This window comes from Streptomyces sp. NBC_00353 (assembly GCF_036108815.1).
Classification (GTDB): Bacteria; Actinomycetota; Actinomycetes; order Streptomycetales; family Streptomycetaceae; genus Streptomyces.
The window spans coordinates 1482704-1713389 of sequence record NZ_CP107985.1; the positions used below are offsets into that span (position 1 = coordinate 1482704).

At 68.9% G+C, this 230686-nt stretch carries 193 protein-coding genes and 11 pseudogenes (2 of these 204 cut by a window edge); 97 read left to right on the forward strand and 107 right to left on the reverse strand.

Annotation, left to right across the window (positions count from 1 at the left end; genetic code table 11):
• Positions 1-778, reverse strand: the 5' portion of a protein-coding gene (locus OHA88_RS07155) for an SDR family NAD(P)-dependent oxidoreductase (protein WP_328624718.1). The gene continues 29 nt to the left of window position 1, outside the view; 778 of the gene's 807 nt are visible here — the first part of the coding sequence; it begins with the start codon at positions 776-778; its stop codon lies off the left edge, out of view.
• A 416-nt stretch (positions 779-1194) separates the two neighbouring features.
• On the opposite strand from OHA88_RS07155, the gene OHA88_RS07160 reads away from it, so the two are divergent.
• Positions 1195-3489, forward strand: a complete 2295-nt coding sequence (locus OHA88_RS07160) for an MFS transporter (RefSeq protein ID WP_443044189.1) — start codon at positions 1195-1197, stop codon at positions 3487-3489.
• A gap of 91 nt (positions 3490-3580) precedes the next feature.
• Here the strand turns inward: OHA88_RS07160 and OHA88_RS07170 are convergent, their stop codons facing one another.
• A complete protein-coding gene (locus OHA88_RS07170) occupies positions 3581-4348 on the reverse strand; it encodes an SDR family NAD(P)-dependent oxidoreductase (protein ID WP_328624719.1) in 768 nt (255 codons plus the stop codon).
• Between the two features lie 571 nt (positions 4349-4919).
• Between OHA88_RS07170 and OHA88_RS07175 the strand changes: the two genes are divergently transcribed.
• The 5 genes from OHA88_RS07175 (at position 4920) to OHA88_RS07195 (ending at position 8466) form a co-directional block, all read left to right on the forward strand.
• On the forward strand, positions 4920-5450 hold the full coding sequence (locus OHA88_RS07175) for an SMI1/KNR4 family protein (RefSeq protein WP_328624720.1): 531 nt from the start codon (positions 4920-4922) through the stop codon (positions 5448-5450).
• A gap of 59 nt (positions 5451-5509) precedes the next feature.
• The gene (locus tag OHA88_RS07180; RefSeq protein WP_328624721.1) at positions 5510-5632 is read left to right on the forward strand and encodes a hypothetical protein; all 123 of its coding nucleotides are present in this window, start codon (positions 5510-5512) and stop codon (positions 5630-5632) included.
• 22 nt (positions 5633-5654) lie between these two features.
• The gene (locus OHA88_RS07185) at positions 5655-5876 is read left to right on the forward strand and encodes a hypothetical protein (RefSeq protein WP_328624722.1); all 222 of its coding nucleotides are present in this window, start codon (positions 5655-5657) and stop codon (positions 5874-5876) included.
• Positions 5877-6034: 158 nt separating this feature from the next.
• Positions 6035-7336 (forward strand): Dyp-type peroxidase, encoded by a 1302-nt coding sequence (locus OHA88_RS07190; RefSeq protein WP_328624723.1) that lies wholly within the window; start codon positions 6035-6037, stop codon positions 7334-7336.
• Positions 7337-7419: 83 nt separating this feature from the next.
• Entirely contained in the window at positions 7420-8466 is a 1047-nt protein-coding gene (locus OHA88_RS07195; RefSeq protein ID WP_328624724.1) for a YVTN family beta-propeller repeat protein, read from the forward strand.
• A gap of 32 nt (positions 8467-8498) precedes the next feature.
• Here the strand turns inward: OHA88_RS07195 and OHA88_RS07200 are convergent, their stop codons facing one another.
• Positions 8499-9638: a PP2C family protein-serine/threonine phosphatase gene (locus tag OHA88_RS07200; protein WP_328624725.1), complete on the reverse strand. Its 1140-nt coding sequence runs from the start codon at positions 9636-9638 to the stop codon at positions 8499-8501.
• Positions 9639-10338: 700 nt separating this feature from the next.
• Between OHA88_RS07200 and OHA88_RS07205 the strand changes: the two genes are divergently transcribed.
• A complete protein-coding gene (locus tag OHA88_RS07205; protein ID WP_328624726.1) occupies positions 10339-10677 on the forward strand; it encodes a MerR family transcriptional regulator in 339 nt (112 codons plus the stop codon).
• Positions 10678-11208: 531 nt separating this feature from the next.
• Here the strand turns inward: OHA88_RS07205 and OHA88_RS07210 are convergent.
• Positions 11209-11838, reverse strand: a complete 630-nt coding sequence (locus OHA88_RS07210; protein WP_328624727.1) for an alpha-ketoglutarate-dependent dioxygenase AlkB — start codon at positions 11836-11838, stop codon at positions 11209-11211.
• A gap of 344 nt (positions 11839-12182) precedes the next feature.
• On the opposite strand from OHA88_RS07210, the gene OHA88_RS07215 reads away from it, so the two are divergent.
• Complete coding sequence (locus OHA88_RS07215) at positions 12183-14729, forward strand: ATP-dependent Clp protease ATP-binding subunit (protein WP_328624728.1); 2547 nt, start codon at positions 12183-12185, stop codon at positions 14727-14729.
• 208 nt (positions 14730-14937) lie between these two features.
• On the opposite strand, the gene OHA88_RS07220 is transcribed toward OHA88_RS07215, so the two are convergent.
• Positions 14938-16389: a multicopper oxidase family protein gene (locus tag OHA88_RS07220; protein ID WP_328624729.1), complete on the reverse strand. Its 1452-nt coding sequence runs from the start codon at positions 16387-16389 to the stop codon at positions 14938-14940.
• Positions 16390-16767: 378 nt separating this feature from the next.
• Here OHA88_RS07220 and OHA88_RS07225 point away from each other — a divergent pair, with 378 nt between their 5' ends.
• Complete coding sequence (locus tag OHA88_RS07225) at positions 16768-18093, forward strand: geranylgeranyl reductase family protein (RefSeq protein ID WP_328624730.1); 1326 nt, start codon at positions 16768-16770, stop codon at positions 18091-18093.
• A 312-nt stretch (positions 18094-18405) separates the two neighbouring features.
• On the opposite strand, the gene OHA88_RS07230 is transcribed toward OHA88_RS07225, so the two are convergent.
• Positions 18406-19662, reverse strand: coding sequence for a choice-of-anchor A family protein (locus OHA88_RS07230; RefSeq protein ID WP_328624731.1), 1257 nt, complete (start codon positions 19660-19662; stop codon positions 18406-18408).
• Positions 19663-20117: 455 nt separating this feature from the next.
• Between OHA88_RS07230 and OHA88_RS07235 the strand changes: the two genes are divergently transcribed.
• Entirely contained in the window at positions 20118-21389 is a 1272-nt protein-coding gene (locus OHA88_RS07235; protein ID WP_328624732.1) for an alpha-L-fucosidase, read from the forward strand.
• A gap of 2 nt (positions 21390-21391) precedes the next feature.
• On the opposite strand, the gene OHA88_RS07240 is transcribed toward OHA88_RS07235, so the two are convergent.
• The 3 genes from OHA88_RS07240 to OHA88_RS07250 form a co-directional block, all read right to left on the reverse strand.
• Positions 21392-22171, reverse strand: coding sequence for a helix-turn-helix transcriptional regulator (locus tag OHA88_RS07240; RefSeq protein WP_328629615.1), 780 nt, complete (start codon positions 22169-22171; stop codon positions 21392-21394).
• A gap of 193 nt (positions 22172-22364) precedes the next feature.
• Complete coding sequence (locus OHA88_RS07245; RefSeq protein WP_328624733.1) at positions 22365-23612, reverse strand: amino acid decarboxylase; 1248 nt, start codon at positions 23610-23612, stop codon at positions 22365-22367.
• A gap of 218 nt (positions 23613-23830) precedes the next feature.
• The gene (locus tag OHA88_RS07250; protein ID WP_328624734.1) at positions 23831-24511 is read right to left on the reverse strand and encodes a response regulator transcription factor; all 681 of its coding nucleotides are present in this window, start codon (positions 24509-24511) and stop codon (positions 23831-23833) included.
• A gap of 106 nt (positions 24512-24617) precedes the next feature.
• Between OHA88_RS07250 and OHA88_RS07255 the strand changes: the two genes are divergently transcribed.
• From OHA88_RS07255 to OHA88_RS07265, 3 genes are read left to right on the forward strand one after another with little or no spacing between them, the layout of a single operon-like run.
• Complete coding sequence (locus OHA88_RS07255) at positions 24618-25772, forward strand: sensor histidine kinase (protein ID WP_328624735.1); 1155 nt, start codon at positions 24618-24620, stop codon at positions 25770-25772.
• On the forward strand, positions 25769-26428 hold the full coding sequence (locus tag OHA88_RS07260; RefSeq protein WP_328624736.1) for a response regulator transcription factor: 660 nt from the start codon (positions 25769-25771) through the stop codon (positions 26426-26428). Before OHA88_RS07255 ends, OHA88_RS07260 begins: the two co-directional genes overlap by 4 nt.
• A gap of 33 nt (positions 26429-26461) precedes the next feature.
• The gene (locus OHA88_RS07265) at positions 26462-26794 is read left to right on the forward strand and encodes a nuclear transport factor 2 family protein (protein ID WP_328624737.1); all 333 of its coding nucleotides are present in this window, start codon (positions 26462-26464) and stop codon (positions 26792-26794) included.
• A 177-nt stretch (positions 26795-26971) separates the two neighbouring features.
• Here the strand turns inward: OHA88_RS07265 and OHA88_RS07270 are convergent, their stop codons facing one another.
• The 7 genes from OHA88_RS07270 to OHA88_RS07300 all read right to left on the reverse strand — a co-directional run bounded on the left by OHA88_RS07270 (position 26972) and on the right by OHA88_RS07300 (position 37681).
• The gene (locus OHA88_RS07270) at positions 26972-28147 is read right to left on the reverse strand and encodes a hypothetical protein (protein ID WP_328624738.1); all 1176 of its coding nucleotides are present in this window, start codon (positions 28145-28147) and stop codon (positions 26972-26974) included.
• Positions 28148-28347: 200 nt separating this feature from the next.
• Positions 28348-31215 carry a hypothetical protein gene (locus OHA88_RS07275; RefSeq protein WP_328624739.1) on the reverse strand — a complete coding sequence of 956 codons (2868 nt, stop codon included), beginning with the start codon at positions 31213-31215 and terminating at the stop codon, positions 28348-28350.
• 242 nt (positions 31216-31457) lie between these two features.
• Positions 31458-32351, reverse strand: a complete 894-nt coding sequence (locus tag OHA88_RS07280; RefSeq protein ID WP_328624740.1) for a glycoside hydrolase family 16 protein — start codon at positions 32349-32351, stop codon at positions 31458-31460.
• A 287-nt stretch (positions 32352-32638) separates the two neighbouring features.
• Positions 32639-34312: an extracellular solute-binding protein gene (locus OHA88_RS07285; protein ID WP_328624741.1), complete on the reverse strand. Its 1674-nt coding sequence runs from the start codon at positions 34310-34312 to the stop codon at positions 32639-32641.
• 75 nt (positions 34313-34387) lie between these two features.
• Entirely contained in the window at positions 34388-35302 is a 915-nt protein-coding gene (locus OHA88_RS07290; protein WP_328624742.1) for a carbohydrate ABC transporter permease, read from the reverse strand.
• Entirely contained in the window at positions 35302-36288 is a 987-nt protein-coding gene (locus OHA88_RS07295) for an ABC transporter permease (RefSeq protein WP_328624743.1), read from the reverse strand. Before OHA88_RS07295 ends, OHA88_RS07290 begins: the two co-directional genes overlap by 1 nt.
• A 226-nt stretch (positions 36289-36514) precedes the next feature.
• Positions 36515-37681: a substrate-binding domain-containing protein gene (locus OHA88_RS07300; protein WP_328624744.1), complete on the reverse strand. Its 1167-nt coding sequence runs from the start codon at positions 37679-37681 to the stop codon at positions 36515-36517.
• A gap of 189 nt (positions 37682-37870) precedes the next feature.
• On the opposite strand from OHA88_RS07300, the gene OHA88_RS07305 reads away from it, so the two are divergent.
• Together OHA88_RS07305 and OHA88_RS07310 are read left to right on the forward strand one after the other, a co-directional pair.
• Complete coding sequence (locus OHA88_RS07305) at positions 37871-38851, forward strand: hydroxyacid dehydrogenase (protein ID WP_443044355.1); 981 nt, start codon at positions 37871-37873, stop codon at positions 38849-38851.
• Positions 38848-40119, forward strand: coding sequence for an alpha-L-fucosidase (locus OHA88_RS07310; RefSeq protein ID WP_328624746.1), 1272 nt, complete (start codon positions 38848-38850; stop codon positions 40117-40119). Before OHA88_RS07305 ends, OHA88_RS07310 begins: the two co-directional genes overlap by 4 nt.
• 68 nt (positions 40120-40187) lie before the next feature.
• Here OHA88_RS07310 and OHA88_RS07315 read toward each other — a convergent pair whose 3' ends face one another.
• The 4 genes from OHA88_RS07315 to OHA88_RS07330 are packed head-to-tail and all read right to left on the reverse strand — an operon-like array spanning position 40188 to position 44238.
• Positions 40188-41003, reverse strand: a complete 816-nt coding sequence (locus tag OHA88_RS07315) for an ABC transporter permease (RefSeq protein ID WP_326607367.1) — start codon at positions 41001-41003, stop codon at positions 40188-40190.
• 43 nt (positions 41004-41046) lie between these two features.
• Positions 41047-41931, reverse strand: a complete 885-nt coding sequence (locus OHA88_RS07320; RefSeq protein ID WP_328624747.1) for an ABC transporter permease — start codon at positions 41929-41931, stop codon at positions 41047-41049.
• Between the two features lie 13 nt (positions 41932-41944).
• Entirely contained in the window at positions 41945-43147 is a 1203-nt protein-coding gene (locus OHA88_RS07325; RefSeq protein ID WP_328624748.1) for an ABC transporter substrate-binding protein, read from the reverse strand.
• Between the two features lie 53 nt (positions 43148-43200).
• A complete protein-coding gene (locus tag OHA88_RS07330) occupies positions 43201-44238 on the reverse strand; it encodes an ABC transporter ATP-binding protein (protein ID WP_328624749.1) in 1038 nt (345 codons plus the stop codon).
• 112 nt (positions 44239-44350) lie between these two features.
• On the opposite strand from OHA88_RS07330, the gene OHA88_RS07335 reads away from it, so the two are divergent.
• The gene (locus OHA88_RS07335) at positions 44351-45169 is read left to right on the forward strand and encodes a FadR/GntR family transcriptional regulator (RefSeq protein WP_328624750.1); all 819 of its coding nucleotides are present in this window, start codon (positions 44351-44353) and stop codon (positions 45167-45169) included.
• Positions 45123-45914, forward strand: coding sequence for a cache domain-containing protein (locus OHA88_RS07340; protein ID WP_328624751.1), 792 nt, complete (start codon positions 45123-45125; stop codon positions 45912-45914). Before OHA88_RS07335 ends, OHA88_RS07340 begins: the two co-directional genes overlap by 47 nt.
• A gap of 108 nt (positions 45915-46022) precedes the next feature.
• Here OHA88_RS07340 and OHA88_RS07345 read toward each other — a convergent pair whose 3' ends face one another.
• Positions 46023-48149, reverse strand: coding sequence for an alpha-galactosidase (locus OHA88_RS07345; protein WP_328624752.1), 2127 nt, complete (start codon positions 48147-48149; stop codon positions 46023-46025).
• A 178-nt stretch (positions 48150-48327) separates the two neighbouring features.
• On the opposite strand from OHA88_RS07345, the gene OHA88_RS07350 reads away from it, so the two are divergent.
• The 7 genes from OHA88_RS07350 (at position 48328) to OHA88_RS07380 (ending at position 58486) form a co-directional block, all read left to right on the forward strand.
• Positions 48328-49503, forward strand: coding sequence for an ROK family transcriptional regulator (locus OHA88_RS07350; protein WP_328624753.1), 1176 nt, complete (start codon positions 48328-48330; stop codon positions 49501-49503).
• Between the two features lie 9 nt (positions 49504-49512).
• Positions 49513-50826: an ABC transporter substrate-binding protein gene (locus tag OHA88_RS07355; protein WP_030980033.1), complete on the forward strand. Its 1314-nt coding sequence runs from the start codon at positions 49513-49515 to the stop codon at positions 50824-50826.
• A 21-nt stretch (positions 50827-50847) separates the two neighbouring features.
• Entirely contained in the window at positions 50848-51828 is a 981-nt protein-coding gene (locus OHA88_RS07360) for a carbohydrate ABC transporter permease (protein WP_328624754.1), read from the forward strand.
• Positions 51825-52748, forward strand: a complete 924-nt coding sequence (locus tag OHA88_RS07365; protein WP_328624755.1) for a carbohydrate ABC transporter permease — start codon at positions 51825-51827, stop codon at positions 52746-52748. The genes OHA88_RS07360 and OHA88_RS07365 overlap by 4 nt, the downstream gene beginning before the upstream one ends.
• Positions 52749-52852: 104 nt before the next feature.
• The gene (locus OHA88_RS07370) at positions 52853-54700 is read left to right on the forward strand and encodes an alpha-galactosidase D (protein WP_328624756.1); all 1848 of its coding nucleotides are present in this window, start codon (positions 52853-52855) and stop codon (positions 54698-54700) included.
• A gap of 139 nt (positions 54701-54839) precedes the next feature.
• The gene (locus OHA88_RS07375) at positions 54840-57266 is read left to right on the forward strand and encodes a glycosyl hydrolase family 95 catalytic domain-containing protein (protein ID WP_328624757.1); all 2427 of its coding nucleotides are present in this window, start codon (positions 54840-54842) and stop codon (positions 57264-57266) included.
• The gene (locus OHA88_RS07380) at positions 57263-58486 is read left to right on the forward strand and encodes an SGNH/GDSL hydrolase family protein (protein WP_328624758.1); all 1224 of its coding nucleotides are present in this window, start codon (positions 57263-57265) and stop codon (positions 58484-58486) included. The genes OHA88_RS07375 and OHA88_RS07380 overlap by 4 nt, the downstream gene beginning before the upstream one ends.
• 269 nt (positions 58487-58755) lie before the next feature.
• Here the strand turns inward: OHA88_RS07380 and OHA88_RS07385 are convergent, their stop codons facing one another.
• Entirely contained in the window at positions 58756-59835 is a 1080-nt protein-coding gene (locus OHA88_RS07385) for an NAD(+)/NADH kinase (protein ID WP_328624759.1), read from the reverse strand.
• Between the two features lie 253 nt (positions 59836-60088).
• Here OHA88_RS07385 and OHA88_RS07390 point away from each other — a divergent pair.
• Both OHA88_RS07390 and OHA88_RS07395 read left to right on the forward strand, forming a co-directional pair.
• A pseudogene (locus OHA88_RS07390) lies at positions 60089-60334 on the forward strand (aldo/keto reductase); the annotation flags it as partial.
• Positions 60335-60431: 97 nt separating this feature from the next.
• Complete coding sequence (locus OHA88_RS07395) at positions 60432-61226, forward strand: SDR family NAD(P)-dependent oxidoreductase (RefSeq protein ID WP_328624760.1); 795 nt, start codon at positions 60432-60434, stop codon at positions 61224-61226.
• A gap of 231 nt (positions 61227-61457) precedes the next feature.
• On the opposite strand, the gene OHA88_RS07400 is transcribed toward OHA88_RS07395, so the two are convergent.
• Complete coding sequence (locus tag OHA88_RS07400) at positions 61458-62351, reverse strand: aminoglycoside phosphotransferase family protein (RefSeq protein ID WP_328624761.1); 894 nt, start codon at positions 62349-62351, stop codon at positions 61458-61460.
• Between the two features lie 190 nt (positions 62352-62541).
• Between OHA88_RS07400 and OHA88_RS07405 the strand changes: the two genes are divergently transcribed.
• Positions 62542-63123: an AAA family ATPase gene (locus tag OHA88_RS07405; protein WP_328624762.1), complete on the forward strand. Its 582-nt coding sequence runs from the start codon at positions 62542-62544 to the stop codon at positions 63121-63123.
• 503 nt (positions 63124-63626) lie between these two features.
• Positions 63627-64094, forward strand: a complete 468-nt coding sequence (locus OHA88_RS07410) for a nuclear transport factor 2 family protein (protein WP_328624763.1) — start codon at positions 63627-63629, stop codon at positions 64092-64094.
• A gap of 279 nt (positions 64095-64373) precedes the next feature.
• Here the strand turns inward: OHA88_RS07410 and lpdA are convergent, their stop codons facing one another.
• The gene (gene lpdA, locus OHA88_RS07415; RefSeq protein WP_328624764.1) at positions 64374-65786 is read right to left on the reverse strand and encodes a dihydrolipoyl dehydrogenase; all 1413 of its coding nucleotides are present in this window, start codon (positions 65784-65786) and stop codon (positions 64374-64376) included.
• Positions 65787-66418: 632 nt separating this feature from the next.
• Here lpdA and OHA88_RS07420 point away from each other — a divergent pair.
• The 3 genes from OHA88_RS07420 (at position 66419) to OHA88_RS07430 (ending at position 71638) form a co-directional block, all read left to right on the forward strand.
• A complete protein-coding gene (locus OHA88_RS07420; RefSeq protein WP_328624765.1) occupies positions 66419-67570 on the forward strand; it encodes a hypothetical protein in 1152 nt (383 codons plus the stop codon).
• 187 nt (positions 67571-67757) lie between these two features.
• Positions 67758-70481, forward strand: coding sequence for a M4 family metallopeptidase (locus tag OHA88_RS07425; RefSeq protein WP_328624766.1), 2724 nt, complete (start codon positions 67758-67760; stop codon positions 70479-70481).
• A gap of 209 nt (positions 70482-70690) precedes the next feature.
• Entirely contained in the window at positions 70691-71638 is a 948-nt protein-coding gene (locus OHA88_RS07430; protein ID WP_328624767.1) for a TauD/TfdA family dioxygenase, read from the forward strand.
• A 55-nt stretch (positions 71639-71693) separates the two neighbouring features.
• Here the strand turns inward: OHA88_RS07430 and OHA88_RS07435 are convergent, their stop codons facing one another.
• A complete protein-coding gene (locus OHA88_RS07435) occupies positions 71694-72626 on the reverse strand; it encodes an NADP-dependent oxidoreductase (RefSeq protein WP_425896630.1) in 933 nt (310 codons plus the stop codon).
• Positions 72627-72977: 351 nt separating this feature from the next.
• Here OHA88_RS07435 and OHA88_RS07440 point away from each other — a divergent pair, with 351 nt between their 5' ends.
• Both OHA88_RS07440 and OHA88_RS07445 read left to right on the forward strand, forming a co-directional pair.
• On the forward strand, positions 72978-73673 hold the full coding sequence (locus OHA88_RS07440; protein WP_328624769.1) for a type 1 glutamine amidotransferase domain-containing protein: 696 nt from the start codon (positions 72978-72980) through the stop codon (positions 73671-73673).
• Positions 73674-73892: 219 nt separating this feature from the next.
• Positions 73893-74846 carry a LysR family transcriptional regulator gene (locus OHA88_RS07445; protein ID WP_328624770.1) on the forward strand — a complete coding sequence of 318 codons (954 nt, stop codon included), beginning with the start codon at positions 73893-73895 and terminating at the stop codon, positions 74844-74846.
• 246 nt (positions 74847-75092) lie between these two features.
• Here OHA88_RS07445 and OHA88_RS07450 read toward each other — a convergent pair whose 3' ends face one another.
• Together OHA88_RS07450 and OHA88_RS44545 are read right to left on the reverse strand one after the other, a co-directional pair.
• The gene (locus OHA88_RS07450) at positions 75093-75866 is read right to left on the reverse strand and encodes a MerR family transcriptional regulator (protein ID WP_425896503.1); all 774 of its coding nucleotides are present in this window, start codon (positions 75864-75866) and stop codon (positions 75093-75095) included.
• A gap of 50 nt (positions 75867-75916) precedes the next feature.
• A pseudogene (locus OHA88_RS44545) lies at positions 75917-76084 on the reverse strand (aminoglycoside phosphotransferase); the annotation flags it as partial.
• A 302-nt stretch (positions 76085-76386) separates the two neighbouring features.
• Between OHA88_RS44545 and OHA88_RS07455 the strand changes: the two are divergent.
• Entirely contained in the window at positions 76387-76824 is a 438-nt protein-coding gene (locus tag OHA88_RS07455) for a hypothetical protein (RefSeq protein ID WP_328624772.1), read from the forward strand.
• Positions 76825-77009: 185 nt separating this feature from the next.
• Here OHA88_RS07455 and OHA88_RS07460 read toward each other — a convergent pair whose 3' ends face one another.
• Positions 77010-78428 (reverse strand): DEAD/DEAH box helicase, encoded by a 1419-nt coding sequence (locus tag OHA88_RS07460; RefSeq protein WP_328624773.1) that lies wholly within the window; start codon positions 78426-78428, stop codon positions 77010-77012.
• Between the two features lie 221 nt (positions 78429-78649).
• Here OHA88_RS07460 and OHA88_RS07465 point away from each other — a divergent pair, with 221 nt between their 5' ends.
• Positions 78650-79270, forward strand: a complete 621-nt coding sequence (locus OHA88_RS07465) for an L-threonylcarbamoyladenylate synthase (protein WP_328624774.1) — start codon at positions 78650-78652, stop codon at positions 79268-79270.
• Positions 79271-79487: 217 nt separating this feature from the next.
• Entirely contained in the window at positions 79488-81005 is a 1518-nt protein-coding gene (locus tag OHA88_RS07470; protein WP_328624775.1) for a glutamate synthase subunit beta, read from the forward strand.
• A gap of 67 nt (positions 81006-81072) precedes the next feature.
• Here OHA88_RS07470 and OHA88_RS07475 read toward each other — a convergent pair whose 3' ends face one another.
• From OHA88_RS07475 to yczE, 5 genes are all read right to left on the reverse strand, one after another.
• Positions 81073-82293 carry a cytochrome P450 gene (locus OHA88_RS07475; protein WP_328624776.1) on the reverse strand — a complete coding sequence of 407 codons (1221 nt, stop codon included), beginning with the start codon at positions 82291-82293 and terminating at the stop codon, positions 81073-81075.
• 12 nt (positions 82294-82305) lie between these two features.
• Complete coding sequence (locus OHA88_RS07480; RefSeq protein WP_267008782.1) at positions 82306-83688, reverse strand: NAD(P)/FAD-dependent oxidoreductase; 1383 nt, start codon at positions 83686-83688, stop codon at positions 82306-82308.
• Positions 83685-83894, reverse strand: coding sequence for a ferredoxin (locus OHA88_RS07485; protein WP_327128196.1), 210 nt, complete (start codon positions 83892-83894; stop codon positions 83685-83687). Before OHA88_RS07485 ends, OHA88_RS07480 begins: the two co-directional genes overlap by 4 nt.
• Positions 83895-84068: 174 nt before the next feature.
• A complete protein-coding gene (locus tag OHA88_RS07490) occupies positions 84069-84416 on the reverse strand; it encodes a VOC family protein (protein ID WP_328624777.1) in 348 nt (115 codons plus the stop codon).
• Positions 84417-84561: 145 nt separating this feature from the next.
• Positions 84562-85254, reverse strand: coding sequence for a membrane protein YczE (gene yczE / locus OHA88_RS07495; protein WP_328624778.1), 693 nt, complete (start codon positions 85252-85254; stop codon positions 84562-84564).
• A gap of 179 nt (positions 85255-85433) precedes the next feature.
• Here yczE and yczR point away from each other — a divergent pair, with 179 nt between their 5' ends.
• Positions 85434-86921 carry a MocR-like transcription factor YczR gene (gene yczR / locus OHA88_RS07500; protein WP_328624779.1) on the forward strand — a complete coding sequence of 496 codons (1488 nt, stop codon included), beginning with the start codon at positions 85434-85436 and terminating at the stop codon, positions 86919-86921.
• Between the two features lie 674 nt (positions 86922-87595).
• On the opposite strand, the gene OHA88_RS07505 is transcribed toward yczR, so the two are convergent.
• From OHA88_RS07505 to OHA88_RS07525, 5 genes are all read right to left on the reverse strand, one after another.
• On the reverse strand, positions 87596-88069 hold the full coding sequence (locus tag OHA88_RS07505; RefSeq protein WP_328624780.1) for a hypothetical protein: 474 nt from the start codon (positions 88067-88069) through the stop codon (positions 87596-87598).
• A gap of 119 nt (positions 88070-88188) precedes the next feature.
• Positions 88189-88527 carry a hypothetical protein gene (locus OHA88_RS07510; RefSeq protein WP_328624781.1) on the reverse strand — a complete coding sequence of 113 codons (339 nt, stop codon included), beginning with the start codon at positions 88525-88527 and terminating at the stop codon, positions 88189-88191.
• Between the two features lie 296 nt (positions 88528-88823).
• On the reverse strand, positions 88824-89471 hold the full coding sequence (locus tag OHA88_RS07515) for a CPCC family cysteine-rich protein (protein ID WP_328624782.1): 648 nt from the start codon (positions 89469-89471) through the stop codon (positions 88824-88826).
• A gap of 817 nt (positions 89472-90288) precedes the next feature.
• Positions 90289-90792 carry a DUF5994 family protein gene (locus tag OHA88_RS07520; RefSeq protein WP_328624783.1) on the reverse strand — a complete coding sequence of 168 codons (504 nt, stop codon included), beginning with the start codon at positions 90790-90792 and terminating at the stop codon, positions 90289-90291.
• A gap of 47 nt (positions 90793-90839) precedes the next feature.
• Positions 90840-91442: a DUF5994 family protein gene (locus OHA88_RS07525; RefSeq protein WP_328624784.1), complete on the reverse strand. Its 603-nt coding sequence runs from the start codon at positions 91440-91442 to the stop codon at positions 90840-90842.
• A gap of 608 nt (positions 91443-92050) precedes the next feature.
• Between OHA88_RS07525 and OHA88_RS07530 the strand changes: the two genes are divergently transcribed.
• Entirely contained in the window at positions 92051-93277 is a 1227-nt protein-coding gene (locus tag OHA88_RS07530; RefSeq protein WP_328624785.1) for a PP2C family protein-serine/threonine phosphatase, read from the forward strand.
• An 86-nt stretch (positions 93278-93363) separates the two neighbouring features.
• On the opposite strand, the gene OHA88_RS07535 is transcribed toward OHA88_RS07530, so the two are convergent.
• The 3 genes from OHA88_RS07535 to OHA88_RS07545 form a co-directional block, all read right to left on the reverse strand.
• Positions 93364-93681, reverse strand: coding sequence for a hypothetical protein (locus OHA88_RS07535; RefSeq protein WP_328624786.1), 318 nt, complete (start codon positions 93679-93681; stop codon positions 93364-93366).
• Positions 93682-94207: 526 nt separating this feature from the next.
• On the reverse strand, positions 94208-95191 hold the full coding sequence (locus OHA88_RS07540) for a hypothetical protein (RefSeq protein WP_328624787.1): 984 nt from the start codon (positions 95189-95191) through the stop codon (positions 94208-94210).
• A 657-nt stretch (positions 95192-95848) separates the two neighbouring features.
• Positions 95849-96115, reverse strand: a complete 267-nt coding sequence (locus OHA88_RS07545; RefSeq protein ID WP_328624788.1) for a hypothetical protein — start codon at positions 96113-96115, stop codon at positions 95849-95851.
• A gap of 410 nt (positions 96116-96525) precedes the next feature.
• Between OHA88_RS07545 and OHA88_RS07550 the strand changes: the two genes are divergently transcribed.
• Positions 96526-96921 (forward strand): hypothetical protein, encoded by a 396-nt coding sequence (locus OHA88_RS07550; RefSeq protein WP_328624789.1) that lies wholly within the window; start codon positions 96526-96528, stop codon positions 96919-96921.
• A gap of 201 nt (positions 96922-97122) precedes the next feature.
• Here the strand turns inward: OHA88_RS07550 and OHA88_RS44550 are convergent.
• The 5 genes and pseudogenes from OHA88_RS44550 to OHA88_RS07570 all read right to left on the reverse strand — a co-directional run.
• Positions 97123-97305 (reverse strand): annotated as a pseudogene (locus OHA88_RS44550) (transposase); the annotation flags it as partial.
• Positions 97306-97329: 24 nt separating this feature from the next.
• Complete coding sequence (locus tag OHA88_RS07555; RefSeq protein WP_328624790.1) at positions 97330-97884, reverse strand: hypothetical protein; 555 nt, start codon at positions 97882-97884, stop codon at positions 97330-97332.
• 212 nt (positions 97885-98096) lie between these two features.
• A pseudogene (locus OHA88_RS07560) lies at positions 98097-99137 on the reverse strand (ISL3 family transposase); the annotation flags it as partial.
• 174 nt (positions 99138-99311) lie between these two features.
• Entirely contained in the window at positions 99312-100160 is an 849-nt protein-coding gene (locus OHA88_RS07565) for a class I SAM-dependent methyltransferase (RefSeq protein WP_328624792.1), read from the reverse strand.
• Between the two features lie 480 nt (positions 100161-100640).
• Positions 100641-101450 (reverse strand): hypothetical protein, encoded by an 810-nt coding sequence (locus tag OHA88_RS07570; RefSeq protein ID WP_328624793.1) that lies wholly within the window; start codon positions 101448-101450, stop codon positions 100641-100643.
• Between the two features lie 448 nt (positions 101451-101898).
• Here OHA88_RS07570 and OHA88_RS07575 point away from each other — a divergent pair.
• Positions 101899-102026, forward strand: a pseudogene (locus tag OHA88_RS07575) (Ku protein); the annotation flags it as partial.
• Positions 102027-102197: 171 nt separating this feature from the next.
• On the opposite strand, the gene OHA88_RS07580 reads toward OHA88_RS07575, so the two are convergent.
• Positions 102198-105587 carry a S8 family peptidase gene (locus OHA88_RS07580; protein ID WP_328624794.1) on the reverse strand — a complete coding sequence of 1130 codons (3390 nt, stop codon included), beginning with the start codon at positions 105585-105587 and terminating at the stop codon, positions 102198-102200.
• 137 nt (positions 105588-105724) lie between these two features.
• Complete coding sequence (locus OHA88_RS07585) at positions 105725-106756, reverse strand: helix-turn-helix domain-containing protein (protein ID WP_328624795.1); 1032 nt, start codon at positions 106754-106756, stop codon at positions 105725-105727.
• Between the two features lie 173 nt (positions 106757-106929).
• Between OHA88_RS07585 and OHA88_RS07590 the strand changes: the two genes are divergently transcribed.
• Positions 106930-108051 (forward strand): PP2C family protein-serine/threonine phosphatase, encoded by a 1122-nt coding sequence (locus tag OHA88_RS07590; RefSeq protein WP_328624796.1) that lies wholly within the window; start codon positions 106930-106932, stop codon positions 108049-108051.
• Here the strand turns inward: OHA88_RS07590 and OHA88_RS07595 are convergent.
• On the reverse strand, positions 107964-108686 hold the full coding sequence (locus OHA88_RS07595) for a hypothetical protein (protein WP_328624797.1): 723 nt from the start codon (positions 108684-108686) through the stop codon (positions 107964-107966). The two genes, OHA88_RS07590 and OHA88_RS07595, sit on opposite strands and share 88 nt — an antisense overlap.
• Positions 108687-108736: 50 nt before the next feature.
• Here OHA88_RS07595 and OHA88_RS07600 point away from each other — a divergent pair, with 50 nt between their 5' ends.
• Positions 108737-109828: an NAD(P)/FAD-dependent oxidoreductase gene (locus tag OHA88_RS07600; protein ID WP_328624798.1), complete on the forward strand. Its 1092-nt coding sequence runs from the start codon at positions 108737-108739 to the stop codon at positions 109826-109828.
• A 90-nt stretch (positions 109829-109918) separates the two neighbouring features.
• Here OHA88_RS07600 and OHA88_RS07605 read toward each other — a convergent pair whose 3' ends face one another.
• The gene (locus OHA88_RS07605) at positions 109919-110503 is read right to left on the reverse strand and encodes a helix-turn-helix domain-containing protein (RefSeq protein ID WP_328624799.1); all 585 of its coding nucleotides are present in this window, start codon (positions 110501-110503) and stop codon (positions 109919-109921) included.
• A 213-nt stretch (positions 110504-110716) separates the two neighbouring features.
• On the opposite strand from OHA88_RS07605, the gene OHA88_RS07610 reads away from it, so the two are divergent.
• The 3 genes and pseudogenes from OHA88_RS07610 to OHA88_RS07620 all read left to right on the forward strand — a co-directional run bounded on the left by OHA88_RS07610 (position 110717) and on the right by OHA88_RS07620 (position 112807).
• A complete protein-coding gene (locus OHA88_RS07610) occupies positions 110717-111220 on the forward strand; it encodes an NUDIX domain-containing protein (RefSeq protein WP_425896536.1) in 504 nt (167 codons plus the stop codon).
• Between the two features lie 186 nt (positions 111221-111406).
• Positions 111407-111919 (forward strand): annotated as a pseudogene (locus OHA88_RS07615) (helix-turn-helix domain-containing protein); the annotation flags it as partial.
• 537 nt (positions 111920-112456) lie between these two features.
• Entirely contained in the window at positions 112457-112807 is a 351-nt protein-coding gene (locus OHA88_RS07620; RefSeq protein ID WP_328624802.1) for a hypothetical protein, read from the forward strand.
• Between the two features lie 146 nt (positions 112808-112953).
• Here OHA88_RS07620 and OHA88_RS07625 read toward each other — a convergent pair whose 3' ends face one another.
• Positions 112954-113286 (reverse strand): hypothetical protein, encoded by a 333-nt coding sequence (locus tag OHA88_RS07625; protein ID WP_328624803.1) that lies wholly within the window; start codon positions 113284-113286, stop codon positions 112954-112956.
• Between the two features lie 402 nt (positions 113287-113688).
• Positions 113689-113892: a hypothetical protein gene (locus OHA88_RS07630; RefSeq protein WP_328624804.1), complete on the reverse strand. Its 204-nt coding sequence runs from the start codon at positions 113890-113892 to the stop codon at positions 113689-113691.
• Between OHA88_RS07630 and OHA88_RS07635 the strand changes: the two are divergent.
• Positions 113891-114009 (forward strand): annotated as a pseudogene (locus OHA88_RS07635) (alpha/beta hydrolase); the annotation flags it as partial. The gene OHA88_RS07630 and the pseudogene OHA88_RS07635 sit on opposite strands and share 2 nt — an antisense overlap.
• Before the next feature lie 374 nt (positions 114010-114383).
• Here OHA88_RS07635 and OHA88_RS07640 read toward each other — a convergent pair.
• Positions 114384-115139, reverse strand: a complete 756-nt coding sequence (locus OHA88_RS07640) for an SDR family NAD(P)-dependent oxidoreductase (protein WP_328624805.1) — start codon at positions 115137-115139, stop codon at positions 114384-114386.
• A 241-nt stretch (positions 115140-115380) separates the two neighbouring features.
• On the opposite strand from OHA88_RS07640, the gene OHA88_RS07645 reads away from it, so the two are divergent.
• On the forward strand, positions 115381-116208 hold the full coding sequence (locus OHA88_RS07645; protein WP_328624806.1) for a helix-turn-helix transcriptional regulator: 828 nt from the start codon (positions 115381-115383) through the stop codon (positions 116206-116208).
• 583 nt (positions 116209-116791) lie between these two features.
• Here OHA88_RS07645 and OHA88_RS07650 read toward each other — a convergent pair.
• A pseudogene (locus tag OHA88_RS07650) lies at positions 116792-117025 on the reverse strand (IS5/IS1182 family transposase); the annotation flags it as partial.
• Between OHA88_RS07650 and OHA88_RS07655 the strand changes: the two are divergent.
• A pseudogene (locus OHA88_RS07655) lies at positions 116994-117638 on the forward strand (2OG-Fe(II) oxygenase); the annotation flags it as partial. The pseudogenes OHA88_RS07650 and OHA88_RS07655 sit on opposite strands and share 32 nt — an antisense overlap.
• Before the next feature lie 5 nt (positions 117639-117643).
• A complete protein-coding gene (locus tag OHA88_RS07660) occupies positions 117644-118435 on the forward strand; it encodes an ABC transporter substrate-binding protein (protein ID WP_328624807.1) in 792 nt (263 codons plus the stop codon).
• Between the two features lie 77 nt (positions 118436-118512).
• On the opposite strand, the gene OHA88_RS07665 is transcribed toward OHA88_RS07660, so the two are convergent.
• The 6 genes from OHA88_RS07665 to OHA88_RS07690 all read right to left on the reverse strand — a co-directional run bounded on the left by OHA88_RS07665 (position 118513) and on the right by OHA88_RS07690 (position 124647).
• Positions 118513-118665, reverse strand: coding sequence for a hypothetical protein (locus tag OHA88_RS07665; protein ID WP_443044190.1), 153 nt, complete (start codon positions 118663-118665; stop codon positions 118513-118515).
• A 151-nt stretch (positions 118666-118816) separates the two neighbouring features.
• Positions 118817-119206, reverse strand: coding sequence for a D-ribose pyranase (rbsD, locus tag OHA88_RS07670; RefSeq protein ID WP_328624808.1), 390 nt, complete (start codon positions 119204-119206; stop codon positions 118817-118819).
• Positions 119203-120108, reverse strand: a complete 906-nt coding sequence (locus tag OHA88_RS07675; RefSeq protein ID WP_326625082.1) for a ribokinase — start codon at positions 120106-120108, stop codon at positions 119203-119205. Before OHA88_RS07675 ends, rbsD begins: the two co-directional genes overlap by 4 nt.
• Before the next feature lie 39 nt (positions 120109-120147).
• Positions 120148-122100, reverse strand: a complete 1953-nt coding sequence (locus OHA88_RS07680) for an ABC transporter permease/substrate-binding protein (RefSeq protein ID WP_328624809.1) — start codon at positions 122098-122100, stop codon at positions 120148-120150.
• Positions 122090-123634 carry a sugar ABC transporter ATP-binding protein gene (locus OHA88_RS07685; RefSeq protein WP_267008734.1) on the reverse strand — a complete coding sequence of 515 codons (1545 nt, stop codon included), beginning with the start codon at positions 123632-123634 and terminating at the stop codon, positions 122090-122092. Before OHA88_RS07685 ends, OHA88_RS07680 begins: the two co-directional genes overlap by 11 nt.
• Entirely contained in the window at positions 123631-124647 is a 1017-nt protein-coding gene (locus OHA88_RS07690; RefSeq protein ID WP_267008733.1) for a LacI family DNA-binding transcriptional regulator, read from the reverse strand. Before OHA88_RS07690 ends, OHA88_RS07685 begins: the two co-directional genes overlap by 4 nt.
• A 274-nt stretch (positions 124648-124921) precedes the next feature.
• On the opposite strand from OHA88_RS07690, the gene OHA88_RS07695 reads away from it, so the two are divergent.
• Positions 124922-125284: a DUF779 domain-containing protein gene (locus tag OHA88_RS07695; protein WP_267008732.1), complete on the forward strand. Its 363-nt coding sequence runs from the start codon at positions 124922-124924 to the stop codon at positions 125282-125284.
• A gap of 336 nt (positions 125285-125620) precedes the next feature.
• Here OHA88_RS07695 and OHA88_RS07700 read toward each other — a convergent pair whose 3' ends face one another.
• The 8 genes from OHA88_RS07700 to OHA88_RS07735 form a co-directional block, all read right to left on the reverse strand.
• A complete protein-coding gene (locus OHA88_RS07700; protein WP_328624810.1) occupies positions 125621-125815 on the reverse strand; it encodes a hypothetical protein in 195 nt (64 codons plus the stop codon).
• A gap of 134 nt (positions 125816-125949) precedes the next feature.
• Entirely contained in the window at positions 125950-126843 is an 894-nt protein-coding gene (locus OHA88_RS07705; RefSeq protein WP_328624811.1) for a phosphatidylinositol-specific phospholipase C/glycerophosphodiester phosphodiesterase family protein, read from the reverse strand.
• Between the two features lie 355 nt (positions 126844-127198).
• Positions 127199-128326: an acyl-CoA dehydrogenase family protein gene (locus OHA88_RS07710; protein ID WP_328624812.1), complete on the reverse strand. Its 1128-nt coding sequence runs from the start codon at positions 128324-128326 to the stop codon at positions 127199-127201.
• The gene (locus OHA88_RS07715; protein WP_328624813.1) at positions 128323-129516 is read right to left on the reverse strand and encodes an acyl-CoA dehydrogenase family protein; all 1194 of its coding nucleotides are present in this window, start codon (positions 129514-129516) and stop codon (positions 128323-128325) included. Before OHA88_RS07715 ends, OHA88_RS07710 begins: the two co-directional genes overlap by 4 nt.
• Complete coding sequence (locus OHA88_RS07720) at positions 129513-130481, reverse strand: NADPH:quinone oxidoreductase family protein (protein ID WP_328624814.1); 969 nt, start codon at positions 130479-130481, stop codon at positions 129513-129515. The genes OHA88_RS07715 and OHA88_RS07720 overlap by 4 nt, the downstream gene beginning before the upstream one ends.
• Before the next feature lie 215 nt (positions 130482-130696).
• A complete protein-coding gene (locus OHA88_RS07725; RefSeq protein WP_328624815.1) occupies positions 130697-133372 on the reverse strand; it encodes a beta-N-acetylglucosaminidase domain-containing protein in 2676 nt (891 codons plus the stop codon).
• 401 nt (positions 133373-133773) lie between these two features.
• Positions 133774-134202 (reverse strand): TIGR03668 family PPOX class F420-dependent oxidoreductase, encoded by a 429-nt coding sequence (locus OHA88_RS07730; protein ID WP_328624816.1) that lies wholly within the window; start codon positions 134200-134202, stop codon positions 133774-133776.
• Between the two features lie 92 nt (positions 134203-134294).
• Positions 134295-135119 carry an LLM class F420-dependent oxidoreductase gene (locus OHA88_RS07735; protein WP_326625094.1) on the reverse strand — a complete coding sequence of 275 codons (825 nt, stop codon included), beginning with the start codon at positions 135117-135119 and terminating at the stop codon, positions 134295-134297.
• Positions 135120-135603: 484 nt separating this feature from the next.
• Here OHA88_RS07735 and OHA88_RS07740 point away from each other — a divergent pair, with 484 nt between their 5' ends.
• Genes OHA88_RS07740 through OHA88_RS07750 form a run of 3 tightly spaced genes read left to right on the forward strand, consistent with a single transcriptional unit; the run spans position 135604 to position 138208 of the window.
• Complete coding sequence (locus tag OHA88_RS07740; protein ID WP_328624817.1) at positions 135604-137016, forward strand: MBL fold metallo-hydrolase; 1413 nt, start codon at positions 135604-135606, stop codon at positions 137014-137016.
• 53 nt (positions 137017-137069) lie between these two features.
• A complete protein-coding gene (locus OHA88_RS07745) occupies positions 137070-137429 on the forward strand; it encodes a rhodanese-like domain-containing protein (protein ID WP_328629616.1) in 360 nt (119 codons plus the stop codon).
• Positions 137426-138208 carry a sulfite exporter TauE/SafE family protein gene (locus tag OHA88_RS07750; protein WP_328624818.1) on the forward strand — a complete coding sequence of 261 codons (783 nt, stop codon included), beginning with the start codon at positions 137426-137428 and terminating at the stop codon, positions 138206-138208. The genes OHA88_RS07745 and OHA88_RS07750 overlap by 4 nt, the downstream gene beginning before the upstream one ends.
• Before the next feature lie 38 nt (positions 138209-138246).
• On the opposite strand, the gene OHA88_RS07755 is transcribed toward OHA88_RS07750, so the two are convergent.
• Entirely contained in the window at positions 138247-138525 is a 279-nt protein-coding gene (locus tag OHA88_RS07755; protein WP_030976068.1) for a metal-sensitive transcriptional regulator, read from the reverse strand.
• A gap of 77 nt (positions 138526-138602) precedes the next feature.
• Between OHA88_RS07755 and OHA88_RS07760 the strand changes: the two genes are divergently transcribed.
• Positions 138603-139175, forward strand: coding sequence for a rhodanese-like domain-containing protein (locus tag OHA88_RS07760; RefSeq protein WP_326815635.1), 573 nt, complete (start codon positions 138603-138605; stop codon positions 139173-139175).
• Positions 139176-139251: 76 nt separating this feature from the next.
• Here the strand turns inward: OHA88_RS07760 and OHA88_RS07765 are convergent, their stop codons facing one another.
• Positions 139252-140547, reverse strand: a complete 1296-nt coding sequence (locus OHA88_RS07765; protein ID WP_328624819.1) for an alpha/beta fold hydrolase — start codon at positions 140545-140547, stop codon at positions 139252-139254.
• 106 nt (positions 140548-140653) lie between these two features.
• Here OHA88_RS07765 and OHA88_RS07770 point away from each other — a divergent pair, with 106 nt between their 5' ends.
• Complete coding sequence (locus tag OHA88_RS07770) at positions 140654-141817, forward strand: betaine/proline/choline family ABC transporter ATP-binding protein (RefSeq protein ID WP_328624820.1); 1164 nt, start codon at positions 140654-140656, stop codon at positions 141815-141817.
• Positions 141818-141993: 176 nt separating this feature from the next.
• Here OHA88_RS07770 and OHA88_RS07775 read toward each other — a convergent pair whose 3' ends face one another.
• From OHA88_RS07775 to OHA88_RS07795, 5 genes are read right to left on the reverse strand one after another with little or no spacing between them, the layout of a single operon-like run.
• A complete protein-coding gene (locus OHA88_RS07775; protein ID WP_328624821.1) occupies positions 141994-143457 on the reverse strand; it encodes an NAD(P)/FAD-dependent oxidoreductase in 1464 nt (487 codons plus the stop codon).
• Complete coding sequence (locus OHA88_RS07780; RefSeq protein WP_328624822.1) at positions 143457-143747, reverse strand: (2Fe-2S)-binding protein; 291 nt, start codon at positions 143745-143747, stop codon at positions 143457-143459. Before OHA88_RS07780 ends, OHA88_RS07775 begins: the two co-directional genes overlap by 1 nt.
• On the reverse strand, positions 143744-144946 hold the full coding sequence (locus OHA88_RS07785) for an NAD(P)/FAD-dependent oxidoreductase (protein WP_328624823.1): 1203 nt from the start codon (positions 144944-144946) through the stop codon (positions 143744-143746). The genes OHA88_RS07780 and OHA88_RS07785 overlap by 4 nt, the downstream gene beginning before the upstream one ends.
• Entirely contained in the window at positions 144939-145877 is a 939-nt protein-coding gene (locus OHA88_RS07790; protein WP_328624824.1) for a dihydrodipicolinate synthase family protein, read from the reverse strand. The genes OHA88_RS07785 and OHA88_RS07790 overlap by 8 nt, the downstream gene beginning before the upstream one ends.
• 50 nt (positions 145878-145927) lie before the next feature.
• Positions 145928-147403, reverse strand: coding sequence for a Na+/H+ antiporter NhaC family protein (locus OHA88_RS07795; RefSeq protein WP_328624825.1), 1476 nt, complete (start codon positions 147401-147403; stop codon positions 145928-145930).
• A gap of 179 nt (positions 147404-147582) precedes the next feature.
• On the opposite strand from OHA88_RS07795, the gene OHA88_RS07800 reads away from it, so the two are divergent.
• Positions 147583-148116: a helix-turn-helix domain-containing protein gene (locus OHA88_RS07800; RefSeq protein ID WP_313941770.1), complete on the forward strand. Its 534-nt coding sequence runs from the start codon at positions 147583-147585 to the stop codon at positions 148114-148116.
• Between the two features lie 305 nt (positions 148117-148421).
• A complete protein-coding gene (locus tag OHA88_RS07805) occupies positions 148422-149060 on the forward strand; it encodes a LysE family translocator (protein WP_328624826.1) in 639 nt (212 codons plus the stop codon).
• A gap of 30 nt (positions 149061-149090) precedes the next feature.
• Here OHA88_RS07805 and OHA88_RS07810 read toward each other — a convergent pair.
• The 4 genes and pseudogenes from OHA88_RS07810 to OHA88_RS07825 form a co-directional block, all read right to left on the reverse strand.
• Positions 149091-149309: pseudogene (locus OHA88_RS07810) on the reverse strand (IS5/IS1182 family transposase); the annotation flags it as partial.
• Between the two features lie 39 nt (positions 149310-149348).
• Positions 149349-150302, reverse strand: coding sequence for an ABC transporter substrate-binding protein (locus OHA88_RS07815; protein WP_328624827.1), 954 nt, complete (start codon positions 150300-150302; stop codon positions 149349-149351).
• Positions 150299-150976, reverse strand: a complete 678-nt coding sequence (locus tag OHA88_RS07820; RefSeq protein ID WP_326607256.1) for an ABC transporter permease — start codon at positions 150974-150976, stop codon at positions 150299-150301. Before OHA88_RS07820 ends, OHA88_RS07815 begins: the two co-directional genes overlap by 4 nt.
• Entirely contained in the window at positions 150973-151650 is a 678-nt protein-coding gene (locus OHA88_RS07825; protein ID WP_267008713.1) for an ABC transporter permease, read from the reverse strand. The genes OHA88_RS07820 and OHA88_RS07825 overlap by 4 nt, the downstream gene beginning before the upstream one ends.
• Before the next feature lie 342 nt (positions 151651-151992).
• Here OHA88_RS07825 and OHA88_RS07830 point away from each other — a divergent pair, with 342 nt between their 5' ends.
• The 4 genes from OHA88_RS07830 to OHA88_RS07850 all read left to right on the forward strand — a co-directional run bounded on the left by OHA88_RS07830 (position 151993) and on the right by OHA88_RS07850 (position 158989).
• Positions 151993-152448: an SRPBCC family protein gene (locus OHA88_RS07830; RefSeq protein WP_328624828.1), complete on the forward strand. Its 456-nt coding sequence runs from the start codon at positions 151993-151995 to the stop codon at positions 152446-152448.
• Between the two features lie 476 nt (positions 152449-152924).
• Complete coding sequence (locus OHA88_RS07835) at positions 152925-153656, forward strand: flavodoxin family protein (protein WP_328624829.1); 732 nt, start codon at positions 152925-152927, stop codon at positions 153654-153656.
• 527 nt (positions 153657-154183) lie between these two features.
• Entirely contained in the window at positions 154184-158017 is a 3834-nt protein-coding gene (locus OHA88_RS07845) for a S8 family serine peptidase (protein WP_328624830.1), read from the forward strand.
• Between the two features lie 162 nt (positions 158018-158179).
• Positions 158180-158989: an inositol monophosphatase family protein gene (locus OHA88_RS07850; protein ID WP_328624831.1), complete on the forward strand. Its 810-nt coding sequence runs from the start codon at positions 158180-158182 to the stop codon at positions 158987-158989.
• A 103-nt stretch (positions 158990-159092) separates the two neighbouring features.
• Here OHA88_RS07850 and OHA88_RS07855 read toward each other — a convergent pair whose 3' ends face one another.
• Positions 159093-159980, reverse strand: a complete 888-nt coding sequence (locus OHA88_RS07855; protein WP_328624832.1) for a hypothetical protein — start codon at positions 159978-159980, stop codon at positions 159093-159095.
• A 533-nt stretch (positions 159981-160513) separates the two neighbouring features.
• On the opposite strand from OHA88_RS07855, the gene OHA88_RS07860 reads away from it, so the two are divergent.
• Positions 160514-163171, forward strand: a complete 2658-nt coding sequence (locus OHA88_RS07860) for a SpoIIE family protein phosphatase (protein WP_328624833.1) — start codon at positions 160514-160516, stop codon at positions 163169-163171.
• A gap of 722 nt (positions 163172-163893) precedes the next feature.
• Positions 163894-164166 (forward strand): DUF6225 family protein, encoded by a 273-nt coding sequence (locus tag OHA88_RS07865; protein WP_328624834.1) that lies wholly within the window; start codon positions 163894-163896, stop codon positions 164164-164166.
• 45 nt (positions 164167-164211) lie between these two features.
• Here OHA88_RS07865 and OHA88_RS07870 read toward each other — a convergent pair whose 3' ends face one another.
• The 4 genes from OHA88_RS07870 to OHA88_RS07885 are packed head-to-tail and all read right to left on the reverse strand — an operon-like array spanning position 164212 to position 166035.
• Positions 164212-164502, reverse strand: coding sequence for a DUF3817 domain-containing protein (locus OHA88_RS07870; protein ID WP_328624835.1), 291 nt, complete (start codon positions 164500-164502; stop codon positions 164212-164214).
• Positions 164499-164966 (reverse strand): DUF2269 family protein, encoded by a 468-nt coding sequence (locus OHA88_RS07875; protein ID WP_328624836.1) that lies wholly within the window; start codon positions 164964-164966, stop codon positions 164499-164501. The genes OHA88_RS07870 and OHA88_RS07875 overlap by 4 nt, the downstream gene beginning before the upstream one ends.
• A 2-nt stretch (positions 164967-164968) precedes the next feature.
• Positions 164969-165289 (reverse strand): hypothetical protein, encoded by a 321-nt coding sequence (locus tag OHA88_RS07880; protein ID WP_328624837.1) that lies wholly within the window; start codon positions 165287-165289, stop codon positions 164969-164971.
• Between the two features lie 44 nt (positions 165290-165333).
• Complete coding sequence (locus OHA88_RS07885) at positions 165334-166035, reverse strand: DJ-1/PfpI family protein (RefSeq protein ID WP_328624838.1); 702 nt, start codon at positions 166033-166035, stop codon at positions 165334-165336.
• 205 nt (positions 166036-166240) lie between these two features.
• Here OHA88_RS07885 and OHA88_RS07890 point away from each other — a divergent pair, with 205 nt between their 5' ends.
• On the forward strand, positions 166241-167179 hold the full coding sequence (locus OHA88_RS07890) for a GlxA family transcriptional regulator (protein WP_328624839.1): 939 nt from the start codon (positions 166241-166243) through the stop codon (positions 167177-167179).
• 279 nt (positions 167180-167458) lie between these two features.
• Entirely contained in the window at positions 167459-168433 is a 975-nt protein-coding gene (locus tag OHA88_RS07895) for an amidohydrolase family protein (RefSeq protein ID WP_328624840.1), read from the forward strand.
• 226 nt (positions 168434-168659) lie between these two features.
• Here OHA88_RS07895 and OHA88_RS07900 read toward each other — a convergent pair whose 3' ends face one another.
• Positions 168660-170567 (reverse strand): SpoIIE family protein phosphatase, encoded by a 1908-nt coding sequence (locus OHA88_RS07900; protein WP_328624841.1) that lies wholly within the window; start codon positions 170565-170567, stop codon positions 168660-168662.
• A gap of 103 nt (positions 170568-170670) precedes the next feature.
• On the opposite strand from OHA88_RS07900, the gene OHA88_RS07905 reads away from it, so the two are divergent.
• Entirely contained in the window at positions 170671-174948 is a 4278-nt protein-coding gene (locus OHA88_RS07905; protein ID WP_328624842.1) for a HAMP domain-containing protein, read from the forward strand.
• On the forward strand, positions 174945-175673 hold the full coding sequence (locus tag OHA88_RS07910) for a response regulator (RefSeq protein WP_328624843.1): 729 nt from the start codon (positions 174945-174947) through the stop codon (positions 175671-175673). The genes OHA88_RS07905 and OHA88_RS07910 overlap by 4 nt, the downstream gene beginning before the upstream one ends.
• Before the next feature lie 69 nt (positions 175674-175742).
• Here OHA88_RS07910 and OHA88_RS07915 read toward each other — a convergent pair whose 3' ends face one another.
• The 3 genes from OHA88_RS07915 to OHA88_RS07925 all read right to left on the reverse strand — a co-directional run bounded on the left by OHA88_RS07915 (position 175743) and on the right by OHA88_RS07925 (position 180655).
• A complete protein-coding gene (locus OHA88_RS07915; RefSeq protein WP_328624844.1) occupies positions 175743-176849 on the reverse strand; it encodes an AI-2E family transporter in 1107 nt (368 codons plus the stop codon).
• Between the two features lie 427 nt (positions 176850-177276).
• Positions 177277-179106 (reverse strand): glycoside hydrolase family 15 protein, encoded by a 1830-nt coding sequence (locus OHA88_RS07920; RefSeq protein ID WP_328629617.1) that lies wholly within the window; start codon positions 179104-179106, stop codon positions 177277-177279.
• Positions 179107-179413: 307 nt separating this feature from the next.
• The gene (locus OHA88_RS07925; RefSeq protein WP_328624845.1) at positions 179414-180655 is read right to left on the reverse strand and encodes a PP2C family protein-serine/threonine phosphatase; all 1242 of its coding nucleotides are present in this window, start codon (positions 180653-180655) and stop codon (positions 179414-179416) included.
• Between the two features lie 234 nt (positions 180656-180889).
• On the opposite strand from OHA88_RS07925, the gene OHA88_RS07930 reads away from it, so the two are divergent.
• Entirely contained in the window at positions 180890-181552 is a 663-nt protein-coding gene (locus tag OHA88_RS07930; protein ID WP_328629618.1) for a response regulator transcription factor, read from the forward strand.
• On the forward strand, positions 181549-182919 hold the full coding sequence (locus OHA88_RS07935; RefSeq protein WP_328624846.1) for a sensor histidine kinase: 1371 nt from the start codon (positions 181549-181551) through the stop codon (positions 182917-182919). The genes OHA88_RS07930 and OHA88_RS07935 overlap by 4 nt, the downstream gene beginning before the upstream one ends.
• Here OHA88_RS07935 and OHA88_RS07940 read toward each other — a convergent pair.
• Entirely contained in the window at positions 182900-183709 is an 810-nt protein-coding gene (locus OHA88_RS07940) for a COG4705 family protein (protein ID WP_328624847.1), read from the reverse strand. The genes OHA88_RS07935 and OHA88_RS07940 overlap by 20 nt on opposite strands.
• Before the next feature lie 106 nt (positions 183710-183815).
• Between OHA88_RS07940 and OHA88_RS07945 the strand changes: the two genes are divergently transcribed.
• The gene (locus OHA88_RS07945) at positions 183816-184043 is read left to right on the forward strand and encodes a hypothetical protein (RefSeq protein ID WP_328629960.1); all 228 of its coding nucleotides are present in this window, start codon (positions 183816-183818) and stop codon (positions 184041-184043) included.
• Positions 184044-184247: 204 nt separating this feature from the next.
• Complete coding sequence (locus OHA88_RS07950; RefSeq protein WP_328624848.1) at positions 184248-187148, forward strand: SpoIIE family protein phosphatase; 2901 nt, start codon at positions 184248-184250, stop codon at positions 187146-187148.
• Between the two features lie 7 nt (positions 187149-187155).
• On the opposite strand, the gene OHA88_RS07955 is transcribed toward OHA88_RS07950, so the two are convergent.
• The 3 genes from OHA88_RS07955 to nhaA all read right to left on the reverse strand — a co-directional run bounded on the left by OHA88_RS07955 (position 187156) and on the right by nhaA (position 192309).
• Complete coding sequence (locus tag OHA88_RS07955) at positions 187156-188991, reverse strand: glycoside hydrolase family 15 protein (protein WP_328624849.1); 1836 nt, start codon at positions 188989-188991, stop codon at positions 187156-187158.
• Positions 188992-189153: 162 nt separating this feature from the next.
• Positions 189154-190212: an NAD(+)/NADH kinase gene (locus OHA88_RS07960; RefSeq protein WP_328624850.1), complete on the reverse strand. Its 1059-nt coding sequence runs from the start codon at positions 190210-190212 to the stop codon at positions 189154-189156.
• A gap of 207 nt (positions 190213-190419) precedes the next feature.
• The gene (nhaA, locus tag OHA88_RS07970; protein ID WP_328624851.1) at positions 190420-192309 is read right to left on the reverse strand and encodes a Na+/H+ antiporter NhaA; all 1890 of its coding nucleotides are present in this window, start codon (positions 192307-192309) and stop codon (positions 190420-190422) included.
• Between the two features lie 601 nt (positions 192310-192910).
• On the opposite strand from nhaA, the gene OHA88_RS07975 reads away from it, so the two are divergent.
• From OHA88_RS07975 to OHA88_RS08010, 8 genes are all read left to right on the forward strand, one after another.
• Complete coding sequence (locus OHA88_RS07975) at positions 192911-193057, forward strand: hypothetical protein (protein ID WP_328624852.1); 147 nt, start codon at positions 192911-192913, stop codon at positions 193055-193057.
• 464 nt (positions 193058-193521) lie between these two features.
• A complete protein-coding gene (locus OHA88_RS07980; protein WP_328624853.1) occupies positions 193522-193863 on the forward strand; it encodes an ArsR/SmtB family transcription factor in 342 nt (113 codons plus the stop codon).
• Positions 193864-193931: 68 nt separating this feature from the next.
• The gene (locus OHA88_RS07985) at positions 193932-195575 is read left to right on the forward strand and encodes a SulP family inorganic anion transporter (RefSeq protein ID WP_443044356.1); all 1644 of its coding nucleotides are present in this window, start codon (positions 193932-193934) and stop codon (positions 195573-195575) included.
• Positions 195572-195988, forward strand: coding sequence for a pyridoxamine 5'-phosphate oxidase family protein (locus OHA88_RS07990; RefSeq protein WP_328624855.1), 417 nt, complete (start codon positions 195572-195574; stop codon positions 195986-195988). The genes OHA88_RS07985 and OHA88_RS07990 overlap by 4 nt, the downstream gene beginning before the upstream one ends.
• A complete protein-coding gene (locus OHA88_RS07995; RefSeq protein WP_328624856.1) occupies positions 195985-196410 on the forward strand; it encodes an ATP-binding protein in 426 nt (141 codons plus the stop codon). The genes OHA88_RS07990 and OHA88_RS07995 overlap by 4 nt, the downstream gene beginning before the upstream one ends.
• A gap of 19 nt (positions 196411-196429) precedes the next feature.
• The gene (locus OHA88_RS08000) at positions 196430-196825 is read left to right on the forward strand and encodes an anti-sigma factor antagonist (RefSeq protein WP_328624857.1); all 396 of its coding nucleotides are present in this window, start codon (positions 196430-196432) and stop codon (positions 196823-196825) included.
• Between the two features lie 40 nt (positions 196826-196865).
• Positions 196866-197228: a zinc ribbon domain-containing protein YjdM gene (locus tag OHA88_RS08005; RefSeq protein WP_328624858.1), complete on the forward strand. Its 363-nt coding sequence runs from the start codon at positions 196866-196868 to the stop codon at positions 197226-197228.
• Between the two features lie 647 nt (positions 197229-197875).
• Positions 197876-198244, forward strand: a complete 369-nt coding sequence (locus tag OHA88_RS08010; protein ID WP_328624859.1) for an ArsR/SmtB family transcription factor — start codon at positions 197876-197878, stop codon at positions 198242-198244.
• 307 nt (positions 198245-198551) lie between these two features.
• On the opposite strand, the gene OHA88_RS08015 is transcribed toward OHA88_RS08010, so the two are convergent.
• Entirely contained in the window at positions 198552-198716 is a 165-nt protein-coding gene (locus OHA88_RS08015) for a hypothetical protein (RefSeq protein WP_328629961.1), read from the reverse strand.
• Positions 198717-198737: 21 nt separating this feature from the next.
• On the opposite strand from OHA88_RS08015, the pseudogene OHA88_RS08020 reads away from it, so the two are divergent.
• A pseudogene (locus OHA88_RS08020) lies at positions 198738-198946 on the forward strand (SAM-dependent methyltransferase); the annotation flags it as partial.
• A gap of 136 nt (positions 198947-199082) precedes the next feature.
• On the opposite strand, the gene OHA88_RS08025 reads toward OHA88_RS08020, so the two are convergent.
• Both OHA88_RS08025 and OHA88_RS08030 read right to left on the reverse strand, forming a co-directional pair.
• Positions 199083-200090 (reverse strand): PHP domain-containing protein, encoded by a 1008-nt coding sequence (locus OHA88_RS08025; protein ID WP_328629619.1) that lies wholly within the window; start codon positions 200088-200090, stop codon positions 199083-199085.
• Between the two features lie 180 nt (positions 200091-200270).
• Complete coding sequence (locus OHA88_RS08030) at positions 200271-200717, reverse strand: nitroreductase family deazaflavin-dependent oxidoreductase (RefSeq protein ID WP_328624860.1); 447 nt, start codon at positions 200715-200717, stop codon at positions 200271-200273.
• A gap of 254 nt (positions 200718-200971) precedes the next feature.
• Between OHA88_RS08030 and OHA88_RS08035 the strand changes: the two genes are divergently transcribed.
• Positions 200972-201934 carry a DUF5996 family protein gene (locus OHA88_RS08035; protein WP_328624861.1) on the forward strand — a complete coding sequence of 321 codons (963 nt, stop codon included), beginning with the start codon at positions 200972-200974 and terminating at the stop codon, positions 201932-201934.
• A 41-nt stretch (positions 201935-201975) separates the two neighbouring features.
• Here OHA88_RS08035 and OHA88_RS08040 read toward each other — a convergent pair whose 3' ends face one another.
• Positions 201976-202335 (reverse strand): UBP-type zinc finger domain-containing protein, encoded by a 360-nt coding sequence (locus OHA88_RS08040; protein ID WP_328624862.1) that lies wholly within the window; start codon positions 202333-202335, stop codon positions 201976-201978.
• 129 nt (positions 202336-202464) lie between these two features.
• Positions 202465-203694: an FUSC family protein gene (locus OHA88_RS08045; RefSeq protein ID WP_328624863.1), complete on the reverse strand. Its 1230-nt coding sequence runs from the start codon at positions 203692-203694 to the stop codon at positions 202465-202467.
• 360 nt (positions 203695-204054) lie between these two features.
• Between OHA88_RS08045 and OHA88_RS08050 the strand changes: the two genes are divergently transcribed.
• Positions 204055-205431, forward strand: coding sequence for a nucleobase:cation symporter-2 family protein (locus tag OHA88_RS08050; protein WP_328624864.1), 1377 nt, complete (start codon positions 204055-204057; stop codon positions 205429-205431).
• Positions 205432-205542: 111 nt separating this feature from the next.
• Here OHA88_RS08050 and OHA88_RS08055 read toward each other — a convergent pair whose 3' ends face one another.
• Complete coding sequence (locus OHA88_RS08055) at positions 205543-206379, reverse strand: undecaprenyl-diphosphate phosphatase (protein WP_328624865.1); 837 nt, start codon at positions 206377-206379, stop codon at positions 205543-205545.
• Positions 206380-206688: 309 nt separating this feature from the next.
• On the opposite strand from OHA88_RS08055, the gene OHA88_RS08060 reads away from it, so the two are divergent.
• Together OHA88_RS08060 and OHA88_RS08065 are read left to right on the forward strand one after the other, a co-directional pair.
• The gene (locus OHA88_RS08060; RefSeq protein ID WP_328624866.1) at positions 206689-207090 is read left to right on the forward strand and encodes a BlaI/MecI/CopY family transcriptional regulator; all 402 of its coding nucleotides are present in this window, start codon (positions 206689-206691) and stop codon (positions 207088-207090) included.
• Positions 207091-207106: 16 nt separating this feature from the next.
• Positions 207107-208078 carry a M56 family metallopeptidase gene (locus OHA88_RS08065; protein WP_328624867.1) on the forward strand — a complete coding sequence of 324 codons (972 nt, stop codon included), beginning with the start codon at positions 207107-207109 and terminating at the stop codon, positions 208076-208078.
• Between the two features lie 56 nt (positions 208079-208134).
• Here OHA88_RS08065 and OHA88_RS08070 read toward each other — a convergent pair whose 3' ends face one another.
• From OHA88_RS08070 to OHA88_RS08080, 3 genes are all read right to left on the reverse strand, one after another.
• Complete coding sequence (locus tag OHA88_RS08070) at positions 208135-208962, reverse strand: peptidoglycan recognition protein family protein (RefSeq protein ID WP_328624868.1); 828 nt, start codon at positions 208960-208962, stop codon at positions 208135-208137.
• Positions 208963-209243: 281 nt separating this feature from the next.
• A complete protein-coding gene (locus OHA88_RS08075; RefSeq protein ID WP_328624869.1) occupies positions 209244-210005 on the reverse strand; it encodes a MerR family transcriptional regulator in 762 nt (253 codons plus the stop codon).
• A gap of 125 nt (positions 210006-210130) precedes the next feature.
• Entirely contained in the window at positions 210131-211165 is a 1035-nt protein-coding gene (locus OHA88_RS08080) for an Lrp/AsnC family transcriptional regulator (RefSeq protein ID WP_328624870.1), read from the reverse strand.
• A 156-nt stretch (positions 211166-211321) separates the two neighbouring features.
• On the opposite strand from OHA88_RS08080, the gene OHA88_RS08085 reads away from it, so the two are divergent.
• The 3 genes from OHA88_RS08085 (at position 211322) to OHA88_RS08095 (ending at position 213281) form a co-directional block, all read left to right on the forward strand.
• A complete protein-coding gene (locus OHA88_RS08085; protein WP_328624871.1) occupies positions 211322-211711 on the forward strand; it encodes a VOC family protein in 390 nt (129 codons plus the stop codon).
• A gap of 168 nt (positions 211712-211879) precedes the next feature.
• Positions 211880-212485, forward strand: a complete 606-nt coding sequence (locus OHA88_RS08090; protein ID WP_328624872.1) for a DoxX family protein — start codon at positions 211880-211882, stop codon at positions 212483-212485.
• A 244-nt stretch (positions 212486-212729) separates the two neighbouring features.
• The gene (locus OHA88_RS08095; RefSeq protein WP_328629620.1) at positions 212730-213281 is read left to right on the forward strand and encodes a GNAT family N-acetyltransferase; all 552 of its coding nucleotides are present in this window, start codon (positions 212730-212732) and stop codon (positions 213279-213281) included.
• A gap of 251 nt (positions 213282-213532) precedes the next feature.
• Here the strand turns inward: OHA88_RS08095 and OHA88_RS08100 are convergent, their stop codons facing one another.
• On the reverse strand, positions 213533-214528 hold the full coding sequence (locus OHA88_RS08100; protein ID WP_328624873.1) for an aldo/keto reductase: 996 nt from the start codon (positions 214526-214528) through the stop codon (positions 213533-213535).
• A 93-nt stretch (positions 214529-214621) separates the two neighbouring features.
• On the opposite strand from OHA88_RS08100, the gene OHA88_RS08105 reads away from it, so the two are divergent.
• Positions 214622-215404, forward strand: coding sequence for a TetR/AcrR family transcriptional regulator (locus OHA88_RS08105; RefSeq protein WP_328624874.1), 783 nt, complete (start codon positions 214622-214624; stop codon positions 215402-215404).
• Between the two features lie 158 nt (positions 215405-215562).
• Here the strand turns inward: OHA88_RS08105 and OHA88_RS08110 are convergent, their stop codons facing one another.
• Entirely contained in the window at positions 215563-216675 is a 1113-nt protein-coding gene (locus OHA88_RS08110; RefSeq protein WP_328624875.1) for an MGDG synthase family glycosyltransferase, read from the reverse strand.
• Positions 216676-216872: 197 nt separating this feature from the next.
• On the opposite strand from OHA88_RS08110, the gene OHA88_RS08115 reads away from it, so the two are divergent.
• The 5 genes from OHA88_RS08115 to OHA88_RS08135 all read left to right on the forward strand — a co-directional run bounded on the left by OHA88_RS08115 (position 216873) and on the right by OHA88_RS08135 (position 221639).
• Positions 216873-217706 (forward strand): SDR family NAD(P)-dependent oxidoreductase, encoded by an 834-nt coding sequence (locus OHA88_RS08115; protein WP_328624876.1) that lies wholly within the window; start codon positions 216873-216875, stop codon positions 217704-217706.
• Between the two features lie 42 nt (positions 217707-217748).
• Complete coding sequence (locus tag OHA88_RS08120; RefSeq protein ID WP_328624877.1) at positions 217749-218615, forward strand: DMT family transporter; 867 nt, start codon at positions 217749-217751, stop codon at positions 218613-218615.
• Positions 218616-218653: 38 nt separating this feature from the next.
• Positions 218654-219412 (forward strand): polysaccharide deacetylase family protein, encoded by a 759-nt coding sequence (locus OHA88_RS08125; protein ID WP_328624878.1) that lies wholly within the window; start codon positions 218654-218656, stop codon positions 219410-219412.
• Positions 219413-219772: 360 nt separating this feature from the next.
• On the forward strand, positions 219773-220378 hold the full coding sequence (locus OHA88_RS08130; protein ID WP_328624879.1) for a GOLPH3/VPS74 family protein: 606 nt from the start codon (positions 219773-219775) through the stop codon (positions 220376-220378).
• A 226-nt stretch (positions 220379-220604) separates the two neighbouring features.
• Positions 220605-221639, forward strand: a complete 1035-nt coding sequence (locus OHA88_RS08135) for an alpha/beta fold hydrolase (RefSeq protein WP_328624880.1) — start codon at positions 220605-220607, stop codon at positions 221637-221639.
• Positions 221640-221833: 194 nt separating this feature from the next.
• Here OHA88_RS08135 and OHA88_RS08140 read toward each other — a convergent pair whose 3' ends face one another.
• Positions 221834-222403 carry a CGNR zinc finger domain-containing protein gene (locus OHA88_RS08140; protein WP_328624881.1) on the reverse strand — a complete coding sequence of 190 codons (570 nt, stop codon included), beginning with the start codon at positions 222401-222403 and terminating at the stop codon, positions 221834-221836.
• A gap of 175 nt (positions 222404-222578) precedes the next feature.
• On the opposite strand from OHA88_RS08140, the gene OHA88_RS08145 reads away from it, so the two are divergent.
• On the forward strand, positions 222579-222755 hold the full coding sequence (locus OHA88_RS08145) for a hypothetical protein (RefSeq protein ID WP_328624882.1): 177 nt from the start codon (positions 222579-222581) through the stop codon (positions 222753-222755).
• Positions 222756-223216: 461 nt separating this feature from the next.
• On the opposite strand, the gene OHA88_RS08150 is transcribed toward OHA88_RS08145, so the two are convergent.
• Complete coding sequence (locus OHA88_RS08150) at positions 223217-224029, reverse strand: AraC family transcriptional regulator (RefSeq protein WP_425898425.1); 813 nt, start codon at positions 224027-224029, stop codon at positions 223217-223219.
• Between the two features lie 257 nt (positions 224030-224286).
• On the opposite strand from OHA88_RS08150, the gene OHA88_RS08155 reads away from it, so the two are divergent.
• The 3 genes from OHA88_RS08155 (at position 224287) to OHA88_RS08165 (ending at position 227647) form a co-directional block, all read left to right on the forward strand.
• Complete coding sequence (locus tag OHA88_RS08155) at positions 224287-225369, forward strand: aldo/keto reductase (protein ID WP_328624884.1); 1083 nt, start codon at positions 224287-224289, stop codon at positions 225367-225369.
• Positions 225370-225491: 122 nt separating this feature from the next.
• Entirely contained in the window at positions 225492-226226 is a 735-nt protein-coding gene (locus tag OHA88_RS08160; RefSeq protein WP_328624885.1) for a response regulator transcription factor, read from the forward strand.
• The gene (locus OHA88_RS08165; protein ID WP_328624886.1) at positions 226223-227647 is read left to right on the forward strand and encodes a sensor histidine kinase; all 1425 of its coding nucleotides are present in this window, start codon (positions 226223-226225) and stop codon (positions 227645-227647) included. Before OHA88_RS08160 ends, OHA88_RS08165 begins: the two co-directional genes overlap by 4 nt.
• A 73-nt stretch (positions 227648-227720) precedes the next feature.
• Here OHA88_RS08165 and OHA88_RS08170 read toward each other — a convergent pair whose 3' ends face one another.
• Positions 227721-230186: a glycoside hydrolase family 65 protein gene (locus OHA88_RS08170; RefSeq protein ID WP_328624887.1), complete on the reverse strand. Its 2466-nt coding sequence runs from the start codon at positions 230184-230186 to the stop codon at positions 227721-227723.
• Positions 230186-230686: the 3' portion of an HAD family hydrolase gene (locus OHA88_RS08175; RefSeq protein ID WP_328629621.1), read on the reverse strand. Its footprint extends 261 nt past the window's final position; only the last 501 of its 762 coding nucleotides appear in the window; its start codon lies off the right edge, out of view; the stop codon is at positions 230186-230188. The genes OHA88_RS08170 and OHA88_RS08175 overlap by 1 nt, the downstream gene beginning before the upstream one ends.

Below are 230686 nucleotides of genomic sequence, written 5' to 3' on the forward strand. Positions count from 1 at the left end.
CGGCGAAGTCGGCGCCGATCGTGCTGGCCGACCGCGGTGAAGCCAGGAGCAGGATGGCGTCCGCGACCTCCTGCGGGTCGATCAGACGGCCTGTCACCTGACCCATCATCTGCGGGGCTATGGTCTCCATGACGGTGTCACGGTCGGCACCGGCCATTCCCGCGATGACGTCCGCGGCTCCCCCCTTCTCGGTCCACCACGCGGTCCGCACCGCACCCGGGGAAACCGTGTTGACCCGAATCCCCTGAGGTCCGAACTCCTCCGACAGCGCCTTGGTGAGATTGGACAGCCCGGCCTTGGCGGCTCCGTACTCGATGTTGACGCTCGCGGGCTGGCGGGCCATACCGGTGGAGACGTTGACGATGGAACCGCCACCGCGCTCGATCATCCGGGGAATGGCGGCGCGGGTCATACGGACGGTCGAGAACAGGTTGAACTCGAAGATGGCCTGCCACTCGGCGTCGTCACCGTCGAAGAATCCAGTGCGAGGCATGGTGATACCGGGGGGCGGGCCGCCCGCATTGTTCACCAGGATGTCAAGCGCACCGAAGTGCCCGACCGCGCGATCGACGATCCGGCCCGGTGCATCCGGGTCCATCAAGTCGGCCGACACATGGAGGAGCCCTACTCCCCCGAGGTCCTTCAGTTCCGGCGTCATCCGGCGAGAGACGGCCACCACTTTCGCGCCCTCTTCCAGCAGAGAACGGGTGACGGCCAGCCCTATGCCCTTGGACGCGCCGGTAACGATGGCGACTCGGTCCAGCAGCTTCAGATCCACGATTTTCCTTCTTTCGAAACCGGATTCCCATCCCGCACGACACAGGAAAATGTCCTGGTACTCACACTGTTCCGAGCGGGTTCGAGGACCATGGTGCTCCGACTCCGAGAACCGGGCTGGCGCGATTCCGACACCGAATTTTTGGGCAGTCCCAGGAGTCGGGCACGCGAAGCCGTGCGCTGCCGGCACCGGGCGGACCTCCCGGATCGGTGCGGAGACGGTGGAGCGGTCCACCCCGTACAGCTCCGCCGAGGCAGCGGGGGGCAGTCCGAGCCGAAGGTGCACCAACGTGGCCAGGTGCCGGACGATGAAGCCATCTCACGTCACCTGCCGACCCCACCTATTGCCATCGCCCCCAAGGTCGTTAGCTTGGGAAGAGGGAATTGATCCATTGCTCCTCGTCCGAGGACGTGCCCATGACTTCGAGGTCCGCCGGATCGTGTGCGGCGCGGGGGCAGGCCAGGGACGCCGCTGATACCGCCGACTCGCACTATTCGTGGGTCGTGCTGTCCAACACCACGCTGGGTGTTCTGATAGCCACGATCAACGCGTCGATCATGCTTATCGCGCTGCCGGACATCTTCCGTGGAATCGGGATCGATCCTCTGCAGCCGGGGAACACAAGTCTGCTGCTGTGGTTGATCACGGGGTATTTGGTGGTTACAGCGGTGCTCGTGGTCACCTTCGGCCGGATGGGCGACATGTACGGCCGGGTTCGCATGTACAACGCGGGATTCGCGGTTTTCACCGTGTTCTCGGTGTTGCTGTCGGTGACCTGGATGCATGGCACGGCGGGCGCACTGTGGCTGATCCTGATGCGCGTGGGCCAGGGTGTCGGCGGCGCGATGCTGATGGCCAATTCCAATGCGATCATCACCGACGCGTTCCCGCCCGACAGACGCGGCCTGGCGTTGGGACTGAACCAGGTAGCGGGCATCGCCGGCTCGTTCATGGGGTTGGTGCTCGGAGGGCTGCTCGCCCCGGTGGAGTGGCGCATGGTGTTCCTGGTGTCGGTGCCGATCGGGGTGTTCGGCACGTTCTGGTCGTATCGGAAACTGCACGACACCGGCATCCGTCGGCCCGCCCGGCTGGACTGGTGGGGCAATCTGACCTTCGCTGTCGGGCTGGTCGCGGTGCTGGCCGGCATCACTTACGGCATCCAGCCCTACCGCGGGCACACCATGGGCTGGACCAACCCGTGGGTGCTGTCCGCCCTGGTCGGCGGCGTGGTCATGCTGGTGATCTTCGGCATCGTGGAGACCAGGGTCGCGGAGCCGATGTTCCGGATGAGCTTGTTCCGTATCCGTGCATTCACCGCCGGGAACCTCGCGAGCCTGCTGTCCGGGATGGGACGCGGCGGGCTGATGTTCGTCCTGATCATCTGGCTGCAGGGCATCTGGCTGCCCCGGCGTGGCTACGGCTTCACCGAGACCCCGCTATGGGCGGGCATCTACATGCTGCCGCTCACCGTCGGATTCCTGATCGCCGGGCCGATCTCAGGCTGGCTGTCCGACCGCTTCGGGGCGCGGCCGTTCGCCACCGGCGGCATGCTCGTCGCCGCCGGCAGCTTCGTGCTGCTGGCACTGCTGCCGGTCGATTTCCATTACGGGACCTTTGCCGCGATCCTCCTGCTCAACGGGATCGGGATGGGACTGTTCGCTTCCCCGAACCGGGCCGGGATCATGAACAGCCTGCCCGCGGACCAGCGTGGGGTCGGCGGCGGCATGAGCACCACCTTCCAGAACTCTGCGCTGGTGCTGTCGATCGGGGTGTTCTTCAGCCTGATCGTCCTCGGCCTGGCCGGCACACTGCCGCACGCCCTGTCCAGCGGCCTCGTCGCCCAGGGCGTCCCCGCCGGCGACGCGGACCGGCTGTCGGCACTGCCACCGGTCTCGGTGCTGTTCGCCTCGCTGCTGGGCTACAACCCGGTCCAGACGCTGCTCGGCCCGAATGTGCTGGATCAGCTGCCGGCGAGCCACGCGGCCTACCTGACCGGCCGTAGCTTCTTCCCCGCCCTGATCTCCGGGCCCTTCGCGAACGGCCTGGACGCCGCGTTCATGTTCGCCATCGCCGCCTGCCTCGTCGCCGCTGTCGCCTCCTGGCTGCGCGGCGGCAAATACGTGCACACCGAAAGGCCGACCACCGTCGGCACCACGGACTATTCCTGCCCGGCACTCCGGGGCCCGGAGGCGGCACACCACGGCTCCGTGACACCGGACCGAGCGGCCGTCCCCGTCGGAACCCACGGGCTCGCCTCGGGCGTCGCACACTCCACCCCACCGACGGATCGGGCCAGTCGGCCCGAACTGCGCGAAGACCGACCTCACCCCACCAGGGACTCCCCCCTCGCGGCGTACGCGCTGATCGTCACGGCACATGGCTACCGCCCGGCCACGTACTCGATGACGACCGGTGGCGACGGCCAACCCGCCGCCGCGGAAACCGCCCCTCGGACGAACGGGCAGATCGCCGGTGTGGTCCGCGCGGCAAGCCCGGACCGCCCACTGCCCGGGGCCGTCATACGCGCCGTCGACGCGACGGGCAAGGTCGTGGCACGCACCATCACCGACCGCGACGGCAGGTTCCGGCTGACCGGCCTGCCCCGCCGCCCGTACTCGGTGACCAGGGCACCGAGCCCGACGACACCGCCGGATGGCAATGGCTCGGCCGGCGCCACCTTGCACCTCACCCTGGACGGCATGCGGTCATGACCGAGCCGAAGCAAGCGTCCGAGTCCAGCAGCCGGGCGGCGGGTCGAAAGCCCATACGGCCCGCACCGACCCAGCCGTTGCCCTTCTTGGGTCAGAACCAGCCACCGTCGGCCTGGATGGTCCGGCCGGTGATGAACGAGGCATCGTCCGACACCAGGAACGAGACGACCGCTGCGATTTCGGAGGGCTGGGCCATCCGGCCGAGCGAACTGGCGGTGCGGACAAGGGTGTGGAATTCAGTGTCGACGTCGGGATGGACGTAGTGGGAAGCCGCTTGAGCGGACATGTCGGTGACGGTTCCCCCGGGCGCGATGGCGTTGATGGTGATACCGCGCCTGCCGAGTTCGGCGCTGAGGTTGAGCGCGATGCATTCGACTGCGGCCTTACTCGACGCATAAAGGGCGTGGTAGAAAACCGCCTTGTGGGCACTCTGCGACGACGTGAGTACGATCCTCCCTCCTTCACCCATATGCCGTGTGGCGTTCTGGACGGCGAAGAACTGGGCTCGCGTGTTGATGGCGAACACACGATCGAAGTCGGCGGGGGTGACGTCGTCCAGCTTGCCGAAGTACTCAATTCCGGCGTTGCTGACCAGAATGTCGAGTCCGCCAAGAGCTTCGTCGGCCTCATCGGCCAGGCGCCGGATCTGGTCCGGATCGCTGACGTCCGCCTTGATCGCGACCGCGCGGCAGCCGTCGGCGGTAATCTCGGCAGCGAGCGCTTCGGCCGCGTCGCCGCTGCTCCGGTAGTTGATTGCCACGTCTGCCCCGTCAGCGGCGAGCCTGCGGGCCACAGCCGCGCCGATCCCTCGTGCACCACCGGTGACGAGGGCCTTCCTGCCTGTCAGCCTTCCGCTCATCGGTCTTCTCCCGTCCACGGGAATCCGGCAGTCACGCCGAATGCCGGTAACGCGGCGTACGGGCCCCAGAACTCACGGACTGCCGCGATCGTCCTCGTCACCGTGGGCGCCTCACCCAGGGGTGGCCCGTCGGTCAGCTCGAGCCGTTGGGGTGGAGGACGACCTTGAGGTTCCGAAAAATGCTCACTCAAAATTGGCGCGAGGAACTTACCGGGGAGCCGCACGACACCAATTGCCCGGCGCGCTTCCCATTGCCTCTCCAGCCGCAGCAGCAGGCGCAGCGAATGCGCCCTCCAGGACACTCACTTCAAGCCTCCCACCGGGCCACTGCATGTCAACTGGAGACCGGCGAGGAATATTTGGTCATCCATGTTGCAGCGCCAACCGTGTCGGAACCACAGGAAATGCCCTGTCACGGCACTGTCGTCGACCGACGGAAAACGAATCACTGAGACCGCTTTCAGGATCTGCGGGACAGAAGCCTCGAGGGGCACTTCCGTGGCCCGCTCAAGACTCGCTTGCCCACTGGCGCTCGTCGGAAGCCGAAGGCCAGCCCCATAGGATGCCGGCCATGGCGCACTTCGAGGACGTCAGGGACACCTTCTGGATGGACGGCACCAGCTACGGCGTCCAGCCGCCGGTGACTGACGAGATCATTCGGGAAACGGAGCGTCTGCTTGACGTCACCCTCCCGGCTCCTCTGGTTGACCTGCTCCGAGCGCAGAACGGGGGCCTGGTAGCGGATGGAAGGAGTGCGTTCCCCACCGACCGGCCCAACTCGTGGAGTGAAGATCACGTTCCGTTCGACACGCTCATGGGCATAGGCCGCCGCGAGCCCATGACATCCCTCCTCGACAGCCCGTATCTGGTCGCCGAATGGGGGCTGCCTTCACCGGTCGTGCTTCTGTCCGGTGACGGGCACTGTTGGATCGGGCTCGACTACCGGCGGTGCGGGCGGCACGGTGAACCGTCGGTGACGTGGTTCGATGCCGACGACAACACAGAGCTGGCCCTTGCCCGGGACTTTCGGTCCTTCGTTGAGGGCCTCACCTCCGCGCACGACTTCACCGGGGACGTTCACCCCGAGGGGGCGTCGTCCTGACGTCGTCAATGGTGCCGCATTGCCGCAGGCCCGTGCTGAGGCCCCATGAGTTGACGTGAGTGAGCAGCTCCGCGGCGACCGTCGTGCCGGTCCACCACGAGCGACTTGCACACGCCGCTGAACCGCACTACCGCCGGGCCACCCGTTCGGTCGACCTCGCTTACGAGAGCGCCGTCGACTGATTGATCCGGCCGAGGAACCCGAGTGGCCGAGCGCCTGGTCGAGGAAGTCTTCACCGCACTGGACGCACGGACCGTCGTCATCACCGGCACGGACGGCCGCGCTGTACTCCGACGCCCCCAACGCGCCATCAAGGCTGCTCTCGCCGCCGCGCGCTCGACGGGCCACGCCCTCAGATCCGCGTCGGCGATGGAGGGGTTGACCAAACGGCGTCTCTCCAGTGGCGCGAGCGCGCACGTCCAATAAATTACCTTTTACGAAACATTTATGTAACTGGCGGCAATCCCGACGCTGGTTGGGCCGCCGCACGCGGTCGCGCGCCTTGTGGGCCGGGGCCGGCTCACGGAATCCGATCGCGGCGGCACCGCACGACCTGCCGCCTGGATCCTTGCCTGAGGGGAACCATGGCTCACGAGACATCCGCGACCCTGGAGGAAGGGTGGAGCGGCGAAGGGTGCCCGGCGAGTGCGTTTGCCCGGCGGTCGTTTCTTCACGGCGCCGCCGCGGGCCTGGCAGGAGCGGCGGGCGCTACCGTCCTGGGCAGCAGTGCGGCGAGTGCCGACCCGACGGTCGAGATCAAGGCGGAACCGAAATCCCGCACGATTCCCTTTCATGGTCATCACCAGGCAGGCATCGCCACTCTGCCCCAACAGGACGCAATTTTCGTCTCGTTCGACGTGACCGCCTCCAGCCGTGCGAAGCTCACCGACCTTTTCCGCACGCTGACCTCGCGAGCCCGCTTCCTCACGGCGGGCGGCAGGCCACCGAAGGTGCCGCGGACCGCAGCGCCATCGGACAACGGCATCATGGGACCCACGTTCGTGGCGGATGGTCTCACCCTGACAGTCGGAGTGGGTGCGTCCCTCTTCGACAGCCGCTACGGATTGAGCAAGCGCAAGCCGGTCCAGCTCATTACGATGAAGCCTTTCCGCCATGACAACCTGGACCCCGCGCTGAGCCAGGGTGACCTGCTGATCCAGATCTGCGCCGATCACCGCGACACGACGGTGCACGCATTGCTCGACATCCTGACCCACACCAAATCAGCGATGAAGCTGCGCTGGCGCATTGACGGCCAGCGCAATCCGGAGCGTCCTGTCGGTGTCCGGCGCGACTGGTTCGGCTTCAAGGACGGAATCTCCAACCCGACCCTCTCCGATGAGGCCCAGATGAATCAGGTGGTCTGGGTCCAGCCGAAGAGCGCCGAACCGGCCTGGACCGCAGGCGGCACGTACCACGTGGTGCGTATCGTGCACTTCTTCATCGAGGCGTGGCAGAAGGTGCCCGTTGCTCAACAGGAGCGGATCTTCGGCCGCCGCAAGGCGAGCGGCGCGCCCATGTACGCCGCGGATGAGAACGCCACGGATCTCCTCGATCCCATCTACACCAACGACCCGCAGGGCCTGATCACCCCGCTGAACTCTCACATCCGCCTCGCCAATCCCCAGACTCCGCAGACCGCGGCGACCAGCACGATCCTGCGTCGGAGTTACGACTACGACCGGAGCCCCAACCCGCCGGAACTCGACATGGGGCATGCATTCGTCTGCTTCCAGCGGAAGCTGAACACCTACATCGCCATGCAGACCCGGCTGGAAGACGAAGCACTGGTGCCGTTCATCAGCCCCAGGGGCGGGGGTTACTTCTTCGCGCTTCCCGGTGTTCGGGACGAGAAGGACTACTACGCCCGCGCACTCCTGGCCTGATCCTCCCTGTCACCGGGCGGCGTCGGCGAAAGCTACCTCGCCCGGCCCTGGACATAACCATCGCAACGCGCACAGGAGGCGAGATGTTCTCTGCCCTGCGGACCCGATTCGGCAGCGGCCGTCGCCGACCCGGCAGGACGCTCCGACCGGTACTCGCGGCGGGCATCGGGATCCTGTTGATCTCCTGTACGGCCACCGCCCCGATCCACAAGGAATCCCCTCGGCTGGCTGCGCCCACTCACGGCAGTGCCAGTGGCCGCGTGTATGTCACGAACCAGCAGGACAACACGCTCTCGGTGATCGACGCCGGTACCTACAAGGTCGTCGCAACCGTGCCGGCCGGCGTGGCGCCCGAAGGCGTCGCGGTCACCAAGGACGGCAGACGCGTGTACATCGCCAACAGCGGCTCGGCCCGGGTCTCGGTCCTCGACACCGGGAACAACAAGATCGTCAAAACCGTGAAGGTCGGGAAGAGCCCCACCGGTGTCGGGCTCAGCCCCGATGGCACGTCCCTCTATGTCACCAACGGCAGTTCGAACAACGTCTCGGTGATCGACACCCGAACCAACCGGGTAACCGCGACCATCCCGGTCGGCAAGTCTCCGGTGAACGTGGCGTTCAGTCCTGACGGCGGTACGGCCTACGTGGCGAATTCCGGGTCCGGCAACCTGTCGGTCATCAACACCAGCACGCGCCGCGTCACCAGGAAACTTTCCGCAGGGCGCTCCCCGGTGGGCGTCGCCATCACCCCGGACGGCAAGTCGGCCTACGTCGCCGACGAGGTGGCAGCACACGTCCTCGTGGTCGGAACCCGTTCCGGCAAGGCGACCGCCGTGCCCGTAGGAGAGGGCCCCTTCGACACGGCCGTCGGGCCCGACGGCCGCTTCGCCTACTCCGCCGTTCTCGGCCCGGGCAACGTATCCGTGATCGACATCGGCAACCACCGCGTCTCGGCAACCATTGCCCTGGGCCCGCCCGGCACCGATCCGTTCAACCTGGAGGTCACCAACGACGCGATCTACGTCACGAACCAGGGAGCAGGCACCCTCACGGTCATCGACCCGCATTCCCACGACGTCGTCGCGACGGTCACCCTCGGCGACAGCCCCTACGGCGTGGCGGTGAGCTGAGCGCCCGCGACGCACCAATTACGGTCCCGAGCTCACTCCAGGTGCGGCCGGTGGAGGTGGTGGGAGGCGGTGCGTTCGATGACCAGGAGGGCGGCGTCGTCGGTGGGCTGCTCGCCGACGTGGGCGAGCAGGTCATCGTGGATGTTTCGCAGCAGGGCATCGGGGCTGGTGGCGGAGAAGGAGGCGACGCGCTCGGCGAGCGGGTAGAAGGCTCCGGTCGGCGAGCGGGCTTCGATGACGCCGTCGGTGTAGAGCAGCAGGATGTCGCCGGTTTCGAAGGGGAACGGGTCGGCGCGGTGGCTTGAGGCGGGCAACGAGCACATGCCCAGTGGGGGTGCGGGGCGGCGCGAGTGCAGGACCGTCACCTGGTGATCGTGCACCAGCAGGGGCGGGCAATGACCGCAGTTGACCATCTGGGCCTGTGCGTCGTGGTCGGGAATGTCGAGTACGAGGGCGGTGATGAAGTGTTCCCCGGGGTCGTGCCTGGTATCGGACACATCCTCCACGTTCAGGCAGAAGCTCTCCTCGAGTACCGCCGTGAGCTCGGGCAGCGTGGCGCACCGGTGAGCACCTTCACGGAACGCGCTCAGTACCACCGATGCCTCTCCGATGGCGGCCATGCCCTTGCCGCGGACGTCACCGATGATCACCCGGGTGCCGGGATGGGCGGCGCGGGCGATCGCAAACAGGTCGCCGCCGATCTGGGTCTCGTCCTCGGCAGCCAGATACAGCCAGGACACGCGCAACGGTCCGATCCGGTGGGGTGGGGGCCGCAGCAGCACTCGCTGTGCCGCTTCGGCCACCGATCGTGCCCGGCTCAGCTGACGACCGCGCCGCTCCCGCACGTAGCAGACGAAAACCACCAAAGCGGAGAGCACGGTCAGGGCGGCGATCTGCGAAATGTGGTTGGTCGTGGCCAGCCCGCCGTGGAGAAGAGCGATGAATACCTGAGCGGCCACAGCCAGAACGCCGATTGCCGCAGTCAGCCACGGGCCGGCGAAGGAGGCGGTGAGTGCGGGCGCGATGACCAGCAACGGCCCCAGATGGACATCGGCCGGCGAGTGGATGTCCACCACAGTGATCACTACGATCAACGCGAGCGGGATCGCCACCAATCCGCGGCCCGACGGCTGCTCAAGGAGGCGGTCCACCGAAGCGCGCCGGACACCCATACACCTCATTGTGTCCCTCACCCGAGGCGACGCATGTTCCCAGGCTGTCAGCCGCGGATCAGGCCGGAGCACGTACGCACGACCTGTATCGGCGTACAGCCTCCCGTGTCGGGCACCGTGCCTGCTCCCTCGGCCATCGTGGTTCCCGATGCGGTTTCGAAGGGGCGCAGGCGATAGAACTCCGCCATTTCCCCGCGCAGAAAATCTGTCGTGGCGGAAGTAGACATGCGTGCTCGTCGGAGTTAGCGTCGTTCTTGTAGCCAAGAAGTCAGCAGTGCGCGACAGAGACGAACTACCGCGCATGCAGGACAGAAGGAGGCTGTGGCACGGCAGTGGAGTGGCGGGGCCGGAAGTTTCCAGGGGTCCCCTCGCTGATTGCCGGGCCGGGCGGCTCATCGGGGCCGTCAGCGGTTCGCAAGACCGCTAGCAAGCAGATGGATCAGAAAGACGAGAAGGAGGCAGACGCCATCAGGATCGCCCGGGCAAGGACGTAGTCGGCCCGGGTACCGCAGCCCCGGAACGGAAGGTGGTCCCACGGTCACGTATCCGCGATCCCCGCACTCGCCCCCATCCCCCGGGCGCCGGTGCGGAAACGACAGGCCGGCACCGCAGTAAGCCGGCAGATGGTGTTCAAATCCCTCGGGGCCCTGGTGCCGTACGGCACCAGGGCCCCCTGACGCGTTCCCGATCAGAGGTGCAAATGACCGCAGAAGATCCGCTCGGCCGTCTCGACGACGACGACTACCCCGCCTACACCATGGGCCGGGCTGCCGAAATACTCGGCACGACCCCCGCATTCCTGCGGGCCATCGGCGAAGCCCGCCTCATCACTCCGTTGCGCTCCGAAGGCGGCCACCGCCGCTACTCCCGCTACCAGCTGAAAATCGCCGCCCGCGCCCGTGAACTCGTCGACCAGGGCACTCCGGTCGAGGCGGCCTGCCGCATCATCATCCTCGAGGACCAGCTCGACGAAGCCCAGCGCATCAACGAAGAACTGCGCCGCCCCGCCACCCAGTCCCGCTCCAAGTTCGGCGCCTGACCCGCCGACCGCGGAAACCGGCGGCGGTCGGCGCCCCCACTGACGTTCGCCCGGCTGCTGAGAGGAATTGCGGCCTCACGGGCCGCCCACCGCCAGCACGCAGACAGGGCTCCGACGACGGCCTCGTCGGAGCCCTTCAGCAGACCGCGAAGCACCGTGTACGAGCTGGAACAAGGCCTCCAGGACACCCTGGCCGAACACTGCCGGAGCAAGCAGAACGCCCGAGGCCAACACGATGACCACGGTCAACTTCTCGTCGAACCGGCTCCTGGCCTGTGCCCGGCGACGCCGCCGTAGGACCACGACGACAGCCCGCAGTACTGCCACATCTCGTCAGGACCTGACCAGACCTCCTGTCAGCCCGCCTGTACGGTCGCCGCGTTACCCAGGCCTCAGTTCGACGTGGTGGCGATGCGCTACGCGCTCGCCCCCCGTCCAAGGGCGCCTGGTGCATCGGCCGGGATGACATCGGCACGAGGGCGGGTCGCCAGTTCCCTCATGCCGGAATCCCGGCATCGGCGAGCCGACAGCTCACTGCACCCCGTGCGGCCGGAACTGGATGCTGATGCGCCCTCCCGCGGCCCGCGCGGTCTTGGGGATGGCATGCTCCCAGGTCCGCTGGCAGGAGCCGCCCATCACGATCAGGTCGCCGTGTCCGAGCGGCCGCCGGACGACATCACCGCCGCGGCACGGGCGCAGCAGCAGGTCGCGGGGCGCTCCCACGGAGAGGATGGCGACCATCGTGTCCTCGCGGGCTCCCCTGCCGATGCGGTCGCCGTGCCAGGCCACGCTGTCGCGCCCGTCGCGGTAGTGGCACAGGCCGGCCGTCGTGAAGGCTTCGCCGAGCTCGGCGGCGTAGTGCGTGGAGAGTGCCTGCCGCGCCTCGTCGAGGACGGGGTGCGGCAGCGGTTCGCCGGCGCGGTAGAAGGCGAGCAGGCGCGGGACGTCCACGACCCGCTCGTACATCTGCCGTCGCTCGGCCTTCCACGGAACGTCCGTGGCCAACTGTTCGAAGAGGGCGTCGGCGCCGCTCAGCCAGCCCGGGAGCAGGTCGATCCAGGCGCCGTCGCCGAGCTCGGTTCTGCGGAGCCCGTCCAGTGGGCGTAGGCGCACGTCGTCGCTCTGATCGAACAGGGAGCCCTGGAGCTGGTGCGATGCCATGTCTGCAGCATACCTCGCATTCGAACATATGAGCTATTGGGAGAGATGGCGCGCCTCCGGGGAGATGTGCTGCGGTACGGGCCGGACACCCAAGGGATGCCCCCCTCGAACGCCGAACACCCCATGCACCGGGAAGAGCGGGTCGATACGCGGCAAGTGCCTCTGCGGCCCCGCTGCCCCTTGGTCCGGTTTACCGACACACAGCTCGCATATCGTCTAAATTGGGGCAAGTGGGGTTGCGGCGGTCTGAGGTGACGCCGGACCTGCGGGACCGCGTCCAACACGGCTTCACGTGCACTGAGACAGCGTGGCCCGGTCGGGCCGGGCCACGGGGACGGATACTCATGACCGACGGACAGAAGGGTCCCGAGGACCACGGTCCGGACCCCCTCGGAGACTTCCTCTCGCACTTCCTCGGCAGCGGACAGGGTGGCGAGCCGCCCGACCCGCGGCGCATCGACTTCAGCCGGCTGTTGAGCGGCCCCGCACGGCAGCTCGTCACCGTCGCCGCGTCCTATGCCGCCCAGCACGGAAGTACCGACCTCGACACGGAGCATCTCTTGCGGGCCGCGCTCTCCACCGAGCCGACGCGCCGCATGGTCTCGCGAGCGGGCGCCGATCCCGATGCGCTCGCCGCCGAGATCGACCGGCAGGCCGGGGAAGGGCCGCCGCGCCACTTCATCGCCGTCACGCCGGCGGTCAAGCGCGCTCTCCTCGACGCCCATGAGATCGCGCGCTCCACCGGCGCCTCCTATATCGGCCCGGAACACGTACTGGTGGCACTCGCCGCCAACCGCGACTCCGCAGCGGGCCAGATGCTCAACGCCGCGCACTTCTCGCCGCCCACCGGTGCCCGGGACGGCCTCGCACCCGCGCCCGGCAGCGCCGGCCAGCGTCACGGCCCGGCCGAGCGGAACACCCCCAACCTGGACAAGTTCGGCCGCGACCTCACCGACCTGGCCCGGGAGGGCCGTATCGACCCGGTCATCGGCCGTGACGCGGAGATCGAGCAGACCATTGAGGTCCTCGCCCGCCGGAGCAAGAACAATCCCGTCATGATCGGCGAGGCCGGAGTGGGCAAGACCGCCATCGTCGAGGGACTGGCCCAGCGCATCGCGGACAGCGACGTGCCGGACATCCTGCTGGGTCGGCGTGTCGTCCAGCTCGACCTCTCAGGAGTCGTTGCCGGTACCCGCTTCCGCGGGGACTTCGAGGAACGGCTCACCGGCCTCATCGACGAAATCCGCGCCCACTCGGGCGAGCTGATCATCTTCATCGACGAACTGCATACCGTCGTCGGGGCGGGCGGCGGCTCCGAGGGTGGCCCGATGGACGCGAGCAACATGCTCAAGCCTGCCCTGGCCCGCGGCGAACTCCATGTCGTGGGGGCCAGCACGCTCGAGGAGTACCGCCGCTACATCGAGAAGGACGCCGCGCTCGCCCGCCGGTTCCAGCCGGTCCTGATCCCCGAACCCAGCCCGGCGGACGCCGTCGAGATCCTGCGGGGTCTCCAGGACCGCTACGAAGCCCATCACCAGGTCCGCTATACCGACGAGGCACTGTTCGCCGCCGTCGAGCTGTCCGACCGCTACCTCACCGACCGCTACCTGCCCGACAAAGCGATCGACCTCATGGACCAGGCCGGCGCACGGGTCCGGCTGCGCTCCTCCACCCGCGGCACCAACGTCCGCGCCCTGGAACGCGAAGTGGAGCAACTCACCCGGGACAAGGACCAGGCCGTCGCCGCCGAGCAGTACGAGCGGGCGTCCGAGCTGCGCGACCGACTCACCGACCTCGAGCAGAGGATCGCCGGGGGAAACGACGTAAAGCAGCCCCGCAGCCATGTCGCCGAGGTCACCGTCGAAGACATAGCCGACATCGTGTCCCGTCAGACCGGAATTCCCGTCAGCAGCCTCACCCAGGAGGAGCGGGAACGGCTGCTGGGCCTGGAGGAACATCTGCACAAGCGCGTCATCGGCCAGGACGAAGCGGTGACCGCCGTCGCCGATGCCGTCATGCGGTCGCGGGCCGGTCTGGCCGACCCCAGCCGCCCGATCGGGAGCTTCCTCTTCCTCGGCCCCACCGGCGTCGGCAAGACCGAACTCGCCCGCGCGCTCGCGGAGGCGCTCTTCGGGAGCGAGGACCGGATGATCCGTCTCGACATGAGCGAGTACCAGGAACGGCACACCGTCAGCCGCCTGGTCGGCGCTCCCCCCGGCTACGTCGGCTTCGAGGAGGCCGGACAGTTCACCGAAGCGGTGCGAAGGAACCCCTACTCGCTGCTGCTCCTGGACGAGATCGAGAAGGCGCACCCCGACGTCTTCAACATCCTGCTGCAGGTACTCGACGACGGACGGCTCACCGACTCCCAGGGCCGCACGATCGATTTCAAGAACACCGTCATCGTCATGACCAGCAACCTCGGTTCGCAGGCCATCACGGGTCGCGGCGGCGCGATGGGCTTCGGTGCCGGCGATACGGACGCCGACGAGCAGGCCCGCCGCGAGCGGGTGCTGCGCCCCCTGCGCGAACACTTCCGGCCGGAGTTCCTCAATCGCATCGACGAGATCGTGATCTTCCGCCAACTCGCCGACCAGCAGCTACGGCAGATCACCAACATGCTGCTGGACGACTCCAGACGCCGGCTCCGCGCCCAGGACGTCACCGTCGACGTCACCCTGGCTGCTGTCGAATGGCTCGCCCAACGCGGCTACCAGCCCGAATACGGCGCACGCCCGTTGCGTCGTACGATCCAGCGCGAGGTGGACAACCGGCTCTCCCGCATGCTGCTCGACGGTAGCCTGCAGCCCCACAGCCGCCTCCGGATCGACGTCGCCGACGGTGAGCTGACCATCCACAAAGAGGAAGAGTCGGAGCATCCCGCGAGCTGACCCCGAACGGCGGCCCGGACAGCTCACCCCGTCCGCCGCCTCTCTCAACGACCGCGTCGGCGCCGGGCGAAGGAACCGGTCGCAGCGTCCGTCCGAAACCGCACGCGCCTGACGTTGCGGCGGGCCCTCGTCACGCCGCGCTCGTCCCTCCGTCGTCGGCGCGCTGGTGACGCTTCGCCCTGGTGTGGTGCTGCGGGGCACCGGCACGCTACTTGACGATCTCGAGCACCGCCATCATGCCCGCGTCCTCGTGATTGAGGATGTGGCAGTGATAGACGGTCTTGCCGGTGTAGTTCGTGAAATGAATCCGGATCACAAGCCGGCCCTTGGCGGGCACGCTCGCCGTGTCCTGCAAACCGTGACCATGGTGCGGACGGCCGTTGATGCTCATCAACTGGAAATCGTCGACGTGCACATGGAACGAGTGTTCCTCGTTGCTGTCGTTGCGCACGGTCCACTCCTCCACCGTGTTCAGCTTCGACCGGATGTCCACCCGGTTCGGGTCGAACTGCTTGCCGTTGATGTAGAACTCGGTGCCGTCCTTGTTCTCGGAGAACACGAGGGTGCGCCGTGCGGCGATCACCGCGTGGCTCAGGTCGTCGGTCGGTGCGAAGGGCGACCTGGGCAGGGCCACCGGATGCGCGGAGGGCCCCTCGGTCACCAGGGTTGCCAGGGTGGACTGCGGGAACTTGTTGCCGGCCGGCCCTGTGTTGTAGGCGAGCGTCTGCAACTGGGTACGGCCGACCGGACCACCCTGTACGAGCACGTCGAAGCGGGTGCCTGCCGCGAGGAGCAGCGAGTCTGCCGTCCAGATCCGGTCAACGGGGTTGGCGTCGTGGGCGATCACACGGAACCGCTGACCTTGCAGGCGGAGCTTGTAGTAGATGTTGGCGCTGATGTTGGCCAGCCGCCACAGCTGGGTCTCGCCCGGACGGATGCGGATGGTCGGGTTCAGCTGGCCGTTGACCGTGCGGTTGGTGGGTGCGCCGATGTGCAGGCCTTTGGTCCTGACCGCATCGCCCTCGACCTGGAAGTCCTTGAGCGCGATGACGTGCTCGGTGATGTGGCGCAAGCCCGTCGGCAGGTACTGCTGCAGTCCGTCGACGATGAGGACGCCCGACATGCCGCCGGCGACCTGCGGCGCGGACATCGTGTGCGCATGTGAGTGGTACCAGTAAGTGCCGGGGGCGAGGTTCTTCGGGAACTGGTAGGCGTAGTGGAACGTCTCGCCGGGACGGATGTGGACGAAGACGTTGTCGGAGTTGCCGCTCGGCGACACGTGAAGTCCGTGAACATGCAGATTGGTGAACTCGTCCAGCGAGTTCTTCATCGACAGGTCCAGCTTGTCCCCCGGCCGGATACGCAGCGTGGGAGGCATGTATCGGCCGTTGTAGGTGAGGGCCCACAGCTTGCGCCCGCCCACCTCCACCTTTCGCCTCTCCACGACGAGTTCCACCCGCAGGACCCCGTTGCTGCTCACCAGCTGCGCCGGTTCCTCCAGTGGGGCGCCCTGCGCAACCGCCGGCGACTGGGAGCGAACGGGCACCGCCTGCGCCGGTTCCCGGTCCGGTGACCGTTCGCCGGCGCAGCCACCGACCAGGAGGGCGATGGCGGCAACGACGGCAGTGGCGAGTTCGGGCAGCTTCGATCGGGACCGCATTACATCTCCACTCCTGGAACTCCTGCATCGCACGTAACTCGGTACCAGGGAGCGCGCGGTCCAAGCCGTTCGCGACCCCGGTGGACCGTTCGCGCGCCACAACCACCCAGGTGAACGCGGGGACGTTTCAGTGCGGCCGCGAGCCACCCCCGTGCCATGGTGCGAGGGGCGGCGCGTTCGCTGCCGTCGTCGGCGCGACCACCACGACGACGGAGAAGATCGGGAGTGTGCCGAGGAGATCGGCCGAGGCGAACCGCAGCATGCTGGGGCGCGGCCGGACATCCGGCCAGGTTCCGCACCGGCTCGTCCTGATCGATGATGACGTACCGGGCTGCCGTCCTCGGTGCGGCACCGGCTTTCCCAGGAAAGGGGTCCCCTATGCGGGAAACGACGCCAGAGCAGTCCCCGCCGGACGATCGCTCCGTCCACAGCTCGGGCGAAGAAGCCGATGTGATCGTGGTGGGGGCGGGGCCTGCGGGCTCGTCCGCAGCCTTCCACCTCGCCAAGGCGGGCATCGATGTCCTGCTCCTGGAGAAGGCCCACTTTCCCCGGGAAAAGGTGTGCGGGGACGGCTTGACCCCGCGGGCGGTGCACCAGCTCATCCGGATGGGCATCGACATCAAGGCTCCGGGGTGGACGCGCTCACGCGGTATGCGATGGGTGGCCGGTGACCATCAGGTGCACATCGACTGGCCGACCCTGGGGCGCTACCCGAACTTCGGCCTCTCGCGCAGTCGGCATGACTTCGACGACATCCTCGCCCGCCACGCCGTTGGAGCCGGAGCACGGCTGCGCAACGGGGTGAAGGTGACCGGGCCCGTGACCGACCGCGCCGGCCGCATCACCGGCGTCACCGCCACGGTCGGAGAGAAGGAGCCGGTGGTCTTCCACGCACCGATCGTCATCGCCGCCGACGGCGCCTCCGCGCGCCTCGCTCTCGCCATGGGCCTGCAGCGGGACAAGACCAGGCAGATCGCGACAGCCGCTCGCCGCTATTACCGCAGCCCGGAACGGTCGCAGGAGGAGTACCTGGAGTTGTGGGCCGATCTCCGCTTCCCGGGGAGCGATCACTACTTGCCGGGCTACGGTTGGATCTTTCCCATGGGAGACGGCCGCGTCAACGTCGGGCTCGGTGCGCTGCCTCACCGGCGGCACGGCACCGCGGACCTGCGTGCCACGTTGGACAAGTGGCTGGCCCGCGCACCTCACGCCTGGGGACTGCGTGAGGAGAACGCCGAGGGCCCTGTCCGGAGCGCGGCGCTGCCCCTGGGTTTCAACCGTCATCCCCTCTACACCCGGGGGCTCCTCCTGGTCGGCGACTCCGGAGGCATGATCAGCCCCTGGAACGGGGAGGGAATCGGCCAGGCCATGGAAGCCGGCGAAGTCGCAGCCGAGAGCGCCGCGCTCGCCCTCGCCCTTCCCCCGGGCCCCGGGCGGGAGCGAGTGCTGCACGGCTACCCCGACGAGATGAACCGCCGCTGGGGGCGCTACTACCGGCTCGGCAACGCGGCAGCCGACGTCATCTTCAGCCGTTCGGGCTTCCAACCGATCCTCAACCGGTACGTCATGGGATCGCCGTTTCTGCTCACCACCCTGGCCCGGATGCTCACCAACCTCACGGACAAACCCTCGCGCGACGTGATCGACCATGTACTCAACACTGTCGTCCGTCTGGTCCCGGCACCGAATGTGCGCAGACGCTGATCGACCCGTCGGCGGTGGCCCTCCCCGCGTGGCCGTCCCGGCCACGGCGGCACACCGGAAGAAGAGCGCGCGCACCAGCTCCTCGAGGCCGGTCAGCACCTTCAGGGGACGGTCGCACACGGCACAGCACGGCGCGGGACGCGGAACCGGCGGGCATGCGGGCCAGGTCATGAACGCTCAGGCGACGAACTCGACAGGCCTGGGTCGAGCGAGAGGGCGAGGCGCCCGGAGCGGATCTCCGAGCGCCCTGCCCCGCGGATGAACGGCCTCGTGGGGCGTGGTCGCTCACCCTGCCGGGCCGGCTGCGGCGCGTCAGGTGCGCGCGCCGGCCTTGCGACGCCGGGTCACGAGGACGATGCCCGCGCCCGCCAGTACCACGATGCCCGCACCGATCGTCATCGGGATCGTGCCGTTCGCGCCGGTCGCGGCCAGCCCGCCGTCGGCCTGATGCGGCCTGACGGACGCGGACGGGGTGGCGCCGGGCGTCTGCGAGCCGGTCGGCGACGGGGAGTCCGAGGGGGTCGCTGCGCCCGGGCCCGCCGAAGTTTCGGACGGTGTCCCGCTCGGCGCCGACGCCGGGGTGACGGGCGCCAGGCAGCCGTTGAACGGGTAGTGGTGTGTCTCCGCACCACCCGTGCCGTGCAACGATGCGACAAGCAGCGAGCCGTTGACAGGCGCGCCGGAACCGAGCTCGAAATGCGCCTGCGGGGCCAGGACAGTGCCGGGCCAGGCTGCGTTGCTGTGCTTGGTGATCGTTTTGGCATCCGGGAAGTTCCACAGGAGCTTGGCGCGCACGGCGCCGCTGTCCGCACTCTGCGACTTGTCGTCCAGGATGAATTTTCCGTCACCGGCGGCGAGGAAGAAGCCGGTGGTGCCTGCCTTCGCCATGTCGTAGATGTCTCCGGTGACGTTGACGACGGTGGTCGCGCCGCTCGGCACCCTGATGTACACCTCCTTCGCCTTCATCAGTTCGACGGCCGGGACAGTGAAGACGTTGCGGTCGCTGTGGCTCCCGGTGAGTGTCAGCGCGGTGCTGCCACCGTCGATCTTCGGGGTGACATTCGCACCCGTGGTCATCGGCTCGACCGCCAGACCCGTGGACAGCGCGCGAAGCTTCGCGAACTCGCCTTCGAAGTCGATGAAATGGGCATTCCTGCTCAGCGAGCCACTCTTCAACTCGATGGTGTGCCCGCCGTTGATGTCGCCGCCCACGACGGCGTTCCCCTTCTCCACCACGGTGAAGGAGGAGCCCGTCTCGGTGGTGCCGCGCACCACGAGCGCTGCGCGGCCGGGCAGGACCGCCAGCTCGGCATCGGTCAGTTCGTGGCCGATGCTGAAGCCGCCGGTGAAGTCGGCGTTGCCGCCGACCGCGACTGCGCCTTCGGCGTCGGGAGTGTGGGTGTCGTCTCCCAGGACGAACTCGCCGTAGTGGGCGGCGATTCCGAAGGCGCCCGTGGAGCAGGGGCCGGCCGCGTCACGGGGTGCTGCCTGGGCAACCGGGGACATGCCCAGGCCCAGGGCGAGAGATCCGCCGAGCGTGAGGACAGCGGCGGACGTGGATATGCGCATGGGTTCGGGTTCTCCCGCAGAAGTGTCACATGGGGGGTGGGATCGGCCGTCATCGTTTCGACGAACAAGGTCATTGGTCAAGACCAATGGTCGGTTTGGCAGCTGACGTCTTATTAATTCGCCGCCCACGCACGGGAAGTTGTGACCTCCCACAGCTCAGTTGTCGATCGGACCGGTCGGCGCCACCGTCCCTTCGGCGGTACGACGGCCGTGCACGGGCACCTGATGCCGTCAGCCGGAGCTCCTGGCCGACATCACCAAAGCGCGGCGGCGTTGCCACCGCTACCGCGCAGAGGGCTGGGCACCGTTCGGTACGGAACCCAGCCGGCGAGTCGATCCGGCCGAAGTCTGCTGCCCTGAGCGTTCCTCTGCCAGTCACCCACAGGGTGAAAACAGACCAGTAGTGGTGACTGCGCCCCACGCGCGGACGGCGTACCCCTGCCTAGCGTGATCGCATGCCAATGCAGCCCTGGTTCTCCGATGCCAAGTTGGGCATCTTCATCCATTACGGGATCTACGCCGTCGACGGCGTCCCCGAGTCCTGGTCGTTCTACACCGGCCAGGTCACGCACGAGCAGTACATGAAGCAGCTCGACCGCTTCACGGCCTCGAAGTACGACCCGAAGGCCTGGGCGGAGCTGTTCGCGCGTGTCGGCGCCAAGTACGCGGTGCTGACCGCACGCCACCACGACGGCGTGGCCCTCTGGGACACCGAGCAGGGCGATCTGAATCTCGTGCGGCATACGCCCGCCGGCCGCGATCTCCTTGCCGGGTACGCCGACGCGCTGCGCGAGCAGGGCCTCAAGGTCGGCCTGTACTACTCGCACTCGGACTGGAACCACCCCGACTATGCGAGCACGGTGCACACCGACCCACCGAACGAGGAGGTGGCCGGCAACCGTTACGCCTCGGCCGCACCCGGCACGGAGGACCCCGAGGCCTGGGCACGCTACCTGGCGTACCGCAATGCCCAGGTCGCCGAGCTCGTCGAGCACTTCCGCCCCGACCTGCTGTGGTTCGACGGCGAGTGGGAGCGCAGCGAGGAACAGTGGAAGATGCGGGAGCTCTCCGAGGAGATCCTCGCGGGCAACCCGGACACCGTCCTCAATGCGCGGATGCTCAGCTACGGGGACTACGCCACGCCCGAGCAGGGCGTGCCGCTGCAGGCGCCGGACGGGCCGTGGGAGCTGTGCCTGACCGTCAACGATTCCTGGGGATACCAGCACCACGACCACAACCACAAGTCCGTGCGCCAGCTGGTGCGTTATTTCGCCGAGACCATCGGAATGGGCGGCAATCTGCTCCTCGACGTCGGCCCCAAGGAGGACGGCACGATCCCTGCCGAGCAGGTCGAGCGTCTCGAAGGACTCGGGGGCTGGATCGCCAAGCACTGCGGCGCCGTGTACGGCACGGTCGCCGGGCTCCCGGCAGGGCACCACTACGGTCCGAGCACCCTGTCCGCGGACCGCCGCACCCTCTATCTGATCTGTTTCGACGCACCGCGCGAGACCATCGGCCTGCGCGGCCTGCGGACCCCGGTCAAGCGGGTGAGCGTGGTCGGTTCGGGCACCGAGCTCGGCCACCGGGTCGTCGGCGGCCTCGGCGAAGTGCCCGGAGTGCAGTGGATCGACGCCCCCACGGGCGCGGATGTGGACGAGTACGCCACCGTGCTGGCCGTGGAGCTCGACGGCGAGCTCGACCTGTACCAGGGCGCCGGCCGCGACTGATGTCAGCCGCCGGCACGGATCGCGCGCGGCGACGCGCCCAGTTCGCGCCGGCACGCTTTGTTGAAGGCCTGCAGATCGCCAATGCCTACCGAAGCCGCCACGGCGGGGATCGACAGCGTCGACTCGCGGAGCAGATGGCGGGCCTGCTCCATCCTGCGCCGCCGGATGTACGCAACGACGGTGCCGCCGGTCTCCGCCCGGAACAACCGGATGAGGTGGTTGTGCGAAACCCCGGCGGCCTCCGCCACTTCGGGCACGGACAGCGGCCCTGCCAGGTGGGCCTCGACATGGGCGACGGCCGCGGCGACCGGGCTGTGGGCCCGCTCTGCACCCGCACCTCGGGGCGCCGCCAGCTCGGCAACCCGCCACAGGGCGGCCCACACCTCGGCGGAGGCCCGGGCCTGGCTGCGCGGAGCCACCGCGACGGCCTGCTGCAGCAGACCGGACAGCATCGGCGCCTCCGCACCGGCGTTCTGCATCAGGGGGACGGTCAACCGCTCGCCGGACTGCGGAAGTTCCAGGTGCGCATAGAGGTGCTCGGATCGCCCGCGGTAGCGGTACTGCACCAATGCACCGGGCGGCGCCAGGCTCACGTGTCCAGGCCGGATCGCGTGCACCACGCCGTCGACGGTGAGCTCGCCCGCATACCGGTACAGATGCAGTTGCCACAGATCCGGCAGCCGGAATACGTCGCGAAGGCTCCCGGTCCCATGCACGCCGACGCCCACGCTCGCCACACGGGGTGGCTGATCCAGGCACACCTGGACGAGGGAGCCGGTCATGGCAGCGGTACGCACGATGAAAACCTACCAGCGAGGGAGAGGCCACTGTGCCTACAAGGGGCGCGAGCAGCGGGCGGCGTCCAGCCCCGCAGCCGTTCGGCCCCGCGGTCGTCCGGTCCCACAGCGCACGAGCGCGACGACGTACGCGGGGCCACCGGACGCCGGGCGCGCGGCAGGCGGGACGTCGGAAAAACTACTCGTCCACCACGCGCAGCAAGGTGGCATCGGCGGCTGCCGCCCCTTGCACCCGGCCCGACGGCGACGCCGCCACCAACGCGAGGAAGGCCACCGTCTGCGCGGTGATCACCTCGCCGGGCAGGACGACCGGCACGCCCGGCGGACAGGCCGTCACGGCGGAGGCCGACAGACGTCCCACGGCCTCCGCCGCGGCAACCGTCCGGCTCCTGGCGAAATAGGCTTCGCGGACCGTCAGTTGTGCAGGTCCGGGCGCGGGCGGGGACACCTGCAGCGCCGCATGAGCCGGAGTCCGTGGCGAGGGCAGTGCGTGAACGGCATCGATGAACTGCTCCGTGCAGGACGCGGATCCTGCGGCGACCGACACAACGATCACGGATCCGGTGACGGCCTCGACCCGGATGCGATGCCCGTCGGCCAGCCTGCTGCGGGCGTCGTACGCGCAGATGCCGCCGGCCCCGGTGTCGACCGCGATACGGAGCGGGTCGGCGGCCGCGATCTCCGGGAAGCGTCCGAAGCCATCGCCGACAAGCGCGAACCGCCCCTGTCCACGTATCGCGTCCCGGATTTGTTCCGCCGAGGCGATGGCGGCCTGTATCCGGTCGGGTGCCGTCGGCGGCACCGTACGGGCCCGCTCCGACGCCCCCGCCGGATCCCCGCTCCCTGCCATGGACCGCACGAAATCGAACGCCTTGTCCACCGAGGGCTCCAGCCGCTCCGCCTGGGAACCGTGCCCCAGGCGCAGCAGCACCGCCCCCGACATCGCCTCCCCGAGCCGGACTTCACCGGCAACGACCAGGTCGGCGCCCTGCGCGAGCGCACCGGGCGGAAGGTCCGGGTGGACTGCGCACAGCGGCTCCCGCCACGTTTCGTCGACCATCAGCGGAACGCCGGCCGAGTGCGCCGCCTCGGCGAGTGCAGGGATGTCCGCCACCGCCCCGCACCGGCTGGGTGACACGACGTGCACGGCGGCCACCTGGTCCTGCACGGCCAGCGCCTCCGTCAGGTCGACGGCCCGCACCACATGCGCGACGCCATGTTCCGAATCGACCGTCGGCAGCAGAAATCCTGCGTCGAGCCCGGACAGGACGAGGCCTTCGGTCACCGCGGCAGGGGCATCACGCTGCACCATCAAGATGCGCCCGAGTGCGGGAGCCGAGAGCGCGGCCATGTGGTGACCGAGCGGGCCGCCGACGGCCAGGAACCAGGTCCTGCGTGCCGCCTGGGCAGAAGGATGCTGCGTCAATGTCGGGCTCTCCATCAGCGTGGGCACCGGGCGAACGAGGCGACTCCGCGCGGGGAGGGTGGTCTCCCCCGGTCCGTGCGGCGCCGTCCGGCAGCCGTGCGCGGGGCGGACGGACACCTCGCGTACGGGCAACGCATTCATCGTCGCCCGGCGCACATCGGGCCCGGGCACGCCTTTCGTCGGGGGCACCCCTCACCTTCGACGGGGGCGGGTCGGTGTCAGGCGTCCCCTGTGGAGAGTCCCGCCCGGTAGGCGATTCGGGCGGCCGCCACCCGGTTCGTGACCCCGAGCCGCGCGAGCAGCTGCGTCACATGCCCCTTCACCGTGCCCTCGGTCATGCCGAGTTCGGTGGCGATGTTCGCGTTGGACAGGCCGAGGGCGAGCAGGCGGAGCACCTCGACCTGACGATCGGTCAGGGAAGTGATGAGCTCGGCGTACTCGGAGTCGGTGGGTGCCTGGACCTCGCCGGTGGTGAGATCGATGACCTGGCCGGTGACCGCGGGGGCGAAGACGGCGTGTCCCTCGGCGAGGCTGCGTAGGGCGCTCAGCAGGTCGGCGGGCGGCGTGTCCTTGATCAGGAAACCGGACGCGCCCGCCTTCAGCGCCTGTTCCACGTACTCCTCGAGGCCGAACGCCGTGAGGATCAGCACGGCGGGCGGTGTGGGCAGCTCACGAAGCTTCCGGGTGGCGGCGATGCCGTCGGTCCCCGGCATCCGTACGTCCATGACCACGACATCCGGCAGCAGTCGCCGTGCCTGGTCGACCGCCGACCGGCCGTCCCATGCCTCGGCGACCACCCTTGCGTCCGGGCTCGAGTCGATGATCGTGCGGAGCCCCTGCCGTGCCGCCGGGTCGTCGTCCGCTAGCAGAACCGTGATCATGTCGTGTGCCTCACGCACCCATCGTCACCCGGCGCAGCGCCCCGGGCCCGTGGACGGCCCGAACGGGTGAAGGGGCCAGCTCGTCGCCGAGCCGGTGGGGCCACTGCCGATCTACGGTGACGGCATGCCCGCGCAGGAAAGGCCCCATTGGTCGCCGCGTCGCGTGGATGCGCTGGTCACCGCTGTGGTCATTGCCCTGGGCGTCGTCGATTCCTGGGTCAAGCCGTCCAGTGGGCTGCTCACAGGGCTGCCGACGCCCGTGATCGCGGCTGCCTCGGGCGCCGTGGGCGCCACGCTGTGGTGGCGCAGGAGCCGCCCCGACCTGGTGGCCGTCGTGGTCCTCGTGGCGTATGTCGTGACGTTCACGCCGGTCGCGCTTGCGGTCGCCATGTACACAATCGGCACGGTGCATCGGCGACCGCGGGTCCTCGCCGCGTACACCGTGGCCGGATTCTCCGCGGGCATCGCCGGACTGCGCGGCGGGCTGCCGGACGCCGGGGTGCGCGAGGCCGCGTACTCACTGGCACTGATCCTGGGCCCGCTGGCTGTCGGGTACGTGGTCGCGGTGCGGCGTGATCTGACGGCCGCCACACAGGCACGCGTGGCGGACCTGGAGCGCGAGCACCTCGTCCTTGACGAGCGGGCGCGGGCGGAGGAGCGCGCGGCCATCGCCCGCGAGATGCACGACGTGGTGGGCCACCGGGTCAGCAACATGGTGCTGGCGGCGGGCGCCCTGCAGGTGGGTCCCGCGGCCGGGCATCCGGATGTGGTCCGTACCGCCGAGCTCATCAGGTCCGACGGCCGCCAGGCATTGGAGGAGCTGCGGGAGATCCTCGGTGTGCTGTCCATGGGGCATCCGGTCCACTGGGCCCCCACCGCACCACAGTCGGACGTCGCCCAGCTGCCCGGGATCGCGGCCCATGCGACCGAACGCGGCCAATCGGTTCAGCTGCAGGTCAACGGCCACCCCGAGACCCTGTCGGCGCCCGTGCAGCGCGCCTTGCACCGGATCGTCCAGGAGTCCCTGACCAACGCCGCGAAGCACGCTCCGGGCGCGCGTGTGCGCATCGACGTGGACTGCCGCAGCGACGGGGTACATGTCAGCGTCGGCAACGGCGCGCCAACCGGTCATTCGTCGGCGGACCTGCCGAGCGGCGGGCACGGACTCGTCGGCCTGGCCGAGCGCGTCGAGCTCCTTGGCGGGACACTCACAGCGGGACCGCACGGCGACGGATTCCTCGTGTCGGCCTTCATTCCCCACCGACGAGGAGTGTCATGACCATCCGTGTCCTGCTCGCCGACGACAACGAGATCACGCGCCGCGGGCTGACCTGGATCATGGACTCCAGCCCCGACATCGAAGTGTGCGGCGAAGCCGTCGACGGCGAGGAGGCGGTGGCCCGGGCCGGGGAGCTCCAGCCGGATGTGGTCCTGCTCGACGTCCGAATGCCGAGGCTCGACGGACTCGAGTCCATCGGACGCCTTCTGAACCTCCCGCACCCACCGCGGATCCTCATGCTCACAACATTCCACGAGGACGAGTCGGTACGGGTCGCGCTACGGGCCGGAGCGGCCGGTTTCCTGCTCAAGGACACGCCGCCCGACGACCTTCTGCGCGCCATCCGCGACGTGCACGGCGGTCATTCCGCGCTCGGCCCACCGGTGGCCCGCCGTCTGGTGGACGGCCTGGCCGACCGCGCCTCGCGGGCCGACCCCGAAGAAGGGAGCAGAATCGCCTCGCTCAGCCCGCGTGAGCACGAGGTGCTGCGGCTGCTCGCACGCGGGCTGACCAATACCGACATTGCCTCCGCGCTCGGTATGACCGAGGGCACGGTCAAGGGTCACGTCAGCAGCATCCTCGCGAAGCTGGGTGCGGACAGCCGCGTCAAGGCCGCGCGGATCGCCTACCGTGCGGGTCTCGACGACCAGGCATGACAGCTATGCCCGTGCCCAACAGGAAACACAGGGATGAGGAGACACGTGATCCCCACCTCGCAGCTGACCGAACCCGCCGTCCGTGCCCTCGTGGAGGCGGTCAACGCGCATGACCGGGACGCTTTTCGGGCAGCTCTCGCCCCCGGCGCGACGATGTCCGACGACGGGGCCGAGCGGGACCTGGAAGAGTGGACCGAGCGGGAGGTCTTCTCCTCCAACGGCCACATGGACATCGAGTCCCAGACGGACGACGGCCTGTCCCTCGTCGCCGAGTACCGCAACGACACCTGGGGCGCCATGCGCACCACGTGGGCCTTCACGGTCGAGGACGGCAAGGTCAGCCGGTTCGACACCGGCCGGGCCTGACCGCGCCGGCTGCACGACCGGACCGGCCCCGCCGACAGCTCGGCCCCTTCCCTATCCGGAGCCTCGGGGCACCCTTGTCCGCGACCGCGCCACGAGCTCCGCATGTCCGAGCGGAACCCGTGGCGGTGGAACCCGTCGCGTCCGGTCCGTACGCCTACCTCTCGAACCGGGCCACGGTCACTGGACGATCACCGCCCAGCGGGTGTCGCTGAGGCCGGTGCGGATGTGCAGCAGCGCCGTACCGGCCGTCTGCGTCGATGCGATCGCCATGGGCAGGGACGTCGACCAGCTCGCGCCCGGTGCGAGCGAGGGCACATTCCAGTACTGCCAGCTGCCGGAGAAGCCCGGGGTGTCGGCGAAGCTCTGCATCTGGGTGGCGGCGGTGGTGGAGCTGGAGGTGTTGGTGATGGTGACCGGCACGGTGGTGGTGGTCCCGCGGGTCACTGTGCAGTTACCGCTCGGCGGCGAGGCCGTGGCCTTCAACGGGCCGCTGCTGGTGGTTCCGGTAATGACCCCCATCTCGTACGAATGTTGTGAAATCCATGCACAGGCATTGGCGTCCTTGACGCTGGGCTCCCAGATGACAACGCCGTCCGCCACTGCCTTCACCTTGGCGAACATGTGTGCCCAGGTGTTGCCGGGCACATAGCTCTCCGACTGGAAGGACGTCGGGTTGACGTACGGGTAGATCGGGTGGCTCGGCGCCATGGCCCGGTCGCGGGCGACGGACTGGTCGAGATTGCTGTCCCAGCTGGTCAGCGTCTGGCCGTCGTAGAAGTACGCCCTGGGTGCGAAGCAGTTGAGCAGGTTGTCCGTGTGCAACTGCTTGATCAGATTCTGGTTCTGGGTCAGCCAGTCGTAGCCGTAGTGGCAGACCGGGGCCTGCGGGGCGGCGGTGTGGGTCCAGGTCAGCAGCTGACGCCAGAGGTTGTAGGCGTTCGTCGCCGCCTGGCCCGTCGGCACCTGGGTGAGCTCGATCGACTCGAAGTCGAGCACGACCGGAGCGGTGGCCGCGCCGCCGAACTGGTTCGCACCCATGTATTCCTTGACCTTGGCCTCGTACGTGGCCTCAGACGGGAGTGCCCCGCCGTTCGAATAGCAGCCTGCCGTGTCGCATGTGAAGGCGAAGACGTCGTACACGACCGTGGAGCGGGTCGAGCCGTACTGCTCCAAAGTCGGCCGGTTCGCGCCGCGTTCATTGACGAAGACGGGGAAGCCGGCCGCGGCGGCAGCCGGGGTGCTGAGGGCGGGCAGCGCAGCGATCAGCAGGGTGGCCGCGAGGACCGTGATCCTGCGGGCGAGTGCGGGTATGCGAGCGAGACGCCGGATTGACCGGAGGTTGCGGCTCTGCAACTTTCCTCCTCATGTTGGGGGGGTGGGGGGACACCGGCCCGCCGCCGACGACGGGCCGGTGGATCACGGGGGGAACGAGTCCCGGTGTTGTCAGTGGTCTGGGGCAGGTCGACGGATGCCACTCAGGATGATCAACGACGGGTTCCGCACGCCGCGGGAGCCGCCGATCGTCAGGTACCAGCGGCTCCCGCGGAGTTCCGTCAGCCTCCAGCCGGACTGAAGCCCTTGAGATTGCCGAGGTCGTAGGTGGTGTGACCGAGTGTCAGCACATCGCCTGATGTGGTGGCCGTGGGCGGAGTGCCCTTGCCGACAGCCAGGACGATCTTGAAGTCGGAGTCCGTGCCACTACGCGTCACCTTGAACGCGCCCTTGTCGACAGAGAGTTCGGCGCCCTCGGGGGCGAGAATCCAGCCCTTGAGGTACCCCTCCCCCTTCTTGAAGAGGAAGGTCTTCGCACCCGACTCGGCCTCACCGAAGGTGATCGTCGTGCCGGCCTCGGGCGCCAACTGCCAGTCGTAGCGGTGCGAGGCGGAGTCCGCGAACTCGTCGTGGACGGCAATGACGGAATCCGCCCCGTCGACCGGGCGCAGATCGACCGCCAGGTCGCGGTGAGCCTTGGCCAGCTCGTAGTTGAGGTGACCGTCGAGGGAGATGTAACCGCCGCCCTGGCCGGCGTAGGCCCGGGATTCCAGGGTCTCGCCCTTGCCCGCGATGCTGTCCGTGCTGCGCTTCTCCGGGAAGCCATCGATCAGCGGCTTGGAGAACAGCTCCCGCTTGGCGTAGTCCTTGGCAGGCTGCCGGGCCCACGTCACGTCCTGGCCGACCAGCGACAGAGCGAAGGTGTCGAAGCCTCCCCAGCCGATGTGGTTGTCGTTGCGGTTCTGGGCGCCGACCAGCACGTCGTCCTTGTCCTGGTAGCGGCTGCGGAACAGGTACGAGCCGCCGTGGTCGTCGAGAATCGCCTCACGAACCGCCTCCGGTCCCCCGTCGGGGTCCTGCTGGGTCACCCCGTACGGGTAGTTGAGCAGGCCGTAGGCGCCGCCCCCGCCGCCGACCGTCTTCTGGTACTGCCACAGCCACGCCGCCCGCTGATCGGCGGGCACCTGGGTGAAGATCAGGCCCGGGATGGGCACCGCACCCGTGGTGGTGGCGACTCCCCACTGCAACCGGGCGTTGTCGGGCTGCGCCGAGACACTGTGCATCACCAGACCGGCGAATCCGGGCCGCTGCCACTTCGCCTTGAGCGCCCCGATGCCGGCGTCGATGGAGCCGACGACACCGGGTGCTCCGACGCCGAGCCCGTAGCTGAAGTAGTCCATGCCCTCCTGGTCCCAGCCCGCGTCGGAGTACGCGGTGTCCAAGTGCCGGCCGAGTGCGTCGATCAACTGCGGAATGCGGTACTCCTGCAGGTCGAACGGGCCGTCGCCGCGCACCGCGAGCCGCAGCGACAGCTCGGCGCCGCGCACCACCGCGGTCCAGTTGCTCTGCTTGGTCGGCAGGTCGAAGTTCGGGTGGTACGAGACCTCCAGATAGGCGGCGACGCGCTGCAGCACCTTCTGCGCCTCGGCACGCTGCTCGGGTGTCCAGCCCGGGTAGGCCCAGTCATAGGCGGTGGCCAGGGGCCCCGAGGCGTTGGCGGTCTCCAGGGCCGCGGACCCGGAGTACGCGGTGCCATTGATGAACGGCATGGTCCGGCCGGACTCGATGAGCGCGTCGTAGGCGGTCTGTGCGTAGGCCGGGTCCTGGCTGACCTGGTAGAGGAGGGCGGCGTCCTGGGCCCAGGACGCCTGTGCCTCGCCCGGGCGGTAGTTGTAGCCCGGCAGGCCTTTGGCAACTCTGTTCACGATGCTGCTGTACGTCGACTTGGGGGTGCCGTCCTGCTGGATCGCGGCGCGGATCGCGGCGAGTTTGTCGTCGGTGACTCCCATCCGCGGGTGCTGCAGGCTCGCCAGGCTCGCGGTGGCGAGGACCTTGCCGCCCTGTCCGACGACTGCGAATCCGGTGGCGCCGCGGCGCCCCCCGTCCCGCAGCGTGACGCCGCCGGTGGTTGCGTGACCGCCGTACGTACCGACCTTGCGGGCCTTGTGCAACTTGCCGTCGGCAACCTCGGGGCCACCCGCATACAGCGTCACCGGACCCTTGGTGCCGGCCTTGAGCCGCCACGCGAGACGGGCCCCCTCGCTGTCCTCGGTCGCCGTCAGCACATTCGTCCGCTGCTCGTCCAGGAAGGCCGAGGGCATGGTGACGGTCTCGGGGTCGGTGGTGGCCAGCTTTGTGCCGTCTGCGGCGAGGGCGACGACCTTGTAGGTATAGCGCCGACCGGGGCGGGCCGAACCGTCCTCCGCGGTCCACGCGTCGGGGACCTCGCGGATCAGGGTCTTCTCGCTCGGGGTGAAGTGCACGTGGGTCGAGCGGTGAACCTGGTACGAGGCCGGGGTGTCGTCGATTGCGGCGAAGTGCCAGGCGAGCTGGACGGCCCCGGTGGGCTGGACGTTGGCACCCACGGCGTTGCCCTCGAGGTGCTCGACCTCGACGTTGTCGATGAGCATGCGGCCGGTGGTCTGTTCGAGGGCGAGGAGCAGGTTGACGGCCTTGGCGCCGGGCCGGGCGAGGACGACAGCGTTGGCCTTGCGCCAGCCCGTGTCTCCGGTGATCCGGCCCACGACGGCGTCGTGGCCGAAGTTGCGGGCCCACAGGTCGCCACCGTAGCCGGAGAGGCCGACGGCCCGCTCGTCGAAGGTGATCCGGTACGCCTGGAACCTGGTGCTGTCGGCGATGGGAATGTCCTGGCCGACCGCGGCCTTGTCGCCCGGGTCCCCGAGGTCGAGGGCAAGGGCCCGGCTGCCGTCGGGGCCCGCGCCGTCCACGATCGTGGCGTGGCCACTGGCCCGGTTCTCACTCTGCGGCCAGCCGACGATGCTGCCGTCGGCGGCGACCTGCTCGAAGTCGCCGTTGGTGACGAGTTCGGCGGCGTACGAGGGTGCGGGCACGGCCACAGCGAGGGTGCCCGCCAGGGAGGCGCCCACTATGGCGATGCTGGTCAGGCGCGACAGGGTGGATCTGGACACGGGCTTTCCTCCGGTGGGAAGTCGAAAACCAGGGCACGGGGTGCAGCACGCGTGCCGAGAGTGGGGTGGGCCCGCCGTCGACGGCGGGCCCACGTCCTGGGGGTGCGGGCCGGACGTCGCTGCTGGTCGTGCCCGTCTCCAAGCCGTTGATCCGGTTGGCCTGGTCGGTGTCGGGTGACATTGGAGTCGTACGTGCCCCAGTGGGGCTCGCGGCGGTGGACCACTGCGCGAGGCGATGCCCTCTATTGCCAGATGCGGATGTAGTCGACGTACATGGTGGAGTGGTAGTCGAGAGGAGCGTCGTAGATGCTGCCGTCCGCCCACTCGGCGGCCTCGTGCGAGATGACCGGAAACATGGGCACCTGGCTGATGAGGTTCTGGTCGACGACCGTCCGGACCACGTTGCCGTCGTAGCGGTAGATGATCTGACCGGGCTTCCACTCGATGGCGTAGGTGTGGTAGCCGCTGTGCAGGCCGAGAGCGTCGACATTGACGGAGGACGCCTTGTGGTCGGGGCCGTAGCCGTCGTAGTGGATGGTGTTGCCGTACGCGTCGGCCTTCTGGGTGCTCTCGATGACGTCGTACTCGCCGCCGTCGCGGGCCGTGCCGTCCACTCCGTTGATGCCGCCGGTCGGCATCAGCCACAGGGCGCCGAAGTGGTCCTCCGTGGGCGGCATTTGAGCGCGCCATTCGACGGTGCCGTAGGTGAAGTCGAACTTTCCGCGACCCTCGATCTCACCGGTGGCGTACTGGTCGTCGCCCAGCTGGGAGAGCGACATCCACAGGTTGCCGCCATTGATGGAATCGGGGTTGGGGTTGACCTTGACGTTCGACGGCTTCCACCAGCTGTCGAAGTACTGGCCGTCCCGGCGTTTCGAATCCACCGAAGACCACTTGGAGCTGTCGAGCGAGGTGCCGTAGAACTCATCGCTGAAGACGAGTGTTGCGTGGGGGCTGCCGCCGTTGGGGCGGACGCCGACCGGGGTGTGGGGATCGACGAATCCGGCGGCCTGCGCAGGAGTGGCGCCCGGGACGACGAGCGTCGCCGCCAGGAGGCCCGCCGCGGCGGCCGACGTACGTATGTGCAGGGCACTCGGAGCCGCGCGCCGGACGGATCGGACCTTGTGTCGTTGCACTGTCTCCTCCTTGTGTTGGGGGGAAGCAAGCCCGCAGCGGCGGTACCTCGTCCTTGGCGGCTCGGCCGAGGGCGACGGTGAGCTTCTGGGTGGTGCCTGTCCTGGGGGGCGCCGTCGACGCTGGACGCCGACTTCGTCGGCTCGACGAAGCAGAGTGTGTGACGCTGTGCTGCCGTCCCCGTTCGCAGACGTGGCAGCCGGCTCTCCACGGGCGTACGTGAAGAGGTGTGACGGTGGGGCCCTCCCCCGAGGGGAGAGGCGGGTCGGGCCCCACCTGCTCTGAGGGATCAGGCCTTGGCGGCCGCTGCGTACTCCTTGGCGAATTCCTCGGCGGCCCGGTCGCCGCCCTTGGCCTTCCACTCCTTGACCATGGAGTCCCAGGAGGAGAGGGGCTTGCGGCCCATCACGATCGCCTTGATGGCGTCCTCCTTGAGGAGCATCAACTCGTTCTGCTTCGCGAACCAGGTCTTGGAGAGCAGCCCCACCGATGGGTCGACGACACCGATCTCGGCGATTTCGGTCTGGAAGGCGTGGCGGCGCTTGACCGACTCGGCTCCGCCCGGGACCCCGGCGGGCAGGAACAGCACCTGCTGACCGGTGGCGATGAAGCTGATGCCGAGGGTGTCCTTGTTGTCGCCGTCGAGGGCGAGCTTGGTCTGCACCGGGCTGCCGTCGTCACCGCGGGTGAAGTGGGTCCCTTCCACACCGTAGTTGACCAGTTCCCACTCCTTGGTGCCGAACGGTGCGGCCAGAAAGTTCATCACGCGCAGCAACACCTTGATGCGCTGCTTGGGGGCCTTCTTCAGCGCGGTGAAGTAGTCGGCGCCGGGGCTGAACCAGTGGCCGGGGCTTGCGCCGTCGGTGGGCTTGAGGGGGCGGACGGTTTCCAGGGTGAAACCGTCCTTGATCGCGATCGCATTGCCGGTGAAGTCGATGTTGGCCCGGGACACCGTGGCTGTGACGCCGGTCTGGAAGTCGGTGCCGAGCGTGGCGTCGTGGGAGAGCGGGTCCGCTCGGAAGACGCCTGCCTTCTGCCACTTGGCCAGTTGCTCAAGTCCGGCCTTGAAGCCGTCGCTGTCGATGCAGGACGTGAACTGCCCGTCCTTGAGCGCCCACTGATTGGGAGCGCCGAACATCGGTACGACGGAGTTGAAGCCGAAGGCCCCGAGGCCGGCCACGCCCATCCCCCACTTCTTCCGGCCGGAGAGCTGCTGAAGGCCTTTCGTGAAGTCGTCGACGGTGATCCCGCCGATCTCCGGAACCCAGATCCCGGCCTCCTTGAGCCGCTCCTGATTGGCGGAGAGGGAGTGACCGATCCGCGAACGCTCCACCGGGAAACGGTAGAGCTTGCCGTCGATGCGCCCGGCGGCCTTCCAGGCGTAAGTGGGGATGGCGGCCAGGTTCGGGTACTCCTTGACGGCATCACCGGACAGGAACTCCGTGAGGTCCTGGCACCTGGCGGCGATCAGTTCGGTGGGGTTCGGCAGATACTGCGACACAGCGAGGATGTCGGGCAGTTCACCGCCGGCCACCAGGGTTGCGAACTTCTGCTGAGCCTCCATGGCCGGCACCACGACGAGGTCGAGGTCGACGCCGAGCTGCTTGTTCAGTGCCTGCCACAGCTGGTGCTTCTCCTTGGCCTTCGGCGGCGCACCCCAAGTGATGGTCCACACGGTCACCTTGGATCCGTCGCCGGGCTTCTCGGCGACCGACTGCTTCAGCTCCTTCGGGTACGCCGTGTATCCGGGCTGTACACCCTTGTCGTTCGGGGCGAGATCCGGCTTCGGCGCGTCCGGGTGCGGGATGTAGTCCGGCCACGGAGCCAGCTTCTTCCCTTCGTTGCTCAGAGCGTTGCCGCCTGCCGAGGTGGAGCACGCGGACAGCGATACGCCGGTGGCGGCCAGCGCCGTGCCGATGCCTATCGTCCGCAGGACAGTTCTGCGGGAGATGCCAGAAGACATGACGAACCGATCTTTCACGAGGAACCCCGGACCGGGGCGAAGTGGGTCAACGGCTGATGGGCGAGCGAGCGACAGTCAGCTCTTGACGGCGCCGGTCAGGACGCCCTTGGTGAAGTAGCGCTGGATGAAGGGGTAGACGCACAGGATCGGGACGGTGGCCAGCACCACCACAGCCATGTTCACCGTCTGCGGGGCGAACTGGATTTGCTCGTTCACGCCGCCGCTCACCTGGATCAGGCTGTTCTGGCTCTGCACGACGTAGGTGCGCATCCAGGTCTGGAGCGGCCACATCGTCGACTGGTCGGTGTACAGGATCGCCCGGAAGAAGTCGTTCCAGTAGCCCACCGCGTAGAACAGCCCGACCACCGCGACGACCGCCTTGGACAGCGGCAGGACAATCGTCAGCAGGGTCCGCAGCTCACCGGCGCCATCGATCTTGGCCGACTCGAACAGCTCGGCAGGGATGCCCTGGAAGAAGCCGCGCATCACCACCAGGTTGAACGCGCTGATCAGGACGGGGAGAAACAGAGCCCAGTAGGTGTTGCGCAGACCCATGCCGTTGACCACGAGGAAGCTCGGGATCATTCCGGCCGGGAAGAGAAAGGTGAACAGGATCATCAGCATCACCGGCTTGCCGCCGACGACGCCGGGCCGGGCCAGGGCGTACGCCAGCATCACGGTGCACGCCAGACTGAACGCCGTGCCGACCACGGTGACCAGGCCGGAGACTGCGAGCGCCCGCGGGATCTGTCCACCGGAGAAGACCAGTTCGTACGCCCTGAAGGTCCATTCGTCCGGCCACACCGCATAGCCGCCGTTGGCGATCACCTGATGGTCGGGGGCGAAGCTGGTCGCGATCACAACCCAGAACGGGACCAGCACCACCAGGACGGTGACGACCAGGGCAAGACCTTTGGCCCCCTGCGTGAACGGCTTCGGCTTCTCCATCCAGGCTGGACGCTCGGCGGGCTCCGGAACAGCAGCACTCATCAGCGGTACACCCCCTGCTCGCCCATCCGGTGGGCGATCTTGTTCGCGGTGAAGACGAGGCAGGCGCCGATCACGCCCTTGAACAGGGCGGCGGCAGCCGCCACCCCCCAGTTCTGGTCGCGGATGCCGTGGTAGAAGACATAGGTGTCGATGACCTCGGACACGTCGGGCCCGAAGGCGTCGCGCTGCAGCAGGATCTGCTCGAAGCCGACCGAGAGGATGTCGCCGAGGCGCAGGATCAGCAGCAGGAAGATCACGGCGCGCAGCCCCGGGAGCGTCACGTGCCAGAACCTTCGCCACGGGCCCGCCCCGTCCAGGGCCGCGGCCTCGTACAGACCGCCGTCGACCTGGGCCAGCGCGGCAAGGAAGATGATGGTGCCCCAGCCGCACTCCTTCCAGATCAGCTCGAGCACCATCAAGGGCTTGAACAAGTCAGGATTGCCGATGACGTCGACCAAGTGACCGTCGGATCCGCCCAGCACACCGTTCAGGACGCCGTCCGCCCCCAGCACCTGCTGGAAGAGGGCGACCACGATGACCCACGAGATGAAGTGCGGCAGATACACCACGCTCTGGACGAATTTCCGCACCCGTCCCTGGATCAGGCTGTGGAGCAGCAGAGCCAGCGCCAGCGGAACGGGGAAGTAAAAAACGAGCTGCGCCAGCGAGATGACCACCGTGTTCAGCGCGGCCTGCCAGAACGCCGGCTCACCGAACAGAGCCTGGAAGTTCGCGAAGCCCACCCACGGGCTGTCCTTCACTCCCAGGAACGGCATGTATTCCTTGAACGCGATCACGTTCCCGAAGAGCGCCAGGTACTGGAAGACCAGGAAGAAGAGGACACCCGGCGCCATCAGCAGCAGTAGCGTGCGGTCCCTGCGTATCCGGGACCGGAGAACGGCGGTGCGCGGGCTCTCCTTCCCGGGCCGGCCGATGACGACCGGTGTTCGCCGGCGCGCCTCCGGTTCCTTGACTGCGACCGACATGCAGCTCCCCTCTCCATGGCGTCCGGCGTGCCCTGCGCCCGATTCGAGACACACGTCGGCCCAAGGGGCATGGCGCGTGAAGGATGCGGGAGCAGAGGAGCGGCTCGCCGCGCGCTCCACATATCGCCGACGTTCCGGCGACGTTCCGAATACTGGCGAGCGTTCCGATCGCAGTCAAGGGGTCAGGATCGAAGTTTCGATCCTTCGATCATTACGATCGAATCAACTAGCTCTTCACCTCGGCGCCACAGGACTGCCGTACACGAAGCTCGGGCAGCAGGGCCAAGTGCCGTTTCGTACCCGCCCGCTGCCCCTGCCGACACTCCCGCACACGCCGGAGCAGCAGCTGCACGGCCTCTCGGCCGACCTCGTACTTCGGCGGTGCGACCGCCGTCAGCGGGAGATCGGAGAGGGCCGCCACGTCGTCGTCGTACGCAATGATCGCCAGGTCCTGCGGTATCCGGAGCTGCGGCTCGAGGCCGCGCAGGATCTGCAGCAGGAGGATGGCATCCGTGTCGCTGAGCACGACTGCCGCGCTCACCCTCCCTGCGTCGACAGCCTTGACCAACCTCTTCGCCGCCTGCTCGAGGCGGCCCGTGTCGAGTTCGCCCGCGTACAGATCGATGGGGTCGATCGGCGGCCCGGCGATCCCGGCAGACCGCAGCGCCGCCTCGTACCCGGCCCGCACCTGCACTCCCGTCGCGCTGCCGCCGGCCAACAGCGCGATGTCGCGGTGCCCGAGCGAGACGAGGTGACGCACCGCAAGCCCGACTCCCGCGTAGTGGTCCGAGCAGACGAAGTCGAACTCGGCGGCCTGCGTTCCCGCGGCCGCACGGCGTTCGAGCATGACGGTCGGAACGCCGAAGTCGAGGTCAGAGGCGTCCTCCTCGGAGCCGTCCCGCATCCAGCCCGGAGTCAGCAGCAGCCCGTCGATGCCCGAGTCCAGCAACCTGCGCGCCTGCTCCTCGTCCTGACCTGGGATATAGCCCGAGAAGCCGAGCACGAGCCGGCCGCCGGCCGACTGGACCTCCTCCCGCACACCTCGAATGATCTCTCCGAAGTAGTACTGGGATTGCGGAACCACCAGGCCAAGGGTGACACCTGCGCCGTCGGCCAGGTCCGACGGGCCCGCTTCCGGGATCAGCTGCGGTCCCTGCACGGACGCGGCAGCCGATGCGCCGGGCCAGGAGACCGCGCCCCGCGTCCGGTCCAGCCGCCCGGCGGTGGACAGAGCTTCCACATCGCGGCGAAGGGTGACCGTGGACATCCCCAGATGGTGCGCAAGGTCGGTGACCCGCAGGCTGCCGTGCCGGCGGACCAGTTCAAGGATCCGCTCATGGCGTTCGTCGACCGAGTACCGCACACCGGGCTCCCACGCTGGTAGGGACGTCATTCGTACAGCTCAGACTACTCCGGCGATCACGACGATCGATCTGATTCATTTTCGCTTCTTCGATCATTCGATCTTGACGATCGAAACGACGATCCTTAGGGTCGGCGCATGACCGTCCAGACCACGGACTCCCACGAGTCGCCTCTCCCGGGTCCGCAGCCGCACCGCCGGCCCCGAACCCTGCTGGCGATGGACCCCACCGTGACCACCACGCTTCTCAGTCCACGCACGCTCCGCAGGCTCGCGCAGACGGCGGAGGTGGACCGCGAGCTCATCGTCGACGACTTCTCGCGGGCCGACGCGCTCGCGGCCCTGCGCGACACCGAGGTGCTGTTGACCTTCTGGGGCTGCCCTCCCGTCGACGATTACGTGCTGACCGCGGCGCCCCGGCTGCGGGCTGTCGTCCACGCGGCCGGCACGGTCAAGTCACATGTCACCGAGGCGTGCTGGGAGCGCGGATTACTTGTCTCCTCGGCGGCGGCGGCCAATGCGCTGCCCGTCGCCGAGTTCACCGTGGCCGCGGTGTTGCTCTCCAACAAGCGCCTGCTGGAGGTGCGCGAGGCCTATCGCCGGATCCGTGGGGAACACGACTGGCGCGCCGCCTTCCTCGACGTCGGGAACTACCGCAGGACCGTCGGCATCATCGGCGCCTCGCGCATCGGCCGACGGGTGATCGAGCTGTTGCGCCCGTACGACCTGGAGGTCATCGTCCACGATCCGCATCTGAGCAGGACCGATGCCGCTGCCCTCGGAATCCGCCCCGTCGGGCTCGACGAGCTCTGCGAGAGCTCCGACGTGGTCAGCGTGCACGCCCCCGAGATACCTGAGACCCGCCACATGATCGACCGCCATCGGCTCGGTCTGATGCGGGACGGCGCGACACTCATCAACACCGCGCGCGGTTCGCTCGTCGAACAGGACGCGCTCACCGAGGAGCTGGTTTCGGGCCGGCTGTACGCCGTGCTCGATGTCACCGAGCCCGAGGTGCCGCCCACGGGATCCCCTCTGTACGAACTCCCCAATGTGCTGCTCACCCCGCACTTCGCCGGCTCCTTCGGCAACGAGGTGCAGCGGATGGCCGACTCGGCGGTCGACGAGATCGCCCGGTACGCGGCCGGGCTGCCGTTCGCCCACCCCGTGCTCCGCGACGAGTTGGGGCGCACGGCGTGACCATGCAACCGTGGTTTCCCGAGGCCAAGCTCGGGATCTTCGTCCACTGGGGGATCTACGCGGTCCGGGGTGTCGCGGAGTCCTGGTCGTTCTTCGGCGGGGACATCTCCCACGAGGAGTACATGGAGCAGTTGGGAGGCTTCACCGCATCGAGCTACGACCCGGACGACTGGGCGAAGCTCTTTGCCGGCGCCGGCGCCAGGTACGCCGTACTGACGACCAAGCACCACGATGGCGTCGCGCTGTGGGACACCCGGCAGACGGATCTGTCGGTCGTTCGGCGCAGTCCGGCGGCCCGGGATCTGGTCGGCCCCTTCGCCGAAGCGCTGCGCCGCCGGAGTCTGCGCGTCGGCCTCTACTTCTCGCACAACGACTGGAGCCATCCCGACTACCCCAGCGTCCGGCCCGCGCAGCTGCACAGGCCGTGGGTCGACAACCGCCGCGCGATGCCGGCGCCCGGCCAGGAGGACCCCGAGCGCTGGGAGCGCTACCTGGAGACCGTGCACCGCGGGCAGATCCGCGAGCTGATCGAGGGATACCGGCCCGACCTGCTGTGGTTCGACGGTGCCTGGGAGCGCGACGAGCGGCAGTGGCGGATGAAGGAACTCCGCGAGGAGATCCTCCGGCTGAGCCCCCGGACCGTACTCAACGGCCGCATGCTCGGCCACGGCGACTACGCCACCGCGGAGCTGGGCGTCCCCATCCAGCGCCCGGACGGGCACTGGGAACTCTGCTACACCATCGGCGACATGTGGGGGTACCAGCCCCAGGACGTCAACCACAAGTCGGTGCGCGAGCTGGTGAGAGTCTTCACCGAGACCATCGGCCACGGCGGCAATCTGCTGCTCAACACCGGCCCGGCGGAGGACGGCAGGATCCGCGCGGACCACGCCCGGCGGCTCGAGGGTCTCGGCCGGTGGATCCGCCGCAACAGCGAGGCCGTGTACCCCACCGAAGCCGGCCTTCCCTACGGACATCACTACGGTCCTTCGATGCTCTCCAAGGACCGCCGCACGCTCTTCCTCGTCTGCTTCGACGCGCCCCGTGCGTTCGTCGAGCTCCGCGGCCTGCGCAACACCGTCAAGAACATCTCCGTGCTCGGCACCGGCGAGCGGCTGGACCACCGGGTCGTCGGCGGCTTCGCCAGTCGCGGTGTGCCGGGCGTGGTCCGCATCTACACACCCGCCACCTGTGATCCCTACGCCACCGTGCTCGCCCTCGAACTCGACGGCGAACTCGATCTCTACCGCGGTCAGGGCGAGGGCTGAGCCGGCCTGCTTCCCGACCGGCCGCCCGACGTACGTCAGTGGTCCCTAGGGTACGGGCTTCGTTCCTGTCAGATGCGGCTGCCGGAGGCGGTGTCGGACGACAGCCGTTGCGCGAGATAGATCGGTATGACGGACAACAGGACAAGGACGGCGGCGACGACGTTGACGACCGGGGCCTGTTGGGGGCGGGCCATGTTGGAGAAGATCCAGACGGGAAGGGTCTGGACGCCGGGCCCGGCGGTGAAGGTCGTCACGACGATCTCGTCGAAGGACAGGGCGAAGGCGAGGAGTCCGCCCGCCACCAGCGCGGAGCGCACCAGCGGGAAGGTGATGTCGACGAACGTACGGAAGGTGTGGGCCCCGAGGTCCATGGCGGCCTCTTCGTACGACCCTGGCATCCGGCGCAGCCGGGCGATCACGTTGTTGAAGACGACCACGATGCAGAAGGTGGCGTGGCCGACGACCACCGTGAACATTCCGAGGCCCACTCCCAGCGGTTCGAGGACCGTACGGAAGGCGGTGTTGAGCGCGACACCGGTGACGATGCCCGGCAGTGCGATCGGCAGGACGACCACGAAGGAGATGGCCTCGCGTCCGAAGAACTTGTAGCGCTGGCAGGCGAAGGCGATGAGTGTGCCGAGGACCAGGGCGATCGCGGTCGCCCCGAGCCCGGCCCTGACCGAGGTCCACAGCGCGTCGCGGGCGCCCGAACTGTGCCAGGCGGCAACCCACCAGTCGAAGGTGAGGCCCGGTGGCGGCCAGCCCGAACTGCGGTCCGGGTTGAGGGAGTTGATGAGGACCAGGAGCAGCGGGACGTAGATCACCGCGAAGCCGAGCCCGGCGGCGATGCGCAGTGTGACGCGCGCGGGGCGGGAGAGATTCATCGGGGGCCTTCGCTGTGCGTGATACGGGGGTGAAGGAGAGGGGTCAGAGACTGCTGAGGGCTCCGGTACGGCGCACCGCGAGCAGATAGAACACGATGATCACGACGGGCACGGTGCCGAGTGCGGCGGCCAGCGGCAGGTCCAGGGTGATGTTGGAGTAGATGAGGTTGCCGATGAGCTGCGTCTTTCCGCCGACGATCTGTACGGCGATGTAGTCGCCGAGACTGAGCGAGAAGGTGAAGACCGAGCCGGCTGCGATGGACGGCAGGATCATCGGCAGCACGACGGAGCGGAAGGTCCGGCCGGTGCGGGCGCCGAGGTCGGCGGAGGCGTCGAGGAGGCTGGCCGGGAGCTGCTCGAGTCCGGCGTGGATCGGCAGGATCATGTACGGCAGCCACAGGTAGGTCAGCACCAGGACGGTCGCGGTCAGGCCGTAGCCGGGCCCCTCGAGTCCCAGTGGTTTCAGCGCCCAGTCGAGCAGACCGCCCTGGGCGAGGATGAGTCGCCAGGCATACGCCTTGACCAGGTAGCTGGCCCACAGCGGAGTGAGGATCGCCACGACGAGGAGCGGTCGCCGCCTGGGGTTGGCGATGCGGGCTGTGTAGAAGGCGATCGGGAAGGCGATCAGTACACACAGCGCGGTGACCGCGAGGGCGACGCCGATGCTGCGCAGGGCGACCTGACGGTAGACGCCGGTGGTGAACAGTGCGGTGAAGTTGTCCGTGTTCCAGATCTTCACCACGTCGGAGGTGAAGGAGTCCGTGGTCCAGAACGCGGAGAGGAACAGCACGGTGAGCGAGCCGAGGTAGGCCAGGGCGAGCCAGGCCAGTGGTGCGGAGAGCAGCAGGGACAGCTGCAGCCGGGGGCGGCGGTGCAGGGTCCCGGCGAGCCGCCGGACGGGTCCGGCGGCAGGCACGGTGGTGGTCATGGACAGGTAACCCTCAGCCCTTGATCTCGGTCCAGGCCTGGACCCACTTGGCGTACGGCACACACTTGGTGTCCGTACGTCCGTCCACGCACTGCGCGATGGGCGTGGTCCAGAAGTGAACGTCCTTCCAGTACGACTCGTCGGCAGCGTGGTAGGTGGTGCAGTGGTTCTTGTCCGCGGTCAGCGTGCAGGCCTTCTCGTTGGACGGGGCCTCACCGAAGTACTCGGCGACCTGGGCGTTCACCTTCGGCGAGATGATCCAATTCATCCAGCTGTAGGCGCAGTTGGGGTGCTTGGCCTTGGCGGAGATCATCCATGTGTCCGACCAGCCGGTGGCGCCCTCCTTGGGGAGGACGGCCTTGACCGGGACCTTCTCGGCCTGGGCGGTGTTCAGGATCACCTGCCAGCTGGTGCCGACCACCGAGTCGCCGCTCTTGAAGGCGGAGACCTCCTTCAGATAGTCGCTCCAGTACTCACCGACGTTGGCGTTCTGCTCCTTGAGCAGGTCGACGGCGGCGTCGAACTGCTTCTGGTCCAGGGCGTACGGGTCCTTGATGCCGAGGGACGGCTCGGTCTTCATCAGGTACAGGGCGGCGTCCGCGATGTAGATCGGCGAGTCGTACGCCGTGACCTTCCCCTTGTATGCCGAGGACTTGTCGAAGACCGCGGACCAGGAGTCGGGCGCCGGGGAGACCTTCTTCGTGTTGTACATCAGCAAATTGGCGCCGCGGCCGTGCGGGATGCCGTACGAGACACCCTTGACCGAGTTCCACTGCTGGTCCTTCAGCCCGGAGAAGACGTCCTTGTAGTTGGGCACCAACTCGGTGTTGACGGGCGCGGCGTCGCCGGAGGCGATCAGTCGCAGCGCCGCGTCGCCGGAGGCGGAGACCGCGTCGTACTGACCGGTCTTCATCAGGCTGACCATCTCGTCGGACGTGCCCGCGGTCTTGGTGTTGACCTGACAGCCGGTCTGCTTCTCGAAGTCGGTGACCCAGTCGACCTTCGGGTCGTTGGAGCCGTCCTCGGCGTAGCCGGCCCACGCGATCAGGTTCACCTGGCCCTCCGTCTTGCCGAGGGTCTTCTGCGCGGTGAGCTTGGGCGGGGTGAAGTCGCTGCCGCCGGGCGACGTGGCAGCGGTGTTCGAGGAACCGCAGGCGGTGGCGAGGAGCAGGGCGCCGAGCGCGGCCGCTGCTCGGGACGTTCGGTTCAGACGCACAGGGTTCTCCACGGGAGGGTTGGGGTGGGGACGGGTCGTGCGGGTGTGTGCGCTCACCGGGCCTCAGGGACCTGGAAGTTGTGCCGTCGGTGCCACTGGAGCGTGACCCGGGAGCCACGGAAGGCGGCGACGTCCTCGGAGGAGGTCTCCAGGTTCTGCTGGAGGGCGGTGAGCCTGCCGCCTGCGTCGAGGTCCACCAGGAAGCGGGTGGCGTCCCCCAGGTAGACGACCTCCGCCACGGTGCCGGTGGCACTGGAGTGCTGCGGCTCGTCGGCGATGGCGGATTCCTTGAGCACGCGGATCTTCTCCGGCCGGATGCTGTACGTTCCCCGGTCGCCCACGACCTGCTCCGCGGCGTCGTCGGTCAGCAGGTTCGACGTACCGACGAAGCCCGCGACGAACGGGGTGGCGGGACGTTCGTATATCTGGGCCGGGGTCCCGATCTGTTCGACGCGGCCCTGATTGAAGACCGCGATCCGGTCGCTCATTGTCAGCGCTTCCTCCTGGTCGTGCGTGACGAAGACGAAGGTGATGCCGACCTCGCGCTGGATCGCCGTGAGCTCGACCTGCATCTGCTCGCGCAGCTTGAGGTCGAGGGCGCCCAGCGGCTCGTCGAGCAGCAGCACCTTCGGACGGCCGACCAGGGCACGGGCCAGCGCCACGCGCTGGCGCTGGCCTCCGGAGAGCTGGGACGGGCGACGCGTCCCGAAGTCCGCGAGACGCACGCTCGCCAGAGCCTCCCTGGCCTGCTTCAGACGCTCGGCCTTGGGCACCTTGCGGACCTTGAGGCCGTAGGCGACGTTCTGCTCCAGGGTCATGTGCGGGAAGAGCGCGTAGTCCTGGAAGACGGTGTGCACATCGCGCTCGAAGGGTGCCAGACGGGTGACGTCGGAGCCTGCAAGCTCGATGGTTCCGCTGGTGGGAGCCTCGAAGCCGGCGATCATCCGGAGCACTGTGGTCTTGCCGGAGCCGGACGGCCCCAGCATGGAGAAGAACTCGCCGTCCGCGATCTCCAGGTCGACTCCGGCCACAGCCTCTGTCCGGCCGAAGGACTTACGCAGGTTCTGCAACCGGATGGCCATTCCCTCCATGGGGGGAACCTTTCTGGTGCTGTCGGGAGTTGACCGTAAACATATGAAGTCATAGTTCTAATTTCAAGGCCCCGCTAAGGTAAAAGCTGGGTCAACTGGCAAGGTGGTGATCGTGAATCGAGACAGACCCGGCGCCCGCAGAGTCGTCTTCACGCCCGTCGACACCCTGGCCCGCGTGGATGCCGTCGTGCGGCGGCTCGGTGATGCCATCGACCTCGGCCTGCTCGCCGACGGCGAGCAGCTGCCCGGCGAGTCCGACCTCGCCGCCCAGCTCGGCGTCTCCACCGTGACCCTTCGGGAAGCGCTGATGGCACTGCGGCAAAGGGGCCTGGTCACCACCCGCAGGGGCCGTGGCGGAGGCAGCTTCGTCACCGTGCCCGACGGTCCTGCGGAGGACCGGCTGCTCGCCCGCCTCTCCGACTGGAGCACCGAGGAACTCCGCGATCTCGCCGACCACTGGGCAGCCGTCTCGGGTGCCGCCGCGCGGCTCGCGGCCCAGCGCACCGAGCCCGAGGATCTGCAGCAACTGCAGAGATCTCTGGGAGAGTTGGTGGAAGCCAAGGACTCGGGGGCGCGCAGCCGCATCTTCGGGCGCTTCCATGTCGAGCTGGCCGCGGCCGCCCAGTCCGCCCGGCTGACCAGGGAAGAGGTCACTCTCCAGACCGAAGTGGGGGCACTTCTGCGCCTCGTACTCTGCGAGGACGGGCACCTCGAGGACACAGCGGATCGTCACCGCGCCGTAATCTCAGCCGTGCATGATGGGGCGGATGACCGTGCCAGGGCCCTGGCCGAACAATGCGTGCAGGCCTCCATGGCGCGCCTGATCGAACTCCGCCTCGGCTCGGCCGACGGTGCGCGCGGTCCCCGTCCGAAGGAGGGCCCCGATGGGCAGCAGTCCCCGTCTCGCAAGCGCCGGATCGGCAGTACTTGACGAGCCGGCCGTCGCCGACGCGGCCGCCCGCGTCCGAGACGCGCTCGAAGGAGTCTTCGACGCTGTGGGCAGGACCGCCACGGACACGGAAGCGGTGCTGGCTTCGGCCGTCGCGGACGGCCGTCGACCGGTCTCGGCCGATCTGGCCGCACTCCGCCCCGGCCTGCACGCCTGCCTCGCCCAGTACGAACTGGTCTCGGGGATCGGCTTCGTGGCGGCGCCAGGACTGCTCGACGACGTACCGGCGTGGCTCGAGTGGTGGCAGACCACCGTGGACGGTGCCGTGCATCCACTGCTGCTCGACCTGGACCCGGAGCACTCGGCGTACTCCGACTACACCCACTGGGACTGGTTCACCCTGCCGCGCGACACCGGACAGCGGGCGGTCGCGGGGCCGTACGTCGACTACCTCTGCTCCGACGAGTACAGCCTCACCCTTTCCTCACCGGTCGCGATCGGGGGACGCTTCATGGGAGTGGCCGCCGCCGACGTCTACCTGCGGCGCTTCGAAGCGGTCGTCATGCCTCTGCTCCAACGCCTGCCGGGACCCGCCCGCCTGGTCAACGCGCGCGGCCGGGTCGCCGCCTCCACCGACCCCCGCCACCTGGTCGGATCACTCACCAAGGGCCCGGACTTCGCGGCGGTACTGGCCGGCTCGGCCGACGGCGCCGACCACGGCGGACTGCAGTTGCGCCCGTGCCACGGCGTCCCCCTGATCCTGATGACGACGGCGCCCCCGGCATGAGGCAGGCCGCCCGCCTCGTTGCGGGGCTGCATCTGCGACGGGTGCGGTCGACTGATGCCGCAGTCGCATGGGCGGTCACCGGCCCGCCCCTCCCCCGCCGCTGAGCCGTCAGGGAACCCGGATCAGGTGCACCGCCGCGCTCGCCCAGTCGCCGGGCGGCAGCTCGGGCTGTATCCCGTACTCCCGGAGCACGGTCGCGGAGTGCACCGCGCCGGTGCGGGCGTCACGGTAGCGGGCGGCGGGGTCGAGGCCGGCCGGCCGGAGCGGGCGTGACGGCCTGCCATGTGGTGATGATGCCCGCTGCCAGACGAGCAGGAGTGTCTCGCCGCCGTCGGCGGCGACGTACTGCGTCGCGGCCGGTCCATCGTCGACCGGGGCTCGCAACCGGTGCTGTGCGCCGTGCTGTACGAGGTGGCGTACCCGCTTGTACTCGGCGAGCAGGCCGGCGCCCTCGGCCAGTTCGGCGTCGGACCACCGGGAGAGGTCTCCGCCGATGCCCAGGACGCCGGCCATCGCCACATGGAAGCGGAAGCGCAGGGGGACGGAACGGCCGGTGAGCTGGTTGGGCACATCGGTCACCCAGGCGGCCATGGTCCGTGCCGGGTAGAGCTGGCTGTATCCGTGCTGGATGGTGACGCGGTCCGCGGCGTCGGTGTTGTCCGAGGGCCATGCCTGATCGGTGCGGGACAGTATGCCCAGGTCCACCCGCCCTCCGCCGCCGGAGCACGCCTCGATCCGGAGGTTGGGGTGATCGGCGCGGAGCCGGTCGATGACGTCGTAGAGGTGGTGGACGTACGTCGTCCACACCTCGTCGGCCCCGTCCGCCCTGTCCGGCCAGCCGGCTTCGCTGAACGCGCGGTTCATGTCCCACTTCAGGAAGTCGATACCGTGGTCGCCGACCAGCCGGGTGAGCCATCCGTACGCCCACTCGGCGACGTCGTGACGGGCGAGGTTGAGGACCAGCTGGTTGCGCAGCTCGGTACGGGCGCGGTGGGGGAAGTGAAGCACCCAGTCCGGGTGCTTGCGGTAGAGGTCGCTGTCCGGGCTGACCATCTCCGGCTCCACCCATAGGCCGAAGCGCATACCGAGCCGGTGCACCTCCTCGACCAGGGGCGTCAGCCCTCGGGGAAAGCGGTCCGGGGTCGGCGTCCAGTCACCGAGTCCGGCCTCTTCGCTGCGGCGCCCCCCGAACCATCCGTCGTCCATGACGTAGAGCTCCACGCCGAGCGCCGCCGCCCGGGCGGCCAGCGCCTTCTGGCCCGCTTCGTCGACGTCGAAGCCGGTCGCCTCCCAGGAGTTGTAGAGGACCGGCTGGATCTCCTGGGGGTGCGGCAGTACATGGGCGAGGGTGTACGCGTGCCAGGCACGGCTCGCCGCGCCGAAGCCGCCCTCGCAGTAGAGGCCGGCGTGGACCGGGGTGGTGTACTCCTCACCGGGGCCGAGCGGGAGGGACGGGCCCTCGTGGCCGGCGCCGGCGGTGAAGCCCGCACGGCCGTCGGGGGTGCGCTGCACGGTGATGCGCCAGCTGCCGCTCCAGGCCAGCGCCGCGCTCCACACCTGGCCGTGGTTCTCGGTCGCGTCGCCCGCGTCGAGCATCACCCAGGGGTTCGCGTGGTGACTGGTGATACCTCGTCTGCTGGTGAGGACTGTTTCGCCGAACGGCAGCAGGTCCCGGCGAAGTTGGGTCTCGGCCGACCACTGGCCGGTGACGTGGCTCAGCCGGTAGTCGTCCCGGAGCGGCAGGGTCCAAGCGGCGGAGTCCGCACGCTGGAGTGCGACGGGGGCGTCGCCGTCGTTGCGCAGCACGGTCCAGCGTTCGATGACGTCGCTGTCGTCGTGGACCCGGTAGTGGAGTGCCACCCGAAGGGGGTGGAGGCGGTCGCGGAAGTCCAGGACCAGCTCGGCCGAGCCCGGCGCCGGCTCGTGGACCCGGTGCCCGGTGGCCTGCCATTCGAAGGCGCGGGTGCCGTCGGCGAAGCGCACCTGCAGCGAGGGCGGTCCGTACCGCGGTCCACCGTCGACGGGCAGTTCGTCACCGACGGACGGCCGTCCCTCGAAGCTGCTGGCCGGGGGTGCCGGCTCAGTGACGAACTCCTGGACCTCCTCAAGCGCCAGCGCGGGTCCCCACGCAAGGTGGCAGGGCGCTCCTGTCGCATCGATCCGTAGCGCGTACGAGGTGCGCGGGGTGGAGAGCAGCCAGACCCCGGTGTCGGCGGCGAAGGCGATCACAGACATTGATCCTCACGTTCAGGTTGCACCACGAAGGCAGTCGGCAGCCAACTGTGCCTTTGATCAGCTGTCAACCCCCCGGGCCAGTATGGGATTTGCATGCTTCTTCCACGCTGAGTTGAGATTTCGAAAGAGCCTGTTTCTTTTATTGACAGCAGAAAAGAACACCCTCTACGTTTCGGCCATGCACTCGTCGCCCCGTCCCGAGGCAGTCCCGGTTCCGACGCCGGCCGCTTCTCTGGTCTTCACCACCACGCTGTCCCACGGCCCGCTCACCCGGGCCGAGATCGGCCGGCGGACCGATCTCTCACCGGCCGCGGTCACCAAGGCCGTACGGCCCCTGATGGCGGCCGGCTATCTCGTCGAGGGCGTGGACGAGGAAGCACCGCCGTCTCTCGGGCGGCCCGCCAACCTCGTACGGGTGGACGGTGGCCGCGCACTGTTCATCGGGGTCAAGGTCACCGGGGACGAGATCATCGCGGTCCTGACCGACCTGTGCTGCCGCATCCGGGTCGCCCGGCACGTCCGGATCACCGCCCGTGATCCCGGAGCCGTGCTCGCCTCGACCGCCGCGCTCGTGCAGGAACTCCTCACGGAGGCCGACGGGTTCGGGGTGCGGGTGAGCGGCGTGGGTCTGGCGGTGTCCGGAGATGTGGACCGCGCCGCCGGAGTGGTCCGCTACTCACCGTTCCTGGACTGGCGCGACGTGCCGCTCGCCGAGCTGGCGCAGGCTGTGACGGGTCTGCCCGTCACCGTCGACAACGATGTCCGGGCCCTGACGGTGGCCGAGCAGTGGTTCGGGGCCGGGGTGGGAGTGCCGGACTTCGCTCTGGTGACCGTCGGTGCGGGCATCGGCTGCGGTCTTGTGGTGCACGGCCGGGTGGTCTCCGGTGCGCACGGCGTGGCCGGCGAGATCGGGCATCTGTCCATCGACCCGCAGGGACCGCCGTGCCACTGCGGCAACACCGGGTGCGTGGAGGCCATCGCCGGTGACGCCGCCATCATCCGTCGGGTCGGCGAGGTGACCGGACTGTCGGTCACCGACTCCGCGCAGGCCCTTGAACTCGCGCACCGTGGCGATCCCGGGGCCCGGGAGGTGTACGCACGGGCCGGGGAGGCCATCGGACGGGCCATCGGGGCCGTCGTCAATGTCCTCGGACCCCAGCGGGTGATCATCTCGGGCGAGGGCCTGGCGGCGTACGACCTGTTCGCCGAGCAGATCCGCGACACCTTCGCCGCCGCCGCCTTCGGTACCGCCGCCCAGTGCGACGTGATGACACGTCCGCTGCCCTTCGAGGAATGGGCGCGCGGGGCCGCGGCGACCGCGATCCAGTCCTTCATCGGTACAGAACACGTATGAGGAGCAGTAATGACGATGCAGAGCCGCATCTTGTCGCCCGTCACCGATCCCAGCCGCCGCACGGTGGTCCGGGGCACGCTCGGAGTCGGCGCCGCCGCACTGGCCGCGCCGCTGCTGACGGCCTGCGGCGGCGGTCCTTCGGCCGACCCGAAGACGGTCACCTTCGGATCGAACGGAGCCGATGCCACACCCAAGTCCGCCTACGCGGCGGTGACCAGTGCCTTCACCAAGGACAGCGGTCTCAAGGTCAAGACGAACACCGTCGACCATGACACGTTCCAGAAGAGCATCTCCACCTATCTCCAGGGCACACCGGACGACGTCTTCACCTGGTTCGCGGGCTACCGCATGCAGTACTTCGCCAAGAAGGGGCTCGCCCGACCGCTCGACGACGTCTGGGACACCATAGGTTCCGGCTTCAGCGACGCCGCGAAGCAGCTCTCCAAGGGAGAGGACGGCAAGTACTACTTCGTCCCGCTGTACAACTACCCGTGGGCCGTCTTCTACCGCAAGAGCGTGTTCAAGGAGCGCGGGTACGAACCGCCCCGCACCTGGAGCGAATTCACCGCACTGGCCAAGCAGATGAAGAAGGACGGCCTGTCGCCGATCGCCTCCGGATACGGCGGGGGCGACAGCTGGTCCATCCTCGGCGCCTTCGACTACCTGAATCTGCGGGCCAACGGATACGACTTCCACATGTCGCTCATGCGGGGAGAGGTCTCCTGGACCGACCGCCGTACGAGCCGGACCCTGGACCTGTGGCGTGAACTCAGCCCCTACTACCAGCAGGGGGCGGGCGGCCGCTCATGGCAGGACGCCGCTCAGTCACTGCTCGACAAGAAGTCCGGCATGGCGGTCATCGGGCTGTTCCTGGGACAGCAGATCACGGACGAGAAGCTGCGCGCGGACATCGACTTCTTCGCCTTCCCGGAGATCGACGCAGCCCACGGCCAGGACACGGTCGAGGCACCCACCGACGGGTTCATGCTCAGCCGCAAGCCGAAGAACGAGAAGGGCGCGGCCCGCCTCCTCGAATTCCTCGGCAGCGCCCAGGCGGAGAACCTGTACATGGGGGCCGACCCGAGCAATGTCGCCGTCCACTCCGCTGCGGACACCGGCTCGTACAACGCCCTGCAGAAGAAGTCCGCGGAACTCATCGCCTCGGCGAAGCACATCACGCAGTTCGGCGACCGCGACAGCGACCCGGGCTTCGTCTCCACCGTCGTACTGCCGGGCCTGGCTCAGTGGCTGGGCCACCCCGACGACGGCTCGGCCCTGCTGAAGAAGATCGAGTCCCAGCGCTCGCGCTTCTTCACGGCCTGATCCGGACCGGGAAGGTTCACCATGTCCTCCGTAGGCTCGGCGCCTCCCGCCGCCCCTCCCCGGGCGCCCGCACCGGCGCGCCCCGACGCCCCGCGTGCCCGCCCACGGCCGCTGCGGCTCGGCCGCGGTGACCGCCTCTTCCTCACGGTCATCGTCGGTATTCCGCTGCTCGCCCTGCTGGTCTTCGTCTGGCTGCCGGCGCTGGCCTCCATCGGACTGTCCTTCACCAGCTGGGACGGCATCGAACCGAGTGACATCCGATGGGTCGGCCTGGACAACTACCTGGAGATCTTCACCAATTACCCGCCGTTCTGGCCCGCGGTCCAGCACAACGTCGTCTGGCTGCTGTTCACGGCGCTGCTGCCCACCCCGTTCGGCATCTTCCTCGCGTACCAGCTCGACCGGAAGATCAGGTTCACCCGCTTCTACCAGACTGCGATCTTCCTGCCCATGGTGCTCTCGCTCGCCGTGGTCGGCTTCATCTGGGAGATCATCTACAACCCCGACAACGGACTTCTCAACGGCGTCCTGAACGGGGCGGCACCCGGCCACCACATCGACTGGCTGGGCGATCCGGACCTCAATCTGTGGGCCGTCCTCATCGCTTCGGCCTGGCGGCACACCGGCTACATCATGATCCTCTATCTGGCCGGTCTGAAGGGATTCGACCCCGCGCTGAAGGAAGCGGCCTCGCTCGACGGCGCCAATGGACGCCAGACGTTCCTGAGGGTGGTCTTCCCGGCACTGAAGCCGGTCAACATCATCATTCTCGTCGTCACCGTCATGGAATCGCTGCGGGCGTTCGACATCGTCTATGTGCTCGGCGGCGGTGTCGGCAGCAAGCCCGGCATGGAGCTCCTGTCGCTCCTGATCACCGACAACATCATCGGTGAGTCCAGCCACATCGGTTACGGCTCCGCACTCGCGGTCGTCCTGCTCATCGTCTCGCTGCTCGCCATCGGGACCTTCCTTGCCCAGACCTTCCGCAAGGAGGACCAGTGACCGCGACCGTCACACCGCCGGCGGCCGGCCCGCGCACCCGCCGCACGCCGCTCCCGGACGCGGGCCCCTCGCGCCCGAGGCGACAGACCGGACGGCATGTGCTGCTCGGCGGGATCGCCTTCCTGTGGCTCGTTCCGCTGCTGTGGGCGGTGTACACCTCGCTGCGGCCCTACTCGGACACCAGCAGGCACGGCTATCTCTCCCTGCCGCACAGTCTCGGTTTCGAGAACTTCGGCACCGCCTGGCGCCAGTCGGGGATGCCGCACTTCTTCTGGAACTCCGTCCTGATCACGGTTCCGGCGGTCCTCGGCACGCTGCTCTTCTCCGCCGCGGTGGCCTTCTTCGTCTCCCGGTTCGACTTCCGCTGGAACGTCGTCCTGCTGATGCTCTTCACCGCGGGCAACCTGCTCCCCGCCCAGGTGCTGATCACTCCGCTGTACCGGCTCTACCTGCTGATCCCGCTGCCCGGCTGGATGAGCGACTCGTTCCTGCTCTACAACTCGGTGTGGGGCATCATCGTCATCCACATCGCCTACCAGTGCGGCTTCTGCACCTTCGTCCTCAGCAACTACATGCGGACGATCCCGAAGGAGATCACGGAGGCGGCGCTGGTGGACGGCGCCCCGGTGTGGCGCCAGTTCTTCCAGATCGTGCTGCCGCTGTGCCGTCCCGCGTTCGCGGCGCTCGCCACCCTCGAATCGATCTGGATCTACAACGACTTCTTCTGGTCGCTCGCCCTGATCGAGACCGGCGACAAACGCCCGATCACCTCGGCACTCGCCAACCTCCAGGGCCAGTACTTCACCAATCCCAACCTCATCGCGGCCGGCGCACTGATGACCGCGATCCCGACGCTGCTCGTGTACTTCGCGCTCCAGCGCCAGTTCATCAGCGGGCTCACCCTCGGTTCGGGCAAGTAGCGAACCCTGTCCCGCGCTGCGCAGCCCTGCACTGCACTGCACGCAACCGGAACACCGCACCACTACCGAATCCCTTCGCCGAGAAAGCAAAGAGGTCCCCTCTCATGCGGTCACCCACCCGCCCCGCCACGAGAGCCCTGCGCTCCGCGCTGGTACTCGCCGTCACCGCAGGCCTGGCAGTCGCCGTGCCGACGGCGCAGGCTGCCCCGTCCGAGTCCCCCGCCATCTCCCCCGTCGCCACCACCGCGGTCACCGACGCAGCCGGCACCGGCGAGGACGGCGTAGCCCAGAAGCCGTACATGGGCTGGAGCAGCTGGAGCCTCCAGACCACCTCGTACCCGGGGATCAATCCCGACGGCAACTACAGCTATCTCACCGAAGCCAACGTCACCAAGCAGACGGACGCCCTGGCCTCCAAGCTCAAGAAGTACGGCTACGAGTACATCAACATCGACGCCGGCTGGTGGCGCGGCTGGGACTGGACGCCGGAGTTCGACGCGTACGGGCGCCAGAAGGCCGACAAGGCACGCTTCCCGAGCGGGATGAAGGCGGTCGCCGACCGCATCCATGGCAAGGGTCTCAAGGCCGGCATCTATCTGCCCGTCGGTCTGGAGAAAGAGGGATACGGCGAGGGCAAGCTGCCGATCTGGAACACCGACAACTGCACCACCGGTGACATCGTCTACAGCGATCTGCGGACGACCAACGGCTGGGACAGCTCGTACAAGCTCGACTTCTCGAAACCGTGCGCCCAGAAGTACGTCGACTCGCAGGCGCAGCTCATCGCCGACTGGGGATACGACTTCCTCAAGCTCGACGGTGTGGGTCCCGGGTCCTTCAAGAGCGGCGACAACTACGACAACCGCGCGGACGTCGCGGCCTGGCAGAAGGCCATCAAGAGCACCGGACGGCCCATCCATCTGGAGATCTCCTGGTCGCTCGACATCAACTACGCCAAGGACTGGAAGGCCACGTCCAACGGATGGCGCGTCGACACGGATGTCGAGTGCTACTGCAACACGCTGGTGTCGTGGGAGAACTCCGTCGAGGACCGGTGGCGTGACACTCCCGGGTGGACGCGGTACGCCGGTCCCGGCGGCTGGAACGACCTCGACTCGATCAATGTCGGCAACGCCGCCATGAGCGGCCTGACCAAGGCCGAGCGGCAGAGCTACATGACGCTGTGGGCGGTCGCCAAGTCGCCGCTGTTCAGCGGGGACGACCTCACCCAGCTCGACGATTACGGCCTGTCGCTGATGACCAACCGCGACGTGCTGAAGATCAACCAGCAGCCGGGGAAGCCCGCCAAGCCCATCACCTCGGTCGGTGACGAGCAGGTCTGGGCGTCCCAGAACCCCGACGGCAGCTACACAGTCGCCCTGTTCAACCTGGGTGACTCCGCCTCCCCGGTGACCGCCGACTGGTCGGCCCTCGGCTTCACGGGCCAGGCGTCCGTGCGTGACGTGTGGAACAGCGAGAACCTCGGCCGGTACAAGGACGGCATCACCCAGGCCCTGCCGGCCCACGGCTCGCGTCTGTTCACCGTCACCCCGCAGGGCCCCGCACTGAAGACGACGGCGTACGAGGCGGAGTCCCCGGACAACGTCCTGACCGGTTCCGCGTCCGTCGCCGACTGCGCCGAGTGCTCGGGCACGAAGAAGGTCGGCAACCTGTATCTGGGCGGCACGCTCCAGTTCACGCACGTCGTCGTCAAGCAGGCCGGCCGCTACCTCATCAACGTCGCCTACACGTCGGGGGATCCGCGGTCGATCGGCGTGTCCGCGAACGGTAAGGCGCCCGTTGCGACGGCCTTCCCGGCCACCGGGGGCTGGGGAGCCGCCGACACGATCAGTGTGCCGGTCACGCTGAAGGCGGGCAGCAACACCGTCACCTTCGACAGCGGTACGGGCTACTCACCCGACATCGACAAGATCGACGTTCCGCTCCGGTAGCCCCGTCGCACGACCACATCCGGGGGCGCGTCCTGATCGGCGCGCCCCCGTCCCGTGCTGCCCCTGCCCGCGCTCCCGCCCGGGTCTCCCCCGACGCCGTACCGCGCCCCCACCATGTCCGCAGGAATGGAGTAGTCCCGTGAACGACCAGCATCCGCACACCCCTGCGCAGCCCAGCACCAGCACCAGCCGCCGTCGCGTGCTCTCGCTCGCCGCCGCCGTCGGATCGCTCACCGCTCTCGGCGGCCTCCCCGCCTTCGCCGCCACCGCCCCACCGAAGCGCCCCACCACGTCCCCGATGCTTGCCGAGGGCCAAGGTTCGACGACGCGGATGTGGTACCGCGCACCGGCCGGCGAGACGACGATGCTGGAGCGGGCACTGCCGGTCGGCAACGGCCGCCTCGGTGCTCTCGTCGGCAACGACCCCTCGCACGAACTGCTCTTCGTCTCCGACGCCACCATGTGGACCGGCGGGATCAACGACGTACTGGAGCAGGACGGGCAATTCCCCTACGGGCGGGCCGATTTCGGCAGCCTCACCCAGCTGGCGCACGTGACGGTAGACATCCCGGAGCACGATCTCGGCACGGTCAACAGCTACCGCCGCGAGCTCGACCTCGCCCAGGGCCTGGTCACCTCCAGCTACATCCGCTCGGGTGTGTCCTTCGAACGCCGCGTCTTCGCAAGCCAGCCGGACGACGTGATCGTCGTGCAGTTCTCCCAGCGCGGTGGCGGTCACTACACCGGCACCGTCTCGCTCGACGGCACACACGACGAGACGACATCGGCGGACGGCGCGCACGACAGCCTTTCCTTCGGCGCCGAGTTCACCAACGGGCTCCGCTACGGCGCCGCGGTCACCGCGCACAGCACGAGCGGATCGGTCATCACCCAGGGCTCGAAGATCGTCTTCACCCGGTGTGCGGACCTGACGGTCGTGATCAGCGGTGGTACGAACTACTCCCCCGACCCGAAGGCCGGCTACCGGGACACGGACCTCGACCCGGCCGCACTCGCGAGGACCAAGGTGCGGACCGCCGTACGGCATTCACCCACCGCACTGCTGCACACCCATGTGGCCGACTACCGCGACCAGTTCGACGGCATGCAGATCTCGCTGGGCCCTTCCACGGCCGAGCAGCGGGCGCTCGACACCTGGGAGCGGCTGAAGGCGCGTACCCAGCAGGACGGGCCCGACCCGGAGTTCGAAGCGCTGTACCTTCAGTTCGGCCGCTATCTGATGATCAGCAGCTCCCGGGGCGGCCTGCCGGTCGCCCTCCAGGGCCCGTGGCTGGACGGCAACGACCCGGACTGGATGGGTGATTACCACACCGACATCAACATCCAGATGAACTACTGGATGGCCGACCGCACCGCGCTCTCCCGCAACTTCGACGCGTTCACCGATTACTGCCTCTCCCAGCTCCCGGTCTGGACGGAACTCACCCAGAGCCTGTTCAACGATCCGCGCAACCGGTTCCGCAACTCCTCGGGCAAGATCGCCGGCTGGACCGTGGCGTTCTCCACGAACATCTACGGCGGCCTGGGCTGGTGGTGGCACCCCTCGGGCAGTGCCTGGCTGTGCAACACCCTGTGGGAGCACTACGAGTACACCCAGGACCGGCAGCATCTCGCGAAGATCTACCCGCTCCTCCAGGGTGCCTGCGAGTTCTGGGAGACCCGGCTGCTGACCATGACGGTCACCGACGCGGACACCGGCAAGGAACGTGAGGTCCTCGTCGCCGACAAGGACTGGTCGCCGGAGCACGGCCCCCAGGACGCGAAGGGCATCACCTACGCCCAGGAAGTGGTGCGGGACCTCTTCGCGCACTACCGCGAGGCCAGTGCGCTGCTCGGCAGGAACGCCGCGTACAGCAAGACCGTCGCCGGGCTCCAGGAGCGGCTGTACATGCCCGAGGTCAGCCCGAAGACCGGTTGGCTCCAGGAATGGATGTCCCCGGACAACCTCGGCGAGACCACTCACCGCCATCTCTCCCCGCTGGTGGGCCTGTTCCCGGGCGACCGCATCCGGCCCGACGCGTCGCCCGCGGCGTTGGTGAAGGGCGCGACCGAACTCCTCACCGCGCGTGGGATGGAGAACTTCGGCTGGGCGAACGCCTGGCGGTCCCTGTGCTGGGCACGACTGAAGCACGCGGAGAACGCGTATCAGCTGGTGATCACCAATCTGCGGCCGTCCGTCGACGGCAGCAACGGCAGCGCGATGAATCTGTTCGACATCTACGAGACCGGGAAGGGCCGCGGGATCTTTCAGATCGAGTCCAACTTCGGTACTCCCGCCGCCATGATCGAGATGCTGCTCTACTCGCGCCCCGGACACATCGAACTGCTGCCCGCACTGCCCGCCGCCTGGGCGCGCTCCGGCTCGGTCACCGGCATCGGGGCGCGCAGCGGTTTCGTCGTCGACCTGAGCTGGCGCGACGGCAGGGTCCGCGAGGCCACCATCCGCAGTGTCGGCGGGCGCAGGACCACGGTGACGGCGGGCGGCATCTCGCACGACGTCGACCTCCGCGCCGGGGAATCCGTCACGCTGCGGAACTTCCGATGAGCGGCGCAGCGCACCGCGCCCTGATCGCGGTCGTGGTCCTCGCCGCCACAGTTCTCGCCCCCGCCCACGCCACCTCCTCCGCCGCCGCGGCGACTCCCGTGCCCGACCCGTCGGTGGTCACCTGGGCGGCCAGCGCGGACCGACTGGGCGAGTCCCCGTCCGACCGCAGCTACCGTCTGGTCGTCCGGACCAGCGTGGGCGGCAGCGGGATGCGCGTCCGGGTGTCCAACGCGTTCGGCGACCGGCCACTGGTCATCGGCAGCGCATACGCCGGGCTGCGCAAGAGTGGTGCCCGGCTGGTCGCGGGCTCCAACAGGAAGCTGCGCTTCGACCGGGCGGAGTCCGTGACCCTGGCGCCGGGCGAGATCCGCTACAGCGATCCGCTGCCCGGGAGGACCGAGGCCGGCAGCGATCTGGCGGTCAGCCTGTACGTACGGACGGCGGGCGGTCCCGCCACCGGGCACGGGATGGCTCTCCAGACGTCGTACGCGACCGCCGGGGACCACGCGGCCGAGGAACGGGACGGCGCGTACACGGAACAGATCGGGTCGTGGTTCTACCTCGACGCGGTCAGCGTGGACACCGGCCCCGGCACCGGCGCCGTGGTCACCCTCGGCGACTCCATCACGGACGGCTGGCAGTCCACCACCGACAAGAACCTGCGCTGGCCCGACTTCCTGGCACGCCGGCTGCACGGGACGCCGAGCTCCACGGTGCAGGGTGTGGCCAACGCGGGGATATCCGGGAACCAGGTCCTGGTGGACGGCGCCGGCCAGAGCGCGCTCGCGCGCCTCGACCGCGACGTGCTGTCGCTGCCCGGGGTGCGCACGGTGGTCCTGTTCGAGGGCGTCAATGACATCAAGTCCCACAGCGGTGTCACGGCGGCCTCGCTGACGGCGGGCTACCGCCGGATCATCGACCGGGCCCACGCGGCGGGGAAGTGCGTCGTCGGCGCCACCGTCCTCCCCTACCAGGGCTGGTCGGAGTGGGATCCACAGGGGGATGCGGTACGCATGGAGGTGAACGAGTGGATCCGCACCAGCGGTGCGGTGGACGCGGTGGCGGACTTCGACAAGGTCCTGCGCAGCCCGTACAACCCGCAGCGGCTGCTGCCGACGTTCGATGGAGGGGACCATCTGCATCCCAACGACAAGGGCATGCAGGCGATGGCGGACTCGATCGACCTCGGGGACCTCGAGTGCGACGGCGCGAGCGGGTGAACCCGCGGTCACGCCCACGTCCTGACGCCACGCCGGCCACTCGGCGCGCCCGGGTGGAGATCCGTCGGCCGTGAGCTGATCCAGGGCCCGTCGGGACCGCATGTGTCACCCCGCGTGATCCCGACGGGCCGACAGCCGGCCTTGGCGCAGCGGCTGCCCGGAAGCGTTGCGCAGCAGCACAGGAGAGTGTCCCCGCGGAAGCCGAAAGCACCCGGCGAACGCGGCGGTCGTCACGGACGCGACACCCCATGAGTGTTCCCCGCCCCGCCTCAGCCACCGCCGGCCGCGTCCCTGTCCGCCAGGGACAAATGGAGATGGGCCAGGTCACGCGGAATCGGACCGTCAGGACGGAAGAGCGGTGCACTCTCCCCGTAGGCGGCCGTGGCCGGAGCATCCGTGAGGCGAAGACGTGTCCGCAGCCGCCCGTAGAAGTCGTGCGGGCCGAGCCTGATGACCCGCAGACGACGCGGGGCCGCGTACACCCCGAGCCAGTCCCCGGCGTCCAACACGCCACGCAGATGGCCGTCGATCGTCACCGCGCCCTGTCCCGAATGGGGCAGGACCCGGACCGCGATCGGTTCGTCCGGCGCTACGACCACCGTGCGGTCGAAGGTCATGTGCGGCGCGACAGGTGTGAAGATGACGGCATCCATGCGGGGTGAGACCACCGGACCGCCTGCGGCGAAGCTGTAGGCGGTCGACCCGGTGGGAGTGGCCATGATGACGGCATCGGCCGAGTACGAGGCGAGAAGCCGGCCGCCGACATAGACGCCGAGACTCACCTGCCGGTCACGCGCCAGCTTCTCCACGACGACGTCGTTGAGAGCGGTGACATCCAACGCCACACCCCAGCCCTCCGCCCCGGCCTCCGCGTCCCGGTCGACCTGAGGCGGCGGCAGCATCGGGCGTCGTCCGTAGCCCATCAGAGCGTCGATGTCCTTGGGCACCTCGAGCACCCGGGAGGCCCTCATCGTCAGCAGCATGCGCTCCTCGACCGCCGCCCTTCCGCGGTGGACGGCGTCGAGCGCCCGGACGACGTCCTCGGCCGGCACCTCGGTCAGGAAGCCGACACGGCCCAGGTCGATTCCCAGAACGGCGCCATTGATCTTGGCAGCGATCCTGGCACCACGCAGAAACGTCCCATCGCCTCCGAGCGTCACAATGAGACCAGGGTTGCCTGCGACATCGGCCTCCTCCCTCCCGCCGCGCCGACGTTCGTCGTCGCGCCACACGTCGATGTCCGTGCATGGAATGTCTTCACCGGCACACCAATCGCGTACGACGCGCGCCGCGACAACGGCCTCGGGGCGGCCCTGGTGGACGACGACTCCCACCCGCTCGACACTCATCTCGGTCCAACTCCCCGCGATCCGGCGATGTCCTCACCCCACCTTGAGGGCCCGAGGGGTGTGCCGGCCCGTCGCCGGGCCGAGACACCCCTCTCCATCAGGCGATCGGGTCCGCCGAACCGCCGCGGGGACCGGTCGACGGGCCCTGCGGGTGGCCCTTGCGGGAGGCCCGCCATCACCCTTCAGGGTCTTTCCCGATCCCCTGCACGCGCCATGCCGTCGTTGCCGACCCACGACGCGGAAGGATCGGCCCATGAGCATTCCCACGCCGAACGTCACGCTCGACAACGGTGTTGTGATGCCGCAGCTCGGTCTCGGCGTCTTCCGGATTCCGGACGAGGAAGCCGCCACTGCCGTCACCACCGCCCTCGACTGCGGCTACCGGAGCATCGACACGGCAGCGGTCTACGGCAACGAGACGGGCGTCGGCCGGGCTCTGGCGTCCTCCGACATCCCCCGCGAGGAACTGTTCGTCACCACCAAACTGTGGAACGAGGAGCCCGTCGCACGCTCGCCGGCTGCCGGCCTCCGAACACCTTCGCACCGACCGGCGGCCACGGGCCGTGTCGCACCAACCACGTGTCTGAGGAGAAACCGTGCTCATCGATCTCACCGGCAAGACCGCGCTCGTCACCGGATCCACGCAAGGTATCGGTTTTGCCATTGCCGCGGGACTGGCCAATTCCGGCGCCCGCGTGGCTGTCAATGGACGCCGCCCGCAGTCCGTGGACGATGCCATCGAGAAACTGCGGCAGGAAACGGACCGTGACTGCTTCATCGCCGCGCCCGGCGACATCACCACCGACGACGGCGCCCGGCAGGTCATCGAGGCAGCCCCGGACGTCGCCATCCTTGTCAACAATCTGGGCATCTTCGGGGCGACCCCTGCCCTGGAGATCAGCGACGAGGCGTGGCGCCAGTACTTCGACGTGAATGTTCTGTCCGCCGTCAGAATGATCCGCGCCTATCTCCCCGCCATGAAGGACCGCTCCTGGGGGCGAGTCCTGAACATCGCAAGCGATTCGGCCGTGGCCGTCCCGGTGGAGATGATCCACTACGGCGTCTCGAAAACGGCTCTGCTCGCTGTCACGCGGGGCTTCGCCAAGGACGCCGCCGGCACCGGAGTCACCGTCAACTCGATCATCGCCGGGCCGACCCACACCGGCGGCGTCGAGGATTTTGTGTATCAACTCGTCGACCCCGGTCTTCCCTGGGACGAAGCGCAACGGGAGTTCATGGTCAAGCACCGGCCTCAGTCGCTCCTGCAGAGACTGATCGAACCGGAAGAGATTGCAAACATGGCCGTCTATCTCAGCTCGGCCCTCGCCTCCGCGACCACCGGCGGGGCCGTGCGCGCGGACGGTGGATACGTCGACTCCATCCTCCCCTGACAGGTCACGAACGCCAGGATCCCCGCAGCGACCATCTCGTGGGAGTGGCTTCGCGCAGGCGGTCGAGGAACTCGTTGCCGGTGAGCCGGCAGAGGCCCTGTCGTGCCTCCGGCAGCGAGACGGGCCGGGGAATCGAACCGGTCACACAGCTCGACGGCCGCCGCTCGTGGGCGCCTCGAAACGGATGATTCAACCTGGCCCCTCACGGGGTCCGTGCCCTCGCAGCATCTCCTAGCGATCAGCGCACTGGGAGGCGAGAACCTCACGGATGACGTGGCGGGCGTTGGCGGAAATGATCGGGTTTGTATCGCGGAAGTACGGGAGTTGGATGACGGCCATGGCCAGGGCCCAGCCACGGCCGCGCGCCCATGTCGCGTCGTCGACGTCCACGGCGTCCCGGAACGCGTCCCTGGTCGAGGACGGCAGCAGGTTCCACGCGGGGATCAGGTCGCAGGCGGGGTCACCGACGCCGACGGTGGCGAAGTCGAGCACCGCGGTGAGCCTGCCTCGGGCGACGAGCAGGTTGCTCGGCATGAGGTCGGAATGCGCCCAGCGGGGTGCTGCGCTCCATGGCCGCGCGGCGAGCGCGTCCTGCCAGGCAGCCACGGCCGCGTCGGCGTCGAAGACTTCGTCGGCGTGGCGCAGTTCCTCGATCGCGGCGCGTGTCCGGGCATCGACCTTCGCCAGCGGAGACCCTCGGTAGGCGCTGGGCCCGCCTTCGACATGGGTGTTTCGCATGGCCTTGATGAACTCGGCCAGATCGCACGCGAGGAGCTCGGGCTTGTCGAGGTGGCCCTCGACCGGGCTTTCACCCTCGATCCACCGATGCACCGACCAGGCCCACGGATATCCCTCGGCGGCTTGCCCCGTTGCGACCACGGTCGGAACAGTGACGGGCAGACCGGGAGCGAGCTTGGGCAGCCACCGTTCCTCCCGCTCCAGATCCTTGGCGCCGCCCTCCGTGAGAGGAAGCCGGACCGTCAGTGTGTCGCCGAGCCGGTAGACCGCATTGACGGTACCCCCAGAGGTCAGCCGCTCGACCGGCAGATCCGCCCACTGCGGAAACCGTCCACTGACCAGCCGCCTGACGAGGTCTGCGTCGATGTCCGTCTCATCAGCATGCATCTTGACCATCCGCCAAAGAAATGCCCGAGGAGCCAAGCCCGTCAACTGATTTCACCCGGCGACGCGCATCGCCGGGCGCCTCGCTGCGCCCCACTCTTCGTCTCACGCCTGGACCGAGTGGTCGTCGACTCGGCGGTTCACGGGCAGCGCGTAGGCTCAGGGCCTTTATCGCTTTCATTGGAGACCTCGTATGACCTTGAATCCGGTACCCATCGACCGCGAGCCGGCCGCCGGGGCTGTCCTGCTGACCGGCATCCCGGGGAGTGGGAAGTCCACGGTGGCCGAAGCGCTGGCCGGCCGGCTCCGGATGTCGGCCCATATCGAGGTGGACGCACTCCAGCAGATGATCGTCAGCGGTGGGCAATGGCCCTCTCCGGCCGAAAACACGGAAGCCGACCGGCAGATCTTCCTGCGGGCACGCAACGCGTGCCTTCTGGCGGAGAGCTTCGCGCGGGCGAGTTTCATCCCGGTGCTCGACGATGTTGTGGTCCGCCGTGCCCACCTCGACTTCTATCGCACGACGATGGCCGCCGTGCCGCTCCACGTCATCGTTCTGGCTCCCGGCCCGGCGGTCGCGTGGCAGCGCAACCGGACGCGGGAGAAGGTCCTGACCACGGACTGGTCGCCGCTGGATACGGCGATGCGCTCCGAACTCGGGCAGCAGGGAACCTGGATCGACAACGCTGATCAGACGGTTGAGGAAACGGTCGGGGCGATCCTGTCCGTGACCGGTCTGGCGTCGATCCCCGAAGGCGATCAGCCTCTGCAATGATCGCCAGGTGGCGCGTGGAGTTCTGACGGCTACCCAGCGGGTCGGGCCGGTGCCGTTGTCGCCTGAAGTTGCTGCGCGCGACGTCCTGGCCCCCTCCGCGTTTTCGGCCCGCCGGATGCTGTCGTGCCGCTGGGCGAGTGGCGTCTGCCGCTGTCGGAGATCCGTCTGCTGCGGTGACCGGCCCGGAGCCGGCCTCAGCGCGTGAGCCCAGCGCGCAATGCCGCAAGCAATCGTTCAGGTCAGGCGTGGAAGCGTCAGCCGGATCGACGGGTGTCCCGGTATCGCTCTGGATTGGCGCGTGGCCGACACCACGACAGCCAGTGCACGTGTCGGTACCGAATTCACCCGGCCCGCGAAGACTCCCCTGGCGGGCCGCCCGGCGAGGACGGCCGGCACTACGTCGGCGCCGCGAAACGCCATGCGGAGTGGGTGCGGTCGACTGGCAAGCGGGTAAAGGCAGCCCTAGCGTCGACGTCAGAGCGCCCAGTCCTGAAGGAGCAGTCATGACCGCACGCCCGCCCGTCCCCCCGTTCACACGGGAGACCGCAATCGAGAAGGTCCGCCAGGCAGAGGACGGCTGGAACACACGTGACCCCGAGAAGGTCTCCCTGGCCTACACGGAGGACTCGCGTTGGCGCAATCGGGCGGAGTTCGTGACGGGACGCGACGAGATCGTCGCGTTCCTGACGCGCAAGTGGACCCGCGAGCTCGACTACCGGCTGATCAAGGAACTGTGGGCGTTCGACGGCAACCGGATCGCGGTGCGGTTCGCGTACGAATCGCACGACGACTCCGGCAACTGGTACCGCTCCTACGGCAACGAGAACTGGGAATTCGATGAGAACGGGCTGATGGCCGTACGGCACGCCTGCATCAATGACCTGCTGATCAAGGAAACGGACCGCAAGTACCACTGGCCGCTCGGTCGCCGCCCCGACGACCACCCCAGTCTCAGCGACCTCGGACTCTGATCCCGGAGCCGCTCCTGCGGCGCCGGAAGCGGTGTGGGCCCCGCGTGGCGCGGCGCGGGGCCGCGCGGACAGTCGCCGGCTCCCCGAAGGGCAGGTGCACGGCTCCGGCCAGCACGCCTACGGCTGGCGGGTGCTGCCGCGCCCGTCCGGGAGGCTGCAGAAGGCGGGCATGCCGCAGCCACCGCCGGGCGAGGTGCCGTCCGGGGCGGATTCATGGTCTTCCCCGGCCCCTGGCGACGGAGCCGACGGAGTCCGGGGGCAACGTGTGGCGCTGCCTTCTCACATGTTGATCATGTGCCCAGCGAGCCCGTGCACGGCCTCCTTGACCGCCTCGCCCAGCGTCGGGTGCGCGTGGACGTTGCGAGCCACCTCGTGGACCGTCAGGTCCCACTGCTGGGCCAGGGTGAGCTCCGGCAGCAGTTCGGTGACGTCCGGGCCGATCAAGTGGGCGCCGATGATCTCTCCGTACTTCGCATCGCTGATCAGCTTCACGAAGCCGGTCGTGTCGCCCAGTCCGTGAGCCTTGCCGTTCGCGGTGAAGGGGAACTTGGCAACCTTGACGTCGAAGCCCTTCTCCCGTGCCTGCGCCTCGGTCCAGCCGAAGCTGGCAATCTGTGGCTGGCAGTACGTGGCGCGCGGGATCATCGGGTAGTCGAGCTCCATGGTCTCGGCTCCCGCGATGGTCTCGGCCGCGACCACGCCCATCGCCTCGGCGGCGTGCGCGAGCATCAGCTTTGCGGTGACGTCGCCGATCGCGTAGATGTGCGGTACGGATGTGCGGCAGCGGCCGTCGATATCGATCGCCCCGCGCTCGGTGATGCGTACGCCGGTGCTCTCCAGGCCGTAGTCGGTGACGTTCGGTGCGAAGCCGATCGCCTGCAGAACCTTGTCGGTCTCCAGGACCTGTGGTGCACCGTCCTTGCCGATGACCGTGACGCGGACCTGCGGGCCGGACTCGTCGATCGAGTCGACGCGGGTGGAGGTGAGCACATCGATGCCCAACTTCCGGTACTGCCGGGCCAGTTCGGCAGAGACGTCCGCGTCCTCCAGCGGCGCCATCCGGTCCAGGAATTCAACGACGGTGACCTTCACCCCGTAGTTGTGCAAGACATACGCGAACTCGACACCGATGGCCCCGGCGCCGGCGACCACGATGGACTGAGGCAGGTCCTCCGCAAGGATCTGCTCCTCGTACGTCACTACGCGTGAGGTGCGGCGGGTTCCGGGCAGCAGCTTCGGAGTCGCTCCGGTGGCGATGATGCAGTGGTCGAAGCCGATCGTCCGGGTCGAGCCGTCGAAGAGGGCCACGTCGAGCGTGTGCGCGTCCACGAACGTGCCACGGCCGCTGATCTCCGTGATCCCGTTCTTCTTCATCAGGTAGTGGACGCCCTTGACCCGGCCGTCCGCGACACGGCGGCTGCGCCGGAACGCCTCACCGTAGTCGAAGGAAACCTGCCCTTCGACCTTGATGCCGAAGGTCTTGGCCTCGCGTGTGACGATGTGCGCGAGCTCGGCGTTGCGCAGCAGGGCCTTGGTGGGGATGCAACCGACGTTCAGACAGACCCCGCCCCAGTATTTGGCCTCGACAACAGCGACGCGCTTGCCCAGCTGGGCTGCTCGAATGGCGGCGACATATCCGCCCGGGCCTGCTCCGAGTACGACGACGTCGAAGTGCTCACCTTGCTCATCCATGGAGAGTTCCTTTCTGATGGGGATCGGCCCGGCCACCGTTGAGAGCCGATTCATCCTGTTCGAACAGCCTGTGCACCGTCCGGGCGGCTGTGGTTTCCGACACCCGTCCGCGGGAGGAACATCACCCGGAAGACAATGCGGGCGATCGGCCGGCCGGTCACATCGTCGCTCGTCCTCGGGCTCCAGCAGCATGCTCCCTCAGCCGGATCGGCTCGGCACGCCGGTCGCGCAGACGCTCCGTCTCTCGGCCCTCGCTTCCGTGCCGCCGCACGGCAGAGCCGAAGCGCTCGGCCGGGTGCAGTACGGCACGAGTTCCCGGGTCCACTCGGCCGGGTGACCGTGCACAGGCCCCGTTCAGCCCCTGGTCGGAACCCGGTCGGTCCGTGGTCACGACGGCCTTGGCGCGGTGGTCGCGGCGCTCCGCGGCCGGCGTGGATCGCGTTCGTGAGGGCAGGCCCGGGGTCGGTCATTCTCCGAGCGGCGCCGGCGCACCCGGATCGCCCCAAGCCCGTCCCGAATGCCGTCGTATCACGCACGGAGCCAGCTGGATCATGTGATCATCTGGGCGACGACGATACGACGACAGGGGCGGAGACAGTGGCCGACGGTGCGGCAGGGACCGGGACACTCCGGTGTCGAGGCGTGTGTCCGATGCGGGGGTCCGGTGTTCCCGTGCGCGACTGCGTCGAGGGACGGCACTGAGCGCCGACGGTCCTCGCCTGTCCGGCGGCACCCCCGTCGTCCCGGATGCGGCAGAGGCATCCCTGCTCACGTTTCTCGGCCTGGAGCCGTTGGAGGACGCCGTGTACCGGCTCCTCGTCGACCGGCCCGACAGTGAACCCGCCACGCTCGCGGACGATTCGACGGGGTGCGCCGAAGACGTCGCGCGCGCCCTCGACGTCCTGGTGGAACGCGGTCTCGCCAGCGCCCGACCCGACGGCGACGACGACGACGTGATCCACTACCGGGCCGCCTCCCCCGTGCTCGCTCTCGGCCCCCTGCTGGAATCCCGCCGGGCGTCCTTGCGCCGCGTCGAGTCGCTCGTGACAACTCTGGCCGAACGGCACCTCTCCGCGCAGGCCCACGCGTCGGGAGCGCCGGTCGAGGTGCTGTCGGGGGCGGCTGCGATCCGGCGCAGGCTCCTGCTGATGCAGGATCAGGCCACCATCGAGGTGTGCACCATGATGCCGCTGCGTGAGGTCCACTCCGTGATCACCGTCGAGGACAACCACGACGCGATCGAAGACGTGCTGATGCGACGCGGGATCGCCCTTCGGAGCGTCATCGAGCGCGACTGGCTCGAACGCCCCGAAATGGCAGCGACCGCAGCCGCCTACGCCGCTCAGGGGCAGCACATCTCCGTGGTCGACGAACTTCCCATCAAATTGATCATTGTCGACCGTCGGATGGCCCTGCTGCCGCTCGCCCCGGAACGCGACGACGTCGACCCGGTCGCGCTGGCCGTGCACGGTACCGGACTGCTCACCGCGCTCAGTTCGCTCTTCGAAGCGCACTTCGAGAGGGGCTGGCGTCTGCTGCCCTCCGAGACGGACCCGGGGACCGGGCGCACCGACGGAGCCGAACTCGACGCCGTGGACCGCCAGATCGTCTCCCTGCTGTACGTGGGACTCACCGACGCCGCCATCGCCCGTCAGCTCGGCATGGGGCACCGTACCGTCCAGCGACGCCTGCAGTCCCTCATGGTCGAGGTGGGGGCGGCCACCCGTTTCCAGCTCGGCTGGCGTGCGGCGCGCAGCGGCTGGCTGGACGGGGCGGACGCGTAAAACCTCTCGAACCGGATTGAAAACAGCGCCGTCTGAGGCGTATTTACGCCTCGGCGTGTTCACGCCAGGGACACCCCTTGTACACCCCACCGAGCGTGCCGAACCATCTAGGCACCGACCGCATGGGGGCCCCACACCTCACGCAGGTGGGCGAGTTCACGCATCTGTGCGATAGGGGAGGGTTCACGTGTTCCCGACACGACAAAGACGGCTCGGCCGTGTCCTGGCTGCCGCAGTGGTCGTCGCGGCCACCGGCTCGACGTTGCTGACGTCACCGGCCTGGGCCGAGGAGGAAGCGCCGCCTGCCACGACCGTGGCCGGCGACAGGGTGCCCGTCGCGCCCGCCATGACTCAGCGTCTCGACGACACGGTCCGCGAGGGCACTCCGGCCCAGGCCGCACGGGCGCACCTGAAGGCCCATCAGGACACGTACAAGGTTCCGGTCGCGGATCTTGAGACCGTGAGCACAAGCAAGGACGGCAAGCAGTCGTCCGTCCGCTTCCAGCAGAAGCACGACGGGGTGCCGGTCTTCGGCGCCCAATACGCCGTGCAGACCGAGGCGGCGGAAGGCGGTCAGAACGTCACCTCCGCCACAGGCACCCTCTACACGGACCTGTCGGTCTCCACCACACCGAGCGTCTCCGAGGCCGCAGCCGAGAAGCGGATGTTCTCCCTCGACGGGAAGCTGTCGCGGGTCAAGGGTGCCAAGACCGAGGGCCACGGCCTCATCGTCCTGCCGGACGCCCGAGGCGGCAAGCTGGCCTGGCACTTCACCGTCACGGGCGCCGAAGCCAACGGCAGCCCGGTGCGCCAGGAGGTGTACGTCGACGCGAACATCGGCGGCATCGCCCTCTCGTACAACAACATCGACGCCGCGGACGCCGCACCGGCCAAGGGGACGGGCGTGCGCGTGGACGGCTCCGAGGCGGAGTTGAACATCAACAAGGAGACGGGCGGGTCGTACACGCTCGTCGACTCCACCCGGGACATGTTCGCGCGGACCGGCGGCCAGATACGCACGTACGACGCCCAGCGCAAGAGCTACTCGGTCGTAGCGGGTGGCCCGGTCACCGAGGACATTCCGCTGGCGACCTCCGCGAGCGACCGGTTCGACGGCACCAACACCTCTTCCGGCGCAGTCGACGCACACCTGAACGCCGCCAAGGTCTACGAGTTCTACAAGAACGAGATCGGCCGCGACGGCATCGACGGCAAGGGCGGCACGATCTACTCCGTCGTCAACGTCGCGAGCAACGGCAAGGACTACGCCAACGCCTTCTGGGACGGCTCCAAGATGGTCTACGGCCACATGAACGGCGTGCCGCTGTCCGTGGGGCTGGACGTGGTCGGCCACGAGATGACCCACGGCGTCACCGAGCACTCCGCCGGGCTCGTCTACCTGAACCAGTCGGGCGCCCTCAACGAGGCGATCTCCGACTACTTCGGCAACGCCATGGAGACCGCCGACAAGGGCATCCCCATGAGCGACCCCACCTCCGGCCTCATCGGCGAGTACCTGTGCAACGGCACCAAGCCGTTGGACGAGTGCGCTCTACGCGATCTCAACGACGGCCGCAGCGCGCAGACCGGCTACGACCCCATGACGCTCGACTTCGACAACGGGGGCGTGCACGCCAACTCCACGATCGTCGGCGGGGCCATGTGGGACATCCGCAAGAGCCTCGCCCCTGAGCTCGCGGACCAGATCGTCTACCGGGCCGCGCAGAACTACCTCACGCCGCTGTCCGGCTTCACCGACATGCGTAACGCGATGACCCTCGCCGCCAAGTCCCTGAATGTCTCCGGAGGCGACCTCGCCGTCATCCGCAAGGCCTTCGACGCCCACGGTATCGTGGACAGCTGGGAGCAGAAGGCCGGCACCCACGACGGCACCACCATCGGCGCCCAGGTGCTGCCCGCCTACGAGGTGTACGGCGGCGTGGACGAGCAGGCCGCGCAGATCAACGGCGACGTGTACGCCATCAGCCACGGCGACGCGATCGCCTGGGACCGGGGTGGCGCCGCCTTCGGTATCACCGTCGGCCGCTTCAGCAAGCAGCACGGCAACTCGGAGCACGAGCTCGCCCAGGACGACGCCTACCTGCTCGACCCGTCCCTCGATGACGACCGCATCGTCTTCACCCGGATCACCGCCGACGGCATCGGCATCTACGCCGCGGGGAACAAGGGGCAGGGCGCGATCAAGAAGCTGGTCGACGACCCCGACGCCGACGAGACCGAGCCGGTCACCGACCACGGCGACCTCGCCTGGATCCGCACCACCCCCGACGGCGAGCAGGACGTCATGCTCCGCAGGGCCGACGGCACCACCGTCAACGTGACACCCGAGCCCGGCACCAGGGCCGGCCGACTGGCGATGAAGCACGGCAGCATCGCCTGGGCCGGCGGCGCCGACCGCAGTTACGTCAGGCTCTACGACATCGCCGCCGGCACCACCCAGAGCAAGCGGATCGGCGGCTTCCTCTTCAACTCCGTCGGCGACATCCAGTTCACCTCCGACCGCATCTTCTGGCGGGAGAACAGCAGCCTGTTCGGCTCCACGAACTTCATGTCCGCGCCGCTGAACGACCTGGCCAAGTGGGCGAAGCTGCGCCTCCCGACGGGGACCTACCTCGCCCAGTTCTCCGTCACCGACGACTACTTCGCCTACTCGACGTACGACGCCTGGAGCGGGCTCGGTGGCTGGAGCGGGCCGGACAAGATCAAGGTCCAGGTCGCCGGTACCGCCGACGTGGTCGCAGGAACCGGCGCCTTCAGCCGCGCCTCCTGCTCGTCCGGCGCCCAGCTGGCCCCGTCCCTCGGTGACGGCCAGCGGGTGGCCTGGCTGGACACCACCGCGGCCGACACCGACGTGGTGACCCGAGCCACCTTCGCGGGCACCTGCGAATAACATCCGCCGCGCGTCGGAGGCGGTCACCGGATCCTCCGGTGACCGCCTCTTCGCGTACGGGCGTCGGAACGCTCGTCGACCTCCTGGCGGACGCCAGTGCCTGCCTGAACCATCGGGGCACTCGGAGCCGTTCACGAGCGTTGCCGACAAGGAAGCACGCATCGAGGAGAGTGCCCGCGGGGGTACCCGGGTTCGGGATCGGGGTCGGCATGACAGTGATCGCGGAAGTGCGCGGAGCGGGCGGCTGGTGTGGCGCCGAGTTCGCCGACAGCGACGAGTGGCGGGTCGAGCTCAGCGCCGTCCATCAGGCCGAACTGCGCGCCGCGGTCGGCGCCGTGGAGTCGGCCGGCCTCGGGCTCGCCCACTTCTCACGCGAGGACTTCCCGTTGCCGACGCTCGGTCCCCTGCTCCACAGCCTTGTCGACGAGCTGATGGACGGTCGCGGTTTCGTGCTGCTGCAGGGCGCGCCCGTCGCCGATCTGAGCGAGCAGCAATGCGAGATCCTCGCCCTGGGAGTGGGCCGACACTTCGGCCGCACCGTTCCGCAGGGTCCTGGCAAGCACGTGCAACACGTGCGCGACCTGGGCGTCTCCCCGTCGGGTTCGACGAGTTACAGCTATCAGCACAGCGGGCGGCTCGGCTACCACGCCGATCCGAACGACGTCGTCGCGCTGCTGTGCATCCGGCCGGCGAAGTCCGGCGGGCTCAGCTGCATCGTCAGCTCGGTGGCGGTGCACAACGAGGTCGTGCGCACCCGCCCCGACCTGGCTGAGGTGCTGTACCGGCCGTGGTGGCGCGACCGGCGCTCCGGGGACGGTCCCGACAGCTTCTTTGAGAGCCCCGTCTACAACGTGGACAGTGCAGGGCGGCTGTCCACGTCCTACGGCCCCGACTACATGCGTTCGGCGCTGCGCGGCGCCCACGTACCACCGTTCACTCCTGCGCAACTGGAGGCGATGGAGCTGCTCGACCGCCTCAACAACGATCGCCGCTTCACGCTCGCCATGGACCTGCGCGCGGGCGACATGCAGTTCCTGAACAACCACGTCACCCTGCACAGCCGCACCGAGTACGTGGACCACCCCGAGCCGGAGCGCCGCCGTGACCTCGTCCGGCTCTGGCTGAGCACCGACCAGGACCGGCACGCGCCGTCCTGAAGGTCAGGGCGAGCACGGTCAAGCCCGGCATCAGCGGGCCAGCCCCCGGGATTACTTACTCCACGACCAGGACGATCTTGCCGGTCGTTCGGCCGGTCTCCCCGAGCGCGTGGGCCTTGGCCGCATCCGCGAGGGGGAAGGTGGCCTCGATGTGGGCGCGGAGAGAGCCGGCCGCCACGAGATCCGCGATCGCCTTCATGCCGGCGTGGTCGGACTCGACCAGGAGCGTCTCGACGCGGATGCCCAGCCCGGCGGCCTTCGCTGCCTCCTGCGGCGAGCCGCCGTTCAGGAGGGAGACGAGGATGCCACCGGGACGGAGTACATCGAGGGAGCGGGCGCGGGTCTCGCCGGAGAGGGGGTCGAGGACCATGTCGATGTCCTGAACGGCGTCGGCGAAGTCGACGGTGCGGTAGTCGATGACTTCGTCCGCACCCAGCTCGCGTACGAAGTCGTGCTTGGGCGCGCTCGCGGTGCCGATCACGTACGCGCCAAGGGACTTCGCGATCTGTACGGCGAGGTGGCCTACGCCGCCGGCCGCGGCGTGGATGAGGACGCGCTGCCCGGGACGGACTTCGGCGGTGTCGACGAGTGCCTGGTAGGCGGTGAGGGCAGCGAGCGGAAGTGCGCCCGCCTGGACGTGATCGATGCCGGCCGGCTTGTGGGTAAGGGCGCGGGCGGGGGCGATCACGTACTCGGCGTGGGAGCCGACGCCGTACGGGTAAGGCAGCATGCCGAAGACCTCGTCGCCCGGCTTGAAGAGGGTGACCCCGTAGCCGACGGCCTCGACGACCCCGGAGACGTCCCAGCCGAGAACGAGCGGAAGGCGGTCGAGAAACAGGCGGTTCGCCCGGTGCTTCCAGTCGGTGGGATTGACGCCGGCCGCCCGGACGGCGACCAGAACCTGACTCGGGCCCGGGACAGGTTTGGGGAGCCGGACTTCCCTGAGTACGTCCGGGGTTCCGTAGGCGTCCTGACTGATGGCGCGCATGGTGGCCTGGTCGGTGTTGTTCGTCATGCGTCCAGCGTGCCGGGCGTTGCCGTTCCGTGCCATGGGATGCATGCGATCTTTCGTCGGGATCCCGGCGCGCCCTGCACGTAGGGACTGGGAATCAGCGCAAGTCGGCCGGGTGGACGATGTTTCCTCTGAGCCATTGGAATTTCGATGGCTGCCATTGGGATCTCCATTGGAATTGTATGGATAGCCGCCCTAACTTCGAGGACATCGCCGCGCCGACGATCTGGACCCGGAGGGTCAGAGTTCGCAGAACGTAGGAGCGTGCGATCCGAATCTCCCCCATCCCATGGGCCCGCGAGCGGGCCCCGTTCCCGGAGACCACTCATGTCGAAGATCCTTTTCGTGATGACCGGCGTCGACCACTGGACGCTGGCCGACGGCACGAAACACCCCACCGGTTTCTGGGCGGAGGAGGCCGTCGCCCCGTACGAGGCGTTCAAGGCGGCCGGGCACGAGATCGTTGTCGCCACGCCCGGCGGCGTCGTCCCGACCGTGGACAGGGGCAGCCTGGCGCCCGAGTTCAATGGCGGGCAGGAGGGTGCGGACAAGGTCGCTGCCACGCTCGCCTCGATCACCGAGCTCCAGCACCCGATCACGCTGACGGACGTGAACCTCGACGACTACGCAGCCGTGTTCTACCCCGGCGGCCACGGCCCCATGGAGGACCTCGCCGTCAACCCGGTCTCCGGCCGGATCCTGATCGACTCCCTCGCCTCCGGCAAGCCGCTCGCGGTTGTCTGCCACGCCCCGGCCGCGCTCCTGGCTGCCGAGAAGCCCGACGGTTCCAACGCGTTCGCCGGCTACAAGGTGGCCGCGTTCACGAACGCCGAGGAGACCCAGGCCGGTTTCGCCGACAAGGCGAAGTGGCTGCTCGAGGACCGTCTGACCGAGGCGGGCGTGGAGGTCCAGGTGGGCGAGCCGTGGGTCCCGCACGTCGTCGTCGACCGCAACCTTGTCACCGGCCAGAACCCCGCCTCGTCCGCCCCGCTCGCCATCGAGGTCCTCAAGAAGCTGGCCTGACGATGAGTGCCGACCGGCTCGCAGAGGTCCTCGCCGCCAACGACAACTGCCTCACCAGGTATGGCGTACGGCGCACGATGGACGACACCGCCACCACCACAGGGGTGTCCCGGTCAGCGGTCCATCAACACGTCCGGAGCAAGGGCGACGCCTTTCGGCAGCCGACCGGGCACCTGCGCGGCCGGGTTCGCTCCCATAAGAATGCCTATATTTATCTTTATGGAGCATAGGGATTCAGATGAGCCGCGGGTGGTGCCGCACTCCGGTCCGGCACCGCTCGCGGACCTCAACCTGCTGCGTACCTTCCTCGCCGTCTACCGCGTCGGCTCCTTCACCGCCGCCGCTCATCTGCTGGGCCTGTCCCAGCCGACGGTGACGACGCAGATCCGTTCCCTGGAACGACAGACCGGGCGCGAGCTGTTTGAACGGCTCCCGCGCGGCGTCGCCCCCACTCCGATCGCTCACGACCTCGCGACCCGCGTCGCGGGCCCGCTCGACGCCCTCGCCGCCACCGGCCGGGATCCCGCCGCGCAACCGCACGCGCGCCCCGACCCCGTCCACCTCGCAGGGCCGGCAGAGTTCCTCGCCGAGCGCGTCCTGCCGGGCCTCGCCCCGCTCGTCGCCGGCGGCGTACGGCTGCGGGTCACGACAGGACTGACCGACCCGCTCCTGGACGAGCTGCGGCACGGCCGACACGACCTCGTCATCGCCACCGTCCGCCCGCGTGGCCGGACCCTGGCCTCGGTGCCCCTCGTCGACGAGGAGTTCCTCCTGGTCGCCGCACCCGCCGTGGCCGAGCGCACCAAGCCACTTCTGGCTGCCGAGGGCCCCGCCGCACTGCAGACGGTGCCGCTCATCGCGTACGCGGACGACCTTCCGATCGTCCGCCGCTACTGGCGTCACGTCTTCGGGGCCCGTCTGAACCGCGAGGCCGCCGTGACCGTCCCCGACCTGCGGGCCGTGCTTGCCGCGGTCAAGGCGGGCGCCGGGTTTTCGGTCCTCCCGAGTTACCTGTGCCTGACCGACATGGCCGGGGGCTCCCTGGCGCTCCTCCATGAGACGGACGACCCGCCCATCAACACCAGTTACCTCGTGCAGCGCCCGGGCACCCCCGACAACCCGAATGTCACGCGAGTCCGGGACCACCTGCTGAGCCTCGTCCGCAACTGGTGACGTCAACCGTGGGATCCGGGACTTCGGGTGTGTACATGTGCGCGGGCGACTTGTCGTAGCCCTGCGCCACCTGCTCGTTCCACACGTCCGCGTCCATGACATCGAAGGCTGACACACCGTCAAGCCAGCAAACGGCCGGATTTTTCCGCCTGTCGACCGCTACGGCAGGCTGCGGCACGGTGATCCAAAGGAAACGCTCTGGCGGCGCGGCTTTCATCGGCCGCTTGTGTCGCCGGGGCCGACTGGTCAGCGGGCCTGCCGCGCCCGTTCCAGATAGCCGACCAGAGCGGCCATCCGGTCAGCGGGCCAGGGCAGAGCCCGGCTGAGTTCGGCGCTGTTGTCCTGCCACATGCGCCGAGCTGCGGCCTTGGTCCGTTCGCCCTGCTCGCCGACGGCGTGGAACGTGGCGCCCAGTTCATCCCAGCGCCGGACGAGGCCCTGCACCTGCGGATCGTCGACGGGGGTGTCGTCCCGCACATGGTCGAGGAGCTGTTCGACGAGCTCCGCCCATCGGCTCTTGGCCGCCTCCACGGCGTCAGGGCCGAGTTCGGCCCTACGCTCGGCCAGTTGCTCCCGCTGGTCCTGCGTGAAACCGGTCTCGTACACCGAGATCATCTCCAAGGTCGTCATGAATTGATCCGGATCGGGCATCGATGATTCGTCCAGCTGGCGCACCAACCCGTGAATCCGATTGCTGAGCAGGTGGATGCGTTCGGCCTGCTCCTGCAGGCTGCGAAGCTGAGCGGCCAGTAGTTCGCGCAGCGTCACCAGATCGTCCGACGAGTCCTCGAGCACGCCCGCGATCTGCTCCAGCGACAGCCCGAGGGCACGCAGCGCCCGAACCCGGTACAGCCGCCGCAGATCACCTTCGGTGTAGCGGCGGTGCCCTGAGACGGTGCGCTCGCTCGCGCTCAGCAGGCCGATCTCGTCGTAGTGGTACAGCGCGCGCACGGTCAGCCCGCTCGCGCGTGCAAGGTCTCCGATGCTCCACCGACGTCCGGTGGCGTCCTTCCCGATCACGTCGACCACGCTAGAACCTCCCGTCGCGGGAGGTTCAAGGGCCGAATGAGAGGGGCACGTGGTGTGCGCGGCAAACGCACGGCCAACTCGTCGACGAGACGCCACAATTGGTTGTCCCACCTGACGTCCACCGCACGAAGGCCCAGCCCTGCCAGGTCCGGATGCTGCTCACGCAGCAGGGATCGCACCAACCGCACATCGATCTCGACGTTGCCCACGCCGCGATGCCGAGTTCCGTACGCGTCACGCGCCGGTCGACCATGAGGAGCGCACATTCCGCTCGGCGCACGGGCTGAGAGAAGACAAGGCCGATGGGTGCATATTTACTACTTTGCGAAGTTGTTACCTGTGTGGGTGGTGCGTCCCCGGGCTCGGCCGTAGCGTCGATAGCGGAACATCCGTTGAGGAGAGGCCGGAAGCGCCGTCGGACGCCTGCTCCGGATCCGCGGACCGCACCGCGGAGCGGGCAGGGTGTACGCGAGGCCTCATGGGCCCGGAGAGCGACTGCTGGGGAGCGGACATGCAGAGACTCAAACTGAAGACAGCGGTCCTGATCTGTGCCGTGGTATCTCTCGCAACAGCAGTCGTACCGGCATCGGCTTCCACGAAGCCGAAGTCGCCCGACACCGTGATCATCGACTGCTTCTCGGACCCTCAAGCACGCCCAGGCACGTTCCTGATTGCCTGCGGGGACGGCAACAGCATCCTCACCGCGCTCCGGTGGTCCGCCTGGAAACCGAAGTTCGCCACGGGCAGCGGGCTCAACGTACTGAACGACTGCGTGCCCTACTGTGCTGCAGGCAAGTTCCACTCCTACCCCGTGGCCGTCAGGCTCGACCGCCCGGAGCCATGGCAGAAGCATGCTGGGCACCAGCACTACACCCGGATGCACCTCGTCTACACCGGCCACAGGCCGCCGCAGATGCCGAGAGAAGTGACCTACCGGCTCTGGAACTGACGGTTGGCCCAAGCCACTCGACGCAGCGCGTTCAACGGCCGCCTACCGCACTCGGCGGAGTTGCGCCACATGTACCGCCGCGGACGAAGACTCTCCTCCTGTCGCACTGCCCGAAGAAGCCGGGCCCGCCTGCCCCCCTGCAGATCCGATAAGGGCGTCTGATCTGCGCTTTTACCGCCCGGCACCTACTCGGAGCCGCGGCGTACCCGCGCGGCCCTGCGGGCCTCGGCCATCTTGCGGGCGTCATCGCCCCGACGGGACCCGCCACCGGTGCGCCCGGATTCGCCCCGGGCGGTCCCCATGCCGCGGAAGGGGGCATTGCCGTTCTTCGGGCGCGCTGCGGCAGGACCGCCGTCGAGGGGAACACCGGAAGGGGCCCGGGCACCGGTGATCCGGCTCAGTTCCGCCTCGCCCGAGCGCACCGCGGTGATCTTCGGCGTGATGCCGGCGTCAGCCATGAGCCTGCTCATTTCGCGGCGCCCGCTCGAAGGGACCAGGGTGACGACGCTCCCGGACTCACCGGCACGGGCGGTGCGCCCCGCACGGTGCAGATAGTCCTTGTGGTCGGTGGGCGGGTCGACGTTGACCACCAGGTCGAGGTCGTCCACGTGCAGGCCCCGGGCTGCGACGTTGGTGGCCACCAGTGCGGTGACCTGACCGTTCTTGAACTGGGCCAGGGTGCGCGTGCGCTGGGGCTGGGACTTTCCGCTGTGCAGCGCGGCCGCCCGGACACCGCTGGCCCGCAGGTGCTTGGTCAATTGGTCGACCGCATGCTTGGTGTCCAGGAAGAGGAGCACCCGGCCGTCGCGGGCCGCGATCTCGGTCGTGACGGCGTACCGGTCAGCGCCGTGGACGGTCAGCACATGGTGTTCCATCGTCGTGACCGCCCCCGCCGACGGATCGACCGAGTGGACCACCGGGTCGTGGAGGTAGCGGCGGACCAGCAGGTCGACATCGCGGTCCAAGGTCGCCGAGAACAGCATCCGCTGCCCGTTGGGGCGCACCTGATCGAGCAGTTCGGTGACCTGGGGCAGGAAGCCCATGTCGCACATCTGGTCGGCCTCGTCCAGCACGGTGATACGCACCTGGTCCAGCCGGCAGTCCTTGCGCTCGATGAGGTCGTGCAGGCGTCCGGGGGTCGCTACGACGACCTCGGCCCCGGCCCGCAGCGCACCGGCCTGCCTGCCGATCGATATACCGCCGACCACTGTGACCATCCGCAGCTTCAGAGCCTGGGCGTACGGTGTGAGCGCCTCGCCGACCTGCTGGGCCAGCTCCCTGGTGGGGACGAGGATCAGCCCGAGCGGCTGCTTCGGCTCCGCACGCCGGCTCGCGATCCGCGTGAGCAGCGCCAGGCCGAAAGCCAGAGTCTTGCCCGATCCGGTGCGCCCTCGGCCCAGGACGTCCCGGCCCGCGAGGGAGTTCGGCAGCGTCGCCGCCTGGATCGGGAACGGGTGGTTCACGCCGAGGCCGGTGAGCGTCTCCAGCAGGTCGAGCGGCAGGTCCAGGTCGGCGAACGACGCCGCCGCCGGGAGGGCCGGGGTGACCGTATCCGGCAGGGCAAATTCACCCGTCGGGGCGTTCGTGCGAGCTGAGCGCGTCATGAAGAGCCTTCCTCGATGTGCGGCACGTATCGAGGAATTCCCGGCAGACGGAGAAGCCGGCAAACCGCAAGAACGGGCAAGTGAAGATGATGGAGGCCATCAACGGTAGCAGCCGGTGCTCACCGGGAGCGTGAAAGCGCTCAAGCACCGGAGCGGTCTGCCGCCTCACCACTGCGATCCAGTCACTGACCACGGCTGTCCGGATCGCATAGGCTCGGCGGATGGCAAAGTACTTTGACGTGCACCCCGAAAATCCTCAGCGGCGCGCCATCAGCAGCGTGGCTGACAGCATCCGCTCCGGTGCGCTCGTCGCGTACCCGACGGACTCCTGTTATGCCCTGGGATGCCAGCTGGGCAACCGTGACGGCATCAGCCGGATCCGGTCGATCCGGAACCTCGACGATCGCCACCACTTCACTCTCGTGTGCGAGGACTTCGCGCAGCTGGGCCAGTTCGTGCACATCGACAACGATGTGTTCCGCGCGATCAAGGCAGCCACGCCCGGCAGCTACACCTTCATCCTCCCTGCGACGAAGGAGGTGCCGCGCCAGCTGCTGCACCCCAAGAAGAAGACGGTCGGAGTCCGTATTCCCGACCATGCTGTGGCTCAGGCCCTGGTCGCCGAGCTCGGTGAGCCGCTGCTGTCCAGCACGCTGCTCCTTCCCGACGAGGACGAGCCGATGACTCAGGGCTGGGAGATCAAGGAGCGGCTCGACCACGTGGTGGACGCCGTGGTGGACTCGGGAGACTGCGGCACCGAACCGACCACGGTCATCGACTTCTCCGAGGGCGAAGCGGCGATCGTACGCCGGGGAGCAGGCGACACCACACGCTTCGAGTAGCCGTACCCGCACGAGTGCCGGAGGCGGGAGCCGCGCGGTCGGCGCTCCTTCCGCCCGAGCGTCCGCTGGAACAGGCGAAACGCGTGCACCGCATCGAAGCGGCGGCGGAACGACGGCCGACGGTCGAATGACGTCCACAGTCCGATGAAAGGGGCATAAACCAGGCGTACGCTGAGCAAAACGCCGGTACACCGCAATTGGGCGATGGAGGCGGAGCATGACCGACCCCCACGGCTTCCTCAAAGTTCCCCGTCGGCCCGTTCCGGCGCGCCCCGTCGAGGAACGGCTGAGCGACTGGAACGAGGTCTATGCCGGGCAGGCACGGCTTCCGCTCGTGTCCGAGCAGGCGGGGCGCTGCATGGACTGCGGCATACCGTTCTGCCACAGCGGCTGTCCGCTGGGGAATCTGATCCCCGAGTGGAACGCGTACGCGGCGAAGGACGACTGGTGGGCCGCCGCCGAGCGACTGCACGCGACGAACAACTTCCCGGAGTTCACCGGGCGGCTCTGCCCGGCGCCATGTGAGGACGCCTGCGTGCTCACCATCAATGCTGATCCGGTGACGATCAAGAACGTCGAGCAGGCGATCGCCGACGAGATCTGGGCGCGCGGGTACGCGTCACCGCGACCGCCCGAGCGGCTCAGCGGGAAAACCGTCGCCGTCATCGGCTCCGGACCGGCCGGACTGGCGGCAGCACAACAACTCACCCGCATCGGTCACACCGTCGCCGTCTACGAGCGCGCCGACCGTATCGGCGGACTGCTGCGCTACGGCATACCCGCGTTCAAGATGGAGAAGCAGCACTTGAACCGCCGCATCGAGCAGATGCGGTCGGAGGGCACGAAGTTCCGCACGGGTGTGGACGTCGGCAGCGATCTCGACGCCATCGAGCTCACAAGACGTCACGACGCGGTGGTCGTGGCCGTCGGAGCCAGGGGACAACGGGAGCTGCCTGTCCCCGGCCGTGAGCTGCACGGCATTTGTCAGGCCATGGACTACCTGACCTTCGCCAACCGGGTCAGGGAGGGTGACTACGTCTCGTCCCCCGTCACAGCCGAGGGCAAGCACGTAGTGATCATCGGAGGCGGGGACACCGGTTCGGACTGTCTGGGCACCGCCCTGCGTCAGGGAGCGACGTCCGTGGTCCAGCTGGACATCAATCCGGAGCCCGGCGAGGCCCGGCGGGACACCGAGCCCTGGCCCACGTATCCGAAGGTCTACCGGATCTCCCATGCCCATGAAGAGGGCCGGGAACGGGAGGGTACGGATCCGCGAATCTTCTCCTCCGCCACCCTCCGTCTCGAAGGGGACCGGCACGGTCACGTGCGCGGCATCCGCCTGACGGAAGTGGAACCCGAGGACAGAAGACCGCGGCCGGACACCGAGCACGTGATCTCGGCGGATCTGGTCCTGCTCGCGCTCGGCTTCTACGGTCCTGAACGGGGCACCGGTCTGATGAAGCAGCTCGCGCTCACGCTGGACGACCGGGGCAACTTCGCGCGGCATGCCGACTTCGCCGCCGAGACGACGGAGCGGGCCCGGAGCGCCGAGCGGACGGTCCGTACCGGGGCTCAAGGGGTCTTCATCGCCGGCGACGCGGGACGTGGCCAGTCCCTTGTGGTGTGGGCCATCGCAGAGGGACGGTCCGCCGCGGCCGCGGCGGACCGCTATCTGAGCGGCTCCACGGAGCTGCCGGCCCCCGTAGCCCCGAGGGACCGCCCCCTGGTGGCATGAGCACTTCCGGTATCCCGTGCCCACGATCACGTTCGCTGTTTCGCCGGGAGCCACAACGACCTGCCGGCTACGTTCCTGCGGCGTGCTGGATCACGAGATGACGAGGACCACGCAGCACGGGACTGCGCCGGTACGGGGGCGGGTCCTCGACCAGGCGGGGGTCGTCGAAGCTGCGGAGGAGCACATTGAGTGCGATCTGTGCCTCGACACGGGCGAGCGGGGCGCCGAAGCAGTTGTGGATGCCACTACCGAAGCCGAAGTGCTGATTGTCCTCACGCATCGGGTCGAAGCGGTCCGGGTCGTCGAACCTCAGGGGGTCCCGGTTGCCGGAGGCGAGCACAAGGATCAGAGAGGCGCCCTTGGGAATGGTGACGCCCGCGACTTCGATGTCGGTGAGCGGTGAGCGCTGCGGCAGGAACTGGACGGGGGGCTCGTAGCGCAGCAGTTCCTCCACGGCCCTCGGCATGAGTTCGGGCTCGGCGCGCAACTTCGCCAGGATGTCGGGGTGGCGCAGGAGGGTGAGCATGCCGTTGGTGATCAGGTTGACGGTCGTCTCGTGACCGGCGATGAGCAGCAGTACAGCTGTGGCCATCAGTTCCGGCTGGGTGAGACGGCCTTCGGGTCCTTCGTCGTTGGCCAGCGCGGAGAGCATGTCGCCGGTCGGGTGGCCACGCCGCTCTTCGGCGAGGTCCCCCAGATAGTGCGCCATCGCCTCCCGCGCCTCCACGGCCGACTGTCGACGCTGCTCCGGGTCCTCCCCGTGCCTGAAGTCGAAGCCGGCGATGATGGCGTTCGTCCAGACACGGATGCGGGGCACATCTTCCTGGGGCACGCCCAGGAGCCCGCAGATCACAGTGACGGGCAGCGGGTAGGCGAAATCGTCGACGATGTCGATCCGGTCCCTGCCCCGGAACTCGTGGATCAGTTCCTCGGCGATCCGAGTGATGTCGCCCTGCAGGGCGTCGATCCGTCCCGGGGAGTGCGGCGGACCGAAAGGGCGCATGGCGATGCGGCGGAGCCGGTCGTGTTCGGGGTCGTCGACACCGATGAAGGCCGGCGGCATGTCGTCCGACCTGGCCAGCAGTTCGTCCGGATCCGTTCGGTTACGAAGGTCCGAACTGATCCGCGGGTCGTGGAGCAGGGCGGCGATCTCATGGTAGGTGCCCACCAGGTAGCTGCCATCGCTCTGTCGTGACACGCCGTTCTCGCGAAGTTCTGCGTAGAGCGGATACGGGTCGGCGCGGTTCGCGTAATCGGTGATGCGTTCAAAGAGGGTGTCCGAGGGCATGCGTGAGGCTCCTCATCGAGCGTGGGCGGCGGTCGGGGGTGATTCGGCCCGCACCAGAATCAGGTGCCGGTCCGGCAGATGACCGGTGAGGGCCACGGTCGGACCGTGCGAGAGCAGCTGAGGGGACGGCACGTCGGAGGGGACGGGCGCGGGCGAACCGGACCGGTCGGCGGCACCGGGAGCGGGTGGAAACGGTGCCGCCGTCTCGATGAGGTACTGGTAGTGCTCCAGCCACTTGGCGCGGTTCACACTGACCGCCGCGGTGACACGTCCCCGGTAGCCGTAGACGGCAACGAACCGGCCCTCGTGCAACGAGCCCTGGGCGATGACCACTTGATCGGAGAAGGTCGGTACGCCCACGGACTTGATGTTGAGGCCGAACTGGCTGGACCAGAAGGCGGGCACCGACAGGTGCGGGCGCCTGCGTGGTCCCGGGCTGATCATGTTGTGGGCCGCCACTTCGGCCTGCGCAACCGCGTTGCCCCAGTGTTCGAGGGAGAGCATCTGGTACTCGAACAGCGGATGCGGGAAGCGTGCCACGTCTCCGGCGACGAAGACGTCGTCGGTGACGATCCCGTACATGTCGAAGGCGCGGCACCCCGCGTCGCAAGCGACGCCGCGGGGGCCCGCGGCCAGGCCTGATCCGTCAAGCCATTCGGTATTGCGGATGGCTCCCAACGCGACCACGGCGACATCGGCATCGATCCGGCGGCCGTCGGAGAACTCGGCGCCCGTGAGCCGGCCGTTGCTGCCCTTCAGAGCGGTAACGGTCACGCCGCAGCGCAGGTCGACCCCGTGTGCCCGCTGCAGCCGCCCCGCATAGCTGCCGAGTGTCCCGCCGAGCGCGCCGACGAGAGGCGAGGGTCCGCGTTCGGCGACCGTCACGTCGAGACCGCGCTCCCGGCAGGCGGACGCGATCTCCGAGCCGATGAATCCGGCGCCGATCACCAGGACCCGGCGCGGTCCTGCGTCGAGGAGTTCGGCGAGACGGGCCGCGTCGTCGTTCGTACGCAGGGTGAGTACGCCGTCCAGGCGGGCTTCGTCGGAGTTCGCCCAGGGGCGGGCCCGGGTCCCGGTGGCGATCAGCAGCCGGTCGAAGGGAAGCTCTTCGCCGTCGGCGAGGACCACCCGCTTCTTGATCGGGTCGACCCCGACGGCACGGACACCGAGCTTCCATCGCGCGTCCACCTCGCGGCGGCTCGGCAGCCCGACGTCATGCGCGTGTACCCGCCCGAGCAGCACCTGCTTGGACAACGGTGGTCTGTCGTAAGGAGGGTGTGGCTCCTCCCCGACGAGGGTCAGCGATCCGGCGAAGCCTTCGTCACGCAACGTCTCGGCGGCGCGCAGACCAGCCAGCGACGCACCGACGACGACGATCCGGCCGACGCCGCTCACGGAGCGCCGACGCCCGCCGGCTCGCCGACGAGGATGGCCTGCACCGGACAGGCCGCCGCTGCCCGGCGCACGCGCTCATGCTGATCCTCGGGCACGGTCGGCGTGAACATCAGGGCCTCCTCGCCATGCAGCTCGAACACCTGCGGTGCGAGAAACACGCACTGCGCATACCCCTGGCAGCGATTGAGGTCGACGACGATCTGCATCCCGGCCCGCTCCTCCCTGCCACCCGTCATCTCTGTCCTAATGCCTGCCGGCGGCCGACGCGAACGGTGCTGGTCCATCCGGGTTCGCAGACCGACCGGTCAGGAAGGGCAGTGGCTGCGGCGGACAGCGCGCCGGGGAAGCACCGGTTCCCGGAACAGCAGTCGCGATGACCCCTATCGGTGGCCCAGCACGTTGACGACCCGACCGTTGGGGTCACGGACGAAGAACCGGCGCACTCCCCACTCCTCGTCCTGCAACGGGTGCAGGATCTCCGCACCACTGTCACGCACGACCGCGTAGGCCGCGTCCACATCGTCCACCTCGATGCTCATGTCGGGCACGACCGGTGCCGTCTTGTCGTGCGTCATGAAGCTGACCTGTGCCGTCGGAGCGGACGGAGAGGCAACCGTCATGATCCAGCCGTGGTTCATGACCTCTTCGAGGCCCAACAGACCGTAGAAGTCGCGGCTCTCCTGTACGGTCTCCGACTGAATGTTGGGCACGACACGGCGAACGGCCATCAACGCCTCCATGAAGTAATCATGTCTATGAGCCGCCCCAGGAAAGCTCGGGCACGCACTCTCGTGACGGGCTCCAGGCTAAGGGCCCTCGCCCCGAGCAGGAGTGACTGAGTCACCGTCATTCAGCCGCTCCCGTGCGTCCCTCTCAAGCCCTGACCGGAGCAGTCCGGGTCGCCCTCGCGGATCGCGCTACCGTCGCAGCGCGTTCAGCAGCGCTCCGGTAGGCGAACCACGGCATGAAGAACTGCGTGGTCGGGCCGACCGCGAGCGCGTACAGCACCGTGCCCACACCCACGCTCCCGCCGAGCAGCCAGCCCGCGCCGAGCACGGTGATCTCGATCAGGGTGCGGATGAGCCGGATGGAAAGCCCGGTTGCGGCGGACGCACCGGTCATCAACCCGTCCCGGGGGCCGGGGCCGAAGCGCGCGCCGACGTAGACGGCGACGGACAACCCGTTGAGGAAGACACCCCCGACGAGCAGGCCGACCCGGGCAGGGAAGGCGAGGTGCTCGGGGATGAGCAGGAGACCGAGGTCGGATGAACACGCCAGGACGACGATGTTCGCGACGGTTCCGAACGTCGGCCGCTGCTTGAGCGGGATCCACAGCAGGAGCACGAGAACACCGACGGCGCCCGTGATCGTGCCGAAGCTCAGGGAGGTGTGGTGCTCCAGACCCTCGTTGAGGACGCTCCAGGGGTTGACGCCCAGCGAGGCGCGGACCATGAGCGAGAGGCTGAATCCGTACAGGGCGAGGCCGATGAACAGTTGGGGAAGACGCCTGCGCAAGTGCTCACCGAGGGGGACATAGGTGAGGGACGGCGGAGACGGGCGCGTCATGGGCACCGGTGGAGCGGCACTGCGTTCCTCGTGACGGCGCCGGAGTCCGCGCTCGCAGCGGTCCGTGTTCTTCTGCTCCATACCAGTCGCCTCCAGCGAGTTCGGGTGGCTCAAGGCCACAGGTGGCGAGTCTGTACAGTGATTGGCCCAGACAACACAGCCAATCCGGGGAGAGTGGTATGGCCGACTCGAATCCGTTCCAGCCGGTGGACCGGGTGAACCGCACCGGCCGGACCCTGGGAAGCCGACAGCTCGCCGCGCTGCTGCCCGACCCGACCGGAATGAGGCCCGCCTACCGTCACCTGGCCCGGGCGATCAGCGCGCTGATCCTGGACGGACGGATCGCGTTGCACGTCAGACTGCCCGCCGAGCGGGAGCTGGCCACCGCTCTGAACACCAGCAGGGCCACCGTCACCGCCGTGTACGACCTGCTGCGCGAGAGCGGCTACGCGCACAGCCGTCAGGGCTCCGGTACCTGGACTGCCCTGCCGGAAGGCCGTACGCCCAGCGGCATCACCCGACTCCTCGGACCGCAGGACACCGCGATCGACCTGGCCAGGGCCGCCCCCGGTCTGCCGGAACAGACCCTCGTCGACACCCTCGTCCAGGTCGCCCCTCGGCTGGCCGAACACGCTCACACGCCCGGCTATCACCCCTACGGTCTTGCGGAACTGCGCGCCGCCATCGCCGAGCGTTTCACTCGGCGCGGCCTGGCCACCGTGCCCGAACAGATCCTGCTCACCTCAGGCGCCCAGCACGCACTCACGCTGGTCATGGGGCTGCTGTGCCGACCTGGCGACCGGATCATGGTCGAGAATCCGTCCTACCCGAACGCCCTGGAGGCCATGCGCCGCGCCCACCTCCGTACCGTGTCGGTCCCGGTGACCGATACCGGCTGGGATATCGAGATCATCGAATCGACCCTGCACCAAGTGGTGCCCCAACTGGCCTATCTGATCCCCGACTTCCACAATCCGACCGGTTGCCTCATGCCCGATGAGGAGCGCGTCCGCATCCTGCGCGCCGCTCAGCGCTCCGGCACCTGGCTGGTCATCGACGAGACCCTGGCCGACCTCGCCCTCGACGTCCCGGCCCCGCTGCCCTTCGCCGCCCATGCCACGCCCGGGGGGACCGGCCAGGTCATCACCATCGGCTCGATGAGCAAGACCCACTGGGGCGGTCTGCGCATCGGCTGGCTACGTGCCCCGTCGCAGCTGGTGACCGAGCTCGCCGGCCAGCGGATCGCCACCGACATGGGCGGCTCGGTCCTGGACCAGCTCCTGGCCCTCGCCCTGCTGGCGCGGGCCGAGGAGCTGTTGCCGCCACGCCTGGAACACATGCGCGAGCAGCGCGCTGCCCTGGCTGCTGCCCTGGCCGAGCACATTCCACAGTGGACCTGGCAGCTCCCGCCCGGCGGTCTCTCCCTGTGGGTCGACCTGGGCGAGCCCATCGCCTCACCGCTGGCCGAGCGCGCCCTGGACTACGGGGTGCGGATCGAGGGCGGCGCCTACTTCGCCACCGACCCCGGCATCTTCGAACAGCGCCTCCGCATCCCGTACACAACGCCTCCCGACACCCTGCGCGAGGCCGTGCGTCGCATGGCCACCGCGCTCGCCGACGGCCTCCCGCCCTCGTCCGCCGGCCGACGGCCGCATTGGGTCGCCTGACGGCATCCCCGCCGGTTGGTGCAGCAATGGCTCGTCATCCAGTGCCCAGGATTGACAGAAGGGTGCTGTCGCAGACACATACGCAGCGGGCCCACGGCCTCCTGACTCGTTGCGGTGATCGGTGCAGGCCACAACCGTGTTGTCGAACACCGCGTCCTTTGCGCCGCCCGGCAGCGTCCAGTCGCCGAACGACAGGTCGATGGCAGTGAGTGGATCGGCTCCGTCTGGCCATGCGTCGTCCAGCGGCCCAGGAAACGGCACTCGGGTTCGCCCCGGTGCACCGCCCGCGATCACCGTCGGCGCACTGCCGCCCACTGCTGCGATGCTCAGCACCGGCCGTCCGCCAACGGGTCCCGGGCAGACCAGCAAGGTCCCGGCCCGGACACCGCGTTCTCCGGAGGCACGCTCGCCGGCTATCGGCTACTCGACGGAGACACCCAGTCCAGTCGGGTCTCACCGGAGGCACGACGTCAGCAGAACCAGATGCTGCCTCTCGTCACATGGCGCGACAACCGGTCTGCTTCCTCACCGCCATTGCTCAGCTGCCGTCCACCGCCGCGCATGCTGACGCTGCCTCACCTGCCGCAGCCAAGACCTCGACCTCGGGAAAGAGGATCTCGCCCATGACTGAAGTTGCAAGTTCACGAAATTCCGCAGGTGCTGGCTTGGGTGGACTAGGTTGCGCCGGGTAGACCCAGAGCGGCCAAGAGGGCTGAGGAGAGCTCTTCCGCGAACAGGGCCGACCCGGTGAGCGTCTGCCGGACAGCTTCCTCATCGGGCGTCAGCCCGGAAGTCGCCGCCCAGGCGAGCGCGCCGGCCACGGCGGGTTCGATCGGGAACTGCTCCAGAGGTATTTCGTAGCTCGTCGCCATGTCGCGATTGAGCAGAGCCTCCCAGGTGCTGCCGTCCGGCGTGGCCGCCTCGAAGAACCCCACGTCACTGTCGAGGAAAGACACCATCACGGCTGGTGTCCCGGTTCTCTGGACGAGGGTCGTCAGGCTCCGCCGTCCGGCGTCGGCGAAGTGCGTCGTCTGCCAGCCCTCCGCCAACGTGTCCGTGCCGTCAATGCCCGTGAACCCGGCTGCCCGCATGAGCTGGTGCAGTTCCCCCGTGGACCGGGTCGTCAATGATCCGCCTGAGTTTCCCATGCTCCGCAAGCTAGCGGATGCCTCTGACAAGCATGCGAACTATCGGCCCGACGGTCACCGAGGTGGTCTGCCCATTCACCGCGGCTGCCTGCTGGGTCGGGCTCGTAGCGGGGACGCCGCTAGACATCGCGAAGGGCATCACGTAACGCCGCGGCTTGGCGGTCGAGCGCCAGGCGCATCGCGTAGGCCGTGTGCGCAGTGTCTGAGCCGACTTCCTGTTGCCGGGGTTTTGATCTGCCGCCGAGTGACAACCTCGTGGCTACGTACTCCTCACCGGCGTAGGCGAGTAGCAGGAAGACTTCTACGGTCAGATCGCGACGGCGGTATTGGACGCTGATCACCAGCGGGTAGCTGTCACTGGGATGGTGAGCCTCGGGACCAATGCAACCGAGTTCGTCACGCAGGAAGTTCATCCTCGTCGACGCCTCGGTAACGAAGGTCTTTAGACGGATGTCCATGGTTGTGAGTATCGGTGCACTTGGGGGTTTCCGGCAGGACGGCCTTGGTAGCGGTCGGCTTGGCCTGGGGTCGAGAATGGGTGACTGGCACCGCTCTCCCTCTGACCCCGGCCTTGATCCGCTGAACCGCACCCTTGACGGGCCTCGGCCGGGTTCGAACCTGCGACACCCGCTTTAGGAGTTCGATCCTTCAGCAGCGTGGATGGCTCGGACTCGTGCCCGCCGGGCGGTCCGTAGTCCAGTTCCAGTCGCCGGGATCCGTTGCCGTCTGGCGACGTTGATGTCAGCTGGTGATGTCAGACCGTGGGGTGTTCGTTTGGCAGGGGGGCGCGTACGAACTGGGTACATCGCTCGTCGCAAGCCCCCAAAGCGCGGAAGTTCCTTCGTGCCTCCGTGAGGCTCAGCCGGCCGTTCGGGCCGCCTCGCACTCGGTCAGCATCGTGGTCGTCCTGCCCGTCATCCTCCCAAAAGCACACGGGACAGATCTCGAAGTTGCTGCGCTCACCGAGCGCCAGGAAGCCGCAGCAAGGACAGGGGTAGGAACCGTCCTCGGCCTTCCCCTGGATGTTGACGAATGGAGTGACCATCACGGCATCCTGCCCGGCATCGCCGCCGATCGCGAGCCAATAGGTACGAGCTGCCCAGCCAGTGGAGCCATGAGCTTGGGAATTACCGGGCCTATGGGCATGGTTGGCGACCTGACCAGCGGCAATGGGTGCCAGAGGGAACCTTCGGGCTCGCCCTGGCATCCGCTGTTGACCGTGGCTTACCGACCTGTCGGGCACGGATCGGGCACACCTTAGAGTCCCAGGCTTTACCGGATCAGTCAGCCGCGACGGAACAGTTCTCGGGCTCGATGCCGGTGAGGTCACACACGGCAGCGTCCGCTTGGCCCTCAGGGGAACGCTGTTGAATGACCGCCGCTGCTGCACGAGTCCCGACATCGAAGCACGTTGGATTCTGCTCCACGAGCACGCTGATGATCTTCGCCCGCGTCGCGTCTACGGTGCTCTGGCGGGAATCAGTCTCCCCCTCTTGAGACTCCCGTCGCAGTTGCCTTCGGATCTGACCGGCCCGCTTCTCAAACTCCCGCTTGGCCTGCTCGCACGTCGCGGACCGCCCGGACACGCTGTCGTGCTGCGCTGCCCCGACGGCGTACCCGCCTATGCCGAGAGCGACTGCCCCTGCGCTGGTCAGCGCGATCAATGAACGCCTCATGGCGAGGGATGCTATCTGCCCAGGTGAAGAAGCTTTCCCGTGACTCGGACCACCGCTTTAGGAGCGAGTTGGGGCGAGTTGGGGTCTGACATGCGGGATGCCGACTTCGGTGCCTCCTGGCTGCGGTCTCCGCCGGCTGCCGCAGTGCTGTACCGCCTCAGCCAGGCCAGGGCCGGCGGCGTGATTGTGCTCGACAGTGCTGCTGCGTCGGTAGCCCAGTTGATCCGTTGGTATCCGCTGGTAGGGCGAACGCCATGCCAGCGCGGCCTCTGAGAAGCAGCGCTATACGTCCGTGAGGTGACTGCGTCCCTGGACATACCCTCCAGGGGCGTACAACCTCCCCGGTCGGACTCCTGGAGCAATGCTCATTACCTGTGGCGCAGAGCAGGGCAACGGCACGGCAATACGGAATAGACGGGGAGTGAATCCGTTTTAGGTTGATTTGCGGTGTATTCTGGGAGCAAGGACGCACACTCTCACGTGTGGCGCCCTGGAAGGGCCGGCTCCGGTGGCGAGACCATCGGGGCCGCTTCCATGTCCGCATCAACTCGGTGGTGCGGGGATGATGCCCATGCCCATGAGGATCTGCTCCGCGGGCGTGCTGTTTCCGTCCTGCACGGCCATGGCCATCGCAGCGCGCGCGGCGGCGGCACCGGCCTGGGGCGGGATCACCAGGAACGAGAAGTGGTCCTGCTCACCACGCGTGACGATCATCGTGCTGTCGTCGACGGCGGACCAGTCGATACGGACGGTCCGGCCACCGATCACGAGGTGGCCCGGGGCATCGTCCCAGGCACTCGCGTCCAGACCGACCCGCGCGACGGTTCCCAGCTGGGCGACCAAGGCCTCGATCAGCCGGGGCAGTTCGGACGCTGCGTCACGGGTACGCGGCCACCACGCACCGTCGAAGATCCCCTCACGATTGGGGGTCGTCTCCATCCGCAGCACCGCGACCCCGGGAACGATCGGATGGCCGCTCGTGTCCGACAGGAGCAGGAGCGGCGCCGCGTCATCGGTACGGCCAGGGACATGCGCGTCCGAAGTCATGGCAAGCCACTCCTCCGGGCGTGCACGTCGATGAAGATCTCCATGCCTCACATCCCTTCCCTCGCGCCCGGCGCCTGGGCTACGACTGCTCCGGGACGGCGCCGCGAGGCCGGACGGGCGCTGTGGCCGCCTTCGGAGTCCCAGACCGTCTCCCGGACGAGGTCCCAGTCGGCCTCGGCCGCAGCCCGGAAGAGCTCGGCCTCCCGCATCAGCCCACTCGCGGTGAGGCTCCGTGCCGGATCGGCGGCTGCGGTCAGCAGCCAGGCGGCGGTACCCGGGTCCGTCTGCGGTGGGATCACCAGCAGGTCCCAGCGGCCGGTGGTGTAGGAGAGGAGCAGCAACTTGTTCGGGTCCTGTTCGGCCTTGAACCAGCCGAGGTGGACCATATGCCCCCGGACGGGCACCTTCTGTGGGATCACGGGCCAGACGGTGGGGTTCACCGTCACGCGGGTGATCCGCCCCCACAGCGGGTCGAGCACCGCTGTCAGCGCGGGAAGTTCCGCCGTCAGATCGCGCGACCGCGGCCACCACGCACCGTCCAGCAGAGCGGGATCGGTGCCGGCCGGGGCCAGAGAGAGGCGCGGCGGCAACGAGGACAAAGAGAAGGTCCGGTCGTCGACCGCGGACGTGTACAGAATGGTCGCAGTCATGACGCGAACCCTGCCCCGGGCCGATCTACACCGGCCCGGCGTTGTGAATCGCCAAGAACGACACGGGCTCGGAAACTCATGTACGGAATGTTCTGGGTATGTCCAAGATACTCCGGCGGGGCATCCGGCGGAGTGCGGCAGCCCGGCGGATACGAGCTGCCCCCGACGGATCGAACGGCATGCCGGAACCTTCCGTTCACCACACCCGGAGGGAACACCGCTCGTGTCCTCGTGATTGCCGGTTCGTTACCCCCGCCGTGATCGCCTCTACCGTCGCCCGGCGCCTGGCCGCCGCCTCGCTGACAGCAGCCGCCCTGGCCGCACCCCTGCTCATGTCCCCGACCGCGCACGCCGACTCGCCGGAAACCATCGGTTGATGAACAGCTGAGAGGGAAGCACCAACGGCGCTTCCCTCTCAGCGGCCTACCTGCGCGGGAGGCCTCGGGGTTGCCCAGCCTTGCTCATAGCTCCGAGTGAACCGCGGACCGCCGACGTCATGGGCCGACATGCCGCGCTTGGCGTAATGAGCCGATCGGGCGGGCGTATCCGGTCACGTTGTTCGGAGGCGGTGACGGGGGCGATGGCGGGAAGGAGGTGGCATACCGGCCATGGGCGAGGAGAGCGTGGATCGGTCGGAGGGTTTTGGCGAGCGGCTGCTCGGTCTGCTGCTGGACAGGGCGCGGCTGCTGCCGCCGCATCTGATCGCCCCGCTGGTCGCGGAGGAGGTGGTCAGGATCGGAGGTCGTGACGTCTCCATCCTGCTCCAGGACTACGCGCAGGAGCTGCTGGTGCCGCTTCCGGGCAGGAAACTGCACGTCAGCCAGCCCGAGCCGATCATCGATTCCCCCGCCGGCCGGGCGTTCCTGCGCGGGGGTGTCGTCGAGGTGTCGCAGAGCCCTTCGGGCGTGCGGATGTACCTGCCGCTGCTGGACGGCAGCGACACGGTGGGCGTGATGGCCCTCACCTTGGACGCTGTCAGCGACGACGACCGGCGGCTGCTGAGTCGGCTCTCCGGCCTGGTCGCCGACCTGCTGGTCACCAAGAACGCCTACACCGACCAGTTCTTCCGGGCCCGGCGCCGTGAGCCGATGAGCGTGTCCGCTGAGATCCAGTGGAGCCTGCTGCCGCCGATGTCGATGTCCCTGCCGCAGGTCGAGGTGGCCGGCATCCTGGAGCCCGCCTACCGCATCGCCGGCGACAGCTTCGACTACGCCCTCAACGACAACATCCTGCACGCGGCCGTGATCGACGCGATGGGCCACGGCCTGGACGCTGCCACGATGGCGACCGTGGCCATCGGCGCCTACCGGCATGCCCGGCGCGACTTCGTCAGCCTGGCCGAGAAGTACGCGTTCATGGACGATGCCATCTCGCGGCAGTTCGGTCCCGACCACTTCGTCACAGCGCAGCTGATGCATGTGAACATCGACACCGGTGAGATGGCACTGGTCAACGCGGGCCACCCCGCGCCGCTGCTGATCCGCGACGGCCGGGTCGTGCAGCAGCTGGAGAGCGCGACGACGCTGCCCGTCGGCTTCGGCGGCAAGGAGCCCCGGATCAGAGAGCACACGCTTCAGCAAGGCGACCGGGTGCTGTGCTACACCGACGGCATCATCGAGGAACACGTCAACGACGGGGAGCAGTTCGGCGAGGAACGCCTCATCCGCTGCGTGAACCGCCTGTGGGAGGAGCCGTCGCACGGGCTGCGGGCGGATCTGCGACGGCTCTCCCACACGCTGAAGTGGCAACGGCGCGGGCACACCAGCGACGACGCCACCCTCTTCATGATCGAGTGGCACGGAGGCGCCGCCGACCCCCTCGCGGTCCTTGACTGAGCGCCGCGCGTCGGCCCGGAGTACGTGGCCACCGAGCTACCAGGTGGTATCCGGCGTCCTTCAGGAGGGTGAGCGCCGTGCAGCCGTCATTTGCGAAGGCGGCCGACAGGCTGGCCGACGTACTGCAGGACCCCACCGCAGATCAGCATGAGCATGCTGCAGGCGAAGAGGGCGTCGGAGTTGGTGAGGTCGTGCACCGTGCCGGCGTACTGGGTCAGCGCCATCCCCGCGCCGAACACCAGGGCTCCGGAGCCCCACAGCCGGGGCCGCAGGATGTACCCCCGCTGCCACGGCACAACCCGGCCGGTCGTGAGGGCCAGGACACCCGCCGCAACGTAGAGCACCACGGCGACCCCCACGACGACCAGCGAAATGACGTGCAGCATCGAACCCCCCTCGTCCATGCTCCCGATCATGGCCACGCCTGCTGTGGACAGCTAGACCCAGCGCTGTGATTTCGGCGACAGCGGCGCCATCGGGATGCTCCAGCTGCCGAACGCCGCATCCGCCGCTGCTGTCGGAACTCGTGGGCGTAGCCACCTCGTCCAGGTTGTCTCGCTCTAGTTGCGCGACCGGCGTAGCCGGGGCCCAGAGCGGGGCGGAGACAGGAGCGCAGGGCCCCGGCGGTGAGCCGGGGAGCGCGCGACGAGCGGAGCGAGGAGCCTTGAACCCGTAGAGAAGGTTTCTACTCACTCCATCCCTATGGGAATGTCCGGTCCCGGGAGATGCTTGAGAATTCGGTCCCAGCTGATGGTTGACAGTGGCCGTGATCGGCTTTGCTGTGCGCGTCATTGCGGCGCGTGGCGGGAGGCCGGGATTGGCGCTGGTGGAGTTCAGTCGTCGAACAGAGGTATCGGGCCGTCCTGACGGTGCAGGTCGGTGCGGCCGTGACCGAAGTCGCTGCTCAATCGGGCAGTCCTCAGCGGGGAATCACGGGAATGGTGGCGAGGATGGCCCCAGCTGACCGCCGATGAGGGCCCGAATCTGTCCGACCACGTCATGCACCGACCGGCCGTCGGTGTCCACACGCAGGTCGCCGGCCCCGGCACGGTCAAGCGCCGCGGCTTCGCGCGCTGCCTGTTCGGCGATGCGGTGCAGGCCATCGGCGTCCCGGCCCTTGATCCCGTCACCGGGAATCGCTGGGCCATGTCCCCCGCCGCGCTCCGCGACCCTCTCCGCCAGGGCGGCGGGCCCTGCATGAAGTCGGCAGACGGTCAGTGCCGTTCCAGGAAGCAGGTTGGCATAGCTGCGGACGGTCTCATCTCGGTCTGCGTCCCCGGAAACGACCAGGAACCGGGCCCCGGCCTCGCGATGCCCGGCCCAGATGGCCGCGAGGTTATGTGCCTTGAGGTGGTGGCGGCCCGGGTCGTCCTCCGCGGCGGGACGCAGGGCGCCGATCTGCTTCAGATCGACATACGCGGCCGGGACGCCGGCGCGTACGACCTGGCTGTAGACCTCATAGCCCACTGTCGACTTCCCGACTGCGGTGGCGCCGCAGAGCCAGAGCACTGGGACCGGGGCGGAGGTGGGGGAGGCACCGACGGGCGCTGCCAGCGGGCCCGCGACAAGACCGCTCGGCTGGACTGCCGGGGTGGCGCGTGGCCATCCGCCGACCTGCTCGCGGATTATCCGGGCCACCTCGGAAACGGTAGTCCCATCGGTTTCCACGTACATGTCTGTGATGTCGCTACGGTCCAGCGCCTCGGCCTCGGCGACGGCTTCATCCACCAGGTCGGGACGCCATCCCCGGTCGATGAACCGCCGCTTGAGCTCGGCGGGCTCGGCGCGCAGCCGACACAGCGTGAACGCGGCGTCCGGGAGCAGTTCCGTGTATTCGCTTACCTCCGCGGGGGTGTCGACATAGCCGGACAGGATCAGGCACTGCATACCGGCTGCACGGAAATTGGGCCACATCGCAGCGAGATTCCGAGCCCGGAGTCGATGGGTGCCACCCTCCGGTTCCGGGAGGAACAGGCTGATCTGGTCGCTGTCGACAAACCCTGTCCTGACACCCATCCGACTCAGTTGTGTGAACATCTCCCAGCCGACCGAGGACTTCCCGACACCCGACGGCCCACGGAGCCACAGCACGCGCAAACGGTCGCCCCTCATGCGCGCGACGGTAGTGGGCCAGACCAGCAGTCAGCGACTGAATTTCGCCGCATGCCTGGACGCAACGTGAATTGCTGCGGGTGCGGCCCAACCCGCTCAGTACGGGCGCGCAGTTGCGTGCGGGTGCAACGGCGGATCGGCAGCCAGGGCACGATCATGGTCTGTTGGCAAAGAGTCCCGCTCGGCCGCATCTATGCCGGGTAGACGGTGACGGTGCACGTGAACGCCTCCATGCTCGCTGTCGAGCTGGACGGCGACGTGCGGGGCGGTCGCAGGATTTGAACCTGTGGCCTCATCCTTCTCAGGTCGGTCACCGGGGGCTGTCGACGTCGACAGCCTAGCCATGCGCCTCGGGCTATCGTTTGCTGAGGTCCCGCCTTGACCGCCGCTGGTCACGCTTGTTGGTGTCAGCCGCTGATGTCAGTCGTTGCACGTTGCCTTGACAATGCTGACTGTCGTCTAGCCTCGCGTCAGCAGGTCGACGGCCGCCCCGATTCCGATCAGACCTGCTACGGCTAGCACGGTGGCTATCACTCGCAGGCCACCAAAGTTCTGCGCGCGGGCCTGCTCGATGGGTCTTCCCTGGAGTCCGGACGCGATCACTTTGCGAAACCGGCCAGACCCCTTCTTCGAGGCGAGTGCCGACCCCATGACCAGCGCGCCCACCCCCCAGATCAACAGGAACACTTGACCGCCGTGGGTGGCCTGGGCGCTGAGCTGCATCATGACGCGCATCCTGACGGGTTGCCCTGGGTGCGTCAACGATCGTCCTCAGCCACCACCCACCCCCAGCTCCCATCCCGTCCGCCTTCGGCCCACACACTGTGGAGCGGGCGTGGTTCAGGGCGGGAGCGAGCCACTGTACGAATGACCTTGACGCCCTGGGCCGCGACTGCTCGGCTCTGCCTGGGGCGAAGGTGGTCAGGATGGGAGCACACGACGCTCGCCATGAATCCGCCGGCACCCGCGAACGGCGCCCCGTCTGTCCCTGTCCGGTGCAGTCGATGTCAGGTGTGGACGTCAGTCCGGCCGCGGTGAGCCTACGGTTCAGTCTCCCGAGTGACCCCAGAAGTAGATCTCTTGAGGCTGACGCACCCGGCTGCCGCTCCTACTCCCCAGCCTGCGAGAGTGTTCCCATGCTGCTGGATCCCGAGAACACTCTGTTCGTGCGTGGCGCCACGCCCGCGCTCCTGCTGGCCGACGCGCCTGTCCACGATGCCCTGCCGCTCTTGGCCGCGCCCGACGGGGCGGTGCCCCGGTGTGAGGGTTGGAGCATCGTCCCCCGACTCACTCTGTGTGTCGTAGACGGACCGGGAGACCACGGGCTCGTCGTCCCCGCTCTCGCTGCGCCGGTGGTCGGCGGGGCCAACGATGGTGGTGCATCCAGCGGCATGGCCGACTGGTGCGAGGACGCCGAGCAGGCCGGTGGAGCAGTCGTCCTGTCTTTGGACCAACTGCCCGACGTACTCGACTGGTCTGCCCTGCTGTCCTCGGGCAGGGTCCGCGGCGGCTTCATGCCTGCGCTGGCTTGACCTCAGCAGGGCCGGAGCGGCTCCCTTTTCGGCCGGTGGCGGCGGCGTGCTGGTGTGCGCGGACGACTGTGGAGTCGATCTGGACCAGCCAATCGATGTCACCGGCCGCATCGGCCCGGGACCGGACTTGCTGGAGGGCGTGAGTGAAGACGCCCTCCAGGGCGTATCGGCGGAAGCGGGTGTAGACCGTTTTCCACGGCCGTAGCGTTCGGGCAGGTCACGCCACGTGATGCCGGTGCGGATCTTGCAGACCATGCCCTTGATGACCTGAAGGTCGTCAACCCGAGGTCTTCCGGTCACGGTCCGGGGTATGAGGGGAGCCAGTAACTCCCATTCTTGGTCTGCGAGTTCATTTCGGCGTAGCACAACACCGTGATCCCCCACTCGAATGATCTCTGAAGACGGACCCTAGTTGCCGTCCGGACCGACGTGGACCGTCACGGCATTCGGCAGGTGCACGTTGGTGGCAGAGAGGTAGACGGTGTCCGAGCCCGGGTCGAAGTAGAGCTTTGCAGAGTCGGCGCGCACCAAGCTCTCGTCGAGCACTCTGCTGTGGACCCACTGCGCCCCCGCCGGTGCAAACTCGGTGAGTTCGACGGGTATGGAGATGCTTTCAGGCCCGGCCCCGATGACCGCCGGCTGCATCTGCGTGGACGCCGTCAGGACAGCCACCGAGCCAGGGTCGAGCTTCATGAGGGCGCTGACGTAATAGTCCGTAGGTCCAGGCACTCGGCTGTCGCCGCCGGGAGCCTCCTGCTGCCAGTGCGCCGAGACGATCCGACCGAGCTTCGGTAGGCGCTTGGCCAGCGGCTCGGTGTCGGTGTGAATCTCGAGGGTCTTTGAGGCCTCGCCCTTCGCGTCGGCGACAGGGCTGACGACGCAGCCGGTGACCACAGTTGCCACCAGCAGGAGCGCGCTTGCTACTACAGGAGATCTCTTGCATTCCGCCACTGCTTCCGGCACTTCCCTCAGGATCTGCTATCCCATCACATGGCCTGTGAGGGCCAACCGGTGCGCCCCCAGAACCTGATGATCGCAGAGACATGACCCAGCGGAAACGTGGTGCCCGACCACTCCTACGAGTCCGGTCTCGTCCGCGGCCTGCTGTGCACCCTGTGTAGCCATGTCCACAAGTTTCGGCTCTGGTCCACTTCGTGTGGTCGCGTGACTCCCGGTTACGCCAACAGGACTCGTTTGCGCAGGAGCTCGACTACTGCGCGGCCGAACATCTGGCGCTTGAGCATCTTGATCCGGTTGACATGACCCTCCACGACGCCGGAGTTCCAGGGCAGTGTGAGGCCCGCAATGACGGCGTCGAGGTCGCGTTCGAGGTGTTGGGCGAAGCTCCGGAGGCTGGGCAGTTCGGTGGTGGAGGTAGCCGCTTCGATCCAGGTCGGCAACTGGTCACCCTGGAGGTGAGCGACCATGTGCCCGAAGGACCGCACGTGCTCGGCAAGTGCCGCCAGCTCGGGGCAATTGGCCAGGACGGCTTTGAGCTGGAGCCGCTCGCCTTCGGGTAAGGCGTCGGGGTGGGTGAGGACCCAGCGCGTAACGGCCCGGGCTGACGGCGGGCGGGGCCGATCGGTTGGGGTTTGCCGCGAAGCGTCCTGCTGACGTAGACACGGACACTGGCGTAGCCGCGGGGATAGCCCTGTTCCCTGATCTCCTCCTAACAGTTTCCAGGCATTGGTGCAGCCTTCCTGCCAACGCTGATCGAGGTAGGGCTTGTAGTCATCGAGCCTGGTCACACGGCTTTGTCGCTGCCCGGTGAACATCTCCTCCGCAGTAGCGGCACGGGAGAAACGCAAGATCGTGTTGAGGGTCATCCCGAGCTGCCGGGCGACGGACCGCTTGCTGTTCCCGGCGGCGAGAAGAGCGTGGATGGTGGCGTGCTTGGCGCGGGTGCGTTCGGCGAACCGGTGCCCTGTCGGCCAGGGCGACGCAGCTGGTTCCGCCTCTTCTTGCGGCTCCTCAGGCTGGGCCGGCGTGGGATGCAAGCAGCCACGGTGCCGGTAGAAGCATTTCTCGGCGGCTTCGCCCAGGTTGTGCCAGAGATGCCATCGGTCGGCGATCTGGAGGGCCTGCGGGGCGCCGCGGGTGGCACCATCGGCGAAGAAGGGCGCCCGGTCACGGCAGACGATCTCAATGACCGGCCGCTCGGCGAGCCAGGCCGCGAGCGTGTCCGCCTCCCGATCGGGAAGGAGGTCGACCGGGCGACGTGTCTCGACGTCGATGAGCACGGTTCACACCACCATCCAGCCAGGTGATTTTCGGGCGGACTTTAGTGGTCGTAGGCGGTCAGTGCGCGCATGACCGGCTGGCCGCGCATGAACCTGGCTCCACTCATCAGGCCCCCTTGAAATCGATCATCTGGGGAACCGGGAGGCGCTCTACCGGCGGACCGCCGAGATCAGTCCGCCGGGCCGCTCCTCACGCTGCGGCGGGGTGCTGATCGGGCGGCCGTAGGCGGCAGCGCGCTCGCGCAGGGTGTGGCTGTCGGCCTCCCAGCCGTGCCCGACCAGCCAGCCCACCGGGTCGTCGGGCATCTCCGAGACCCACATGGACGCTGCCGATCCCGGCGCGGCGTCCGCGCCGAAGCGCTCGATCACGCCGCGCGAGCCCAATGTCAGCCCCATCCGACTGCCTGCCGCCGACTGCGTGCTGATCCGGGCCAACAGTAGCTCCACCGCGTCCTCGGGCAGATAGATCAGTAGTCCTTCGGCGATCCACGCGGTCGGCACGGCCGGGTCGTGCCCTGCGGCGGCCAGCGCGCCTGGCCAGTCCTCACGCAGATCCACCGCGACGGTGATCCGCTCGCAGCGTGCGACGGCCCGCTCCTGGCGCAGCACCGAAGCCTTGAAGTCCAGTGGCGCGGCGGTGTCGACCTCGAACAGCCGGGTGTCCTCGGGCCAGTCCATCCGGAAGGCCCGGCTGTCCATGCCGGCGCCGAGCAGCACGACCTGCCGGACCCCGGACGCGGAGGCCTGCTGCAACAGATCGTCGAGGAACTTCGTCCTGATGACGATGGAGAACGACACGGCCAGCCGGCGGCGTCGCGCGGCCTCGTCATCGGGCGGCGGCGAGGAGGGCCACAGGCCGCCGGCGGTGGCGAAGGCCTGTGCGAGTGGGTCGCGGAACAGCGCGTTCTCCCGCTCGGTCTCCAGCGCCCGCACCCTGGCCACCCCCACCGCCGTGGCCCAGACTCCCGACGGCTGCACCCGCTCCTGCTCATCAACCACCGCGCCAGCCTAGATGATCGATTCCAAGGGGCCTGATGCGGGGAGCCAGGTTCATGCGCGGCCAGCCAGTCATGCGCGCACCGACCGCCTACGACCACTGAAACCACCATTAGGCGAAGATCAACAGTCACCCTGTGTACGCGAGCACACGAAGTGGACCAGAACCCAAGTTTCGACAGCGGTTGTTCACCGTCTCGGGAGGCGGCCGGATCAGTCCGGGGCGGTGTTCACGAGAACGAGGCACCCGGCGGCCGGCCTTGTTCCCGAACGTCGTCTCGATCCACCTTCCGATCAGGCCCCTCCGGACGGACCTTGGGCTGTCCGGAGGGGCCTCGTCATCGGGAGGTCCAGGGAGGCGGAGTGGAACGGCACCCCAAGGCGGTCGGCCAGGGCACGGCAGGCCTCAACGGCGGCGGTGCCCGGCCGCGGGGTCGCCAAGGCGGTGGTGGCCGGTCGCCAGGTGGCCTTCTCCGAACATCGTCAGTACGCCCCGAACGACCAGAAGACACCCACCTCGTCGTCGGTCACCGCGATCAGGCCCAGGTCCTCGAAGAAGTCGAGGCCGTTGAGGTATTCGGAGGTGAGGAAACCATGGGATTCCGTGCCCTGGAGGCCTGCTGCAAGGAAGTCATGGGCCGGGTCAGAGGCGGCGGCCGTCGCGTTGGTCCAGTAGCGCGCGGTGGGCCCGTACCGGTCGAGCAGGGTTCGGGCATCCGCCAGCACGGCGTCCCGGTCCGGGCGGGAGCGGACGGGGGCGGGCTCCGACTGCCATTCCTCGGCCATGATGGCGAGCGCGGCGACCGCTGCCTGCGCCTCCAGAGGGTACAGGCGGTCGGGGAACTCTGACGCGTCCGGGGGGTCGAAGGGATACGCGGGCACCGTGTGGCGGGCGGCGTTGGTGCGGTCCCAGTCCAGTCGGACCCAGCCCCGAGGGTCAGGGACCGACCGGTGCAGTACGGCGTGGACGTCGTACGCCCAGTCATCATGCCGCCGGGGGCCGGTAGCCGCGAAGGTGTACGTGTCGTCGAGCAGCCGCAGCGCCGCCGCGTTCCAGGGACAGCGACGGCAGCGGAACTCCGCCAGCAGACCGCCGACTTGGCGGGCAAAGATGTCCTTCGGCTCGCAGGGGATACGTCGGAGCTGGTCGAGGGCCCAGTGGGCGAGCTCGCCCCCTCCTTCCGCTGCAAGGCAGACCGGCCCCTGCGGGAGCGGGAGGTCCGTTCCGTCCCAGAGCGCCTCCAGGTGCGCATCGAGGAGGTCCAGGGCGGTTCGGTCGGCAGGCAGTGACATTTCGCCACTCCAGAAGTGGTCCCGTAGGGTGGGTAGTTATGCCCTGGGGGTCATGCCCAGCCCTTGTGCGAGTCCCTGGTCCGCTGCCCCACGCTGCAGCGCCCCACTTTCCCCCGAGCCGCCTCTGCGCCGCAGTACGACCAAGCACACCCCCGCCACGGCCGCGAGCACAACCACCGTGGAAACAATGAAGATCACGGGTCCCCCATTTGTCCGGCGGAACTGTCCTGTAGTTCCATGTTGATCCGTCACTGTCAGTATCAGTGCGATGGCGGGGTTTGTGAATACCGCGATCGTCGCGTCCATGGGCCGTCTCTTTCGGGCTGTGCCGGCCCGGGGTGATCGACAAGACGCGCGCTACGGCGAACGATCCGGAGGAACGACGACACCGTGCCTCACGCGGAACTCGCGGACAGAGTCAGAGGCCCCAACCGTCGGCGGTTCGGGCCTCCCGATCACGGACGAAGAGCTCGACCAGATCTGCCCACGGCGAAGGCCATCGAGATCATGGCGGTCGTCGACCGTGAATCGACCGACCCGGTCCGTATGACCGACAGTCACTGCCTTTCGGCAGACTTTACCGACCGCAATACGAATGTCCTGAGAACCTGTTGGAGGCGCCTCCAACGGCCTCCCGTGCTCGTTCAGTGAGTGGCGTGGTAGCAGTCCCAATTCCTGTATTCACACCCCGGACCCACAGGGCCGCGTGGGTGAACGTACTGGCCCACGCGGCCCGGACCGGGGTGATTACCGGACGTCGTAGGCGCGGGTGATCGTCTGGGTGACCGTGTTGCCGTTGGCGTCGGTGAAGGTCGTCCTCAGGGTGACCTGGTTGCCGGAGGCACCGGCATGGTCGAGGACGGCCGTCCAGTGGCCATCGCGCTGTTCGGTCGTCGCCTGGATCCAGGTGGTGCCGCCGTCGTAGGAGTAGGACAGCGCGGCCGCAGTGATCGCGCCCGGGGTGTATCCGGCGTGCCCCTCAACCGACAGGCCAACCTTTGTGCCGTTCTGCGCGGGCAGGGTGTTCATACCGTCAGCCGGCAGGTCGTACGCCGGGAAAAGGATCGGCAGGCCGCGCGAGAAGACGTCCGGCTCTCTGTGGGAGCGGAAGGTCCAGGAGGTGGTGACGGCGGTGGAGCGCAGCCAGCTCGGGTCCGAGCTCGGGATCTTCTTCAGGTTCTGTGTGAGTTCGTAGGCGGAGTCCTCGTCCGGCACCTTGAACGCGTCGTAAGGCCAGGCGCTGGTGGCGATCTTCTCGCCGTTGCGCTTCAGCACGAGGTTGCCGAGGTCGCCGAACGACCCGCCGACGGACCAGTGGTCGCCGGATCCGTCGAGCCAGAGCGCGGTCTGAATACCGATCAGGTTGCCCTGCCGCTCGGCGGCCAGCACCGGCTTGCCATCGGCGTCACGTGGGGCGGCCGGTCGCAGAGGGCCGCGATACCACTCCTCGGCGCTCCGTTGTCCGGTCCGGTAGGTGCGCTCCTGGTCGCCCATGAACGCGGCAAACGGGAAGCTGGTCATCGCGCCGTGGTACCAGATGTCGTCGCCGGTCGTGTAATAGGCGATGCGGGTAGCGGGCACATGTACCGCGCCGAACGGGCTCACAGGGACATAGTCGCTGCTGCTCCCGGAGGGGCGGACGAACAGGGCGTCGAGGTAGTTTCCTTCCTTGCCCATTGCGTTCCATGTTTCGGTGACCTGAGCCAGCTGGGAATCCTTGGGCCGGTAGACCTTGTCGGTGTGCAGTGGTCCCCGAGTCGGATACGTCAGGTTGTAGGCGTAGGGCGAGCCGCCCTGGGAGCCGGTCGCACGCCAGGTGGGCCGGAACTCGAACGTGCCGTTCTGGGCACGCCCGTCGATGTCCGCGTAGAACTTCCGGACATCGCCGTCGGCCGTCAGTGAGCCGGAGATCTGCCAGGTGTCGTCCCACGTGCGGGAGTAGCTGAACGTGGTGGTGTCAACGTTCGCGGGCCGGTCGGTGTGCAGGCTCAGCCGATGGGCGCGACGGGCGTCGAGGACGACCGTCGTGTCCCGGGTGATCCGTAGCTGCGGCTGCGCGAGGTAACTGATCGACTCGGGCGCGCCGTCGAGGTCGTATGTCGCCACGAAGCTGCTGAGGGAGTAGTTACCAGGGCGGACGCTGTAGGTCTGGTCGGCCGCTCCGGAGTTGCTGCGGCGCTCTCCCTTGTCGGTGTCCAGGCTGACGAGGTCCACGGAGGAGGGGCCGGTCGCGGGCTTGCCGTTTCGGTCCAGCATCTTGACCCGGAGCGTGACCGTCTCCGGCTGGACGTAGAGCGTGATCGGCACGGTGACGTGCACGTCGCCGCCAGTGGCCAGGATCCGGCCGGTGACCGCACCGTACTGGGAGTCCTTCAGACGGGCAGTGGGGTCGATCTGCACCGGCACCTGGGCGGTGGCCCCCGCGGGGACCGTCACCTTGCGCTGCTCCGTCTTGATGATGCCGGAGCGGACTGTGCTGCCGTCGTTGCCGTGCACGCCGTTGACCTTCAAGCCCAGGGTGAGGTCCCTGGCGCCGGTGTTGGTAAAGGGCACCTTCACGGTGGTGCGGTCCGATGCGTCCTGCGGCCAGTTGTAGCTGCCCGCCTGGACGGCGGGTGCGGCGAGCACCTTCTGGTTCACCGAGGCGAACACGTCGAGGACTCCACCGCCGGTCTGGTCGGCGCCGGCGACCTTGCCGCCCGTGCGAGCGGAGGAGACCAGGGCGGCCTTCATCTGCTGTGCGGTCCATTCCGGGTGCGCCTGGCGAAGGACAGCCGCGGCGCCTGCGACGTGCGGAGTAGCCATCGAGGTGCCAGACATCGACTGGTAGGCGTAGACGCCGCGCCCGCCGGCATTGGCAGCCGAGATGTCGACGCCGGGGGCAGCGATCTCGGGCTTGAGCGTGTGCGTGACAGCCACGGGGCCACGGCTGGAGAACCAGGCGGTGCTGTCGTCCCGGTCCACGGCGCCGACGGTCAGTACGTCGGGCACGCACCCGGGCGAGGAGACGGTCTCGATGCCGGAGCCAGCATTGCCCGCGGCGACGACGAACAGCGTGCGCGTGTTCTGCGCGAGCTGCTTCGCGGCCTGCGCCACCGGGTCGGTGCAGTCCCCGGTCGCGGGGCTGCCCAGGCTCATGGAGACGGCGTCGGCCTCCTGGTCGACAGCCCACTGCATACCCGCGATGACCCAGGAGTCCTGACCGTACCCCCCGTCGTTGAGGACCTTCCCGATGAGCAGGGAGGTACCAGGGGCCACGCCCTTCTTGCGTCCCTCACTGGCGGCTCCGGACCCGCCGACCGTGGAGGCGGTGTGGGTTCCGTGGCCCACCCGGTCGTCGGTGGTCTTGGAGTCCGTGAAGTTCTCGGAGGCGGTAACCCGGTCCGCCAGGTCCGGGTGCTCGGCGTCCACGCCCGTGTCCAGCACGGCGACCTTGGTGTTCTTGCCGTCGTAGCCGGCCGCCCAGGCCTCGGGCGCGTGGACCTGCCGGGTGGACCGGTCCAGCGTGGCCTCGACCTTGCCGTCCAGCCACAGCTTCTTCAGCGCGGAAGCGGAACGCGAACGCGAGTCGGTGACGTCCTGCCAGAACGTGGCAGCAGTGTCCTTGTCCGCCTTGAGCGCGACGCCGCCCACGGCGGGAAGCGACAGGCTCCGTTCGGAGCCGCGAGGTGCCTTTGGTGCGCTCTTGGCGACGTCCACGCTGTTGCCGTAAGTGGCGATCAACGGGAGTGTGTCGGTGTGCCCGTCGTCGTACCCCTGGCGGATGAGCCCGGTGACGTTGAACAACTGCTCGTCGACCTTGCCCTCGCTGATGGCCTGGGCGACGCCTTCGGGATAGACGTAGAGGTCCTTGCCCGACTGGTAGGTCCGGAACATCGGCTGCGTGCCGTCCTTGTGGGGCAGCACCGCCGCCGAGCTCCGGCCCGACTTGCCCGTGGTCACGAGGACCTTGTCGCCGGTGACAAGCGTGACCATCGTCTGCTTGCCGCGCTGCTGTGCGGCCTCGCTGCCGACGACGGGGCTCTTCCCCGAGTCGGCGTCATGCGGCGTATCCGCCGCCCCGGACGGTGTGACCGCGCTGAAAGCCAAGGCCGCGGCGGACGCCGCGCCTATGGCTATACGCGTGATGGGACGCATGAGTCTCCCTGTTTGACGCCATCGAATGCCGTGGTGCGGCTGCAGCCTGGCAGAGGTGGGGAGGGCAAAGGGGCGCCCGCGGGTGACGGGTTTCCCGCATGTCGGGTTTCCGTCAGGCGGTCACGACAGAATGCCGGTCACAGCCAGCCCGCTCGGGCGGCGTGCCAGCCGAGCTGCAGGCGGGAATCCGCTCCCGCAAGGTCCATCAGGCGGCGCGTTCGCCGTTCCACGGTCCGGATTGAGACGCCGAGCTGGGAAGCCGCACGCCGGTCGGAGACCCCCGCCAACAGCAGGGACAGGACTTCAAGTTCGCCCTCGGTCGGCCACTGCTCCGCTGCCGCCTGCACCCGTACACCCGTGGTAGTGGGGTGCAGCGGCCGGGCCTGGTCCCATTCCTTCTCGAACAGGTGCACCAGGGCCGTGAGGAGACCGCTGCGGTGCACCACGATGGCGCTCGGCTCGCCACAAGGACCGGCCACGTCCAGAGGCACCATGGCGCGCTCCCGGTCCGATACAACCATCTTCAGTGGCAAGGTCTCGACGAGGCGGAGTTCCAGCCCTGCTGTGATGGCCGCCCGCATGTCCGGTGCCACCTCGTGCCCGTCGAGGTAGTCCTGGGTGGCCACGACCCGGAACTCGACCCCGCGGTCCAGCGCGGAACTCTCCGCCATGTCGGTGTCCTCGCGCGGTACCGCGGTCGGCGCGCCCACAAGGAACACGAGCAACTCCCGCTGCGCGCCGAGCTGCAGCTGGTGGAACCGGTGGGCGACCTGCTCCACACCGACGACCACCTCCACGACGCTGCCCGCGGGATGTGCGGCGGCGCTCCGATACTGCTCGGTGAGCATCGAGAAGGCGGTCTCCGCCCGCTGCAGCGCGTTGCGCTGTTCGACGAGGAGCGGGGCGAGGGCCACGGACGGTGGCGTGAGCCGGTACCGGGTGGTGGTTCCGCCGTTGACTCCCGGGCCGGTGGGATCGAGTGTCTCGCCGCCTGCCTCGGAGACCACCGCAACGAGGCCGCGTGCCGCCAGGTCGCGCAGGACGCGGGCGATCTCGGCTCGCTCCAGTCCGGTCTGCCGGGCGAGGTCCTGGGCAGAGGCGGACGGCCGGGGCAGCAGAGCGGTGTAGACGGCTCCTTCGGCTGCGCCCAGTCCCAGTGCCTGCAGCATCCAGTTCCCCGTTCCCCTCGAGGGGAACCCTATCCCCGCCGCCCGGTGCACCTTGTGGCGGCCCGCAATGTCTGCAGCCTGGAGAGACGCAGCAGTCCGGCGAGGCGTGGTCGCCCCGCGGTCGGGGCCTGCCTACGGTAAGGGAGAAATGCACCATCTGACCGGGAGGTCCCGTGCTCCGTACGCACGCGAAGAAGCCGAGGAGTTCGGTCGAGGCCATCGCACCGCCGAGCGAGGCCGAAGTGGTGCTCGTCGTCGCCTCGGTGACCCTGCTGGTGGTGATTCTGGGGGTCCTGTCGGAGTCCCCGGTGTGGCTTCTTGGGCTTCTCGTGTTCCTTCCGGGGGCGGCGTCAGCACTGTGCACCGTTCGCCAGACGAAGTTCGTGTTCGCCTGGACCGAACTCGTCGTCATCGTCACCATGCTGGTGCGGCACGGGGACGGTCGGCCGTGGCTCGACAGGATCCTCATGATCCTGCTCACCCTCGTCCTGGGTGCGGCCTCCGTCTACGCATGCCACCGCCGCATCAACCGTGAGCAGGAGATGCTTCGGCTGCGCTCCACTGCGGCCGCGATGCAGCGTCACATCCTGCGCCCCCTACCCATGCTCACTGACGACGTCCTGGTGAACGGCGTGTACGAGCCCGTGCAGGAGGACCGCCTGGTCGGCGGAGACATCTACGACGTCGTCGACTCACCGTGGGGGACCCGGGTTCTGATCGGCGACGTCCAGGGAAAGGGCCTCCCGGCGGTTGGCGCCGCATTCGCCGTCATCGGCGCATTCCGTGCGACGGCCCACCGGGAGCCCACTCTGACCGCGCTTGTCGACGCCCTGGACGCCTCCGTCGTCCGGCACAACTCCTATGCCGCGCAGACCGGCGACGACGAACGGTTCGTCACCGCGCTCATCCTCAACATCGACGCGGGCGCGGAAGCGCAGGCCATCAACTGCGGTCACGTCCTGCCACAGGTGCTGCAGGAAGCCACCGTGACGACACCGGCCCTCACATCCGGTGTCCCTCTCGGTCTCGCCGAGCTCGCAGACGAACCCGCGACGGTCGACTGGTTCGTCTTTCCGCCCGGCGCAACCTTGCTCCTGACCACGGACGGACTCACCGAGACCCGCGCCCCGGACGGTGTGTTCTACCCCCTCACCGAAAGCCTCACCCGACGCGTATCGCTCTCGCCCACCGACCTGCCGCGTGCGCTCTACGACGACGCGCGTGCGTTCGCCGGGGGCGGCGGCCAGCACGACGACGTAGCGGTGCTGACTGTGCGACGGTCACCGACCCGCTGAGATGTCTTTCGTTGTACAAGGGAAGCCCCGCGCACGGCAGAAGCCTCCTTCGGCCTGCGGCGGCACACCTTCCACTCCGCCGTGCTCGTCATCGCCGGAGCGGTGGTGTTCCTCGGCGCGACCGGCCGCTGAGAACGCCAGGGCGCCCCCGGCCGATCATGTGACTGCTTCGCGTCCGGGGCGTTGACCGCAGTCGCGCCGACGACCAGGACCCGGACCGTGCGAACCGCCGCAGTGCCTACCGTCTCGTTCGCCGCGGCAACGATCCGCGCGCTGATCGGCCGCAGCTGAGTGGCGTACGCAGACGAGTCCGGGCGCAGGTCCAGCAGTCCGCTCTCCGCGTGGAAGGCGACGGCCTGGACGTGCTCGGGAAGGGCCGGGGAGATGGCGGCCGCGATGCCGGGCCACTGGTCCAGGACGCTTCCGCCGCCGGCCGGGAGGTCCCCGACCTCGTCGGCCATCAGGCTCTGGAGCACGGCGGCGAACCCGGTCGGCTCTCGCCCGTCGCGCCGCAGGGTCGTGCCCGACGCGCCGCGGGCCCTGACGGCCTCGCGCGCCGCTGCCGTGCCACCGTGCAAGGTTCGGATCTCCTTGAGCCCGATGCGCCGTCGCTCGACTGCGAGCGGACTTGCCATAACAGCAAGAAACCTTGCCCCCTCGCTCGGGTGGCTCGCAGGGTGTCCGTATGGATGAGACGGAGAAGAACAGCCTCACTGAGGCAGATGCTGTTGTAGATGTCGTGGTCGTCGGAGGTGGGGTCGCCGGGCTGTCCGGTGCTCTGACGTTGGCGCGTTCCCGGCGGTCGGTGCTGGTGGTCGACTCCGGGGAGCCGCGCAACGCGCCCGCATCCGGGGTTCATGGGCTGTTGTCGCGCGACGGAATCGCGCCGCGTGAGCTGCTGCGGGCGGGTCGGGAGGAGGTCATCGGTTACGGCGGGGGGGTCGTGTCGGACAGGGTGGTGGCCGTCCGCCGTGACGGCGAACGGTTCGTCGTGGACACCGCCAGGGGCCGGAGCTACGGTGCACGGCGGCTGCTGGTGACCACCGGGCTGGTGGACGAGCTCCCCGATGTCTCCGGCCTGCGGGAGCGGTGGGGTCGCGATGTGCTGCACTGCCCGTACTGCCATGGGTGGGAGGTGCGCGATGCGCCGATCGGAGTGCTGGCCGACGGGCCTGCCGCAGTGCATCAGGCGCTGCTGTTCCGCCAGTTGTCGGCGGACGTGACTCTCTTCCTGCACACCGGAGACGACCCGGGCGAGGAGCAGTGGGAGCAGTTGGCCGCTCGCGGAATCAGCGTGGTCGACGGAGAGGTCGCCGCTCTCGAAGTGAGCGACGACCGCCTGTCGGCTGTGCGGCTCTCCTCCGGCCTGCGGGTACCGGTGCGGGCTCTGGTGGTGGCGCCCCGGTTCGACACCCGTGGCGAGGTGCTCGCGGGCCTCGGGCTGACTGCGGTGGAGCACCCCATGGGAGTGGGGAGTTACATGCAATCGGACGCGAGCGGGTTCACCGGTGTCGCCGGGGTGTGGGTCGCCGGAAACGTCACCGACCTGTTGGGCGGAGTCCCTGCCGCCGCGGCCTCCGGAGTACAGGCCGCAGCGGCGATCAACGCCGATCTCGTGGCCGCCGACACCGATGCCGCGGTGGCGCGCCGGAAGGAGACGCGGTTCGTCGATGCCTTCAGCCCGGATGCTGAGGCAGCCGGCTGCGAGCGCACCCTCGGGAATCGCCGCCATGGACTCGACATGCTGCTCCACCCGGGTCACCCCACCGGTCGGTGACTCCCCGCGCCGGCCGGCGGAGTGCGCTTCCTGACCGCCGGCCGCGAACCGCCTCCCGCCTCGTGAGCGGGCGCGGACTACCGCATGCGGTCAGGTCGCGCGGGCACGCAAGTGGGCACGTTCACCCTGCGGGCCGAAGAGGACGAGCAGTTCGACCGCATCGGAGTCGGCAGATCCCAGCCAGTGCGGCAGGTGGGTGTCGAACTCCGCCACCTCACCGGGTTTGAGAACCAGGTCCTGGTCTCCGAGAAGCAGCCTCAGCCGGCCGCTCAGCACGTAGACCCATTCGTGCCCCTCGTGGATTTTCAGGTCGGGTTCGGTGTCCTGTCGGCTGGGCGGGATCACCAGTTTGTGCGCCTGCATTCCGCCGGCCCGGCGGCTCAGCGGCACGAATGTCATCCCGGATCGGCGTACCGGACGAAGGTGCACGCGCGGGTCCCCGGTCCGCGGTGCGCCGACCAGTTCGTCGAGCGGCACTCCGTAGGCGTGGGCCAGTGGCAGCAACAGTTCCAGGGTCGGCCGCCGTCCGCCGCTCTCCAGTCGCGAGAGCGTGCTCTCCGAGATGCCGGTCGTCTCCGCCAGGTCGGCCAGGGTGATGCCGCGCTGCCTGCGCAGTGCGCGCAGTCGCGGCCCGACAGCGGCCAGTACGGTGCTCAGCTCGTCCACGTCCATCATCTTGCTGAAACGGCATGAACAATTGCAAGTGGATGAGCTCGGCGTGGCACCGCACAGCGACGTCGGGCCGTTGAGCCTGAGCACGATAGGTGTCGTATTTGCACGACAACTGCCGTCATTCGCGTCCGACCTCCTGGTGCAGGTGCTCTCGGGACGCCCTCCACGGGGCGCCGGGAAGCGGCGTTGTCGGTGGGCTCTGCCAGGGTGTGCGTCGTGGATGAACTGGTGGAGCGTGTCGACGGTCAAGATCGTGTGCTGGGGGTGGTGGTCAGCCGCCGGCAGGCCATCCGGGAGGGTTGGCTGCACCGGGTCGCCGTGACGGTGTGTCGTGATGAGCGTGGGCGGATCCTCGTCCACCGGCGGTCGGAGCAGCGGTCGCGCTTCCCCGGGCTCTACGAGGTCGTGGTCGGTGGCGCCGTGGATGTCGGCGAGTCCTATGAACAGGCCGCCGCGCGGGAGCTGGCTGAAGAGCTGGGCATTCCTGTGCTGCCGCGCTTGCTGTTCACGTTCCTCAACCGCAGCGGTATGAGCCCTCACTGGCTCGGCGTGCACGAAGCCGTGGTGCCGGATGCCGTGGTCCCCGATCCCGATGAGGTCGCCTGGCATGGCTGGCTGACGGAGCCGGAGCTGCGGCCGGCCCTGCTGGAGTGGCGCTTCACCCCCGACAGCCACGAAGCCTTCAGCCGGTATCTCGCGTTCCGGACCGCGCAGTCCTGACCTTGCCCGCCTTTACTTGCAATAAGCGCGGTAGATGCCAAGAACGATGCGAATCTGACGACAGTTGTCGTGCTCAGCGGTCCAGAAACCCCCTGGTCAGGGTGCTGGGTTGACGACAACTAGCTCGCTCCGTCTCAGCCGTCTAGTGTTTTGAGTCGGGAATTCCATGTAGATGTGTCTTGCTCTATGGCGCGGATGGGGCGGCCGAAGGCCGAGTTGACGTTGTCGGATGAGGAACGGGCCGCACTTGGGGGGTGGGTGCGGCGTCGTTCCACGCCGCAGGCGTGGGCATTGCGATGCCGGATCATTCTGGCTTGCGCTGAGGGTGCCTCGAACAAGGACGTGGCTGCTCAACTCGGCTCCACGCCACAGGCGGTGGGCCGCCGGCGGTCCCGGTCCGTGCAGTACCGAATCGCTGGTGGTGACATGCCGCGTCCGGGCGGACCCCGGACGGTGACGGACGAGCAGGTCGCTGCGGTGGTCACCAGGACACTGGAATCCACTCCGAAGAACGCAACACACTGGTCGACACGGTCGATGGCCAAGGAGATGGGCCTGTCGCAGTCGTCGGTGTCACGGATCTGGCGAGCCTTCGGCCTGCAGCCGCACCGCTCGGAGACCTTCAAGCTGTCGACCGACCCGTACTTCGTCGACAAGGTTCACGATGTTGCGGCCTCTACCCGTGCACCCTTGACTCGGACCACCGCTTTAGGAGCGAGGTGGGGCGATCGTCGGCCTGACCTGTGGATTCCCCGCCTTGGATGCAGTGGGCGGCATGCACCCCTGCGCACCGCGATTCCCCTTGGCTCCCCGCCCGTTCTGGCACGAGAGTGGCACGAGTTCCCTGCTGGTGACCCTCTCGATGCGAACTGTGGGCGGGCTAGTCATTGAAGTCTGCCGGGTCGGTCGCTTAGGCATCTCGGACCGATACCAGTTGACTACGGTCGCGGTGGTTGCTGTACTCCGCTGCTGTACAGCCGCAGCTCAACCAGCGTAGGGAGACCAAGAGGTCGTATGTCTGTCATCGTGCTCGCCGAAAGCCTCGAAGCCGGGAACGTCGTGGAATTGTCCTCGATACGGCAGCCAAGCTATCCGCCTGGCCCAAGTCGCGCACCGTGCCAATGGGATCAAGTTCACCGGACGTGACACCCGTCACTCGACGGAGTGGTCCTTCGGGATGAAGTACGGGCAACCCGCGACGCGCCTCGACTGCTAGCGCCCCCTATTCTCTAGATCATGGAGGACTCGGAGGCGTTTCGCGGGACGGTCAGAGCGCATGCGGCGGCCATGCTGAACGGCGATGCTTCACCGTACGACCCGGCGTTGGAGATCTGGGGTCTCGCTATGCGTGAGCGGCCAGGGGATGACGGTGACGAAGCGTGCTTTTCGCTCCATCTCATCTGGGGCGCGCTGACCGATTGGGTCGAGCTCCGGCCTGCGGAAGCGGATCAAGCCGAGACGCATATGTTCACCGCCGCCCGTGAGTGGCTGACCATCGAGGGTGACCGAGAGACCGAGGCCCGGTACTTCGATCGATGGGTTCACGACATCCTCGGGTACGAGCGTCCGGCTCCGATCCAGACCTAGTCCACGATCTTGAAAACCGTCGTAGCAGCGATGTCACCGTGGGTTCAATCCCACACCCACCGCAGATGAACGGCCCCTGACCAGGAAGTACGGTCGGGACCCGTCGTCATGGGCATTGCCTGTAGGACAACGCTGTTGGCACGATGCTAGGGCGTGATCCAATCTGCCCAACCAAAGGTGAACTTGTATGCGGCGCGTACGGCGTCCCGCCCTCGGCTACCGGCCAGGAGTGCTACAGCCAGGGCGACGACGAACAGCGCGGCAAAGGCGCCAGCGATGATCACGCCCGTGCTCGGCGACCAGACCACTCCCACGAAGACGCTTGCAATGATCGTGATCGCCAAGCCCATGTGGGCAACGGGCAGTTCCACACGAAACAGATTCCGCATCGCACCCCGTGATGCCTGCATGTCTGCGTTGTAGCGCTCTCTTGCCGCATCAGGATCGGCGTTCGATCCCTCCGGCCATTGCTGATCCACGAGCATCCTCCCCCTTCGCCCTGGCCGGGAGCTTAGACCTCGGCCTTGTCCCCATCACCTCAGCCCACCACTCTCCCCAGCTCCCATCCCGTCCGCCTTCGGCCCACACACTGTGGAGCGGGCGTGGTTCAGGGCGTCAAGGTGGAGCGCGCCACCCAAGCTATACACCGAGCGCGCCTGCCACTTCACCCACCTGCCGAACGCCGAGGCCCCCTCCCCCTGCGGCAGGACGTCCTCCGGAGTTGCCAGCGCCGACCACCTCTACATCAAGCACGGGATCCTGGACTGGCTCGCCGACCAGGACGCATGCTCGTGCACCTCGTCGACCTGCGCGACGGCGCGATCTCCGTGAACGTAGCGAAGAAGGTTCTCCTACGACGCAGGCGGTGTCGTGGCCCGCGCTCAGGGAGCGTGGGAGAGCGCAGGCTTCCCGGGCACCGGCACGGTGGCGGTGGCGCAACTGGAGAAGGCACGCGCAGAGCTGCAGGGCTGAGCCGCACCCGCAGCGCGGCCACCGGGCCGGTGTCGGCCGACAGCCTCGGCCGCGACGACCTGCTCGACCTGCTCGACGCCGCCACTCACCGCCGAGTCTTCGTCGAACGGCATGGTCGAGCGCGACTTCACCGTGGGCGAGGTCCTTGGCGTTCTCTGGTCGCCGGCCTCCGGCGCGATCTCGTGCCCCTGGTCCTGATGGGCCACGGCGGCGGCACCCACAAGAAGCATCATGGGGCACAGCGTCCACGGCGCGGTCAGCACGTGGTCAGCGAACAGTGATTGCAGCACGGCGCAGCGCTCGGAGTACGAGCCGGTGAGCAGCGGCTGACCGTCGGCCTGGAGGACGACGAAGGCCACGAAATGCGCCGACAGCTGTGCGGCAAGGGTTCGGGCGGTGCGGGGGCCGGCTACTGCACGGCGCTGCAACGCTCGACGTCATCGGATGCGGATGCCGTACTAATTGTTCGGCCGCCTTCGCATGGGCGTTGTTGTGCCAGCGGATGTAGTGCCGCTGGCACAACGGCCCTTGCTCAGCAATCACGACATTGACAGGTTGTCGAACCCGCCGAATGCGATGACTTGTAAAAACTAGCCCGCGGTGGTCAGCAGCTGAAACCGCCGTCGACCGGAAGGCTGGCTCCGGTGATGAATGCAGCCTCCGGCCCGACGAGGAAGGAGACGGCGGCGGCAATCTCCTCGGGGCGCCCGAACCGCCCCATCGGGGTGAGTGACGTGACGAGCGAGGCATCTTCCGCATCAGCCGGGTTCATATCGGTGTCTATCGCGCCGGGCTGAATCGCGTTGACGGTGATGCCGCGTGGGGCGAGATCGCGCGCCCAGCCCTTGGTGTAGGTGACGACCGCAGCCTTCGTCGCCAGATAGTCGGAGAGACCGGGGAAGGGCACGCTGGTGGTGGCGGATCCATTGGAGGCGATGGAGACGATCCGCCCGCCCTCCGTCAGGAGGGGCGCCGCAGCGACCACCGTACTGACAACCGCTTGAAGGTTGATGGCCAACTGGCGGTCGAATGCGCTCTGGTCGCGATCCGGCGCGTCGACTTTTCCCGTGACGTGCACTCCCGCATTATTGACAAGGATGTCGAGTCGACCGAAGTGATCGGCGACCTGGCGGACAAGATGCTGTGCTCGTCTGGGGTCGGCCTGGTCGGCCTTGACAGCCAATCCGCGACGGCCGGTCGCTTCGATGGCCGCGAGGGTCTTCTTGCCCTTCTCAGGGTCGGCCGCATAACTGAATGCCACGTCGGCGCCATCAGCCGCGAGCCTGACGGCAATGGCTGCCCCCATCCCGCGCGATCCGCCTGTTACCAGGGCGACTTGGCCTGTGAGCTTCTGATGCATGTGTGCCCTCACAATCATTTACCGCAGTTCGGTGGGACTAGTGCCAGCGCGCCCACACGTGTGCCACTCCAGCATCCGCAGCGCGGCGACAATCTCGCCGGCGACGGGTCCACGTGACACAGGTGGGCTGCTTGGTCATACCTAAGAGCCTGGCCCAGCGGGTGGATGCGGCGCCTCACCACGTTGTGGGTACCCATGGCGTGGGTTGGCTGTCCCGCGGGTGCAGGAGCAGGATGGGGGCATGAGCGAGCAGCGAAACACGGAACTCGGCGACTTCCTGCGGTCGCGGCGGGCGGCGCTGACCCCCGCCGAGTTGGATATTCCGACATACGGGACAGTTCGACGTGTTCCGGGCCTGCGGCGCGAGGAGGTGGCTTTGCTCGCGGGTGTGAGTGTGAACTACTACGCCCGCATCGAGCAAGGGGAAAGCCACCAAATTTCCGAATCGGTAATGGAAGCGATCGCCAACGCGCTGCGCCTCAAAGACAACGAGCGACTTCACCTGCTGCGTCTGGCCTCGCCCGGGCAATTCGCCCATCGGGACCCCGGGCCCGAAAAGATCCGCGACTCACTGCTCGCACTAGTCGGGAGCAACAGCGAGCAAGCGGCACTGATCGTCGGACGACATATGGACCTGCTCGGCGCGAACCGGCTCGGCTATGCGCTCTTCGGCCTCACTCAGGGGCAGCGGGCCAACCTGGCCAAACAGGTGATCCTCGAACCGGCGATGCGCGACCTCATGGTCAACTGGGCCGACCAGGTCCGCAATGTGGCCGCCTACCTGCGAATGGCCACCGCTGACCTGTCTGACGATACTCAGCTCGCGGAGTTGATCGGCGAGCTGAGCATCAAGAGTTCGGAGTTCGCCCGATTCTGGGCCGCCCACCCAGTCAGTAAATGCACGCACGGAGTTTACGAGATCGACCACCCCATGGTCGGCCGCCTGACTCTGAACGAGGAACCCTTGGAATTGGGGGAGAACTCCGGGCAACGCGTCATCTTCCTCGGCGCCGCACACGGCTCCGATTCTGCGCAACGCCTGCGACTGCTGGACTCCCTGATCTCTTAGGCCTCCTACAACACCTTGCCAAACTATTTTGCCACCCGCTTGAGCAAAGTACAGGTCATACCCTGGTGATTTTCGTCGTGATATTGGCGAAATATAAAGAATCTACAAAGTCGCCTATGGCTATTGGCTGACCGCTAAGGAGTCCATGTAGAGGCATACCTGCGAGGCCCGCTCACGTTGGATCGACCGACGCGGGCGGGCCTCGGAAGTTGATTCCCAAAACTGTGAACCGTTACGGGTTCAGTGGGGGCTCGATTCTTTGAGAGGATCGAGTCATGGCAGGTCCCTCCCCTTATCCCGTTGAGCAGCGGCGTCGTGCGGTGCGCATGGTCGCCGGGGTGCGCCCAGACTAGGAGACCGAGTGGGCCGCGATGAAGGCTGTCGCGGGCAAGCTCGGCGTCGGTGGGCCGAGACGGCGCGCCCAGTGGGTCCGCTTCGTGATGTTCATCGATGAGCACCGGGACCGCTTCGGCGGCGTCGAGCCGATCTCTGCCGTGCTGACCGGGCACGGTGTCAGCATCGCCGCTTCCACCTACTACGCGGCCAAGAGCCGCCGGCCCTGGCCTGTGGCTGGTTGGGATCTTCATGTGAGGCTGTGGAGCCAGATGATTGCGCCGCGGAGGTGGAGTCCGGCGAGGTAGCTGGCGGGGGTTTCGTCGTAGCGGGTGGCAAGCCCGCGACACTCCTTGATCTTGTTGATGGAGCGTTCCACCGTGTTGCGGTCGCGATAGAGCTCGGTGTCGTGAGCGGGAGGTCGCCCACCCTGGCGCCCCCTCTTCTTCCGGTACGGATGCGCGCTCACGCCACGCCTCCTCACCCTCGCCCAGTGCGCCGGGATCAGTGAACTCTACGACCAGGACGACCTGTTCCGGACGACGGTCGACATGGCACGCCACCGTTTCGGTTCCGGCCAGTACCGCTATTTCACCCATGACCTGCCCCGGCCGGTGGCCGAACTGCGCGCCGCGCTCTACCCGCATCTGCTGACCATCGCCCGCGACTGGGCCGCCCGGCTCGGCCGCCCCGCACCCTGGCCCGACACCCTGGAGGAATGGGTGGCCATGTGTCACGAAGCGGGACAGGACCGCTCGGCCCAGATCCTGCTGCGCTACGAGGAGGGCGACTGGAACGCCCTGCACCGCGACGTGTTCGGCGACATGCTTTTCCCTCTCCAGGTCGTGATCGGTCTCGACGCGTACGGCACCGACTACACCGGCGGGGAGTTCCTGCTCGTCGAGCAGCGTCCGCGCGCCCAGTCGCGCGGCACCACGAACGTCCTCGATCAGGGCCACGGACTGATCTTCACCACGCGCGACCGCCCGGTGGCCACCAGACGCGGCTGGTCCGCCGGCGCGATGCGGCACGGGGTCAGCACCGTCCGCTCCGGCCGCCGCCATGCGCTGGGCCTGGTCTTCCACGATGCCGCCTGAAGCACATGTACACCCTGCTCGGCGCGGACGGACTGCCGTACCCGAGTGCAGCTCCTGGCACGCTCGGAGGGCACCGGCGCGGACGTCTGTACGGCCGGCTCGACTGCCCCTCCGCCCTGCGGGCCCTCGCCGGTGGTCACTACGTCGCGCATCGGGTCTTCTTTGCGGACGAGACCACCGCGATCACGGCCGGATACCGGCCTTGCGCGGTGTGCCTGCCCGCGACGTACGCCCGCTGGAAACAGAACCGGGAGAGTGCCTCAGCCATGGACACCATCGAGGAGCGGAAGCAGGACAGCTCACCTCTGATCCCCGCCTCGGATCTCGCCGAACACGGCGACCTGCCGCTACCGTCCCCGCACACCGAGGCCGAACTCGCCGCACTCATGGGGCTGCTGAAGTACCCCGGGTCCCGCATCGAGACCGTGTCCGTCGGCCACAGCCGCGACGACGCGTCCCGGGCAGCGGCCGAAACCTTCAGCACCGCCTGGCGGGCCGGCGGAGGAACGGTCCTGGCCACGGTCGACTGGCCCGAGTCGGCGGCTTCCTGGCTGCGCCCCGCGACGAGGCTGACCAGTGAGACACCTGACGCCTGGGTCGTCGCAGCCGCCCCGCTCGGCTTCGCCCAACTGGCCCGTCGCCTGCGCCGGAGCACCGATTGGGCCCCTGCCCGTACGGTTGCCTTCGCCTCACTCCAGGACGCCCGCCTGCTCGCGCTCGCCGGAGAAGACGTCCTGGACGGCCTGCGCGGCGCGAGCGCCGACGGCGGCACGTGGAACGTACGCCACGGCTGGTGACCTCCGTGCGGCCTGCGGCAGCCGGCCTTACCGCCGCCCGGCCGGGGTGGCACGTCGGGGCTGGTCGCCGCGCCGAGTCAGGAGACATCGTCGCGAAGCGGTCTGCCGTCGAGGGGGTCGGCGACATTCTGGACGGCCGCCAGGGCGATCCGGATCAGGGGCTCCCCGATCACCCCGGCCACATGGGATGAGAGCACCACCCGGGGAGCCCGGAGCAGCCGGAGTTCCACGGGGGCGGTTCTCGGGGTGGCTCGTGCCCTGGGCCTCGGTGTCAGCAGCACAGGCGGCGCAGGCGGGTGCGCTGAGCTGTCGGACCGCCAGGACACGCAGTGAGGCCCAGCACCGCGTTGCGGTGCCGGGCCTCACTCGTACGCACGCGTATCAGAAGAAGACGCCGCAGCGCAGCAGCACGTTCGCGTAGGGCCGCGCCTCTCCGGTACGTACCACCAGCCGCGCCCCTGCCGACAGCGCCTTGAGCTCGTCGTGTGCGACCAGCTCCAGATCGGGGAGGCACCCTGCCAGCAGCCGGGCGGCCGCAGGATTCGCCTCCCGCACCTCGCGTGCGGCCGTGGCGCCCTCGATCACCAGCTCGTCCAGCAGCCCTTCGAGCACGTCGGCGAAGGAAGGGATCCCGGCGCGGAAGGCCAGGTCGACGACGCGCGGACCGGCCGGGACGGGCATGCCCGCGTCGCAGACGAGGACCCTGTCGCCATGGCCCAGTTCGGCCAGTGCCCCGGCCAGATGACGGTTGAGGATTCCTGCCTTCTTCACAGCGCGGAGACCTCCTCGGCGGTCGGGAAGGACGCCTGCGCGCCTTCCCTGGTGACGGCGGCGGCGCCCACCCGCACGGCGAAGGCGGCAGCCGTCGCGAGGTCCTCGCCCAGGCTGAGCCGCCAGGCGAGGGCGGCGGTGAAGGCGTCACCGGCGCCGGTGGTGTCCACGGCGTCGACCCGGGGGCTCGGGACCCGCACCACGGTGCCCGTACGGCCGTCGGCGACCAGTGCGCCCTGCGCACCCAGCGTGACCACCACCGACCGCGGGCCGAGCGCGAGAAGCTCCCGCGCCCAGTCCTCGGGGCCCGGCCCCGCGGCGTCGCCGAGCGTGAACCGGGCTTCGTGCTCGTTGACCACCAGCGGGTCGCAGGCGGCGAGTACGTCCGCGGGCAGCGGCGCGGGCGGCGACGGATTCAGTACGAACCGGGAACCGGCGGGCCGGGTGCGTGCCACCTCGGCCACGGTCTCCAGGGGGATCTCGAGCTGCGCCGAGACGACCCGGGCGCCGGCGAGCAGGCCGTCGGCGGCCCGGATGTCGCCGGGGGTCAGCCGGGCGTTGGCCCCGGGCGAAACCACGATGCTGTTGTCACCCGACGGGTCCACCGTGATCAGCGCGACGCCGGTGGGCGCACCGCCGACCTGGACGCCACCGGTATCGACACCGGCCGCGCGCTGTGATTCCAGCAGCAGCCGACCATGGGCGTCGTCGCCGACTCTGGCGAGCAGCGCGGTCCTGGCGCCGAGGCGGGCGGCGGCGACGGCCTGGTTGGCTCCCTTGCCGCCGGGGTGGACGGCAAGGTCGGAACCGAGCACGGTCTCGCCCGGCGCGGGTCGACGCTCGACGCCGATCACCAGGTCGGCGTTGGCCGACCCCACGACCAGCAGGTCGTAGTCGCGCATCACTGTCCTCCTTTCACTGAGGTACGGGGGTGGGGCTGGTCAGGAGAAGTCGGCGACGTTCTTCTCCGTCACGACCTTCACCGGCACCTTGACCGTGCTGTCGACCTGCTTGCCGCGCGCGGCCTCGACCGCGTTCTGCACGGCGATCTTCCCGAGCTCCTTCGGCTGCTGGGCGACCGAGGCGTACAGGGTGCCCGCGGCGACCGCCTTCAGACCGTCGGGGGTGCCGTCGAACCCGACGACGTCGACGGACTTGCCGGCCTTGCTGCCGAGCGCCTTGACCGCGCCGAGCGCCATCTCGTCGTTCTCGGCGAAGACGCCGGTGATGCGCGGGTGGGACTGCAGCAGGTTGGTCATGACGTCCAGGCCCTTCGTGCGGTCGAAGTCCGCGGGCTGGGAGGCGACGACCTTGATCCCCGGGTAGGCCTTCAGGCCCTCGGTGAATCCCTTGCCGCGCTCGCGGCTGGCAGAGGTGCCCGCGGTGCCCTGGAGGACGACGATGTCGCCCTTGCCGCCGAGCTTGTCGGCCAGCGCCTTCGCGGCGAGCCTGCCGCCCGCGACGTTGTCGGAGGCGACGAGCGTCGCCGTCTCCGCCTTGTTGACGCCGCGGTCGGCGGCGACCACCGGGATGTCGGCCTTGTTGGCGGCCCGCACCGCGGGTCCCACCGCGTCCGAGTCCACCGGATTGACGATGATCGACTGCATGCCTGCGCCGGTGAAGTTCTGCAGCTGGTTGGCCTGCTGCGACGCGTCGTTCTGCGCATCCGTCACAGTGAGGTCGACTCCCGCGTCCTTCGCTTCGGCCTGCGCGCCCGCCTTCATCTGGACGAAGAACGGGTTGTTGAGCGTGGAGAGCGACATGCCGACCTTGGTGGTCGTACCGGAGTTGCCGGAGTTGAAGAAGGACACGGCTGCGACGACGGCCGCCACGCACACCGCGGCGATCGCGATTTTCGCGGCTCCCTTGCCCCGGGGCCCGGAAGCACCGGACGAGGACGCCGACGTCGTGGACCCACCGCCGGCCCGCCGACGCACCGTGTCCAGCAGGACCGCGAGCGCGATCACGACACCGATGACGACCTGCTGCCAGAAGGCCGAGACGGACAGCAGGTTGAGGCCGTTGCGGAGCACGGCGAGTATCAGGGCGCCGATCAGGGTTCCGGAAGCCTTGCCGACGCCGCCCGCGAGGCTGGCGCCGCCGATGACGACCGCGGCGATCGCGTCCAGCTCGTAACCCTGCGCGGCCTGCGGCTGCGCGGAGACCAGGCGGGAGGCGAGGACGATGCCCGCGACAGCGGCGAAGAGTCCGGACAGGGCGTAGATGACGAGCTTCTGCCGCTTGACGCGCAGGCCCGAGAGCCGGGCCGCTTCCTCGTTGCCGCCGATGGCGTACATCGAACGGCCGATGTAGGTGCGCCCGAGGATGACCGCCGTCACCAGCCCCATCGCGACCATCACGAGGACGGGGACGGGCAGCCACCCGCCGAGCGTGTCGCCGAGCACCGAGACGGAGTCGGGGAAGGGGATCGGGCTGCCCTGCGAGATGACGAGGGACAGGCCGCGGCCGATCGAGAGCATCGCCAGCGTGGCGATGAACGACGGGAGTTTCCCGTACGAGACGAGGACGCCGTTGACGAGACCGCAGGCGATGCCGGTGGCCACGGCGAGGAGCACCGCGATCCACACGGGGACGCCCTCCGACGTCGCCATCCAGGCGAGTACGGTCGCCGAGAGCGCCGCCACCGAGCCGACGGACAGGTCGATACCTGCCGAGACGATGACGAAGGTCACGCCGAACGCGAGAATCGCCGTCACGGACGCCTGCACACCCACGTTCAGCAGGTTCTGAGTGGTGAGGAAGTCGCCGGAGAGCAGCGACATCGCCACTACCAGAACCACCAGGGCGCTCAGTGCGCCGTTGTCGAGCAGGATGCGGCGGAGCGCCGAGGCGCCACTTGCGCCCGTATTGCTCTTGAGCGTGTCAGTGGCCACGGGAGCCCTCCACTTCATCGTTCACATCTGGGGTGGTTGTTACGGACGGGGCGCTCACGGCGAGCGCCATCACCGCGTCCTGGGTCGCTTCGTGCGCGGGCAGTTCGCCGGCGATGCGGCCTTGGGCCATGACGAGCACCCGGTCGCTCATGCCGAGGACTTCGGGTAGGTCGCTGGAGATCATCAGGACCGCATGGCCTGAGGCCGTCAGTTGGTTGATGAGCTGATAGATCTCGACCTTCGCGCCGACGTCGATGCCTCGGGTCGGCTCGTCGAGGATCAGCACCCTGGTGTCGGCGAGCAGCCACTTCCCGATGACGACCTTCTGCTGGTTGCCGCCGGAGAGAGTGCGGACGTGCTGGCCGAGGCCTGCCATCCGTACGCCGAGCTCCTTGGAGATCCGGGCGGCGGCGGTGCGCTGCCCCTTGAGGTCCACGAGACCGCCGCGGCTGGCCGAACGCAGCGTGACCAGGCCGAGGTTCTCCTGCACCGAGGCGTCGAGCACGAGGCCCTGCCCCTTGCGGTCCTCGGGCACGAGCCCGATCCCGGCGCCCATGGCTGCGTTCACGTCGCCCTTGCCCAGCCGCTCGCCGCGCACCTCGACGCTCCCTGCGTCGTAGGGGTCGGCGCCGAAGACGGCGCGGACGACCTCGGTGCGGCCGGCGCCGACGAGTCCGGCGAGTCCAACGACTTCTCCGGCGTGCACGTCGAAGCTGATGTCGTGGAAGACGCCGCCGCGGGTCAGCCCGCGCACGGAGAGCAACGCTTCGCCCGTCTCCGGGCGTTCGCGCGGGTACTGCTGCTCGATGCTGCGCCCGACCATCAGCCGCACGAGCTCGTTCTCGGGGGTCGAGGCGGGCACCTGGTCGATGCTGCGGCCGTCACGCAGAACGGTGACCCGGTCGCCGAGCGCCGCGATCTCCTCCAGGTGGTGGGTGATGAAGACGATCCCCACTCCGTCCGCGCGCAGCTGCCGGACGATCCGGAAGAGCTTGTCCACCTCTTCGCTGGTCAGCACGGCGGTGGGCTCGTCCATGATCAAGACACGAGCGTCCAGGCTGAGCGCCTTGGCGATCTCCACCATCTGGAGCCGGGCGATGCCCAGTTCGCGCACCTTGGCCTTCGGTGAGACGCGCACACCGACCCGGCGCAGGAGTTCCTCGGCGTCCGCCTCCATCTTCTTGCGGTCGATCATGCCGAAGCGCCGCGGCTGGCGGCCGAGGAAGATGTTCTCGGCGACGGTCAGCTCGGGCACCAGGTTGAATTCCTGGTAGATGGTGGCGATCCCGAGCCGTTCGGCGTCCTGGGCGCCGTGGACACGTACCTCGTTCCCGTCGACCAGGATCCGTCCGCTGTCCGGGCGGTAGGCCCCGGAGAGCATCTTGATCAGCGTGCTCTTGCCTGCGCCGTTCTCACCGAGCAGGACATGCACCTCGCCGCGGCGCAGGTCGAAGTCGACGGAGTCGAGCGCGACCACGCCGGGGAAGGTCTTTCGTATTCCCTCGATGCGCAGCAACTCGTCCTGGCTGCTCACAGGTTGCTCCTCCGGTTCGAAGCGGGCTCGCCGCACGACCTGCGTACGACGAGATGGGCGGAAAGGGTGACCGACTGCGGGGGCCGGCCCTCGATGACGTCGACCAGCGCCCGTACGGCGGCTCGGCCGAGGTCTCCGGTCGGCTGGGCGATCGCCGTGATCGGCGGATCGGTGTGGACGAACCACGGGATGTCGTCGAACGCGGCGAGCGCGATGTCCTGCGGAACCCGCAGCCCGCGCGCACGGATCGCGTCCAGTGCGCCGAGAGCCATCAGGTTGTCGGCGGCGAAGACCGCGTCGGGCGGCTCGGGAAGGGCCAGGAACCGCTCGGTGGCACGGCGTCCGCTGTCCGCCTGGAAGTCGCCCTGACCGATGTAGGCATCGGGCAGCGGAAGCCCGTGCTCACCCAAGGCGTCGCGGAAGGCCTCCACCCGCTCGCTTCCGGTGGTGGTGGCAGCCGGGCCGGCGATGATCGCCAGCCGGCGGTGGCCGAGGCGGTGCAGATGGGCGACGAGGTCCCGCACGGCGGGACATCCGTCGGCGCGCACCACCGGCACGTCCACCCCGGGAATCCAGCGGTCCACGAAGACCATGGGGGTGCCGCCGCGCGCGGCGTCGAGTATCTGCGGGGAGCCGCCGTCGGTGGGCGAGACGAGGAGCCCGTCGATCCGGCGGTCGAGCAGCGTACGGACGTGGTGGTCCTGCAGCTCGGGCCGCTCGTCGGCGTTTCCGATGATGACGCTGTACCCGAGGGCGCGCGCCGCTTCCTCGACCGAGCGGGCCAGCGCGGTGAAGTACGGGTTGAGTACGTCGCTGATGATCAGCCCGAGGGTGCGCGTCTGGTCGGTGCGCAGCGACCGGGCGACGGCGTTGGGCCGGTAGCCGAGCGCGTCGACAGCAGCGAGGACGCGAGCCCTCGCGTCGGGGCTGACGGACGGATGACTGTTGAGGACGCGCGACACCGTGGCGACGGACACGCCCGCCTCGGCTGCGACATCTTTGATGCTCGCCACTGCCGGACCACCTCCTTGTGGTTTCCGTGAGCATCGGATCCGGAGGGCGGCGCGGGTGGCACCGACGCTCGTGGAAACGATTACACGAACGATTGGAAACGATTACATGCCCTCGAAGCAAGACCCTCCCGCCACAGCGAGACACAACCGTAATGAAGCGATGCTCATATGAGCGCGACCCGCAGGGCTCGCGGTTCCCGTGCAACCTCCACGCAACGTCGTACGGAGTTACCTGGAGCCGTCGCATCGGTACCGGACAGCGAAAGGCCGACACGTGATCCCCTCGGACGCACCGCTCGTGGAGCTCACCCCCGCAGCCGCCGATCTGGTGCGGCGGCTGCGCGAGGCCCACGGGCCGCTGATGTTCCACCAGTCCGGCGGCTGCTGCGACGGCAGCGCGCCGATGTGCTACCAGGACGGCGAGTTCCGTACCGGCAACTCCGACGTGCTGCTTGCCTCGCTCACCGTCGACGGTGTCGCGGAGCGCGTCCCCTTCTGGATGTCGAAGAGCCAGCACGAGGTGTGGGCGCACACCCGGCTGATCGTCGACGTGGTGGCGGGGCGCGGCAGCGGGTTCTCGCTGGAGGCACCGGAGGGGGTCCGGTTCCTGATCCGGTCGCGCCTCGTCGGCACCTGATCCGCGCAGACCGCGCCCCCGACCCAGTACGTCATCGGGTGTCGCGCACCGCCACGACGCCGTCGAAACACGCCGACGCAGGCCGCGCGCCATCGGGACCGATGGCGATCGGCGCCCAGTCGTTCCTGTACGAGGGGCCCGTGCGCGTCAGCCTGCGTCGGCGGCGTTCGCCGGTGCGGAAGTCGACCGCGGCGAGGTGTCAGGTGCCGCCGTCGCCGAAGAGGTCGGGTTGCGTACGAGGTCGCACCGCCGCCAGGCGCCGGAGCGACCACCATGAGGTGTCCACCAAAGTGCGCTGTGTTTCATGACCACTTCACGGCGGCACAACGAGTCCGATCAGGGCTTGAGACTGCTGACGACGTCGGCCGTGGCCGTCAGTCCCTCCTGAATGCTCGGCGCCATACTCGTCCCCGCCAGGAAGAATCCGAGCAGCGCACAGACGATCGCATGCGAGAGCTTCAGTCCGCCGTTGCGGAGGAAGATCACCGCAAGGACCAGCAGTAACAGCACCAGTGAGACCGAAATGGCCATGGCCAACCTCCTCCGCCGCGCCGGAATGCGGCATTCGGCCGCCAGTGTGGCGTAACGAAGGGGCCATCCGGCGGACTGGCGTGTCCGCCATCCGGGTGTTGACTGACTGTCACCGCCGCCAGCCGTACGGTCCGTCAGACACCGCTCCGGGTAACGCTGCTCTTCGCACGGAGGAAGCGCTCGAGCCCGGCCAGGTCATCCGTGTTGAGATGATCGACCCCTGCTGCCAGCAGTTCGGTCCAGACGGCGTCACGCTCGGGTCCCGCGACGTCGGGCGTCGCCCAGAAGCGGACGCGCTGCCCGCCGCGGTGGGCGGCGCCGACGAGGGAACGGAGCCTGTCCCGTTCGGCGGCGGGGAACGGGCCCGTGCCCAGCCAGCCGAAGCTCTCGGTCCAGTTGCTGCTGATGAGCGGAATGAATGAGGCCGTCGCTGCGGTGCCGAGGTCGTCGAGCCTGCCGTCGTAGAAGGCGAGGCGCGTGCGCTGCGCCTCCATGGGGACGCGGGCGGCCCGGTCGCCGGAGATGACGGGGATGACTGCGCCTGCGCGTACCCGGCCGTCGTGGTACGAGGTCAGCATCCGGCGGTACCGCCGCAGTTGCCGGTCGAGCTCCAGGTAGGCGGCGGCGCCGTCCGTCTTGATGTCGATGAGCAGCTGCACGGGTTCGCGGTAGCCGGCGTACACCGTGCCGTGGTTGGCCCGGACCCTGGCCAGCAATGGGTTGAGGTAGAGCGACGCGAGGGTGCGGGTGGGGTCGAGGTCGGTGGCTTCGTGGGCGACGAGCAACTCCCCGTCCACGAGGAAGATGTCCGCCTCGACGCTGGTGAACCCGTGGGAGAGGGCGTCGTGGAGTGGGTGCGTATGGAGGTAGTCGTTGTGCGCGTGGGCCTGTCGCAGCGGGCGTAGCGGCGGGCGGTGCCGCGCGGCGACGGGCGTGGCGGCCGTCGCCGGCTGAAGGGGGACAGCTGCGCCTGCGGCCAGGGTGGCCAGGGCGGTGGTGACGACGCGGCGGCGGGTCGGGAACGCCATGAATTCTCCCGGGAACGAGGTGCGGACCGGACGGGCGGACGCGACCGAGTATGGGTCCGGAGCAGCACTTCTGGGCAGGTACCTGCCAAGAGTTGACGCGGTCGTCGACCGTCCGTCGACTGCCGTTCCCCCGGGCGGACGGGATCGTGGGCGGAGTGGGGTGTGGCCGGTCCGCATGGTCTGGTCCGGTCGGACTCATGCTCTGCACCGCCCGGTCCGCCCGGTCCGCCCGGTCCGCCCGGTCCGCCCGGTCCGCCCGCCCGCCTGCCTGCCTGCCTGCCCGGAACGACGAAGGGGGCGGGGATACGTGACACGTGTCCCCGCCCCACATCCCGCCGCCGTGGGCGCAGTTCCGTTACGGCGCGGGCAGTTCCATCAGTTCGGCGATCGCCTCGAGGTGGCTTCCGGCCGTGCCGTACGCGATCGCGTCGGCCTTGGCCCGCTTCAGATACAGGTGCGCCGGGTGCTCCCACGTCATGCCGATGCCGCCGTGCAGCTGGATGCACTCCTCCGCGGCGTGGACCGCGACCTTGGAGCAGTACGCCTGTGCCACGGCCACCGCGAGCGGCGTGTCGGGGCTGCCGGACGCGAGGGCGTCCGCGGCGTTTCGCGCGGCGGCGCGGGCCGAGACGACCTCCAACCAGAGCTGCGCCATCCGGTGCTTGAGCGCCTGGAACGAGCCGATGGGCCGGTTGAACTGATGCCGTTCGCGGGTGTACCTGACCGTCTCGGTCAGGCACCACTCGGCGAGGCCGAGCTGCTCGGAGGCGAGCAGCCCGGCACCGGCGAGCAGGCCGCGGCGTACGGCGGGGCGTGCCGCTTCCGCGTCGGCAAGGAGGGTTCCGGTGGCGGCGGTGAGGGTGACGGTGGCGAGCGGGCGGGTCTGGTCGAGCGGGACGAGCGGCTCGACGGTGACGCCGGGCGCATCCGCCTCGACCGCGTACAGGCCGTCGGTGGTCGGCACGAGCAGTACATCGGCTGCGGCCGCGTCGGCGACCGCGGTGACGGTGCCGTCCAGGGTGCCGGTCACGGCCTCGGCCGCCGAGCTGTTCTCCGGGGCCGTGGGGAACGGCACGGCGAGGACCGCGACCTTGCGTCCTGCGGCCAGCTCGCCGAGCAGTTCGGCGACCGGCCCGTCCTCGCTCCCCAGGGCGAGGAGCGTCTCGGTCGCGACGACCGCGCTGGTCAGATAGGGGGCGGGGGCCACACTGCGGCCCAATTCCTCCAGAACCACGGCAGCCTCGCGATGACTCGCGCCCTGGCCGCCGAGCTTCTCCGGCACGAGCAGCCCGGCGGCGCCGATGTCGGCGCCGAGAGCCTTCCACAGCTGCGGGTCGTACGGCGTGTCGGACTCGATGCGGGCGATCACCGTCGGCGCGTCGGACCGGTCGGCGAGCAACGACCGTACGGTTGACCGCAGGTCGTCCTCGGCCTCCGAGTACAGCAGATCGGGCGCCACGGTCTCTTCGGTCTGTGCTGTCATCGGGACAGGTCCTTCCAGGCGACGTCCTTGTCGTTGCGCGGCTCGGCGGGCAGCCCGAGGACGCGTTCGGCGACGATGTTCAGCAGAACCTCGCTCGTGCCGCCCTCGATCGAGTTGCCCTTGGACCGCAGATAGCGGTAGCCCGCATCGCGTCCGGTGAAGTCGACCAGGTCCGGCCGGCGCATCGTCCAGTCGCTGTACAACAGCCCCTCTTCGCCGAGGAGTTCGACCTCCAGTCCGCTGATCTCCTGGTTGAGGCGGGCGAAGGCGAGTTTCATGCCGGAGCCTTCGGGGCCCGGCTGCCCGGCGACGAGCTGCTGGCGCAGCCGTTCGCCGGCCAGCCTGGCGACCTCGGCCTCGACCCAGAGGGTGAGCAGCCGCTGGTGGAGATCATGGGTGCGCAGTTCGGGACGTTCGCGCCAGGTCCTGGCAACCGGGCCGATCATGCCGCCCTCGCGCGGGATCCGGGATCCGCCGATCGAGACGCGCTCGTTCATCAGGGTGGTCTGGGCGACCTTCCAGCCGGCGCCGACCGGGCCGAGCCGTCGGCTGTCGGGGATGCGTACGCCGGTGAGGAAGACCTCGTTGAACTCGGCCTCGCCGGTGATCTGACGCAGCGGCCGTACCTCGACACCCGGGTCGGTCATGTCGCAGATGAAGTAGCTGATGCCGCGGTGCTTGGGCAGGTCCGGGTCGGTGCGGGCGATGAGGATCGCCCAGCGGGCCACATGGGCGCTGGACGTCCAGACCTTCTGGCCGTCGACGATCCAGTCCCCGTCGGCCTCTTCGCGCACGGCGCGGGTGCCCAGTGCGGCCAGGTCGGATCCGGCGCCCGGCTCGCTGAAGAGCTGGCACCACACCTCCTCGCCGACCCACAGGGGGCGCAGGAAGCGCTGCTTCTGCTCGTCGGTGCCGAAGCCGAGGATCGTGGGGGCGGCCATGCCGAGGCCGATGCCGATGCGGCGCGGGTCGTTGTCAGGGGCGCCCGCTGCCGCGAGTTCGGCGTCGACGACCGGCTGCAGGGAGCGCGGTGCGTCGAGTCCGCCGAGCCCGGCCGGATAGTGCACCCACGCGAGGCCGGCGTCGAAGCGGGCCCTCAGGAAGTCCGTGCGCCCGGTGGTGGCCGGGGGGTGTGCGGCGAGCAGCTCCCGGGTGCGGCGGCGGAGTTCGGCCGCGTCGATCGTCGTCATCGGGCAACTCCTGCCGGAAGGACGACGATACGGCCGGTGCTCCTGCCGTCGGCGACACGCTGGACGGCATCCGCCGCCCCGCCCATCGCGACACGCTCGCTGATCAGCGGCTTGATGACGCCGCGCGCCGCGAGCGCGGTGAGCTCCTGGTGGCAGGCGCGGACCGCGGCCGGGTCCTTGGTGTTGTACAGACCCCAGTGGAGCCCGACGATCGAGTAGTTCTTGACGAGGGCGTGGTTGAGCGCGGGGGTGGGGATGACGCCGCTCGCGAAGCCGACGACGATCACCCGGCCCTCGAAGGCGATGCACTTCACGGACTTGGCGTACGCGTCGCCGCCGACCGGGTCGTACACGACATCGGCGCCGCGCCCGCCGGTGGCTTCCTTGACCGCCGCGACAATGTCCTCGGTGCGGCGGTCGATGACCAGGTCGCAGCCGAGCTCATGGGCGATCTTGGCCTTCTCGGGGCCTCCGACGACACCGATGACCTTGGCCCCGGCAGCCTTGCCGAGCTGGACGGCCGCGCTGCCGACACCGCCCGCCGCGGCGTGTACGAGGAGGGTCTCGCCCGCCTGGAGGTGCGCCCTGCGGTGCAGTCCGAACCAGCCCGTCTGGTAGCCGATGTGCAGAGCGGCCGCCTCGGCGTCGTCCAGGGCGTCCGGGGCCGGCAGCAGAGCCGCCTCGTCCGCGACGACGTACTCGGCGAAGCCGCCGTTCGGCAGGGCGGGGGTGGCAAGGACCCGGCGCCCGTCCGGCGTCTCGCCGCAGATCTCGACTCCCGGGGTGAACGGCAGGGGCGGCCGCACCTGGTACTGGCCGCGGCAGAGCAGCGCGTCCGGGAAGTTGATGTTCGCCGCGAGCACCTTGAGGAGCACCTGCCCGTCGCCGGGCGTGGGCCGGTCCGTCTCCTCGAGCCGCATCACCTCGCTCGGCTCGCCGTTCCGGTGCACTCGCCATGCCTGCATGAGGGGCCTCCACAACACTGTCGGCATTACCACTGCTCCGGCGCATACTAAGCGGTCGCTTGCCGGACTGGGAACAGCCTGCCCGGACCGATTCGTCCGGGCCGGGACATGACTGCGCGCCCGGCACGCCCCGAGAGGTCGGGGGATGCCGGGCGCGCGGCCGGTCGGAGCAGAGCCGGCCGGTGTCGAGGGCCGCTCCGACGGCCCCTACCGGTTCAGCCGACCACCAGCTCGGCAATCTGCGGCGCCGCCGACCCGGCGCGCCAGGCGAGACGTACCGCATCAGCTGTGCGACCGGTCGTATTCACCCTGGTGTACGGACCGTCGAGCTCACCGACGGTGTGCCAGGTTCCGTCGGCGCCCCGCAGCTGGATGTCGGCGAGGGCGTCCGACCCGGCCGGCTGCAGGACGGTGACGGACCCGACGGAGCGCGCGGAGCCGAGCCCCAGCTCCAGCGCCTCACCGGCCTCCGGCGCGCGCGCCGCCCGGTAGACGGTGCCCGGGTCGCCGTCGGCCGCCGAGCGCAGGGCGGATCCGGTGGCGGCGGGCGGTCCGCCGGCCACCGCACCGTCCTTCAGCTCGATGGAGAACTCACGCACGACAAGCCAGTTCGTCTGGCCCGCGGTCGCCCGCGCCCGCACATAGCGGGCCTTCGTACCGGCGGGGACGGTCGCAGTGACGTCCGGCTTTCCGGAGAACGTGGTGAGCTGCTGCCAGCTCTGCCCGTCGACGGAGTACTCCAGCACGCCGTCGTGGAGGTAGTCGCCGGCGCTGCCGGGCTTGGCCATGGCGAGGGTGATGTCGCCGATCTCCCGTGCCCGGCCCAGGTCGACGGTGACCTGATCACCGGCGGCGGGGGCCCCGTCGCTCCAGAAGTACGTCGAGTCGTCGCCGTCGAGCATCCGGGCGACCGTGTTGGTCTGGTACGTACCGAGGCTGGTGGATGCCGTGGGCCTGCCGCTCACACCGATGATCCGGTCGTGCTCGGCATTCGCCTTGTCGACGAAGCCGTCCAGCACCCCGTTGCCGACGATGACCGGCACCTTGCGGCCGTCGAGGCCCGTGTAGGTGAAGGACTTCGCCTCGGCGACGAGTGCGGGCAGCTGCCGGCGGATCTCCCAGGCCTGCGCGCCCTTTCCGGCGCGGGCCGCCTCGACCATGCCCAGGGCGGTGCGGGTCGCGGTTGCCCAGGCTTCGGTGGCGTCCAGCCAGGGGCCGGCGTCGTCGATGAACCCACGGTCCGGGAGGCTGCTGCGCAGGCGGTCCGGGGTGTTGCCCAGGTCACGGAGCACAGAGGTGAGCCGCGCCGCGTCGCCGGACTTCCAGTAGCGGGCGAACTCGGCTGCCAGGTCGGGTGCTTCCTGCTTGTTCAGGGCCGAGCTGTAGTTGATGTCGGCGAAGGCCCGCAGCGCCTTCTCGGTGCGGGCGTCGCCACCCGCGTACTCCTTGAGCCCCTGCAGCCACGAGGCCCGCTCGTCGTACGCGGCGTCGTTCCAGGAGTAGTCCGCCACCGTGTAGAGCGAGAGCTTGGAGGCGTACGGCTGGATCATCGGGTTGGCGGTGATCCCGGCGAGCTCCCCCGGCAGCCCCTTCTCGCGGCCGTTGAACGGGCCGAGCAGCAGCCGGTTGGTGACGTAGTCGTTGACCGGGTAGTTGTCCCAGGTCAGGATCGGGTGGTTGAAGACCGTGCGGGCGGCCTTGGCCTGGGCGACGGTCATCGTCGGCGCGATGACGCCGACACCCGTCCACTCGACGAGGACATCGGGGTCGAGCTGCTCGGCGAGCGCCTTCTTGTAGGCCGAAGCCGAGACGTTGTAGTACTCGGTGGGCACCATCTGGAGCGGCTGGGCGCCCGGATGCGTGGCGATGAACTCCTTGTTCACCTTGTTGAGGAGGTACGCCTGCGCGGCACCTGCCGCACCGCCGCCGGTGCCCCACTTCTCCTTGTCCGCCGCGCAGTTCCAGTCGGTGTAGCTGATGTCGTCGAGCGGGACGGCAAAGGTGCGTACACCGATGTCCCAGATCGTCTGGAACTTGTCGACGAGCGCCTTGGCGTCGGCGTCGGAGCTGTAGCAGACGGAAAGTCCGGGCGAGAGGGCGTAGGTGAACTCGACGTGCCGCTGCACGGCCCGGTCGGCGAGTTCCTTGATCTGCGCCAGCTGATCGGCGGGGTACTGGTCGCGCCACTTCGCGCGGAGATACGCGTCGTCCTTCGGCGAGTACACATAGATGTTCATCTTGTGCTCGCCGTAGTAATCGAGCTGGTCGAGACGGGCCGCATGGGACCAAGGGGTGCCGTAGAAGCCCTCGATGACGCCGCGCAGCGCGGTGCCCGGCCAGTCGCGTACGGCAAGCCCGTCGACCTTGGCGCCGGGGTGATTCTGCCGCGGCAGGATCTGACGGAGGGTCTGGGCGGCGTAGTACGTGCCGGTGGTGTCCTTGCCCGCGAGGACGATGCGGTCGGCGCCGATGCCGAGGACGTATCCGTCGGCGGGCAGCGCGTCGGGGCCTTCGATGTGCTGATGCGCGAGTGCGGCGGAGACACCGATGTGGACGGTGAGTCCGCTTCTGCCGGGGCTGTCGCTCCGTACGATCCGCTGCGCGCCGGCGCGGCGCAGTGCGGCTTCGACCACCTTCACGGAGGGCTCGTCGGAGGTGTCGCCCGTCACGAGGGTGACGGTGGGGCTGATCGTGATCCGGTCGGACCGGGTCTTGACCGATTGCGGGGTCGGGGTGATGGCCGGAGTGCGTTGGCCGGTCGCGGCATTCCTCAGGGCGTCCGTCCGGCCGCTGTCGGCGGCCTGGGCGGCCGGCGCGGCGGTCAGCAGGCCACCGACGAGCAGACTCGCGACCGCGCCGAGCGCGGTGAGACGGGGTGGGCGAGGCGTCACATGTCCTCCATGGGTCACTCAAGTCACCAGAGTCGCGCAACACAACGTGACCGAATTCAACATCGTGGCGCCCACATGTCAATGGTCTGGACAACATCAACGCTTGGACCTGGTGTTTTGTCTTCGCAGGAGGGGTACTGATACGCCACGCCGGGTCGCGAACCGCGGGCCCGAGCAACCGCCGAAGGCACGGGAGGAGCCGGCGATGCTCGCGGCGGGCACAGTGACGGCCCCGGTCGGCGACATCCGGGGCCGACGCAGATCACCGAAGTGCTCGACGCGGCAGCGGCGGTACGGGGCTCCCGGACATGCTGATCAGCAACGGGGTGACAAGTTCCGGTCCCCCGCAGAGGAGTTGTCGGCGAACGCCTGCCGGGCGGCGGACCACGGGCGTGGCCGACTCACGAGGCGCGCCAGCCGCTCCACCGCAGGACCGAGACTTCGACCACCGGCCCGTCGGGGGGACGGTCGGCGTACTGCTGGTATTTCGCCGTGAGCAGTCCGACGCAGCGGGCGGCCTCGGGGAAGCGATCCGGAGACGGGAGCACGCGCGCCTCGCCATCGGCCCGCACCCACCACAGTCGGTCCCAGTCCTCCTCGTAGTGGTCGGTGAGCAGGCAGACCGACGGGTTGGCGGCGATGTTGGCCAGGCGTTTCAGCCGCACGGTCCGCTTCGGTTTGTGGTCCACGGCCAGCATCACCGTGTCGCCGTCCAGGGCGAACACCACCGGCACCAGGTGGGGGCGGGAAGCCGCGTCGGTCGTCGCGAGGTGGGCGATGCGGGCCGCGGCGAACCTCTCCCGGGCCTCAGCACTCGTCAGAGCGGGCATCGCACCCCTTACGACAGTTGCGGCAATCACTGCGGACGGTCGGAGACTTCGGGATCGGCCCCACATCCGGAGGCGCAGTCGTCTCCGGTTTCTCAGCGGTACCCGGCAGCCACTTCGGCCAGCCGGTCGAGATACTCCAGCGTCTCCCGTTCGGGCATCGTCGGCAGATAGAGCAGCAGCCGTTCGACGCCCAGACCGATGTAGCCCTCGATCTGACCGGGGTCGTCGGGAGCCGCGTACACCGTCACCGGCACCTCTCGTTCGGCAAGTGCGCGCAGCCGCTCGATCCGTGGACCGAGCTCCTGCGGTGACGCACTGTTGGCCAACCACGCGTCTCCGAGCTGCGCCACCCGCGGGAAAGCACCCTCGCCGCCGCCGACGTAGATCGGCGGATGGGGGCTCTGTACGGGTTTGGGCCATGCGAAGACCGGATCGAAGTTCACGAACTCGCCATGGAATTCGGCTCTCTCCGAGGTCCACAGCTCCCGCATGGCCCGCAGCCGCTCGTCGGTGAGCCGGCCACGGGTCGAGGGATCCGTGCCGTGGTTCCGCATCTCCTCACGGTTCCAGCCGACACCGATACCGAAGATCACCCGGCCGCCGGAGATCAGATCGAGCGAAGCGACTTCCTTCGCCGTGATGATCGGGTCCCGCTGCGGGATGAGCGCGATGCCGGTGCCCAGCAGCAGCCGCTCGGTCACCACGCCGATCGCGGTCAGGGCCACGAAGGGGTCCAGGGTGCGGTAGTACATCTCCGGCAGTTCACCACCGCCCGGGTAGGGCGTCTGACGGTCGGCCGGGATGTGGCTGTGCTCGGCGATGAACAACGAGTCGAAAGAGCGTTCTTCGAGCGCGGTCCCGAGCGAGGTCGGGCCGATGCCCTGGTCGGTGATGAAGGTCGATACCCCGAATTTCACGGTGGCTCCGTCAAGGATCGAGTACGGGAAGGGACGGGTGGCACAGAACTGTTGACTACCCGCCCCAGGCGTTCCCGCTTCCATGACCACCCGGGAGAACCATCGCGGAGCAGCGTTGCCGGCTCCGCGACCACACGAACGCCTCGTGGGTTCGCTGCGCTCGAAGAGCTCGAACGCGCAGCGCGATGCGTCGGCAATGACTGCACGGAATGCCCCGGGCCCGCGACGCGAAGTGCCCCACGACCGCGGAGCACGCCCGCCGATCCTGCCCGCGCAGCGGTACGTGGATCCGCGGCCCGGCGCGCCGGTAGCCGCCTCGCCGCGAGTGGCCCGTGGGCGACCTCGCGCCCGGCGGCGCCGGGTCCGCGACGGCCACCCGTCGTTCGGCACGTCACACCGGAGCCAGAGATACCCCCCGGGGTATAAGTGCTAATCTCGGATGAGAGATACCCCCCGGGGTAACCCGTACGGAAGGAATCACGCCGTGTTCTTCGTCGACACCATGGAGACCGCCGGCCTCGGCAACCGCAGCTATCTGGCGGGCGGGCGGCACTCCGCCCTGGTGGTGGACCCGCCCCGCGACATCGACCGGGTCATCGCCGCAGCGGCACGACGCGGCGTGCGGATCGCCCTGGTCGTGGAGACGCATCTGCACAACGACTACGTGACCGGCGGCCTAGAGCTGGCGCGTGTCACCGGGGCCGCATACCTGGTGCCCGCCGCCGCGCCGGTCTCGTTCGACCGGGTGCCTGTCGCCGACGGGCACACCGCCCCGGTCGACGAGGGCCTGACGCTGCGCGCGATGGCCACACCCGGGCACACCCCGCACCACACCTCGTACGTGCTGGAGGAGGACGGCCGCCCGGTGGCCGCCTTCACCGGCGGTTCGCTGCTGATCGGCAGCGTGGGCCGGCCCGACCTGGTGGAGCCCCGGCTCACCGCCGTGCTGGCCCGTGCCCAGCACGCCTCCGCGCACCGCCTCGCCGACGAGCTCGACGACGCCGTGCCCGTGCTGCCGACCCACGGCTTCGGCAGCTTCTGTTCCTCCGCGCAGGCCGACGGGGACACCACGACGATCGGTGCCGAACGAGCCCGCAACGACGCGCTCGTCAAGGATGTGGACACATTCGTCGCCGAGCTGCTCGCCGGGCTGGACGACGTCCCCGCCTACTACGCGCACATGGGCCCGGCCAACGCCGCAGGTCCTGATCCGGTCGATCTGACCCCACCCGCCCGGGCCGACGCCGAGCAGATCGCGCGGCGGCTGGCCGCGGGTGAGTGGGTGGTGGATCTGCGCAGCAGGGTGGCGTTCGCCGAGGGGCATGTCGCCGGTTCGTTCAACTTCGAGGGCGAGGGCCTGCTCGCCACATATCTGGCGTGGCTGATCCCCTGGGGCAGGCCGGTCACCCTGCTGGCGAACAGCGCCGACGACGTCGCGCACGCCCAGCGCGAGCTGGCCCGGGTGGGCATAGGCCGCCCGGTGGCCGTTGCTACCGGCGACCCGCGGACCTGGGTCCGCACCACGGACGAGCTGCGCTCGTTCCGCAGGTCGGACTTCGCGGGCCTGGCCGCGGCACGCGAGCGTGGCGAGCAGCCGGTGATTCTCGATGTCCGCAGGGACTCCGAACGCCGGGCGGGAGCCATCGCCGGGTCGGTGCACATCCCGGTGCACGAGCTGCCCAAGCGGCTGCACGACGTGCCGGACGGCAAGGTGTGGGTGCACTGCGCGGGCGGGATGCGGGCGGCGATCGCGGCGTCGCTGCTGGACGCCGCCGACCGTGAGGTCGTGGCCGTCGACGACGGGTTCGCCGCTGCGGAGGCCGCCGGTCTGACGATCGCGGCTCCGGCAGTCGGCGCACCCGACCGGACGACCGGCACCGCGCCGGCCGCCGCCTGACCGTCGGACCTCCCCGTCCTGCACTCCTGGAGCACCTCCCCATGCCTTCCCTGATGTCCCTCTTCCGGCGCGGCCCGGGCCGCGTCACCCCGGCCGAGGCCCGTCGGCGGACCGCCGATGGTGCGGCGGTCCTGCTCGACGTACGCGAAACCTCCGAATGGAACGCCGGACGCGCTCCGGACGCCGTCCATCTGCCGCTCTCCCGGCTGGCCGCCGGGCAGGCTCTGCCCGCTTCGGCCTCGGGCCGCCCGGTGGTGGTCATCTGCCGTTCCGGCCACCGTTCCCGGCAGGCCGCCCGCATCCTCGCCGGACGCGGCACCGACGCCGTCGACGTCACCGGGGGCATGACCGCCTGGGCGGCCGAGGGGTTGCCCGTGCGGAACCGTCACGGAGCGGCGGGCACCGTCGCATGACCACCCTGATCCTGGCCCTGGTCGCCGGTGCGGTGGTCGGTCTGGCACTGGGCGGGCTGGGTGGCGGCGGCAGTGTCCTCGCCGTTCCCGCACTGATCTATCTGCTCGGCTTCACCCCGGCCGCGGCCACCACCGCCGCTCTGCTCATCGTCATCGTGACCTCCCTGACGGGGCTGGTGGCGCATGCCAGGGACGGTCACGTCCGCTGGCGAACCGGCGGACTCTTCGCGATGGCGGGGATCGTGCCGGCAGCGGTGTCCGGGGCACTGTCGGTCCGGATTCCGGCGGGTGTGCTCACGGCGGCGTTCGCGGTGCTCGCGGTCGTGGCCGCGGTGCGGATGATCCGGCCGCGGGCGCCTGCGCGGTGCGAGGCGACTTCGGCCGAGGAGTACGCCCCGGACCCCGCCGACCGTACGGACGCCGGGCGGGCCGTGCGCGCCGGGGCCGGCCTCGGCTCCGTGACCGGGTTCCTCGGGGTCGGCGGCGGATTTCTCGCCGTGCCCGCGCTGGTCACGCTCCTCGCCGTTCCCATGACGGCAGCGGTCGGTACCAGCCTGCTCGTCATCACGGTGAACTCCACGGCCGCCCTGGCCACCCGGCTCACCACCCCCACCTCGCTGGACTGGGCGGTGATCGCCCCGTTCACGGCGGCGGCGGTCCTGGGGGCCTGGGACGGCAAGCGTCTCGCCACCAAGGTGTCCACTGCCGCACTCCAGCGGATCTTCGGCGCAGCACTGATCGCCGTTGCGCTCTTCATGCTGGTCGATACCGTGGTCTGAGCGACGTCACGCCGTCGACAGCAAATCGGGATCCGGGCTCAGGCGAGCGAGAGGAACAGCTTCTCCAGCCGGGCGCGCATCTGGTTCCGGTCGGCCGGTTCGGCGGTGTCGTCGGCCATGCAGTGCTGAAGGCCCGTCGCGATGATCGCGAAACCCGCCCGGTCGAGCGCGCGCGAAACGGCTGCCATTTGCGTGATGACGTCCTCGCAGTCCCGGCCTTCCTCGATCATCCTGATGATCGCGGCAAGCTGGCCCTGAGCGCGGCGAAGGCGATTGAGGACCGATTTCAGTTCGTCGGCCGCCATGTCAAGTTCCACACATCCTCCTTCGAATACCCCAAGGGGTATTCTAGCCTGTCCGGGGTACGCCCCGGCGACGAAAGGAAGCATCCCTCGTGACCAGCCCCGCCTCCCTCTCCCCCACCCAGGCCGCAGCCCGGATCGGCGAATTCACCGTCATCGACGTGCGCGCCCCGGGCGAGTACGCCTCCGGGCACGTGCCGGGCGCGCTGAACATCCCGCTGGACCGTCTCGACGAGGCGCTGCCCGCCCTGAAGGCGGCGTCGGCCCGCGGCTCCCTGCTCGTGGTGTGCGCCTCCGGTGTCCGTTCCACCCGGGCCTGTGACGTTCTCTCCGCGGCGGACATCGACGCCGTCACACTCTCCGGCGGCACGTCGGCATGGGAGGGCGAGGGCCACGGCCTGGACCGCCCCGCCGGCGCCCGGGCCACCTGGCCGATGGAGCGTCAGGTCCGGTTCGCCGCCGGTTCGCTCGTGGTGGCCGGTCTGCTCGCGGGCCGGCGCTTCCCTGCCGCACGCTGGCTGTCGGCGGGCGTCGGCTCCGGTCTGGTCTTCTCCGCGGTGACCAACACCTGCGGGATGGCCGCCGTTCTCTCGAAGCTGCCGCACAACCGGGCGCCGCGCTCGGCGGCGGACTTCGACGCCACGCTGGACGCACTGCAGAGCTGAAGCGGTACGGAAGTGCCCGTACGGCAGGAGCCGGTCACGCCACCCGCGTGACCGGCTCCTGCCGTGAGCAGGCAGGTCAGACGTCGTCCCGGACCAGGGCCAGCAGCCGGTCCAGCACCTGCGGTCCCCCGGCGCGCAGACCGTCGTGCTCGAACTCGTTCGTCACCCAGGTGCGCAGTCCGCGGATCGACGCGGCGGTGCGCAGCGCGTGTTCCGTGTCGACGTACATGTCGTCGTGGTAGACGGCCGCGGCGACCGGCACCTGATTGGCGGAGAGGCGCTCGGGGTCGTACAGCTCGGGCCAGTCGGTACGGGAGGCGAGCAGTTCGGCGGTCTCGCGCAGCGGGCGCAGCGCCGGGTCGACCTCGAAGTGCCAGGGGTGGATGGTCTCGCCGGTGAGGAGCACCGGCCCGTCGCCCGCCAGAGCGGTGGCGACGTCGAACTGCGGAAATTCGGCGCGGACCCGCTCGGCGGCCCAGTCGGTGGGCTGCTTGCCCTGGCCGTAGATCGCCTCGTGCATCAGGGCGTACAGGGGGTGGCCCGCGAACGAGTTGGCGGTGCGCATGGCTTCCTGGAACGTGTCGGAGAGCTCAATGCCCAGCGGTGTGCGGACGAAGGCGTTCTCCAGCAGGTAGTGCAGCTGATGGCTGCCGTTGCCGCCGCCCAGCATGATGCCCAGGGACTGGAACCCCTCGGGCGTGAGGCGGTGTCCGGCGCTCTCCGGGCGGTGCTCCGCAAGGTACGCGGCGATCTCGCGGACGCGCTCGACGTCCTGCGGGTAGCGGGCGTAGTGGGCGGCGACCTTGCGCTCGATCCGTGGGTACGCGGCGCGGTACACGTCGTCCGCGTGGGCATCGAGCGAGGGCAGCCCGCCGGTGATCAGGACAGCCTTGAGCCCCTCGGGGGCGGCCGACAGGTATCGGACCGCGCAGAAGCCACCGAACGACTGTCCGAGCACGGTCCACGGGGCGCCGCCGGTCAGCTGCGGCCGGATCAGCTCGCAGTCGCGCACGATGTTGTCGGACCGGAAGTGGGCGAGATAGTCGGCCTGCTCGCGCGGGCCGCCGCGCAGCGGCAGCGTCTGCCGGTTGGCGGGGGTGGAAAGGCCGGTGCCGCGCTGGTCGAGGAGCAGCACGCGGAACTCCTCCACCGCCCGCCCCAGCCAGGCCTCTGTACCGACGAAACGACGGGCCCCGAAGCCGGGTCCGCCCTCCAGATAGACCAGCCACGGCAGCTCTTCGTCGGCCTTGCCGCGGGCGACGGCTTCCCGGCCGAAGAGCTCGATCTGCTCACCGCCCGGATCGGTGTGATCGAGAGGAACCGTGAAATGACGGTCGGAGAGAACGACGCCGGGCTGCCGGTAACTGCTCAAGAGATGCTCCTGGATCAGATGTTTCACAGACAGTTCAGCACACGGCGGTGACTCGGACAGTCCCGGCCCGTGTGCGCCGTGCACGGGGCGCTCCTAGCGTGCAGTCATGATCCGGTTCGAGCAGGTCAGCAAGGTCTATCCGGACGGCACGACCGCGGTCGACGGACTGTCCTTCGAGGTGGGCGAAGGGGAGCTCGTCACGCTGGTCGGACCGTCCGGCTGCGGCAAGACGACCACGATGATGATGGTGAACCGGCTGATCGAGCCGACCTCGGGCAGGATCCTGGTCGACGGCGAGGACATCGCACAGATCGACCCGGTGAAGCTGCGCCGCCGGATCGGCTATGTCATCCAGCAGGTCGGGCTCTTCCCGCACCGGACAATCCTCGACAACACGGCGACCGTCCCCTCGTTGGTCGGCTGGAAGCGGGCGAAGGCGCGGGAGCGGGCGGCCGAGCTGCTGGATCTCGTGGGACTGGACCCGAAGACGTACGGGTCCCGCTACCCCGCCCAGCTCTCCGGCGGCCAGCGCCAACGGGTGGGCGTCGCACGGGCGCTGGCCGCCGATCCGCCGGTTCTGCTGATGGACGAACCGTTCGGCGCGGTCGACCCCGTGGTGCGCGAGCGGCTGCAGAACGAGTTCCTGAGCCTGCAGACGACGGTCAGGAAGACGGTCCTGATGGTGACCCATGACATCGAGGAGGCGGTCCGGATGGGCGACCGGATCGCGGTGTACGGGGAGGGGCGCATCGAGCAGTTCGACAGCCCCGCAGCCGTGCTCGGCACGCCGGCGACTCCGTACGTGGCCCGGTTCGTGGGTGCGGACCGGGGGCTGAAGCGGCTGTCGGTCACCACGATCGAGCCGGACGACCTGGAGGAACCGCCGGTCGCGCGGCTCGACGAACCCGCCCGGACGGCGGCGGCCCGGCTGAACGACGTGGACGCCCGCTGGGCGGTCGTACTCAACGGCGCGGGCGAACTGCACGGCTGGGTGGCGGCGGACGCACTGCGGACCGCCGGGGCACACGGCACGGTCGGGGACCTGGCCCGCCGGATGGACGCGTGGGTACCGGTCGGCGCCCCGCTGAAACAGGCATTCAGCGAGATGCTCCAGCAGGACGCCGGGTGGGTCGCGGTGCTGGACGGTGCCCGTTTCCTCGGCGTACTGACTCCGGCGAAGCTGCATGAGGCGCTGCGCCGGTCGGTGGACGCGGACGCGCGCGGGGTGGGGCGCGACGAGGTGCAGTTCGACTCGGTGGCGGACGCGTAGCAGGCCGGGCACTTCGCCCTGGAACGCCATCGCGAGACCATCACCCAGTACATCCACGACTTCCTCGGCCGCGTCCTCGTCTGACGCGGCGCCAAAGGGTTGTCCCGTGATCCCTGGTGGGTCGGCGCGCGGCGTCAGAGATCAGCTGGAGATGTCCAACGGCCGTGGCATACCGGTCACGAACGAAGAGGATCCGATCCGTCCGATGCGGATTGCTCGGCAGCCGAGTCGAGGCCTCGGAGGTCCCCGACAGGCACAGGTTTGACCGGCAGGTGCGCGGAGAAGCGTCCGCCGAGCCCGATCGGCTGCTCGCGCGCCGATGCAAGGATCGTACCGACGCTGCTCTCGCAGTAGCGTCCCTGGCAGGGGCCCATGCCTGTGCGGCAGGAGAGCTTGACGGCGTTGACGTCGCTGACGAACGGTGACGATGCGAGGAAGTCGTCGACTGTGCCGCGTGTGACCAATTCGCATCGGCAGATGGTGGTTTCTCGCAGCGCCAGATCTCCGAGTGCCTCGCGGACCGGTTCGAACATGCGTTGCACCACGGTGGAGAATCGTGTCGCTTTACGGATGTCACGTTCTGCTTCGGCGAACGCCGCGGGGGGCACGGCGCGGCCGAGGTCGGCGGCGATCCCGAGACCCGCGAGCGCGCCCTCGGCGCGGGACCGGTCGGCGCCGGCGACGCCCGTGGGCTCGCCGGCGACGAACACTCCAGGGACGGATGTCTGCCGTCGTTCGTCGTGTGCGACCACCCAGCCGCCCCGTGGCGAGTCGAATGCGAGCTCGCATCCGATCTGGCGGGCGAGCTCCGTCGACGCGGAGAAGCCGTACCCGAGCACGAGATGCGATGCAGCGACCTCGCGGGGCGCGCCCGTCACCTCCCACCGCCGGTCGACCCGGGCGAGCTCGACACGGGAGACGCGTTCCGTGCCGTGGGCGGCCGTCACGATGGTCCGGGGCGAGACTCGGACGCCCTTGCGCACCAGCCGCGCCAGGATCGCGCCCGTCTCTGCGAGCATCCGCAGATGACCGGGTACGGCGCCGAGGGCGCGGAGCATGTCCATCGGCGTCGGGATGCTCTGCGCGAACGCGACCTCGCGTACCGGGACGCCGTCGCGGACGAGCAGGTCGGCCACGAGCAGCAGCAGCGGATGCGCCCCGGCCAGCACGACGTCGCCGACGGGTGCGATCTTCTGTGCCTTGACGAGGGTCTGGACACCGCCGGCAGTCATGACGCCGGGCAGCGTCCAGCCGGGGAAGGCGACGGGGAGGTCGTAGGCGCCGGTGGCGATCAGCAGCCGCCGCGCGCCGATCATGCGAGTGCCGTGTTCCGGGTGGTTGATCGCCACGCACAGACCGTCCGGCTCTGCGTCGTCGTGCAGCACACCGATCGCCGACCAGCCGAACTCCGTCGTCAGTCGCGGGTCTTCCTCGAACCGCTGGATGAGCTCGGTGGCCCAGTGGTAGCCGGCGGTGGGGTGCAGGATGCTTCCGGTGAAGGCCTCGGGCGGCTGACGGAAGATCTGCCCGCCCGCCCGCTGCTGCTCGTCGATGACGACGACCGTCAGACCCTGGTCGGCTGCGGTGAGAGCCGCCGACATGCCCGCCGGACCTGCGCCGATGATCGCGACATCGAACATCACAGCCTCCCTGACGTCTCGATGACCATGCCCTCGCGCGCCGGGACCAGGCAGGTGCGGGTCAGCGGCCGTCCGTCGACGGTGGCGACGCACTCGAAGCACGTCCCCATGTTGCACAGCGGCGCCCGGGGTGCCCCGGTGCGGTCTCGTTCGAACGCGGCCCCTTCGGCGAGCATGGCGGTGGCCACCGTCTCGCCCGAACAGGCTCGAACCGGGTCGCCGTCCACGCCGATCGTCACGGCGTCGCCGCGCTCCTGCGCGGTGCGACGCCAGGCAGTGTCTGTGGTCATGAGGTGCTCCTTTCCGCAAAGCGGGCCGGGTCGTACGGTGCGAGGTCGATATCGGGTGAGCGCCCGGCGATGAGGCCGGTCAGCACCCGTGCGAAGCTCGGCCCGAGGGTGAACGCCGATCCGCCGGTGGCGACGAACACCCCGGGCGCGCCCTTGACCGCGCCGACGAGCGGGAGCTGGTCGGGTGCCACCGTGGTTGCGCCGACCCAGCTGCGCACGGCGGGTACCCGTTCCAGCGCGGGAACGGTGTTCACGGCCGCACGCGCGTTGCCGGCGATCGACTGCGGGATCAGCTGGTGCTTGCGGTCGAACGCCGGGGCGCCGTGCGCGTCCCTCATCAGACGTGCCGGCCACCCGCCGCCGATGAGGACCGTACTGTCGAGCGACTGCTTGAGCGACAGGCGCGCGCCTGCGTGCTGAACGAGGTGCGGGATGAGCTTGGGGATCTTCGAGGTCACGGTCATCGTGAGGGCGAGGGGGACAGTGGGGAGCTCGGAGTCGAAGATCCGCCCGAGCTCGGTCGTCCACACGCCGGCGGCAAGCACGACTGCGGCGGTCCGGACAGTGCGGGCCCGTTCGTCGCCCGCGCGGCCCGTCTCCCGGAGGGTGACTTCCCATCCGGTCGGCACGCGATGCGCGCCGACCAGGCGGGAGCGTGTGCGCACGCTCGCCCCGGCCGCGACGGCCGCGCGGCCGACCGCGGGAGCGGCGATGCGGGCGTCCGCCTTTCCTTCCAGCGCGCTGAGGTTGGCTGCGAGGATGTTCCGTGAGAGGTACGGTGCGACGGCGTCGAGCTCGGTGCGATCCAGCGTGCGCACATCGAGGCCCCAGGAGCGTTCCAGCTCCGCCTTGAACTCAAGCATCCTGACCTGGTCGGTGTTCTCGGCGACCATGAGCCCGCCCGTCTGGCGCACGCCGAGGGGCTCTCCGATCTCGTCCTCCATGCGTGCCCACATCGCGGCGGCGTCGAGGTGCAGCGGCATCGCCTCCGCGGCGACGCGCGCGGCCCCCTCGCCTGCCTCGACCATCCGGTATTCGAGCTGGAAGTGCAGGCTCCCGGCGTTCTGGCCCGAGGCGTGCTGGTTCACCTGATCCTTGTCGACCAGGAGCACGTGCGCACCGTCGCGGGCGGCCATCCACGCCGTGAGGCAGCCGAGCAGCCCGCCGCCGACGACAACCAGGTCGTACCGCTCAGTCATCGGCGAGGGGGTGCGTGTCGATGCCGAGCTCGTGCAGGGTCGCCTCGACGCGGGCGACCTCGTCCGGTGTGAGCTCAAGGAGCGGCGCCCGCACGAATCCCGCGGGGATGCCACGCAGCCGCAGCGCGGTCTTGATGATCGCCTGCTGGTTGCCGAACTGCACGCCGTAGTCGGGACGAAACCACGCGTCCATGTACACACGGTCCTTCTTGCCCAGTTGGACCGCGCGCTCCCGGTCCCCGGCGTCGACGGCGTTCCAGAAGTCGGCCTGGTCGCGGCCGAGGATCCCGCCCGTTCCCATCAGGCCGTCGCCGTGGCCGAGGATCGCAAGGTCGGCGCCGAGCGCGTTGGTGGGCAGGCCGAAGTACCGCACCTCGCCCTCCAGCGCGTACATCCCGGCGAGGAAGCTCGCGAAGTCTCCCGTCGAGTTCTTGATCGCGACGACGTTCTCGATCTGCGCGAGCTCGGTCAGCAGTTCCACGTCCATGTCCACGACGCAGCCGCGCGGCCAGTTGTACACGGTCATCGGGATGTCGGTGGCATCGCTGACCGCCCGGTAGAACGCGACGATCTCCTTCCCGTTGGGCACGATGTAGGGCGGCGGAGTGAGGAGGATGCCGGCGAGGCCTGCCGCCTCCGCCGCGCGGGCGTGGGCAATTGCCTCCTGCGGGGTGAACGCATTGCAGGCGCCGAGGACCGGGAAGGCGCCGCTCTGGTGCTCGGCGCCCGCCGCGAACAGTTCCGCGCGTTCCTTCGCGGACAGGGAGAACCACTCGCCGCTGGTGCCGGCCAGGATCGCGCCCTGGATGCCCTCGTCGACGAGCCAGGCGACCTGCACGTGCAACGCGTCGATGTCGAGCGAGCCCTCGCGGGTGAACGGTGTGGTGATTGCGGGGATGTAGCCGCGCCAGTTGACTGTGTTGCGATCCATGCGTGCTCCAGTTGCCGTCGTCCGGTGGTGTTCTTGCTGGGGTGTGCCGGTCAGACCGCGGCGGGCGTGCGCTCGGGTCGCTTCAGTTCGACGCCGTCCGGGCCCTCGAAACGGCGGCCCCAACCGGTCGCGGCCGCCACGACCAGGACGACGGTGAGGACGAGCGGGTAGAGCATCGCGATGAAGATCTCCGTCGTGGCCAGGGCGGGAACGCCCTTGAACCCGGTCGTGAGCTGCGCGCCGATGAACAGATAGGCGCTGAGAACGGGGACGATGGCGGCGATCCCCATCGCGAAGCAGTCCATGACGACCGCCCGGCGGTACGGGTGCAGGCCGACGCGGGCGCCGATCTTGTCGGCGACCGGGCCGAATGTGAGCATCGCGGCCGAGTTCACGCCGCCGAACAGCAGCGTGGTGACCGAGATCCCGATGCCGATCGCGAACTCCGCACCGCGCGGGGTGCGGGACAGCCGGCTTCCGGTGAGGGCGCCCACGAGCCAGTCGAGGATGCCCGCGTCCGTGAGTACGCCCATGATGCCGAACACGGCCACCACCAGAGCGATCACGCTGAGCATGTCGCCGACGCCTGAGATCAGGAATCCGGTCGGAGCCCCGTCGCGGACGCCGATGACGCCCTCAGGGGTCAGCAGGCCCGAGGCGAGGCCGGTGACGATCCCGGTCGCCAGCCCGATCGTGACCGCCTTGAAGATGTCGCGGGTGAGCAGCGCCACGGTGAGCATGAGCGCGACGGGGATGAGCATCACGAGGGCGAGCGGGTTGGCGGCCTGCTCCAGCAGTTCCTGCGAGTGTGCAGAATCGCTCGAGCGGCCCGACGACCCCAGCACGAAGAACCCGACGGCCGCGAGGGCCGCAGCGGTGAAGGCGAAGCGAGCGCGGTTGCGCACGACTCCGGCGATATCGGCGGTGCCGGTCTTGCGGCGGAACGCCTGCGTCGACGACGAGATGACGGTCGTGTCGGAGATCGGGGCGACGTTGTCTCCGAAGATCGCGCCGGAGATGACCGCGGCGGCGAGGAACGCCGGCTCGGCGCCGAGGAACACGCCGGCCGGGTAGAAGATCGGAAACGCTGTGAACATCGTCCCTATGGACGACGCCGTCGACATCGAGATGATGCACACCGCGACGAACGTGAACAGTGTGAAGGTGCCGCCGTCGACGCCGAGGAACTCGGCGAGCCACACGAACCCGCCGGAGACGTTGGTCTCCTTGATCAGGGCGGACATCAGACCCACGCAGAACAGGATCATCACGATCGTGACCGCGGTGGACGATCCGATCCCCCTGGTCACGGCGGACCAGTACGCCGAATACGGCGTGGCGAACAGCGCGCCGACGAGCAGCGCGACGACACCTCCCGCGGCGAGGGCGGTCATGTCGAACGTCTTGAACACGACGAAGAAGACGACGCAGAAACCGAGGAACACGGCGACCGGCAAAAATGCCAGTGCCTTTCCTCCGCGGAAGACCAGATGGTTGTCGGCGCTCATTGGCGGTGGACTCTCCATGACGTTGAGGGTAACGCAAGGGCGTGTACTTATTTACACAAGTACACAAAAGTGCACGACGCCGTGGCTGTCAACCGGTGACCCTTCGGCAGTAGCGTGCCGAAGCTTCCCAGGGACCACGCACCTCGGGTGCACAAGAGTGCACAAGGGTGCACGGCTCAGATAGGCTGACCACCGTGATGGGAGACCAGCTACGCGCGCTACGGACGGAGGCGGGGCTCAGCCTGCGCGATCTCGCGGCGCAGACCGGCCTGTCAGCGACCCTGCTCAGCCAGGTGGAGCGAGGCATCCGCGAGCCGAGCCTCAAGACCCTCCGGGCCTTGAGCACGGTGTTCGGCCTGTCGGCCGCCTCGCTGTTCCATGAGCAAGCCCCGCTCACGGCTCACCACAGCCGACCCGACGAGCGTTCCCGACTGCTCATGCCGAAGGGCCTCGTGCAGTACGAACGCCTGACGCCGAGCAACGGCCAGCTCGAAGTCCTGCTCGGCAAGCTCGAACCGGGCCATGCCTCCAGCGACGAGCCGTGGAGCCATGTCGCGGTCGAATGCGCCTACGTCATCAGCGGCACGGTCACGGTACACGTCGCCGATCAGCGTTTCGACGTGCAGGCGGGCGAGGCGCTGACCTTCGACGCCACACGGCCTCACCGCTACAGCAACAACGGTAGCGAGATGGCGACCTACCTGGCGTCGGTGACACCACCCACGCCCTAGACCCGGACTTCGCGGGTCGTTGATTCGTATGGTGTGACCGGTCGGGGGTGTCCTCGGGCCGGGTGTGGCATTGGGTGGGGTGTGTCGAAGACTTCCCGGTCCCCGCGGCCACGGTCTCAGCGTCAGCACTTTGAAGTAGCGGTGACGTCCGTGGTGGAGAAACGTCTGGGCGCTCTGCCTGTCGTTTCCGACTTCACTCGTCGGCTGGATCTAGGGCCTGTCTCTTTGGAGTGGAAGCTGACCAGCTCAAGATCCGCCGGACCTGCTGGCGAAGCAGGCGGTCTGGCGGGATAGGCTGGCATTCCATGGCAATAAGCTCCGCCCTGTGGTCCTTCGCCCTAGTTGTAGGGCTTCTCACTCTGACTCCCGGACTCGATACGGCGCTGATCTTGCGCACGTCGGCCCTTGGCCGGCGCACGAGAGCCTGGGGCGTCGTCCTCGGAATCCAGACCGGCACCCTGGTGTGGGGTGCGTTCACCTCCCTCGGAGTGACCGCGCTTCTCACGGCCTCCCACCTCGCCTACACCGCGTTGCGCTGGATCGGCGCCGCATACCTGATCTGGATGGGAGCCCGCATGCTCCGGGACACCTTCCGGGGACTGCCCACGCCAGACACGGACGATTCCCTTCTGGCCGCCGGCGCGGACTCGGTCAGCGGCGGCTGGCGGCAGGGAACGCTCACCAACCTCCTGAACCCGAAAATGGGCGCCTTCTACGTCGCCGTCCTGCCTCAGTTCATCCCCCCAGGCACCGGCCACTTCACCATGGGCCTCCTGCTCACCACGGTGCACATCCTCATCGGTCTGCTCTGGTCCGCCGTACTCATCGGGTTCGCTCGCGTCCTGCACGGCTGGCTCCGCAAGCCCCAGGCCCGCCGCCTGCTCGACCGGATCACCGGCACCGTGATCGGCATCTTCGGTATCAGGCTGGCACTCAGCAACTGACGATCCGACTGTCAGGGTCCAGCGACCTGCTCAGCACCGGACCCAGATCAAGATGGACGCGACGTGGAGTGCAGCCTGGTAGGCGATGGCGAGTTTCTCCGTCCGTAGGGCGAGGCCGCGCCACTGCTTGAGTCGGGCGATGCACCGCTCGACGCCATTGCGCTCCTTGCATTTCTCGGCGTCAAAGCCGGGCGGGCGGCCTCGCCGCAGACGGTGACCGATCTGGTCGGCGGGCTGCGGGATGACGGCGGTATGACATTCGGCGGCCGCCACCGCTCCCCTGAGGCTTCAGCCACCCACAAGAAGCTTCTTGGACTCCAGATAGTTCCGTGCGACGTCCTCGGGCAGCCGTCGCCAGCTGTCCACCTGTTCGTTCATGCGGGCCAGGTCGGAGGTGGTCAGCACAGTGTTGAGCCGGTCCAGTGCGTTGCGTACCCCGACGCTGCCGGCCCGCGACCGGTTGACGACGGGGACGAGGTAGTCGGCGTTCTGCAGGTGCTTGTCGTCGGCGAGCAGGACGAGCCCGAAGTTGTCGAGGGTGGCGTCGGTGGTGGTGGTCAGAACCATCTGGTCCCGACCGCTCTGCACGGCCTGTTTGGCCTGGGTGGTGCCGACACCCTTGGGGTCGACGGCGGTGATGTCGATGCCGTACGTCTTCTTCAGCCCGGGTGCGCAGTACGGCCGTTGTACGCATTCGTCGCCCGCGGCCAGCCGCACCGGCAGCCCGGACCTGCCGAGGTCGCTGAGCGTCTTCAGTCGGTGCCTCGCCGCGTACGGGGCGGCGACGGCGAACGCGTTCTGGTCGACGGCGCGTCCTGGGGCGAGAACGGTGAGGCCGCGGGGTGCGGCCAGGGCGCGCAGGGCCTTCATGGTGGTGTCGAGGTCGGGCGAGCCGACCGGGGTGGCGTCGGCGCCGTTCTTCTTGGCGTTCAGCCAGTCGGCGAAGGTGGCGGCGTACTCCGGTACGACGTCGATCTGGCCGCTCTCCAGCGCCGGTTCGTAGATCTCCCGGTTGGTGACAGAGATGATCTTCGTGGAGTAGCCGGCCCGGTCGAGCAGCAGCGCGTACATCTGGGCGAGCAGATCGCTCTCGGTGAAACCCGCGGAGCCGATGGTGAGGTGTCTGCTGTCACCCGGCGGGGCGGTGATGTCCCCCTGGCTCTCCAGGGCGGGCCCGGTGGTGCACCCGGTCCCCGTCAGCAGCAGCGTCAGAAGTACGGGTACGGTCCGGCAGGCCCTCATCCGGTGTCCTCGCCGCGCACCCAGGCGGGGGCGAACCGCTGCCCGATCTCGAAGATCCCTTCGACGATCAGAGCGAAGACGGCGACGAGGATCGCCCCTGCGACCACCTGCGGCGTGGAGGCGAGGTTGAAGCCCGCGGTGATGATCCGGCCGAGTCCCCCGCCACCCGCCAGCGCGGCAAGGGTGGCGGTGGCGACGAGCTGGACGGCGGCGATCCGTACGCCGGTCAGGATGAGCGGCAGAGCGAGCGGCACCTCGACGCGTACCAGCAGCTGCCGGCCCGTCATGCCCATGCCGCGGGCGGCCCGTACGACATCACGGTCGACCTCCCGCATCCCCACGTACGCGTTGGTGAGCAGCGGTGGGACGGCGAAGAGCACCAGGGCGACGACGGTCGGCCCCTCGCCGTACCTGCCGATCGGGGTGAGGAGCAGCAGAACGAGGACGGCGAAGGTGGGGACGGCCCGGCCGACGTTGGAGATGTTGACGGCGAGCGCGCCGCCCTTGCCCAGATGACCGAGGACCAGGGCCACCGGCAGTGCGATGAGACAGCTGATCAGCAGACAGACGACGGTGAGGAACAGATGCTGTTCGAGGCGGTGCCAGATGCCGTTGTCGCCGGACCAGTGGGTGGAGCTGGTGAGCCAGGACCAGGTGTCGGAGAGGGTCTTCACGACTGCCTCCGGGTCCACGGGGTCAGCAACCGCTGGACGCCGAGCAGCAGCAGGTCGGCGCAGACCGCGATGACGACGCAGAGGACGGATGCGGTGAGCACCTGGGCCTTGAAGTAGGTGTTCATCCCGGAGTAGATGAGATTGCCCAGCCCGCCGTAGCCGACGATCGCGCCGACGGTGACCAGGGAGACCGCGGAGACGGTGGCGATCCGCAGCCCGGCCATGGCGGCGGGGAGAGCGAGTGGCAGCTCCACCGCGACGAGCAGACGGATGGGCCCGTACCCCATGCCGCGGGCGGCCTGCCGGATCTCCTCGGGCACCGCGCGCAGTCCGGCGAGGATGTTCCGTACGAGCAGGGTGAGCGAGTAGAGGACGAGCCCCGCGACGACGAGCGAGGCGGAGAGTCCGTAGACCGGCAGCAGCAGCGAGAACATGGCAAGCGACGGCACGGTGTAGAGGATGGTCGTCACGCCGAGCACGGGTCCGGCCGCCCAGCGCCGGCGCCGGGCGGCGAGAGCGAGCGGGACGGCGAGGAGCAGTCCGACGAACACGGAGACCGCGGTCAGCTGGAGATGCTGGATGACGGCGTCCTGGAGGATCTCGCGACGGCTCGTCAGATAGGCCCCGCAGAGCCAGTCGTTGCGCGCGAGGCAGTCGTCGGGTGGCGCGGTCACGTGTTCATTGGAGCGCGGCGAGGTGGGAGCCGCGCGCCTTGATCGACTGTTCGGGGGCGGCGCGGCCGGCCGGAGCGGACCCCGCGGCGATCGCATGCCGCCGGACCGAGCGGCCGTGCGGGCTGCTCCGGTCCCGCCACGGCCGACGGGGCAGTGGCGCACCCGGGCGCCTTCGGAGCCGCCACCGTCTGCCCAGGGTGACGGGCAGCGCCGTCACATGTCGTTCGGCCTGCCATCCGCCCCCGGCGGACTTATGATCGCCGTCCCGCGCCTTCGCGGCCCTGCGTTCGCGTGCCGCGCCCGCAGCCCGAGCGCACCTGATCCGGGTGACGAGGAGAAGTCATGGCCACTCAGTTCGAGGCTACGGTCGAGATCGACCGGCCCATCGCCGAAGTCTTCGCTTATCTTGCCGATGGCGAGCACGACCCGGAGTTCAGTCCACGTGTGATGAGGATCGAGAAGTCGCCGGCCGGGCCGACGGCGGTGGGAACGGTGTTCCGGAGCACGGTCAAGGACGCCGGCATGACGACCCGGCGGGAGTTCCGGATCAAGGAGCTGGTGACGCCCACCCGCATCCGCTGGGAGGAGCTCTCGAAGAACCTGGTCACCGCCGCCGAGGGCGGCTACGACCTCGAGGCCACAGCCGACGGATCGACCAAGGTGCGGATCTTCAACGTCCTGGAGGGCCACGGCATCGGCAAGCTCCTGGTGGGCTTCGCCGCCGGTGCCGCGCGCAAGGACGCCCCCGCGTTCGGACAGCGGATCAAGACGGCGACCGAGGCTGCGATCGCCCGCTGAGCAAGCGGTGATCCGCCCCGTCGGGCTCGTTCATCTCCTGCGGCGCATCGCCTCTCGGGGCCGGTCGACGAGCCTCACGAACACCGCACGAGTGCAGATCACCATGGCGGGGCGAGGACGGCCAGGACCGGACGACGGGCGGCCCGGCTCTGTCTCCACGGGAGGAGCCGGCTCACCACCGTCAGCGCCGGCGCGAGCAGCAGTCCGCAGATGAGGACGGTTCACGCGGTGCCGGAACAGGTCGTTGAATCGGTCCGCATACGTCGTCGGGCATGTGTACGACTCAACCGCTCTGCGGATGGCGGCACATGCGGGCGCGGACTCACCCCGCGCATACGGCGATCCCTGTCCGTGCCCACTCCTCGTGCACCTGCTGCGTATGGGGGGCACCCGCGCGCCTATTGCCGGGGATGCCCCGCGGTGACGGTAGACCGGGTCACGTCTCCTGTTCTCCCGTACGCACAGAGGAGTCCCGCATGGTGTCGCCCGGCCCTGCCGATGACGCATACCGCTTCGACGGTCTGCGCGCGATGTACATCAACTGCACGCTCAAGCGCTCCCCCGAAGTCAGCAACACAGAGGGACTGATCGGCCGGAGCCGGGCGGTGATGGAGGGGCGCGGCGCCACCACCGAGGTGGTCCGGGCCATCGACCACGACATCGCCACCGGCGTGTGGCCGGACATGAGGGAGCACGGCTGGGAGACCGACGCCTGGCCCGAGCTGTACGAGAGAGTGATGGCCGCCGACATCCTGGTGTTGTGCGGGCCGATCTGGCTGGGAGACAACTCGTCGATGATGAAGCGCGTGATCGAGCGGTTGTATGCGTGTTCGTCGATCCTCAACGAGGCTGGGCAGTACGCATACTACGGGCGAGTCGGGGGCTGTCTGATCACGGGTAACGAGGACGGTGCGAAGCACTGCGCGATGAACGTGCTCTACAGCCTGCAGCACCTGGGGTACACGGTGCCGCCGCAGGCCGATGCCGGCTGGGTGGGAGAAGCAGGCCCGGGACCGTCGTACCTGGACAAGGACTCGGGCGGCCCGCAGAACGACTTCACCAACCGCAACACCACTTTCATGACGTGGAACCTGCTGCACCTGGCGCGGCTGCTCAAGGAGGCGGGTGGCATTCCGGCGCACGGGAACCAGCGCTCGGAGTGGGACGCCGGCTGCCGCTTCGACTTCGAGAATCCCGAACACCGCTGAATCCGGGAGCCGGAACGGCGACTGGGGCGATCCGAGGGGCCCGCTACGTGGACGTAGAGCGTTCACGCCGCGAGTGTGAGAGTCCGTGCCGCCCTCGCCCGGGGCAGCCCACCCCGCCCTCAACACCGATGGCACCCTCCGCTCACCGGCACCCTCAAGACCGTCAGCGGGTGAAATTCGCCCCCTCTCTCCCTCCGGGTGGATGGCAGATTCTCGCGTGTCGAACTGCGGCGGCGGATGCGTGACCACGTGCGCGGACTGCTGGAGCCGGTCGTTCGGAAGAATGGCCGACAGCTCGCGGAATTCGTAGGTGACAGCACGCCGGACGGGCTGCAGCGTCTGCGCGAAACGCTGCAACCCCATTGACCCGAACCCGGGTTCTCACGCGGGGACAGCCGCGCAGGCCGCGCGTGTCGCTGTTGGGACATGTCGCAGTTGTGACACGCGAGGCCGGCGACACGTCAGCTTCATCGGTGGATTCTTTCGGACAGGTTGTGACCCCCACCTGTACGAAAGGTTTTTCGCTGATGAAATGGATCCGCCTGACGGGGGCGATATCGGCAGGACTGATGGTGGTCGCCGGAGGGATGCCGGCCGCCGCCACCACGGGGAAGGCAGACACCGAGACCGCCACTCGTCCCGCCGCCAAGCCTGGGGCTCGCTCCGCGACCGTGCGACTGGTGACCGGCGACCGGGTGACCGTGACGTCGTTGCCCGGTGGACGGCACACCGCGTCGGTGCAGCCCGGACCCGGGCGCGAGGGTATCCCCTTCCGGACGCTGGAGGGGGACGACAAGGCACTGACCGTGATCCCGTTCGACGCCGAGTCGTTGGTGTCCACCGGCACCCTGGACCGCCGCCTCTTCAATGTGACGGCCCTGATCGCCGACGGCTACGACGAGGCCCACGCCTCCACGCTTCCGCTGATCGTCTCCTCGGAGCCGTCACGGGTCGGGGCCAGGGTCAGCTCGCAGGCGGCGAAGGCCGCCGCGGCCACTGCTGACCGGCTGGTGGCGTTCAAGGCGGCCGCGACGCCCGCCCGTAGGCTGGAGAGCCTCGACGCGCGGTCGCTGCGGGTCGCCGACGACGACCTCGGCCGCTTCTGGAAGACGCTGAACCCCGGCGGAAAGTCGGACGCCGCCCGTGCCGCGGTCGCTCCGCGGGTCTCGCTGGACGGCAAGGTCAAGGCCGTGCTGGACCGCAGTACCGCGCAGATCAACGCGCCCGCCGCCTGGAAGGCCGGCTACGAGGGCCAGGGCGTGAAGGTGGCCGTGCTGGACACGGGCGTCGACGCGAACCACCCCGACCTGGCCGGCCGCGTTGCGGAGGCGAAGGACTTCTCCGGCAGCCCGAGCACGGACGACCACTTCGGCCACGGCACGCACGTCGCCGCGACCGTCGGCGGCACGGGCGCCGCGTCCTCGGGCACCCGGCGCGGTGTCGCGCCCCACGCCGACCTGCTGATCGGCAAGGTACTGGGCGACGACGGGTACGGCTCGGAGTCGGGCGTCATCGACGGCATGGAATGGGCGGCCTCCCAGCACGCCAAGGTCGTCAACATGAGCCTCGGTTCCGATGCCGAGACCGACGGCACCGACCCGATGAGCCAGGCCCTCAACACCCTGACCGCGTCCACCGACACGCTCTTCGTCGTCGCGGCGGGCAACGCCGGCCCGGGCCCGTCCACAGTCGGGTCGCCTGGGGCGGCCGACGCCGCGCTGACCGTCGGAGCCGTCGACCGCGACGACTCCCTCGCCTCGTTCTCCAGCCGCGGCCCGCGCCTGGGCGACGCGGCGGTCAAGCCCGATGTGACCGCCCCCGGCGTCGGCATCGTCGCCGCCCGCGCGTCCGGCACCACCATGGGCGACCCGGTCGACGCCAACTACACCTCCGCGTCGGGCACTTCGATGGCGACCCCGCATGTCGCCGGTGCCGCCGCGCTGCTGGCCCAGCAGCACCCCGCCTGGGGCGCCCAGCAGCTCAAGGACGCCCTCATCAGCACCTCCCACACGGTGCCCGGCACCAAGGTGACCGAGCAGGGCGGCGGCCGCATCGACCTGGCCACGGCCATGGGCCCTGTCACGGCCACCGGCAGCGTCACCCTCGCCCCGCTCCACATCGGCGACAGCGGGAAGCAGCAGGGAGCCACCGTCCGCTACACCAACACCGGCGACAAGCCGGTGACGCTCTCCCTGGCCGCCACGCTGGCCACCAACACCGGGCGCCCCCTCGCCGGCGGTGTGGTCACCCTCGGCTCCGACACCGTGCGACTGGCCCCCGGTGCCACGGCCGAAGTACCGCTGCGCACCGACGCGGCGAACGCCGTCCGCGGCAAGTACTACGGCTACGTCACCGCCACATCGGCCGACGGCACCGTGCTCACCCACACCACTGTGGCCCTGAACGTGCACGCCCCGGTCCACAAGCTCACCGTGGTCGCCCGCGACCGCGACGGCAAGGTCATCCCGGGCGCCGCTCCGGTGATCTGGGGCGCCGACGGCTTCGTGAACTACACGAGCACGGAGCCGGCCGTCGCCGAAGTGGAGGAGGGCACCTACCAGCTCAGCTTCGGCACGCTGGACAGGGCGGCCGACGGCCAGGAGCTGCGCGAGGTGGTCAACCCGGAGGTGAAGGTCACCAAGGACATGTCGGTGACGCTCAACGCCGCCGACACCACCCCGGTGCAGATCCGCACGCCCCGCCCCGCCGAGCAGCGCGGTGTGGTCAGCTACCAGACGTACCGGAAGATCGACGGCAACGGCCTGATCCAGGGCGTGATGTTCTTCGACATCGCCAAGCGGATCTACGTCAGCCCCACCGCCAAGGTCACCGACGGCGACTTCGAGTTCTCCTCGCGCTGGCAGATGGTGGCCCCGCAGCTGCGGGCGAAGGTCTCCGGTACCTCGCTGAGCTTCAGCCCGTATTACGTGAACGCCTCCCCGGCCTTCAGCGACAAGGGAGCACGGCTGACCGCCGTGGACGCCGGCAAGGGCACGAGCGCCGAGCTTCGCGCCGCCAACGTACGCGGCAAGCTGGCCGTCGTCCGCTGGGACTTCTCCGACGACCGGGCGCTCGCGCAGGCAGCGGCGGACGCCGGGGCCAAGGCACTGATGCTGGTCGTGGAGGACGGCTTCTACCCCTGGACGCGGTGGAGCCCGACCGGTGACCGGATGGCTCTGCCCACCATGCGCGCCGGCACGGCGGAAGGCACCGCGGTGCTCAAGCGCGCCGGCGAGCGGACCACGACGGTGGAGTTCTCCGGCACGGTCCGCAGCCCGTACCTGTACGACGTGATGCAGGTGGCCAAGGGCTCCGTCCCCAAGCGGCTGGTGTACACCGTCTCCGAGCGCGAGAGCGCGGTCGTCCGCAGCACGTACACCCGCACCGGCGCCTCGTCCTGGTCGAGCGAGCAGCGTTTCGGATGGCGGCCGTACCAGGACACCTCGTGGAACCAGTACACGCGCTACGTTCCGGCGGGACAGGAACGCATCGAGTACGTGACCGGCGGTGACACGCTGTGGAAGCACGTCGTGCACCACAACGTCATCGACGTCCCCGACTTCCCGCTGGCGGCCGGCATGCACGACGACCCGCGCACCTACCGGCCGGGCCAGCGCACCACGGAGCGTTGGTACGGAGCGGTGGTCCGCCCGTCGATCCCGCGCGGTGGTCACCTGCCGTCGGTGCGCAACGGCGACACCCTGTCGGTGTACGTGCCGGAGTTCAACGACTCCGGCACCGGCCACTGGTCGTTCGCGGAGGCCGACCCCTTCGGTGGCGGCGTCGGTACCGGCGTCACGGCGGCCGGGGTGAGCGACACGGCCACGGCGGCGCTGTACCGGAACGGGAAGCGGATCGCCGAGTCCGACCAGGGCGCGTGGGGCAACTTCGAGGTGCCCGCGGGCAACGCCGAATACCGGATGGACCTGACGACCGCCCGTACCTCGGACGACTGGCGCTTCGGCACCGGCACGCGAACGTCGTGGACGTTCCGCTCCGGCACCGCCGCCGACACGGCCCTGCTGCCGATGCTGCAGGTCGACTACACCGTGCCGGTCGATGCCCGGAACGCGGTGGACTCGCAGCGCAGGCACACTCTCGGCCTGAACGTCCGGATGCAGGACGGCATGGCGGCGCCGCGCGGCGTGACGCTGAAGGTCGAGACGTCCTACGACGACGGGCGGACCTGGACCACTGCCACCACGGCCCGCAAGGGCAGCGGCTTCACCTCCGTCGTGGAGCGACCGGCCCGGATGCACGGCGACGCGTACGTGACGCTGCGCGTGACCGCGAAGGACGCGGCCGGCAACACCGTCCGGCAGACAGTGGACCGCGCGTACCTGCAGCGCGGCACCGCATGAGGCGCCCGGAACGGTAGCGCGGACCTACCCGGCTGAATCGCGGCGGGTGCCAGGGGGTGTGAGCCCTGGCACCCGCCGTGCCATGTCCAGGCCCCGGCCACACTTCGCGACGATGCCGGTCCGACCGGCGGGGACAGGCTTCGCGCCGATATTCTGCGCGACGTGATCAACTCATATGCGGACCTTGACGATGCCGGTGTTGCGATAGCTGCGGCACGTGCCGGCGCGGACGTGGTGCACACCATGTACGGCCGACGGCTCACCCGCATCGACAAGGGCGCCGGGGACTTCGCCACCGCCGCCGATGTGGAGGCCGAGAAGGCGATTCTCGACGTCATCCGTGCCGCCCGGCCGGATGATGCGGTGCTCGGCGAGGAGGGCGGCCGGCAGGGTGTTGCCGACGCGGTGCGCCAGTGGTTGGTGGATCCCTTGTGCGGCACGCTGAACTACGCCGCCGGCAACATGCTGGTGGCCGTCAACGTGGCGCTGCGCGACGGGGCGGCGGCGGTGGCCGACCCGTTCAGCGGCGAGGTCTTCTTCACCGACGGCGAGACCGCCCGGGTGCGGCAGAACGGGGCAGATGCGCAGCTGGCGCCCACGCCCGCGACCCAACTGGTGGACGTCAACCTGGATCCGCCGTTCCCGGGGGCGCCGGGGTTCCGGGCCGTGGACTTGCTGGCCCACCCCGGGTTCGTCGAGCGGTTCCGGCCGCGGGTGGTGTCCACGACGCTGGCGTTGGCCTGGGTCGCCGCCGGCAAGCGCGCCGCGTATGTCACCGATGGCGGCGACCTGTCCGGGAGCGTGCATTTCGCCGCGGGCATCGCTGTGTGCCGGGCCGCCGGCTGCGTCGTCACCGGGATCGACGGCGCCCCGATCGGGCAGGCGGGCCGCGGGCTCGTCGCGGCAGCCGACGCCGAGACGCACGGGCTGCTGATGTCGATGATCCTTGGCCGAAGTCGGAACCGCCACTGACCTCGTCACAGGTGCGGCCGGAGTTGCAGCAGAACCGGAGAGGCCACCACCGAACCCGCGATTGCCCCGTCACCACCACGGGCGACAGGGCATCGTCATGCCGTCAGTTCGTCGGGTAACGCGTCACCTTCGACACCTTGCAGCTGACCTTGCCCGGCACCTTCACGAGGCCCTGCGCCTTCTCCTTGGCCTTCTGCCCCACAGCGAGGCTGTCGGTTGCGGCCAAGCCCTCGCCGAGACGTGTACCGGAACCGTCCACGAACTCCACGTTGACGACATAGGTCGCCTTCGAGTCGCCGTGGTTCACGATCTCCACATCAGCGGCCGGCCACGTCGTCAGCGAATCCACCACGCACTTGGTGAGCTTCACATCCGCCTCGGGGCTCCCTTCCTCGACGGCTGGCTCCTCGGAGGGTGCGTCCTTCCCAGGTGCCTTGTCCTGCGGCGCCTCGGTCGTCGGCAGCGTCCGCGGCTTCGGTGCTTGGCTCACCGTGACTGCCACCAGCGCACCACAGCCGCCGAGCAGCACCAGCCCACCGAGCACCGACAGTGTCACGATCAGCCCGGTATTCGACTTCCTGGGCGGCGGCGCGCCCCACCCCGCGCCCTGCTGGGGCCACTGCTGATACGGCGGCGGAGGCTGCTGCCCCCACTGGGGCGGCTGCTGGGGCGGCCGGCCGGGTTGCGGGCCGGGCTGCTGAGGCGGGTAGCCGTACGACATGTGATCCCCCCATGGGATGTGCGTGGTCCTGAGGCCACTCACGCTATGCCTGTCCGGAATGTTCTGGCCGGCTCGTATCGGATTCGTAACAGGCCTGCTCGACGGCGCCTTGGACGCGGTCGTGGGGGTGAAGGAGGCCTGGCCCGCGCGAGCGCCCCTCACACCGGCTACCAGGGCGATCGGCTGGACGCCGATGCGGCGCCCCTGCTCGTCGAGCAGCAGGTGACCCATGCGTTTGGCCGTGTGCAGGCCCACGATGCGGTCGGTCACCGTGAGGGTGGGCAGGCGGGCACACAGGGCGGTCTCGCGCCCTGGATGTCACCGAGGTCGCAGCTCATCCCCACGATCCCCCCCACGATCGGCTACGACGCAGCCGGCGCCAAGCAGCACACCCCCGAATTCACCGCGTACGGCAAGAGCCCGGGAGCCGACCGGGCGGTGCTCGACGGGGCGACCGCGCTCGCCCTGACCGGTGCCGGTCTGGCGACGTCACAGGCCCAGCGAGACCGGCTGCTCGACGGGGTGAGGCGGCGGCCGGCGGGACGAACAGCTTCCCACCGACACGAGCAGATCGCCTTGCCCCAGGAGAGTGAGGCGCAGGTCCAGGATGGAATCGAGGACCGCATTGCGGCGCCGGACACCTCCGTACTCCCTCGGCCCCGTCGGCCTGGACGCTCGGCGGTCCGGTACCACTGTTCCTGTTTTTCAGCGGCGTGGATCATCCAGCCGGTTTCCCGTGGCAGGCCTCCTCGCCTGCGGCGAAAATGGTGGTCGGAAGGCAAATGAGGAGGTTGGCATCCGGTGTGAAGCTCTCCCGTAGCCCCGGCGCGTCCGACGCGCCGCTCGCACTCGGCTCAGGCGCGGGTAAGAAAGGGCTCAAATCCGGTGCTCTGGGACTGTTCTCCTCCGTTGCCATCGGCTTGGCGTCGACCGCACCGGCGTACAGCCTCGCGGCCACGCTGGGCCTCATCGTGGCGGGGGTCGGCCTGCAGGCGCCGATCGTCACGATGCTGGCCTTCGTCCCGATGCTGCTGATCGCGTATGCCTACAAGGAACTCAACGCGAGCAACGCCGACTGCGGGACCACCTTCACCTGGGCGACCCGTGCCTTCGGCCCACGCACCGGCTGGATGGGCGGCTGGGGCATCATCGTCGCCGACATCATCGTCATGGCGAACCTCGCCGAGATCGCCGGCATCTACAGCTTCCGGCTCCTGGGCTACGACTCCCTCACGGAAAACAGGGTGTGGACCACCCTCGCAGGTGTCGTCTGGATCATCGTCATGACCGCGATCTGTTACATCGGCATCGAGATCTCGGCTGCCGTCCAGCGCTGGCTCCTGTGCATCGAGGTGGCCGTACTGTTGCTGTTCGCCGTCACCGCGCTGGTCAAGGTCTACACCGGCAGCCCCGAGATGGCGATCCACGTCTCCGCCTCCTGGTTCAACCCCCTCCACGTGCCATCGGCCGAAGCGCTGACCGCGGGGATCCTCGCCGCCGTCTTCATCTACTGGGGCTGGGACACCGCCGTCACGGTCAACGAGGAGACCGTGGACAGCACGCGCATCCCCGGACGCGCCGCGGTCATCTCCGTTGTACTGCTGCTGGTCATCTACGCCCTGGTCGCCACCTCGGCGCAGGCCTTCGCCGGAGTCGGCTCCGCCGGGATCGGGCTCGGCAACAGGGACAACGCGGGCGACGTGCTCTCGGGTCTGGGCAACGCCGTCTTCGGCAGCCACGGGGCGGGACCCGTCTTCTCCAAGCTGCTGATCCTCATGGTGCTGACCTCCGCGGTGGCCTCCGCCCAGACCACCATCCTCCCGATGGCCCGGACCGTCTTCTCCATGGCCGCGCACAAGGCCGTCCCCTCCCGATTCGCCCGACTGCACCGCAGATTCCTCACCCCGACCTGGTCGACCGTCTCCTTGGGCCTGGCCTCCGTCGGCTTCCTCGTCCTCCTGACGGCGATCAGCGACAACGTCCTGGCCGACTCCATCGAGTCGGTCGGGCTCGCCATCGCGTTCTACTACGGCCTCACCGGCTTCGCCTGTGTCTGGTACTTCCGCAGGGTGCTCACCCGCAGCCGCAGGGACTTCCTGTTCAAGGGCCTGCTGCCGGGTCTGGGCGCGCTGACGATGCTCTTTCTCTTCTGTTACGCCGCCTTCGACGTCTACGCCGACCCCAGCTTCGGTGCAACCTCCATCGACCTGCCGTTCATCGGACGGACGGGCGGGGTGACCGTGGTGGGCCTCGGAGCCCTGCTGCTCGGCGTCGTGCTGATGCTGGTCGTCACGCGCGAGCACGCCGCGGCCCTCAGGCTTCAACGCAGCCTGCTTCCGCACCGGCTGCCGCAGCCGACCGCTGTCGAGATGGCGAGCCGGTATGTGCCCTCCGACAGCCGGTCCGGGGTGGGCGGTGACTGGTTCGACGTCATCCCACTGTCGGGAACGCGTGTCGGCCTGGTCGTCGGGGAGGTGATCGGCCACGGACTGCTCGCCGCCGCCACCATGGGGCGCCTGCGCACCGGCGTACGCGTCCTCGCCCGCCTGGACCTCGACCCGGACGAGCTCCTCTCGCGCCTGGACGACCTGGTCGGGCAGACCGCCAAGGAGCGGGCGGCCGTTCATGGTGCAGACGGCGCGGGGCCCCGGAAGGACGACGCCCTGGGGGTGACCTGCCTGTACGCGGTGTACGACCCGGTGTCGGGACAGTGCAGCATGGCGCGTGCCGGCGAATCGATGGCTGCGGTCGTCCTGCCGGACAGCGGCGTCGCGACCTACCCGGAACTCCCGCCGGGCCCTCCGCTGGGACTGGGTGGTCTGCCCTACGAGACCATGGGATTCCAGCTGCCGCAGGGCAGCCTCGTCGCCCTCTTCACCGACGGCCTCATCCAGGCGGCCGTCGACGACATCGACGTCGGACTCGGTCTGCTCGCCAAAGCCCTCGCCCAGTCCCGGCGTCCCTTGGACGAACTCTGTGACCGCGCAGTCGCGACCCTGATTCCAGGGCCGGCGAACGACGACGCGGTGCTGCTCCTCGTACGCACACGGATGCTCGACGAACACCATGTGGCTACGTGGGAGCTGACCGCGGAGCCGGCGATGGTCGGCAAAGCCCGCGCCGTGACCACGGGGCAACTCGGAGCGTGGGGGCTGGACGAGCTGTCGTGCTCCACGGAACTCATCGTCAGTGAGCTGGTCACCAACGCCATCCGCTACGCCGCAGGTCCGATCCACGTCCGACTCATCCGCGACGAAACCCTGATCTGCGAGGTTGCCGACACCGGGCACACCTCACCCCATCTGCGTCATGCCGCCGCTGACGACGAGAGCGGCCGCGGCCTGTTCATCGTCTCCCAGATGGCGCAGCAATGGGGCACGCGCTACACGCCCACCGGTAAGACCATTTGGGTGGAGCAGGCCCTGCCGGCGGCCCGTTCCGTCGGTGAAACGCCCTCCTAGCTTCATCTTCCGAGGTCTCTGCCCGATCTGATCGTTGTCACCCGGGAGAGATGACCAGTACGTTCGACTCTCCAAAGGTTGGGGCGTCGGGGGCGTCTGGTGCTGGACACACTGGTGACGACGGCCACGGGGGCTCTTGCGGCCACGGTGGGAGTTCTGGTCGGCGGTATCGTCACGCGTCGCGCCCAGGATCGTCAGTAGCTACGTGACCAGCAGCTTGTCGCCTATCAGGAGCTGTTCAGTCACTACGCCAAGTTCACGATGGAACTCAGGCGGGCGCACAGCGACCGACGGGGCTGGGATTACGACTGGGGCGAGTGGAGCGCGGCTTTGATGCGCGTAAGCCTGGTCGCCCCGCCGGAAGTGGCGACCGAGATCGACGATTTCGGCCGCGCCATCAACTCCTTCCTGGACCGAGTGGCTCGGGGGCGCCACCCTCTGAGTGACCCGGTGAGTCCGGAGGAGTTCGAGCAGGCCAGGCAGGCACCTGCCGAGGCCCAGGTGAGGCTGGTGAACGCCATACGAAGGTCACTGAGTAACGATCAAGAAGGACTGCCTTTCGGAATCGGTGGGTAAGGCGTCGGCGCTCGGACTGCCGATGAGCGTGCTCCGACTTCGACGGACTCTGCTCCTTGCCTCACCCTTGCACCGGATCAGCGCTTCGGCCCGGGAAGCAGCCGTGTCTCCGCCGGCAGGACGCCCCGTTGCGGCAACCTGGGCGCATGACCGATACCTTCGAGCACGCCCCTCAGATCTGGAACGCCGCCCAGCTGCGCGATGCACTCAAGGATCTTCCCGATGACGCGCCCATCCATATCGGTGTGGCAAGCGACCCCGGTGACTTCGACGGGTACCGCGACTTCGTCCTCGTGGACGCACATCAGGTGGAGAACTGGTGGCCGGCCACTTCCACCGCACCGGAACGCACCGAGACGGAGAAGGCGCTGACGCTGTTCGCCGACTGGGAGCCGGACAGGTACGACCGTCTCGACTGAACCGGCCACGTGCCCGCCGGGCTGTCCGTCACCGTGGAGCGGGGGTCAGGGCCGGATGGCGTCCTCACTTCGCTGATCGACGATGTCGAGGCGGAGCCGGCGCAGTGCGAGCAGGCCGCCGATGCCAGGGATGACGGCCGAGGCCTTGGTGACGGGTGTGGCCTGCTCGAGGCGCCAGGTGGCCACCACGACGAACAGGTAGGCGCAGCCGTGGGTGGGGCCCATCAGGGAGGAAATGGGTTTGAGGTGGGCGGTGGCGAGGTTGGTCAGCAGGATGATCAGTGAGATGAGTTCGCCCTGGGCCGCGATACGCAGGTGGCGGAGGTTCACGGTCATGCTCCCGTCGTGGAGCCGGGGCGAATGATCATCAGGACGGTGACGGTGGCCCACAGCAGGTTGAAGACGCCGGTGTGCATGGCGAGGCGGCCGGCCGAGCGGGGGCCGGGGCTGGAGCCCGGGGTCTGTGCGGCGGCGAGCGCGCGGTCCTGGGCGGGCAGGATCAGCAGGGCCAGGGTGGCCGCGGCCGCGGCGGTCAGCAGGATCGATGTGATCAGCCATCCGCTGCCGAGGACGCCGAGGCTGCCGGCCGTGGCGAACCCGAAGACCGGGACGGCTATGCCGATGGCCGCGTAGACGCGGCAGATGCGGTGCAGCAACCGCAGGTTCGTGAGCGCCTCGCGGTCGCCCGGGTCGCTGTGCGCGTGGCGTAGAGCTTGGGGAAACATGCTCGCGGCGACGGTGACCGGGCCGATGGCCAGGACGGCGGCCAGAACGTGCACGGACAGGAGGAGTTTCGTCATGGTCAGTGTTCCGTGGTCGGCCGGGCGGCCCGGCGCAGGCCGGTGACTTTGGAGGCGGGCAGACGTCCGGCCTTGGAGGTGCCGATCAGGGTGTCGCCGTCGACCGTCACCGCAAAGGCCAGGTTCAGGCGCACAGGCTGGGTGACGGCCTGCCTCCAGGTGAGTCGGTGGCCGTCGAAGGCGACTTCGGCAAGCGGGACCTCCTCCCCCGCCCCGTGGGCCACCCCGGTCAGGACACTGTGCTGTCGGCGGAGTTCGACCACTGCCTTGATCGTGCCGATGGGGGTCGAGATGGACAGGTCCCAGGTACCTTCGACAGACATGCTGCTGTACTTCCTTACGGTGCGTGCGGTGAACAGGTGCCCGATCAGGGGCATGGGCAGAGGCCGGTGGGAGCTGGGCCCTGGGCGCGCCAGACGGTGCCGCGACGCTCGTGGGCGAACAACTCCTCGACGGCGTGGGCGATCCGGGGGCCGACTTCGCGCTCCAGCAGGTACAGGCCCAGGTCCAGCCCGGAGGTGACGCCGGCGCCGGTGACCAGGTCGCCGTCGTCGACGACACGAGCGTGCACCGCGTGGACGCCGGTGGCATCGAGCATGTCCAGGCCCATGTGGTGGGTGGTGGCGTGGCGGCCTTCGAGCAGGCCGGCCATGGCCAGCACGAGCGAGCCGCCGCACACCGCGCCGACCGTGACCTGCGGATTGTGCACAGCCGCTCTCAGAAGCGCCGGCAGTTCGGTGTACAAGGTGCGGCCCAGCAGTACGGGGATGAGCTCGTCCTGCTTCTGTTCGCCGGTCCCGGCCTCCCGGTCAGGTGTTTCGCCGGGCTCGCCGACACGGCCCGAGGCTCCGGGAACCAGGACCAGGCCCGCACGGCCGGGGTCGAGAGCGGCCGTCGCCTGCAGCGCCAACTTCCCGGTTCCGCTGACCACCGTGCGGGGTCCCTCCGCGGACACCAGTTCCACACTCACCGCCCCGCCGGAGGCGGTTCCACCGGCGTACAGCACCTCGTAGGGGGCGATGACATCCAGCGGATCGAAGCCGTCGAACAGGACGATCTGGGCATGCATGCAACTTCCTTCACGTACGAGGGACCGGTCCGCACCGGGTAGACCTCGACGCTAAACACGTTTCATTCGACCGCCCAGTGGCATTAGTGACATGTTTCAACGGAATATTGCCATCGGCCGAACCATGGGCCTTGAGCTGGGTAAACGACCGCTCATGGTTCCCTGACGCCGAGTCGGCGGCAGGGCGGGGAGGTATGTTCTGGCCATGCACACCGTCGCTGTTCTCGCCTTGGACCAGGTGATCCCCTTCGACCTGTCCACCCCGATCGAGGTCTTCGCCCGCACCCGCCTCCCGGACGGGCGCCCCGGCTACCAGGTCCGTGTCTGTGCTGAGCAGCCGGATATCGACGCAGGCGCCTTCCGTCTGCGCGCGCCCTGGGGGCTGGACGGCCTCAAGGGCGCCGACACGATCATCGTGCCCGGCACCGCCGACCCCGCCGCCCCGCTCACCCCCGCTGTCCTCGACGCGCTGCGCGCCGCGGCGAAGGACGGCACCCGTATCGCCTCCATCTGCTCGGGCGCCTTCCCCCTCGCCGCCACCGGCCTGCTGGACGGCCTGCGCGCCACCACCCACTGGATCGCGGCCGGCCTCCTGGCCGCCGCCCACCCGGACATCGAGGTCGACCCGGATGTCCTGTACGTCGACAACGGGCAGATCCTCACCTCGGCAGGAGCCGCCGCCGGCCTGGACCTGTGCCTGCACATGATCCGCAGCGACTACGGCTCGGCCGTCGCCGCCGACGCCGCACGTCTGTCCGTCGTCCCTCTCGAACGCGAGGGTGGTCAGGCGCAGTTCATCGTCCACGACCACATACCCACCCCACAGGGCTCCGCGCTCGAACCCCTGCTCAGCTGGCTCCAGGACAACCTGAGTCGCGATCTGTCCCTCGCCGCCATCGCCGCTCAGGCCGGAGTCAGCACCCGGACACTGATCCGGCGCTTCCGCGAACAGACCGGAGTCACCCCGCTCCAGTGGCTCCACCGCGCCCGCATCCGCCAGGCCCAGCACCTTCTGGAGACCACCCGGCACTCCGTCGAACGCATCGGTGCCCAGGTCGGCTTCGGCTCGCCCACCGCCTTCCGCGACCGCTTCCGGCGCACCACCGGAGTCAGCCCCCAGACCTACCGGCGCTCCTTCAGCTGACTCTCCTGTATGTCCTGCCAACGAGTGGACCGGCCCTCGCACGAACGCTCATCTGTATGAGTTCTGCGAGGGGCCGGGGCCATGACCCGATTCCACAGGTGGTTGCTCAGCTGATACGAAACGCGAGGGGAAGGTCACTCGAACGCCTCGTAGGATCGGCGAAATCGACCAAGTTATGGGCGCGTTGGTTCGAGGGGGCGGTTGCAAGTGGTGCTGCAGGTGCGAGGCGTCGTGTTGCCGGAACGGGAGGAGCGGTCCTTCTGGATCGATGGAGACCGCTTGCGGAGCGAACCGGTCCCGGACGCGGATCTCGTCGTCGACGGGGGTTGGCTGCTGCCCGGCCTGGTCGACGTGCACACCCATCCGGGCACCGAGGACCTCGACGCCCCGTTCAGTGACGACGTGCTTCGACGGCACCTGTCCGACCACCGCGACGCCGGCGTTCTGCTGGTCCGGACACCCGGGTCTGCCGCGCCCATCCCGGGCTGGGTGGACGAGGATCCGGACCTGCCGCGTGTCCACTCGGCCGGACGCTGGCTGGCCACTCCCGGCCGATTCTTTCCCGGGGTCGGGCGCGACGTGAGCGAGGCCGGTCTGGTTCATGCCGCTGTCGAGGAAGCCAAGTCGTCCTCAGGATGGTGCAAAGTCATCGCCGACTGGAAGTACGACGAGCCGCCGTTGCCCCAGGAGATCCTCGCCGCCGTCGTGCGGGCCGTGCACGCCATCGGCGGCCGGGTGGCCGCCCACTGCCAGACCGCTGACGGCAGTCGCAACGCCGTTGAAGCCGGCGTCGACAGCCTGGAGCACGGCATGCACCTGGATCCCGGCCTGATCGATCTGATGGCCGCCCAAGGCACCGCGTTCGTTCCGACGCTCAGCGTTTTCGGCGCCGGGGCCGATCGATGGCGCGCCGCAGAGTCCAGCGCCCGCCGGGACTGGTGGCTGGCCGGATGGGAAAGCATGATGCCCAACATCAGGGCCGCGCACGAAGCCGGCGTCACCGTGCTTGCAGGCACCGACAGCCTCCCGTGCGGAACGGTCGCGTCAGAGGTCGAATGGCTGGTCCGTGCCGGACTGTCGGCCGACGCAGCACTGGGCGCGGCATCGTGGACGGCCCGCTCCTGGCTCGGTCTGCCCGGACTGGTCGACGGAGGCCCCGCTGACCTCGTCGCCTATGACACCGACCCGACCCTCAACGCTTCAGTGCTGCCCCACCCCAGTCGCATCATCCTGCGCGGCCGTGTCATCGCCTGACACTCGGCGCAACTCGCTCCCGAAAGAGCGCCGCAGCGCCGACCAGCGGTCTCGCGGGCCGGCATCGCCAGGGAGTGGCTGCGGCGCGCGGTCGCATCGGCGACGGCCCGGCCGGAAGGCTTGCGCGAACTGCTCGCCGCCGACGGGTCACTTCGCGCGGCATCCGAAGCTCTCGACGACGGCCATCGGGTCTGAGCGAGCGGCGCCTCGGCTTGCCCATCGACGTTCAGGTCCGATTCGCGCAGGAGTCCGTCACTGCTTGCAGCACCAGTACCGAGAGGTCGTCCTCGACCGGCCCCGTCCCGAAGTCGTGCGCCGCCCGCCGCACGTGCTCCGCAAGTGCCTTCGCACCCAGTCCCATACCTTGCCTGAGCACATCGGCCAGACCGTCATTGTCGTCCAACTGCCAGTTTCCGCAGCGGCGTTCGGTGACGCCGTCGGTCACGCACAACAGCGTCTCACCGGGCGCGAGGTCGAAGCTGACGGCCCGGAATTCGGCGCCCTCATCGATGCCGAGCAGCATCTGGGGTACAGAGGCCGGTTCCACCTTGCCGTCGGCGTGCAGATGCAGCGGCGGAGGATGGCCTGCAGTGGCGACCGTGCAGTGGGCTCCGGGCACACCCGGGTCGACCGTCAACTCCCCGTACAGCAGGCTCAGGAAACGGGAGCCTGTCTGCTCGGCGCCGAGCGCGAATGCCTCGGCGCTCTCTTCCGCCATGGCGGCGTTCAGCCGGGCGAGCACCGACTCGACACCATGGCCCTCGCGCGCCAGCAGCCTCACCAGGTGGCGGGCCAGGCCGGTGACGGACATCGCCTCCGGGTCCTTCCCCTGTACGTCCCCGAGCAGGAAGCACCAGTGGTTCTCGCCCCTCGGGAAGATGTCGTAGAAGTCGCCGCCGACGGTCTGCCCCTCGCCGTGCGGCTCGTAGACGATCGCCGTATCGACGCCGACGATCCTGGCCAGCGTCGCCGGCAGCTGCCTGCGCTGGAGCGCGGCGCTGATCCTGCGCTGCCGGGTGTACTGGCGAGCGGTGTACACGGCCTGCGCGACCCTGCGGGCCACGTCCTGGACCATCCGCACCACGGTGTCGGTCATCTGCGGCTGCCCGGCCCGGCCGAGCAGCAGTACACCCTGGTCGGTGTCGCGGGCGATGAGTGGGAAGGCGAACGCCGACCCGCCCGCATGGGCGACACCGGCACTCTCCGGCCACGGCCAGGGCGTACCTCCGATGCGGACCGCGGAGGGCGGCGGAATCCGCTCCAGCTCCTCGCGCAGCGGAGTGATGCGCTGCTCGTCGGCATGCCAGACCCGGGACAACTGCAGGCCCCTCCCCGGCATGTTCAGCCAGATGCCGCACCAGTCCGCGAGCCGGGGTACCAGCATCTGGGCCGCGAGCGCGGTGACCATGGCCTCGTCGAGCTGGCCTGCCAGGAGTTCGCTGGTCTCGGCGAGGAACGACGGGCCGCCACGGTCGCTCCACTCGGCGGCGTACCCCTGGGCATGCGCCGGATGTACTGATGGCCCTGCATCATGGTGCTTTGCGTCGCTGTGACGCCCGGTGGTACCGGGATCGGTGATACCGGGACCGGACGCGGCCGAATCTGTCGCAGCAGTCCCTCGCTCCGCGGCCTCCAGCCGGAACCAGACCCTCTTCTCCGCCCGCCGGTAGGTCACGCCCCAGGACTCCGAGAGCGCACTCACCAGCTGGAGGCCGTAGCCGGGCTCGCCACGCCGGGTGTCCGCGCCGCCGCGTACCCCCCTGGAGGGGTGGCGGTCCGCGACCTCCACGACGACACCCAACCGGGTGGCCGGGTTCCGCTCCAGGCGGCAGACCACGTCGATATCGGTGCCGGCGTACATGACGGCGTTGGTGACCAGCTCGCTGACGAGCAGGACGGCGTCGTCGACGAGCTCCTCGGGGACCGTCATCGGTGCAGGGGCCGCGGCCGCACCGGGAGCCGAATCGGCGGCCGACGCGCCGTCCCCGTTCGCGGGCGCTGTCCACCCCTCAAGCGCCGCATACACGAATTCGCGCGCCCGGGCGGCCGCCAGCTGGTTCGCCGGCAGCCCCTTCCTGGACACGGATTCGGTCGCGTGTACGGACAACGGAACCCCTCTTCCCCCCGTGTGCATCAAATACGCCCAGAAAGCAGTATTTTCGTGCGCTTTATACTATGACATGCGTGACCAATGAACCTCTGGTGTGCACCGATGGATCTTGGGCGGAGGGTGTTTCATGACACTGGACCCGACCCGACCCGCCACGGAGCCAGACGGGCAGTGGGTTTGTACGAGCGATCTACGCCCCTTGCTCGGTGCGATGAAGGCCCTGTGCGACGGTGATTTCACAGCGCGCGTGGAGGACCCGGAGAAACAGGGCGCCGTCGTGCCGGACGGGGTGCTGGCCGAAATGGCCGGGGTGTTCCAACAGATCGTCGCGCGGAACGCACATCTCGCCTCGGAGCTCCAGCGGGTGCGCCACGAGATCATCCGACAGGGACGGCTGGACGAGCGGATCTCGGCGAGTCCCGGCACGGGTGCCTGGACGACGAACATCGAGGCCGCCAATACGGTGCTCGAAGCACTGGTGGTACCCGTCGCGAAGGCCACCCGAGTGCTGGACGCCGTCGCGGACGGCGATCTGACCCAGCACGTCGATCTGCACGACGGAAGCCGCCAGCTCCGCGGTGACCTGCGACGCCTGGGCATCGGCGTGAACCGCATGGTGGACCAGCTCTCGCTCTTCACCGGCGAGGTGACCCGGGTCGCCCGCGAGGTCGGCACCGAGGGGCGCCTCGGTGGCCGGGCGAAGGCGCAGGGCCTGTCGGGCGACTGGCTCCATGTGACCGAAGCGGTCAATACGATGGCGTCCCGGCTGACTGCGCAGGTGCGGGACATCGCGGTCGTGACGACGGCGGTGGCGCGCGGCGACCTGACACAGCAGGTGACGGTCGAAGCCACCGGTGAGCTGCTGGAGCTGAAGCTCACGGTCAACACCATGGTCGACCAGCTGCGGGCGTTCGCCGACGAGGTGACCAGGGTCGCCCGCGAGGTCGGCACCGAGGGCCAGCTCGGCGGTCGCGCCCAGGTCAGGGGCGTATCCGGGGTCTGGAAGGACCTCACCGACAACGTCAACTTCATGGCGTCGAACCTGACGTCCCAGGTCCGCAACATCGCCCAGGTGACCACCGCCGTCGCCAACGGCGACCTCAGCCAGAAGATCACCGTGGACGCGCGGGGCGAGATCCTGCAGCTGAAGTCGACGATCAACACCATGGTCGACCAGCTCTCCGCCTTCGCCGACGAGGTCACCCGCGTCGCCCGCGAGGTCGGCACCGAGGGCCAGCTCGGCGGCCGCGCCCACGTCAGGGGCGTATCCGGGGTCTGGAAGGACCTCACCGACAACGTCAACTTCATGGCCGACAACCTCACCTCCCAGGTCCGCAACATCGCCCAGGTCGCCACCGCGGTCGCGGAGGGTGACCTCGGCAAGACGATCACCGTGGAGGCCAAGGGAGAGATCCTGGAGCTCAAGTCGACGATCAACACCATGGTCGACCAGCTCTCCGCCTTCGCCGACGAGGTCACCCGCGTCGCCCGCGAGGTCGGCACCGAGGGCAACCTCGGCGGTCAGGCACAGGTCAGGGGCGCTTCCGGGGTCTGGAAGGACCTCACCGACAACGTCAACCGCATGGCGCTCAACCTCACCTCCCAGGTCCGCAACATCGCCCAGGTGACCACCGCCGTCGCCAACGGTGATCTGTCGAAGAAGATCGATGTCGACGCGCGCGGCGAGATCCTGGAGCTGAAGGACACCGTGAACACGATGGTCCAGCAGCTGAGGGCTTTCGCGGACGAGGTGACCAGGGTGGCCCGTGAGGTCGGCACCGACGGTCGACTCGGCGGCCAGGCTCAGGTCCACGGCGTCTCGGGCGTCTGGAAGAACCTCACCGACAACGTCAACTTCATGGCCGACAACCTCACCTCCCAGGTCCGCAACATCGCCCAGGTCGCCACCGCAGTCGCGGAGGGCGACCTGTCGAAGAAGATCGACGTGGACGCGCGCGGCGAGATCCTGGAACTCAAGTCCACGATCAACACCATGGTCGACACGCTCTCCTCGTTCGCCTCCGAGGTGACACGAGTGGCCCGCGAGGTGGGCAGCGAGGGACAGCTCGGCGGCCAGGCCCGGGTGGAGGGTGTCTTCGGGACATGGAAGCGGCTGACCACCAGCGTCAATGAGCTGGCACTGAATCTGACCACCCAGGTGCGCGCGATCGCCGAGGTCGCCAGCGCCGTCACACAGGGCGACATGTCCGGCTCCATCTCGGTGGAGGCCCAGGGCGAGGTCGCCGCCCTGAAGAACAACATCAACCTCATGGTGGCGAACCTCCGTGAGACCACCCGGGCCAAGGACTGGCTGGAGTCCAACCTGACCCGTATCGCGGGACTCATGCAGGGCCACCGCGACCTGGTCGAGGTCGCCGACCTGATCCTGCGCGAGCTGACCCCTCTGGTGAACGCCCAGTACGGGGCATTCTTCCTGGCAGAAGCGGGCGCGGAGCCCGGCGAGGACCTTGAGCTCCTGGCCGGCTACGGCACCGGCCAGCCCGAAGGCCGCCGCCGGCGTACCCGGCTCAGCCTCGACGCCCCTGGCTGGGGTCTGGTCACCCAAGCCGCAACGGAGAAACGGCGAATTCTCATCGAGGCGGTCCCCAGCGAATACATCACCATCAGTTCCGGCCTCGGCGCCGCGCCCCCGGCCAGCATCGTCATCCTGCCGATCCTCTTCGAGGACCGGGTGCTCGGAGTCATCGAACTGGCCTCGTTCAGCAGCTTCAGCGAGGTCCACCTCGCCTTTGTCGACCAGTTCGTGAACACCATCGGTGTCTCCATCAACACCATCATCGCCAACTCCCGTACCGAGTCCCTCCTCTCGGAATCCCAGCGCCTCACCGCCGAACTGCGCAAGCGCTCCGACGAGTTGCAGCTCACCAACGCCGAGCTGGAGGAGAAGGCGGCGCTGCTGGCCACGTCCTCCCAGTACAAGTCGGAATTCCTGGCGAACATGTCGCACGAATTGCGCACGCCGCTCAATTCGCTCCTCGTGCTGTCGCGGCTCCTCGCCGACAACCCCGACGACCACCTCTCCCCGCAGGAGGTGGAGTTTGCCGTCACCATCCACCGCGCGGGCTCCGACCTGCTGCAACTGATCAACGACATCCTCGACCTGTCGAAGATCGAAGCAGGCCGGATGGATGTGCACCCCAAGAAACTGCCGCTGATCAAACTGCTCGACTACGTACGGGCGACGTTCCAGCCGCTCGCTCTGGACCGCGGCCTGTCGTTCGACATCAAGGTCGGCGAGAACGTACCGCTCGAACTCTTCTCGGACGAGCAGCGGCTCCAGCAGATCCTCCGCAACCTCCTCTCCAACGCAATGAAGTTCACCTCGTCCGGCGGAGTGCAACTGATCGTCGAACGCTCGACGGTCTCGGACTTCGAGGAGGAGACGCTGCGCAACGCCGACTCCGTCATCGCTCTGACCGTCAAGGACACCGGAATCGGCATCGCGCCGGAGAAGCTCGACCAGATCTTCGAGGCCTTCCAGCAGTCCGACGGCACCACCAACCGCAAATACGGCGGCACCGGGCTCGGCCTCTCCATCAGCCGGGACATGGCCGGCCTGCTCGGCGGCCGGATCATCGCCGAGAGCGAACAGGGCGTCGGCTCCGCCTTCACCCTCTTCGTCCCCGTGCACTACACGGGCCCGCCCTCCGGCGCCCTCCCCGCGGTGGAAGCGCGCCAAGTGAGCAGCACCACCCGAGCCATCGCCGAACTCACCGCCCTCACCGGCCGACCCGCAGCCGAGCCCGGACCCGAGTCGCAGGTCGATGTGTTCAGGCCCCAGGAGTCCGCGCCCCGCACCGGAACCCGGCCCGACGGCAGCGACGACGGCGTCAGCTGGCCGGAGACGACCCGCCTCAGGGACTGGCTGAGCGGCCGCCTCGCCGGGGTGCTGACCGACCGTCGCATCCTCATCGTCGACGACGACATCCGGAACGTCTTCGCACTGACGCATGTGCTGGGGCGCGTCGGCATCAGCGTCAAGTACGCGGAGAACGGCCGCGAGGGCCTGGAGGTCCTTGATCAGACACCTGACGTATCACTGGTGCTGATGGACATCATGATGCCCGAAATGGATGGATACGAGATGATCGCAGCGATCCGTCGCACACCTCGTTTCGCGGACCTGCCGATCATCGCGCTCACCGCGAAGGCCATGCCCGGTGACCGCGAGAAGGCCATCGAGAGCGGCGCGGACGACTACGTCCCCAAGCCGGTGGACGTCGACCGCCTGCTGTCGGTGATCTGCCGGCTCCTCGACCCGCAGTGCACTCTGCCGGAGCCGCGGCCGGATCCCTCCGACAACGTCCGCGCCACGGACCGGGACGACGGCGACACCCTCAGGAACAGGGACGATGACGACGGAGCAACAGGACGGCCATCATGACGGCGACACAGCCAGCAGCATCGGAGACCGCCAGCATCCTCATCGTCGACGACATGGAGGAGAACCTGGTCGCCCTCGAAGCCGTACTCGGCTCACTGGGCCACGTGGTCCGCGCGCACTCGGGTGAGGAAGCCCTCAAGGCGATGCTGCGCCAGGAGTTCGCAGTCGTGCTCATCGACGTGCTGATGCCGGGCATGAACGGCTTCGAAACCGCCGCCAACATCAAGGGGCTCGACCAGACGAAGGATGTCCCGATCATCCTGCTGACCGGAGCCGCGGTCGATCCGAACTACGCCTACCGCGGCTACACGGTCGGCGCCGCCGATTTCCTGATCAAGCCCTTCGACCCCTGGCTGCTGCGGACCAAGGTCAACGTCTTCCTCGATCTGTTCCGCAAGAACCGCCAACTCGTGGACCAATCCGAACAGTTGAAGCGCCTCCTGACGGCGGACGGCGGCCGCCCGACGGTTACGCCGTCCCCTCCTCCCCCGACTTGCGCATCCACCGAGCCGTCGTACGGTACGGACGGCAAGGACACCACGGACTCCGCGGAGCGCCCTGCACGCCCGGACGACGCCGACCGGCTGTCTGAGGTCGTCGGCCAACTCGCCCAGGCGGAACTCCTGCTACGAGACGCCAACGGTCCGGGCGGGGCGGACCTCGCCGACCGCATCGTCGAACTGGAACAGGCGGTGGGACGGCTGATGGCGGAACGCGAAACGTAGGAACGCACTCGGATCGTCACGATCCGCCGATCACGCCACCGGCCCCGAGGCCGCCCCCTCCCGGGTGCGCTACATACCGGGACGGTCCGGCCCTCGTCCCCTTCGGATGCCGGTCGCCGACCGTGCGCGGGTGGCCTTCAGCTGTGTGGATCTCCGCGCCCGCTGCAGAGCCTGATGGACCGACCAGACGACGGATACGAGCGGCACTGTCACGATCGCTCCCAGCGCCCCCGCCGCGATCGCGCCGGCGATCACGGAGAGCGCGATCACGACCGGATGCAGGCGGACGGCCCAGCTCATCACGATCGGGTGCAGGAGGTGCCCTTCGATCTGGCCGATGACGACGATCAGCGCGACGACGACGGCCGCTACGATCGGGCCCTTCGAAGCCAGAGCCACAACGGCAGCAATTCCAAGGGCGATGGGTGAGCCGATCAGGGGTACGAAGGCCGCGAAGAACTCCAGCAGCGCCAGCGGAAGCGCCAACGGCACCCCCAGTACGAACAGGGCGAGTCCGACGAGTACGGCGTTGGTGGCAGCCACCACGATGATGCCGTGGGTGTACCCCGTGAACGTCCGCCACGCCGCTCGGCCCGCGATCTCCACCCGCTCCCGCGCCGTCGCCGGGAGCTGCTCGCACAGCCAGTCCCATTGCCGGTCGCCCGAGTAGATGAAGAAGACCGAGCAGAACAGCGCGAGAACGAACACGGTCATCACCTCCACCAGTCGACCCACGCCACTGAGCGCCGAGCTGATCACGGTGGACCGATGACTGGACAGATATTGCCCGATCCGGGCCTGCAAGTCCTTCAGTGCCCCGGGGTTCAGACGGAACGGTGGCTCCTCCAGCCAGCGCTCGATCCTGGCGAGGCCGTCGCTGAACTGCCTCTCCAGCCCGGCCCTTTCTCCGGCGACCGCCTCACCGACGAGGGACAGCACGCCCAGGACCAGGACGAAACTGCCGAGGAGCGCCACTGCCACCGCGAGCGGCCGCGGCACCGCACGAGCCAGGAAGTCCGTCAGCGGGCGCAGCACCGCGGTGACGACCAGGCCGAGGAAGACCGCTACCGCGACCTCGTGGAACCGTCCCAGCGCCGAAAAACCGGTGTAAACGACAGCTCCCACGACGAGGATCCGCCAGGCGTAGGCAGCGGCCGTCCGCAGCGCAGGCGACACACGCGACTCCTGCGTCGGGTCGGTCGGCCCATGCTTCGCGCCCGGGCCCCGGGAAGCACGGCCGCCGACGCCACGCAGCACCTGGCGCGACGCCGCACGAGTCCGGTGCCTCCGTCTCTCAGGCCGGAAGCCGGGGTCCGGATTGTCGGGCTGCAGATGCGATCGCCTGGGCATTCCTTGCTGGTACCAGTCGCCGACGCATCATCCCAGCTCCCGCGGCTGCATACACGCGAAGTCACCCAGCAGGCGCAGTCACCGGTCGCGCCGGCAGCTCAGTCGTCCAAGGCGGCCCGCGCCAGGTCACGGAGCTCGTCATCAGGGATGGCAGCCGCGTCGTCGGGCCGTAGCCGGACGGTCGCCGCGCACTTCCTTGTCCATCGCTGCGTCATGGTCTCCCTGTTCGCGCCTGAGTCGGCGAGCCGGTTGATCAGGCCTGAGCGCCTGCCTTCGCTCGGGCGAGGTTGACGCCACTGGCGATGATCCCGATGTGGCTGAATGCCTGAGGAAAGTTGCCCATGAACTCTCCTGTGGACGGGTCGATCTGCTCCGACAGCAGCCCCAGTGGGCTCGCCCGGGCACACAGCGAGGCATACAGTTCGTCGGCCTCTTCGATCCGGCCCTGGCCGATCAGGTTGTCGACCAGCCAGAAACTGCACAGCACGAAGGCACCCTCGTCGCCGGCCAGACCATCGGGTGACTCCTTGTGCAGGTAGCGATAGAGCAGCCCGTTGCCGGCCGACAGGCGCTCGGCTACAGCCGTGGTGGTCGCCACCATCCGCGGGTGATCAGCCGACACAACCTGGCGCAGCGGAAGGGCGAGCAGGCTCGCGTCCACGATGCCGCCGCCGTCCAGGTGTGTGCTCAGGGTCTGTGCGTCCTCGTCCCAGGACCGCTCCAGGATGATCCGGCGCAGCTGGTCGGCCGAGGCTCGCCACTCGGCGATCCGCCCGGGCAGGTGAAGCCGCTCACCGATAGCCGCCGCCCGGTCCAGGGCCACCTGGCACATCCCGGCCGAGTACGTGAACACCCGGCCCTCGCTGCGCACTTCCCAGATTCCCTGATCCGGCTGCCGCCAGGCCTGCCCCGCCGCTTCGGCCAGCTCGGCCAGGCTGGTCCACAGCGCGGGCTGGATCTCACCGCCGGAAAGCAGCCACTGGTCTGCGCAGTCAAGGATCTCGCCGTAGACGTCGTGCTGGCGCTGGTCGGCCGCACCGTTGCCCCATCGCACCGGGGCAGAGCACCGATAGCCTTCCAGTTCGCTGTCCTCGACCTCGTCCGGCACCGGACTGCCGTTGAGGCCGTACATGATCCGGGGCCGTCGGCTGTACTCGAAGGCATCGAGAACCCAGCCGAGGAAAGCGTCGGCCTCGCCACGGAAACCGATGCGGCGCAGGGCGAACACGGCGAAGGCGGCATCGCGGATCCAGGCATAGCGGTAGTCCCAGTTGCGGATCCCGCCGATCGGCGCAGGCAAGGAGGATGTAGGTGCCGCGACCAGCGAGCCATTGGCCCAGTCGTCGCACATTTTCAGCGTGATCGCGGCGCGCCTGACCAAGGACTCCTCGGGACCGCCGTACTCCATATGCTTCATCCAGCGGCGCCACGCGTCAGCGGTTCCCTGCAGCATGGCGTCGGTGTCGAACCGGTGGTGGCGATGGAAGCGGCCCCAGGACAACACGAGATCCAGGCGATCACCTTGCTGCAGGTCATGTGTGGTGTGCAGGCCACCCAGGGGACGGTTCGACCGAAGGTGGAGTCGCAGGTCCGGTCGCCGGGACGATCGCACTTCCAGTCCGCTGAACAATGCCCGCGCCTGCCCACCGCCGCGGGGCTCGAGGTCCGCTCGTAGGCGGACGCGGCCGGCCAGCACCACCGCCGAACGCACAAGTTCGGCCCGATCAGCCGGTGCGTCATCGGTGAGATCAGCGCCGGAGCGGAGGGCCAGCGCATCGGTGACGCGAACCAAGCCGGTGGGACTGCGCAATTCGGTTGTCAGTACGCCGGTATCGGGTTCATAGCGCTGTCGCGCCTCCACCAGGTCTTCCGGTGCCAAGGTGAAATGCCCGCCTCGTGCTTGATCCAGCAAGCTGCAGAACAGGGGTTCGGCATCGAATCGGGGAAGGCACATCCACGAGATGGAGCCGTCCAGGCCTACCAGCGCGGCCGTCGCGCCGTCCCCGATGAGGCCGAGGTCCTCCAGCGGCAGGTGACCCTCCCGTCTGCGGACCGGCCGGAACGGTGGATCGGGATCGTGCATGCCGCCTCGCTTCCGCCGCGCCGAAATGACCGGGCGATCCGATGTCCACACCCAGAAGGTGATCACCAATTTCCCGACGCACGGTGATCTCGACTGCGGTTCGGAACGTCGCGTCCGCTCAGAGCGTCTCGATGGCGGTGTCGTCGTCCTGGCCCGGTGTCGGCTCAAGTGTCCGCTCGACAATGTCCTCCGCTGGTGAACGCGTCCGCACCGTGTCGCATCGTGCTCCCACGCTCTCAGGGAGCGAGTTGGAACGCGACCCAGCCGCTCCGGCGATGATGCTTTCCAGTGAAAACCGGTCCGGGGACTACAGGCGGAGAACGACCAGGGCGATGTCGTCGCGGGCGCCGGCGCTGACGCCGAGGCGGGCGAGCACGGCGTCGGCGAGGCGTTGGGGGCTGAGGCGGGCGAATCGGGCGAGTGCGTCGGTGAGGCGGTGCAGACCGGCGTCGATGTCCTCGCCGCGGCGTTCGACGAGGCCGTCGGTGTAGAGCACGAGGGTGTCGCCGGGCGTGTAGGACAGCTCTGCCTGGGGGCGGGGGACGTGTTTGGGGCGGGCCCCCAGCGGCGGGTCAGTGGCCTGGTCGAGCAGATCGAAGGTGCCGTCGTGGTGGACCAGGACCGGCGGGAGGTGGCCGGCGCTGCTGTAGGTGATGCGGTGGCTGCGCGGGGCGATGACGACTTGGACCGCGGTGGTGGCCAGCGCACCTTCGACCGAGCGCGAGTACAGGCCCAGAACCTCCAGTGCCTTGGCGGGTCCCTGGCGGGCTCGGACGGCGGCGGACAGCGCGCTGCGAAGCATTCCCATGACGGCAGCGGCCTCCAGGCCGTGGCCGACGACGTCACCGACGGCTACGGCGCAGCCGTCGTCGGGCAGGTCGACCAGGTCGTACCAGTCGCCGCACACGTTCAGAGATCCGGCGGCGGGCAGGTAACGCACCGCGACATCCAGATGCCGGGCCAGGTCGGGCGAGTAGAGCATGGCCTCCTGCAAGGTGACGGCGACCTGGCGTTCACGGGCGTGGGCTTGGCGCAGTTCCTCGTTCAACCCCTGGAGCTCACGCGCCCGTGCGTACAGTTCGGATTCCACCACCTCCCATTTGCTGAGTTCCCCGCCTCCTCGTGGGCGGGAGGGATGGGACAGTACGAAGGCGGTCACGTCCTCCACCCGGTGGATGATCCACGCCACCTGTCCGTCCGGCCCGAGCACGGGGGTGTTGATCGGGGACCACCATCGCTCCTCGAACACGCCGGGCCTGTCCGCAACCGGGATGTCGTACTTCTGCACCGCCATCGTGTCCGGCTCCTTGGAGCGCAGGGCCCGGCGCAGGGAGGCGCCCAGGTTCTGCACCCCGTCGGCACCCGGATCTGCAGGGTTGTCGGGGAAAGCGTCGAAGATGTACTGCCCGACCAGATCCTCCCGAGTGCGGCCGGTCGCTGTCAGATACGCCCGGTTGACGTCGATGATCACCAGGTCGGGACCGAGCACCAGGTAGGGGCTGGGCGTGGCGGCGAACAGCGCCTGGTAGTCGATCCGTGGTGTGGTCACATGCTCTCCCGTTCCGTCTCGTGGCCGCCACGGCCGAACGTCGTCTCAACTATGGGTCCTGTACTCCCCCCGCCCCCGTCCTCGCTGCGCCACAGGAGTGTCGGGAACGCGATCCGCGCCGCCGTCCCGCCACGGAGCACCAGGCCATCGGTTTCGTCTACAGTTCTGTAGACGAAACCGGTACCGCCGGGCCGCGGGCCCCGACAGAAGGACTCGACTGCCGTGACCGATCTTGTGCAACGCCGCGTCCTGGTCGTCGAGGACGACAACGGGCTGCGCGACGTGCTCGCCCGCGGACTGCGCGAGGAGAACTTCGCCGTCGTGACCGCCGCCAGTGGGGCCGGCGCCCTGCGCGCCCTCGACGACCGGGTGGATGCCGTCGTCCTCGACATCGGGCTGCCCGACTCGGACGGCCGGGACGTGTGCCAGGCCATGCGTTCGACGGGGCTGCAGGCCCCGGTGGTCTTCCTCACCGCGCACGACACGCTCACCGACCGGCTCTCGGGCTTCTCCGCGGGCGGCGACGACTACCTCGCGAAACCCTTCCACCTTGCCGAACTCGCCGCCCGGATCCGCGCGGCGCTGCGCCGCGCCGGGCCGGACCCCGTGGTCGAGCTGGCGGAGCTCCGGCTCGACCCCGTACGCCACCTCCTGGAGGTGCACGGCAAGCCGGTGGCACTCACCCCCACCGAGTTCCGCCTGCTGGCCGCGCTGATGGCGGCGCCCGGTACCACCGTACGCAGACGGGAACTCCTGCGCGCGGCCTGGCCGGACGGGGCCCAGGTCAGCGACAACACGCTCGACCAGTACCTGACCCGGCTGCGCCGGAAGCTGCGCGAGGCGGACAGCACACGGGCGATCAGTACGGTGCGCGGCGTCGGGTACCGCCTGACATGAGGCGGCTCCGCGCCATCGGACGGCTCCGCACCGCGCTGCCCCACACTCTGCGGGGCCGCCTCGCCCTGCTCGCCCTGGCCTCCGCCACGGCCTGGGTCGCCGCGCTCACCATCGCGTTCGACATCGTCCTCGCCGGACGACTGAGCAGCCAGGCCGCCGACGTGCTGCAGACCCGAGCCGCGGCGGTGGCCGCCACCGTCGAGGCACGCCCGGACGGCGGGATCGTCGTCCACGAACCGCCCGACGACCGCGCCCTGGATGTCGGCACGTGGATCTACCGCGGAAGCACGGCCATCGAGAGGCCGAGCGCGCCCCCCGCCCTCCAGCGGCAGGCCGACCGGCTCACCGGCCGCGGCAGCGCATACCAGGAGTCCGGCGGGAGGAACGCCTCCCGGCTCTACGCCCTGCCGGTGCGCGTCGGCAACCGCCAGACGGGCACCGTTGTCGTAGCCGTCTCCCTCGACCCGTACCGCAGCACCGCCCGCGCCGCCCTCGCCGGTTCGGCGGTCCTCGGGCTGCTGCTCCTGGTCGGGGTGTACCTGCTCACCCGCACCGTCGTCGGCCGGGCCCTGCGCCCGGTCGCCGAGATGAGCACCCGGGCGGCCCGCTGGAGCGAACTCGGCGCCGCCGAACGCTTCGGCACCGCCCACCGCCCGGACGAGCTCGCCTCGCTCGCCACCAACCTCGACGAACTCCTGGACCGGCTGGCCGCCGTACTGCGCCACGAACAACTCCAGACCGCCGAGCTCTCGCACGAGCTGCGCACCCCGCTGGCCCGCATCGTCGCCGAGACCGACTGGCTCACGGCCCGGCCACGGGACGCGGCCGGACAGCACGCCTCCCACCAGGCGATCGCTGCCGCCGCCGGCACGATGCGGCACATCTGCGACACCCTGCTCTCCGAGGCCCGCGCCCGCACCGGGCAGCCCCCCGGTCGCTGCCGACTGCCCGCAATGGCCGATCACCTGGCCCAGCAGTACGCGCGTCAGCACCCTGACGCCCCGCCGCTGTCCGTACGGGGCGGCGCAGGCGTCACCGCAGGTGTCTCCCCCGCGCTCGTGGAACGCATGCTCACGCCGCTGCTCGACAACGCCCGCCGCTATGCCGCCACCGGCGTCACCCTGACGTTCGCGCCGACCCCGGCCGGTGTGGAGCTCGCCGTGAGCGACGACGGCCCGGGTGTGCCCGCAGAGACCGGCCCGGCCGTTTTCGAGCCGGGCCGCCGGGCGGATCCGGACGACGGTCATGACGGGGCCGGTCTCGGTCTGGCGCTGGCCCGGCGGCTCGCCCGCGCGTCCGGCGGCGACATCGAGTGGGACCCGGCCGCCACCGGCGCGCGGTTCGTGGTCAGCCTTCCGGCAGGCTGACAGAAGTGTCGGCCGCGTCCCGCCGGGTCACCGTCAGATAGCTGACCAGGGCCAGGATCAGGACGAGGAAGATCGCGCTGGTGCCGACCGTACCGAAGCCGAGGCCGCCGTCACCGCGCGCCTGGGAGAGGTAGTCGCCGAGCGAGGCGCCCAGTGGGCGGGTGAGGATGTACGCGATCCAGAACGCCGGAACGGCGGCGAGGCCGAACCCGTAGTGGGCCGCGGCCACGGCGGCGATGAGCACCGCGAACACCACCGCGGACACCCAGTAGCCCAGGTCCATCCGCTCGGCCGTGAGGTCGCCCGCCGAGGTGCCGAGAGCGAACGTGAAGAGGATCGCCGCCCAGTAGAACGCCTCGCGGCGGACCGTGTGAATGGAGTGGATGGAGAGCGTCCGCTCGCTCCCGTACCAGGCGGCGAACACCGCGACGAGCAAAACGGCGAAGACGACCGTCGTCGTCTCCAGCGCCACCCCGAAGTTGTCCGTGAGGTTGTCGCTCACGAGCGTGCCGACCACGCTGATCAGCACCACGGCAAGCCAGTAGAGCCCGGGCACGTACTTCTTGGCCCGGAACTGGAACCACAGCGTTCCGATCAGCAGCACGGCCATGACCAGCGAGGTGTTCGTCAGACCCAGACCGAGGTTGTCGTTGAGGAGATCGGCCGCGGTCTCGCCCACCGTCGTGCACAGCACTTTGATCACCCAGAAGTACACCGTGACTTCGGGGACCTTGTTCAGCATCTGCCGCGCCCCGGCGTGTGCCGGATACGCAGCTGTTTCATTCGTCATGACCGGTGAGGCTGGCACGGCGAACCTGAACACATCCTGACTGCTTCTCCACTCCGCCGGCAGATGATGCGCGGACTCACCGAGATCCTCTTCGCACAAGCGATACGTGCAGCAGCAGTCGATCACTCATGGCGTTACGCTCATTTTGTATGCATTCATTCCGACTGTGGAGGCAGCCATGCGCCCTACCGACGAGTACCCCACTCCGTCGCAGGCCGAGGGCGAGAGGTTGGAAGAGGATTTGAATCCGGCCGAGGAACGGCATCCCGCCACGACGCGCACCCAGCCCTCCCAGGCCGAGGGCGAGCGCCGAGCGGAGGATGACGAAAGCTGAAGTGGAGGTGGCTCCGGCTCCGACCGGAGTCGGAGCCACAAGGCCGCGGCGTCAGGTCCAAGCGTCCGACCTCCACGAGCGTGGCGGTCGACGGCGCGGGCGCAGGGACGGCCGTCCCTTGAGTTACCGACCACCTCGCCGGCGGACAGCCGCTGCGTAGCGCGATTTCCTACCGACTTCGCGCCCGAAATATACAGTTGATCCATGAATGCTCGGTTGGCCCTGCTTGACAGTGTGGAACAGGGCGTCACGGAGGGCGAGGTGCTGCGGCTCGCGCTTCAGCACGCCGTCGCCGAGCTGGACGGCCTGGGCGGGACGGTGCACCTGCGTGGTCCCATGTCGGCGCTGCGTCTGGTGTCAGTGGCTGGACTGCCCCCGGCCCTCGTCCGACCGTGGGAGATCATCGACCAGGAGGACACCTCGGCCCCGGCCCGCGCCGTGCGCCAGGGCATCGGTGTGTGGGCGCTCCACGACCCCTCGGCCTCCGCCCCGCCCACGTCGGCCACCGACTGGCCCGGTACAGGCCTGGCAGCCGTACCGGTGTTCGGCGCGGAGCGCCCGGTCGGCGCGCTCACCGTGGTGACAGGCGCCTCGGGAGAGCCCACGAGGAAGCATTGGGATTTCCTCACAGCGGTGGCCTCCTGGGCGAAGGAGCGGATGATCCAGGCCCCGCCCCCCGTTCGCCCTGCCCCGGAGGAGCCGAGCGGCAACTTCCTGCGGCAGGCGCTCAAGGCCGTCCAGGTAGGCACCTGGGACTGGGACATCCGCACCGGCGCACTGTCCTGGGACGATGCGGCCATGGCCATCTACGGCACCGAGCCTGCCGACTTCACGCCCCACGTCGAGAGCTGGATGAAGGTGGTCCACCCCGACGACGTGCCGTGGGCGCTCGCCGCCGTCGAGAAGGCCATTCGCACCCGCGGTGTATTCCAGGCCGAATACCGAGTACGACGCCCCGACGGCAGTTACGGCTGGACCCAGGCGCGCGCAAGGGTGGTGCTCGACGACGCGGGCGAGCCCTACCGGATGATCGGGACGGCGTGGGACAGCAACGAGTCCCGGTCCGCCCGTGACGCGCTCAGCCACGCCTTGCGCCATATGAGCGACGGCTTCCTGTCGGCGGACGACGACTGGCGGATCACCTTCGTCAACCTGGAGGCGGAAAGCATGCTGGGCTCCTCCGAGGAGGAGCTGTTCGGCCGCGTGCTGTGGGAACTGCCCGCCGTGCAGCAGGTCGCCGACATGGAGGCCCGGTGCCGCCGGGCCGCCGCCACGGCCACGCCCACAGGCTTCGACATGCAGATTCCGGATACCGGACGCTGCTACCACCTGCGGCTCGTCCCGGTGCCCGATGGGGTCACCCTGTACTTCACCGACGTCACCGAGATGCGCAGGCACGAGGCCGAGCGGATCGCCGCCGAGAGGGCCTCCGCCGAGCGCGCCTCCCGGATCACCGAGCTGACCGCAGCACTCGCCACGGCGACGACCTCACGGGACGTGGTGGACGCGGTGGCCCAGCGGGTGCTGCCGCCGTTCCGCGCCACCGGGCTGCTCGTGCAGGCCGTCGAGGGCAACCGGGTCCGCAACGTCGGAGCCGTCGGCTACCCCAGCGCATTCCTCGAAAGCGTCGACGGCCGTTCGCGAATCGCGAAAGATCCCGTCTGGGACGCGATCTCCACCCAGGGGCCGCTGTTCCTCTCCTCGGCCCAGGAGTACGCGGCGCGCTATCCCACCATGGCCGACCACCCGCGGGACGTCGGCAAGCAGTCCTGGGCGTTCCTGCCGCTGACCGCCTCCGGGCACACCTTCGGCGTCTGCGTGATCGTGTTCGACCAGCCGCGCCGCCTGGCCGACGAAGAGCGCACCCTGCTGACCGCCATCAGCGCGCTGGTCGCGCACGCCCTGGAACGTGCGCGGCTCTACGACGCCGAGCACACCCGGTCCAGGGAGCTGCAGCGCGCGCTGCTCCCCCGGACACTGCCCGACCTGCCGTCGTGCACCACCGCCGCCCGCTACCTGCCCGCCGGACACGGCATGGACGTCGGCGGCGACTGGTACGACGTCATCCCGCTCTCCGCCGGACGGGTCGCGCTCGTCATCGGCGACGTCATGGGCCACGGCCTCTCCGAGGCCGCCATGATGGGACGGCTGCGCACGGCCGTTCACACCCTGGCCGACCTCGAACTGCCTCCCGACGAGATCATGAGCCACCTCAACGACATCGTCAGCGGCCTCGGGGAGGACTCGTACGCCACCTGCCTGTACGCCCTGTACGACTCCACCACCCGGACGTGCTCCATCACCCGCGCCGGCCACCCACCACCGGCGGTGGTCCACCCCGACGGCACCGTCCACTTCCCGCATCCGGTCCCGGATCCACCTCTGGGGGTGGCAGAGCCGCCGTTCGAGACGATGGAGCTGACGCTGCCCCCGGGAAGCCTCCTCGTGCTGTACACCGACGGTCTCATCGAATCGTCCGAGCGCGAGATCGACCAGGGCATGACCGAGCTGGCCCAGCTCCTGCGCACCGGGGAGAGCGAAGACCTGGACCGGCTCTGCGAAACCCTTATCGCCGGCCTGCTCCCCGCCGGACAGCACACCAGCGACGACGCCGCCCTCCTGGTCGCCCGTGTGCACGCGCTCAGCTCCGACCGGATGGCCTCCTGGCCACTCCCGGAGGACCCCCAGGCAGCGGGACTGGCCCGCAGGCACGTCCGGGAGCAGCTGGCCACGTGGGGGCTGGACGACATGGCGACGACCACGGAGCTGCTCGTCAGCGAGCTGGTCGGGAACGTCGTACGACATGGGAGGGGACCGCTGCGACTGCGGCTGCTACTCGACGCCGACCTGGTCTGCGAGGTCTCCGACGGCAGTCTCACCATGCCCAGGGTGCGCCACGCGTCCGAGACGGACGAGGGTGGCCGTGGACTGCAGCTCGTCGCCGCGCTCTCCCAGCGGTGGGGCGCGCGCTACACCGCTGCCGGCAAGTGCATCTGGACCGCACAGGCGATGCACGGATCCGACATCCCGGCTCCGCTCCTGCCGGAAGCCGGCACGCACGCCACCACGCCTCCCGAATCACCGCTTGACGCCGAGCACGCCTGATCGGCGTTCAGCCGAGCGCACGGTCGAGGTTGAATGCAGCACTGATGAGGGAAAGGTGGGTGAAGGCCTGCGGGAAGTTGCCGAGTTGTTCTCCCGTCGGTCCGATCTCCTCTGCGTACAGGCCGAGATGGTTGGAGTAGGTGAGCATTTTCTCGAAGGCCAGGCGGGCATCTTCCAGGCGGCCGGCTCGGGTGAGGGCTTCGATGTACCAGAACGAGCAGATCGAAAAAGTGCCCTCCGTGCCCAGGAGGCCGTCCGGGCTGGCTCCCACGTCGTAGCGGTGGACAAGCGAGTCGGTGACCAGGTTCGCACCCAGAGTGTCCAGCGTCGCGAGCCACTTCGGGTCGACAGGTGAGACGAACTTGACCAAGGGCATCATCAGCACCGCGGCATCCAGGACGTCGCCGTCCAGTTGTTGGACGAAGGCGCCGACCTCGTCCGACCAGCCCCGGCTCATGATCTGCCGGTAGATCGCGTCACGGCTCCGCCCCCACCGGACAAGGTCGGCAGGCAGGCCACGCCGGGTCGCCATACGCATGGCCCGCTCGATCGCCACCCAGCACATCAGACGCGAGTACAGGAAGTCCCGTCGTCCCCCGCGGGTCTCCCAGACGCCTTCGTCCGGCTGGTCCCAGTGGTTGCAGACCCAGTCCACCACGGCGCCGACCTCGTCCCAGCGGTGGCTGCTGATGGGGTGCCCCCACTTGTCGTACAGGTAGATGGAGTCGATGAGCGCTCCGTAGATGTCCAGCTGGAGCTGGGTCGCGGCGCCATTTCCCACCCGCACCGGAGACGACCCCATGTACCCCTCGAAATGCGACAGTTCGCGCTCGGGCAGCTCGCGGCGTCCGTCGATGCCGTACATGATCTGCAGCGGCCCGGTGGCTTCGTCCTCGCACATGATGCAGGAGGACAGGAAGCCCATGAACGCTTCGGCCTCCGATGTGAAGCCCAGCCTGAGCATGGCGTAGATGCAGAAGGCGGCGTCCCTGACCCACGTGTACCGGTAGTCCCAGTTCCGCTCGCATCCGATCTCTTCGGGCAGGCTCGTCGTCGGCGCAGCCACGATCGCGCCGGTCGGCGCGTACACGAGCAGCTTCAGCGTCAGCGCGGAGCGGTGCACCATCTCCCGCCACCGTCCGTGGTAACGGGAGGCGCTCAGCCACCGCCGCCAGTAGCGGACCGTGGCCTGGAACTCGTCCTCCGCCTCACGCCTGGCACACCCGCGCGGAACGACCTCTGCCCCGACCCGGTCGAGGGCGAAGACCGCGGACTCACCCTCCAGCAACTTGAAGTGCGACCAGGCATCCGTGCCGTCGCATTCGAGCGGGACGGTGGCCGTCAGAGCCAAGGACAGGTTCTCGGATTCGAAGTGCGCACTGTCGCCCTCCAGGCGCGCACTGTGCGGCTCGGTCCCGTAACCGAAGCGGGGAGCCACCCGCGCGGTGAACGGAAGCGAGCCCCGGACGCACAGCAGGCGTCTGATCAGCCGGTGCCGGTGAGCCTCGCCCGATTCGTCACCGATGGGCATGAAGTCCTGGATCTCGCCCACCCCGTCCGCGGCGAAGAATCGCGTGATCAGCACATTGGTGTCGGGAAAATAGAACTGACGGGTCCGCGCAGGTACGTCGGCGGCCAGCTGGAACGATCCACCCCGGTCCGCGTCCAGGATGGAGCCGAACACGCTGGGCGCGTCGAACTGCGGGCAGCAGTACCAGTCGATCGTGCCGTCGGTGCCCACGAGCGCGACGGTACGAAGGTCGCCAATCAGGCCGTGTTCAGCGATCGGCAGATAGCGTCCGCAGCCCGCTCCCTGCCCGTATCCGGCATTCTCGAACGCCATGCCAGGCCTCCCTGCCACCGCGGCGCCACCGCCGTGAAACCGAAAATAACCCTGATAAGAGTCTAAATCGCCACACAGTTGAACTTGGCTCTGCCTCCTCAGCTGCACCATCGCCGGGTGCCGTGCCGTGACCACGACGGCGGGTAGTCACCAGCTGTGCATTCACGCGACGGGCGGCGTGGGCAGGCGCAGGTGGGCCAGATCGTCGGGCGGTGGGCTGTCGGGCCGGTGGAAAAGCGGGGTCTGGTCGATGGCGGCCGCCGGGGCGTCGGCCAGCTGGAAGCGCTCGCGCAGCCGGTGGTAGAACTCCAGCGGCGCCAGACGGGCCAGGCGCAGCCGGTACGGTGCCCGGTAGACCGCGACCCAGTCCCCGGGGTCCAGCACTCCGCGCGTCTGCCCGTCGATGCTCACGGCCACCCGGCCGGAATGCGGCAGCACACGTACCGCGATCGCCTCGTCGGCGGCGGCTATCACGGTACGGCCGAAGGCCATGTGCGGAGCGACCGGGGTGAAAACGATGGCGTCGGCGGCAGGGTCCAGTACCGGCCCTCCCGCGGCAAAGTTGTAGGCGGTCGAGCCGGTGGGGGTTGCCATGATCACCGCGTCGGCCGAGTAGGAGGCGAGCAGCTGCCCGGCCAGGTAGACGGCCACGCTCGCCTGCCGGTCCCGGGCGAGCTTTTCCAGGACCACGTCGTTCACGGCGGTGACGTCCAGGGCGACACCCCAGCCGACCGGCTGCGGCCCAGCGGGGCGCAGCGTCGGCGCAGGCAGCGCGGGGCCGCGCCCGTAACACAGCACCGTGTCCAGGCCGACGGGCGTCTGAAGCGGGCGCGACGCGCGCAGCGTGAGCACCATGCGCTCCTCGATCACCGCCTGATCCCGGTGGAGAACGTCCAGAGCCTCCTCCACCTGGTCGGTGGTGATCTCGGTCAGGAAGCCGACCCGGCCCACGTTCACGCCCAGCACCGACGCCCCGTCCTTGGCAGCGATCCGTGCGCCACGCAGAAACGTACCGTCACCACCGAACGTGATGATCGACCCAGGATGGCCCGCCGCCTCGGCCTCTTCCTGGCCTCCGTGCCGCGGTTCCCCCTCCCGCCACACGTCGATGTCGGTGCAGGCGATGCCGCGAGCGGCACACCACAGGCGGGCAGTCCGCGCCGCCGCGACGGCGGCGGGCCTGCCTTGGTGGACGACCAGACCCAGCCGATTAAGAGGCATCACCTCTCACCGTAGACCGCCCCGGCCCGCCGCGCAGATCGCAACAGGTCGCCCCGGCAGACGGGTGGTCGAGCGGATCTTCGCCTGGCATCCGGGCTTCGAACGCCTCCGTACCCGCTGGGAACGCGGAGCCGACAGCCGTGAAGCCTTCCTCAACAGGCCTGCTGCTGCAGAACGCCGTGCTGTCACCGGTGCCGTCCGGCGGATCTACCGCGTCAGTCCCGCGCGCGCACGGGCTGTCCGCACTGCGGCGGACAATGCGTCGATGTCGTAGGCGCCGCGGTGCTGCAGACCGTTGATGAAGAAGGTGGGCGTTCCTGACACCCCGCTCAGATCGGCCGACTCCCTGTCCTCGGCGACCCGGCCGGCCCCCGCGTGGGTGCGCAGACTGCGATGGAAGCGCTCGGCGTCCAGGCCCAGTTCGTCCGCGTAGCGCTTCAGGTCGGGCGCCCGGAGCGCGCCTTGGTGCTCCAGGAGGCGTTCGTGCATCTGCCAGAAGGCTCCCTGCTCCGCCGCGGCCTCGGCCGCCTCGGCGGCGAGTTGCGCGTTGGGATGGACGTCGGTGAGCGGCAGATGCCGCCATACGTATCGCAGATCACCGAAGTCGGCGAGAAGGTCGCGGACCACGGGTTCGGCCTGGCCGCAGAAAGGGCATTCGAAATCGGCGTACTCGACCAGTGTCACCGGGGCGTTCATCGGGCCCCGGACGTGGTCACGAGCGGGGTCGACCGGGACCGCGAGATCGATCACCCTCTCGGCAGTGCCGAGGAGTGCCCGTGCCCGCCGCTGCGGCGACAGGAGCCTGATCGCCGTCGCCACCGCGCAGGTTGCGAGGAAGGAGCAGATCACCGCGCTCAGGATGCCCAGCTTCGCCTCTTCGAGCCGGTCTCCTTCGAAGGCGAGTGTGGAGATCAGCAGGGCCACGGTGAACCCGACCCCGGCGATCGTGCCGCCCCCGGCCAGGGCGCCCCAACCGACCGGAGGTCTCAGCCGACTGCCGCTCAACCGGGCAAGCAGCCAGGACGCAGCGGTGATACCCACCGGCTTGCCGACCAGATAGCCGAACAGGATACCCAGAGTGACCGGGGACGTTGCCGCCCGCGACAGCAGTCCTGCGTCGATGGTGATGCCGGCATTGGCGAGGGCGAAGAGCGGCACGATCACATAACTCGTCCACGGGTGGTAAATCTGTTGCAGCCGCTCGTTGAGCGACACCGCCGACGCCAGCCCCTGGCGTGCCGAACGCTCCAGCTCAGGTGTGGGCTGCTCCCGGAATGAGATGAACAGATCGCTCGCGCGTTCCAGGTCGCTGCGCGCCGCCGGGTAGGCATAGGTCAGCAGCCCCATGGCCAGGCCCACGACCACCGGATCGACACCTGACTTGAGCAGGGCGACCCAGGTCGCGGCCCCCATCAGCAGGTACGTCAATCCGTGGCGCACGCCCGCCGCCCTGAGCAGCAGGATCACGCCGAACAGAGCCACGGCCGCGAGGACGGCGGGCACGGTGATGCGCTCGCTGTAGACGAAGGCGATGACCACCAGGGCCAGCAGGTCGTCGACCACGGTCACCGTGAGGATGAACGTGCGCAGCGCGACGGGGAACCGTCGTCCCAGGATCGCCAGCATGCCCAGGGCGAATGCGGTGTCCGTGGACATGGCCGCACCCCATCCGTGGGCCGAGGCACCGCCCGCGTTGAACGCGAGGTAGACGCCGACGGGAACGATCATTCCGGCGAGCCCTGCGGCCAGGGGCAGCATGACCCTGTGCCGCTCCCGTAGCTCGCCCATGTCGAACTCCCGGCGCGCCTCCAGCCCGATGACGAAGAAGAAGAACGTCATCAGGCCGCTGTTCACCCACTCGCGCAGGTCCAGCGACACCCCTGACGATCCCAGGGTCACCGACAGATGCGTCTCCCAGAAGGATGCGTACCCCTCGGGAGCCACGTTCGCCCACACCAGCGCCGCCACCGTGGCGGCCAGCAGCACCGCCGCGCTGCCGGACTCGGTCGCGAGGAACGCGCGCAGCGGTGTCCGGGTCCCCGGGTCACGTGTGCTCTGCTCCTGGAAGGGAGGCGGGGAGGAGGGGGCGTGTGTCACGGGGCCATCATCGCGTGCCGGGAGCCTGTCGGGGTGCAACGGCCCACCAGGAGCCGCACCGCACTCGACCGCTTCATGTGCCGACCGGTCCTGCACGCTCGCCGCGCATCCGGATGCGGCGGAATTCCCTCGATCGAGCTGTCACAAGAACCCAGGAGCGTCCGCGTTCATGTCTCCACTGTGCCGTGCGCGATGGCCGGAGGGGTGGAGGCAACTGACGCGCGCCACGGTGGCCTCACCGACATCGAGCACGAGCGACAGGTTTTGGACGATCGCCACTTCCATGCCACGGGCCGGCGGCAAAACTGAGTGGCCGTTCGGAGTTGGCTCCGCATACCTTCGACGGCATCGGACCTGCACGCTGGTGCAGGCACGGCTGCATCCAGGCCCCGCAATGGCCACGGGGGTGCTGTGACGCCCCGCGCGGGCCGCCAGGCGCTGACCGCTCTCTCGACAAGCATGGGCGCCGCGCCCCCACAGGATTTCTGCCAGCGTCCCGTTCCTCTCGTCCCTGGCCGAGCGCACCGTCGACGGCCGGCTCAGCCGTCACGGCGTCGACCACCAGATCGAACCGGTCTGGCCGCCTCACCCAGAGCTGAACGTGCACGGCCGCCGCCGCGCCGACTGGCGGCTGCCCGACGGCACGTACGTCGAATACGCGGGCCTGACCAGCGACGACTACCTCGCGAAGATCCAGGCCAAGCGGCAACTCGCCCAGAACCAGTCGTCTGCGGCCCACGTCCGATAGGCGACTGTCCCTCAGCCGTTGAGACCGAAGCGAGGCGAGTGCGAGCCTCGTCTTGCAAGTAGGCGCGTACGGCATCGCATCCGCCGGCACGTGCCTGACGCCAGCATCAACTGGTTGACATCCATGGGGGTATCAAGACCGCCACCTCCTACGAAGCAGCGGTCAGCCTGGCGTCGTCCTTGCTCCGGGCAAGGTCCGATTGAAGGCGGACCCTAGTAGTCGCTCTCCGGGGAGGCCAACGAGCGTCCGCTCGTTGCGTCGTGATCCGAGCGGCTACGCACCCTCGGTGCGCTGCGACCCCGGCGGGCCGCCTGGTCCCCGCACAGCAGAGCTCTCCATAAATCTACGAATTGCGAAATTCTGCAATTCCCTACATGCTGTATTGGCCGTGTCCGCAGGTAGCCGCGGGCAGGGCACCAGATGACACCCCCGGGGTATCGGGGTGGTGAAGGGAGTCCGCGACCGTGCCGGTTCCGCTCTATCAGGCCAAGGCCGAGTTCTTCCGGATGCTCGGGCACCCGGTCCGCATACGCGTACTGGAGCTACTGCAGGACGGGCCGATGCCGGTGCGCGACCTGCTCGCGGCAATCGAGGTGGAGCCCTCCGCACTGTCCCAGCAACTGGCCGTGCTGCGCCGCTCGGGCATCGTAACCTCGGCCCGAGAGGGCTCGACCGTGGTGTACGAGCTGGCCAGCGGGGATGTCGCGGAGTTGATGCGGACCGCACGGCGGATCCTGACGGAGATGCTGGCCGGGCAGAACGAACTCCTGGCCGAATTGCGGGGAGCCGAGGTCTCGACACGGTGACCACGTTCCTTACCCGCTCCTTGGACCGGGTGCGGTCGCTGCTGCCCGCCCACGCCGATTTCGCCGTCATGGGCCGCAACCCGCGCCGCGATCTGCTCGCCGGCCTCACCGTCGCGATCGTCGCACTGCCGCTCGCGCTCGGCTTCGGCGTCTCCTCCGGGCTCGGCGCCGAGGCCGGGCTCGCCACCGCCGTGGTCGCCGGCGCGCTCGCCGCACTGTTCGGCGGCTCCAACCTCCAGGTCTCCGGGCCGACCGGGGCGATGACGGTCGTCCTCGTACCGATCGTCGCCCAGTACGGTCCGGGCGGGGTGCTGACCGTCGGGCTGATGGCCGGTGCCCTGCTGATGGCGCTCGCCCTGCTGAAGGCCGGCCGGTACATGCGCTACATCCCGGCCCCGGTGGTGGAGGGCTTCACCCTCGGCATCGCCTGCGTCATCGGTCTCCAGCAGGTCCCCAACGCGCTCGGGGTGGCCAAGCCCAAGGGCGACAAGGTCCTGGTGGTGACCTGGCGGGCCGTCGAGGAGTTCGTACGCACCCCGAACTGGACCGCGATCGCCCTGACCCTCGCCGTGGCGGCCGTGATGCTGCTCGGCGCCCGGTGGCGCCCTACCATCCCGTTCTCGATCGTCGGGGTCGTCGCCGCAACGCTCGCCGCCCAGCTCTTCCACCTGGACGCGGCCCCCCCGATCGGCGACCTGCCGTCCGGGCTGCCCGCGCCGTCGCTGGCCTTCCTCGACCTGTCCGCACTGGGTTCGCTGCTCGCCCCGGCTGTCGCGGTTGCCGCGCTGGCCGCGTTGGAGTCGCTGCTGTCGGCGACCGTCGCGGACGGGATGACGGTGGGGCAGAGGCACGACCCGGACAAGGAACTGTTCGGGCAGGGCATCGCGAACCTGGCCGCCCCTTTGTTCGGCGGTGTCCCCGCCACCGCGGCGATCGCCCGTACCGCCGTCAACGTCCGCACCGGCGCGGGGTCCCGTCTCGCCGCCCTCACCCACGCCGCCGTCCTCGCGGTCATCGTCTTCGCTGCTGCCCCGCTCGTCTCCAAGATCCCTCTGGCTGCGCTGGCGGGGGTGCTGTTGGCGACCGCAATCCGGATGGTGGAGGTCGGTGCGCTGCGGGCGATGGTCCGCGCGACCCGCTCGGACGCGATCGTCCTGGTGCTGACCGCCGTCGCCACGCTTGCGCTCGACCTCGTCTACGCAGTCATCATCGGCCTGGTGGTGGCCGGTGCCCTGGCGCTGCGGGCAGTTGCCCTCCAGGCGCGGCTGGACCAGGTCGACTTCACAGCCGATCTGCCCGGTGAGCACAGTGAGGAGGAGCACGCCCTGCTGGCGGAGCACATCGTGGCGTACCGGATCGACGGGCCGTTGTTCTTCGCCGGTGCTCACCGCTTCCTCTTGGAGCTCTCCGAGGTCGCTGACGTCCGTGTGGTGATCCTGCGGATGTCGCGGGTCACCACGATGGATGCCACCGGCGCCCTGGTCCTCAAGGACGCCGTGCAGAAGCTGAACCGGCGCGGCATTGCCGTGATGACCTCCGGGGTACGCCCCGGCCAGCGGCGTGCCCTCGAATCGGTCGGTGCGCTGGACCTGCTCCGGTTGGAGGGACGGGAGTACGCCACCACTCCGGAGGCCATCGCCGGGGCCCGCGCCCACCTGCACCAGGCAGGACTCCTGCCCGGTGTCCCTGTCACCGAAGGGGCTTCCCGATGACCACCCCCGTCTCCCGCCGCATGGTCGAGGTGCCCGGTAGCGAGGCGTTGTGGCTGCTCGAAGGCGGCGCCCAGGGGCACGTGGGGTACGTCCGGCGCGAGATCCCCGTCGTCCGCCCGCCCGTCCACATCCTTGAGTACGGGTGTCTGATCGTCCGTACGCCCGCGCAGACCACCACCCTGGCCTGCCGGCCGTCGCTCAGCCATCGCGCGGACGAGATCAAGACGGCGGGCGGGATCGGCTGGACCGTGACCGCCACGGGACCGGCCGAGATCATCACCGATCCGGACGAGGCCGGCCACTACCGCCGCATCCTGCCCGGCTGGGCGCACGGCCCGCGCGACACCCTGGTGCGGATCCGCCCGCAGATGGTGACCGGGTTCCGCCTGGCCCACGCCGAGGCCGTCCGATGAGCGCCCAGCTCGAGACCCTGCCCTTGCGGCATGTGCTGACCCTGCCCACGATGGGCTTGGCGGTTCGGATCGTCCGTGAGACGACCGAGCAGGTCCTTGCCGAGTGGGGCATCAGCCGACGGCATCCCACCGTGGACCCGGCACTGCTGATCCTGTCCGAGTTGGTGACCAACAGCGTCCAGCACGCCGCCGCGCTCTCCCCGAACGTCACCGTGATCTACGCGGCCGGTCAGGACACGTTCGCGTTCGCCGTCCATGACCGACACCCGTACCAGCCCCTGCTCTTCTCGGCGATCCCCGCGACCGGTGCCAGCGGGCTGGGCACCGTCATGGAACTCACCCTCGGCCTGGGCGGCACCGCCGTCATCCGGGGCGACGCCGACGGCAAAGGCAAAAGCATCTGGATCACTCTCCCCCTGTGAAAGACCGGGACAGCAACCGATGACCATAGAGTGGCACTACACCATCCACCCCGACCTGGGCGTTCTCTCCCTGGCCGGGCACCTGGGACCCGAGGCGGCGGTCGCCCGGTTCACCGGAGCGATCGGCTTGGTCCTGCCCCGGGGCACCGGACCGGTCATCCTCGACCTCACCGAACTGCGCGGCTGGTCCGTCGGCGGGCAGATGGCCGTGGCCCGGGCAGCCCGCCAGCTCGCGCAGGCGGGAGGACGCCTGGAACTTGCCGCGATCCCTGCCGACGGCGCCATCGTCCCGGACGGCACCCAACCGCCGATCCCAGTGCACTGCGACCTGCCCACCGGGCGATGGCCGGTGGGCAACGGCAGTGGCGCAGCGACGAGTGGTCCGAAGAGCGCACCGCGGCGACATAACGCCTGATGTAAGAGATGCACAGGAACGAACAAGGCAAGGAAACACCATGAGCGATGCGACCGAGGCACTACCGCCGTGCCCCGAATGCTCCAGCGCGTATACCTACGAGATGGGCGCGCTTCTGATCTGCCCCGAGTGCGGCCACGAGTGGTCGCCCGCGTCCGCCGGACCTGCGGATGGCCGCGAGGACGGGACGATCAGGGACGCGGTCGGTAACGTGCTCGCCGACGGCGACACGGTGACGGTGGTCAAGACCTTGAAGGTCAAGGGCAGCCCGAGTGGGATCAAGGCCGGTACCAAGGTGCGCAATATCCGTCTCGTGGACGGCGTGGACGGCCACGACATCGACTGCAAGATCGACGGGTTCGGCTCCATGCAGCTCAAGTCCAGCGTGGTCAAGAAAGCCTGACCCGCACTTCGGCCCATCGGGGACGAACGACATGCCCAGGAGGTCCCGTCCTCGGCGGAGGACGGGGCCCTGTGTACACCAGGCAATCGAGTTCATACGCGCGGGCCGCGCCCAGGGCGTCCAGCACTGTGTCCAGGTCGCTGTACACGGTCAGCGGTGTCAGATGGTTGACCGCCAGGGTTCGCACAAACAGGGTGCCGGTGCCGCGGAGAGCGAGCAGCTGAGGCCCGCCGACACGCGACGGGCAAACTCCAGGACTGCGGCTTCGCCCTCCGGGCTCCAGCCCAGCGGTCCGCTGACATCCAGCACAACGGAGCCCTCGCAACGGGCCAGCACCAGTCGGCCCCATCGGCGCAGCGGGCGGTGCCGTCTACGCAGTCGCCGTCCTCGCCGACAGGCACTCGAGACGGCAGGGCAGGCACGTCAGAAGGGCTCCGTTGGAGCCGAGCAGTCGTGGGATGCGCACCTAACCTCCTCTCACGGCTTTCACAATTGCCAATCTCAGCAACTCCCAAGGTCATCATGTATGTGTGAAGGCGCGAGAATGTCCTCATGGCGAAGAGTTTTGGGTGGACGCGATGCACGGTGCACGCACGACAACGGCCGTCCGGCACCCCGGCGGCCCTTATCTCCGCGGGGCGGGTGCAGTGAGCGCGCCGCTGTACCAGCTGAAGGCGGAATTCTTCAAAACCCTCGGCCACCCGGTACGGATCAGGGTGCTGGAACTTCTCAGCAAGCGTGAGCACGCGGTGTCCGAGATGCTGCTCGAGGTCGGTGTGGAGGCGGCCCACCTCTCCCAGCAGTTGGCCGTCCTGCGCCGGGCCAACCTCGTCGTCCCCCGCCGGGAGGGCTCTGCCGTCTACTACTCGCTGGCCAATCCCCAGGTGGCGGAGCTGCTGCGGGTCGCACGAAGCATCCTGTCCGGTGTACTGACGGGCCAGGCCGAACTGCTGGCCGACCTCAAGGCCGCCGATCCCGACACCACGCCCCCAACCCGGCGGCGCAGGTCGTCCTAGACCGCCCCCCTGCGATCGGCGGCCGTCTCCCGACGGAAGACTCTGGTCGGCCTGGCAGTGCCAGGGAGCTCCCGCGGTGATGTAGATCCGTTCGACGCCGCCGGGCAGAACGTGGAAGACCGCGTTCAGGATCTCGGCGGCGGGTTCGGCCGTCGGAGACACTGCGGCAGACTCCGCTGCTGATACATCGCCAGCGAGCCGGTTCGGGGCCAGGATCGGGGCGATCGCCACGACGTCAGCGAGGCTCAGCCCGGCTGCGGGTGCGATGCGTTCGGCTTTCGCCTTCTCGTATCCCGCGGCCAGGAGCTCAATGCACCAATGCCTTGACAGGATCGGGGCTGAAGACCTCGACCCATCGGGTGGAGCTGCCCTTGCCGGCCATCTTCTCCTTGGGCACGAACATCTTGGCACTGCCGGCCAGGCAGACATCGGCCAGCAGCCCAGCAGTGATCCACAGCGCGAGGTTGATCATCAACTCCTTGATCGAGGATTGCCCGCGACGTTCCGCTGGACCTATGTGTTCGCCGCGGACGGGCAGGTCTGACCTCGGATTCGACATTGCGCTTCCGCGAGCGGCATGAGATCGAAGCCGATCTGCTCTCGCACGGTTGCATGGTGGAGGACGTCCTCCGCGACGCGCCAGACCGTCCCGGCCGGGAGTTCGTCTTCCTCGCACGACGCCCAAGGGGCAGCCAGGTCTGAGGCCGAGTGCGGCGCCGGCGAGGAATCCCTCGTGCCGTCACCACCGTCCCCGACGGCAATCTCCTGACCGCAGACGAGTGCCGCGGCGCCCCGCCCGCCGGCCCCGAACGGCGAGGTCGCCCCGGAGGGACCGGGCTCACCGTCCTGTCCAGGCCAGCAGTTCGTCCACCGGCCATGAGGTGATGACCCGTTCCGCAGGCACACCGCACTCCTCGGCCCGGGCACAGCCGAAGATCTGCCAGTCGAGCTGACCCGGCGCGTGGGCGTCGGTGTCAATGGCGAACAGCACTCCGGCATCGACGGCGCGACGCAGCAGATGCCGGGGCGGATCAAGCCGTTCGGGCCGGCTGTTGATCTCCAGGGCGGTGCCGGACTCGGCACACGCGGCGAACACTTCGTCCGCGTCGAACTGTGACTCCGGGCGCCCCCGGCCGGTGATCAGACGGCCCGTGCAGTGCCCCAGAACATTCGCCTGCGGATGGCGGACAGCGGTGACCAGCCGACGGGTCATGGGCCGCGCGTCCATCCGCAGTTTGGAGTGCACGGACACGACCACCACGTCGAGCTCTTCCAGCAGTTGCTCCTCCTGGTCGAGGGAGCCGTCCGGGAGGATGTCGCACTCGATGCCGGTGAGCAGCCGGAACGGCGCCCAACGCTCGTTGAGTTCGGCCACGGCTGCCAACTGGCGGCGCAGCCGTTCCGGTGACAGACCGTGTGCCACGGTCAGCCGGGGGGAGTGGTCGGTGAGGGCCGCCCACTCGTGTCCCAGCTCCATGGCCGTACGGCCCATCTCCTCGATCGGGCTTCCCCCGTCCGACCAGTCGGAATGCAGATGGCAGTCGCCGCGCAGCACGGCACGCAGCGTGCCGCCGCCTTCGGTGAGCGGAGCGGAGGTGTCTTCCTCCAGCCGCCGGAGATAGCCCGGGACTTCCCCCGCCAGCGCTTCCCGTACGACTTGAGCCGTCTTCGGCCCGATGCCACTGACCGACTCCAGCGTCCCCGCCGTCACGCGTTCCGCGATCTCGTCGCCCTTCATCGCTCCGATCGCACCGGCGGCGGTACGGAACGCCTGTACGCGGTACGTGGCTGCCCGGTCGCGTTCCAGCAGGAAGGCGATCCGGCGCAGGGCGTCGACCGGATCCATCGGCACCTCCCGTACCGCCACGACACGACGGGGCTGCGCACCGGGCTCTTCCCACGTTGGCACAGCCACGAGGCGGGTGGCATCTCGTACACCCCCGCTCAGCCGCTGCCGTACACCGCCGAGCGGCGCGCCGGAGGAGACGCTGCGGGCAACCGGGCCGACGTCTCCTCCGGGCCGTGGTCAGTGGCTCTCGGCTGCCGGTTCCAGGACGAGGACAGGAATCTGCCGGTCCGTCTTCTTCTGGTAGTCGGCGTAGTCGGGGAAGGCCTCGACCGCGCGCTCCCACCACACGCGCTTCTCGTCGCCGGTGACCTCACGGGCGTTCATGTCCTGGCGGACCGGGCCGTCCTGCAGCTCCACCCGGGGGTCCGCGGTGATGTTGCGGTACCAGACGGGATGCCGGGGAGCTCCGCCCAGCGAGGCGACCACGGCGTACGCGCCGTCGTGCTCGACCCGCATCAGCGGTGTCTTGCGGATCTTGCCGCTCTTGGCTCCGCGCGTGGTCAGGATGATGACCGGCATGCCCCGCATCGTGGTCCCCTCCTTCCCTCCCGAACTCTCGAACAGTGCGACCTGATCGCGGACCCACTGCTCGGGGCTCGGCTCGTACTCACCCTTGAGAGGCATGGCATCTGTCCCGTCGTCGGCATTCGGGCAGCGCGGACTTCGATGTGTCCCGCTGCACCGAGAACTCTTTCATCATCGCGCCGTCCCGGGTCCCGGGCGAGTACGCGTGTCACAGGCGCCCCCGTCCGGAGGGTTGACGCGAGCGCCGACCGCGGGTTCGCGCGACGTGCCGTGCGCGCCGGGCGTGGTCATCATGGGCAGCATGGTCCTGCTCCCCGTCGGGACCGCCCGGCAGTACGAGAGGAGTGAGGGCCATGGAGTTGTTCCCGCCCATCCCGCTTGCCGAGTGGCGCGACACCAAGGAGACGCTGCACCGCTTCGCGCAAGTCGTCGGGAAGGTCCGTCTCGCCGCCAGCGTCCGGCGCAACCACTGGTGGAACGTTCCGTATCACCTCACCGGACGCGGTATCACCACCCGCCCGATGGGACAGATCGACGGCAATCCGATCTTCACGATCGACTTCGACTTCGTCGGCCATCAGCTGATCGTCGCGAGGCTGGACGGTATGACGGTCTCCTTCCCGCTGTCCGGCATGTCCGTGGCGTCGTTCCACAAGAGCGTCATGGCCGCGCTGGACGCGCTGGGTGTCCGGGTGGACATCGACACCCCAAGGCCGTTCGACCTGCCGGATGCCGACCGGCCGTTCTCCGAGGACACCGAGCACGCCGCGTACGACCCCGAACACGCCACCCGCTACTGGCAGGTCCTCAGCCAGGTGGGACTGGTGCTGGAGGAATTCGCGGCGCGCTTTTCGGGAAAGGTCAGTCCGGTTCACCATTTCTGGCACACCTTCGACATCGCACACACCCGTTTCTCGGAGCGTCAGATCGACCAGCCTCCGCAGATCGACCCCGTGACCCGGGAGGCGTACTCCCGGGAGGTGGTCAGCTTCGGCTTCTGGTTCGGGGACGACAGCTTCGCCGAGCCCGCCTTCTACTCCTACACCGCCCCCGAGCCGGCACAGCTGGCCGAGGAGCCACTCAGGCCCGAAGCTGCACAATGGGTCTCTCGCGGTGACAGCCATCTGGCCGTGCTTCTGTACGACGCGGCGCGCACCCGGCCCGATCCGCGTGCGTCCGTGCTCGACTTCTACGAAAGCGCCTACCGGGCGGGTGCCGGTCGCGCCGGCTGGGACATCGACCGGCTCGCATGTCCCGGTGGGATGACGGACCCATTTATGCGCTTCCGCTCCACAGCTCCCGCTGCTCGTGAATGAAGATCACGAGTGACGATCACGCGGAGTGGATGCGAGCCACCTCAGTGCAACTGCTGCTCCCAGTCCGCCGGGACCATGCCCTGCGGACCCGGGGTCGGCTGGGCCGGCGGGTGACAGATGGGCGGGAGCAGCTCCGGCCCGTCGTAGTACTCCTCGGTCTCGACGTTCCACATCCAGCTCTCCCCCGGCTCGAAGCTGGCCAGGAACGGATGTCCCGCTTCGCGGGCATGCTTCGTTCCGTGCTGCCCCGGTGAGGAATCGCAGCATCCGATGTGTCCACAGGCGGCGCAGCGACGCAGGTGGAACCACCACCCCGGTCCGTCACCCGCCAGACAGTCCGCACACCCTGTGCCACTGGGAGCCGCGGTGAGATCGATACCTGGAATCCGGTCAGATGCCATGGGACGTGCCTCCGTGATCAGGCGTGAGCACACGGACCTCAAGGGTCGTGGCTCGACGCGTTGAGGCCTTCCGCTTCCCCTTCTGCATCGTAAGGCCGGGTGGGGCGGTGCGCCTGTGTCGGTCGTTCCTCACCTCACCGGGGCCGACGGCTGTGTCTCCCGGCTGCCGACCAGCCGCCGCCGGAGTGCAGCGAGTCGGGGATGTCGTTCATGCATTTCGGCCGAGTGGAGGTCGAGTTCGTGACCGAGTCGTTCGGCGCGCTTGTCGATGTCCAGCTCGTCCAGAATGCGATCGACCTCAGCGAGCAGGGCACCGTGGAGTTGCCACTCTCTGGGGTGTTCCTGGACGTCCTCCAGCAGGAGGTCGGCCACCACGTCGCGGGTGAGGCGGCTGGACGCGAGTGCGGCGGCCAGCCGTGACTCGGCTTCCTCGGCGTTGGCGGACACCGGGGTGGTGATCAGCGTGGAGAAGCTTTCGATGGCCTCCGCCATCTGGGCGAAGAGTTCTCGGAGTGCCAGCGCCACGTCCTCGGGGAACAGCGATTCCTCGGTGCGGGCCTTGGCCAGGTCCGTCAGGGTGCGTGCCAGCACGCGGAGCACGACTGCGCAGATCTCCAGCGTGTCGAGTCCGGTACGCAGGACGATCCGGTAGAGGAGTCCCTGGCGGACCCGGGGGTTGAGCATGAGGCTTTCCTCGGCCTGCCGCAGCGAGGCGTCGACGGCCACGATGTCGTGGTCCAGCCGGCGGGCGTCGTGCAGTCTGGCCGCCGCCTGCGGAACGGAGATGTGTCCGCCGATCTCCTCGCCCATGGCACGGAACATCCGTCCCATCTCCCGTGCCAGTGTGTCGATGGACGCCCCGGCGGTCTGCACCCATACGGGCGGTGCGAACAGCAGGTTGAACAACAGGCCGACGCCCGCACCGATCAGGGTCTCGAGTACGCGATCCCACGCGGTGTAGGCGATCTGGGACACGCCGAGAACGAGCATCGCGCTGATGGCCACCTCGGGCACGAACTCATCGACCCGCACCATGCGTCCGATGATCAGCGAACTGAAGATCGTCAGCCCCAGGCTCCACCAGGTCAGGCCTACCAGGGCGCTGAACCCGATGGCGATGAGCACCCCGACGACGACGGAGTTGACGCGCCGGATGCCCGTGGTGAGTGTCGCGTACAGGGTGACCTGAACGACAAGGAGTGCGGTGAGCGGAGCTGTCAGCGGAGCGGGCTGAGGAAGGGTCCACACCGCGACGACATAGGCGATGACTGCCGCCGCCGTCGAGCGCAGGGTCTGCGCCGCGACAGGTTCGGTGGTTCGCCGTACGAGCTTGACCACAGGTGCGGAGAGTTCTGGCATTTCACTCCCCTTCCCTTGCACGACCGCTTGCAGCCCCACGAATCGACCGGACGGGTGCCGATGCGCCGGGGACCGGCCGGCGCCGCCGCGACCGAAAACCCGGGACCGGTCTGCCGATCCGGGGTTCGCGGCCTCGTGGAGTACCGGCAGTGGAACCGCCCGGTGGCCCGGGACGCGGGGCGCAGCCGCAACCGCACCTTAGGAATGCGGCAATGTACGGGAAACACGTTCAACAGAAAGTTGACCCGCTGCCGCGTCACCGCTCCCCCACGCTCGAACACGGCTGTCCGTCCGCGCTCACGCCCACCCACCCCTACTCAATCGCACCCGCCCGTCCGCCGCCCCATTCCGGAGGCATCCGTGTCACAGGCACCGTCCCCGCCCGCCCGCCACCCCGTCGATCAGGTGCTGCCGCCCGGCCGGCTCGGGATTCTCGGTCTGCAGCACGTGCTGGTCATGTACACAGGCTGCGTCACCGTCCCGCTTGTCTTCGGCTCCGCCGCCAAGCTGAACACGTCCACCATCGGGCTGTTGATCAACGCCGACCTGCTGGTGGCCGGCCTGATCACTCTGATCCAGGCGCTCGGCATCGGCAAACTCCTCGGCGTACGGCTGCCCGTCGTCGCCGGAGCCACCTTCACCGCGGTGACCCCGATGATCCTCATCGCGGGCGAGTACGGCATGCAGGCCGTGTACGGGTCCATGATCGCGGCAGGCGTCTTCGGCCTGATCGTCGCCGTGCCCTTCGCCCGCGCCGTACGGTTCTTCCCGCCGCTGGTCAGCGGTTCGGTCATCACCGTCATCGGGCTCTCGCTCATCGGAGTCGCCGCCGGCCTGATCGCCGGTCTCGACCCCACAGCCAAGGATTACGCCGCCCCCAGTCACCTGGCGCTGGCCGGCGGCATCATCCTGCTCATCATCCTTGTCAGCCGCTTCACCCGCGGCTTCGTCGCACAGATCGGCGTGCTCCTGGGCCTGGTGGGCGGTACCCTGGTCGCCGTTCCGATGGGCCTGACCGATTTCTCCTCGGTCGGGCAGGCCGACTGGCTGGGTGTCTCCTCGCCGTTCCACTTCGGCGCCCCGCAGTTCCCGATCGCCGCCGTCATCTCTATGTGCGTCGTGATGCTGGTGACGTTCACCGAGTCCACCGCCGACATGCTCGCTGTCGGCGAGATGACCGGCCGCCCGCTCTCCAAGCACGACTTGGCCCGGGGGCTTGCGGCCGACGGCGTCTCCGGCATCTTCGGTGGAATCATGAACGGCTTCCTGGACACCGTATTCGCCCAGAACGTCGGGCTGGTCGGCATGACCAAGGTCCGCAGCCGCTACGTCGCCGCCGTCGCCGGAGGCATCCTGGTCCTGCTGGGCCTGGTCCCCAAGCTCGGCGAGATCGTCGCCTCGCTCCCCGAACCGGTGATCGGTGCGGCCGGTCTGGTCATGTTCGCCACCGTGACCGCCGTAGGCATCAAGACCCTGCGCAAAGTGGAGTTCGACGGCACAAACAACCTGCTGATCGTCGCTGTCTCCATCGGGATCGGCATGCTCCCCGTCGTCGCGCCGTCGATCTATCACGCCTTCCCGACCTGGGTCCAGATCATCGGCGGCAGCGCCATCACCAGCGCCACCCTCGCCGCGTTCCTCCTCAACCTGCTCTTCAACCACACAGCCGGCCGCGGTAAATCCGCGACGGCCGAACCGGTGTCGGCCACGGAGGTGACCACTTCCGGCCCGACCTGACGAACCCCGAGCCTCGAGTCCCGCCGCACTGGGTGACGGGACTCGACGGTCCACCGACGCCGGGACGGCGAGGCCCATCGGCCTCGCCGTCTCTCGTGCGGGGTCTGCCCCTCAGGCGTTGAGAAGACCCGCGCCCAGCAGGGCGAAGAGCAGCACACCCACGATGATGCGGTAGATCACGAATGCGTTGAACGAGTGCTTGGCAACGAACTTCAGCAGCCAGGCGATCGAGGCGTACGCGACGACGAAGGAGACCACCGTGCCCACGGCGAGCGGTACCGCGCCCACCCCGCCGCCGACCGCGTCCTTCAGCTCGTACAGCCCGGCGCCGGTCAATGACGGGATACCGAGGAAGAACGAAAGGCGGGTCGCGGCGACCCGGTTGAGGTCCAGCATGAGGCCGGTGGACATGGTGGCGCCCGAGCGGGAGAAGCCGGGGAAGAGGAGCGCCAGGATCTGGGAGCAGCCGACCAGCATCGCGTCCTTGAGCGTGGTGTCCTCCTCGCCGCGCCTGTGCCGGCCCATCTGATCGGCCGCCCACATCACGCCGCTGCCGACGATCAGCGATCCGGCCACCACCCACAGCGAGGCGAGCGGTCCTTCGATGAGCCGCTTCGCGGCGAGCCCGACGATCACGATCGGGATCGTGGCGTAGATGACCCACCAGGTGAACTTGTAGTCGTGGCTCTCCCGTTGGTCGCGATGGGCCAGGCCCCGTACCCACGCGGTGACGAATCGGACGATGTCCTTGAAGAAGTAGACGAGGACGGCGGCAATCGCACCCACCTGGATGACGGCGGTGAAGGCAACGACGCCCTTGTCGTCCACCGGGATGTCCATCAGCCCCTCGGCGATCTTCAGGTGCCCGGTGGAGGAGATCGGCAGGAACTCGGTCACCCCCTCCACGATCCCGAGAACGATGGCCTGTCCGATGGTGATGGCGCTCAAGTGTTCCGTCCTTGCGAAGCATTCGATGGGATGACGGTGGTGGTGCGGTGCGGTGGCTCTCTCGGCTCAGGGCCGCAGCTCCGAGAAGCGAGGCCCGCGCAGCCGCCGGCAGCCGGTCGGCGGGTGCACCGGTCCCGGGCCGGGAAGTGCCCTGAGCTCGGGCGTGTGACGGGGCATCGGATTCCTGTCATGGCGGCGGGCGTCACGGGTCCAAGAGCATGCGTGGCACACTCGGGGAAGGCCATTGTCTTCTACGCGCGCGTAGAAGACGGGTGTGACTGTAGAGGATGAGCAAGGAGGCAGCCAACGGTGGATGCGGTCGAGCGTGCCGGGACACACGAGACGGACAGCCGCCTGGCCAACGGGAAGCGGGAGGCCGAGGTGCTCGCCGTGCTCCGGTCCGCTCAGGAGCCGCTCACCCCGAGAGCCGTACGTGAAGTCATGGACGACGACTTGTCGTACAGCACCGTCGTGACCATCCTGACCCGGCTGTACGAGAAGGACGTCCTCACCCGGGTCCCACGAGGCCGGGCCTTCGCGTACGCGCCGGCCACCGACGAACCGGGTTTCGCCGCCCGACGGATGCGCCAGGCCATGGAGGAGGTGCCGGATCGCGAGACGGTTCTCACCCGCTTCGTCGACGACCTGTCGAGCGGCGACGAGGCGCTTCTGCGCCGCCTGCTCGGCGGCGACCTGGACTCCGGCCGGTAGGGCCACGGAGGCTGCCATGCATCTCGCCATCTACCTGCCGCTGTTCTTCCCGCTGCTGGCGGGACCCGCCGCCCGGCCGCTTGCCGACCGGCTGGAACCGCGACTGGCCACCTGGGTGCTGACGACGGCGTCGGTGGTGTTGGCCGCGGGCAGTACGACGGTACTCGGCCTCCTCGCCCTCGCCGGTCTGGTGCGTATCCCGAGGATCGCCCGACTCGCCGATCTGTCACCGGCAGTGCTGGGACGCGACGATCCGGCGTGGGTGCCGGTGGCCGTGCCGGCAGCGGTGCTGCTGCTCACCGTGACCGTGGTCGCCTCCCGCTTCCTGGTCCGCCGGGTTCGGGCGGTGTGTGCCGCTGTTCTGGAGTCCGCATGCTTGCCGGGTCAGGATCCGCTCGTGGTGATGGAGGAGTCGGCCGCCGACGCGTTCGCGATGCCCGGACTGCCCGGCCGCATCGTGGTCTCGACAGGCATGCTGGCCACGCTCGACGAATCCGAGCGCGCAATCCTGTTCGCGCACGAGCGGGCCCATCTGCGCGCCCACCACTATCTTTTCGCCGCAGCGGCCCAATTGGCCGCAACCGCGAACCCGTTGGTACGCCCACTGGCGGCTCAGGTCTCCTACACGGTGGAGCGGTGGGCGGACGAGGCCGCGGCAAGCGCAACCGGCGACCGGCGGCGGGTGGCGGTCACCGTGGGAAAGGCGGCGCTGGCGACAAAGCGCTCCGGCGGTCTGCGACGGCTGCCTGCCGCCGCCCTGGGGCTTCTCGGTCGCCGGGGCGCGGAGCGCCGGACGGACGGGGAGCGAACCGGGCTGGACAAGGCGGGCCCTGTGCCGCGGCGGGTGGCTGCACTCCTGTCCCCCGTACCGACGGGCGGGAAGTGGCGAGCGGCGGTCACCGCCGCCTACCTCACGGCTGCCGTCCTGTGCACGTTCGAAGCCGCCCAGGATCTTCACGAGGTGCTGGAGCGGGCCAGAGGCGGCTGACCGGCAGGCCATTGTGGGTCGCGGGCCCTGGAGGCGCACCGCATACAGGTGGTCGGTCAGCGGCCGCCGTCGAGGCTCGGCAAGGCATGGGAAAGCTGGACACGAGCGGGTTCGCGCAGAACCCTGCCCTGGAGACGGGCCGCAAGGTCCCGGATCGCGGGGAGACGGGCGACCAGCGCTTCCCCCGGGCAGTCGGTGGCAAAGCCGTCGCGATGGGCGGAGATGGCATAAAAGCTGGCCGAAGTTCCCTTGGGGTAACGGCTCTTGTCATTGGTGGACGTGAGTCGCACCTTGCTGCGGGGGTCGACACCGCGCAGGCCGAGTTTCCAGGCGGCGAGGACTGCGATCGCATGTTCCATGGGGGCCGGCACCTTCGTCCCTCGTCCGAAGGTGCCGATCGCCGCGATCCCCGCGGTGCCCTGGTTGAACCCCTGGGTGTGGGAGCCGACGACGGGGCGGTCGACACCGCCGGCGCGGCCTTCGTAGATGTTGCCGCATCGGTCGACGAGGAAGTTGTAGCCGAGGTCTCCCCAATGCTGATCTCGGGTCTGGCCCGCATACAGGTTGCGCAGGGTGAGCGGGACGTCCGCGCAGTTGTAGTCGTTGGGGGTGTCGGTGTGGTGGATGAAGATCGCCGTCACCCCGTTCGCGTAGTGGGCCCGGGGATCGCGCTTGGTCTCGTCGGCCCGCCACCGCGAACGCGACACGATGGCGGGGCGAATTGCTGCGTGGGGGAACGCCACCGCCATCGCTTTCAGCGCAACCGGCCGCGCGGTATCGACGGTCGGCGCCGGCCCCGTACCGGCCGGCAGCACCGAGGCCGGGCTACCCTGCATCGTCCCGCCGACGGCCCCGGCCATCGTCACCCTGGCCGGCGCCGCCACGAGTGGAACTGCCGCTATGGAAGCCGTGAGGGGCAGCACGATTCGCCACATACGCACAGGGGGGCCTTCTTTCCTCTTCGCCGAGCAGGCGGCGGGAGCACGTACGCCCGCTAGCCTTGCGGGAGGAGGCTCGCCGCGCGCGCCGGACTACTGCATGCAGGCGAGTACGACGTGGCCGACCTCGGTGTGAGCCCGACAGCAGTCCGTGGCTGATCCGTGCGGCAGGTTCCGGGGCCGCCGTCGCAGGAGGGTGCCCGTGGCGGCGGCCGGTACGTACCGGCTCAGCTCAGCCGGGCGGTGGCGTATGCCTCGATTGCGTCCCGCTGATACGCGGCCAAGCCGGGCGCGATCGCCTCGTATGCCGCGCGCCGCTGCTCGTTCTCCACGCAGGAGCGCCCCATCGCGCGGTACTCCTCGGCGGAGGCTGCCCGGAACTCGGCCAGCGCCCTGTACTGGGCGTCGACCTCGGCCTGCACCGGGTCGGCGTCGGCGGGCAGCCCTGCGGCCTGCAGCTCGGCCAGTCGGATCATCTGCGCCGTGCGTCGGCGGTGCCCGGCCTCGATTTCGTCCTGGCTCATCGTTGCAGTGCGCTGCTCGACCTTCTCGGCCAGTTCCGGGAAGTCGCGCATGCCCTCTCCGTACTGGGCGGGCCGGACACCCTCGAACAGGTTCTCCGGTCGGTTGATGCTTGTCATGGTTCTGCCGTCCTTCCTGGACTGCTCCAGTTCAGCGATCGTGCGGGAGACGGTGCCGGCCAGGGCATCGAGCCGGTCACGCTCTGCGAGCAGCCGACGCCGGTGGCCGCGCAGGGCGTCGAGCTCATCGACCTGCGCGGCCAGGATCCGGCCGATCTCGGGCAGTCCCAGGCCCAGCGTGCGCAGTACGAGGATCTGTTGCAGCTGCAACAGCTGTCGCTCCTCGTAGTAGCGGTGACCGTTGGTGCCGATCCGGGCCGGCGGCAGCAGGCCGATCTCGTCGTAGTGCCGCAGCGTCCGCGCCGTCACGCCCGACATCCGGGCGACCTCCGCAATCGGCCAGGCCATGGCCGCCCTCCTCACAAATGCTTCACCGGGCCGGCCGATCCGGCCCTGGTAAGGACGGTAGAAGCTGCCGCAGCGGCAACTTCAAGTCCAGCTTCGGTGTCCCGGTCCCACCCGGCCGGAGCCGGCTACTCCGCGACGGGTCCGTTCGGCCCCGGGCCCGGCCGTGCCCCCATGGCGGGCATCAGCAGTGGTCCGGCTCGTTTGGTGCGGCGCTGGGTGAGGGCAGTCTCGACACGGGTGATGCCGGGAAGATCGGCCAACTCGGTGGACAGGTACTCGCACAGCGCGTCCGCGCTGCGGCACTCCACGATCGCGAAGACGGCGGACGGCCCGGTGGTGAGAGCGGCGAACGCGACCGAGGAGTGCCGGGACAGTGCCTCGGTGACGGTCCCGAACGCGGCCGGCGCCACTTCGAGCCACATGAGCGACTCGACGCGGAAGCCGAACAGCGCGGGGTCCACCTCTACTTCGAAGGCAAGCACCCCGGCCTCGCGCAGTTGGCCTATGCGGCGCCGGACGGTGGACTCCGACCACCCGGTCGCAGCGGCCAGTCGCCCCAGGTCCGCACGTGCATCCTCCGACAGGGCGCGCACGAGACGGGTGTCCGCTTCGTTCCACGTGACGGCGAGGCGCGCCGCGTCCGGCGCTTCGGGTAGCGCCGGTACCCGAAGCCGAACCTGCTCCGCCTCGTTGAGTGCACCCATCCGCCCCGCCCACCCACCGACGCCGGCGATCGGACGCAGCACACAGGCCGCCTTCACATCACGTACCCCGTGGGTCCGGGCGAGTTGCTCGAAGAACGAGCGCTGCCCCTCGTCGCCCGGTGGCGGTGTGCGGATCATGCAGGTGAGTTCCGTTCCACCCACCAACGGCGCGATCCATGAAGTGTCGCCGCGCTGAGCGAGGTTGGCGGCAAGCGCGTCCGCCGTCTCGGGTGCGCAGTGGACGCGGACGACCCAGTCGAGCATCCCGATCCGGCGGCTGTCGACGAGCCCGACGACGCGAAGGACGAAGGTCGACCGCAGACGGTTGTAGCGGCGGACGACAGTGCGTTCGGGGGTGCCGATAACCGCTGCGATGCGGCTGAACGACATGCGCCCATCGAGTTGGAGGGCGTGGATCAGCCGGCGGTCCAGCTCGTCGAGGGTGACGGATTCCATCAGCCTTGCCTCTCCAAACGTCCGATTCCCTCAAACCCGGTCGGCTTTACACCGCGGGGTGGACGGACGGGGATGACACTTCCGGCAACCGGCAGAGACGTCGGATCCACCCGTACACGCCCTCGCCCGCCCGGAACGAGGAGGAATGAGAACATCATGCTGACCGTACTCCCCATCAGGTACGTCGCCGACGTGGCAGCCTCCCGGCACTTCTATGCCGGTCTGGGCCTCATCTTCCAACCCGACGTCAGCGTGGACGTGTGGGCACAGTTGGCTGCCGACGCCGGTGCTGTCGGGATCCATGACGCCACTGTCTCCCAGGGACGCCCGCCCGGCACCACCGAACTGGGCTTCGCCACGGACGAGCGGCTGGAAGACATCGCGGAGCGACTCGCTCGATCCGGATACGACTACGACCTCGTCGACGAGAACTTCGGCCGCAGTATCCGCGTCACCGACCCGGACGGCGTCGTCATCCAGATTCAGGAGATCGACCACGTCGCCGTCCGAAGCTCGGCAGCGGCGACGAGGGGAAAGCCCGCGTAACTGCCCTCAGCACGGGGGCAACGCCGCACGGGGGCAAAGCGGCACGGCGTCCACGTGCCTGCCGCACCTCACGCGGAGACCGTCCGGTCGCGTGCTGACCGGCGTGGTCCCGCACATCTGCCTCTGCCCGACCCGGCCTCTACGCCCGGCTACTACAAGGAAGTTCCCATGGAACCACTCATCGTTCTCGTCGGGGTCACCTGCGTCGGCCTGATCACCGGCGTATTGAAAGGCCGGCCGCTCCGGCGGCTGCCCACCGCCCTGCGTGGCGGATTGGCGGCCATGTTCCTGCTGACCGGGGGGGCCCACTTCGTGGGGATGCGCGACGAGCTCATAGCCATGGTGCCGCCCGCCCTGCCGACACCTGAGGTACTGGTCACCGTGTCCGGTCTCTTCGAACTCGTCGGCGCCCTGGCGCTCCTGTGGACACCGACCTCCGGACCGGCCGCAGGCGCACTCGGCCTCCTGTTGCTCGCACTGTTCCCCGCCAACGTCTACGCCTCCGGCACCGCGACGGACTGGTGGGATCAGCTCATCCCGCGCACCATCACCCAGCTGATCTTCCTCTCGGCCACGGGGACGGTCATGGTCGACCGGCTACGTGCCACACCTCTTCGGTGGCACGGCAGGAAGGAGACTGCCGTGCCGGCCGCGAAGAGGCCGGAAGGGGCTCACATGACTCCCCAGCCCTTGCTCTCACCGACAAGCGTCGCAAGGTCGACGCCGGCGAGTGGACGGCAGAGCTCGACCGGATCGCGGGGCGACTCGATCTGATCGCGCACACCCGCGACCGCAGGGATGACGCGTCAGGACGATGACGAGGCATCGGATTCGGTGGCGAATTGCGAAGAATCCATGACGTCGTATCAGAAGTCCGTGCGTCGGTCTGAGTCTTTGCGCGTCCGACCGGCTGCCGACTCGGTCCCCTATTCGCCGGGTTCCGCGCCACTGGGCGTCGTGGCACGATTCTGAAATGATCTCCAACTCACCCATACCTTCCGTCGTTCCCGCAGGCCGGATGGCCCGGATTCAACAGCCGGTGCTCAGCCTTGCCGGCGGCCTGGAACTGCGTCCGTGGCGCCGGAGTGACGCCGGCGTCCTCGTGACGGCCGGCCAGGATCCCGCGATTCGGCAATGGAACCTTCTGCATGTGGACTCCCTGGAAGACGCACGCAAGAGGATCGAGCGCATGCACGAGCGATGGCAGGCCGAGCTGAGTGCGATGTGGGCCATCGCCCGGCCGGACGGAGGCGAAGCCGCGGGCCTGATCGGGTGGAGTGGCATCGACCTCAAGGCCGGCAGTGCCGAGATCGTCTACTGGGTCCTGCCCGCAGTACGCGGCGGCGGTGTGGTGGTCGAGGCCACGCAGTGTGTCAGCCAGTGGGCCCTGAACGACCTCGGCCTGCATCGGCTCCGGCTGTGCCACTCGGTGGCCAACCCGGCGTCCTGCCGGGTAGCGGTCAAGGCCGGATACTCCCTCGAAGGCACCATGCGCAGCGGGCTGCTGCACTCGGACGGCTGGCACGACCAGCACCTGCACGCCCTCGTCCAGGGCGACATCGACTTCTAGGGTCCGCTGCGACCGCGCCGGTCACAGCCACGCCCGACCACGGGCTCCTTCGGGTGTTCGCCGGGCGGAGGAATGGCGACGCCACGTTTCGTCGTCAGACGCATCGCCGAGAACGACGAAAGCGGGCGCGGAGTACACGGGGCGGTTCCCGGGAGGGGTGGTCGCCGGGCGCCGCCCATGAGGGGCGGCGCCCGGCCCAGGCGACACCGGAACCGGGGGATGTCCGTGCCGCCGCGCGGGCGCCGATCAGGTCAGCGCTCGCTGTCGAGATGGTTCATCAGGGGCGCGGCGTAGCGCGCGCCCGCCGCGGAGCCGGCCGGAACGGCCTGCTCGATGACGGCGAGATCGGCCTCGGTGAGGGTCACGGTTTCGGCGCCGAGGGCCTCGGACAGCCGCTCACGGCGACGGGCGCCGACGAGCGGCACGATGTCCTGGCCCTGGGCGGCGACCCAGGCGATGGCGATCTGGGCCACGGTGGCGCCCTTGGCCTCGGCAATCCTGCGCAGCGCCTCGACCAGGGCGAGGTTGCGATCGAGGTTCTCGCCCTGGAAGCGCGGGCTGATGCCGCGGAAGTCGTTGGCAGCAAGCTTCCGGTCAGTGGTGAAGTGGCCGCTGATCAGGCCGCGGGACAGCACACCGTACGCGGTGATGCCGATGCCCAGCTGACGGGCGGTGGGAAGGATCTCGTCCTCGATACCGCGCGAGATCAGCGAGTACTCGATCTGAAGGTCGGCGATGGGGTGCACGGCCTGGGCGCGGCGCAGCGTTTCCGCGCCGACCTCGGACAGGCCGATGTGGCGGACCAGACCGGCCTGGACCATCTCGGCGATGGCGCCGACGGTCTCCTCGACCGGCACGTCCGGGTCGAGCCGGGCGGGGCGGTAGATGTCGATGTGGTCGGTGCCGAGACGACGCAGGGAGTAGGCGAGGAAGTTCTTCACTGCCTCGGGACGGCCGTCGTAGCCGCTCCAGCCGCCGAGGGCGTCCCGCAGCGCGCCGAATTTGACGCTGATCACGGCGTTGTCGCGGTTGCGGCCGCGCAGGGCGTCACGCAGGAGCAGCTCGTTGTGGCCCATGCCGTAGAAGTCGCCCGTGTCGAAGAGCGTGATGCCGGCGTCGAGAGCGGCGTGGACGGTGGCGATCGACTCGGCGTCGTCGGCCGGTCCGTACAGGTCCGACATGCCCATGAGTCCCAGGCCGAGCTGGGAGACCGTGGGGCCGTCGGTGCCGAGAATGCGGGTGTTCACAGAGAGCGATCCAATCGTACGTTAGCGTCGATAACAAGGAGTCGTTATCAGCGATGTCATCGATGCTAACAGGCTTCGGGTAGCGTTGATTCCATGACCGCCGAAAAAATCTCCGAGAGATCCGAAAGAAGCGCCGACACCCGCGACCGGATCCTCGGCGCCGCCGCGGAACTGCTGGCCGAGGGCGGCAGCGACGCCGTCTCCACGCGCGCCGTGGCGCAGGCCGCCGGTGTTCAGGCGCCCACCCTCTACCGGCTCTTCGGCGACAAGAAGGGGCTCCTCGAAGCCGTCGCGACGTACGGCTTCGAGCGCTACCTGTCGGACAAGCAGTCGCTCCGGGCCACCGGTGATCCGGTCGAGGACTTGCGGCGAGGCTGGGACCTGCACATCGACTTCGGTCTGACCCACCCGTCGTTCTACGTACTGATGTACGGCGCCGTGCAGCCGGGCGAGCGCCCCGCTGCCGCGGAGGAGACCTATGCGGTTCTCGTCGGCACGCTGGAGCGGGTCGCCCGGGCGGGCCGCCTGCGCGTTCCGGTCGCCGCCGCCGCCCAGATGGTGCAGGCCACGAGCGTCGGTGTCGCCCTGACGCTGATCGCCGATCCGGCAGGGGCACGGGACAGCGACCTGTCCGCCCGTACGCGCGACACAGTGCTCGCATCCCTCACCACGGATCCCCGGCCCACGAATGACCTGGACACACCCGCCGCCAGGGCGATCGCCCTGGCCGCCGTCCTTCCGGACCTCTCCGGTGCGCTCTCCCCCGGCGAGGCCGTGCTGCTGCGCGAGTGGCTCCAGCGCCTCGCGACCACGAGCGGGACTGCGACGCCGACCACGTCCGCGACCGGGCCCGCAGCCGGCGACACGCCGCTCTGAGCCTGCCGCAGGGGTCACGGTCGCTGTCGCCGGCGGTCACGGTCGGACGTACGAGCCGACGTACGGCTCGCGCGAGGTGCCGATCGGCCGGCCCGTGCACTTGCCCAGGTGGGTGCTGCCCGCCCGCACCCCGGGCAGCAGCCGATAGTCGGTGGTCGTCAGGAGCAGGCGACCAGTCCGGCCGCGTCCACGGTGAAGACAGCTCGCCCGGCGGCGACCCGTCGGTCCCGGTCGGGGCCGGGTCGCACCAGCCGGTCCAGCGAGCGGAGCAGCGCGATGTCGTCGGAAGCATGCTCGGTGAGGCCTGCGGCAGCCATCTCACTGACGCCCTCTGCGCCGTGGCCGGTGATCGGCCGGTACCCGACGACCGGGACGCCGGCGGCGAGGGCCTGCTGGGCCGTCTGTCCCGCGGCGTTGTCCACCAGGGCGCTCGAAGCCGCCATGAGGTCAGGCAGGTCCTCGACCCAGCCCAGCGCCAGAACGCCGGGGAGCATCGCGGCACGGTCCCGCAACTGTTCGTCCCTGCCGCACAGCAGCACCGGAATGTGGCCTGAGCCGGCGAGCAGCAGCGCCGTGTCGGTCAGCCCGTGCCCCACGCCCCAGGCACCGGCCGAGATCAGCACGGGTGGGCGGTCGGGGCCGCGCCGCGCGAACTCCCGCGCCCAGCGCGACGGCCGGCCGCCCGGGTTCTCGTGACCGGCTGCAACGAAGGCCGGGGGCACGATCGGGCCGCACACCTCTGCCTGGCGTCCGGTCGTGGCGCGGACACGTGCCGCGGCGGCCCGGGTCAGGCACAGGTGCAGGTCGTTGCCGGGGTGCAGCCACTGTCGGTGCACGGCGAAGTCGGTGACCACGACAGTGCTGGGCGGGCAGACACCGCCCCGGGACCGCAGCCGCCCCGTGACCTGAGCGGCCTGGTGGAAGGTGGAGACGAGCGCGTCCGGTCGCCAGCGTTCCACGACGTTGCGCAGGCGTGGCTCCAGGACTGCGGCCAGCGGCCCGGTGCCCGGTGCCCAATTGTTCCGGTCGCCCGGGTCTCCGCGGTCGCGGAAGAATGCCGAATAGACCGCTCCGTAGGCCCATGGGCAGCGGCGCAGCGTCGTGCGGTAGCCCGCGCGCAGCCCGCGCCCGGCGCCGGGGGGCAGCAAGTCGAGGAGGTCCACACATGCCGTCAGATGGCCGCCGGACCGCAGACGCTCGGCCAGTTCGGCGGCGACGGCATCATGTCCGGCGCCCATGCTCGCGCTGACGATCAGAATCCGACGTCCCATTCTTGGATATTCCTCCGCATGGATCGTCCGCGCATGGCGGCCGGTGCGCCACACCCGGATGGGCAGGCCGTTAGCCCAGTCCGGTCGAGCGCGTTTGCCGGTGCGTCGGTTGCACCGAAGGATTACTCAGTACGGGTCGGTACAGGCGGTGCCTCGAGAGCACCAGGATGTCGGCGGCCCCGGAGGACGGAAGGCCCATGCGCAAGAGCCCCCTACCCCGCGGTATGCCCGCAGTCGAGGCCGATGTGACGCTGTCGGCTGCGGCCGGGCCGTCTGCCCGCGGCCCACGGCCGGTCGTGTTGATCACCGGGGCCTCCTCCGGTATCGGCGCCGAAGTCGCCTCGCGTCTCGCCGTCGGCGGCCGGTGGGAGCTGCTGCTGAACGGGCGGGACGAAGGCCGGCTCGGCAGTGTCGCCGCACGTACTTCCGGTGTCGCGCTGCCGATGGACCTGGCCTCCGAGGAGGGCTGCCGCAGGCTGGCCGAGGCTGCGCTGGCGCACAGCGGCAGAGTCGACGCGCTCGTCGCCGCGGCGGGGCTCGGCTGGGCGGGCGCCTACACCGACATGCCGCCCGCCACCGTGGACCGTCTGGTGAGTGTCAACGTCTGCGCCGTTCTCCATCTCGTTCGCCTGGTGCTGCCGCAGATGGTGTCCCGCGGATCGGGCCGGCTGGTGCTCATCGGTTCTGTCGCGGGCCGGTTCGGCGTGCGGGGTGAGGCGGCGTACGCGGCGACGAAGGGCTCCCTGATCGCGTTCGCGGACAGCCTGCGCTACGAGCTCCAGGGCACCGGCGTCCAGCTCTGCCTGGTGCTGCCCGGTCCCGTCGACACGCCGTTCTTCACCCGCCGTGGCACCCCGTACGCGCGGTCCTGGCCACGGCCGGTACCCGCCGGGCGGGTTGCGGCAGCGGTCGAGGAGGCGCTGGCCGGTGGCCGGGACGAGATCGCCGTGCCGCGCTGGCTGGGCGTGCCGGGCCGGGTGCAGGGCGTGGCCCCACGGCTCTTCCGCAGGCTGGCCACGCGCTTTGGCTGAGCGGGCCCGCGGCAACGGACACGCGCGCAGGGTTGGTGACACGTGATCATCCTCTCCGTCGTACTGGCGCTGCTCGCCGCGCTGGGGAACGCGGGAGCCTCCGTGCTGCAGCGCCGCGCCGCAGCAGTTGACCTGCCCGGCCTCCGGGGCAGCCATCTGTTCGGGAGGCTGGGATTCATCCGCCGGCCGGCCTGGCGCTGGGGTGCGGGGCTGCTGGTCGTCTCCGGGCTGGCACAGGCCCTCGCCCTGGCGACCGGGCCACTGGCTGTGGTGCAGCCGGTGATGACGACGGAGCTGCTGTTCACGCTGGTGCTGGCGGCGATCGTCTTCCGGCGGCCGCCCGGGGTTCGTACCTGGGGGGCGTTCCTCGGGATGGCGCTGGGTCTGGCGGTCTTCCTCCTGCTGGCCAGTCCGACTGGCGGCCTGGAGACCGTGCCGCCGAAGAGGTGGCTGTTCAGCGCCGTGCCCGCCGCCGCCGTGTCGATCGTGCTGATCGTGGTGGGAATGCGACTGTGGGGTTCCGCCCGTGCGGCGGTACTGGGGTCGGCGACCGCCATCGGCTTCGCCTTCACCGCGGCACTGATCAAGGACACACTCGGCCTGGTGTCCGGCGGAGTCGAGGGGCTGTTCGCGACGTGGCAGATCTACACGGCCGCGGCCGTGGGCCTGAGCTCCTTCCTGCTGCTGCAGGCCACGTTGCGGGCCGGCTCGCTGGCGGCGTCGCAGCCCGCGCTCACGCTCGGCGACTCGTTGCTGAGCGTCGTTCTGGGCGTCTCGCTGTTCGAAGAGCAGATCGACCTGGGCTGGCGGGTGCTGCCGGAGGCTGCCGCGCTGGGGCTCATCGTGCTCGCCAGCGTGCATCTGAGCAGTTCACCAGTGGTCTCCGGAAAGGACGAACAGCGATGGTAGGACGCTCCGGCGCAGGGCGGACGGCGGTGTCGGCCGGCATGGCAGCCGGCGCTGTGGGTCTGGCCGCAGGTGTGGCTGCCGCGTGGCACATCGGACCCGCCGCCACCTGGCTGCCGCCCGTACGGAGGATCCTCAGCCCGGCGCTGGACGGCCGCGGCCATCCCGCCCACGTGGCGCTGACCTTCGACGACGGGCCGGACCCGGCCAGCACCCCACACTTCCTGCGCGTCCTGGACGAGTACCGCGTGCGGGCCACCTTCTTCGTCGTCGGCAGCTCGCTGGAACGCCATCCGGCCCTCGGCCGGGCGCTTGTGGCGGGTGGCCACGAGGTCGCGGTGCACGGCTGGCAGCACGAGCGCCCCTGGTTCCCCACGCCGCTGCGCGACGCACGGGAGGTGACCCGCACCGTCGGCGCGGTACGGGGGATCTGCGGGACCGTTCCGCGGTGGTACCGGCCGCCGTACGGCATCCTCACCGGCGGCCGCCTGGCCGCTGCCCGCCGCGCCGGGCTGCGACCGGTGCTCTGGTCGGCCTGGGGCCGGGACTGGACGGCGTACGCCGATGCTCGCTCCGTGCGGGCATCTGTCCTCGCCGACCTGACCGGCGGTGGCACCGTGCTGCTGCACGACGCGGACGGGTGGAGCGCGCCGGGCGCCTGGCGTGCCGCGCTGGGTGCGCTGCCCGGCCTGCTCACCGAGTGCCGCCGACTCGGTCTGACCGTCGGCACGCTCGCCGAGCACGGCATCGGGCGCGTCGACACCGGCACACACCCTGGCCGGGCACAGCGCCACGGGTGAGAGCGACGGCCTCGCCGGTGGACGCCCGGAATGCGATCCAGATCCTGATCCCGGCCGCCCTCGCGATCCTCGCGCCGCGTTGCCGGCCCCGTTCCGCGGATCGGCTCCCCGTACCGCATGGCCCTCGTGCGGCGCACGCTCCCCTGATGGCCCGCACCGGAGTAACCGCCCCGGCTTCGACCGACCACCCCCGGCGCGACCGGGCTACAGTCGGCGAAGTACAAGAAGCTCCCCACCCCGGACACCGTCCCCGGTGTCCGGCCGGGCCTAAGGCCCGCCGCCACGTTCGGCCTCGCGCCCGGTGCCAGGCCGGCTGCTCAGCGACGTATCGCTACCGATGCTTCTGACGTGGAGCCCTTCATGACCACACCGCAAGATCTTTTGATCGTCGCCTTGGACGTGGCACCCAGCCGTCCCGTGGAGCAGGGCGAACTGTCGCTTGCGCTCGCGGGAGCCGAGGTGATCGATCTCATCGACGCCCAAGCCCTGACACTGGATGACGACCGCATCGTGCCGAGCGCCGTGTGGACACTGGCTGATCGCCTGTTGGACGAGGCCGCGTCGTCGCTGGTGCGGCAGATGCCCTACGAGTCGGTCGAGGAGTGGCTGTGGCGCCGAGGCCGCGGACTGTCCTCGGCCTATCTGGCCGCCCTGGAGGCGGAAGGACAGGTCACCCGGCAACACGGCCGCTGGAGTCCCGCCCGGACCGCCCGGACGACACTGGTCGACTCACCCGCTCGCAGCCACGCGGCGGACCGCTGGACATCGGGCGAGCCCGTCCTCGCGGTCCTCGCTGCCGCCGTCGGAATCCGCGAATTGCCTGCTGAAGACTCCCCGAGCGTGGCCGACGACGCGGTCGAGACGGTGCTCGCCGCCGTCAACGACGCAGTGATGGAACTGGAAGCTGTACGGCAACGGCGAGCCATCGAAGATGCGGCCTTCGACAACATCTGGCGAGGCGACTGACGAGGGCACGGGCGGACGGTGAGCCGTATCCGCAATGCCGGGAGCCTCAGTCGCCGGCGATGAACCCCAAATGAGGCGGTTGTGGAACCGGATGGCCAACTTGTGCCGCCGGCCCATGACGTCACACAGGGAACCAAAAATGATTCATCCGCCCGCCGACACATCCGATGTAGCCGCTCGCCCGGCATGCATGAGCGTGTAGAGATTTCACAGAAGGGTGAGCCCGATGGACAGGCGGACGTTTTCCAGAATTCTCACCGTCGGGGTTGCCGGAGCCTCGCTACCGGCGCTCTCGGCGACATCGGCCTCGGCACCCGACCGGGAGAATCGCGCGGTGTCCCCCACGGGCCGGACGGAAAACACGTCTTTCGGCTCACTGAAGCAAGTAAATGCCGGGGTCCTGAACATCGGATACGCCGAGGCCGGCCCCGCCGACGGCCCCGTGGTCGTCCTTCTGCACGGCTGGCCCTACGACATTCACAGCTATGTCGACGTGACACCCCTACTGGCCGCCAAGGGCTACCGGGTGATCGTCCCTTATCTGCGCGGTCATGGCACGACGCGCTTCCTCTCGAGCAAGACGTTCCGGAATGCTCAGCAGTCGGTGGTTGCTCTCGACATCATCGCGCTGATGGATGCGCTGAAGATCGAGAAGGCGGTCCTCGCCGGCTTCGACTGGGGCGCGCGGACTGCCGACATCATCGCGGCGCTCTGGCCGGCACGCTGCAAGGCGCTGGTATCGGTGACCGGCTATCTGATCACCAACCGTGAGCGCAACAAGGCACCGCTGCCGCCGGAGGCGGAGTGGACGTGGTGGTATCAGTACTACTTCGCCACGGAAAGGGGCAGGCTCGGCCTTGAGAAGTACAAGCACGCTTTCGCGAAGCTCATCTGGAAGAACGTCTCCCCGACGTGGCATTTCGATGACGCAACGTTCGAGCGCACTGCGGCGGCCTTCGACAATCCGGACTGGGTCCCCATCGTGATTCACAACTACCGCTGGCGACTTGGCCTGGCCGAGGGCGACCCGCAATTCGATCATCTCGAAAAGCAACTTGCCCAGAGCCCCGTCATCGCACTCCCGACGATCACTCTGGACGGTGAGCGGGATCCGTTCACTCCTCCCGGAGACGGCGCCAGTTATCGCGGCCGCTTCACGGGCCCATACGCCCACCGAACGCTGAAGGGCGTCGGCCACAACCTGCCGCAGGAAGCCCCCGAAGCCTTTGCCGAAGCCGTCGTCGAGGTCGACGGCTTCTGATCGGGCAGCCCACTGTCTGCGTACGGCCGTCCTGCAGATGTCCCAGTGGATGTCGGTCAGTGGAACTCGACGTCATCGACCTCCGGCGTGATCGGAACACCTCGCCGCTGTCGGTCTGGCGGACCTGCAACCGGCCCGGAGCCGCAGCAGCTGGGGCTCGACGGGCGGGATCGAGATCACCTACCCGCCCCCTGTCACGGACGCGTGGCGGCTGATGGCGACTTGCCTGCGCGCTTGCGGGCGCGGTAGGCCGCCGCCTTGATCTTGTTGCCGCACGGATCCATGGCGCACCACTCTCGGCGCCCTCCCCGTGAACGGTCGATGTAGATCTGCGTGCACTCGGGATTCGCGCACTCCTTGAGGAGTGGCAGGTCCACCCCACCGAGGATGTCGATGGCGTCCCGGGCCACGGAGGAGAGCGCCTGCTGCGGGGTGGCTTCGATCCGACGCCCCGCCGGAGTGAGCTGCGGAGTTGCAGAGGGCATGCTCGCTGCGCGGTTCACCAGCGAGAGCGCCCCCTCGTCGTAGCTCTCGTTCGCCAACCTGGCGGTGACGAGCAGATAGATCGCCTCTCGAAGAGCCACTGCCTCCTCGAGGTCCGACGCCTTGCAGTTCGTGCCCCCGTCAGTGGTTCCGGATTCGCGGAACCAGGAGTCGAGACTCTCCGGCGATCCGAGCATGTCCCTGGGCACAGCGTTGCGCCGCGCGCGCAGTGTTCCGACAAAGTCGAGCGCCGCGGTGCCACTGGGAAAGGCGTGTTCCATGTCACCACCTTGACGGGTGACGAACCTGCGTGCAAGTATCGTCACCACTCTAACGAGTGATACATCTGTGAGTGTGTGGCACGTGATCACACGGGCCATCGCCCTCGCCGGTGCCGCATCTCCGGCAACCAACACCGATCCACGCTTCAGCACAACAAACCGCAGGAGGCGACCGATGTCGCGAACAGAGAAGGTTTTGAGCGACGCCGAAGTGGCACGTCACACCCGGTTCGGCAAGCTGCCGGAGCGTATCCGCCTGGAGGACACGACTGAAGGGCACGCAGCCACGGTCCTGGATCCGGCGAGGGATGCGTACAACTACGACGAGTGGCTGGTGCGCATGTGTCTGTGATGCGCAAAGCGCGCTCCGACCGTTCAGCATCCGATCATTCAGCACAAGGGATTCCCATGAAGATGTCGATGGCGTTGAAGAGGGTGTCGGTAGCCGTGGGTGTGGTGACCATTGCGTTCGGCTGCTGCATCCAACTCTTCTGACACGACCCCCCGCCCCGGGAGAGCTGAAGCCGCGCGCCTGGCCCGTGGTCCACACCCCCGCCCACCTGGTCGGCGGCGAGGAGCCCGCAGCCCTCAGCTCTCCTCAATCGGGGGAATGACGGACTGGTCCGGACGCCAGTAGCACCCCTCCCGAGGGGAGCTGCTCCGGTGCGCCGGCCAGGGCGCCCCGATCCACATTCCCCATCGCAGCCCTGGCCGTCAGTCAGGGTCTTCGTGGAGCCGACGGTGTTGCCGGCCCTGCTGGTCCGTGCCCCTGACAGGCGTGGCCCGACGGCGGAAGGCTGCGTGACCGAGCGTCTACTCCTGAACGATCACCGCGGTTTGGAGGCGTGCTGCGTCCTGACCCGGCGGGGCTCCGAACATGCGCCGGTACTCGCGGCTGAACTGCGACGGGCTGTCGTACCCGACGGCGTGTCCGATCGCGGCCACGTCGTGCGACGCTGCGATGAGCTGGATGCGGGCCTTTTGGAGTCGGAGCTGTTTTTGATACTGCAGCGGACTCATAGCAGTCACCGCACGGAAGTGCCGGTTGAGCGAGGAGACGCTCATACCGACTTCGTGAGCGAGGTCGTCGATGCGAATCACCTGGTCATAATGGGTCTTGATCCACTCGGTCGCGCGGGCGACGAGGGTCATGCGGCTGTCGGCCAGACCGATCTGTCTGACCAGGGCCGCCTGGGGCCCGTTCAGCAGTCGCCAATGGATCTCGCGTCGGATGCCGGGCGCCAGTACCGGGATGTCACGTGGCTCGTCCAGCAGGCGCAGCAGCCGGACGACAGCGTCGAGCAGCTTCTCGTCGGCGTTGCTGGTCGCGATGCCCGGTCCGTCATGAGAGCGCACGTCGGTGGGGTCGGCTTCCACCAGCAGCTGCGCGATGATCGCGGGTTGCAACGGAAGCCCGAAACCGAGAAACGGCTCGGCGGGCGTGGCGTCGGTGATCTGTGAGGTCAGAGGAAGGTCGACGGTCGCGACCAGGTACTGGCCCGAGTGGTAGTCGAAGACGCGGTCATTGAGAACAGAGCGCTTCGCTCCCTGGGCCACCAGAGCGATCACGGGTTCGGTGACCGTGCCCAGCGGTTCGGTCACGTGCTCGGTCGACAACAGCGTCATGCCCTCGATCCACACCGGACGTGGGCTGCCTGCGGCAAGCCGCGCGATCCGGTTACGGATTTCGTCCAGGTGATGCACCACACCAGTGGACCACGGAATGGTGCGCGGGGCCAACACGATCCGGGCAAGGTTGAGCGGATTGTGCAACGATCTGCCCGCATCGGTCTAGGAGATCGCCAGGCGGCGAGGTCGAATGGAGGGGCACCGGGACGGCCTCCACGGCGTCCCCGAACATCTTTCGGCCAGGGAGTTCCACCATGTCGCTCGATTCCTACGTCACGCTCGGCCGCTCGGGTCTGCGCGTCAGCCCCTTCACGCTGGGCACCATGACCTTCGGTGAGGATCACGGGTGGGGCAGCAGCCCAGAGGAGTCCGCGAACATCCTGGCTGCCTATCTGGACCGGGGCGGCAACTCGATCGACACCGCCAACATCTACACCAACGGCCACTCCGAGAAGATCATCGGCGACTACTTCGCCGACCGGTCCGCGCTGCGTGATCGAGTCGTGATCGGCACGAAGTTCTTCGGCAACCTGTACGAGAACGACCCCAACGGCGGCGGAGCCGGCCGGAAGGCGATCGTGCAACAGCTGGAGAACTCGCTGCGACGTCTGCGGACCGACTACGTCGACATCTACTGGCTGCACAATTTCGACCCGTCCACGCCGGTCGAGGAGACCCTCCGCGCCCTGGATGACCTGATCAGCGACGGGAAGGTCCGCTACGTCGGATTCTCCGACGTGCCGGCGTGGGCCACTGCCGAGGCGGCCACCGTCGCACGCTTCCGCGGGTGGGCTCCGATCATCGCGCTGCAGTTGGAGTACTCCCTGCTCGAACGCACCTCGGAGGGGGAATTGATCCCGATGGCTCAGGCCCTGGGCATGGGCGTGATGCCATGGGGCCCGCTGAAGAGCGGGTTCTTGTCCGGCAAGTACTCCAGCACCACCACCGGCCCGGTCGACACCACGCGCTCGCAGCTGGTCGGTGCCCCGAGCGAGGCCGACTATCTCGTGATCGACGCACTCAACGGCGTCGCCGCCGAAGTGGGCGCCAGTCCCGCCGCAGTGGCCCTGGCCTGGGTGCAGGGCCGTCCCGGGATCACCTCCACCCTGGTCGGCGCACGCCGCTTCGACCAGTTCGAGGCCAACCTGCAGGCCCTGGACATGACCCTCACCGAGGCTCAGCGCGGTGTGCTGGATGACGTCTCCGCTCCCACGCTGAACTTCCCGGCCGACAACAACAGGACGTTGGCGCCGATGATCCAGTTCGGCGGAGCCACCGTGGACGGGCGCCCGTCGACGGTGTCCCCGCTACTGCAGGCCAGCAGCGCCCGCTACTGACCAGGGCGGCGGAGAGCAGCCCACACGGACGTCCGGGCTCGGACGCGGCCGACAGATTCAGAGAGAACTCAAAGGAAGCCGCTCCCCCTCAACGTGCGGCATCGGGAGATGCTGGACGGGTCATGAACACACAGAACACACAGCCGCCCCTGCTGCGGCCGGACGGGACTCCGGTGCGGGCACTGGTGGTGGACGACGAACCGGATCTCACCGAGGTGCTGGCCGGAGCCCTGACGAGCGAGGGCTGGAACGTCCGTACAGCCGCCAACGGCTCGTCCGCGCTCGCGACCGCACGTGTCTTCCGGCCGGACGCGGTCGTCCTGGACTGGATGCTGCCCGATATGGACGGGCTGCGCGTGTTGCGGGAACTGCACCGTGAGTCACGCGACATATGTGTGCTCTTCCTGACCGCCCGGGATGCGGTCGAGGACCGGATCGCCGGCATCACGGCGGGCGGCGACGACTACGTGACGAAGCCGTTCAGCCTGGAGGAGGTTCTCGCCCGGCTGCGCGGGCTGCTGCGCCGGGCAGGAATGACAGGTGCCCCGGGCCGGCACCGGCTGGTCGTCGGCGAGCTCACCATGGACGAGGATGCCCGGGAGGTCAGACGCGGCGGCGCGGTCGTCGAGCTCTCCCGCACCGAATTCGAGCTGCTGCGGTTCCTGATGCGCAATCCACGCCGGGTTCTGTCGAAGGAGCAGATCCTCGACCGGGTCTGGGCCTACGACTTCGGCGGCCGAGCCCATGTCGTCGAGCTGTACATCAGTTATCTCCGCAAAAAGATCGACGCGGGCCACGCACCCATGATCCACACGGTGCGCGGGGTGGGGTACGTCCTGAAACCGGATCCCTCATGAGGCGGCCACCGCCGCACACGCTGCGCGGACAGCTCACCGCCGGGCTCGTCCTGCTGCTCGCCGCCGCCTGTCTCGCCGTCGGCCTCACGACCGTCTTCGCCCTCGAAGGTTTCCTCGTGCGCCGCCTCGACCAGCAACTGACGGCGTCCGGGGGCAGGTTCGCCGCCAGCCTGGAGCACGAAGCAACGCCCGACACCGACAACCGACCCGACTCACGGGGCCAGGCGGACCAGACCTTCGGCGCAAGACTGCTGAACGGCCGGGTGACGCAGGCGGCCGTGGTCGACGAGCAGAACGTCCGACAGGTGCCGCTGACCCGCAGCGACCGGCAGACCCTTCAGGAGGTCCCCGCCGATGGCAAAGGCCGCAGCGTACGGCTCTCCGGGCTCGGGTCCTTCCGGGTTTCCGCCGTCCCCGGTGACGACCAGGACGTCCTGATCACCGGGCTGCCGCTGCACCCCGTGGAAGAGACACTGCACCGGCTCGAAGGAGTGGAGGGAGTCGTGTTCGGCGCAGCCCTGCTCGCCACCGCAGTCGCCGGGGCCTTCTGGGTACGGATCTCCCTGCGCCCCCTGCAACGGGTCACGAAGCAGGCGGTCGGCGTGGCCCGGCTCCCGCTGGCCAGCGGCGAGGTTGCCATGCCCGATCCGCTGCCCGTCACCGACCCGCGTACCGAAGTGGGGCAGGTCGGCACCGCGCTGAACCGGATGCTCGGACACGTCGGGGACGCGCTCACCCGGCGGCAGGCGAGCGAGGAACGCCTGCGGCACTTCGCCGCCGACGCCAGCCATGAACTGCGCACCCCCGTTGCCAACATCCGCGGCCACGCCGAACTGGCCCTGCGCCACCGAGGGCCCGTCCCCGCCGACGTCCGGCGCGCTCTGGAACGCATCCAGTCGGAGTCGGGCCGCATGGGTGACCTGGTGGACGACCTGCTCCTGCTCGCCCGCCTCGACGCAGGGCGCCCACTCGAACACGAGCCGGTCGACCTCACCCTGCTCGTCCTGGACGCGGCCGACGACGCCCGCGCAGCCGGCCCCGGGCACCGCTGGATTCTCGATCTCCCTGAAGAACCCGTGACCGTCACCGGTGACGCGCACCGCCTCCAGCAGGCCATCGGCAACCTCCTGACCAACGCGCGCACCCACACCCCCGCCGGCACGGAAGTGACCGTCCGGCTCGTGTCCGAGAGCGCTGCGGTCCGCCTGACCGTGACCGACGACGGCCCGGGCATCCCGGAAAGTCTGCAGCCCGAGATCTTCGGCCGCTTCGTCCGGGCAGACCGCAGCCGCTCCCGCGCGACCGGCAGCACCGGCCTGGGCCTGGCGATCGTCCATGCCGTGGTCACCGCGCACGCGGGCAGCATCCAGGTCAGCAGCGAACCCGGTCGCACGGTTTTCGAGATGTCTCTCCCCCGCTGACCACCGCGAGGGCTCGCCCCGTCCACCGAGGTTGGACACATCCAAGCCACGAGGGGGCGCCGATGGTGCCGTCTCAGCCCTGACGGCCCTTCCTGTGACGGCGGTCAGGCCGTCGGCCCGACGGCAGATCGAGCCATCGCGCGGTGCCGGGGGCGATCAAGTGGGTGTGGCCGCCCAGGACCAGCCGCACGGCCGGGTGGTGCGAGTGCGGTACCGAGATCCGGAGCCGCTGCGCTCGTATACCCAGGTCCACATCCCCGTGTCCGCGGAATCGGATGCGTACCCCGAATTTCGAAAGCTGGGGAAGCGGGGCCGGGGAGAGCCACAGCGCGTCATCACGGGTCTCCAGCCCGGTCATCCCACGCTGCACAAAATCGAGGGTGCCTGCCATCGCCCCCAGATGGATGCCCTCGGCGGTGGTGCCGCCCTGGATGTCGACCACATCACCGGTCAGCGCCTCTTCGCAGTAGGCCCACGCCTCCTCGCGGTGCACCCGTGCCAGCACCCAGGCGTGAACCAGGGAGCTGAGGGTGGAACCGTGGCTGGTACGCGCGAGGTAGTAGTCGACGGTGGCGCGCCAGGTCTCGTCGTCCAGCACATGCCCGAGGCGCTGGAACAGGCCGCCGAGCTCGCCGGGTGAGAAGAGGTAGCCGAGCATCAGCACATCGGCCTGCTTGGATGCCTGGTAGCGGTTGACCGTGTCGCCCTCCGCCTCAAGAATGCGGTCGAGCCGCCGGATGTCGCCGTAGCGTTCCCGGTATGCGGCCCAGTCGAGTTCGTCGAGTTCTCCGTAACCGGCGAACTGGCTGATGACGCCGCGGTGGTACGGCACATACAGCCGCCGGGAGATATCCTCCCACCGTTCCAGCTCCGCGGGGTCGAGCCCCGAGCGCTCCAACAGGGTCCTGCGCCGTGGCTCGGGCAGGTCGCGGTACAGCTCCGTGGCCCGTGCCAGCACCCAGGCCGCCGTCACGTTCGTGTACGCGTTGTCGTCGATGCCTGCACTCCCGGCTCCCGGATAGGCGTCGTGGTACTCATCGGGGCCGACCACACCGCGGATGCGGTACCGGGCCAGCGACGCGTCCCATTCGGCGCCGGCCGCCCAGAACCGGGCGATCTGCAGCAGCATCTCCGCGCCCTTGGAATGCAGGTACTCGGTGTCCGCGGTGGCCTGGCAGTACTGCCACACGTTGTAGGCAACGGCCGAACCCACGTGGTGCTGCAGTCGTGAACGATCGGGCAGCCAGCGCCCCGAACGCGGGTTGAGATGGAGTTCCTGAGTCTCCTCCCGACCGTCGTCGGCACTCTGCCAAGGGAACATGGCCCCGGCCCGCCCGGCCTGTTGTGCCGCGCGGCAGGCCGCGGGCAGCCTCCGGTAGCGGTAGTCCAGAAGTCCCCGGGACACCTCCGGGAAATGCAGACTCAGGAACCTCAGTACGAACAGCTCGTCCCAGAAGACGTGGCCCCGGTACGCCTCACCGTGCAGTCCTCTCGCCGGTACACCGACGTCGAGCTCGGCGGTGTGCGGAGACAGCGTCTGCAGCACATGGAAGAGGTGCAGTCGCAGAATCCTGCCCGCCTCGCCCGGAACGTCGATCCGGGCCCGCCGCCACAGGCCGGCCCACGCCCGATGGTGCGAGGCCAGCAACTCCGCGAACTCCGGGGCCGTCCGGACAGCGGCCACAGCAGCCCGCAGAGGGCTGCCGATCGCCGGGTCACGCGACGTGTACAACGCCACCGTCTTGTCCACGACGGCGTCGCGTGTCGGATCCAGCGGCAGCACCAGTGTCTGGAAAATCTGCCGTGGAGTCTGCCAGGGACGGGAATGCCGACCGGACTCATCCGTGTGCCGCCCAGGACCACCGAACGTGGCGACAGTGCGGGAGGCCAACGCGAAGCCGATGTCCGACTCCACTGTGTGGCATCTCAGCCACACCACATCGTCCTGTTCCGCTCCGGTCGACCAGCCGGTCAGGTGGCGGTTGGACAGACCCTGGTACCGCGAGACACCGGTGTTCCGGATGTCGCCGTCGATCGCCACCTCCACCTCGATCGAGCCCGTCCAGCCATCCGCGGAGAAACCCGTGTGCAGCGCGGCGAGATGCGGGGTGCCCATGTGCACCAGCCGGCACTGCTCGACATCAAGGCGACGGCCTGCCTCGTCCTCGTAGACGGACCGGCGGGTCAACGTGCCGCGGCGCAGATCGAGAGTCTGCCGGTGTTCCTTGAGGTGTCCGTGGTCCGGTGAGAGCCACGGTCCGGGGTCTGCGCCGACGGGACGGATGCGGTAGCGCAGCGGCAGCCAGTTCGGCAGGTTCACCAGGTCGGCGTTCCCCACCGTCCGGCCCTGGACCGATGAGATCAGCCGGTCGTAGCAGCCCGCCAGGTAGGTGCCCGGGTAGTGACACCTGCTGGTGGATGTCTCGGATGCCGCTCCACGGGTGGCGAAGTATCCGTTGCCGAGCGTGCACAGCGCCTCGCGCAGCCGCTCCTCTTCCGGCTCGTACCCCTCGTACGACCATTCCCAGGCCCCCGCCATCAGTCGTCCACGTCGCTCAGCAGTTCACCGGGATCGGACACCACGATGTCGGCGCCGCGGCGTCGCAGGTCCGCGGCGCCGCCGTCACTGCCTGTCCGGTCCACGCCGACGACAAGCCCGAATCCGCCGCGGCGGCCGGCCTCGACACCGGCCAGGGAGTCCTCCACCACAGCGGTTTCCGGAACCGGGACGTGGAGGCGCCGTGCCGCCTCCACGAAGAGCGCGGGATCCGGCTTTCCCGCGAGCCCCAGCCGCCGTACCTCATTCCCGTCGACCACGGCCCCGAACTGCCCGATGAGTCCGGCCCGCGACAGCAGTTCCGTCGCGTGGCGGGAAGCGGACACGGCGGCGCAGGGCACCCCTTCGCTTCGCAGCGCCTGAAGGAGGCGAACCGTGCCGGGCCAGACATCGACCTGGTGCGTGCGCAGCGTTTCCGTGAACAGCTCGTCCTTGCGTGCGGCGACCGCCCATACCGTCGCGGTGCCCGGTGGGTCGTCCGG

What these genes read in the sequence shown, in the direction of transcription:
- OHA88_RS07160 (WP_443044189.1), top strand. Translation starts at nt 1,195, where the DNA reads ATGACTTCGAGGTCCGCCGGATCGTGTGCGGCGCGGGGGCAGGCCAGG.
- OHA88_RS07170 (WP_328624719.1), bottom strand. Translation starts at nt 4,348, where the DNA reads ATGAGCGGAAGGCTGACAGGCAGGAAGGCCCTCGTCACCGGTGGTGCA.
- OHA88_RS07175 (WP_328624720.1), top strand. Translation starts at nt 4,920, where the DNA reads ATGGCGCACTTCGAGGACGTCAGGGACACCTTCTGGATGGACGGCACC.
- OHA88_RS07190 (WP_328624723.1), top strand. Translation starts at nt 6,035, where the DNA reads ATGGCTCACGAGACATCCGCGACCCTGGAGGAAGGGTGGAGCGGCGAA.
- OHA88_RS07195 (WP_328624724.1), top strand. Translation starts at nt 7,420, where the DNA reads ATGTTCTCTGCCCTGCGGACCCGATTCGGCAGCGGCCGTCGCCGACCC.
- OHA88_RS07200 (WP_328624725.1), bottom strand. Translation starts at nt 9,638, where the DNA reads ATGGGTGTCCGGCGCGCTTCGGTGGACCGCCTCCTTGAGCAGCCGTCG.
- OHA88_RS07205 (WP_328624726.1), top strand. Translation starts at nt 10,339, where the DNA reads ATGACCGCAGAAGATCCGCTCGGCCGTCTCGACGACGACGACTACCCC.
- OHA88_RS07210 (WP_328624727.1), bottom strand. Translation starts at nt 11,838, where the DNA reads ATGGCATCGCACCAGCTCCAGGGCTCCCTGTTCGATCAGAGCGACGAC.
- OHA88_RS07215 (WP_328624728.1), top strand. Translation starts at nt 12,183, where the DNA reads ATGACCGACGGACAGAAGGGTCCCGAGGACCACGGTCCGGACCCCCTC.
- OHA88_RS07220 (WP_328624729.1), bottom strand. Translation starts at nt 16,389, where the DNA reads ATGCGGTCCCGATCGAAGCTGCCCGAACTCGCCACTGCCGTCGTTGCC.
- OHA88_RS07225 (WP_328624730.1), top strand. Translation starts at nt 16,768, where the DNA reads ATGCGGGAAACGACGCCAGAGCAGTCCCCGCCGGACGATCGCTCCGTC.
- OHA88_RS07230 (WP_328624731.1), bottom strand. Translation starts at nt 19,662, where the DNA reads ATGCGCATATCCACGTCCGCCGCTGTCCTCACGCTCGGCGGATCTCTC.
- OHA88_RS07235 (WP_328624732.1), top strand. Translation starts at nt 20,118, where the DNA reads ATGCCAATGCAGCCCTGGTTCTCCGATGCCAAGTTGGGCATCTTCATC.
- OHA88_RS07240 (WP_328629615.1), bottom strand. Translation starts at nt 22,171, where the DNA reads ATGACCGGCTCCCTCGTCCAGGTGTGCCTGGATCAGCCACCCCGTGTG.
- OHA88_RS07255 (WP_328624735.1), top strand. Translation starts at nt 24,618, where the DNA reads ATGCCCGCGCAGGAAAGGCCCCATTGGTCGCCGCGTCGCGTGGATGCG.
- OHA88_RS07260 (WP_328624736.1), top strand. Translation starts at nt 25,769, where the DNA reads ATGACCATCCGTGTCCTGCTCGCCGACGACAACGAGATCACGCGCCGC.
- OHA88_RS07265 (WP_328624737.1), top strand. Translation starts at nt 26,462, where the DNA reads ATGAGGAGACACGTGATCCCCACCTCGCAGCTGACCGAACCCGCCGTC.
- OHA88_RS07285 (WP_328624741.1), bottom strand. Translation starts at nt 34,312, where the DNA reads ATGTCTTCTGGCATCTCCCGCAGAACTGTCCTGCGGACGATAGGCATC.
- OHA88_RS07290 (WP_328624742.1), bottom strand. Translation starts at nt 35,302, where the DNA reads ATGAGTGCTGCTGTTCCGGAGCCCGCCGAGCGTCCAGCCTGGATGGAG.
- OHA88_RS07295 (WP_328624743.1), bottom strand. Translation starts at nt 36,288, where the DNA reads ATGTCGGTCGCAGTCAAGGAACCGGAGGCGCGCCGGCGAACACCGGTC.
- OHA88_RS07300 (WP_328624744.1), bottom strand. Translation starts at nt 37,681, where the DNA reads ATGACGTCCCTACCAGCGTGGGAGCCCGGTGTGCGGTACTCGGTCGAC.
- OHA88_RS07305 (WP_443044355.1), top strand. Translation starts at nt 37,871, where the DNA reads ATGGACCCCACCGTGACCACCACGCTTCTCAGTCCACGCACGCTCCGC.
- OHA88_RS07315 (WP_326607367.1), bottom strand. Translation starts at nt 41,003, where the DNA reads ATGAATCTCTCCCGCCCCGCGCGCGTCACACTGCGCATCGCCGCCGGG.
- OHA88_RS07320 (WP_328624747.1), bottom strand. Translation starts at nt 41,931, where the DNA reads ATGACCACCACCGTGCCTGCCGCCGGACCCGTCCGGCGGCTCGCCGGG.
- OHA88_RS07330 (WP_328624749.1), bottom strand. Translation starts at nt 44,238, where the DNA reads ATGGAGGGAATGGCCATCCGGTTGCAGAACCTGCGTAAGTCCTTCGGC.
- OHA88_RS07340 (WP_328624751.1), top strand. Translation starts at nt 45,123, where the DNA reads ATGGGCAGCAGTCCCCGTCTCGCAAGCGCCGGATCGGCAGTACTTGAC.
- OHA88_RS07345 (WP_328624752.1), bottom strand. Translation starts at nt 48,149, where the DNA reads ATGTCTGTGATCGCCTTCGCCGCCGACACCGGGGTCTGGCTGCTCTCC.
- OHA88_RS07350 (WP_328624753.1), top strand. Translation starts at nt 48,328, where the DNA reads ATGCACTCGTCGCCCCGTCCCGAGGCAGTCCCGGTTCCGACGCCGGCC.
- OHA88_RS07355 (WP_030980033.1), top strand. Translation starts at nt 49,513, where the DNA reads ATGACGATGCAGAGCCGCATCTTGTCGCCCGTCACCGATCCCAGCCGC.
- OHA88_RS07360 (WP_328624754.1), top strand. Translation starts at nt 50,848, where the DNA reads ATGTCCTCCGTAGGCTCGGCGCCTCCCGCCGCCCCTCCCCGGGCGCCC.
- OHA88_RS07370 (WP_328624756.1), top strand. Translation starts at nt 52,853, where the DNA reads ATGCGGTCACCCACCCGCCCCGCCACGAGAGCCCTGCGCTCCGCGCTG.
- OHA88_RS07380 (WP_328624758.1), top strand. Translation starts at nt 57,263, where the DNA reads ATGAGCGGCGCAGCGCACCGCGCCCTGATCGCGGTCGTGGTCCTCGCC.
- OHA88_RS07385 (WP_328624759.1), bottom strand. Translation starts at nt 59,835, where the DNA reads ATGAGTGTCGAGCGGGTGGGAGTCGTCGTCCACCAGGGCCGCCCCGAG.
- OHA88_RS07400 (WP_328624761.1), bottom strand. Translation starts at nt 62,351, where the DNA reads ATGCATGCTGATGAGACGGACATCGACGCAGACCTCGTCAGGCGGCTG.
- OHA88_RS07405 (WP_328624762.1), top strand. Translation starts at nt 62,542, where the DNA reads ATGACCTTGAATCCGGTACCCATCGACCGCGAGCCGGCCGCCGGGGCT.
- OHA88_RS07410 (WP_328624763.1), top strand. Translation starts at nt 63,627, where the DNA reads ATGACCGCACGCCCGCCCGTCCCCCCGTTCACACGGGAGACCGCAATC.
- lpdA (WP_328624764.1), bottom strand. Translation starts at nt 65,786, where the DNA reads ATGGATGAGCAAGGTGAGCACTTCGACGTCGTCGTACTCGGAGCAGGC.
- OHA88_RS07430 (WP_328624767.1), top strand. Translation starts at nt 70,691, where the DNA reads ATGACAGTGATCGCGGAAGTGCGCGGAGCGGGCGGCTGGTGTGGCGCC.
- OHA88_RS07435 (WP_425896630.1), bottom strand. Translation starts at nt 72,626, where the DNA reads ATGCGCGCCATCAGTCAGGACGCCTACGGAACCCCGGACGTACTCAGG.
- OHA88_RS07440 (WP_328624769.1), top strand. Translation starts at nt 72,978, where the DNA reads ATGTCGAAGATCCTTTTCGTGATGACCGGCGTCGACCACTGGACGCTG.
- OHA88_RS07445 (WP_328624770.1), top strand. Translation starts at nt 73,893, where the DNA reads ATGGAGCATAGGGATTCAGATGAGCCGCGGGTGGTGCCGCACTCCGGT.
- OHA88_RS07455 (WP_328624772.1), top strand. Translation starts at nt 76,387, where the DNA reads ATGCAGAGACTCAAACTGAAGACAGCGGTCCTGATCTGTGCCGTGGTA.
- OHA88_RS07460 (WP_328624773.1), bottom strand. Translation starts at nt 78,428, where the DNA reads ATGACGCGCTCAGCTCGCACGAACGCCCCGACGGGTGAATTTGCCCTG.
- OHA88_RS07465 (WP_328624774.1), top strand. Translation starts at nt 78,650, where the DNA reads ATGGCAAAGTACTTTGACGTGCACCCCGAAAATCCTCAGCGGCGCGCC.
- OHA88_RS07470 (WP_328624775.1), top strand. Translation starts at nt 79,488, where the DNA reads ATGACCGACCCCCACGGCTTCCTCAAAGTTCCCCGTCGGCCCGTTCCG.
- OHA88_RS07475 (WP_328624776.1), bottom strand. Translation starts at nt 82,293, where the DNA reads ATGCCCTCGGACACCCTCTTTGAACGCATCACCGATTACGCGAACCGC.
- OHA88_RS07485 (WP_327128196.1), bottom strand. Translation starts at nt 83,894, where the DNA reads ATGCAGATCGTCGTCGACCTCAATCGCTGCCAGGGGTATGCGCAGTGC.
- OHA88_RS07490 (WP_328624777.1), bottom strand. Translation starts at nt 84,416, where the DNA reads ATGGCCGTTCGCCGTGTCGTGCCCAACATTCAGTCGGAGACCGTACAG.
- yczE (WP_328624778.1), bottom strand. Translation starts at nt 85,254, where the DNA reads ATGACGCGCCCGTCTCCGCCGTCCCTCACCTATGTCCCCCTCGGTGAG.
- yczR (WP_328624779.1), top strand. Translation starts at nt 85,434, where the DNA reads ATGGCCGACTCGAATCCGTTCCAGCCGGTGGACCGGGTGAACCGCACC.
- OHA88_RS07505 (WP_328624780.1), bottom strand. Translation starts at nt 88,069, where the DNA reads ATGGGAAACTCAGGCGGATCATTGACGACCCGGTCCACGGGGGAACTG.
- OHA88_RS07510 (WP_328624781.1), bottom strand. Translation starts at nt 88,527, where the DNA reads ATGGACATCCGTCTAAAGACCTTCGTTACCGAGGCGTCGACGAGGATG.
- OHA88_RS07515 (WP_328624782.1), bottom strand. Translation starts at nt 89,471, where the DNA reads ATGTCGGGACTCGTGCAGCAGCGGCGGTCATTCAACAGCGTTCCCCTG.
- OHA88_RS07520 (WP_328624783.1), bottom strand. Translation starts at nt 90,792, where the DNA reads ATGACTTCGGACGCGCATGTCCCTGGCCGTACCGATGACGCGGCGCCG.
- OHA88_RS07525 (WP_328624784.1), bottom strand. Translation starts at nt 91,442, where the DNA reads ATGACTGCGACCATTCTGTACACGTCCGCGGTCGACGACCGGACCTTC.
- OHA88_RS07530 (WP_328624785.1), top strand. Translation starts at nt 92,051, where the DNA reads ATGGGCGAGGAGAGCGTGGATCGGTCGGAGGGTTTTGGCGAGCGGCTG.
- OHA88_RS07535 (WP_328624786.1), bottom strand. Translation starts at nt 93,681, where the DNA reads ATGGACGAGGGGGGTTCGATGCTGCACGTCATTTCGCTGGTCGTCGTG.
- OHA88_RS07540 (WP_328624787.1), bottom strand. Translation starts at nt 95,191, where the DNA reads ATGTGGCCCAATTTCCGTGCAGCCGGTATGCAGTGCCTGATCCTGTCC.
- OHA88_RS07545 (WP_328624788.1), bottom strand. Translation starts at nt 96,115, where the DNA reads ATGATGCAGCTCAGCGCCCAGGCCACCCACGGCGGTCAAGTGTTCCTG.
- OHA88_RS07550 (WP_328624789.1), top strand. Translation starts at nt 96,526, where the DNA reads ATGCTGCTGGATCCCGAGAACACTCTGTTCGTGCGTGGCGCCACGCCC.
- OHA88_RS07570 (WP_328624793.1), bottom strand. Translation starts at nt 101,450, where the DNA reads ATGTCACTGCCTGCCGACCGAACCGCCCTGGACCTCCTCGATGCGCAC.
- OHA88_RS07580 (WP_328624794.1), bottom strand. Translation starts at nt 105,587, where the DNA reads ATGCGTCCCATCACGCGTATAGCCATAGGCGCGGCGTCCGCCGCGGCC.
- OHA88_RS07585 (WP_328624795.1), bottom strand. Translation starts at nt 106,756, where the DNA reads ATGCTGCAGGCACTGGGACTGGGCGCAGCCGAAGGAGCCGTCTACACC.
- OHA88_RS07595 (WP_328624797.1), bottom strand. Translation starts at nt 108,686, where the DNA reads ATGGCAAGTCCGCTCGCAGTCGAGCGACGGCGCATCGGGCTCAAGGAG.
- OHA88_RS07600 (WP_328624798.1), top strand. Translation starts at nt 108,737, where the DNA reads ATGGATGAGACGGAGAAGAACAGCCTCACTGAGGCAGATGCTGTTGTA.
- OHA88_RS07605 (WP_328624799.1), bottom strand. Translation starts at nt 110,503, where the DNA reads ATGATGGACGTGGACGAGCTGAGCACCGTACTGGCCGCTGTCGGGCCG.
- OHA88_RS07620 (WP_328624802.1), top strand. Translation starts at nt 112,457, where the DNA reads ATGGAGGACTCGGAGGCGTTTCGCGGGACGGTCAGAGCGCATGCGGCG.
- OHA88_RS07630 (WP_328624804.1), bottom strand. Translation starts at nt 113,892, where the DNA reads ATGCCGTTCGACGAAGACTCGGCGGTGAGTGGCGGCGTCGAGCAGGTC.
- OHA88_RS07640 (WP_328624805.1), bottom strand. Translation starts at nt 115,139, where the DNA reads ATGCATCAGAAGCTCACAGGCCAAGTCGCCCTGGTAACAGGCGGATCG.
- OHA88_RS07645 (WP_328624806.1), top strand. Translation starts at nt 115,381, where the DNA reads ATGAGCGAGCAGCGAAACACGGAACTCGGCGACTTCCTGCGGTCGCGG.
- OHA88_RS07660 (WP_328624807.1), top strand. Translation starts at nt 117,644, where the DNA reads ATGTACACCCTGCTCGGCGCGGACGGACTGCCGTACCCGAGTGCAGCT.
- OHA88_RS07675 (WP_326625082.1), bottom strand. Translation starts at nt 120,108, where the DNA reads ATGCGCGACTACGACCTGCTGGTCGTGGGGTCGGCCAACGCCGACCTG.
- OHA88_RS07700 (WP_328624810.1), bottom strand. Translation starts at nt 125,815, where the DNA reads ATGGCCATTTCGGTCTCACTGGTGCTGTTACTGCTGGTCCTTGCGGTG.
- OHA88_RS07705 (WP_328624811.1), bottom strand. Translation starts at nt 126,843, where the DNA reads ATGGCGTTCCCGACCCGCCGCCGCGTCGTCACCACCGCCCTGGCCACC.
- OHA88_RS07710 (WP_328624812.1), bottom strand. Translation starts at nt 128,326, where the DNA reads ATGACAGCACAGACCGAAGAGACCGTGGCGCCCGATCTGCTGTACTCG.
- OHA88_RS07715 (WP_328624813.1), bottom strand. Translation starts at nt 129,516, where the DNA reads ATGACGACGATCGACGCGGCCGAACTCCGCCGCCGCACCCGGGAGCTG.
- OHA88_RS07720 (WP_328624814.1), bottom strand. Translation starts at nt 130,481, where the DNA reads ATGCAGGCATGGCGAGTGCACCGGAACGGCGAGCCGAGCGAGGTGATG.
- OHA88_RS07730 (WP_328624816.1), bottom strand. Translation starts at nt 134,202, where the DNA reads ATGCCCGCTCTGACGAGTGCTGAGGCCCGGGAGAGGTTCGCCGCGGCC.
- OHA88_RS07745 (WP_328629616.1), top strand. Translation starts at nt 137,070, where the DNA reads ATGTCCCTCTTCCGGCGCGGCCCGGGCCGCGTCACCCCGGCCGAGGCC.
- OHA88_RS07750 (WP_328624818.1), top strand. Translation starts at nt 137,426, where the DNA reads ATGACCACCCTGATCCTGGCCCTGGTCGCCGGTGCGGTGGTCGGTCTG.
- OHA88_RS07770 (WP_328624820.1), top strand. Translation starts at nt 140,654, where the DNA reads ATGATCCGGTTCGAGCAGGTCAGCAAGGTCTATCCGGACGGCACGACC.
- OHA88_RS07775 (WP_328624821.1), bottom strand. Translation starts at nt 143,457, where the DNA reads ATGTTCGATGTCGCGATCATCGGCGCAGGTCCGGCGGGCATGTCGGCG.
- OHA88_RS07780 (WP_328624822.1), bottom strand. Translation starts at nt 143,747, where the DNA reads ATGACCACAGACACTGCCTGGCGTCGCACCGCGCAGGAGCGCGGCGAC.
- OHA88_RS07785 (WP_328624823.1), bottom strand. Translation starts at nt 144,946, where the DNA reads ATGACTGAGCGGTACGACCTGGTTGTCGTCGGCGGCGGGCTGCTCGGC.
- OHA88_RS07790 (WP_328624824.1), bottom strand. Translation starts at nt 145,877, where the DNA reads ATGGATCGCAACACAGTCAACTGGCGCGGCTACATCCCCGCAATCACC.
- OHA88_RS07795 (WP_328624825.1), bottom strand. Translation starts at nt 147,403, where the DNA reads ATGGAGAGTCCACCGCCAATGAGCGCCGACAACCATCTGGTCTTCCGC.
- OHA88_RS07800 (WP_313941770.1), top strand. Translation starts at nt 147,583, where the DNA reads ATGGGAGACCAGCTACGCGCGCTACGGACGGAGGCGGGGCTCAGCCTG.
- OHA88_RS07805 (WP_328624826.1), top strand. Translation starts at nt 148,422, where the DNA reads ATGGCAATAAGCTCCGCCCTGTGGTCCTTCGCCCTAGTTGTAGGGCTT.
- OHA88_RS07815 (WP_328624827.1), bottom strand. Translation starts at nt 150,302, where the DNA reads ATGAGGGCCTGCCGGACCGTACCCGTACTTCTGACGCTGCTGCTGACG.
- OHA88_RS07830 (WP_328624828.1), top strand. Translation starts at nt 151,993, where the DNA reads ATGGCCACTCAGTTCGAGGCTACGGTCGAGATCGACCGGCCCATCGCC.
- OHA88_RS07835 (WP_328624829.1), top strand. Translation starts at nt 152,925, where the DNA reads ATGGTGTCGCCCGGCCCTGCCGATGACGCATACCGCTTCGACGGTCTG.
- OHA88_RS07845 (WP_328624830.1), top strand. Translation starts at nt 154,184, where the DNA reads ATGAAATGGATCCGCCTGACGGGGGCGATATCGGCAGGACTGATGGTG.
- OHA88_RS07865 (WP_328624834.1), top strand. Translation starts at nt 163,894, where the DNA reads ATGACCGATACCTTCGAGCACGCCCCTCAGATCTGGAACGCCGCCCAG.
- OHA88_RS07870 (WP_328624835.1), bottom strand. Translation starts at nt 164,502, where the DNA reads ATGACCGTGAACCTCCGCCACCTGCGTATCGCGGCCCAGGGCGAACTC.
- OHA88_RS07875 (WP_328624836.1), bottom strand. Translation starts at nt 164,966, where the DNA reads ATGACGAAACTCCTCCTGTCCGTGCACGTTCTGGCCGCCGTCCTGGCC.
- OHA88_RS07880 (WP_328624837.1), bottom strand. Translation starts at nt 165,289, where the DNA reads ATGTCTGTCGAAGGTACCTGGGACCTGTCCATCTCGACCCCCATCGGC.
- OHA88_RS07885 (WP_328624838.1), bottom strand. Translation starts at nt 166,035, where the DNA reads ATGCATGCCCAGATCGTCCTGTTCGACGGCTTCGATCCGCTGGATGTC.
- OHA88_RS07890 (WP_328624839.1), top strand. Translation starts at nt 166,241, where the DNA reads ATGCACACCGTCGCTGTTCTCGCCTTGGACCAGGTGATCCCCTTCGAC.
- OHA88_RS07900 (WP_328624841.1), bottom strand. Translation starts at nt 170,567, where the DNA reads ATGCACACGGGGGGAAGAGGGGTTCCGTTGTCCGTACACGCGACCGAA.
- OHA88_RS07905 (WP_328624842.1), top strand. Translation starts at nt 170,671, where the DNA reads ATGACACTGGACCCGACCCGACCCGCCACGGAGCCAGACGGGCAGTGG.
- OHA88_RS07910 (WP_328624843.1), top strand. Translation starts at nt 174,945, where the DNA reads ATGACGGCGACACAGCCAGCAGCATCGGAGACCGCCAGCATCCTCATC.
- OHA88_RS07920 (WP_328629617.1), bottom strand. Translation starts at nt 179,106, where the DNA reads ATGCACGATCCCGATCCACCGTTCCGGCCGGTCCGCAGACGGGAGGGT.
- OHA88_RS07935 (WP_328624846.1), top strand. Translation starts at nt 181,549, where the DNA reads ATGAGGCGGCTCCGCGCCATCGGACGGCTCCGCACCGCGCTGCCCCAC.
- OHA88_RS07940 (WP_328624847.1), bottom strand. Translation starts at nt 183,709, where the DNA reads ATGACGAATGAAACAGCTGCGTATCCGGCACACGCCGGGGCGCGGCAG.
- OHA88_RS07950 (WP_328624848.1), top strand. Translation starts at nt 184,248, where the DNA reads ATGAATGCTCGGTTGGCCCTGCTTGACAGTGTGGAACAGGGCGTCACG.
- OHA88_RS07955 (WP_328624849.1), bottom strand. Translation starts at nt 188,991, where the DNA reads ATGGCGTTCGAGAATGCCGGATACGGGCAGGGAGCGGGCTGCGGACGC.
- OHA88_RS07960 (WP_328624850.1), bottom strand. Translation starts at nt 190,212, where the DNA reads ATGCCTCTTAATCGGCTGGGTCTGGTCGTCCACCAAGGCAGGCCCGCC.
- OHA88_RS07985 (WP_443044356.1), top strand. Translation starts at nt 193,932, where the DNA reads ATGGGCCGCAACCCGCGCCGCGATCTGCTCGCCGGCCTCACCGTCGCG.
- OHA88_RS07990 (WP_328624855.1), top strand. Translation starts at nt 195,572, where the DNA reads ATGACCACCCCCGTCTCCCGCCGCATGGTCGAGGTGCCCGGTAGCGAG.
- OHA88_RS07995 (WP_328624856.1), top strand. Translation starts at nt 195,985, where the DNA reads ATGAGCGCCCAGCTCGAGACCCTGCCCTTGCGGCATGTGCTGACCCTG.
- OHA88_RS08000 (WP_328624857.1), top strand. Translation starts at nt 196,430, where the DNA reads ATGACCATAGAGTGGCACTACACCATCCACCCCGACCTGGGCGTTCTC.
- OHA88_RS08005 (WP_328624858.1), top strand. Translation starts at nt 196,866, where the DNA reads ATGAGCGATGCGACCGAGGCACTACCGCCGTGCCCCGAATGCTCCAGC.
- OHA88_RS08015 (WP_328629961.1), bottom strand. Translation starts at nt 198,716, where the DNA reads ATGATCAACCTCGCGCTGTGGATCACTGCTGGGCTGCTGGCCGATGTC.
- OHA88_RS08025 (WP_328629619.1), bottom strand. Translation starts at nt 200,090, where the DNA reads ATGGATCCGGTCGACGCCCTGCGCCGGATCGCCTTCCTGCTGGAACGC.
- OHA88_RS08030 (WP_328624860.1), bottom strand. Translation starts at nt 200,717, where the DNA reads ATGCCTCTCAAGGGTGAGTACGAGCCGAGCCCCGAGCAGTGGGTCCGC.
- OHA88_RS08035 (WP_328624861.1), top strand. Translation starts at nt 200,972, where the DNA reads ATGGAGTTGTTCCCGCCCATCCCGCTTGCCGAGTGGCGCGACACCAAG.
- OHA88_RS08040 (WP_328624862.1), bottom strand. Translation starts at nt 202,335, where the DNA reads ATGGCATCTGACCGGATTCCAGGTATCGATCTCACCGCGGCTCCCAGT.
- OHA88_RS08045 (WP_328624863.1), bottom strand. Translation starts at nt 203,694, where the DNA reads ATGCCAGAACTCTCCGCACCTGTGGTCAAGCTCGTACGGCGAACCACC.
- OHA88_RS08065 (WP_328624867.1), top strand. Translation starts at nt 207,107, where the DNA reads ATGCATCTCGCCATCTACCTGCCGCTGTTCTTCCCGCTGCTGGCGGGA.
- OHA88_RS08075 (WP_328624869.1), bottom strand. Translation starts at nt 210,005, where the DNA reads ATGGCCTGGCCGATTGCGGAGGTCGCCCGGATGTCGGGCGTGACGGCG.
- OHA88_RS08080 (WP_328624870.1), bottom strand. Translation starts at nt 211,165, where the DNA reads ATGGAATCCGTCACCCTCGACGAGCTGGACCGCCGGCTGATCCACGCC.
- OHA88_RS08085 (WP_328624871.1), top strand. Translation starts at nt 211,322, where the DNA reads ATGCTGACCGTACTCCCCATCAGGTACGTCGCCGACGTGGCAGCCTCC.
- OHA88_RS08090 (WP_328624872.1), top strand. Translation starts at nt 211,880, where the DNA reads ATGGAACCACTCATCGTTCTCGTCGGGGTCACCTGCGTCGGCCTGATC.
- OHA88_RS08095 (WP_328629620.1), top strand. Translation starts at nt 212,730, where the DNA reads ATGGCCCGGATTCAACAGCCGGTGCTCAGCCTTGCCGGCGGCCTGGAA.
- OHA88_RS08105 (WP_328624874.1), top strand. Translation starts at nt 214,622, where the DNA reads ATGACCGCCGAAAAAATCTCCGAGAGATCCGAAAGAAGCGCCGACACC.
- OHA88_RS08110 (WP_328624875.1), bottom strand. Translation starts at nt 216,675, where the DNA reads ATGGGACGTCGGATTCTGATCGTCAGCGCGAGCATGGGCGCCGGACAT.
- OHA88_RS08115 (WP_328624876.1), top strand. Translation starts at nt 216,873, where the DNA reads ATGCGCAAGAGCCCCCTACCCCGCGGTATGCCCGCAGTCGAGGCCGAT.
- OHA88_RS08125 (WP_328624878.1), top strand. Translation starts at nt 218,654, where the DNA reads ATGGCAGCCGGCGCTGTGGGTCTGGCCGCAGGTGTGGCTGCCGCGTGG.
- OHA88_RS08130 (WP_328624879.1), top strand. Translation starts at nt 219,773, where the DNA reads ATGACCACACCGCAAGATCTTTTGATCGTCGCCTTGGACGTGGCACCC.
- OHA88_RS08135 (WP_328624880.1), top strand. Translation starts at nt 220,605, where the DNA reads ATGGACAGGCGGACGTTTTCCAGAATTCTCACCGTCGGGGTTGCCGGA.
- OHA88_RS08140 (WP_328624881.1), bottom strand. Translation starts at nt 222,403, where the DNA reads ATGGAACACGCCTTTCCCAGTGGCACCGCGGCGCTCGACTTTGTCGGA.
- OHA88_RS08145 (WP_328624882.1), top strand. Translation starts at nt 222,579, where the DNA reads ATGTCGCGAACAGAGAAGGTTTTGAGCGACGCCGAAGTGGCACGTCAC.
- OHA88_RS08150 (WP_425898425.1), bottom strand. Translation starts at nt 224,029, where the DNA reads ATGACGCTGTTGTCGACCGAGCACGTGACCGAACCGCTGGGCACGGTC.
- OHA88_RS08155 (WP_328624884.1), top strand. Translation starts at nt 224,287, where the DNA reads ATGTCGCTCGATTCCTACGTCACGCTCGGCCGCTCGGGTCTGCGCGTC.
- OHA88_RS08160 (WP_328624885.1), top strand. Translation starts at nt 225,492, where the DNA reads ATGAACACACAGAACACACAGCCGCCCCTGCTGCGGCCGGACGGGACT.
- OHA88_RS08165 (WP_328624886.1), top strand. Translation starts at nt 226,223, where the DNA reads ATGAGGCGGCCACCGCCGCACACGCTGCGCGGACAGCTCACCGCCGGG.
- OHA88_RS08170 (WP_328624887.1), bottom strand. Translation starts at nt 230,186, where the DNA reads ATGGCGGGGGCCTGGGAATGGTCGTACGAGGGGTACGAGCCGGAAGAG.